The organism is Rhizobium sp. P43 (assembly GCF_056730705.1).
Map to the genome: position 1 here is coordinate 510,919 of NZ_CM161539.1, position 223,413 is coordinate 734,331.

Annotated in this window: 216 protein-coding genes, 2 tRNA genes, 1 other RNA gene and 2 pseudogenes (2 of these 221 cut by a window edge); 104 read left to right on the plus strand and 117 right to left on the minus strand. The window is 61.3% G+C overall.

What is annotated here, in order from left to right:
• Positions 1–1,373: the 5' portion of a M3 family oligoendopeptidase gene (locus AC1PUL_RS02390; protein WP_480466452.1), read on the minus strand. It extends 478 nt beyond the left edge of the window; 1,373 of the gene's 1,851 nt are visible here — the first part of the coding sequence; the start codon lies at positions 1,371–1,373; its stop codon lies off the left edge, out of view.
• Between the two features lie 252 nt (positions 1,374–1,625).
• Here AC1PUL_RS02390 and AC1PUL_RS02395 point away from each other — a divergent pair, with 252 nt between their 5' ends.
• Positions 1,626–3,143, plus strand: coding sequence for a sigma-54-dependent transcriptional regulator (locus AC1PUL_RS02395; protein ID WP_480466453.1), 1,518 nt, complete (start codon positions 1,626–1,628; stop codon positions 3,141–3,143).
• A 278-nt stretch (positions 3,144–3,421) separates the two neighbouring features.
• Positions 3,422–5,176 carry a peptidoglycan L,D-endopeptidase MepK gene (locus tag AC1PUL_RS02400; protein ID WP_480466454.1) on the plus strand — a complete coding sequence of 585 codons (1,755 nt, stop codon included), beginning with the start codon at positions 3,422–3,424 and terminating at the stop codon, positions 5,174–5,176.
• A gap of 87 nt (positions 5,177–5,263) precedes the next feature.
• On the opposite strand, the gene AC1PUL_RS02405 is transcribed toward AC1PUL_RS02400, so the two are convergent.
• The 3 genes from AC1PUL_RS02405 to AC1PUL_RS02415 form a co-directional block, all read right to left on the minus strand.
• The gene (locus AC1PUL_RS02405; RefSeq protein ID WP_480466456.1) at positions 5,264–5,530 is read right to left on the minus strand and encodes a DUF2312 domain-containing protein; all 267 of its coding nucleotides are present in this window, start codon (positions 5,528–5,530) and stop codon (positions 5,264–5,266) included.
• 106 nt (positions 5,531–5,636) lie between these two features.
• Positions 5,637–5,942, minus strand: coding sequence for a DUF1244 domain-containing protein (locus AC1PUL_RS02410; protein WP_480466457.1), 306 nt, complete (start codon positions 5,940–5,942; stop codon positions 5,637–5,639).
• A gap of 11 nt (positions 5,943–5,953) precedes the next feature.
• On the minus strand, positions 5,954–6,763 hold the full coding sequence (locus AC1PUL_RS02415) for an N-formylglutamate amidohydrolase (protein ID WP_480466458.1): 810 nt from the start codon (positions 6,761–6,763) through the stop codon (positions 5,954–5,956).
• A 302-nt stretch (positions 6,764–7,065) separates the two neighbouring features.
• Between AC1PUL_RS02415 and AC1PUL_RS02420 the strand changes: the two genes are divergently transcribed.
• Positions 7,066–7,455: a DUF1036 domain-containing protein gene (locus AC1PUL_RS02420; protein WP_480468462.1), complete on the plus strand. Its 390-nt coding sequence runs from the start codon at positions 7,066–7,068 to the stop codon at positions 7,453–7,455.
• Positions 7,455–8,894 carry a pyruvate kinase gene (gene pyk / locus AC1PUL_RS02425; protein WP_480466459.1) on the plus strand — a complete coding sequence of 480 codons (1,440 nt, stop codon included), beginning with the start codon at positions 7,455–7,457 and terminating at the stop codon, positions 8,892–8,894. Before AC1PUL_RS02420 ends, pyk begins: the two co-directional genes overlap by 1 nt.
• Before the next feature lie 58 nt (positions 8,895–8,952).
• On the opposite strand, the gene AC1PUL_RS02430 is transcribed toward pyk, so the two are convergent.
• The 6 genes from AC1PUL_RS02430 to AC1PUL_RS02455 all read right to left on the minus strand — a co-directional run bounded on the left by AC1PUL_RS02430 (position 8,953) and on the right by AC1PUL_RS02455 (position 12,948).
• On the minus strand, positions 8,953–9,984 hold the full coding sequence (locus AC1PUL_RS02430; RefSeq protein ID WP_480468464.1) for an alpha/beta fold hydrolase: 1,032 nt from the start codon (positions 9,982–9,984) through the stop codon (positions 8,953–8,955).
• Between the two features lie 113 nt (positions 9,985–10,097).
• Positions 10,098–10,733: a tetratricopeptide repeat protein gene (locus AC1PUL_RS02435; RefSeq protein ID WP_480466460.1), complete on the minus strand. Its 636-nt coding sequence runs from the start codon at positions 10,731–10,733 to the stop codon at positions 10,098–10,100.
• A 114-nt stretch (positions 10,734–10,847) separates the two neighbouring features.
• On the minus strand, positions 10,848–10,973 hold the full coding sequence (gene ykgO / locus AC1PUL_RS02440) for a type B 50S ribosomal protein L36 (RefSeq protein ID WP_006726873.1): 126 nt from the start codon (positions 10,971–10,973) through the stop codon (positions 10,848–10,850).
• A 178-nt stretch (positions 10,974–11,151) separates the two neighbouring features.
• On the minus strand, positions 11,152–12,216 hold the full coding sequence (locus AC1PUL_RS02445) for a 5-(carboxyamino)imidazole ribonucleotide synthase (protein ID WP_480466461.1): 1,065 nt from the start codon (positions 12,214–12,216) through the stop codon (positions 11,152–11,154).
• The gene (purE, locus tag AC1PUL_RS02450; protein ID WP_480466462.1) at positions 12,213–12,713 is read right to left on the minus strand and encodes a 5-(carboxyamino)imidazole ribonucleotide mutase; all 501 of its coding nucleotides are present in this window, start codon (positions 12,711–12,713) and stop codon (positions 12,213–12,215) included. Before purE ends, AC1PUL_RS02445 begins: the two co-directional genes overlap by 4 nt.
• A 31-nt stretch (positions 12,714–12,744) precedes the next feature.
• On the minus strand, positions 12,745–12,948 hold the full coding sequence (locus tag AC1PUL_RS02455; RefSeq protein WP_113458565.1) for a YdcH family protein: 204 nt from the start codon (positions 12,946–12,948) through the stop codon (positions 12,745–12,747).
• Between the two features lie 234 nt (positions 12,949–13,182).
• Here AC1PUL_RS02455 and AC1PUL_RS02460 point away from each other — a divergent pair, with 234 nt between their 5' ends.
• A complete protein-coding gene (locus AC1PUL_RS02460) occupies positions 13,183–13,359 on the plus strand; it encodes a YdcH family protein (RefSeq protein WP_185808860.1) in 177 nt (58 codons plus the stop codon).
• 148 nt (positions 13,360–13,507) lie between these two features.
• Here AC1PUL_RS02460 and AC1PUL_RS02465 read toward each other — a convergent pair whose 3' ends face one another.
• Both AC1PUL_RS02465 and AC1PUL_RS02470 read right to left on the minus strand, forming a co-directional pair.
• Positions 13,508–13,768, minus strand: coding sequence for an ArsR/SmtB family transcription factor (locus AC1PUL_RS02465; RefSeq protein WP_298467444.1), 261 nt, complete (start codon positions 13,766–13,768; stop codon positions 13,508–13,510).
• 83 nt (positions 13,769–13,851) lie between these two features.
• A complete protein-coding gene (locus AC1PUL_RS02470; protein WP_480466463.1) occupies positions 13,852–14,628 on the minus strand; it encodes a sulfite exporter TauE/SafE family protein in 777 nt (258 codons plus the stop codon).
• A gap of 104 nt (positions 14,629–14,732) precedes the next feature.
• On the opposite strand from AC1PUL_RS02470, the gene AC1PUL_RS02475 reads away from it, so the two are divergent.
• From AC1PUL_RS02475 to AC1PUL_RS02505, 7 genes are all read left to right on the plus strand, one after another.
• Positions 14,733–15,380, plus strand: coding sequence for a thiamine phosphate synthase (locus AC1PUL_RS02475; RefSeq protein ID WP_298467439.1), 648 nt, complete (start codon positions 14,733–14,735; stop codon positions 15,378–15,380).
• 8 nt (positions 15,381–15,388) lie between these two features.
• Entirely contained in the window at positions 15,389–16,579 is a 1,191-nt protein-coding gene (locus AC1PUL_RS02480) for a tetratricopeptide repeat protein (protein ID WP_480466465.1), read from the plus strand.
• Between the two features lie 28 nt (positions 16,580–16,607).
• On the plus strand, positions 16,608–17,873 hold the full coding sequence (locus tag AC1PUL_RS02485) for an MgtC/SapB family protein (protein ID WP_480466466.1): 1,266 nt from the start codon (positions 16,608–16,610) through the stop codon (positions 17,871–17,873).
• 139 nt (positions 17,874–18,012) lie between these two features.
• A complete protein-coding gene (locus tag AC1PUL_RS02490; RefSeq protein WP_480466467.1) occupies positions 18,013–18,813 on the plus strand; it encodes an inositol monophosphatase family protein in 801 nt (266 codons plus the stop codon).
• Positions 18,814–18,913: 100 nt separating this feature from the next.
• Positions 18,914–19,945, plus strand: a complete 1,032-nt coding sequence (locus AC1PUL_RS02495) for a flagellar motor protein MotA (protein WP_480466468.1) — start codon at positions 18,914–18,916, stop codon at positions 19,943–19,945.
• Positions 19,946–20,977, plus strand: a complete 1,032-nt coding sequence (locus AC1PUL_RS02500; protein ID WP_480466469.1) for a peptidoglycan -binding protein — start codon at positions 19,946–19,948, stop codon at positions 20,975–20,977.
• Positions 20,978–21,065: 88 nt separating this feature from the next.
• A complete protein-coding gene (locus AC1PUL_RS02505) occupies positions 21,066–22,712 on the plus strand; it encodes an FAD-binding dehydrogenase (RefSeq protein ID WP_480466470.1) in 1,647 nt (548 codons plus the stop codon).
• 73 nt (positions 22,713–22,785) lie between these two features.
• Here AC1PUL_RS02505 and AC1PUL_RS02510 read toward each other — a convergent pair whose 3' ends face one another.
• Both AC1PUL_RS02510 and AC1PUL_RS02515 read right to left on the minus strand, forming a co-directional pair.
• A complete protein-coding gene (locus AC1PUL_RS02510; RefSeq protein ID WP_480466471.1) occupies positions 22,786–23,757 on the minus strand; it encodes a Bug family tripartite tricarboxylate transporter substrate binding protein in 972 nt (323 codons plus the stop codon).
• Between the two features lie 203 nt (positions 23,758–23,960).
• Positions 23,961–25,763 carry an ABC transporter transmembrane domain-containing protein gene (locus AC1PUL_RS02515; RefSeq protein ID WP_480466472.1) on the minus strand — a complete coding sequence of 601 codons (1,803 nt, stop codon included), beginning with the start codon at positions 25,761–25,763 and terminating at the stop codon, positions 23,961–23,963.
• Positions 25,764–25,951: 188 nt separating this feature from the next.
• Between AC1PUL_RS02515 and rpmE the strand changes: the two genes are divergently transcribed.
• On the plus strand, positions 25,952–26,173 hold the full coding sequence (gene rpmE, locus AC1PUL_RS02520; RefSeq protein WP_185808871.1) for a 50S ribosomal protein L31: 222 nt from the start codon (positions 25,952–25,954) through the stop codon (positions 26,171–26,173).
• 76 nt (positions 26,174–26,249) lie between these two features.
• Here the strand turns inward: rpmE and AC1PUL_RS02525 are convergent, their stop codons facing one another.
• The 4 genes from AC1PUL_RS02525 to AC1PUL_RS02540 form a co-directional block, all read right to left on the minus strand.
• Positions 26,250–27,317: a patatin-like phospholipase family protein gene (locus AC1PUL_RS02525; protein WP_480466473.1), complete on the minus strand. Its 1,068-nt coding sequence runs from the start codon at positions 27,315–27,317 to the stop codon at positions 26,250–26,252.
• A gap of 147 nt (positions 27,318–27,464) precedes the next feature.
• Positions 27,465–27,980 carry a protease adaptor protein RcdA gene (gene rcdA / locus AC1PUL_RS02530; RefSeq protein ID WP_480466474.1) on the minus strand — a complete coding sequence of 172 codons (516 nt, stop codon included), beginning with the start codon at positions 27,978–27,980 and terminating at the stop codon, positions 27,465–27,467.
• Between the two features lie 351 nt (positions 27,981–28,331).
• Positions 28,332–28,526: a DUF1192 domain-containing protein gene (locus AC1PUL_RS02535; RefSeq protein WP_480466475.1), complete on the minus strand. Its 195-nt coding sequence runs from the start codon at positions 28,524–28,526 to the stop codon at positions 28,332–28,334.
• A complete protein-coding gene (locus tag AC1PUL_RS02540) occupies positions 28,523–29,818 on the minus strand; it encodes an MFS transporter (RefSeq protein ID WP_480466476.1) in 1,296 nt (431 codons plus the stop codon). The genes AC1PUL_RS02535 and AC1PUL_RS02540 overlap by 4 nt, the downstream gene beginning before the upstream one ends.
• A gap of 205 nt (positions 29,819–30,023) precedes the next feature.
• Here AC1PUL_RS02540 and AC1PUL_RS02545 point away from each other — a divergent pair, with 205 nt between their 5' ends.
• The gene (locus AC1PUL_RS02545) at positions 30,024–30,179 is read left to right on the plus strand and encodes a hypothetical protein (RefSeq protein ID WP_298467408.1); all 156 of its coding nucleotides are present in this window, start codon (positions 30,024–30,026) and stop codon (positions 30,177–30,179) included.
• Between the two features lie 9 nt (positions 30,180–30,188).
• On the opposite strand, the gene AC1PUL_RS02550 is transcribed toward AC1PUL_RS02545, so the two are convergent.
• The 8 genes from AC1PUL_RS02550 to tkt form a co-directional block, all read right to left on the minus strand.
• The gene (locus AC1PUL_RS02550; RefSeq protein ID WP_480466477.1) at positions 30,189–30,632 is read right to left on the minus strand and encodes a PACE efflux transporter; all 444 of its coding nucleotides are present in this window, start codon (positions 30,630–30,632) and stop codon (positions 30,189–30,191) included.
• A gap of 176 nt (positions 30,633–30,808) precedes the next feature.
• Positions 30,809–31,732: a PhzF family phenazine biosynthesis protein gene (locus AC1PUL_RS02555; protein ID WP_480466478.1), complete on the minus strand. Its 924-nt coding sequence runs from the start codon at positions 31,730–31,732 to the stop codon at positions 30,809–30,811.
• A 104-nt stretch (positions 31,733–31,836) separates the two neighbouring features.
• On the minus strand, positions 31,837–32,751 hold the full coding sequence (locus tag AC1PUL_RS02560) for a fructose bisphosphate aldolase (RefSeq protein ID WP_480466479.1): 915 nt from the start codon (positions 32,749–32,751) through the stop codon (positions 31,837–31,839).
• A gap of 431 nt (positions 32,752–33,182) precedes the next feature.
• The gene (locus AC1PUL_RS02565; RefSeq protein WP_480466480.1) at positions 33,183–34,382 is read right to left on the minus strand and encodes a phosphoglycerate kinase; all 1,200 of its coding nucleotides are present in this window, start codon (positions 34,380–34,382) and stop codon (positions 33,183–33,185) included.
• 84 nt (positions 34,383–34,466) lie between these two features.
• Complete coding sequence (locus AC1PUL_RS02570) at positions 34,467–36,296, minus strand: potassium/proton antiporter (protein WP_480466481.1); 1,830 nt, start codon at positions 36,294–36,296, stop codon at positions 34,467–34,469.
• 223 nt (positions 36,297–36,519) lie between these two features.
• Entirely contained in the window at positions 36,520–38,178 is a 1,659-nt protein-coding gene (locus tag AC1PUL_RS02575; protein WP_480466482.1) for a BCCT family transporter, read from the minus strand.
• 247 nt (positions 38,179–38,425) lie between these two features.
• A complete protein-coding gene (gap, locus tag AC1PUL_RS02580; protein ID WP_298467390.1) occupies positions 38,426–39,430 on the minus strand; it encodes a type I glyceraldehyde-3-phosphate dehydrogenase in 1,005 nt (334 codons plus the stop codon).
• A 74-nt stretch (positions 39,431–39,504) separates the two neighbouring features.
• Positions 39,505–41,487 carry a transketolase gene (gene tkt / locus AC1PUL_RS02585; RefSeq protein ID WP_480466483.1) on the minus strand — a complete coding sequence of 661 codons (1,983 nt, stop codon included), beginning with the start codon at positions 41,485–41,487 and terminating at the stop codon, positions 39,505–39,507.
• A gap of 342 nt (positions 41,488–41,829) precedes the next feature.
• Between tkt and AC1PUL_RS02590 the strand changes: the two genes are divergently transcribed.
• The 3 genes from AC1PUL_RS02590 (at position 41,830) to ssrS (ending at position 42,744) form a co-directional block, all read left to right on the plus strand.
• Complete coding sequence (locus tag AC1PUL_RS02590) at positions 41,830–42,102, plus strand: DUF4164 domain-containing protein (RefSeq protein WP_480466484.1); 273 nt, start codon at positions 41,830–41,832, stop codon at positions 42,100–42,102.
• A gap of 46 nt (positions 42,103–42,148) precedes the next feature.
• Positions 42,149–42,541: a cell division protein ZapA gene (locus AC1PUL_RS02595; protein ID WP_480466485.1), complete on the plus strand. Its 393-nt coding sequence runs from the start codon at positions 42,149–42,151 to the stop codon at positions 42,539–42,541.
• A gap of 44 nt (positions 42,542–42,585) precedes the next feature.
• Positions 42,586–42,744, plus strand: a non-coding RNA gene (gene ssrS / locus AC1PUL_RS02600) — 6S RNA.
• 88 nt (positions 42,745–42,832) lie between these two features.
• On the opposite strand, the gene AC1PUL_RS02605 is transcribed toward ssrS, so the two are convergent.
• Positions 42,833–44,845 (minus strand): methyl-accepting chemotaxis protein, encoded by a 2,013-nt coding sequence (locus AC1PUL_RS02605; protein ID WP_480466486.1) that lies wholly within the window; start codon positions 44,843–44,845, stop codon positions 42,833–42,835.
• Positions 44,846–45,013: 168 nt separating this feature from the next.
• On the opposite strand from AC1PUL_RS02605, the gene AC1PUL_RS02610 reads away from it, so the two are divergent.
• Both AC1PUL_RS02610 and AC1PUL_RS02615 read left to right on the plus strand, forming a co-directional pair.
• Positions 45,014–45,592: a 5-formyltetrahydrofolate cyclo-ligase gene (locus AC1PUL_RS02610; RefSeq protein WP_480468466.1), complete on the plus strand. Its 579-nt coding sequence runs from the start codon at positions 45,014–45,016 to the stop codon at positions 45,590–45,592.
• A gap of 10 nt (positions 45,593–45,602) precedes the next feature.
• Positions 45,603–46,427 (plus strand): TIGR00282 family metallophosphoesterase, encoded by an 825-nt coding sequence (locus AC1PUL_RS02615; protein ID WP_480466487.1) that lies wholly within the window; start codon positions 45,603–45,605, stop codon positions 46,425–46,427.
• 35 nt (positions 46,428–46,462) lie between these two features.
• Here the strand turns inward: AC1PUL_RS02615 and AC1PUL_RS02620 are convergent, their stop codons facing one another.
• Entirely contained in the window at positions 46,463–47,818 is a 1,356-nt protein-coding gene (locus AC1PUL_RS02620; protein ID WP_480466488.1) for a methyl-accepting chemotaxis protein, read from the minus strand.
• Between the two features lie 221 nt (positions 47,819–48,039).
• Between AC1PUL_RS02620 and AC1PUL_RS02625 the strand changes: the two genes are divergently transcribed.
• Positions 48,040–48,876, plus strand: a complete 837-nt coding sequence (locus AC1PUL_RS02625) for an MBL fold metallo-hydrolase (protein WP_480466489.1) — start codon at positions 48,040–48,042, stop codon at positions 48,874–48,876.
• Positions 48,877–48,893: 17 nt separating this feature from the next.
• On the opposite strand, the gene AC1PUL_RS02630 is transcribed toward AC1PUL_RS02625, so the two are convergent.
• Positions 48,894–49,397 carry a pyridoxamine 5'-phosphate oxidase family protein gene (locus AC1PUL_RS02630; RefSeq protein WP_480466490.1) on the minus strand — a complete coding sequence of 168 codons (504 nt, stop codon included), beginning with the start codon at positions 49,395–49,397 and terminating at the stop codon, positions 48,894–48,896.
• Between the two features lie 162 nt (positions 49,398–49,559).
• Here AC1PUL_RS02630 and AC1PUL_RS02635 point away from each other — a divergent pair, with 162 nt between their 5' ends.
• A complete protein-coding gene (locus tag AC1PUL_RS02635) occupies positions 49,560–50,306 on the plus strand; it encodes a YebC/PmpR family DNA-binding transcriptional regulator (protein WP_298467364.1) in 747 nt (248 codons plus the stop codon).
• 93 nt (positions 50,307–50,399) lie between these two features.
• Here AC1PUL_RS02635 and glmM read toward each other — a convergent pair whose 3' ends face one another.
• The 18 genes from glmM to ruvC all read right to left on the minus strand — a co-directional run bounded on the left by glmM (position 50,400) and on the right by ruvC (position 65,752).
• On the minus strand, positions 50,400–51,755 hold the full coding sequence (glmM, locus tag AC1PUL_RS02640; protein WP_480466491.1) for a phosphoglucosamine mutase: 1,356 nt from the start codon (positions 51,753–51,755) through the stop codon (positions 50,400–50,402).
• 244 nt (positions 51,756–51,999) lie between these two features.
• A complete protein-coding gene (gene ftsH, locus AC1PUL_RS02645; RefSeq protein ID WP_480466492.1) occupies positions 52,000–53,931 on the minus strand; it encodes an ATP-dependent zinc metalloprotease FtsH in 1,932 nt (643 codons plus the stop codon).
• Positions 53,932–54,051: 120 nt separating this feature from the next.
• Entirely contained in the window at positions 54,052–55,377 is a 1,326-nt protein-coding gene (gene tilS, locus AC1PUL_RS02650) for a tRNA lysidine(34) synthetase TilS (protein WP_480466493.1), read from the minus strand.
• Positions 55,377–56,378 carry a tol-pal system protein YbgF gene (gene ybgF / locus AC1PUL_RS02655; protein WP_480466494.1) on the minus strand — a complete coding sequence of 334 codons (1,002 nt, stop codon included), beginning with the start codon at positions 56,376–56,378 and terminating at the stop codon, positions 55,377–55,379. Before ybgF ends, tilS begins: the two co-directional genes overlap by 1 nt.
• Before the next feature lie 162 nt (positions 56,379–56,540).
• Positions 56,541–57,077 (minus strand): peptidoglycan-associated lipoprotein Pal, encoded by a 537-nt coding sequence (pal, locus tag AC1PUL_RS02660; RefSeq protein ID WP_480466495.1) that lies wholly within the window; start codon positions 57,075–57,077, stop codon positions 56,541–56,543.
• A gap of 165 nt (positions 57,078–57,242) precedes the next feature.
• Positions 57,243–58,547, minus strand: a complete 1,305-nt coding sequence (tolB, locus tag AC1PUL_RS02665; protein WP_480466496.1) for a Tol-Pal system beta propeller repeat protein TolB — start codon at positions 58,545–58,547, stop codon at positions 57,243–57,245.
• A gap of 21 nt (positions 58,548–58,568) precedes the next feature.
• Positions 58,569–59,603 (minus strand): cell envelope integrity TolA family protein, encoded by a 1,035-nt coding sequence (locus AC1PUL_RS02670; RefSeq protein WP_480466497.1) that lies wholly within the window; start codon positions 59,601–59,603, stop codon positions 58,569–58,571.
• A 10-nt stretch (positions 59,604–59,613) separates the two neighbouring features.
• Entirely contained in the window at positions 59,614–60,066 is a 453-nt protein-coding gene (tolR, locus tag AC1PUL_RS02675; RefSeq protein ID WP_298467342.1) for a protein TolR, read from the minus strand.
• Positions 60,067–60,090: 24 nt separating this feature from the next.
• Positions 60,091–60,810 (minus strand): protein TolQ, encoded by a 720-nt coding sequence (tolQ, locus tag AC1PUL_RS02680; RefSeq protein WP_298467339.1) that lies wholly within the window; start codon positions 60,808–60,810, stop codon positions 60,091–60,093.
• A gap of 246 nt (positions 60,811–61,056) precedes the next feature.
• Positions 61,057–61,500: a tol-pal system-associated acyl-CoA thioesterase gene (ybgC, locus tag AC1PUL_RS02685; RefSeq protein ID WP_480466498.1), complete on the minus strand. Its 444-nt coding sequence runs from the start codon at positions 61,498–61,500 to the stop codon at positions 61,057–61,059.
• 58 nt (positions 61,501–61,558) lie between these two features.
• Positions 61,559–62,074, minus strand: coding sequence for an NUDIX hydrolase (locus tag AC1PUL_RS02690; RefSeq protein WP_480466499.1), 516 nt, complete (start codon positions 62,072–62,074; stop codon positions 61,559–61,561).
• Between the two features lie 4 nt (positions 62,075–62,078).
• Complete coding sequence (gene ruvB / locus AC1PUL_RS02695) at positions 62,079–63,119, minus strand: Holliday junction branch migration DNA helicase RuvB (RefSeq protein WP_185808904.1); 1,041 nt, start codon at positions 63,117–63,119, stop codon at positions 62,079–62,081.
• The gene (locus tag AC1PUL_RS02700; protein WP_480466500.1) at positions 63,116–63,520 is read right to left on the minus strand and encodes a PIN domain-containing protein; all 405 of its coding nucleotides are present in this window, start codon (positions 63,518–63,520) and stop codon (positions 63,116–63,118) included. Before AC1PUL_RS02700 ends, ruvB begins: the two co-directional genes overlap by 4 nt.
• On the minus strand, positions 63,517–63,804 hold the full coding sequence (locus AC1PUL_RS02705; RefSeq protein ID WP_480466501.1) for an AbrB/MazE/SpoVT family DNA-binding domain-containing protein: 288 nt from the start codon (positions 63,802–63,804) through the stop codon (positions 63,517–63,519). The genes AC1PUL_RS02700 and AC1PUL_RS02705 overlap by 4 nt, the downstream gene beginning before the upstream one ends.
• A gap of 73 nt (positions 63,805–63,877) precedes the next feature.
• On the minus strand, positions 63,878–64,495 hold the full coding sequence (gene ruvA / locus AC1PUL_RS02710) for a Holliday junction branch migration protein RuvA (protein WP_480466502.1): 618 nt from the start codon (positions 64,493–64,495) through the stop codon (positions 63,878–63,880).
• Positions 64,496–64,511: 16 nt separating this feature from the next.
• A complete protein-coding gene (locus AC1PUL_RS02715; protein WP_480466503.1) occupies positions 64,512–64,928 on the minus strand; it encodes a type II toxin-antitoxin system VapC family toxin in 417 nt (138 codons plus the stop codon).
• Between the two features lie 3 nt (positions 64,929–64,931).
• Positions 64,932–65,183 carry an AbrB/MazE/SpoVT family DNA-binding domain-containing protein gene (locus AC1PUL_RS02720; RefSeq protein WP_480466504.1) on the minus strand — a complete coding sequence of 84 codons (252 nt, stop codon included), beginning with the start codon at positions 65,181–65,183 and terminating at the stop codon, positions 64,932–64,934.
• A gap of 56 nt (positions 65,184–65,239) precedes the next feature.
• A complete protein-coding gene (gene ruvC / locus AC1PUL_RS02725; RefSeq protein ID WP_480466505.1) occupies positions 65,240–65,752 on the minus strand; it encodes a crossover junction endodeoxyribonuclease RuvC in 513 nt (170 codons plus the stop codon).
• A gap of 154 nt (positions 65,753–65,906) precedes the next feature.
• Between ruvC and AC1PUL_RS02730 the strand changes: the two genes are divergently transcribed.
• The 4 genes from AC1PUL_RS02730 (at position 65,907) to serA (ending at position 71,073) form a co-directional block, all read left to right on the plus strand.
• Positions 65,907–66,908: an LLM class flavin-dependent oxidoreductase gene (locus AC1PUL_RS02730; protein ID WP_480466506.1), complete on the plus strand. Its 1,002-nt coding sequence runs from the start codon at positions 65,907–65,909 to the stop codon at positions 66,906–66,908.
• A 261-nt stretch (positions 66,909–67,169) separates the two neighbouring features.
• Complete coding sequence (locus AC1PUL_RS02735) at positions 67,170–68,006, plus strand: outer membrane protein (RefSeq protein WP_480466507.1); 837 nt, start codon at positions 67,170–67,172, stop codon at positions 68,004–68,006.
• Between the two features lie 203 nt (positions 68,007–68,209).
• Positions 68,210–69,388: a phosphoserine transaminase gene (locus tag AC1PUL_RS02740; protein ID WP_480466508.1), complete on the plus strand. Its 1,179-nt coding sequence runs from the start codon at positions 68,210–68,212 to the stop codon at positions 69,386–69,388.
• Positions 69,389–69,477: 89 nt separating this feature from the next.
• A complete protein-coding gene (gene serA / locus AC1PUL_RS02745) occupies positions 69,478–71,073 on the plus strand; it encodes a phosphoglycerate dehydrogenase (RefSeq protein ID WP_480466509.1) in 1,596 nt (531 codons plus the stop codon).
• Between the two features lie 72 nt (positions 71,074–71,145).
• On the opposite strand, the gene AC1PUL_RS02750 is transcribed toward serA, so the two are convergent.
• The 3 genes from AC1PUL_RS02750 to AC1PUL_RS02760 form a co-directional block, all read right to left on the minus strand.
• Positions 71,146–71,988 (minus strand): hypothetical protein, encoded by an 843-nt coding sequence (locus AC1PUL_RS02750; protein ID WP_480466510.1) that lies wholly within the window; start codon positions 71,986–71,988, stop codon positions 71,146–71,148.
• Between the two features lie 80 nt (positions 71,989–72,068).
• Entirely contained in the window at positions 72,069–72,731 is a 663-nt protein-coding gene (locus tag AC1PUL_RS02755; RefSeq protein WP_480466511.1) for a hypothetical protein, read from the minus strand.
• 153 nt (positions 72,732–72,884) lie between these two features.
• The gene (locus AC1PUL_RS02760; protein ID WP_480466512.1) at positions 72,885–73,256 is read right to left on the minus strand and encodes a helix-turn-helix domain-containing protein; all 372 of its coding nucleotides are present in this window, start codon (positions 73,254–73,256) and stop codon (positions 72,885–72,887) included.
• Between the two features lie 377 nt (positions 73,257–73,633).
• On the opposite strand from AC1PUL_RS02760, the gene AC1PUL_RS02765 reads away from it, so the two are divergent.
• From AC1PUL_RS02765 to AC1PUL_RS02775, 3 genes are all read left to right on the plus strand, one after another.
• A complete protein-coding gene (locus AC1PUL_RS02765; RefSeq protein WP_480466513.1) occupies positions 73,634–75,046 on the plus strand; it encodes a cytochrome ubiquinol oxidase subunit I in 1,413 nt (470 codons plus the stop codon).
• Positions 75,036–76,040 carry a cytochrome d ubiquinol oxidase subunit II gene (cydB, locus tag AC1PUL_RS02770; protein ID WP_480466514.1) on the plus strand — a complete coding sequence of 335 codons (1,005 nt, stop codon included), beginning with the start codon at positions 75,036–75,038 and terminating at the stop codon, positions 76,038–76,040. Before AC1PUL_RS02765 ends, cydB begins: the two co-directional genes overlap by 11 nt.
• Positions 76,041–76,323: 283 nt before the next feature.
• Positions 76,324–77,325 (plus strand): Tim44 domain-containing protein, encoded by a 1,002-nt coding sequence (locus AC1PUL_RS02775; RefSeq protein ID WP_480466515.1) that lies wholly within the window; start codon positions 76,324–76,326, stop codon positions 77,323–77,325.
• 335 nt (positions 77,326–77,660) lie between these two features.
• Here the strand turns inward: AC1PUL_RS02775 and AC1PUL_RS02780 are convergent, their stop codons facing one another.
• Positions 77,661–78,245, minus strand: a complete 585-nt coding sequence (locus AC1PUL_RS02780; RefSeq protein WP_480466516.1) for a transglycosylase SLT domain-containing protein — start codon at positions 78,243–78,245, stop codon at positions 77,661–77,663.
• Between the two features lie 270 nt (positions 78,246–78,515).
• Between AC1PUL_RS02780 and AC1PUL_RS02785 the strand changes: the two are divergent.
• Positions 78,516–79,617, plus strand: a pseudogene (locus tag AC1PUL_RS02785) (Gfo/Idh/MocA family protein).
• Positions 79,618–79,641: 24 nt separating this feature from the next.
• Positions 79,642–80,283, plus strand: coding sequence for a ThuA domain-containing protein (locus AC1PUL_RS02790; protein ID WP_480466517.1), 642 nt, complete (start codon positions 79,642–79,644; stop codon positions 80,281–80,283).
• A 9-nt stretch (positions 80,284–80,292) separates the two neighbouring features.
• Here AC1PUL_RS02790 and AC1PUL_RS02795 read toward each other — a convergent pair whose 3' ends face one another.
• The 3 genes from AC1PUL_RS02795 to mnmA form a co-directional block, all read right to left on the minus strand.
• Positions 80,293–80,607: a hypothetical protein gene (locus AC1PUL_RS02795; RefSeq protein ID WP_480466518.1), complete on the minus strand. Its 315-nt coding sequence runs from the start codon at positions 80,605–80,607 to the stop codon at positions 80,293–80,295.
• Between the two features lie 148 nt (positions 80,608–80,755).
• Positions 80,756–80,832: transfer RNA gene (locus AC1PUL_RS02800), tRNA-Met, on the minus strand.
• A gap of 158 nt (positions 80,833–80,990) precedes the next feature.
• Entirely contained in the window at positions 80,991–82,187 is a 1,197-nt protein-coding gene (gene mnmA, locus AC1PUL_RS02805) for a tRNA 2-thiouridine(34) synthase MnmA (protein WP_480466519.1), read from the minus strand.
• A gap of 183 nt (positions 82,188–82,370) precedes the next feature.
• Between mnmA and dgcA the strand changes: the two genes are divergently transcribed.
• Positions 82,371–83,354, plus strand: a complete 984-nt coding sequence (dgcA, locus tag AC1PUL_RS02810; protein WP_480466520.1) for an N-acetyl-D-Glu racemase DgcA — start codon at positions 82,371–82,373, stop codon at positions 83,352–83,354.
• Between the two features lie 218 nt (positions 83,355–83,572).
• On the opposite strand, the gene AC1PUL_RS02815 is transcribed toward dgcA, so the two are convergent.
• The gene (locus AC1PUL_RS02815) at positions 83,573–84,241 is read right to left on the minus strand and encodes a spermidine synthase (RefSeq protein WP_480466521.1); all 669 of its coding nucleotides are present in this window, start codon (positions 84,239–84,241) and stop codon (positions 83,573–83,575) included.
• 174 nt (positions 84,242–84,415) lie between these two features.
• On the opposite strand from AC1PUL_RS02815, the gene AC1PUL_RS02820 reads away from it, so the two are divergent.
• The gene (locus tag AC1PUL_RS02820; RefSeq protein ID WP_480466522.1) at positions 84,416–85,225 is read left to right on the plus strand and encodes an HpcH/HpaI aldolase family protein; all 810 of its coding nucleotides are present in this window, start codon (positions 84,416–84,418) and stop codon (positions 85,223–85,225) included.
• A gap of 245 nt (positions 85,226–85,470) precedes the next feature.
• Here AC1PUL_RS02820 and AC1PUL_RS02825 read toward each other — a convergent pair whose 3' ends face one another.
• Genes AC1PUL_RS02825 through AC1PUL_RS02835 form a run of 3 tightly spaced genes read right to left on the minus strand, consistent with a single transcriptional unit; the run spans position 85,471 to position 87,688 of the window.
• The gene (locus tag AC1PUL_RS02825; protein ID WP_480466523.1) at positions 85,471–86,673 is read right to left on the minus strand and encodes a ceramide glucosyltransferase; all 1,203 of its coding nucleotides are present in this window, start codon (positions 86,671–86,673) and stop codon (positions 85,471–85,473) included.
• A 59-nt stretch (positions 86,674–86,732) separates the two neighbouring features.
• The gene (locus AC1PUL_RS02830) at positions 86,733–87,332 is read right to left on the minus strand and encodes a DedA family protein (protein ID WP_480466524.1); all 600 of its coding nucleotides are present in this window, start codon (positions 87,330–87,332) and stop codon (positions 86,733–86,735) included.
• A complete protein-coding gene (locus tag AC1PUL_RS02835) occupies positions 87,329–87,688 on the minus strand; it encodes a hypothetical protein (protein ID WP_480466525.1) in 360 nt (119 codons plus the stop codon). The genes AC1PUL_RS02830 and AC1PUL_RS02835 overlap by 4 nt, the downstream gene beginning before the upstream one ends.
• Before the next feature lie 97 nt (positions 87,689–87,785).
• Between AC1PUL_RS02835 and ung the strand changes: the two genes are divergently transcribed.
• The 5 genes from ung (at position 87,786) to AC1PUL_RS02860 (ending at position 92,005) form a co-directional block, all read left to right on the plus strand.
• Positions 87,786–88,478, plus strand: a complete 693-nt coding sequence (gene ung / locus AC1PUL_RS02840; RefSeq protein WP_480466526.1) for a uracil-DNA glycosylase — start codon at positions 87,786–87,788, stop codon at positions 88,476–88,478.
• A gap of 100 nt (positions 88,479–88,578) precedes the next feature.
• Positions 88,579–90,006, plus strand: a complete 1,428-nt coding sequence (locus tag AC1PUL_RS02845) for an aldehyde dehydrogenase family protein (RefSeq protein WP_480466527.1) — start codon at positions 88,579–88,581, stop codon at positions 90,004–90,006.
• A 261-nt stretch (positions 90,007–90,267) separates the two neighbouring features.
• Complete coding sequence (locus tag AC1PUL_RS02850) at positions 90,268–90,666, plus strand: DUF1236 domain-containing protein (RefSeq protein ID WP_480466528.1); 399 nt, start codon at positions 90,268–90,270, stop codon at positions 90,664–90,666.
• 79 nt (positions 90,667–90,745) lie between these two features.
• Complete coding sequence (locus tag AC1PUL_RS02855; protein WP_480466529.1) at positions 90,746–91,144, plus strand: hypothetical protein; 399 nt, start codon at positions 90,746–90,748, stop codon at positions 91,142–91,144.
• Positions 91,145–91,246: 102 nt separating this feature from the next.
• On the plus strand, positions 91,247–92,005 hold the full coding sequence (locus tag AC1PUL_RS02860) for a metallophosphoesterase family protein (protein ID WP_480466530.1): 759 nt from the start codon (positions 91,247–91,249) through the stop codon (positions 92,003–92,005).
• Between the two features lie 18 nt (positions 92,006–92,023).
• Here AC1PUL_RS02860 and AC1PUL_RS02865 read toward each other — a convergent pair whose 3' ends face one another.
• Positions 92,024–92,920 (minus strand): DMT family transporter, encoded by an 897-nt coding sequence (locus tag AC1PUL_RS02865; protein WP_480466531.1) that lies wholly within the window; start codon positions 92,918–92,920, stop codon positions 92,024–92,026.
• Positions 92,921–93,135: 215 nt separating this feature from the next.
• Here AC1PUL_RS02865 and AC1PUL_RS02870 point away from each other — a divergent pair, with 215 nt between their 5' ends.
• Positions 93,136–94,434 (plus strand): adenylosuccinate synthase, encoded by a 1,299-nt coding sequence (locus tag AC1PUL_RS02870; protein ID WP_480466532.1) that lies wholly within the window; start codon positions 93,136–93,138, stop codon positions 94,432–94,434.
• Between the two features lie 60 nt (positions 94,435–94,494).
• Positions 94,495–96,948, plus strand: coding sequence for a DNA polymerase III subunit gamma/tau domain-containing protein (locus AC1PUL_RS02875; RefSeq protein WP_480466533.1), 2,454 nt, complete (start codon positions 94,495–94,497; stop codon positions 96,946–96,948).
• Positions 96,949–97,026: 78 nt separating this feature from the next.
• On the opposite strand, the gene rpoH is transcribed toward AC1PUL_RS02875, so the two are convergent.
• Complete coding sequence (rpoH, locus tag AC1PUL_RS02880; protein ID WP_480466534.1) at positions 97,027–97,929, minus strand: RNA polymerase sigma factor RpoH; 903 nt, start codon at positions 97,927–97,929, stop codon at positions 97,027–97,029.
• Positions 97,930–98,120: 191 nt separating this feature from the next.
• Complete coding sequence (locus AC1PUL_RS02885; RefSeq protein WP_298462844.1) at positions 98,121–99,149, minus strand: RluA family pseudouridine synthase; 1,029 nt, start codon at positions 99,147–99,149, stop codon at positions 98,121–98,123.
• A gap of 172 nt (positions 99,150–99,321) precedes the next feature.
• On the opposite strand from AC1PUL_RS02885, the gene AC1PUL_RS02890 reads away from it, so the two are divergent.
• Positions 99,322–99,714: a hypothetical protein gene (locus AC1PUL_RS02890; RefSeq protein ID WP_480466535.1), complete on the plus strand. Its 393-nt coding sequence runs from the start codon at positions 99,322–99,324 to the stop codon at positions 99,712–99,714.
• A gap of 8 nt (positions 99,715–99,722) precedes the next feature.
• Complete coding sequence (locus AC1PUL_RS02895; RefSeq protein WP_480466536.1) at positions 99,723–100,556, plus strand: TrmH family RNA methyltransferase; 834 nt, start codon at positions 99,723–99,725, stop codon at positions 100,554–100,556.
• A 36-nt stretch (positions 100,557–100,592) separates the two neighbouring features.
• Here AC1PUL_RS02895 and AC1PUL_RS02900 read toward each other — a convergent pair whose 3' ends face one another.
• Together AC1PUL_RS02900 and AC1PUL_RS02905 are read right to left on the minus strand one after the other, a co-directional pair.
• Positions 100,593–101,765 (minus strand): hypothetical protein, encoded by a 1,173-nt coding sequence (locus AC1PUL_RS02900; RefSeq protein WP_480466537.1) that lies wholly within the window; start codon positions 101,763–101,765, stop codon positions 100,593–100,595.
• Between the two features lie 157 nt (positions 101,766–101,922).
• Positions 101,923–102,510, minus strand: coding sequence for a DUF1134 domain-containing protein (locus tag AC1PUL_RS02905; RefSeq protein WP_480466538.1), 588 nt, complete (start codon positions 102,508–102,510; stop codon positions 101,923–101,925).
• A gap of 191 nt (positions 102,511–102,701) precedes the next feature.
• Between AC1PUL_RS02905 and chpT the strand changes: the two genes are divergently transcribed.
• Positions 102,702–103,346, plus strand: a complete 645-nt coding sequence (gene chpT / locus AC1PUL_RS02910) for a histidine phosphotransferase ChpT (RefSeq protein WP_480466539.1) — start codon at positions 102,702–102,704, stop codon at positions 103,344–103,346.
• A 113-nt stretch (positions 103,347–103,459) separates the two neighbouring features.
• On the plus strand, positions 103,460–103,822 hold the full coding sequence (locus AC1PUL_RS02915) for a response regulator (protein WP_480466540.1): 363 nt from the start codon (positions 103,460–103,462) through the stop codon (positions 103,820–103,822).
• A 170-nt stretch (positions 103,823–103,992) separates the two neighbouring features.
• Here the strand turns inward: AC1PUL_RS02915 and ctrA are convergent, their stop codons facing one another.
• Positions 103,993–104,694 (minus strand): response regulator transcription factor CtrA, encoded by a 702-nt coding sequence (gene ctrA / locus AC1PUL_RS02920; protein ID WP_099058674.1) that lies wholly within the window; start codon positions 104,692–104,694, stop codon positions 103,993–103,995.
• 33 nt (positions 104,695–104,727) lie between these two features.
• Here ctrA and AC1PUL_RS02925 point away from each other — a divergent pair, with 33 nt between their 5' ends.
• Both AC1PUL_RS02925 and AC1PUL_RS02930 read left to right on the plus strand, forming a co-directional pair.
• Complete coding sequence (locus AC1PUL_RS02925; RefSeq protein WP_480466541.1) at positions 104,728–104,982, plus strand: hypothetical protein; 255 nt, start codon at positions 104,728–104,730, stop codon at positions 104,980–104,982.
• A gap of 147 nt (positions 104,983–105,129) precedes the next feature.
• Positions 105,130–105,480 carry a hypothetical protein gene (locus AC1PUL_RS02930; protein ID WP_054148339.1) on the plus strand — a complete coding sequence of 117 codons (351 nt, stop codon included), beginning with the start codon at positions 105,130–105,132 and terminating at the stop codon, positions 105,478–105,480.
• Between the two features lie 98 nt (positions 105,481–105,578).
• On the opposite strand, the gene AC1PUL_RS02935 is transcribed toward AC1PUL_RS02930, so the two are convergent.
• The gene (locus AC1PUL_RS02935; RefSeq protein WP_480466542.1) at positions 105,579–105,863 is read right to left on the minus strand and encodes a GNAT family N-acetyltransferase; all 285 of its coding nucleotides are present in this window, start codon (positions 105,861–105,863) and stop codon (positions 105,579–105,581) included.
• A gap of 89 nt (positions 105,864–105,952) precedes the next feature.
• Between AC1PUL_RS02935 and AC1PUL_RS02940 the strand changes: the two genes are divergently transcribed.
• On the plus strand, positions 105,953–106,438 hold the full coding sequence (locus AC1PUL_RS02940) for a paraquat-inducible protein A (RefSeq protein ID WP_480466543.1): 486 nt from the start codon (positions 105,953–105,955) through the stop codon (positions 106,436–106,438).
• An 82-nt stretch (positions 106,439–106,520) separates the two neighbouring features.
• Here AC1PUL_RS02940 and sciP read toward each other — a convergent pair whose 3' ends face one another.
• A complete protein-coding gene (gene sciP, locus AC1PUL_RS02945) occupies positions 106,521–106,796 on the minus strand; it encodes a CtrA inhibitor SciP (RefSeq protein WP_006725852.1) in 276 nt (91 codons plus the stop codon).
• 96 nt (positions 106,797–106,892) lie between these two features.
• On the minus strand, positions 106,893–107,072 hold the full coding sequence (locus AC1PUL_RS02950; protein WP_480466544.1) for a hypothetical protein: 180 nt from the start codon (positions 107,070–107,072) through the stop codon (positions 106,893–106,895).
• Between the two features lie 127 nt (positions 107,073–107,199).
• Here AC1PUL_RS02950 and AC1PUL_RS02955 point away from each other — a divergent pair, with 127 nt between their 5' ends.
• Complete coding sequence (locus AC1PUL_RS02955) at positions 107,200–107,940, plus strand: LuxR C-terminal-related transcriptional regulator (protein WP_480466545.1); 741 nt, start codon at positions 107,200–107,202, stop codon at positions 107,938–107,940.
• A gap of 68 nt (positions 107,941–108,008) precedes the next feature.
• On the opposite strand, the gene AC1PUL_RS02960 is transcribed toward AC1PUL_RS02955, so the two are convergent.
• Entirely contained in the window at positions 108,009–109,034 is a 1,026-nt protein-coding gene (locus AC1PUL_RS02960) for a DUF2793 domain-containing protein (RefSeq protein WP_480466546.1), read from the minus strand.
• A gap of 132 nt (positions 109,035–109,166) precedes the next feature.
• A complete protein-coding gene (cysQ, locus tag AC1PUL_RS02965) occupies positions 109,167–109,961 on the minus strand; it encodes a 3'(2'),5'-bisphosphate nucleotidase CysQ (protein WP_480466547.1) in 795 nt (264 codons plus the stop codon).
• 219 nt (positions 109,962–110,180) lie between these two features.
• Here cysQ and AC1PUL_RS02970 point away from each other — a divergent pair, with 219 nt between their 5' ends.
• From AC1PUL_RS02970 to AC1PUL_RS02985, 4 genes are read left to right on the plus strand one after another with little or no spacing between them, the layout of a single operon-like run.
• Positions 110,181–111,434 (plus strand): sarcosine oxidase subunit beta family protein, encoded by a 1,254-nt coding sequence (locus AC1PUL_RS02970; protein ID WP_480466548.1) that lies wholly within the window; start codon positions 110,181–110,183, stop codon positions 111,432–111,434.
• A gap of 9 nt (positions 111,435–111,443) precedes the next feature.
• On the plus strand, positions 111,444–111,725 hold the full coding sequence (locus AC1PUL_RS02975; protein WP_480466549.1) for a sarcosine oxidase subunit delta: 282 nt from the start codon (positions 111,444–111,446) through the stop codon (positions 111,723–111,725).
• On the plus strand, positions 111,722–114,679 hold the full coding sequence (locus AC1PUL_RS02980) for a sarcosine oxidase subunit alpha family protein (protein WP_480466550.1): 2,958 nt from the start codon (positions 111,722–111,724) through the stop codon (positions 114,677–114,679). The genes AC1PUL_RS02975 and AC1PUL_RS02980 overlap by 4 nt, the downstream gene beginning before the upstream one ends.
• 10 nt (positions 114,680–114,689) lie before the next feature.
• Positions 114,690–115,244, plus strand: a complete 555-nt coding sequence (locus AC1PUL_RS02985) for a sarcosine oxidase subunit gamma (protein ID WP_480466551.1) — start codon at positions 114,690–114,692, stop codon at positions 115,242–115,244.
• Between the two features lie 177 nt (positions 115,245–115,421).
• Here AC1PUL_RS02985 and AC1PUL_RS02990 read toward each other — a convergent pair whose 3' ends face one another.
• Both AC1PUL_RS02990 and AC1PUL_RS02995 read right to left on the minus strand, forming a co-directional pair.
• Positions 115,422–115,757 (minus strand): hypothetical protein, encoded by a 336-nt coding sequence (locus AC1PUL_RS02990; RefSeq protein WP_480466552.1) that lies wholly within the window; start codon positions 115,755–115,757, stop codon positions 115,422–115,424.
• A gap of 1,743 nt (positions 115,758–117,500) precedes the next feature.
• Positions 117,501–117,713, minus strand: a complete 213-nt coding sequence (locus AC1PUL_RS02995; RefSeq protein WP_480466553.1) for a hypothetical protein — start codon at positions 117,711–117,713, stop codon at positions 117,501–117,503.
• A 104-nt stretch (positions 117,714–117,817) separates the two neighbouring features.
• On the opposite strand from AC1PUL_RS02995, the gene AC1PUL_RS03000 reads away from it, so the two are divergent.
• The 8 genes from AC1PUL_RS03000 to AC1PUL_RS03035 all read left to right on the plus strand — a co-directional run bounded on the left by AC1PUL_RS03000 (position 117,818) and on the right by AC1PUL_RS03035 (position 126,580).
• Positions 117,818–118,099, plus strand: coding sequence for a ribbon-helix-helix domain-containing protein (locus tag AC1PUL_RS03000; protein ID WP_480466554.1), 282 nt, complete (start codon positions 117,818–117,820; stop codon positions 118,097–118,099).
• 228 nt (positions 118,100–118,327) lie between these two features.
• Positions 118,328–120,754, plus strand: coding sequence for a GcvT family protein (locus tag AC1PUL_RS03005; RefSeq protein WP_480466555.1), 2,427 nt, complete (start codon positions 118,328–118,330; stop codon positions 120,752–120,754).
• A 273-nt stretch (positions 120,755–121,027) separates the two neighbouring features.
• Complete coding sequence (locus tag AC1PUL_RS03010; RefSeq protein WP_298462799.1) at positions 121,028–121,930, plus strand: branched-chain amino acid ABC transporter permease; 903 nt, start codon at positions 121,028–121,030, stop codon at positions 121,928–121,930.
• 49 nt (positions 121,931–121,979) lie between these two features.
• A complete protein-coding gene (livM, locus tag AC1PUL_RS03015) occupies positions 121,980–123,329 on the plus strand; it encodes a high-affinity branched-chain amino acid ABC transporter permease LivM (RefSeq protein ID WP_480468468.1) in 1,350 nt (449 codons plus the stop codon).
• Positions 123,329–124,201, plus strand: a complete 873-nt coding sequence (locus tag AC1PUL_RS03020) for an ABC transporter ATP-binding protein (protein WP_480466556.1) — start codon at positions 123,329–123,331, stop codon at positions 124,199–124,201. The genes livM and AC1PUL_RS03020 overlap by 1 nt, the downstream gene beginning before the upstream one ends.
• Complete coding sequence (locus AC1PUL_RS03025; RefSeq protein ID WP_480466557.1) at positions 124,201–124,929, plus strand: ABC transporter ATP-binding protein; 729 nt, start codon at positions 124,201–124,203, stop codon at positions 124,927–124,929. Before AC1PUL_RS03020 ends, AC1PUL_RS03025 begins: the two co-directional genes overlap by 1 nt.
• An 18-nt stretch (positions 124,930–124,947) precedes the next feature.
• A complete protein-coding gene (locus tag AC1PUL_RS03030) occupies positions 124,948–125,301 on the plus strand; it encodes a DUF6867 family protein (protein WP_480466558.1) in 354 nt (117 codons plus the stop codon).
• A gap of 163 nt (positions 125,302–125,464) precedes the next feature.
• Positions 125,465–126,580, plus strand: coding sequence for a branched-chain amino acid ABC transporter substrate-binding protein (locus AC1PUL_RS03035; RefSeq protein WP_480466559.1), 1,116 nt, complete (start codon positions 125,465–125,467; stop codon positions 126,578–126,580).
• A gap of 231 nt (positions 126,581–126,811) precedes the next feature.
• Here the strand turns inward: AC1PUL_RS03035 and AC1PUL_RS03040 are convergent, their stop codons facing one another.
• From AC1PUL_RS03040 to AC1PUL_RS03050, 3 genes are all read right to left on the minus strand, one after another.
• Positions 126,812–127,735 (minus strand): response regulator, encoded by a 924-nt coding sequence (locus AC1PUL_RS03040; protein ID WP_480466560.1) that lies wholly within the window; start codon positions 127,733–127,735, stop codon positions 126,812–126,814.
• Positions 127,728–131,111 (minus strand): hybrid sensor histidine kinase/response regulator, encoded by a 3,384-nt coding sequence (locus AC1PUL_RS03045; protein ID WP_480466561.1) that lies wholly within the window; start codon positions 131,109–131,111, stop codon positions 127,728–127,730. The genes AC1PUL_RS03040 and AC1PUL_RS03045 overlap by 8 nt, the downstream gene beginning before the upstream one ends.
• Before the next feature lie 77 nt (positions 131,112–131,188).
• The gene (locus tag AC1PUL_RS03050) at positions 131,189–131,599 is read right to left on the minus strand and encodes a DUF5680 domain-containing protein (protein ID WP_480468470.1); all 411 of its coding nucleotides are present in this window, start codon (positions 131,597–131,599) and stop codon (positions 131,189–131,191) included.
• Positions 131,600–131,902: 303 nt separating this feature from the next.
• Here AC1PUL_RS03050 and urtA point away from each other — a divergent pair, with 303 nt between their 5' ends.
• From urtA to ureG, 18 genes are all read left to right on the plus strand, one after another.
• Positions 131,903–133,192, plus strand: a complete 1,290-nt coding sequence (gene urtA / locus AC1PUL_RS03055) for an urea ABC transporter substrate-binding protein (RefSeq protein WP_298462785.1) — start codon at positions 131,903–131,905, stop codon at positions 133,190–133,192.
• A gap of 242 nt (positions 133,193–133,434) precedes the next feature.
• A complete protein-coding gene (gene urtB, locus AC1PUL_RS03060; protein ID WP_480466562.1) occupies positions 133,435–135,039 on the plus strand; it encodes an urea ABC transporter permease subunit UrtB in 1,605 nt (534 codons plus the stop codon).
• Positions 135,036–136,205: an urea ABC transporter permease subunit UrtC gene (gene urtC, locus AC1PUL_RS03065; protein WP_480466563.1), complete on the plus strand. Its 1,170-nt coding sequence runs from the start codon at positions 135,036–135,038 to the stop codon at positions 136,203–136,205. Before urtB ends, urtC begins: the two co-directional genes overlap by 4 nt.
• Before the next feature lie 4 nt (positions 136,206–136,209).
• Entirely contained in the window at positions 136,210–136,965 is a 756-nt protein-coding gene (gene urtD / locus AC1PUL_RS03070; RefSeq protein ID WP_480466564.1) for an urea ABC transporter ATP-binding protein UrtD, read from the plus strand.
• A gap of 261 nt (positions 136,966–137,226) precedes the next feature.
• Positions 137,227–137,922, plus strand: coding sequence for an urea ABC transporter ATP-binding subunit UrtE (gene urtE, locus AC1PUL_RS03075; RefSeq protein ID WP_298462777.1), 696 nt, complete (start codon positions 137,227–137,229; stop codon positions 137,920–137,922).
• An 80-nt stretch (positions 137,923–138,002) separates the two neighbouring features.
• A complete protein-coding gene (locus AC1PUL_RS03080) occupies positions 138,003–138,824 on the plus strand; it encodes an urease accessory protein UreD (RefSeq protein ID WP_480466565.1) in 822 nt (273 codons plus the stop codon).
• Positions 138,825–138,845: 21 nt separating this feature from the next.
• The gene (locus tag AC1PUL_RS03085; RefSeq protein WP_006725821.1) at positions 138,846–139,148 is read left to right on the plus strand and encodes an urease subunit gamma; all 303 of its coding nucleotides are present in this window, start codon (positions 138,846–138,848) and stop codon (positions 139,146–139,148) included.
• A gap of 11 nt (positions 139,149–139,159) precedes the next feature.
• Positions 139,160–139,414: a DUF1272 domain-containing protein gene (locus tag AC1PUL_RS03090; protein WP_480466566.1), complete on the plus strand. Its 255-nt coding sequence runs from the start codon at positions 139,160–139,162 to the stop codon at positions 139,412–139,414.
• Between the two features lie 20 nt (positions 139,415–139,434).
• The gene (locus tag AC1PUL_RS03095; protein ID WP_480466567.1) at positions 139,435–139,740 is read left to right on the plus strand and encodes an urease subunit beta; all 306 of its coding nucleotides are present in this window, start codon (positions 139,435–139,437) and stop codon (positions 139,738–139,740) included.
• Between the two features lie 36 nt (positions 139,741–139,776).
• Positions 139,777–140,193 (plus strand): lysozyme inhibitor LprI family protein, encoded by a 417-nt coding sequence (locus tag AC1PUL_RS03100; RefSeq protein WP_480466568.1) that lies wholly within the window; start codon positions 139,777–139,779, stop codon positions 140,191–140,193.
• A gap of 12 nt (positions 140,194–140,205) precedes the next feature.
• Entirely contained in the window at positions 140,206–140,856 is a 651-nt protein-coding gene (locus AC1PUL_RS03105; protein WP_480466569.1) for a Urease operon accessory protein, read from the plus strand.
• A gap of 5 nt (positions 140,857–140,861) precedes the next feature.
• Positions 140,862–142,574, plus strand: coding sequence for an urease subunit alpha (gene ureC / locus AC1PUL_RS03110; protein WP_480466570.1), 1,713 nt, complete (start codon positions 140,862–140,864; stop codon positions 142,572–142,574).
• An 84-nt stretch (positions 142,575–142,658) separates the two neighbouring features.
• Positions 142,659–142,901 carry a hypothetical protein gene (locus tag AC1PUL_RS03115; protein WP_480466571.1) on the plus strand — a complete coding sequence of 81 codons (243 nt, stop codon included), beginning with the start codon at positions 142,659–142,661 and terminating at the stop codon, positions 142,899–142,901.
• 12 nt (positions 142,902–142,913) lie between these two features.
• Positions 142,914–143,588: a TIGR02117 family protein gene (locus tag AC1PUL_RS03120; RefSeq protein WP_480466573.1), complete on the plus strand. Its 675-nt coding sequence runs from the start codon at positions 142,914–142,916 to the stop codon at positions 143,586–143,588.
• 206 nt (positions 143,589–143,794) lie between these two features.
• On the plus strand, positions 143,795–144,649 hold the full coding sequence (locus AC1PUL_RS03125; protein WP_480466574.1) for a GGDEF domain-containing protein: 855 nt from the start codon (positions 143,795–143,797) through the stop codon (positions 144,647–144,649).
• A gap of 65 nt (positions 144,650–144,714) precedes the next feature.
• A complete protein-coding gene (gene ureE / locus AC1PUL_RS03130) occupies positions 144,715–145,200 on the plus strand; it encodes an urease accessory protein UreE (protein WP_480466576.1) in 486 nt (161 codons plus the stop codon).
• Positions 145,187–145,879: an urease accessory protein UreF gene (locus AC1PUL_RS03135; protein WP_480466577.1), complete on the plus strand. Its 693-nt coding sequence runs from the start codon at positions 145,187–145,189 to the stop codon at positions 145,877–145,879. The genes ureE and AC1PUL_RS03135 overlap by 14 nt, the downstream gene beginning before the upstream one ends.
• Before the next feature lie 28 nt (positions 145,880–145,907).
• Positions 145,908–146,519: an urease accessory protein UreG gene (gene ureG, locus AC1PUL_RS03140; protein WP_480466578.1), complete on the plus strand. Its 612-nt coding sequence runs from the start codon at positions 145,908–145,910 to the stop codon at positions 146,517–146,519.
• A gap of 32 nt (positions 146,520–146,551) precedes the next feature.
• Here ureG and AC1PUL_RS03145 read toward each other — a convergent pair whose 3' ends face one another.
• From AC1PUL_RS03145 to AC1PUL_RS03185, 9 genes and pseudogenes are all read right to left on the minus strand, one after another.
• Complete coding sequence (locus AC1PUL_RS03145; protein ID WP_480468472.1) at positions 146,552–147,235, minus strand: Crp/Fnr family transcriptional regulator; 684 nt, start codon at positions 147,233–147,235, stop codon at positions 146,552–146,554.
• A gap of 299 nt (positions 147,236–147,534) precedes the next feature.
• Positions 147,535–148,191 (minus strand): outer membrane protein, encoded by a 657-nt coding sequence (locus AC1PUL_RS03150; protein WP_480466579.1) that lies wholly within the window; start codon positions 148,189–148,191, stop codon positions 147,535–147,537.
• Positions 148,192–148,344: 153 nt separating this feature from the next.
• Positions 148,345–151,669: pseudogene (locus AC1PUL_RS03155) on the minus strand (efflux RND transporter permease subunit).
• 14 nt (positions 151,670–151,683) lie between these two features.
• Complete coding sequence (locus AC1PUL_RS03160; RefSeq protein ID WP_480466581.1) at positions 151,684–152,874, minus strand: efflux RND transporter periplasmic adaptor subunit; 1,191 nt, start codon at positions 152,872–152,874, stop codon at positions 151,684–151,686.
• Between the two features lie 323 nt (positions 152,875–153,197).
• Complete coding sequence (locus AC1PUL_RS03165; RefSeq protein ID WP_480466583.1) at positions 153,198–154,190, minus strand: ABC transporter substrate-binding protein; 993 nt, start codon at positions 154,188–154,190, stop codon at positions 153,198–153,200.
• Positions 154,191–154,220: 30 nt separating this feature from the next.
• On the minus strand, positions 154,221–155,087 hold the full coding sequence (locus tag AC1PUL_RS03170; protein WP_298462736.1) for an ABC transporter permease: 867 nt from the start codon (positions 155,085–155,087) through the stop codon (positions 154,221–154,223).
• On the minus strand, positions 155,084–155,971 hold the full coding sequence (locus AC1PUL_RS03175) for an ABC transporter permease (RefSeq protein WP_480466585.1): 888 nt from the start codon (positions 155,969–155,971) through the stop codon (positions 155,084–155,086). The genes AC1PUL_RS03170 and AC1PUL_RS03175 overlap by 4 nt, the downstream gene beginning before the upstream one ends.
• The gene (locus tag AC1PUL_RS03180) at positions 155,971–156,306 is read right to left on the minus strand and encodes a hypothetical protein (protein WP_480466587.1); all 336 of its coding nucleotides are present in this window, start codon (positions 156,304–156,306) and stop codon (positions 155,971–155,973) included. Before AC1PUL_RS03180 ends, AC1PUL_RS03175 begins: the two co-directional genes overlap by 1 nt.
• Before the next feature lie 270 nt (positions 156,307–156,576).
• Positions 156,577–157,365, minus strand: a complete 789-nt coding sequence (locus tag AC1PUL_RS03185) for an ABC transporter ATP-binding protein (protein WP_480466589.1) — start codon at positions 157,363–157,365, stop codon at positions 156,577–156,579.
• A gap of 124 nt (positions 157,366–157,489) precedes the next feature.
• On the opposite strand from AC1PUL_RS03185, the gene AC1PUL_RS03190 reads away from it, so the two are divergent.
• Positions 157,490–157,903, plus strand: a complete 414-nt coding sequence (locus AC1PUL_RS03190; RefSeq protein WP_480466591.1) for a cupin domain-containing protein — start codon at positions 157,490–157,492, stop codon at positions 157,901–157,903.
• A 343-nt stretch (positions 157,904–158,246) separates the two neighbouring features.
• Here AC1PUL_RS03190 and hydA read toward each other — a convergent pair whose 3' ends face one another.
• Genes hydA through AC1PUL_RS03210 form a run of 4 tightly spaced genes read right to left on the minus strand, consistent with a single transcriptional unit; the run spans position 158,247 to position 161,581 of the window.
• Positions 158,247–159,704 (minus strand): dihydropyrimidinase, encoded by a 1,458-nt coding sequence (gene hydA, locus AC1PUL_RS03195; protein ID WP_480466593.1) that lies wholly within the window; start codon positions 159,702–159,704, stop codon positions 158,247–158,249.
• A gap of 25 nt (positions 159,705–159,729) precedes the next feature.
• Entirely contained in the window at positions 159,730–160,080 is a 351-nt protein-coding gene (locus tag AC1PUL_RS03200; protein WP_480466595.1) for a type II toxin-antitoxin system PemK/MazF family toxin, read from the minus strand.
• Positions 160,077–160,394, minus strand: a complete 318-nt coding sequence (locus AC1PUL_RS03205; RefSeq protein ID WP_480466596.1) for an antitoxin MazE-like protein — start codon at positions 160,392–160,394, stop codon at positions 160,077–160,079. The genes AC1PUL_RS03200 and AC1PUL_RS03205 overlap by 4 nt, the downstream gene beginning before the upstream one ends.
• Positions 160,328–161,581, minus strand: a complete 1,254-nt coding sequence (locus AC1PUL_RS03210) for a Zn-dependent hydrolase (protein ID WP_480466597.1) — start codon at positions 161,579–161,581, stop codon at positions 160,328–160,330. Before AC1PUL_RS03210 ends, AC1PUL_RS03205 begins: the two co-directional genes overlap by 67 nt.
• Before the next feature lie 288 nt (positions 161,582–161,869).
• Between AC1PUL_RS03210 and AC1PUL_RS03215 the strand changes: the two genes are divergently transcribed.
• The gene (locus tag AC1PUL_RS03215; protein ID WP_480466598.1) at positions 161,870–162,526 is read left to right on the plus strand and encodes a TetR family transcriptional regulator C-terminal domain-containing protein; all 657 of its coding nucleotides are present in this window, start codon (positions 161,870–161,872) and stop codon (positions 162,524–162,526) included.
• On the opposite strand, the gene AC1PUL_RS03220 is transcribed toward AC1PUL_RS03215, so the two are convergent.
• On the minus strand, positions 162,516–163,457 hold the full coding sequence (locus AC1PUL_RS03220) for a DMT family transporter (RefSeq protein WP_480466599.1): 942 nt from the start codon (positions 163,455–163,457) through the stop codon (positions 162,516–162,518). The genes AC1PUL_RS03215 and AC1PUL_RS03220 overlap by 11 nt on opposite strands.
• Before the next feature lie 140 nt (positions 163,458–163,597).
• On the opposite strand from AC1PUL_RS03220, the gene AC1PUL_RS03225 reads away from it, so the two are divergent.
• Positions 163,598–164,230, plus strand: a complete 633-nt coding sequence (locus AC1PUL_RS03225; protein WP_480466600.1) for an exopolysaccharide biosynthesis protein — start codon at positions 163,598–163,600, stop codon at positions 164,228–164,230.
• A gap of 30 nt (positions 164,231–164,260) precedes the next feature.
• Here the strand turns inward: AC1PUL_RS03225 and AC1PUL_RS03230 are convergent, their stop codons facing one another.
• The 3 genes from AC1PUL_RS03230 to AC1PUL_RS03240 form a co-directional block, all read right to left on the minus strand.
• Complete coding sequence (locus AC1PUL_RS03230; protein WP_480466601.1) at positions 164,261–166,954, minus strand: bifunctional diguanylate cyclase/phosphodiesterase; 2,694 nt, start codon at positions 166,952–166,954, stop codon at positions 164,261–164,263.
• 172 nt (positions 166,955–167,126) lie between these two features.
• Positions 167,127–168,440 (minus strand): NAD-dependent dihydropyrimidine dehydrogenase subunit PreA, encoded by a 1,314-nt coding sequence (preA, locus tag AC1PUL_RS03235; RefSeq protein WP_185810553.1) that lies wholly within the window; start codon positions 168,438–168,440, stop codon positions 167,127–167,129.
• Between the two features lie 27 nt (positions 168,441–168,467).
• Positions 168,468–169,829, minus strand: a complete 1,362-nt coding sequence (locus tag AC1PUL_RS03240; RefSeq protein WP_480466602.1) for an NAD(P)-dependent oxidoreductase — start codon at positions 169,827–169,829, stop codon at positions 168,468–168,470.
• Positions 169,830–170,116: 287 nt separating this feature from the next.
• On the opposite strand from AC1PUL_RS03240, the gene AC1PUL_RS03245 reads away from it, so the two are divergent.
• The 3 genes from AC1PUL_RS03245 to AC1PUL_RS03255 are packed head-to-tail and all read left to right on the plus strand — an operon-like array spanning position 170,117 to position 171,216.
• Positions 170,117–170,512, plus strand: a complete 396-nt coding sequence (locus tag AC1PUL_RS03245) for a DUF2325 domain-containing protein (protein WP_480466603.1) — start codon at positions 170,117–170,119, stop codon at positions 170,510–170,512.
• Positions 170,509–170,775, plus strand: a complete 267-nt coding sequence (locus tag AC1PUL_RS03250) for a hypothetical protein (protein WP_480466604.1) — start codon at positions 170,509–170,511, stop codon at positions 170,773–170,775. Before AC1PUL_RS03245 ends, AC1PUL_RS03250 begins: the two co-directional genes overlap by 4 nt.
• 45 nt (positions 170,776–170,820) lie before the next feature.
• Positions 170,821–171,216, plus strand: a complete 396-nt coding sequence (locus AC1PUL_RS03255) for a VOC family protein (RefSeq protein ID WP_480466605.1) — start codon at positions 170,821–170,823, stop codon at positions 171,214–171,216.
• 47 nt (positions 171,217–171,263) lie between these two features.
• On the opposite strand, the gene AC1PUL_RS03260 is transcribed toward AC1PUL_RS03255, so the two are convergent.
• Both AC1PUL_RS03260 and AC1PUL_RS03265 read right to left on the minus strand, forming a co-directional pair.
• Positions 171,264–171,629, minus strand: coding sequence for a DUF423 domain-containing protein (locus tag AC1PUL_RS03260; RefSeq protein ID WP_480466606.1), 366 nt, complete (start codon positions 171,627–171,629; stop codon positions 171,264–171,266).
• Between the two features lie 4 nt (positions 171,630–171,633).
• On the minus strand, positions 171,634–172,023 hold the full coding sequence (locus AC1PUL_RS03265) for a globin domain-containing protein (protein ID WP_480466607.1): 390 nt from the start codon (positions 172,021–172,023) through the stop codon (positions 171,634–171,636).
• A 168-nt stretch (positions 172,024–172,191) separates the two neighbouring features.
• On the opposite strand from AC1PUL_RS03265, the gene AC1PUL_RS03270 reads away from it, so the two are divergent.
• Positions 172,192–173,814: an ABC-F family ATP-binding cassette domain-containing protein gene (locus AC1PUL_RS03270; protein WP_298462681.1), complete on the plus strand. Its 1,623-nt coding sequence runs from the start codon at positions 172,192–172,194 to the stop codon at positions 173,812–173,814.
• Positions 173,815–173,838: 24 nt separating this feature from the next.
• On the opposite strand, the gene AC1PUL_RS03275 is transcribed toward AC1PUL_RS03270, so the two are convergent.
• From AC1PUL_RS03275 to AC1PUL_RS03300, 6 genes are all read right to left on the minus strand, one after another.
• On the minus strand, positions 173,839–174,639 hold the full coding sequence (locus AC1PUL_RS03275; RefSeq protein WP_480466608.1) for an ion transporter: 801 nt from the start codon (positions 174,637–174,639) through the stop codon (positions 173,839–173,841).
• Between the two features lie 125 nt (positions 174,640–174,764).
• Entirely contained in the window at positions 174,765–175,754 is a 990-nt protein-coding gene (gene galE / locus AC1PUL_RS03280; RefSeq protein ID WP_480466609.1) for a UDP-glucose 4-epimerase GalE, read from the minus strand.
• 13 nt (positions 175,755–175,767) lie between these two features.
• Positions 175,768–176,925 (minus strand): UDP-galactopyranose mutase, encoded by a 1,158-nt coding sequence (gene glf / locus AC1PUL_RS03285; RefSeq protein ID WP_480466610.1) that lies wholly within the window; start codon positions 176,923–176,925, stop codon positions 175,768–175,770.
• A 110-nt stretch (positions 176,926–177,035) separates the two neighbouring features.
• The gene (locus tag AC1PUL_RS03290) at positions 177,036–178,289 is read right to left on the minus strand and encodes a DUF6250 domain-containing protein (RefSeq protein WP_480466611.1); all 1,254 of its coding nucleotides are present in this window, start codon (positions 178,287–178,289) and stop codon (positions 177,036–177,038) included.
• Positions 178,290–178,335: 46 nt separating this feature from the next.
• The gene (locus AC1PUL_RS03295; protein WP_480466612.1) at positions 178,336–179,070 is read right to left on the minus strand and encodes a hypothetical protein; all 735 of its coding nucleotides are present in this window, start codon (positions 179,068–179,070) and stop codon (positions 178,336–178,338) included.
• A gap of 132 nt (positions 179,071–179,202) precedes the next feature.
• On the minus strand, positions 179,203–181,248 hold the full coding sequence (locus AC1PUL_RS03300; protein ID WP_480466613.1) for an O-linked N-acetylglucosamine transferase, SPINDLY family protein: 2,046 nt from the start codon (positions 181,246–181,248) through the stop codon (positions 179,203–179,205).
• Positions 181,249–181,843: 595 nt separating this feature from the next.
• Here AC1PUL_RS03300 and AC1PUL_RS03305 point away from each other — a divergent pair.
• Positions 181,844–186,979, plus strand: a complete 5,136-nt coding sequence (locus AC1PUL_RS03305; protein ID WP_480466614.1) for a beta strand repeat-containing protein — start codon at positions 181,844–181,846, stop codon at positions 186,977–186,979.
• 339 nt (positions 186,980–187,318) lie between these two features.
• Here the strand turns inward: AC1PUL_RS03305 and AC1PUL_RS03310 are convergent, their stop codons facing one another.
• The 3 genes from AC1PUL_RS03310 to AC1PUL_RS03320 all read right to left on the minus strand — a co-directional run bounded on the left by AC1PUL_RS03310 (position 187,319) and on the right by AC1PUL_RS03320 (position 190,315).
• On the minus strand, positions 187,319–188,218 hold the full coding sequence (locus tag AC1PUL_RS03310; protein ID WP_480466615.1) for a bile acid:sodium symporter family protein: 900 nt from the start codon (positions 188,216–188,218) through the stop codon (positions 187,319–187,321).
• 15 nt (positions 188,219–188,233) lie between these two features.
• Positions 188,234–189,970 (minus strand): AMP-binding protein, encoded by a 1,737-nt coding sequence (locus AC1PUL_RS03315; protein WP_480466616.1) that lies wholly within the window; start codon positions 189,968–189,970, stop codon positions 188,234–188,236.
• 268 nt (positions 189,971–190,238) lie between these two features.
• Positions 190,239–190,315, minus strand: a tRNA-Arg gene (locus AC1PUL_RS03320).
• 335 nt (positions 190,316–190,650) lie between these two features.
• On the opposite strand from AC1PUL_RS03320, the gene AC1PUL_RS03325 reads away from it, so the two are divergent.
• The gene (locus tag AC1PUL_RS03325; RefSeq protein ID WP_480466617.1) at positions 190,651–191,118 is read left to right on the plus strand and encodes a MarR family winged helix-turn-helix transcriptional regulator; all 468 of its coding nucleotides are present in this window, start codon (positions 190,651–190,653) and stop codon (positions 191,116–191,118) included.
• Positions 191,119–191,121: 3 nt separating this feature from the next.
• Here AC1PUL_RS03325 and AC1PUL_RS03330 read toward each other — a convergent pair whose 3' ends face one another.
• The 4 genes from AC1PUL_RS03330 to AC1PUL_RS03345 all read right to left on the minus strand — a co-directional run bounded on the left by AC1PUL_RS03330 (position 191,122) and on the right by AC1PUL_RS03345 (position 195,008).
• Entirely contained in the window at positions 191,122–191,598 is a 477-nt protein-coding gene (locus AC1PUL_RS03330) for a hypothetical protein (protein ID WP_480466618.1), read from the minus strand.
• Between the two features lie 217 nt (positions 191,599–191,815).
• On the minus strand, positions 191,816–192,637 hold the full coding sequence (locus AC1PUL_RS03335) for a transglutaminase family protein (RefSeq protein ID WP_480466619.1): 822 nt from the start codon (positions 192,635–192,637) through the stop codon (positions 191,816–191,818).
• 12 nt (positions 192,638–192,649) lie between these two features.
• Positions 192,650–193,591: an alpha-E domain-containing protein gene (locus AC1PUL_RS03340; RefSeq protein WP_298467228.1), complete on the minus strand. Its 942-nt coding sequence runs from the start codon at positions 193,589–193,591 to the stop codon at positions 192,650–192,652.
• Between the two features lie 7 nt (positions 193,592–193,598).
• Positions 193,599–195,008, minus strand: coding sequence for a circularly permuted type 2 ATP-grasp protein (locus AC1PUL_RS03345; RefSeq protein ID WP_298467225.1), 1,410 nt, complete (start codon positions 195,006–195,008; stop codon positions 193,599–193,601).
• A gap of 386 nt (positions 195,009–195,394) precedes the next feature.
• On the opposite strand from AC1PUL_RS03345, the gene AC1PUL_RS03350 reads away from it, so the two are divergent.
• A complete protein-coding gene (locus tag AC1PUL_RS03350; RefSeq protein WP_480466620.1) occupies positions 195,395–196,285 on the plus strand; it encodes a DMT family transporter in 891 nt (296 codons plus the stop codon).
• A 71-nt stretch (positions 196,286–196,356) separates the two neighbouring features.
• Here the strand turns inward: AC1PUL_RS03350 and AC1PUL_RS03355 are convergent, their stop codons facing one another.
• The 4 genes from AC1PUL_RS03355 to AC1PUL_RS03370 all read right to left on the minus strand — a co-directional run bounded on the left by AC1PUL_RS03355 (position 196,357) and on the right by AC1PUL_RS03370 (position 200,353).
• Entirely contained in the window at positions 196,357–197,784 is a 1,428-nt protein-coding gene (locus AC1PUL_RS03355) for a DEAD/DEAH box helicase (protein WP_480466621.1), read from the minus strand.
• A 279-nt stretch (positions 197,785–198,063) separates the two neighbouring features.
• On the minus strand, positions 198,064–199,407 hold the full coding sequence (locus AC1PUL_RS03360) for a sensor histidine kinase (RefSeq protein ID WP_480466622.1): 1,344 nt from the start codon (positions 199,405–199,407) through the stop codon (positions 198,064–198,066).
• A complete protein-coding gene (locus AC1PUL_RS03365) occupies positions 199,404–200,066 on the minus strand; it encodes a response regulator transcription factor (protein WP_480466623.1) in 663 nt (220 codons plus the stop codon). Before AC1PUL_RS03365 ends, AC1PUL_RS03360 begins: the two co-directional genes overlap by 4 nt.
• On the minus strand, positions 200,066–200,353 hold the full coding sequence (locus tag AC1PUL_RS03370) for a PepSY domain-containing protein (RefSeq protein WP_480466624.1): 288 nt from the start codon (positions 200,351–200,353) through the stop codon (positions 200,066–200,068). Before AC1PUL_RS03370 ends, AC1PUL_RS03365 begins: the two co-directional genes overlap by 1 nt.
• Before the next feature lie 195 nt (positions 200,354–200,548).
• Between AC1PUL_RS03370 and AC1PUL_RS03375 the strand changes: the two genes are divergently transcribed.
• Positions 200,549–200,824: a PepSY domain-containing protein gene (locus AC1PUL_RS03375; RefSeq protein WP_480466625.1), complete on the plus strand. Its 276-nt coding sequence runs from the start codon at positions 200,549–200,551 to the stop codon at positions 200,822–200,824.
• A 71-nt stretch (positions 200,825–200,895) separates the two neighbouring features.
• On the opposite strand, the gene AC1PUL_RS03380 is transcribed toward AC1PUL_RS03375, so the two are convergent.
• Both AC1PUL_RS03380 and AC1PUL_RS03385 read right to left on the minus strand, forming a co-directional pair.
• A complete protein-coding gene (locus tag AC1PUL_RS03380; RefSeq protein ID WP_480466626.1) occupies positions 200,896–201,999 on the minus strand; it encodes a DNA alkylation repair protein in 1,104 nt (367 codons plus the stop codon).
• Between the two features lie 6 nt (positions 202,000–202,005).
• The gene (locus AC1PUL_RS03385; protein WP_480466627.1) at positions 202,006–202,305 is read right to left on the minus strand and encodes a hypothetical protein; all 300 of its coding nucleotides are present in this window, start codon (positions 202,303–202,305) and stop codon (positions 202,006–202,008) included.
• Between the two features lie 84 nt (positions 202,306–202,389).
• On the opposite strand from AC1PUL_RS03385, the gene AC1PUL_RS03390 reads away from it, so the two are divergent.
• Positions 202,390–203,067 (plus strand): helix-turn-helix transcriptional regulator, encoded by a 678-nt coding sequence (locus AC1PUL_RS03390; protein ID WP_480466628.1) that lies wholly within the window; start codon positions 202,390–202,392, stop codon positions 203,065–203,067.
• A gap of 4 nt (positions 203,068–203,071) precedes the next feature.
• Here the strand turns inward: AC1PUL_RS03390 and AC1PUL_RS03395 are convergent, their stop codons facing one another.
• The gene (locus AC1PUL_RS03395) at positions 203,072–204,658 is read right to left on the minus strand and encodes a trimethylamine methyltransferase family protein (protein ID WP_480466629.1); all 1,587 of its coding nucleotides are present in this window, start codon (positions 204,656–204,658) and stop codon (positions 203,072–203,074) included.
• Between the two features lie 239 nt (positions 204,659–204,897).
• Here AC1PUL_RS03395 and AC1PUL_RS03400 point away from each other — a divergent pair, with 239 nt between their 5' ends.
• A complete protein-coding gene (locus AC1PUL_RS03400; protein ID WP_480466630.1) occupies positions 204,898–208,878 on the plus strand; it encodes a response regulator in 3,981 nt (1,326 codons plus the stop codon).
• Here AC1PUL_RS03400 and mnmC2 read toward each other — a convergent pair whose 3' ends face one another.
• Positions 208,879–209,604, minus strand: a complete 726-nt coding sequence (gene mnmC2 / locus AC1PUL_RS03405) for a tRNA (5-methylaminomethyl-2-thiouridine)(34)-methyltransferase MnmC2 (protein WP_480466631.1) — start codon at positions 209,602–209,604, stop codon at positions 208,879–208,881.
• On the opposite strand from mnmC2, the gene AC1PUL_RS03410 reads away from it, so the two are divergent.
• From AC1PUL_RS03410 to puuE, 3 genes are all read left to right on the plus strand, one after another.
• A complete protein-coding gene (locus AC1PUL_RS03410; RefSeq protein WP_480466632.1) occupies positions 209,603–210,811 on the plus strand; it encodes an NAD(P)/FAD-dependent oxidoreductase in 1,209 nt (402 codons plus the stop codon). The genes mnmC2 and AC1PUL_RS03410 overlap by 2 nt on opposite strands.
• 137 nt (positions 210,812–210,948) lie before the next feature.
• Positions 210,949–211,656: a DUF1045 domain-containing protein gene (locus AC1PUL_RS03415; RefSeq protein ID WP_480466633.1), complete on the plus strand. Its 708-nt coding sequence runs from the start codon at positions 210,949–210,951 to the stop codon at positions 211,654–211,656.
• 91 nt (positions 211,657–211,747) lie between these two features.
• On the plus strand, positions 211,748–212,668 hold the full coding sequence (puuE, locus tag AC1PUL_RS03420; RefSeq protein ID WP_480466634.1) for an allantoinase PuuE: 921 nt from the start codon (positions 211,748–211,750) through the stop codon (positions 212,666–212,668).
• 90 nt (positions 212,669–212,758) lie between these two features.
• Here the strand turns inward: puuE and AC1PUL_RS03425 are convergent, their stop codons facing one another.
• Entirely contained in the window at positions 212,759–213,637 is an 879-nt protein-coding gene (locus tag AC1PUL_RS03425; protein WP_480466635.1) for a LysR substrate-binding domain-containing protein, read from the minus strand.
• Between the two features lie 112 nt (positions 213,638–213,749).
• Between AC1PUL_RS03425 and AC1PUL_RS03430 the strand changes: the two genes are divergently transcribed.
• Positions 213,750–214,607 carry an urea carboxylase-associated family protein gene (locus AC1PUL_RS03430; RefSeq protein ID WP_480466636.1) on the plus strand — a complete coding sequence of 286 codons (858 nt, stop codon included), beginning with the start codon at positions 213,750–213,752 and terminating at the stop codon, positions 214,605–214,607.
• A gap of 204 nt (positions 214,608–214,811) precedes the next feature.
• Here the strand turns inward: AC1PUL_RS03430 and AC1PUL_RS03435 are convergent, their stop codons facing one another.
• Positions 214,812–215,861 carry an NAD(P)-dependent alcohol dehydrogenase gene (locus tag AC1PUL_RS03435; protein ID WP_480466637.1) on the minus strand — a complete coding sequence of 350 codons (1,050 nt, stop codon included), beginning with the start codon at positions 215,859–215,861 and terminating at the stop codon, positions 214,812–214,814.
• Positions 215,862–216,097: 236 nt separating this feature from the next.
• Here AC1PUL_RS03435 and uraD point away from each other — a divergent pair, with 236 nt between their 5' ends.
• Both uraD and alc read left to right on the plus strand, forming a co-directional pair.
• Positions 216,098–216,595, plus strand: a complete 498-nt coding sequence (gene uraD, locus AC1PUL_RS03440) for a 2-oxo-4-hydroxy-4-carboxy-5-ureidoimidazoline decarboxylase (RefSeq protein ID WP_480466638.1) — start codon at positions 216,098–216,100, stop codon at positions 216,593–216,595.
• A 1-nt stretch (position 216,596) separates the two neighbouring features.
• A complete protein-coding gene (gene alc / locus AC1PUL_RS03445) occupies positions 216,597–217,619 on the plus strand; it encodes an allantoicase (protein ID WP_480466639.1) in 1,023 nt (340 codons plus the stop codon).
• Positions 217,620–217,770: 151 nt separating this feature from the next.
• On the opposite strand, the gene AC1PUL_RS03450 is transcribed toward alc, so the two are convergent.
• Complete coding sequence (locus tag AC1PUL_RS03450; protein ID WP_054148428.1) at positions 217,771–217,950, minus strand: DUF2735 domain-containing protein; 180 nt, start codon at positions 217,948–217,950, stop codon at positions 217,771–217,773.
• A gap of 395 nt (positions 217,951–218,345) precedes the next feature.
• Here AC1PUL_RS03450 and AC1PUL_RS03455 point away from each other — a divergent pair, with 395 nt between their 5' ends.
• From AC1PUL_RS03455 to AC1PUL_RS03490, 8 genes are all read left to right on the plus strand, one after another.
• Entirely contained in the window at positions 218,346–219,386 is a 1,041-nt protein-coding gene (locus AC1PUL_RS03455) for a glutamine synthetase beta-grasp domain-containing protein (protein WP_298467168.1), read from the plus strand.
• A 250-nt stretch (positions 219,387–219,636) separates the two neighbouring features.
• The gene (locus tag AC1PUL_RS03460; RefSeq protein ID WP_480466640.1) at positions 219,637–219,987 is read left to right on the plus strand and encodes a MarR family winged helix-turn-helix transcriptional regulator; all 351 of its coding nucleotides are present in this window, start codon (positions 219,637–219,639) and stop codon (positions 219,985–219,987) included.
• Between the two features lie 13 nt (positions 219,988–220,000).
• Positions 220,001–221,326, plus strand: coding sequence for an MATE family efflux transporter (locus AC1PUL_RS03465; RefSeq protein WP_480466641.1), 1,326 nt, complete (start codon positions 220,001–220,003; stop codon positions 221,324–221,326).
• Positions 221,327–221,626: 300 nt separating this feature from the next.
• Positions 221,627–221,917: a nucleotidyltransferase family protein gene (locus tag AC1PUL_RS03470; RefSeq protein WP_298467161.1), complete on the plus strand. Its 291-nt coding sequence runs from the start codon at positions 221,627–221,629 to the stop codon at positions 221,915–221,917.
• Positions 221,914–222,279: a HepT-like ribonuclease domain-containing protein gene (locus AC1PUL_RS03475; protein WP_480466642.1), complete on the plus strand. Its 366-nt coding sequence runs from the start codon at positions 221,914–221,916 to the stop codon at positions 222,277–222,279. Before AC1PUL_RS03470 ends, AC1PUL_RS03475 begins: the two co-directional genes overlap by 4 nt.
• A gap of 5 nt (positions 222,280–222,284) precedes the next feature.
• Entirely contained in the window at positions 222,285–222,785 is a 501-nt protein-coding gene (locus AC1PUL_RS03480) for an ureidoglycolate lyase (protein WP_480466643.1), read from the plus strand.
• Positions 222,782–223,138 carry a hydroxyisourate hydrolase gene (gene uraH, locus AC1PUL_RS03485; protein WP_480466644.1) on the plus strand — a complete coding sequence of 119 codons (357 nt, stop codon included), beginning with the start codon at positions 222,782–222,784 and terminating at the stop codon, positions 223,136–223,138. Before AC1PUL_RS03480 ends, uraH begins: the two co-directional genes overlap by 4 nt.
• Positions 223,138–223,413, plus strand: partial view of a metallophosphoesterase family protein gene (locus tag AC1PUL_RS03490; RefSeq protein WP_480466645.1) — the start only. The gene runs 471 nt beyond the window's last position; 276 of the gene's 747 nt are visible here — the first part of the coding sequence; the start codon lies at positions 223,138–223,140; its stop codon lies beyond the right edge, outside the window. The genes uraH and AC1PUL_RS03490 overlap by 1 nt, the downstream gene beginning before the upstream one ends.

Consider the following 223,413-nt stretch of genomic DNA (forward strand, 5'->3'; position numbering starts at 1 on the left):
TTGCGTTCGCGTTTGTCGGTCGTCTTGTCGAGAAGGGCGCGGAAGGTCAGCATTTCGCCGAAGACGGATGCGGTTTCGGCAAGCGTCAGCGGGGTCTGGCACATCAGCGCACCCTGGCCGCCAGCGAGCACCTGGTGCACGCCGTGGCCGAGTTCATGCGCCAGCGTCATCACATCACGCGGCTTGCCGAGATAATTGACCAGAACATAGGGGTGAGCCGAAGGCACCGTCGGATGGGCGAAGGCGCCTAGCGCCTTTCCGGGGCGGGCGGGGGCATCGATCCAGCCGCCGTCGAAGAAGCGGCCGGCGATTTCGGCCATTTCAGGCGCGAAGCCGCCATAGGCTGAGAGCACCATGTCCTTGGCCTCATCCCAGGAAATCAGTCTGTCAGGTGTTTCGGCCAGCGGCGCATTGCGGTCCCAGAAATTCATCTGGTCCATGCCGAGCCACTTCGCCTTCATCTTGTAGTAGCGGTGCGACAGGCGCGGATAGGCCTCCTGCACAGCGGCTGCCAATGCGTCGACGACTTCGCGTTCGACGCGGTTGGCCAGATGGCGGCTGTCGGCGATGTCTTCAAAGCCGCGCCAGCGGTCGGAGATATCCTTGTCCTTGGCGAGCGTGTTGGTCACCAAAGTGAAGATGCGGATATTTTCCTTGAACGTCCTCGACAGGGCTTCGGCGGCCAGCTTGCGCTTTTCCGGATTGGCATCCTGCAACAGCGTGAGCGTCGGCTCGAGAGGCATCTCGTCGTCGCCGACCTTGAAGCGCAGGGCGGCAAGCGTCTCGTCGAACAGGCGGTTGAAGGCGGCGGCACCCGTTTGCGACTTCTCGAGAAAGAGTTGTTCAATCCGGTCGTCGAGCTGGAAGGGCTTGTCCTTGCGCAGATCGACGATCCAGGGGCGGAAGTGGCCAAGGGCCGGATCGCGGTCCATGGCGGCATCGACGGCGTCATCCGACAGGCGGTTCAGTTCCAGCGGGAAGAACAGAAGGCGGGCCGACATGTCCGTCAGCTTGGCCTGGATGTCGCCAAAGAACTTGCCGTTCGCCGGATTGGTCATGTCGGAGTAATAGGTCAGGCCAGCGTAGGAGGCGATGCGGCCAAGCAGGTCTTCGAGCGCGTCCATCTCGCGAAGCGCCTGGGCGAGCGAGTTTTCGCCGACAGTTTCCAGGGCGATCGAGAGCTTGCCCTTCCACTTCGTTTCGAAGGCGAGTGCATCCGAGCCTGCCTTTTCGACAGCCCCGAGGAACTCGGGAGAGGTCTGGCCGGGATAGAGATCCTCAAGCTTCCAGACGGGAAGGTCGCCAAGGTTCTGATTTGCGCTCGCGGAAGCCGGGTTTGCCGGGCTGAAGGCGGGGCGACGGTCGATCATCATGGTGACGTCCTTTCTCTCGTGTGTTGCGGAGATGTAGTCAGTCGTCCGGCGATGGGCAAGCAGGTGGATGTCCCGGTCTGATGCGACCCAACCGCGCCGTTTGCCGCAGCGCCTCTGTGGATTGTGCCATAAACGGTTAAGGACCGTTAAAATGTTAGGCTTTCTTCCAAGAACATGTTCAGGCCTTTCTGCCAGTCTCCCCGCGATAACCCAGGAGCGCAAGGGCGCCGAAACAGCCTCGGGGAGCGTAAGTTGACCGCACAGATTCTACTCATCGATGAAGATGTCGCCGAGCGCCGCAGCATGAAGGCTGCAATTGAGGCGCATGGTCATGCCGTTCATGTTGCCGATACGGCGACAGCGGGAATAGAGCTTTTTCGCCGCCATTGCGATCAAATCAGCGTCGTCGTGCTCGACGCGACCTCGGCCGACGGTCTCAATCCGACCCTCATTCCGATCCTGGGCGAGATCAATCCGGCCGTGCCGGTGATTGTGGGAACCACGGAAGGCGCCACCGAAACCGCTCTTGATGCGGTCCGGGCAGGCGCATTCGACTTTCTGGTCAAGCCGATAGCCCAGGAGCGGTTGATCGGCGCCATCGAGTCTGCCCTCAAGATCCATCGCACCAGTCTGCAGGGACGTGCACCCCGTCGCGCCCGCAGCGGATCTGTCAGCTTTGCGGACGTCGTTGCGGCCAGTGCGGCCATGTCTCGCGTCGTTGAGCTCGGGCGCCGGGCTGCGCAGTCGGTCATCCCCGTTATGCTGGAAGGCGAGGCCGGGGTCGGCAAGGAGCTGATTGCCCGCGCCATTCATGCGGCGGGTGATCGTTCGTCCCGTCCGTTTATCTCCGTCAACTGCAACACGGTCTCGCCCGGTCAGATCGAGGAATTTCTGTTCGGCAGCGAAAACCTTGCGGGCAAGCTTGCAGATGCGGAGGGCGGAACGCTTTTTATTGAGGAAATCAGCGAGTTGCCCCCGGTCGGCCAAATGCGTCTGCTTGAGATCGTGCAGAGCGGCGAAGTTCTCCGGCAAGGCCAGCCGAGGCCAATCAAGGCGAATGTCCGCCTGATCCTTGCCACCAACAAGGATCTGATCGAGGAGGTCAAGGCCGGCCGTTTCCGGGAGGACCTCTATTATCGCGTCAACGTCTTCCCGATCACCATCGCTTCGCTCCGCCGCCGCAAGGAAGACATCCCGCACCTCGTTCGTGCCTTTGTCGAGCGTTTCTCTCTCGAACAGCGCCTGCCTCGGACCTTGCAGATCGACCCGTCGGCACTTGCGCTTCTGACCTCATTCGAATGGCCGGGCAATACGCGTCAGCTGGAGAATGCAATCTTCCGTGCGGTGGTGCTGGCGGAGGGGGCGAGCCTCAGCGAGCGAGACTTTCCGCAGATTTCGGCCCAGGTGCGAGGCCATCGCGGCGGTGGCTCCGGCGCTGAGCCACAGGCCATCCTGAGTGAGCCAAGTCCGATCGCCAAGGTTCAAGCGGCTTTGGCCGAACGTGCGGCCGGTTTTGCAGGCGGCTATTCTGCTCCATCCACAGGTTTCGCAGCAGCCCAATCCGCCAACATCATTGTCAGCACGGATGAGGCTGGCAATGTGCGTAAGCTTGCCGAGATCGAGGAAGAGCTGATCCGCTTTGCGCTGAAGTTCTACCGCGGACAAATGAGCCAGGTGGCCCGGAAACTCGGCATCGGCCGTTCCACCCTCTACCGCAAACTGAAGGATTACGGGATTGATCCTGATGATCCGCAGAAGGATGCGGCTTGATTTGCCTCAATCGTTCGATGTTAACTCTGGGGTAAGCTTAATCGCTTACCACGGGGCTAAGCATTTGTTAGGCAAGCGTTCACTATAAATGTGCAGCTTGTGCGGATGTGGCAAATTTGCCATGGTATGACCGCATTTGACGTTCATTCGAGTTGGCGTGGGACGTAGTCTTTCGGACGGGGATTGCATTGCAGGCATCGCAGGACATCAGCGCGCTCCATATGCAAAGAGAGCGCAACATCCGGCTTGCGTCTGCGTCTTTCGCAGCGAAGATGCTGATGTCGCTCTTTATTTCCGTGCTGGGGTGCCTTGCGGTTCTTCTCCTGGCACCCGGGACCGCGAGAGCTGAAACCCGTACCCTCAACATCGAATTCGTCCATACCGGTGAACGTGCCTCGATCACCTTCAAGCGCAATGGCCGCTACGACCCAAAGGGTCTGAAACAGCTCAATTACATTCTGCGTGACTGGCGTCGCAACGAGCCGACGAAAATGGATCCGCGCCTCTTCGACCTCGTCTGGGAAGTCTACCGGCAGTCGCGTGCGAAGGGTTACATCAAGGTGGTTTCCGCCTATCGCTCTCCCGCGACCAACAACATGTTGCGTTCACGCTCGAAGGGTGTCGCCAAGGAAAGCCAGCATATGCGTGGCACGGCGATGGACTTCTACATTCCGGGCGTGCCTCTGAAGACGCTGCGCGAAATCGGCGTGAAGATGCAGGCTGGCGGCGTGGGCTATTATCCGAATTCCGGCTCACCCTTCGTGCATATGGATGTGGCCGGCGTGCGCGCCTGGCCGCGCATGAGCCGCAAGGATCTCGTGCGTCTCTTCCCGGATGGCAAGACCGTCCACATTCCGGCCGACGGCAAGCCATTGCCGGGCTATCAACAGGCGCTCGCCGAATACAAGCGTCGTGTGGCCTCGGGCAACACGGTGATGATGGCCGAAGAGAGTTCGTCCTCGCGGCCGCGCAACTTCCTTGCCATGCTGTTCGGCGGTGGTGACGAAGACGAAGTTGAGGATATTCCGGAACCCGCAGCACGTCCGGCTGTCGCCCAGCCGCAGCCGGCACCGGCCGCCCCGCGTGAGCAGCCTGCGGTAACGGCGACAGAGCCGGTCATGGTCGCCAATACGCTTCCCGGCGTCGATGCCGCTGCGGCGCCCGTTCCGCAGGCGCGTCCGGCCCTTCGTCCGGCCGACAATAGCCTTGCCGTCGCGCTCTATCAGCCGCCACGCAATGCGGCAGAGGATGCCTTGCGTGAAGTGGCCAGCGGCGTGCCGGTTCCGGCTGCTGCGCCTGCAGACGAATTTGCCGACCTCGCCGCGATGAACGTCCCTGTGCCGACGCTGCTCAGCAGACCTGAGCCGGGTGTGGCCGAGCCGGGCGTGATGACGGCATCGATCGATCCGAATGCCGACTCCATGGTGCTCGCCGACGGGATGACCGTTCCGGTGCCGGCGGCCCGTCCGCAGGTGGCCGAGGCGCTCTTGGCATCTGCCCAGGCGGAAGCCGAGGCGGAGATCGACGAAGTCGAGCAGGCGATCCTGTCGCCAGAGGCCGCTGCCGCGCTTGAAGAAGGCACAATGCCGGAAATGGCGGCGCCGATTCCGGCCAGCGCACCCGCGCAGGCTGAACTCCGTGCTGCTCCGGCGCCGGCTGAGAAGCCTGTCGAAGTTGCCGCAATCCCGCCGCAGCCGGAAACCGTGGTGGAATCGACGACGCAATTCGGCGACATGTTCGACACGCCGTCCGAGCCTGTTGCTGATGTCGATGCGGCGCTTCCCAAGAAAGGTGGTCGTCCGGGTCAGGAGGATGCCGAGCGTGCGCATATGGCCATGTATGGTGGTACCAAGCTGACGAAGAGCATGATTGAGCAGTGGGCGCTCAATCAGGGTCGCTTCGAGTCGGTTGCCAAGCCAGTGAAGGCGCCGCGCGTTGTCTCCCGCTCCCTGATGGCGCCGGCAACAACGGTACCCGATGGCTTCCGCCTCGATGCGACAACGGTCGATCCGAGCCGCTTTGGGGCACCCTGAGAGCCCGTCGGATCCCCAGGCAATTGATTGATAGACAAAAAGAAACCCGCCGGATTGGCGGGTTTTTTGCTGGTTGGGGCGTTTGTCTCAGCCTTCCGGAGGGCCTTCGATCATGCCCAGTGCGGCCAGGTAGGTGTCGAGGATCAGGTCCTCTTCCATGCGCTCCTGGTCGTCCTTCTTGCGCAGCGCGATCACCTTCTTCAGGATCTTGGTGTCGAAGCCCATGGCCTTGGCTTCGCCGTAGACGTCCTTGATGTCGTCGGCGATGGTCTTCTTTTCTTCTTCCAGGCGCTCGATGCGTTCGACAAACGCACGGAGCTGGTCGCGGGCGACGCCGTGGGCGGCATCAGACATGGGCAATCTCCTTCACTGCGGGGATGGCATTTTCGGGATGGGTTATCGTGGCGTTCACGTGCCGCGAAGCGCGGTCCGCGTCAAGCCCCAAAGCTTGGGGCACGCGTCATTCCTTCGGGCGGTTCTGCTCAAAGGCCTGCTGCTGCTCGGTGGTTGCATCGCGCTGGTGAAGCGCTTTCCACTCGTCATAAGGCATGCCGTAGACGACCTCCCGGCTTTCGTCCTTGGTCAGGTCGAGGCCCTTTTCCTTCGCCGCGTCGAGATACCAGTTGGAGAGGCAATTGCGGCAGAAGCCGGCGAGGTTCATCAAGTCGATGTTCTGCACCTCGGGACGATTGCGCAGATGGGAGACGAGCCGGCGGAAGGCGGCGGCTTCGAGTTCGGTTTGCTGGTCCTTGGTCGGGAGCGTCATGCTGTCCTCCTTCAGGGCGCGATGGGTTGGGTGGGGTAGGGGCCGGTGCGCGAGGCATGGATCTCATACTCGTGCAGCTTCGGGTCGGCATTGAGGCGCTCGAAGATCGGCGCCAGACGATCGGCCCAGGCGGTAACGCCGGCCTCGTCGCCGATCAGGTCCTGGCGGACTTCCAGAAGCGCATGCGGGATGCCCGTCATCATGCAATGGCGATACATGGTGTCGCCCTTCAAGGCGCCGTCATAGGGTTCATTGTCGCCGACAAGGATATCGCCTGCGGCTTCCAGCCCCTCGATCAGCGGGCGGACAGCCCGGGCATCGGTATCCCAGAGAACCGCTGCATGCCAGGGGCGGGGCACGCCCTTCCAGGCCGGCGTATAGGAGTGCAGCGACAGCACCAGCGGCGCCTTGCCGGAAGCCGTCGCAACCTTGCCGATCACCTCCGAGACCGCCCGGTGATAGGGGCGGTGATAAGTTTCGATCCGGTTCTGCCACTCCGCCGGTGCGATCGGGTGGTTGCCCGGAATGATCGCGCCATCGGAGATGCGCATGATGATGGTCGGGTCATCTTCGCCGCGATTCGGATCGATCAGCAGGCGGGAAAAGCGCGACATTACGGCAGGTACCCCGAGACGGGCGGCCAGACGACGGGTCAGCGGCTCGATGCCGATGTCATAGGCAATGTGTCGACCAAAGGCGCTGTCGGGCAATCCAAGCTTTCCGTAGGGCTCGGGAACGATGTTCGTGGCGTGGTCGGCGAGGATCACGAGGCCGGCGTCGAAGCGGCCTTCCGAAATCTCGAAAACGGGGGAAACATTCATCAGTTTGAAGCCATCAGCTGCTACAAGCGCTTGATCGCATGGGGAATGGGGGAGCGCAAGCTTTCATGGCTGTCACGTTTGTGCCAAGATCGGACATATAGGTTTTGAGACTGACCAAAGGCAGAAAATATAATCGATTAGAGTTGCGTTGACATTCTCTGGTCAGCATCGCAAGAAGGCATCCCATGCGCATTTTTGGAGTTCCGGCGGCAATCGTGCATCACTCGATCAGACAGACTTTTGACCGTGCCAAGGCACGTTTTCTAAAGCCCCTCCTGATCGCGGGTGCGCTGTTTTCGCCCATGCTGGCAGCCGATGCTGCTCACGCCGAGTTCCGTGTCTGCAATGGCACCCAGAACTTGGTGGGGGTCGCGGTCGGTTACCGGGCGGAAGAGGGCTGGATCACGGAAGGCTGGTGGCAGGTTCCGGCCGGCACCTGTGCCACGCTGATCGAGGGCGAACTCCAATCGCGTTATTACTATCTCTATGCTGAGGATGCCGCTCGCGGTGGTCGCTGGACTGGTGACATCAACATGTGTGTTGCCGAAAACGAGTTCAAGATCGTTGGCGTCAATGACTGCTTCACACGCGGCTATCAGCAGATGGGGTTCAAGGAATACGACACCGGCAGGCAGGGGAGCTGGATGGTCCAGCTGTCCGATTCGTCGGGCACCCAGGAAAGCCAGAACTGATGAAGCGCAACCGCAAAGTAAAGATCCTCGCCACGCTTGGTCCCGCCTCTTCCGATGAGGCGATGATCCGGAAGCTTCATGAAGCCGGGGCCGATCTTTTCCGCATCAACATGAGCCATGCCAGCCATGATCTGATGCGGACGCTGGTTCAGCGGATCCGCAATGTCGAGGCCGCCTGTGGCCGTCCTATCGGCATTCTTGCCGACCTCCAGGGCCCGAAGCTGCGTGTCGGCAAGTTTGCCGAGACAACCGTTGAGCTGAAGGCCGGTCAGACGTTTACGCTCGACAACAAGGATGTGCCAGGCGATGCGACCCGCGTCTATCTCCCGCATCCGGAAATCCTGGAATCGGTGAAGCCCGGCGACCGTCTGCTGATCGATGACGGCAAGCTGCATCTGAAGGCCGAGAAGTGCGACGGCAAGAGCATCGTGACGACCGTTGTGTCGGGCACCAAGATCTCCGACCGCAAGGGCGTCAGCCTGCCCGACACCATTCTCGCGACCGGCGTTTTGACCGACAAGGACCGCGCCGACCTCGATGCGGTTCTGGCCGTCAATGACGTCGACTGGGTGGCTCTCTCCTTCATCCAGCGTCCGGAAGACCTGGCGGAAGTCCGCAAGATCGCCAAGGGCCGCGTCGGCCTGATGTCGAAGATCGAAAAGCCGCAGGCGATCGAGCGCATCGACGAAATCATCGAACTGTCCGACGCCCTTATGGTTGCCCGTGGTGACCTTGGCGTTGAAATGCCGCTCGAGCGCGTGCCCGGCATCCAGAAGCAGCTGATCCGCGCCTGCCGCCGCGAAGGCAAGCCGGTCGTCGTCGCAACCCAGATGCTGGAATCGATGATCACGGCACCGGTCCCGACCCGTGCGGAAGTCTCCGACGTTGCGACCGCCGTCTTTGAAGGCGCCGACGCCATCATGCTCTCGGCTGAATCGGCATCCGGCCAGTATCCGGTCGAAGCGGTGGCAACCATGGCCTCGATCGCCGAGACCGTCGAGCGCGAGCCGCATTATCCCGGCATCATCTACGCCCAGCGCGCCCAGCCGGAAGCCACCGGCGCCGACGCCATCTCGCTAGCTGCCCGCCAGATTGCCGAGACGCTGCGTCTGCAGGCGATCGTCTGTTACACGTCTTCGGGCAATACGGGTCTGCGCGCGTCGCGCGAACGCCCGGAAGTGCCGATCATCGCGCTGTCGCCGGTCATCCAGACCGCACGCCGCCTGTCGGTCGTCTGGGGCCTGCACTGCGTCGTCTCCTCGGAGCCGACCGACCTCGACGACATGGTCAACCGCGCCTGCCGCATCGTCGTCGAAGAAGGTTTCGGCAAGCCGGGCGACCGTATCATCATGTCGGCCGGCGTTCCGCTCGGTACACCCGGCTCGACCAACATGCTGCGCATCGCCTATATCGGCTCGGACGGCCAGACGGGGATCTGAGGATCGCCGATCTCAAGGATCTGGAAAAGCCGCCTTCGTGCGGCTTTTTTCATGGCGGCTATTGGCCCGCCTGAAGGGAAGGGGCGGCACCCGTCGGCTCGACGCGTGTCGCGGCGAGGCGCGGTTCCACGGCTCGCGCCATGGCCTGCAGATCGCGCTGCTCACCGCCGATCTTCTCCAGGGCGGCAATGACGATGTCGGTGACGATATAATCCGGCTTGTGGCCGAGCCCTCTGATCCAGACGAGTTCTGAGCCCTTGATGTCGCGGGCGAGGCCCTTGGAATGGATCTCCTCCAACACGATCTCGTCGCTGTCGCCGGTGATGACAACAGTCGGCTTGTTGATCTCCCTGTAGCGAGGCGCAAAGCCGGTGACATAGGCATGCAGCCCGGCCACATCCCTGGCGTTGGAGCGGAAAGTCGAGGGGCGCAGGACAAGGGTTGGGCCTGTGTCCTCAATGTAGTTCGTTGGGTGCGGATTGGGCGCAAAGACATGGTCGGTCGCTGCTGCGATCCGCATCATGCCGGCATGCAGGGCCAGCGTGTGGCAGAAGATCGGGCCGATCACCGGTTCGGAGGCGAGGTGGTAATACCAGTCAACGCCGCCCGGCCAGGGGTGCGTGGCGGCGGCGAGGAAGGCCAGACCCTCGACCTTATCCGGATGCAGCACGCCAAAGCTTGCGGTGATCGCGCCGCCGAAGGAATGGCCGACAATGATCGCCCGCTCGATCCCCTTCTTCTCCATCAGTTTCGCGATGGCATTGGCCTGCCCGTCGGGCGTGTCATTCTCCGGGCCGCCACGCTCCGAATAGCCGTGTCCCGGTCTGTCGACAAAGAGAAGCTCCGCCCGGCCCCGCAGCCGCTCCAGGAAGGCGCCTGCCTGGTCCCGGAGATTGCCCGAAGCGCCATGGATGAAGACGATCGGTGGAAGGTCTGCCTCGGGTCCAGCGGGAACGTGGAGGGCGTTCAGGCTGTAACCGCCGACATCGGTCAGTTCCCCGATATTCGGTGTCTGAGCCGTAATGGCACGGGCACGGACCTGTGTGGCCATGGCCAGCGCTGCCAGTAGGGCGATAAGGATGAGGAGGATGATGAGCAAGACGAGACCGATACGGGGTAGGAGCAAGAGCAAGGCTTCCGAGCTGGACGATATGGCAACAAGATCGTGCTGCACTGCCGTTCGTCAAGGGAAGTCGGTTTGCCTTACGTCCGCTGGCCAGCCAGTTCTTCCGAGAGCTTGGAGACGATCTCCTGGGCCTCGCGGTCGGCGGGGAAGACGTCGAGATAGCGTTCCCAGGCCTTCAGCGCTGCATCCTTGCTGCCGCGCTCGGTGAGGATGCCTGCAAGGCCGGCGATGGCGCCGAAGTGGCGGGGTTCGAGTTCCAGCACCTTCTCGATATCGGAGACGGATTTCTTGTAGTTGCCCATGCTGAAATGCAGGGTCGCCCGCTGGTTCCAGGCGCCGACAAACTTGGGATCGAGAATGATCGCCCGGTCAATGAAGTCGAGAGCAGCGGCGTTACGCTTCTCAGCAGCGGCCTTGGCAGACCATTGCATCAGCAGGTTGATGGTCGGGCTCGACGACTCGCTCCAGGTCGCCATGGCCGTGTTGGCGATCTGGCGTGCGGCTTGCGGATTGCGCTCGCGTTTCAGCTCCGCCAGCAGGTCATCTACGGTCTTGGGCTTTCCGGGTTCCTTGAGCGGGATCCGTTCCACCGGCGTTTGGGTTGCCCCGGCCCCGTCGAGCTCCTCGGGCGACTGCGCGGCAACGGCTCCGGCGAGGAGCAGGGCTGGCAGCAGCGGAAGGGTGAGGGCGAGTCGCAAAGAAAAACGGCGCATGAAGGGAAGGTAGTCCCTCAGCGCCGTCTTTCAAACTCACATTTCCGATATCAACACGCCGCAGAAGCGGCGGGCAGTCCGTCATGGCTCATGGGCTCCGGAGAGCCCGGGGCATCAGCCCTGGCGAGCCTTGAAGCGCGGGTTCTGCTTGTTGATGATGTAGATACGGCCCTTGCGGCGAACCAGACGGTTGTCGCGATGACGGGCCTTAAGCGCTTTCAGCGAGTTCTTGATCTTCATTTTTCTGGTCCACAACGATTGTCGGGGAATGTGTCATTCACCCACTGTGTTCAAACAATCAAAAGCGCGCCGCTGGGCGCGCCCTTGAAGAGTTGGCGGCAATTAGCCCGAGGGAGGCCTTGCTGTCAACATGCCCGGCGGAAAATGCCGGACACATCAGGCTAAAAAACCGGGAAAATCAGTCGCGAAACGGCAGGATTTCGGTGACGTGACCCATCTTGCGGCCAGGGCGGGCTTCCGTCTTGCCATAGAGATGGACCAGCACATTCGGCTTTGCGAGCCAGGCCGGGACAGAATCGATGTCGTCGCCGATCAGATTCGTCATCACGCAATCGGAGTGGCGCACGGTATCGCCAAGCGGCAGAGAGGCGACCGCGCGGATGTGCTGCTCGAACTGCGAGACGATGCAGGCGGCCTCCGTCCAGTGGCCGGAATTGTGCACGCGCGGGGCGATCTCGTTGGCAATCAGGCTACCGTCTGCCAGCACGAAGAACTCCATGCCGACGACGCCGACGTAAGCGAGGCCTTCGAGAAGCTTGGTCGCGGCCTCGCGGGCTGCGGCTGCCGTCTCCGGCGTGATCGCAGCCGGCTGGGTCGAGGTGTGCAGAATGCCGTTGCGGTGAACGTTTTCCGTCGGATCGTAGCAGCGGATTTCGCCTGCGCTGTTGCGGGCGGCGATGATCGAGACTTCGCGGACAAAGGGCACGAAGCTTTCGAGGATGAGCGGGACGGAGCCAAGGGCTTCGTAGCCACCAGCAGCAGAATCACCCTTGCGATAGACCTGCTGGCCCTTGCCATCGTAACCGAGACGGCGGGTCTTCAACACGCCTTCATCTCCGAAATCGCCAAGCGCGGCTTCCAGGCCAGACTGGCTGTCGACGGCGTGGAAGCGTGCCGTCTCGATGCCGGATGCGTTGAGAAAACGCTTTTCCGTGACGCGGTCCTGGGCGACTTCAAGCGCCTTCGGCGGCGGATAGACCGGCACGCTGGCAGCCAGCGTCTCGGCGGCTGATACGGGCACGTTCTCGAATTCGTAGGTCACGACATCGCAGAGGCGGGCAAGTTCCGCGAGCGCTGCCGGATCGTCATAGGCGGCTGTGATCTGCTGGTTCGCGACCTGAGCGGCTGGGCTGTCGGCCTGGGGCTCGAGGATCACGGTGCGGAAATTCAGCCGGGCTGCGGCCATGGCCAGCATGCGGCCCAGCTGGCCGCCACCGATGATGCCGATCGTGCGGATGGTCATGGGGCCTCGTCTACGGGATATTCGGCGACCGAGGCCGTCTGGCGCTCGACCCATTCGTCGAGTCGCTCTGCCAGTTCGTCGTCGAAGACGGCGAGCACGCGGGCGGCGAGCAGGGCGGCATTGACCGCACCGGCACGGCCGATGGCGAGCGTGCCGACCGGAATGCCGGCCGGCATCTGGACGATGGAGTAGAGGCTGTCGAGGCCGGACATCGTCTTCGACTGCACGGGTACGCCGAAGACGGGAAGCGTGGTGAGCGAGGCGACCATGCCGGGCAGGTGGGCGGCCCCGCCGGCGCCGGCGATCACCACCTTGAAGCCCTCGTCGCGGGCCCCCTTGGCGAAAGCATACATGCGGTCGGGCGTACGGTGTGCCGAAACGATGCGGGCTTCATAGGAGACGCCGAGTGCGTCGAGCGTGTCGGCGGCATTTTTCATGGTTTCCCAGTCGGACTGGCTTCCCATGATGATGGCGACGGGCGGGCACTCAGCTGTCATCAGGCTATCCTTATGCCGTCACGTTGTGCTGTCAGGCGATGATGTCGGGAATGATCTGGTCTTCCAGCGCGGTGATCTTGTCCTTGATCGACAATTTCTTTTTCTTCATGCGCTGAATTCGAAGGGCGTCGCAGCCGACCGTGATCATGGCATTGATCGCCGCATCATAGTCCTCGTGCTCCTGGCGAAGCCGTGCCAAAGAGAGCCTGATGTCGGCCTGTTCCTGATCGGCCATGCTTGTTCCCCATTAACGCCGTGTGGCCCATCCTTTAAGGATGCCCGGAAGATTCGCGCAAGCTCCTATCACCAAATACCGGTAACGGGAAGTTATCCCTGTCTTCGTTTTTGATGGTCGAATGTCACGACTTGGCCTTCGACAAACCGCATTTCTCGTGTCACATTATCTTCGCAAAGCCTGAAACTCCAGCGGATGAGGGCTGGAGGTAGGCGATAAGGAAGGACGCATCAAATGACCATACAGGCTCATCTTGAATCGCTGCAGAAGAAGCATGGAGCGCTCGAGGAACAGCTCCATGACGCGCTTGCATCTCCCTCCGTCGATGATCGGCACATTGCCGAACTGAAGCGCCTGAAACTGCGCCTCAAGGATGAAATGGAACGCCTGAGAGCCTCCACACGCCACTGATACCACCCTTCCGGCTGTGCCGGGATTAGGCGGACCCAAAGACCAATCCCGATGTATTCATGAAGCAGCCAATACAACACCCTCGGCCCCGGAGTTCTGTCGACTTCGGGGCTTTTGTTTTGTCGGTCCTGGAAAAGTCTTGAGAGGGTCAGGACCAGAACTGGTCCAGCCACATGTTCATGCGGTCGAAGCCTGGCCGATGAATGAAGTAGATGCGGCGCGTGCCTTCCGAGCGGACATCGACAAGGCCACTATCCAGAAGCGCCTTCAGATGCTGGGAAACGGCGGGACGGCTGATCGGCAACTGGGCGGCCAGTTCATTGACGGTTTTTTCCCCCCGGCGCAGATCCTCCAGGATGTGTCGCCGGTTCGGGTCTGCGATCGCCATGAACGGGTCTGCGTTCGTCATAAACTGACGGTACGGCAAACCCCGCATGGCGACAAGATCCGATGTGCAGCGCAGCAAGCCTGAGTGGGACACAAATTTCCGTGTCAGAGCCCGAACAGTCCCCGGCTTCCGTCCCAGAGCAGCTTGCTGCCCGCGATCAGCACCATGCCGTACATCAGCGGATAGAAGATGGCCGGTTTCAGGTGGCGGACGAGGCGGGCGCCGGCGAGGGTCGACACCAGGGCCACCGGCAGCAAGGCTGCTGAGAGGCTGAGATTGGTGGCGTCGAGTTCCCCAAGCGCGAAATAGGGGATCACCTTGATCGCGTTCAAGATGGCGAAGAAGCGGGTGGAAGTGCCGGTATAGGTCAGCGGGTCGAGCTTCAACGGCAGGACATAGATCTGAAAGGGCGGGCCGCCGGCATGGGCGACAAAGCTCGCATAGCCCGACAGGGAGCCCCAGAAGCTGCCGGCGATCGGCCGTTGTCCGGCGGGTGCCGTTTCCTGGCCCTTGTAGGCGGCCCAGCTTTCAATGAAGTACTTGAGCGAGAAGACGATCGATATCCCGCCGAGAACGAGACGCATCGCGTCCGCCGAGACATAGGTCGAAGTTGCCCAGCCCAGCCCGATGCCGATCACAGCACCCGGCAGCATGGCAATGAGGGTCGCGCGGTTGTTGTGATGGCGCCATGCCCAGAGTGCCACGGCATCCATGACCAGCAGGATCGGCAGGAAAATCGCCGCAGCCTGCATGGGCGGAACGGCAAAGGCGAGCAGTGGCACGCCGATCAGCGCGAAAGCGCCGCCGAGACCACCTTTCGAGAGACCAACGAGGGCAACGGCGGGAATGGCGACGGCATAGAAGTTCGGGTCTGTCAGCATTGCGCGGTTGATCCTTTTGGAAGAGCGGTCTATCGGATTTGTCCAGAGAAAACGAGGACGAAATCCGTCGAAACGGACCTGTCCCGCACACGGAAACACCGCGCATGACTGAAAATCGCTGCCGCCTCGTCCTCATCGTTCCCGATATCCCCGACACCGCCCGGTGCGCCGAGGTCGTCAAAAACGCATTGCGCGGGGGCGATGTCGCCTCGGTGATCGTGCCGCAATACGGCCTCGACGATACCGTGTTCCAGAAACATGCCGAGGCGATCGTGCCGGAAATCCAGGCGGCGGGCGCTGCGGCTCTTGTCGTCGACAACAGCCGCGTCGCCGGCCGGGTGAAGGCCGACGGGCTGCACATCACCGGGAATGCCGAGATGCTCGCCGAAGCCGTGGAGAAGCACACGCCGAAGCTGATCGTCGGTGGCGGCAATGCCATGGACCGCCACCATGCCCTGGAGATCGGCGAGATCCAGCCAGACTATATCTTCTTCGGGAAGATCGATGGCGACATCAAGCCGGAGGCCCATTCCAAGAATATCGCACTCGGCGAATGGTGGTCGTCGATGATCGAGATCCCGTGCATCGTCATGGGCGGCGCGGACCCGTCATCGGCCGTTGTCGTTGCCGAGAGCGGTGTGGAATTCGTGGCACTCGGCAAGGCTGTTTTCGACGACCCGTCCCAGGCTGCCGCAATCGTGACCCGGGTGAATGCCGAGCTTGACGAAAAAGCGCCACGGTTTGAAGATTGAACCGCCTCATGCGTTCAATCTCGCCCACCCATCGTCTGATTCTTGCCGCGCTTGCCGGGGCATGCCTTTCCCTGGCAAATCCTGCCATCGCGCAAGACAGCGAGGACGGTCTGGAGATCGGTGATGCACCGGCGATCTTGCCTGCCGATCCCTCCGACGCGGGCGCAATCGAGCGCGGCGCACGGCCGAGCAGCAGCACGGGTGACGCAAACAGGCTCGACCGCGGCGATCGGGATGCGACGCCGCCTGTGACGAAAGGCGCAAAGCCGACCAAGGGCGATAAGCCGGACGAGCTGCAGGGCATCAATATCTATCTGCGGATGGGCGCGCCGCTGCCGGACCTGCCACCGGAAAAGCCTTTCGAAGGCAAGCCAGACGAGGCCTATGGCGCGTTTCAGCGCGGTCTCTTCCTCACCGCTGTCGACAAGGCTCTGCCGCGGGCGCAGCTCGGTGATCCTGCCGCACAGACCCTGCTTGCCGAGATCATGTCCCGCGGGCTTGGGGTCAAGCGGGACCTGAAGGGTGCCGCCTTCTGGTATGGCCAGGCCGCCCAGGGCGGAGATCCTGCAGCGATGTTCAAATATGCCCTGCTTCTGATGGAGGGCCGGGAGGTCCCGCGGGACAAGGCGAAGGCTGACGAGTACATGCGGCGTGCCGCCGATGCCGGCAATGGATCGGCCCAGTTCAACTGGGCGCAGATCCTCGTTTCCGACAATCCGGGTGTTCGCGGCCTGACCATGGCCATGCCCTATTACGAGAAGGCGGCCGAGCAGGGTATCGCCGATGCGCAATATGCGCTGGCGCAGGTTTATTCGGCTTTGAAAGATGTGCCGCCTGAGAAAAAAGCGCGGGCGCGCGAATGGATGCTGCGCGCGGCGCGTGCCGGCTTTGATACGGCTCAGCTCGACATGGGTCTATGGCTGGTCAAAGGTTACAACGGTCCGCGCGATTACGAAGCGGGTTACCAATGGCTGAGCATTGCGGCAGCGCGCGGCAATGTCGTAGCGCAGAACCGGATTGCGCATCTCTATATCAACGCGCTGGGCACCGGCCCCAATCCGGTCGAGGCGGCCAAGTGGTATGTCCTTTCGCGGCGTGCCGGTCTCACCGATCCGGCGCTTGAGGATTTCTATCTCGGGCTCAACGAAGAGCAGCAGAAACAGGCGATCGATCTCGCCAATCGCTTCAGGCGGATCTGACGCCGCGTTATCTGCCGGAGGGCGGGCCTTGGACTTGATCGATGTCTTTCAACGTCTTGGCCTTGCGATTGCCATCGGTGCAGCCGTCGGGGTGGAGCGGCATTGGCGGGAGCGTGATGAGCCCGAGGGTGCGCGTATTGCCGGCATCCGCACCTTTACGCTGATTGGCATGACGGGCGGAATTGCGGGGCTGCTGGACGGCTTGTTTTTGACCTCCGGTCTCTCCGGACTGATCATTGCGACTTTCCTCGGTGCAATTGCGGTGGTGTTGCTTCGCTTCGGTCTGATGGAGGCGCGGGCGCAAGGGACGTTCAGCGCAACCACCGTCATCGCCGGAATTACGACCTTCGGGCTCGGCGCGCTTGCGGTTGTGGGGGATATGGCGGTTGCCTCCGCTGCCGGGGCTGCGATGGTTGCCTTGCTTTCCAGCCGCGAATTCCTGCATGGCGCGATCCGGCGCTTGACCTGGGTCGAGCTGCGCTCCGCCGTCGTGCTGCTTGCCATGGGTTTCGTGCTCCTGCCGCTCATTCCCGCCGACCCCTACGGGCCCTTTGGCGGTGTTTCGCCGCGCAACCTGCTGATCCTGGTCATCCTTCTCGCCTCGATTTCCTATGCCGGTTATGTTGCCGTGCGTCTGATCGGTGGTGGACGTGGCGATCTGGTGGCGGGTGCGGTTGGCGGACTTGTCTCATCGACTGCAACAACCCTTGCCATGGCCCGGCAAAGCCGCAGCGTGACGACTGCGGCCGGTCCGGCAGCCGGCGCGATCGCGGCGGGCAGCGTCTCGTTGATCCGCACTGCGCTGCTCCTTCTTGCTTTGTCTCCAACGCTCGGTTGGCAATTGTTGCCGGGGCTCCTCGTGGCAGGTGGCCTGATGCTTGCCGGCGCGGTAGCAATCCTCAGCCGTGCCGACGACCTGTGGGAAGCGGATCTGCCGGGTAATCCCTTTGAATTGTTGCCGGTGATCAAGATGGCCGCGCTGATCACGACGGTTGCCTTTGTTGCGCGTGCGGCAAGCCAGATCTTCGGTGATGGCGGCCTTTACATCGTCTCGGCCATTACCGCATTGGCGGATGTCGATGCAGTCACGGTCACCGTCGCCGGCATGCTTCCGACGCTTCCCATGAATGTGGCACTGATCGCTGTCGGGATCGCGGTGACGGCGAATATGGCTGCAAAGGTGGTTTACGCGGGCATGGCAGGCAGCCCTGGCTTCGCGCTCAGGCTGGCATTTGCCTCCACTGTCGCGGTCGCTGCCGGCCTGCTGGTCACGTTTGCTGCAGGGCACGTCTGACGCGCATGCATGGGCCGAAACGCCCATCCCCCTTGAATTCCGGCGGCATTTGTGGTCTTGAACCCGCCAAACATCGCCGCCGTCGCGTGCTCGTCCGTTGCCGCCTTCCGGCGCCTCCCAGTTTCAAGGAATTCGATACATGGCCCGCTCAGCCCTTCTCAATGTCATGGTTCAGGCCGCACTCAAGGCCGGCAAGTCGCTGTCGCGCGATTTCGGCGAAGTGCAGAACCTGCAAGTCTCGGTGAAAGGCCCCGGCGATTTCGTCTCGCAGGCCGATTTCCGCGCCGAGAAGATCGTTCGTGAAGAACTCTTGAAGGCACGCCCGACCTATGGCTTCCTCGGTGAGGAAGGCGAAGAGATCAAGGGCACCGACGGCGCGCATCGCTGGATCGTCGACCCGCTCGACGGCACGACCAACTTCCTGCACGGCATTCCGCAGTTTGCCGTCTCGATCGCGCTTGAGCGCAATGGCGAAATCGTCGCCGGCGTAATTTTCAACCCGGCGACCGACGAACTCTACACGACGGAAAAGGGCGGCGGCGCCTTCCTCAACGATCGCCGTATCCGCGTCGGCGCCCGCAAGGCGCTTTCCGATTGCGTCATCGGTTGCGGCGTGCCGCATCTCGGTCGCGGTCAGCACGGCAAGTTCCTCGTCGAACTGCGTCACGTGATGGGCGAAGTCTCCGGCGTTCGCCGCATGGGGGCAGCCGCCCTCGACCTCGCTTATGTCGCTGCCGGCCGTCTCGACGGTTTCTGGGAAGCGCAACTCAATGCCTGGGACATCGCAGCCGGTATTCTCCTGATCAAGGAAGCCGGTGGCTTTGTGTCCGACATGAAGGGCGGCCAGGAGATGTTCGAGAACGGCACGGTGCTGGCCGGCAATGAGTATATCCGCAAGGCGCTGGAAGAGGTCGTGAACCGCCCGGTGCCGCAGGCCTGATTTCGACCTGAGGGAAAATTTTCCCAAAGTCGGCGGCTTCAATTCGTCTCATTTTTGCACTAGCCTCCGGGTCCAAGATTCCCCGGAGGTTGAGCGTATCATGGCGAAAGTGAAGTTGGAGGATCTCGAGGTGGGCGAGACCCGCCCGGGCGCATACGGCCAGAAGCTCTCCAGCCCGATGCCCTTCTTCACGACGATGGTGATCTTCCTGATCATCGTGTGTTTTATTGCGGCAATCCTCTACCGCCAGGCGCATGCCGCCTTCATCACCAATCCCGGCCTGAATGGCCTGATCCTCGGCGTTCTCGCCGTCGGCATCATCCTCGTCTTTGCCCAGGTTCTGGCGCTTCGACCGGAAGTGCGGTGGTTCAATTCCTTCCGGGCCGCCGGTGACAATGCGATGCTGGTCGGCCGCGACCCGAAGCTTTTGGCACCGATGCGGGCCCTGATCGGCGGTCGCCGCTCCATGGCGATCTCGACCACGGCTCTCCGGTCCATCCTCGATTCGATCGGCACGCGCCTCGATGAGTCGCGTGATACGAGCCGCTACCTCATCGGCCTCCTCGTCTTTCTCGGCCTGCTTGGAACCTTCTGGGGTCTGATCGGCACCATCGGGTCTATCAATGAGGTCATCCAGTCGCTCGACCCGGCCTCGGGCGACAGCAACGATATTCTGCAGTCGCTGAAGTCTGGCCTCACTGCGCCGCTTGCCGGCATGGGAACGGCGTTTTCGTCGTCACTGCTGGGCCTTTCCGGCTCGCTGATCCTCGGTTTCCTCGACCTGCAGGCCGGCCGCGCACAGAACCGTTTCTACACCGAGCTTGAGAACTGGCTTTCCTCCGTTACCGATCTCGATTCCGAGCGTCCGCAGGTCTCGGATGCGACAGCTGCCGTTGCCAGCGACGATATCCGTCTCCTGGTTGCCGAGATCCAGAAGCTTGCCAATCGCGAAGGCAATGATCGCTCTGTGGCCGCAATAGCCGGGCTTGCAGAGGGCATCCAGGGGCTGGTCAAGAACATGCGCAATGAGCAGCAGATGCTGCGCGACTGGATCGAGGCACAGCAGGAGGATGCCCGGGCCATGCGCAAGACGCTGGAGCGGCTGAACGACAAGATCGGCGGGGCGAAGTAAATGGCGCTGGGGCGCAATCGTCGCCGCGAGCGCGGGATCGACTACTGGCCGGGCTTTGTCGATGCCTTGTCGACGCTCCTGCTTGCCATCATGTTCCTGCTCACCGTCTTCGTTGTTGCCCAGTTCATTCTGGGCCGAGAGATTTCCGGCAAGGACGAAGTGCTCAATCGGTTGAACAGCCAGATTGCCGAACTGACGCAGCTGCTCGCTTTGGAAAAGAGCGGCAAACAGGATCTCGAAGATACGCTTGCGGCGCTGCAGTCCTCGCTTGCGACCTCCGAGACCGAGCGGTCACGGCTGCAGCAATTGCTCGACAGCGGAGCGGGCTCCGCTGAAGCCGCGAACGAGCGGGTCGGGCGCCTGACCGGCGAGCTCGATGCCGAAAGACAGGTGAGCGCCCGGGCGATGAGCCAGATCGAGCTGTTGAACCAGCAGATCGCGGCACTTCGCGCGCAGATCGCTGCGGTCGAAGAGGCGCTCCAGGCGTCCGAGGCGAAAGATCAGTCGTCGCAGGCGCGAATTGCTGATCTTGGTCGCCGTCTGAACGTGGCGCTCGCCCAGCGCGTGCAGGAGCTCAACCGCTACCGGTCCGACTTCTTCGGGCGTCTCAGGGAGATCCTCTCTGACCGCGAGAATATCCGCATCGTCGGCGACCGTTTCGTCTTTCAGTCGGAAGTCCTCTTCCCGGTCGGTGGTGCCGATCTCGATGCTGCCGGACAGGCGGAGATGGACAAGCTTGCCGCTGCCGTACTGGAGCTCGCGCAGGAAATCCCCGCCGAGATCAACTGGGTGCTGCGCGTCGATGGTCATACGGACGCCTCGCCGCTCACGGGAACGGGGCGTTATCGTGACAACTGGGAGCTTTCCTCCGCCCGTGCAACCTCGGTGGTCAAGTATCTGATCTCGCGGGGTGTGCCGGCGAACAGGCTTGTCGCGGCGGGCTTCGGCGAGTTCCAGCCGATCGCCGAGGGCGATACGCCGGAGATCCTGGCCCAGAACCGCCGTATCGAGTTGAAGCTTACCGAACGCTGATATTACCCGTGATTGTTTGTGTGCCAGACAACTTGCACGCCGACTTACGTGCGCGTAAAGGTAAGAAAACGCTCGGTGGGAGGGTGGCATGCAGGAATTCGATGTCGTCGTGATCGGGGGAGGTCTGGCCGGTCTCGTTGCGGCTACGGAGGCGGTCGATCGCGGGCTGAAAGTCGGCGTGATCGACCAGGAAGGTGAGCAAAACCTCGGCGGTCAGGCCTTCTGGTCGCTCGGAGGTCTGTTCTTCGTCGATAGCCCCGAGCAGCGGCGGATGCGTGTTCGCGACAGCTTCGAGCTTGCCCGACAGGACTGGTTTGGCTCGGCCGCCTTTGACCGCCCCGAGGATTTCTGGCCGCGCCAATGGGCTGAGGCCTATCTACAGTTCGCAGCCGGCGAAAAGCGCAGCTGGCTGAAGGCGCAGGGCATGAGCTGGTTTCCCGTCGTCGGCTGGGCGGAGCGGGGCGGGGGTCATGCCGACGGGCACGGCAATTCGGTGCCGCGCTTCCATGTGACCTGGGGAACAGGGCCAGGCGTGCTTGCGCCCTTCGTCCGCCGCGCCAAGGTGGCAGCCGATGCGGGCAAGCTGACCTTTCTTTTCCGTCACCAGGTTGACCGCTTGACCGTCACCAACGGCGTCGTGACGGGCGCAATCGGCGTGCTGCTGGCCGGTGACGCGACCCCGCGCGGTGGCTCCAGTTCCCGCAATGTTGTCGGCGATTTCGAGGTCAAGGCTGGCGCCGTCATCATTGCCTCCGGCGGCATCGGCGGCAATCATGATCTCGTTCGCAAGAGCTGGCCGGTCGATCGTCTTGGTCCAGCACCGAAGCACATGGTCGCGGGTGTGCCCGCTCATGTGGATGGACGCATGTTGTCGATCACCCAGGCGGCCGGTGGCGAGATCATCAATGGCGACCGCATGTGGCACTATACCGAGGGCCTGAAGAACTGGGACCCGATCTGGCCGAACCATGGCATCCGCATCCTGCCGGGACCCTCTTCCTTCTGGTGCGATGCCGACGGCAACCGTTTCCCGGCACCGGCCATGCCGGGCTTCGACACGCTCGGCACGCTGAAGGCCATCCGGGCGCGTGGGCACGAGTATTCGTGGTTCATCCTCAACAAGGCGATCATCAAGAAGGAATTCGCCCTGTCCGGCTCCGAGCAGAACCCGGACCTGACGGGCAAGGATATTCCGCTTTTGTTGAAACGGCTCGGCAAGAACCCGCCAGGGCCGGTGCAGGCCTTTATGGACAAGGGCGAGGATTTCGTCGTCCGCGATAATCTGGAAGATCTCGTCGCCGGTATGAACGAGCTTTGCGGCGAGCACCGGCTCGGTGTGCATCATGTGCGGGCGCAGATCGAGGCGCGCGACCGCGAGATGGAGAATACCTTTTCCAAGGATGCGCAGGTTGTCGCCATCAGGGGTGCTCGCAACTATCTCGGCGACAAGCTGATGCGCACGGCAAAGCCGCACCGGTTGCTTGACCCCGCAGCCGGTCCGCTGATCGGGGTGCGCCTGCATATCCTCACACGCAAGACGTTGGGCGGCTTGCATACGGATCTGGAAGGTCGCGTGCTCAACCGCGAGAACAAGCCGGTGCCGGGGCTTTATGCGGCAGGCGAGGTCTCCGGCTTCGGCGGCGGCGGCATGCATGGCTATAACGCGCTTGAGGGCACCTTCCTCGGCGGCTGCCTGTTTTCCGGTCGTGTGGCGGGGCGCAGCGTCGGGCGCTGATCACTTGAGCCGGATTGAAATGCAAAGGGCGGTGTCTTGTGCGCCGCCCTTCTCGTTTGTCCGGTGACTGTGCTCAATCCATCCGCACGTTGGCGTCCTTGACCACCGGTGTCCACTTGGCGATCTCCGCCTTCACATGCGTTGCCAGTTCCTCCGGCGAGGAGGCAACGATGGTGGCGGAAAACTCCTGCATCCGCTCGGCAACGCCGGGATCGGCCATGGCCTTGACGGCGGCGGCATTCAGCCGGTCGACAACCTCCTTCGGCGTGTCCTTGGGGGCAAAGAGCGCGTTCCAGGTATAGGTCTCATAGCCCGGCAGGCCTGCCTCGGTCATGGTCGGAATGTCGGGGAAGGAGGGTGCCCGTTCGGCCGTGGTCACGGCAAGCGCCCGCAGCGTGCCGGCCTTGATATGGGCAGACGAGGAGGGGAGGTTGTCGAACATGATCGACACCTGGTTGCCGAGCAGATCATTGAGCGCCGGGCCCGATCCCTTGTAGGGGATGTGCTCCATGGTGACGCTGGCCATGGACTTGAACAACTCGCCGGAGAGATGCAGCGGCGTGCCATTGCCCGACGAAGCGTAGCTCCACTTGTCCGGCTCGGCCTTCAAGAGCGCCAGAAGCTCCTCGACCGACTTTGCCGGCAGTTCGGGATTGACCACCAGCACGTTCGGCACCAGCACCAGAAGCGAGACGGGGGTGAAGTCCGCTTCGGCGTCATAGGGCTTGGATGTCAGGATCAGCGGGTTGAGCGCGTGGGTGGCGACCGTGCCCATCAGAATGGTGTAGCCATCCGGTTCGGCCCGGGCGACATTGCCGGCGCCCAGGCTGCCGCCGGCGCCGGCGACATTCTGCACGACGACCTGCTGGCCGAGATCCTCGGACATCTTCTCGGCTATCACGCGGGCGACGACATCGGTCGATCCGCCTGCGGCAAAGGGAACGACGAGCGTCACCGGACGCTCGGGAAAAGCGGCCTGAGCCTGGGCCGCCATCATCAAGCCGGCGATCAGGCTTCCGGCAAAAAGCGATTTACAGAACGACATGAATACTCCTCCATCCAATGTCTGATGTTCCCAGCTGCTCCTCCAGCAACGGGCACGGAGGGGAGTGTGGCAGGCCTCCGGATGCATTCAACTGCAGGTCTCAGACGGTGGATGTCGGGGGACGCCCGCTCGCGTCAAACGGGTGGAAATCCACCCATTTGTGGCAAAAGACTGGGTGGATTTCCACCCGTCGGGTCCGTCGCTTATTGCGCCGCTGCGGTAAAGTCGCGGCCGCCGGTCTCGAATTGCAGGCGCGCGAGCTTTGCGTAGAGGCCTCCCTGCTGGATGAGGCTCTGATGCGTGCCTTCCTCGACGATGCGGCCGTCGTCGAGCACCAGGATGCGATCGGCCTTCAACACCGTCGCGAGGCGATGGGCGATAACGATGGTCGTGCGGTCGCGCATCAGGCCGTCGAGGGCTTTCTGGACCAACGTTTCGCTTTCGGCATCGAGCGCCGACGTTGCTTCGTCGAGGAGAAGCAGCGGGGCATCGCGCAGCAGGGCGCGGGCGATGGCGATGCGCTGGCGCTGGCCGCCGGAGAGGGTCACGCCGCGTTCGCCAACCAGCGTATCAAAGCCGTTTTCGAGCCGTCCGATGAATTCGCTGGCTTGAGCCGCTTCGGCTGCGGCCTCGACCATGGCGCGGGTTGCGTCCGGCGACCCGAACGAAATGTTGTCGTGGATCGACGAGGCAAAGATCGTTGTGTCCTGGGGAACGATCGCGATCCGGGCGCGCACAGCCTGCGGATCGGCCTCGCGGATATCGACGCCGTCGAGGCGGATGGTGCCGGAGGCCGGGTCGTAGAAGCGCAGAATGAGCGAAAAGATGGTGCTCTTGCCCGCGCCCGAGGGGCCGACGATTGCGACCGTCTCGCCGTGTGCGACCGAGAAGGAGAGGCCGTTGAGCGCCGATTTGCTCTTGGTCGAGGGATAGGTGAAGTGGACGCTGTCGAATGTGATGCTGCCCTGGGCCGGTTCGGGAAGGGCCTTCGGCACGGCGGGTGCTGAGATCGCCGGGTGTTCGGCAAGCAGTTCATGCAGGCGCTCGGCTGCCCCTGCGGCCTGGGAGAGTTCGCCCCAGACTTCCGACAGCGTGCCGAGCGAGCCGGCGGCGATCAACGAATAGAGGAGGAACTGGCCGAGCGTGCCGCCGCTCATGGTGCCAGCCAGCACGCTCTGGGCGCCGTACCAAAGAACGCCAACGACGCTGCCAAACACGAGGGCGATGGCAACACCGGTCAGCAGAGCACGAGACTGGATGGCCGAGCGCGCCGCTTCATAGGCGCTTTCAACAGCGCCAGAGTAGCGACTGCGGGCTGCGTCTTCAGCGTTGAAGGCCTGCAGGGTGCGCGCAGCACCGATCACCTCGCCGGCATATGACGAGGCTTCAGCCAGCGTATCCTGGGCGGCGCGGGAGCGTTGGCGGACAGAGCGACCGAAGCCGACCAGCGGGAAGACGATGACGGGGATTGCCGCCAGCACCATGATCGACAGCTTGGGGCTGGTGGCGATCATCATTCCAACGGCGCCGAGACAGAGGATGGTGTTGCGCAGCGCCAGCGATGCGGTGGCGCCGACAGCTGATTTCAGCTGAGTCGTGTCGGCCGTCAGGCGCGAAACGATCTCGCCGGATTGGTTGATGTCGTAGAAGGATGGCGACAGTTTCGTCACATGGGCGAAGACATCGCGGCGCAGATCGGCCACCACGCGCTCACCGATGGTGATGACATAGTAGTAGCGAAGGGCGCTTGCGACCGCGAGCACGAGTGCCATGACGATCATCATGGCGAAGTATTTGTTGATGAATTCGCTATCCGCAGCCTGGAACCCATGGTCCAGCATACGCCGAATGGCGATCGGCAGGGCGAGCGTGGTTGCGGCTGCCAGGCACAGGAAGATCAGTGCCGCAGCAACAAGAGCCCTGTAGCGCTTGAGATAGGGCAGGAGGCTGGTCAGAGGCTTCAGAGAGCGGCGTTTCTTGTCTGTGGTATCGGCTTCCAAGGTCACTCTGTCATGCTCCTTCAGTGCCACCTAGCTTTCGCGCCATGGCACTTGTTATCCCTGCGCCCTTCATGTATAGGCACGGCATCGAATTGGGAAGCCGTAGCCCATAAGGACTGCGGCTTCATCTATTGAATAGGTCTCGCTGACGCAATTGCGGCACATGGACCCCACGGCACAGCAGGAATAGAACCATGAAGGCTGACATCCATCCCGACTACCACGTCATCAAGGTCGTCATGACCGATGGCACCGAATACGAGACTCGTTCGACCTGGGGTTCGGCTGGCGCCGTCATGAACCTCGAAATCGACCCGAAGTCCCATCCGGCCTGGACCGGTGGCAACCAGCAGCTGCTGGACCGCGGTGGTCGCGTTTCCAAGTTCAACAAGCGTTTCGGCGGCCTCGGCCTCTGATCGTTCGAACGATCCGCATACGCAAAAGCCCGGCCATCGTGCCGGGCTTTTCCGTTTCTGGCTGTCCAACACGTGTTCAGATCGCCTTGATGCGATCCGCGATTTCGTCGAGCGCCAGATCGTGTTTCTGGGCGAGCACACGGCCGAATTTTTCGAGATCGGCGATGTTGCCCGGCGTGGCATCGTCCAGTGCATCATTAGGACCGACCAGCGGTGCGTCGAGGCGGAAGTAGTTCAGGCTCGCCTTGTTGTCCAAGGTCACTACCGTTGCCCCCTCGGCGAAGGATGGCGGCTCTCGATTGAGCAGCTTGTTGAGCTGATAGGATGCCGTACTCGACTGGCCTTGCATCAGGACGGAGATCAAGGGCGTGTCGTTGGCCGGATTGATCCAGCCACCGGCGCCCCAGCTCTTCGCTTGCTGATATGGGATCTTGCGATTGGCCGAGCCCGTTCCGAGTGACAGAATCACCATCTCCTCGCCATCGTCGCGCCACCCGAGTTTGGAACCCTCGACATAGGCCGCCATGGCCGGGTCGTTGGCGAAGACCCCGCCATCGATCAGTGGCAGCATGGGCGTCTGGCCGTGGGCGGTCTTCGCCAGGTCCTCCACCAGCGCCGGCTCGAAATAGGTCGGTGCTGCCGAAGAACCGCGTACCGCCTGCCAGAAGTAGAATCGCTCGTGGTCCTTATCGGCATTGGTGATGAAGACTGCACGGCGGGCATGGATGTCATAGGCGGTAATCAGGACCTTGCCGAACGCGTCCTTCACTTCCGTGCGTTGGCCCAGCATGTCGATCAGGATCTTTTCAAGCGCTGCCGCGCTGTAGCGTTCCTCGAAAAGCCCTCCGAAATTGGCCATCTTGCGGAAGAGGCCAATGTCGAAAATGTCCGGTCCCTTCTTCTTGTAGAGATCGAGCAGTGTCTTCGGATCGGCGGCAGGCTCGGCTTTTTTGCCTGGCCGGGGGCAGGTGAGGCCGGCGGCAATGATCGCCCCCGTTGACGTCCCCGCAATCAGGTGGAAGTAGCGATGCAAAGGCAGCGTCTTGCCCTTGGCCGCCAGCTTCTCAACGAGCACGGTTAAAACGACAGCCGGAATAACGCCCCTGATGCCGCCGCCATCAATCGATAAGATGAACTTGGTCATGAACCCCTCCCTTTTGAAGAAGGGAGCAGTGTCGCATATTATTTAAAGTTGTAAATATGAGGTCTATGCAATCTCGCGATCCTGAGGCCGATCAAAAAACCCGGCGCAGCTTTCGCTGGCCAGGTTGAGATTGTGCTGGCGGATGGATCAACCTGCGTTAAAGGCCGTACGCAGAAGGTTGAGCTGGGCCTGGACACTGTTTTCGTTGTCCGGCTGGAAGTCCTCTTCTGCCGGGCGATAGATTTCGCGGTCGAGCAGCGCGATGCGGTTCTGCAAGCGCAGCGAACGCTCGACGAGGTCGCGGAAGGCTTCCGGAAGGTCGTTCCAGCCCGGGGCAGCACGGTCGACGTTGAAGCCGTCGAGGCGCACCTTGCTCTTTTCAGAGATCACCTGGTCGCGGCTCATTTCGCCATTGTTGACGGCGCGCTGCAGCAGCAGCCAAGAGGCCATCTGCATCAGGCGGGTGGTCAGGCGCATCGATTCCGCTGCGTAAAGGACCGAGGCCTGGCGCGGCAGAACCTTGGCGGCTGCGCGGCCCGGGCCGTCGAGGTAAGCTGCGGTTTCTTCGACCAGACCCATGCCCTCGGCATAGGTCGCCTTGAACTGGCTGGATGCCGCAACACGACCGGCGAAGCTAACCGTATTCATACCGAGTTCAGACATGGATGTTTCCCTGTAAACGCATCACTGAGGCATGTAACGACAGCGCTACTAACTTGTTCCTGCCGCATTTCGTGGGGCTACGATGCTACCAATAGCCCAAATCCGCAAGGCGAAACTTAAGGAAGGGTTAATTCCCACAATTTCGTGAAACCTTTGCCGCTTTGGACAAAAAAAGAGCCGCAAATGCGGCTCTCAAGGTAAAACAGGGAGAAAATCAGACCACGCCAAAAAAAGGTTTCGCCTGAATCCAGGAGAACTGGATGTGCCGAGTTTCCCCCAAAAGGCTTAACGCCAAGTAAACGGATAATTGAAATTTGCGTCTTTTGCGGGCGTCCCTGTAGAAGTCGTCCCCTATACTTTGGGCCCAAAGAGACTGTCGGCTGCGCGCCGGCCTGCGTCCTTGCGATCGATTTCGCTCCTGATTCGCGCGATCTCCGCTTCCAGAAGCGCGATTCTGTGGCGCAATTCATCGGCAGAGATGGTCGATAGGTCGCAGCCGATCTCGTGGCCGGTGCTCCGCTTGCGGGGTTCTTCGTCGATGATCATGCGCGTGCCTCCCTGCGGATATCATCGCCGAGATCATCCTGTTCGGGCAAGGGGGCTGCGCGCGGATCGAGGCTCAGGCCTTCCGGCGTGCTGCTCATGGGCGAGGCGGAGATCGGCAGGTTCGGCACGTTCTCGCGGTCTGCGGCCGGGATCGCGGCGCGCGTGCGGCTGCGATAGATGGCGTAGGCTGATATCAGCAGATGCGAAATGGCAGTGACCGCAAACAGGGCGTGAGGCCCTGCCGCCGTCATCACGGGACCACCAATCGTTGGGCCGATGATCGTGCCGATGCCAAAGAGTAGCAGCAGTCCCCCGGAAACCTTGACGAATTCATCCGGCTTGGCGAAGTCATTGGCATGGGCGACGGCGATCGGATAGAGCGCATTGGCTGCTGCGCCATAGATCCCGACGAGCACGAAGATCCAAAGCGGATCCGTCGGTGTCAGGAAGACGAGGGCGACGGCTGCGAAGGCGGCAAGCGCTGACAGAGCCGCCAGCACGTAGCGGCGATCGATGCGGTCCGACAGCTTACCCGCAGGGAACTGCATGACGGCGCCGAGGAAGATGGTCACCGAGAGCAACAGGGCGATGGTCGAGGGATCAAGACCGGTTCGGGAACCGAAGACGGCGCCGAGCGTGCCATAGGCACCGTTGGCGATGCCGATCAAAAGTATACCGACGAAGGAGACAGGTGAGTTGCGGTAAAGCAGCGGCAGGTCGAGCTTGATCGACTTCAAAGGTTGCGGCGTGGCTGCGGTCGACATCAGCGTCGGCAGGACGGCGAAGCCGTAGACGATGCCGCAGATCATGAAGAGGATGGTTGTCTGCGGATCGAGAGGGCCGACCAACATCTGGCCTGCCACGACGCCGATCAGCGTGATCGAAATGTAGAGCGAGAAAATCATCCCGCGGCTCTCGTTGGTGGCACGCTCGTTCAGCCAGCTTTCGATGATCATCGAGGTGCCTGCTGTGCAGAAGCCGGTGATCACGCGCAAAACGACCCACCAGGTCGCATCGACGATGATGCCGGTGAGAAGGGCGTTGACCGAGATCAGCGAGACAAAGGTGGAGAAGGCGCGGACATGGCCAACCCGCATGACCAGCTTCGGCGCGACGAAGCAGCCGAGCACGAAGCCGGCAGCCCAGGTGGTGCCGAGCAGACCGAGCACTTCGTTCGAATAACCCTCGGCCGCGCCGCGCACTGGCAGCAGCAGGCCGTGCAGGCCGTTTCCAAGGAAAAGGAAGAGCGTGCCCAGAAGCAGGGCCATTACCGGCAGAAGATTGCGTCGCATGGTATTCTTGTCGATTGGTGTGGGGCGCCCGGTCCGGGGCAGCACGGCAAGGTTACAGTAGACGGATGTTCCTACCGTTGTCTGAATGTCACCTTGGTGCTTGCAGGAAATCCTTCTGACGGGCAAAAGTGACAGCGGTGTGGCTGCGTCACTGCATCAAGCGCTGCCAGCGCGGTTTCCCGCGCAGGCTCCACAAGGAATTTCGATGACCAAGGCCATTTCCGCCTTCCTGATCCTCGCCATGATCGTTCAGGTGATCAGGCCGCTCGGCCTTCCAGGCTTGCGGCGGCGCAGCGATTTCTGGAAGCTGGCGGTTGTCGCCTTCGTCACCTGGTCGGTGACGCTGTTGATCCGACCATAGGGGAACACGTCAATTGGGCGTGCCGGCCTTCTCCGTCTTCCACTCGGGCAGGGGGAAGAGGCGGTCATAGGCCCAGTTGAACACGAAAGCATAGACCAGGTAGAAGAGCGCGAAGGCAACGTCCATGACGAAGGCCTGCCAGAGGCTGATCCCGAGATACCAGGCGATGAACGGCATCAGGACGATCAGCAGGCCGACTTCAAAGAGAATGGCGTGAATCACGCGCATCGGCAGCGACTTCAGCGTTGTGCCGGTGAAGTGGCGCAGCGTGTGGTCGAAGCCGAGATTGTACAGATAGTTCCAGGCCGTCGCGAGTGTGGCGCTGACCACGCCGACGATACCGATGTCGGTGGCCGGTATGGAAAACGCCCAGCTGCCCAGCGGGATGATGAGCGCAAGTCCGATGACTTCGAAGCTGATGGCGTGGCGAATGCGGTCTGCGACGGTACGCATGTTCCTCTCTCCGGGAAACAGGCGGGTCGTCCCGCATCATCTTCAAGCCCAAGTTGGGGAGGTCGTCCTCGAAGCCCGATATAGGCCCGGAGGCCTGACGCGGCAAGGATCATCTGCTGACAGTTTCAGCAAAAGCACAAGGTTTGAGCGTTATCGGAGGCCTGGTTGCCCTTCTGTCACAGGTGGATTTCGCCACGGGTTACGAGAACCGAGCTGCCGCTGATCTCGACGTAATCAAATAGTCCGTCCCGTGTGGCGATGGCCAGGCGGATGAGGCTACGGCGGCCCATTTCGACACCCTGTTCGACCAGGAGATGGCGCGTTTCGGGTGCCGGCCCAAGCGTGGTCAGGAAGGCACCCAGCGCTGCCGAAGCGCTGCCGGTCGCCGGATCTTCCGCGACGTTGTCGAACGGGGCAAACATGCGCGCACGCAGATGGTCCGCACCGACCCAGGTGTAGAGGAAGGTGGCGCAGTCGCAGTCTTCGTCCGCATGCGCCTGGCGCAGGGCGGTCAAGGGATCCAGGCGAGACGCGGCGCGTGCCAGCGCTTCCAGGTCAGCTACCTCCACGAGGATGAACTTCAGTCCGACCGAGGCGAAGACCGGTTTGTGTCGCCGTGTTTCGATGTCTTTCGTTGCGAGGCCCAGGCAGGGCGCGATGATCTCGGGTGAAAGCGTGGCGCCGATAGTCAGCGGCCCGGGCGCGCGTATCGTCGTTTCCGACACCTTGCCATCGGGGCCGCGCAAGACGGACACCTCGACAAGCCCGGCCTTTTCCTCAAAGCGAATATGGTCTTCCACGGGCTTGCCGAAGAGTTGGCCCTGCGAGGCCAGCACAAAGGCGGTACCGACATTCGGGTGTCCGGCAAACGGCACTTCGGTGACAGGCGTGAAGATGCGGACCTCGGCGGTATTCTCGGGGTTCTGCGGTGGCAGGACAAACGTTGTCTCGGAATAGCCGAATTCGGCGGCGATACGCTGCATGTCCGTTTCGCTCAGATCCCGCGCATCGGTGATGACGGCCAGCGGATTGCCGGCGAAACGGGTATCGGTGAAGACATCGACGGTGACGAAAGGGACGGTGCGAGATGTGCTGGGCATTGCGGCTCCCGAGGGTTGTTCCGCTCCCTGATAACGCAAGAAGCCCGGCGCGTGGCCGGGCTTTCGTGTCTTCATGACAAGTTCGTTTCCGTCGAGGCCAGCCTTTATTCGGCGGCCATGGCGCCGACCTTGATGACGCTGGCGGCATAGATCTGGTCGATCGTCCGGGCGATGCTGGCGTTGAACTCGGCATCGCTCATCGAGACGCGCAGCTGTTCGGCCAGCGCGCGCGAGAAGCTGGCGATCATGCCGTGGTTGCGGCTGAGCTTCTCGCAGGCGTCGATGGTGCTGTATCCGCCGGAGAGGGCGACCACGCGGACCACCGACTTATGGGCGACGAGCGGGGCGTAGAAATCGGCTTCCGTCGGAATGGTCAGCTTGAGCATGACCTTGTCGTCAGCCGGCAGCTTGTCGAGTTCGTTGGCGATTTCGTCGCGCAGGATGGCCTCGGCCTGGACCTTGGTTGGGCTCTTGATCGAGACTTCCGGCTCGACGATCGGAACCAGGCCCTGGCCGATGATCTGGCGGGCGACTTCGAACTGTTGGCGGACCACAGCGGCGATGCCGGCCTTGTCGGCATGGGCGATGACCGAGCGCATCTTGGTGCCGAAGATGCCCTTCTCGCGACCGCGGATCAGCAGCGCATCGAGCTCGGGCATCGGCTTCATCGTCTGAACGCCGTTCTCCTCGTCCAGCAGACCCTTGTCGATCTTGAGGAAGGGCACGACGCCGCGCTTCTGCCAGAGGAAGGACGGAACGGGCTCGCCGTCGACATCGCCATCCATGGTGCGTTCAAAGAGGATCGCGCCGATCACCTTGTCGCCGGTGAAGGCCGGGGCCTTCATGATGCGCACGCGCATGGCATGGATCAGGCGGTACATCTCGTCGTCACCGCTATAGTCGGTTTCCTGCACGCCGTAGAGACGCAGGGCGCCGGGTGTCGAACCGCCACTCTGGTCGAGCGCAGCGATGAAGCCGGGCGCCGAGGTGATCTTGTTCAACATTTTCGCGTCCACCATATCTCACTCCTATCCCTGAACATGGCGCCACCGCGCCGGACAATCTAACAAGTCTGGTGACGACATTTGCAGCCGTCCCGGTCACTCCCTGACCGCTTTCGATCCCCGGGGGATCGTGATGACTTCGGCGATAACAGAACTTTAGTAAGGGGAAAATGGGTGGCTAAGCTATTGAAACGATTGAAATCATTTCAATCGTTTGAAAATTCAAAGATTTTTAAATCCATTTCAAACGGCACGATTTTTGCCGTGCCGACATCGCCTGATCGAGCATGTTTCATTCGCCAGGAGAACCCGCCTGAGGTCTCGGAGTTCCTTTTGGCCGTGATGATAGCATCGAAGGCAATACGGCCCAATGACATCCGACACGAAAAAACCGCGTGCCCTGGGACACGCGGTTCGATGTCGTTTGCGTCGATGACTGACCGGGATCAGCCCTTGGTGAGGACTGCGACGCCCGGCAGTTCCTTGCCTTCCATCCATTCGAGGAAGGCGCCGCCCGCCGTCGAGACATAGGAGAAGTCGTCGGCAACGCCGGCATGGTTGAGTGCAGAGACCGTGTCGCCGCCGCCGGCGACGGAGACGAGCTTGCCGGCCTTGGTCTGTTCGGCTGCATGGAGAGCGGCTGAGACGGTCGCCTTGTCGAAGGGGGCGATTTCGAAGGCGCCGAGCGGACCGTTCCAGACGAGGGTCGCGGCCTTCTCGATCCAGCCATTGATCAGTTCGCCCGACTTCGGGCCGACGTCAAGCATCATGGCATCGGCGGGGATGGCCTTGATATCGACCGTCTCGTTGGCGGCATTGGCCTTGAACTCGCGGGCAACGACGCCGTCGATCGGAAGCACGATCGAGCAGCCGGCGGTCTTCGCCGTTTCCATGATCGAGCGGGCGGTGTCGGCAAGGTCATGCTCGCAGAGCGACTTGCCGACATCGATGCCCTGGGCGGCGATGAAGGTATTGGCCATGCCGCCGCCAATGACCAGCGCGTCGACCTTGGTCACGAGGTTGGAGAGGAGGTCGATCTTGGTCGAGACCTTGGCGCCGCCGACGATGGCGACGACCGGACGGGTCGGCTGGCCCAGACCCTTTTCCAGCGCTTCAAGCTCGGCCTGCATGGTGCGACCGGCATAGGCGGGCAGGTGATGAGCAAGGCCTTCCGTCGAGGCATGGGCGCGGTGCGCGGCCGAGAAAGCGTCGTTGACGTAGATGTCGCCGTTCTTCGCCAGTTCGGCGGTGAACTCGGGCGTGTTCTTCTCTTCGCCCTTGTGGAAGCGGGTGTTTTCGAGAAGCAGGATGTCGCCGTTCTCCATCTTGGCGATGGCGTCAGCGGCGGGTGCGCCGATGCAGTCGGAGGCGAAGGCAACGCGCTGGTCCAGCACTTCCTCGACGGCAGGCGCGATCAGCGACAGCGACTGGTCGGCGACCGGCTCACCCTTCGGGCGGCCGAAATGGGCAAGCAGGATGACCTTGGCGCCCTTCTGCGACAGTTCGAGGATCGTCGGCGCCACGCGCTCAATGCGCGTCGTGTCGGAAACCTTGCCGTCGGTGACGGGAACGTTGAGGTCGACGCGGACAAGCACGCGCTTGCCTGCGATGTCGGTGAGATCGTCGAGTGTCTTGAAAGCCGGCATGGAATTACCCGTCTTGAATGCTGTTGAACTGGGCTGACGGGCCGGACCTTACACCGCTTGTGTGACGGCGCAAGGCAAGCGCCGTCATTTTTCGACCGGTGTCTTGCCGGAGGCTCCTGCCCGCTTGCGACGGAGGTAATCGCGCGCCTCAAGAGCAAGTTCGCGGATGTTGAGGAAGATCGGCCAGGTGGTGGCGGGCTCCACAGGTTCCATCGAAACGCCAACAGAGGCGATATGGCCGTGTTCATCGATGTCGCGGACGATCAGCACGATGGTGCCCAGACGAACCCGGTCTGCATAGTCGGCGCGGCCGCCAACGCGCTGGGTGATCATCTCGGCGACCGTCTTGCCGCGCTCACTGTCGGTGATCGAGAGCGGCCCATAGGCTTCGTCGAGATCGCGGACATGGGTGGCGGGCGAGATGGCGAAGGTGCCGAAGAACTCGCCATCGTCCTCCTCGACCGGCGCCTCGGTCGCAAACAGCCGGTCGAGCAGCTTCGAGTAGCTCGGCGCGATGAACAGATAGACCTGGTCATTCTCGCGCAGGCGCCCGGCATACTGATAGCGCATCGACTTGCCATCACGGATGACGAGAGAGGGCATGGCCCAGCGCGGGATGCGTTCGCCGCGCAGAACCGGGCTGCCGGCCACCACGCGGTAGGCGAGCAGTTCATGATTGGCAGATCCCGGAAGGTCGAGCTCGACCTTGTCGATCGCCCCGATGCGTGGCGGGATGATCAGGCCAAGGCGCTTGGCGAGCGGTTTGATGGTCCAGCCCTGCAGGACGAGCGAGATCATCACCACGATGAAGGCGGTGTTGAAGAAGACCTCGCCGTTTTCCATGTTGCCGACGACCGGGACGATGCCGAGAAGAATGGAGACGGCGCCGCGTAGACCGACCCATGCAATGAAGCCTGTCTCGCGCTGGGTGAAGTCGAAGGGCAGGAGACACAGCCAGACAGCGATCGGGCGCGCGATGAAGACCAGGAAGAGCGCCAGCAGAATTGCCGGCAGCAGGATTTCCGGGAACTGCGACGGGGTCGCCAGCAGGCCCAGCACCAGGAACATGATGATCTGAGCCAGCCAGGTCATGCCGTCCTGGAAGCGCTTGATGGCGACCGTTGCCGGGAGTTTGCGGGAGCCCGCATAGATGCCGGCGACATAAACCGCGAGAAAGCCACTGCCGCCGATCATGCCGGTGAAGGCGAAGATCATCAGGGCCAGCGCCAGCATGAAGATCGGCGCAAGGCCCTGTTCTATGTGTAGTCGGCGAAGAATGAAGACGATGGAGAGACCGCCGAGCAGGCCCAGGATCAGGCCGATGCCCATCTGCTCGATGAACAGCCTGAGCAATTCAAGCGACAGACCTCCGGATCCGCTGCCGTTGGCAATCAATTCGACCAGCGCAATCGTGAGGAAGATCGCCATCGGGTCGTTGGTGCCGGATTCGACTTCCAGAGACGACCGCACTCTATCACGGATGTTGATGCCGCCGATGCGCAGAAGGAAGAAGACGGCTGCGGCATCGGTTGACCCGAGGATCGCTCCGAGCAGCATACCCTCGAGATAGCTGAGGCCGAACAGAAAATGCGCGGCGACACCAACAAGCAGGGTCGTCAGCAGTACGCCCAAAGTTGCAAGGGTCAAAGCCGGGGCGGCAGAGAGGCGAAAGGACTGCAGCGAAGTGCCGAAACCGGAATCGAAGAGCACGACGGCCAGGGCAAGCGAGCCGACCACGTAGGCGAGGGGGAAGTTCGAGAAATCGATCCCCAGACCATCGACGCCGGCCCCGAGACCGATCGTCAGGAAGAGCAGGAGGAGGGGCGCGCCGAAGCGGAAAGCAATCAGGCTCGAAAAAGCGGCCAGGAAGACCAGGGCTGTCGCCACCAGCGTGACGGCATAAAACTCACTCAATCCTCTTCCCCCTTTCCCGATCCCTGCAGCACAGCCACCTCAACCACCACTGTCCGTTGCCGCCTATCGGCTGTCAAACCGAAAGGTGGTCCTCTCCTCGCAGAAGAAAGGTATTTCTATGAGACCGGAAATCGGATGTGTGCCGAATGGCATGGAGAAGATGGAGCGAGATCGTGATGATTATAGGGCGGATTTAAAGATTTTAATCCGCCCTACAATATTTTTATCTCGGTTCGGACAGCAATCCGCGGATCAAGGCATAGCTTGCTCCGAGAAGCACGATCGCAAAGGGCAAGCCGGTTGAAACCGCCATGGCCTGAAGCGCGACGAGACCACCACCGAGCAGCAGGGCCACGGCCACCAGACCTTCGAAACTGGCCCAGAAGACGCGCTGCGGGACCGGCGCGTTGACCTTGCCGCCTGCCGAGATCGTGTCGATGACCAGCGAACCGGAGTCAGATGAGGTGACGAAGAAAACCACCACGAGAACGATGCCGATGAAGGAGCTGACTGCCGTGATCGGCAGATGCGCCAGCATCTCGAAAAGCTGGAGTTCAAGAGCTGCATCCTGAACGCTCGTCAGGCCGTCATTGACGAACTGGCTGATCGCCGTTCCGCCCAGCGCCGTCATCCAAAGAACTGAGACGAGCGATGGAATGAGCAACACGGCTGTCAGCAGTTCGCGCACGCTGCGGCCACGGCTGACGCGGGCGATGAACATGCCGACGAAGGGCGACCAGCTGATCCACCAGGCCCAGTAGAAGGCTGTCCAGCCCTGGGCGAAGTTGCTGTCATCACGGCCGAAAGGGTTTGCCAGCGCCGGCAGATAAGTCGCGTAGGCAGATAGGTTCAGGAAGAAGCCCTGGATGATCTGCATGGTTGGGCCTACGGCGATGACGAAGACGAGCAGCAGCGCCGCAAGGCCGAGATTAACCTCCGACAGAAGCTTGACTCCCTTGTCCATGCCGGCCACCACCGACGCGATGGCGATGCCCGTGATGGCAAGCACCAGCAGGATCATGGTGGTTTCCGTTGCGGGGATGCCGAAAAGGAACTCAAGGCCGGCGCTCGCCTGCTGGGCTCCGATGCCGAGCGAAGTGGAAAGGCCGAAGATGGTGGCGAAGACCGCGAGTATGTCGATGACATGGCCCGGCCAGCCCCAGACACGCTCGCCGAAGATCGGGTAGAAGATCGAGCGCAGGGTCAGCGGCAGCCCCTTGTTGAAGGAGAACAGGGCAAGCGAGAGCGCGACGACGGCATAGATCGCCCAGGGATGCAGGCCCCAGTGGAAGATCGTGGCCGCCATGGCGAGGCGACGCGCAGCCTCCGGATCGCCGGCAGCGCCATTGAGCGGTGCCCAGTCCGTGCGAACGCCGTCTTCGAAGACGGGGCCGCCGAGTGCGGCCGTGAAATGTCCCATGGGCTCGGAAACCCCGTAGAACATCAGGCCAATGCCCATGCCTGCGGCAAACAGCATCGAGAACCAGGCAAGATTGCCGTAGTCCGGGCGTGCCTCAGGTCCGCCCAGCCGGATGCGCCCGAGCGGAGACAGGATAAGGCCAATGCAGACGAGCACGAAGACATTGCCGGTCAGCAGGAAGAACCAGTCGAGATTGCCGGTGAGGAAGTCGCGCAAGCCGGTAAAGGCCGGCTCGAGCGTGGTCTGGAAGGCCAGCGTCAGGAAGGTGAAGAGTACGATTGACAGGGCCGAGACGCTGAAGACGACATTGTGGATGTCGAGTTCGAAGACGAAGCGGCGGCGGAAGCTTATATTGTCCTGACCGATCTCATAGGACGTGTCGATGATCTCCGTCCGCCCCTCGGGCGCCGGGATCGCTTCTTCGGCGACGGCTGCATAAGAATCAGTCGTGGTGAGAGCCAATGGTCCGGTATCCTTTCTATGTAAGCGGGGCATGTCGCACCCGGAACAGGGCGCGGTTCGCGCCCGAAAGTGGCATGGCCTCCGAAGAGGAAGCCGCATTTGCGCCACAATTCGAAAGGGGCAACTGCCCAGTCGGCGGATTGTTCCCCTTGGGAACCATTTTGTGCCTTCCGCAGCCTCCGGGCTCCAGAACGGAAAAAGGCGGACCATTGCTGGCCCGCCTTTGTCTGAGATGATATCTGATAGATCAGATGAGCTTGGCCATGGCCACTGCGGTGTCCGACATGCGGTTGGAGAAGCCCCACTCGTTGTCGTACCAGGTCAGGATGCGCACGAGCGTGCCGTCCATGACCTTGGTCTGGGCAGCTGCGAAGCTCGAGGAATGGCTGTCATGGTTGAAGTCGACCGAGACGAGGGCGTCTTCGGTGTAGGCGAGGATGCCCTTCAGTTCGCCTTCAGCGGCTGCCTTGATGGCGGCATTGACTTCTTCCGCCGTGACGGCGCGCTTGGCGATGAACTTCAGGTCGACGACCGAGACGTTCGGGGTCGGAACGCGGATCGCGGAGCCGTCGAGCTTGCCCTTCAGTTCCGGCAGCACGAGGCCGACGGCCTTGGCTGCACCGGTCGAGGTCGGGATCATCGAGAGAGCGGCTGCACGGGCGCGGTAGAGATCCTTGTGCATGGTGTCCAGCGTCGGCTGGTCGCCAGTGTAGGAGTGGATCGTCGTCATGTAGCCCTTCTCGATGCCGAACTCGCGGTTCAGGACATAGGCGACCGGTGCCAGGCAGTTGGTCGTGCAGGAGGCGTTGGAGACGACGATGTCATCCTTGGTCAGCGCATTGTGGTTGACGCCGAAGACGATGGTCTTGTCGGCGCCGTCAGCCGGGGCCGAGACGAGAACGCGCTTGGAGCCGTTGGCGAGGTGCAGCGAGGCCTTTTCCTTCGAGGTGAAGATGCCGGTGCATTCCATGGCGATGTCGACGTTCGACCAGGGCAGCTCCTTCGGGTCCTTGATCGCGGTCACCTTGATCGGCTTGCCGCCGCCGACGATGATCGAGTCGCCGGACACTTCGACCGAAGCCGGGAACTTGCCGTGTACGCTGTCGTAACGCAGCAGATGCGCGTTGGTCTCGACCGGGCCGAGGTCGTTGATCGCTACGACTTCGATGTCGGTGCGGCCGGATTCGACGATGGCGCGGAGAACGTTACGTCCGATACGGCCAAAGCCGTTGATGGCAACTTTCACAGTCATTGGTGCACTCCCGATTGGATATTGAGCTCTTGGGCAATGTCAGGGCGTGTGGAGCACGCCCTGGCGGGATGGTGTCAGGCAAGCTTGGCTTCGGCGGCGGCGACGACGGCGTCCGCCGTGATGCCGAAGTGCTTGTAGAGTTCCTTGGCAGGCCCGGAGGCGCCGAAGGACGTCATGCCGATGAAGGTGCCGGTGGAACCGATGATCGCGTCCCAGCCCTGGCGGATGCCGGCTTCGACGGCGATCTTGACCGGCGCATCGCCGATGATCGCTTCCTGGTAGTCGGCGTCCTGTTCGAAGAAGAGTTCGAAGCAGGGAACGGAGACGACGCGGGCCGGAATGCCCTTGGCTTCCAGCTGCTGCTGGGCCTTGATCGCGATTTCGACTTCCGAACCGGAGGCGAAGATCGAGACCTTGGCGTCGCTGGCCGAGATCAGCTCGTAAGCACCCTGGGCGCAGAGGTTGCGCTCTTCATATTCGGTACGGGCTGGGATCAGGTTCTGGCGGGTCAGCGCCAGGCCAGACGGACGTTCCTTGTTCTCCAGCGCCACCTGCCAGCATTCGACGGTTTCCGTGGCGTCTGCCGGGCGGAACATCAGCAGGTTCGGGATGGCACGCAGCGCTGCCATGTGCTCGACCGGCTGATGGGTCGGGCCGTCTTCGCCAAGACCGATGGAATCATGGGTCAGGACGTGAATGACGCGGATGCCCATGAGGGCGGCCAGACGGATCGACGGACGGCAGTAGTCCGAGAAGATCAGGAAGCCGCCGGAATAGGGGATCAGGCCGCCATGCAGCGCAATCCCGTTCATGGCAGCGGCCATGCCGTGCTCGCGGATGCCGTAGTGGATGTAACGGCCGGAGAAGTCGGTCGGGGTGATCGACTTGGTCTGGCTGGTCTTGGTGTTGTTCGAACCGGTCAGGTCGGCCGAGCCACCCAGCGTTTCGGTGACGACGCCGTTGATGACTTCAAGCGCATCTTCCGACGCCTTGCGGGTTGCAACCGTCGGCTTGGTTTCAGCGAGCTTCTTCTTGTAGGCGTCGACGGCGCCGGCAAGCGTGCCGGGCAGGTCGCCAGCGAAGCGGCGGTTGAATTCGGCGCGCTTCTCGGCGTCGGCAGCTGCCAGGCGGGCTTCCCAGTCCTTGCGGGTCTTGGTCGAGCGCAGGCCGGCGAGACGCCAGGCGTCGAGCACGTCGGCCGGGATCGAGAAGGCTTCCTCGTTCCAGCCAAGCGCCTTGCGGGTGGCGGCGATTTCGTCGGCGCCGAGCGGCGAGCCATGAACCTTGTGGGTGCCGGCCTTGTTCGGGGCGCCGAAGCCGATGACGGTCTTGGCGGCAATCATGGTCGGCTTGTCGGACTTCTTGGCAGTCTCGATGGCCGCTGCGATCGCTTCCGGGTCGTGACCGTCGATGGCAAGCGTGTTCCAGCCAGCGGAGCGGAAGCGGGCATGCTGGTCGGTCGAGTCGGCCAGCGAGATCGCGCCGTCGATCGAGATGCCGTTGTCGTCCCAGAAGACGATCAGCTTGTTGAGCTTCAGGTGGCCGGCGAGCGTGATCGCTTCCTGGCTGATGCCTTCCATGAGGCAGCCGTCACCGGCAAGCACATAGGTATAGTGGTTCTGCAGGTCCGAACCGAACTCGTCTGCCAGCTTCTTTTCGGCGAGTGCCATGCCGACGGCGGTGGCGATGCCCTGGCCGAGCGGACCGGTGGTCGTCTCGATGCCCGAGGCGTGGCCGTATTCCGGGTGGCCGGCAGTCTTGGCGCCAAGCTGACGGAAGGACTTGATGTCCTCGATGGTCATGTCCTCATAGCCGGTCAAATACAGCAGCGAGTAGATCAGCATCGAGCCATGGCCGGCCGACAGCACGAAGCGGTCGCGGTCAGGCCAGAGCGGGTTCTTCGGGTCGAAGCTCAGATAGCGGGTGAAAAGAACGGTCGCGACATCGGCGCAGCCCATCGGCATGCCGGGATGGCCGGAATTGGCCTTTTCCACTGCATCCATGGCGAGGAAACGGATCGCATTCGCCATCCGCTGATGTTTTTCGGGAGAAATCATGGCTTTTCCGCTTGTTCCGGGGCTTCGAGACACGGCCCGAAGGGACGGGCCGCCTGAACGGGGGTGATCCTTAGCAGGTGCATCACGCAAGTCAACAAAATGGCCGGGTTTGGTGCTTTCCCGGACCAATAAAACATCTCTCTGCCTCTTTCCTGTGCGAAGCGGCGCTATGACTTTGGGATTGGCAAAAATGGAACAATCGTCCACAGAATTGGCTCGTTTCGATAGCTTGCGGTTTATTGACGCGCGCTAAGCGCGAGGCTTACTGTCGCCCGTCAAATCGTTGGGGCGGCCACGACGATTCGTGTAGCAAACAGAGTTCACTGAGGCAGGGGCAAGACGATGCCGGCGGATAATTCGGTGGATGCCGCGCTCGCGGCGTTGCGGCAGGCTGTCGCCGGGCTCGAGAATGCCGTCGATATGCGCTTCGAGGCAGAGCGTGAGAGCACGGAGATCGACGGCGAGGTGCGGCGCGTCCATGCTGATCGCGCCCGTCTTGCCCAGGAATTGGATCAGTCCGAGTTTCGAGCCAACCGGCTTGAAGAGGTCAATCGCGAGGTCTCGCGACGGCTGGTGACCGCGATGGAAACGATCCGGGCGGTGCTCGATCGCTAAGGTTTCGGCGCGCAGGCGCCGCGCGTAGGAAAGAGTTGGAAGGCCGATGGCGCAAGTCACAGTCACGATCGACGGAAAAGCCTATCGCATGGCTTGCGAGGAGGGGCAGGAAGCCCATCTGACCGAACTGGCCGGCCAGTTCGACCGTTATGTCGGTCATCTCAAGGGACAGTTCGGAGAGATCGGCGATCTCAGGATCACCGTGATGGCCGGAATCATGGTCATGGACGAAATGGCTGACCTCAATCGGCGGCTTGCGGCAGCCGAGGCAGAACTGGCCGGGTTCCGTGCAGGGCGCGACACCGTGTTGACGAGCGCAACGCAACGGGAGGAGGCCGTCGCGCATGCGATTGCGGATCTCGCTGAGCGATTGAACGGCATCACGCGCAAGCTGACGCAGCGTCCTGCGCCTCAGACGCAAACACGCCCTGTTTCTTGAAAACGGCCACTGGCGCAGACGTCGTAAAGCGCCTATATCTCTTTTGCGGTCTGCGCCTCACGACAGGAACCACAATCCCTGGGGCCATACTCGATCCTTAGGGAGCTGTCCCTGGCCAGGCCCGTGGGCTTGGACATATGGCGCCCACCTACTTTGTAGGCACCCAGGATCGTAAACTCTCCATCGGTTGCCGTGGATCGCACTTCTCTCTTTGCAGCAAGATCCTATGAAAAAGCCGCCGCGATGTCTCGCGACGGCTTTGTTGCGTTCTGTCTTGATTCGTCGCTGGGATCAGAATTCTTCCCAGTTGTCCTTGGAGGCTGCTGTCGCTGTGTTTCCGCCACCGAAGGCCTTTGCGAGGTTGCCAACCATCTTGCGGGCTGGCGATGCCACGGGGCGGGTGCCCGTCGCGGCCGGAGCCGGGCGCGATACCGGTGCTGCTGGGGCATGACCTGATGGTGCAGCCCGCGTCGCATGGCTGGCTGCGCCTGCGATGTGGAACTGCGACACGAGGCCTGCGAGATTGCGGGCGCTGTCGGCCAGACGATGGGTGACGGCGGTTGCCTCTTCCACCATGGCGGCGTTCTTCTGGGTGAACTGGTCCATATGATTGACGGAGCCATTAATCTCGTTCAGCCCGGTGGACTGCTCGCGGGCTGCAGAGGCGATCGCCGAGATGTGGTCGTTGATCACGGCCACCTGGCTGGAGATTTCGCTGAGCGCGCTGCCCGTCTGCTGGACGAGCGAAACGCCGCCAGCGACGGCTTCGCCCGACTTGTTGATGAGCGCCTTGATGTCCTTGGCGGCATTGGCCGAACGCTGGGCGAGTTCCCGGACCTCCTGGGCGACGACCGCGAAGCCCTTGCCGGCCTCACCGGCGCGGGCTGCCTCGACGCCGGCGTTCAGTGCAAGCAGGTTCGTCTGGAAAGCGATCTCATCGATGACGTTGATGATCTTGGAGATTTCGCTCGATGCCTGCTCAATGCGGCTCATGGCCTCGATCGCGTCAGACACGACCTTGCTGGAGTTCTCCGTGCTCTGACGGGCCTTGGTCGCCATGTCTGCTGCCTGATCTGCCTTCGCCGAAGAACCGCGGACGGTCGAGGTGATTTCTTCGAGCGCAGCAGAGGTTTCCTCCAGCGAAGCGGCTTGCTGTTCTGTGCGCTTGGACAGGTCGTCGGTGGCCGAGCGCATCTCGGCGGAGCTTGCTTCGATGCCGGATGTCTCGTTGCGGATTTCTGTCAAAGTGCTGCTGAGCTTTTCGACGGAGGCGTTGAAATCAATGCGCAGACGGTCGAGGTCTCCCGAGAAGGGGCGCTCGATGCGCACCGTGAGGTCGCCATCGCTGAGACGGTTCAGCGAGTTGGCGAGAATATCGACGGCTTCCTGCACAATGCGGGAGTCTTCCGCCTTGGCACGTTCACGTTCGGCGCGTTCTTCTTCACCCAGGGCTGCGGCATCTGCCGCGCGGCGCTCGATCTCAATCTTCTGGATGGCGCTTTCACGGAAGACGTTGATCGAACGGGCCAAAGCCCCGACCTCATTCTTGAGGTGCTGGTCCGGAACCTCGGTATCCAACTGCCCCGATGCAAGACGATCAGCGACCGCGGTCAGGCGGGGAAGGGAGCCGACAATGCGGCGGACCAAGAGGGCGATCAGGGTTGCAGCGAAAATCAGCACGATCAATGCCGTGGTTCCGATCGCATAGTTCATTTCCGTGGCGATGCTGCTGATTTCCTGCTTGCTCACGCCAGCATAGAGAATACCAATCACGTCTCCACTTGGAGAGAAGATCGGCTGATAGATGGCGTAGAAGGGCTTTTCGAGAATGGTCACTTCGCCGCGATACATTTGGCCCTTGGTGGCGAAGGGGTAGACGGCACCGTTCTGACCGAGCGCCGTACCGACCGCGCGGTTGCCGTCCGGCTTGATGATGTTGGTGGTGCGGCGCCAGAAATCCTTGCTTTCGGCATCCCAGGCGAAGATGGTCGCGGTCTGGCCGGTCATGCGGCCGATCGTGTCGATCATCGTGTGCTCGGTGAATTCCGCCGGGATTGCCTCCGTCACGATCCGCTCGACGTTGCCATTCGACGCCCAGGTGACCTTGGTGCCCGGCAGATCCCGTTCGATGATGGTGGCAGCTGTCCGAAGGCTTGCATCCTGGCTGGCGATCGCCTGTTCCTTGATGCGGGTCTGGATGTTGCCCGAAATGACCCATGCGACAGCTCCGAGAGCCGCAATCAGGATCAACACCGTCGTGGCGGTGATTGTTTTCGTGATGCCGAAGCGCGAGAAGATCTGCATTATGAAATGCCCTTTGGTGATTGGCTTGGACCTTAGTCTAGGCTTCGCAAGTTAATCCTTGGTTTTTTAGGGGTATTTGAAACGCTTTTGATGGACGTCAAAATCGCGTTTTTCTGGTAAATGCCTCCCCCAATTCTGGCGGGTTTGTCGATGAAAGGCGCGGTTATGATCGAAAAGCGAGATCTGAAGGCTCAAATCCGCAAGGAGAGGCTTGCGGCTCGTGACGCATTGCCGGCCGATTTGCGGCTGGAGCATAGTCTCGTGATGGCCGACTGCGCGGGCGACGTCCTGCCGATCGAGTCCGGCATCGTCGTTTCCGGTTTCTTCCCGATCCGGTCCGAGGCCGATGTGCGTCCATTGATGGCACGTCTCAAGGCGCGGGGTGCGCGGCTTTGCCTGCCCATCGTTCAAGACAAGGAAACGATCCTGTTTCGCGAATTGCTGCCGGGCGCGGAATTGATCGATACCGGCTTTGGCACCCGGGGCCCTGGCCCGGATGCTGCTGTGGTTGATCCCGATCTTCTGCTCGTGCCGCTGTCTGCTTTCGATGCACATGGCAATCGGATCGGCTACGGTGCGGGCCATTATGACCGGGCGATTGCGCGGTTGAGGGAAAAAGGCCGGCATCCGCGCCTGATCGGCATTGCTTTCGACTGTCAGGAGGTGGCAGAAGTGCCCTATGAGGCCCATGACGTCCGGCTGGAAGCTGTGCTGACCGAGAGCGGGCTTAGAACATTCACGGAGTGATTGGACGAATATGCGACTTCTGTTCCTCGGAGACATGGTGGGCAAGACCGGACGTACGGCTGTGTGGGAGCTGTTGCCGGGCCTCATCTCCGACCTGAAGCTCGATTTCGTCATCGTCAACGGCGAGAACGCCGCCGGTGGTTTCGGCATCACAGAAGAGATCTATCTCGAGACCATCAATGCCGGTGCCGATGTCGTGACGACCGGCAACCATGTCTGGGATCAGAAGGAGGCGGTCACCTTCTGCACGCGGCACGACCAGTTTCTGCGTCCGGCCAATTATCCGGCCGGCACGCCGGGCAAGGGCTCGGGCCTCTATTATGCCCGCAACGGCGCCCGCGTGCTTGTGGCCAACATCATGGGCCGCGTCTTCATGCATCCGGAACTCGACGATCCCTTCAAGTCGGCCGAGACCATCCTTGCGGCCTGCCCGCTGAAGGAGCAGGCGGACGTGATCGTCTTCGATTTTCATGCGGAGGCGACCAGCGAAAAGCAGTGCTTCGGCCATTTCGTCGATGGCCGCGCAAGCTTCGTCGTCGGCACGCACACGCATGTGCCGACGGCCGATCATCAGATCCTCAATGGCGGAACGGCCTATATGTCGGATGCCGGCATGTGCGGCGACTACGATTCCTCGCTCGGCATGGAAAAGGAAGAGCCGCTCAACCGTTTCATTTCGAAGATGCCGAAGGGGCGTTTCGAGGCGGCCAGCGGCCCGGCGACCATCTGCGGGGTCGGCGTGGAGATATCCGATGCGACGGGGCTTGCTGAAAAGATCGCGCCGCTTCGCCTCGGTCCGCGTCTGGCCGAGACGATCCCGCCCTTCTGGGCCTGAGTGCGGGATCCATTGTCACGAACACAATTGCGCGCTCACTTATGGGAGGTCTTGCGCTCCAGCCGTCCCAGCTTTTGCAAGACCTCGCTTGAGGCGACCTCGACACATTGCAGTTGCTTGAGTGCAGAGCCGATGTCGCCTGAATTGTAGCAACGCACAGCTTCCAATCCGTGCTCGTGCACCCGGCAATGCGGTTCGTCGAGTGCAAGGAAGTCGCTATCCTGACCCATCGGCGTGCTGCGTTCGCTCAGGTACCATTTGCCAAGGCGACAATTCCGGTGGTCAGCGAGTTCCCGAGGATCGAGCCGGTCGCGGCCCACCATCATGTTGGCAAGGCGTCGCTTCCAAATGACGTGATCGGATTGCGCCAGCATGACGACCTTGCCAGGGATATCCTCCTCGGCCAAAACCTTGAGCCTCCGATCGAGGCCGGTTTGCGCGTTTGCGACCGCATCCATGACCCGCCCAAGCTGGCGGGTCGCGTCCCCGGCATTCGTTGCGATATGGGTGATGCCGTTGGCAACGCTTGAGGATGCAGCCTTCTGCTCCACCAGGCCGCTTGCGATCTGGGCAGCGCTGTCGGCGCTTTCATTGACCTGGCGCAGGGCATCGCTCAGCCTCATCGAGAGTGTATCGAGGGCTGCCGTGCCGGCGTTCGCCGAACTGCGGCTGACGGACATGGCCTCATTCATCGAGGTTAATCCCTGCTCGAGATCCATCACGATCTTCGAAATCTCTGTCGTTGCATTGGCGGTGCGGTCCGAAAGCGCCTTTACTTCGGAAGCGACGACTGCAAATCCGCGCCCTGCCTCGCCTGCACGTGCCGCTTCGACGGCAGCATTGATCGCGAGCATGTTTGTCTGAGAAGCAATCTTCTTGATGTTGGCCGCGATTTCGGAAATGCGCGAGCCCAAGGTGTGGATCGATGCAATCCGGTCGGACGCGTCTCCGAGCGCACGGTTGATGCCCTCCATGGTCGTCCGTGTTTCCAAGGCTGACTGTCGAGCTTCGTCACAGGCAGCTCCCGCGCGTCGCGTGCCGCCGGAAATCTCTTCGCCGTGACGGGCAATCTCATCCACGGTCGCTGCCATCTCTTCGGCGGCCGCGGCAATGTCATGCGTCCTGTGATCGACCTGTTTCAGGTCGTAGAGAAGGTTGGCTGACATAGTGGCCGTCTCGTTCACATTGACCGAGATCTCGACAACATCTTTCAATTGAGCTGCCGACCGTTCTTGGGTGCGCGCGATGAGGCGTGCCACTGCGCGATCCAGTGGATCGGAGCCCGAAGGCAGTTTGCTGAAGTCGTCGTTGAGGGCTGCTTCGATACATTCCAGGAGGGCATAGCCGGTGGTCTGGGTGTCGTGGTCAAAGAGGGCTTGCGCCGCCGGCATGGTATGTCCTTCCAGGTGTTCAAAACGGTGTGCGGTAGCTGGTGGTGCGAAGATTGACCAGGAGCGATTAAGGACTGATTAAGGGTGATGAAGCCGGGAGACGTATTTGCCCCGCTGCGATAACGGCAATTTGACAAAGGTCATGCCGCCAGCAGTCTTTACCGCAGGGATGAGCTGCCGCATGCTCCCATCATGGATCTGGATGGAATGCAGGGAGCGGCATGATGCTGAGACTGGTGTTGTCCACGATAATGCTCGCCGCCGCAACGGGTGGCGTTTATGCTCAGGATCGTCCGCAGGTCAGCCAGTGTCAGCTGATCGCCGAGAACCTTCCGAATGTCCAATATGCCAACTTCACGCCTCCGGCCTCGGGCGCTCCCGCGCTGACGCTGGCGCAGGTCCAGGAGGACGTGGTGATCACCTTTGTCGGTCACTCCACCTTCCAGATCGACACGCCCGGCGGAATTTCGATCGCGACCGATTTCAACGGCTGGCTCAGAACGTCCAGGACGCCTGATGTCGTGACCATGAACAAGGCCCATTCCAGCCATTACACGCTCAACCCCGATCCGGCGATCGGTGCCGTGCTGCATGGATGGAATGATGCGCAGCCCGGAGAGGCCATCCAGCATCGGCTGGTGGTGGGCGATGCCTATATCCGCAATATCTCGACCGACATTCGCAGTTGGGGCGGCACCATGGAGCCGAACGGCAACTCGATTTTCGTCTTCGAGGTTGCGGGCCTTTGCATCGGTCATCTGGGACATCTGCATCATGAATTGACCGATACCCATTACGGCGAGATCGGCCGCCTCGATATCGTCATGGTGCCGGTCGATGGCGGTCTGACGCTCGGCGCGGACAGCATGAGCCGGATCGTCAAACGGCTCCGTTCGGCCGTCATTCTGCCCATGCACCGTCGGGGTCCGCCGATCGAAACCTTCCTGTCGATGTTCGACGACAGTTTCGATACGCAGATTTCCGAGAACCGCGGCTTCACCGTATCCATGCGGACCTTGCCGAAGAAGCCGCTGATCCTCGTTCTTCAGGGGGTCTAGTCCCCCCCTCAGTCACTTCAGGCGAAGCGGACCTCGCGGTGCACGCCGACATCCGGCATCTTTTCGTCGCTCATATTGGCCTTGGCGATCTCCCAGCCGAACTTGAGCGAACTGCTGGTCGAGGCCCAGATCTCGCCGTCATCCAGCTTGAGTTCCAGAAGGGTGAGCTTCGGATCGGACTTTCCGCCCTCGTACCAGGCCGCGACGACCGAATTCCAGTATTCATCGATCTTCGCCGGGTCCTTGTTTTCCGTCAGCGTCCCGGCAAGGCAGGCATGATAGTCATGATCCTTGCCGACGACGCAAAAGTGCGCGCGGCTGCCGGGACGCAGGGCCTGCACTAGGTGGCTGTCGGTCTTGGTGAAGAACCAGATGGCGTTGCGCTGGCGATCGGCATTCGGCGCCATGGGCTGCATATGCATGTTGCCACCCATCAGGCCGAGCATGCCGGCATGGATATCATCGATCTCGTCCCAGAGCTGTTGTACGGGATTTTCCTTGGCTTCGGTGAAGCTTGCCATATCGTCTATCTCCCTGACGTTTTTCCATGGCAGCAACGAGTTCAAGGAGGAGTTGTTCCTGAGCGTGTGACCGGCCATGGCAACGGCGGATGGGCTTGAACCGGGCGGGGTTCGCCCGTATAAGGCGGCCATTCCCAACATTTAGACCTGATCAGGGGTGCCATGGCTGGCCATTCACAGTTCAAAAACATCATGCACCGCAAGGGCAAGCAGGACGGTATCCGTTCGAAGATGTTCTCGAAGCTTGCGCGCGAAATCACCGTGGCGGCAAAGACCGGTCTGCCTGACCCGGCCATGAACGCTGCTCTGCGCCTTGCCGTGCAGAACGCCAAGGCGCAGTCGATGCCGAAGGACAACATCGAGCGCGCCATCAAGAAGGCATCCGGTGCCGACGCCGAGAGCTATGACGCGATCCGCTACGAAGGCTACGGCCCGGGCGGCGTTGCCATCATCGTCGAGACGCTGACCGACAACCGCAACCGCACCGCATCCTCCGTGCGCTCGACCTTCTCGAAGGCCGGCGGTGCGCTCGGCGAAACCGGTTCGGTTTCCTTCTCCTTCGACCATGTCGGCGAGATCACCTACAAGGCCTCCGTTGGCGACGCCGACAAGGTCATGGAGGCGGCGATCGAAGCCGGCGCCGAAGACGTCGTTTCCGACGAAGACGGTCACACCATCTACTGCGCGTTTGAAGACATGAACGAGGTGTCGAAGGCGCTTGAAGCAGTTCTCGGCGGCGCAGAATCGGTCAAGGCGATCTGGAAGCCGCAGAACACGATCCCGGTTGACGAGGAGAAGGCGCAGTCGCTGATGAAGCTCATCGACACGCTGGAAGACGACGACGACGTGCAGAACGTCTATTCGAACTTCGAAGTCTCCGACGAAGTCATGGCCAAGCTGTCGGCCTGAGGGTCGCCACATCTTTCCACAAACAGAAAGCCCGGCTGCGATCGCAGCCGGGCTTTTTGCATTCCGTCTTCATTCAGGCGGTGGATATCCCTGTCAGGCTGCCGCGCTGCGGACGCTGGCGATGACGTCAACCAGGCCGTTGACGATGCGCTCGACCTGTTCACGATCGTCGCCCTCGGCCATGACGCGGATCAGCGGCTCGGTGCCGGATGGGCGGATGACGAGGCGGCCGGACTTGGCAAGCTCGGCTTCGGCATCGGCGATCGCCTGCTTGACCATCACATCTTCCAGCGGCTTGCCGCCGGAGAAGCGGACGTTGCGCAGGAGCTGCGGGACCGGTTCGAAGCGATGGCAGATCTCGCTGACCGTCTTGCCGGTGCGCTTCACCGCCGCGAGGATCTGCAGCGCCGCGACAAGGCCGTCGCCGGTGGTGCCGTGATCGGCCAGCACGATATGGCCGGACTGTTCGCCGCCGACGTTGAAGTCGTGGCTGCGCATATGTTCGACGACGTAGCGGTCACCGACCTTGGTGCGCGCGAGCGTCAGTCCCTTGTCGCCCAGGAAGCGTTCGAGGCCGAGGTTCGACATGACGGTCGCGACGATACCGCCGCCGCGCAGCATCTGATCCTGCGCCCAGGTTTCCGCGATGACGGCCATCAGCTGGTCGCCGTCAACGACGGTGCCGTTCTCATCGACGATGATCACGCGGTCGGCGTCGCCATCGAGCGCGATACCGATGTCGGCGCGGGTCTCGTGGACCTTCTTCTGCAGCGTTTCAGGATGGGTCGAGCCGCATTCCAGGTTGATGTTGGTGCCGTTCGGCTCATCGCCGATCGTCACGACTTCGGCGCCGAGTTCCCAGAGCGCCTGTGGTGCGACCTTGTAGGCGGCCCCGTTGGCGCAGTCGATCGCAACACGGAGCCCATGCAGTGTCACGTCGCGGGGGAGGGTGCGCTTGGCGAATTCAACATAGCGATCGTGGACGCCATCGATACGCTTGGCGCGGCCGATGTCGTTCGGGGCTGCGAGCTGGCCGTAAAGGTCCTTTTCCAGCAGTTCCTCGATCTGCTGCTCCAGCTCGTCCGAAAGTTTGTAGCCATCGGGGCCGAAGAGCTTAATGCCATTATCGGCAAAGGGATTGTGCGAGGCCGAGATCATCACGCCGAGGTCGCAGCGCAGCGAGCGCGTCAGCATGGCCACAGCAGGTGTGGGGATCGGGCCGAGAACGAAGGCGTCGAGGCCGGCGGCGGTGAAGCCAGCGACCATGGCGTTTTCCAGCATATAGCCGGAGAGGCGCGTATCCTTGCCGATCACAACGCGATGGCGGTGGCCGCCGCGACGGAAGATCGTGCCGGCGGCAATACCCACACGCATCGCAAGATCCGGGGTCATGGGGAAGCGGTTGGAAAGGCCGCGAATGCCATCCGTGCCGAAGTAACGACGTGTCATCTGTGTTCCTTCAAGTCCATTCCTGTACCGGTCGCTGCGTTTGCTCAGCCATGAGCCATTTCGCAGCGCGCCGCATTCGGCTGCTCATGCCATAGAATGCGGCTCAGAACACGTAAAATAGCGCTAAAATACATTACACGGCGTTACCAGGGATGCAGTCTTCCACGGAATTCTGGGCCGTCGAACTATTGAAACGAAAAAGGCCACCGCGCGGGTGGCCTTTCCGATGTGTCATGGCAGGCGCTTAGTGCGGCTGCGGCTCAAGTCCGCCTTCGGGTTCGCCACCCTTCGGCACGTCCTTGCGGCCGGTCGAGGGGACCGCAGAGCCACGGCTTGGCGTGCTGTCATCGCCGCTGTCGCGGGACGGCTTTTCGCCACGGATCAGGGCCTTGATCTCTTCGCCGGAGAGCGTTTCGTATTCCAGTAGACCTTCGGCGATCGCCACGAATTCATCGTGGTGGTCGGTCAGAATGCGGCGTGCCTCGGTATAGGCTTCGTCGATCAGGCGACGGACTTCTGTGTCGATCTTCTGGGCGGTCGATTCAGAGACGTTGCGCGTCTGCGAAACGGAATGGCCGAGGAAGACTTCCTGCTGGTTCTCGCCATAGGCGACGTGACCGAGGATATCGGAGAAGCCCCACTGGGTGACCATGGCGCGCGCCAGCTTGGTGGCCTGCTCGATGTCGGAGGAGGCGCCCGAGGTGATGTTCTCCTTGCCGAAGGTCAGTTCTTCCGCAACGCGTCCGCCCATCATGATGATGAGGCGCGAGACCATCCACTTGTAGCTCATCGAGTAGCGATCGCCCTCGGGGAGCTGCATGACCATGCCGAGCGCACGGCCGCGCGGAATGATCGTCGCCTTGTGCAGCGGATCGGCTACCGGCACCTTGAGTGCGGTGATCGCATGGCCGGCTTCGTGATAGGCGGTCAGCTTCTTTTCAGCTTCGGTCATGGCCGAGGAGCGGCGTTCCGCGCCCATCATGATCTTGTCCTTGGCGTCTTCGAATTCCTGCATGGTGACCACGCGCTTGTTGCGGCGTGCGGCCATCAGGGCTGCTTCGTTGACGAGGTTCATCAGATCGGCACCGGAGAAGCCGGGCGTACCACGGGCGAGAACCTTGAGATCGACATTCGGCGCCAGCGGCACGTTGCGGGCGTGGACCTTGAGGATACGCTCGCGGCCGATGATGTCGGGGTTGGGAACGACGACCTGACGGTCGAAACGGCCCGGACGCAGAAGAGCAGGATCGAGAACGTCGGGACGGTTGGTCGCGGCGATCAGGATGATGCCTTCATTGGCCTCGAAGCCGTCCATTTCGACGAGCAGCTGGTTGAGGGTCTGTTCGCGTTCGTCGTTACCGCCGCCGAGACCGGCGCCACGATGGCGACCGACGGCGTCGATTTCGTCGATGAAGATGATGCAGGGAGCGTTCTTCTTCGCCTGTTCGAACATGTCGCGGACGCGGCTTGCACCGACACCGACGAACATTTCAACGAAGTCCGAACCGGAGATCGTGAAGAAGGGCACGTTGGCTTCGCCGGCGACCGAGCGGGCGAGCAGGGTCTTACCGGTACCCGGAGGGCCAACGAGCAGTACGCCGCGCGGGATCTTGCCGCCGAGACGCTGGAACTTCTGCGGATCGCGCAGGAATTCGACGATTTCTTCGAGGTCCTGCTTGGCTTCGTCAACGCCTGCAACGTCATCAAAGGTGACGCGGCCGTGCGCTTCGGTGAGCAGCTTCGCCTTGGACTTGCCAAAGCCCATGGCGCCGCGCGAGCCGCCCTGCATCTGGCGCATGAAGAAGAGCCAGACGCCGAGGATCAGCAGCATGGGGAGGAGCGTGCCGATATAGCTCAGGAAGCCCGAGGAGCCATCCGTTTCCGGACGGGCGACGATCATCACGTTCTTGGCTTCCAGCTTGGTCAGCAGGTTGTCGTCGACAACCGGCGCATAGGTCTGGAAGGCGGTGCCTGTCTCGACATATTTGCCGAGGACGCGGTTGCCGGTGACCGTGACCTCACGAACGCGTCCCGCATCCACTTCCCGGAGGAACTGCGAATACGGCACCTCGCTCGAGGCCGTCTGAGACGGTGAGGTCTGGAACATGCTGAAAAGCGCGATCAGCAACAGAGCGATGATCGCCCAGAGCGCGAAATTGCGAAAATTTGGGTTCATTGAACTCCCCGAACCTGTGTTGCGGACCGAAGCCCCGCAGAATTATTCCCTAACATAGGAGCGCACCGCACCCTTGCCAAGGCAAACGCACTGTCGCAGATCGTTTTCCGTCAATAAGTCTTAAATCGCACATTGAGGGGTGGGATCCGCGCCGATCAACCGGGCGATCACATCCGCCAGTGGCTGGTCGAAGCAAGGCATGAATTCGGCATACAGCGAAAGGCGCGGTCTCACGTCGATGCCGTCACCGGAATTGACGGAAACTCCCTGCATACCAAGGAGTTGAGGCTGGTTTCCTGTCTGCGCCGAACGGATTGCGCCCGGGAGTGCGGGTCCGATTTCTGCGGCGGGGCCGGCGGAGATGGTGATCTCGCCGGCACTTTGATTGATGATCGCAAAGCGACCATCCCAATCGCCCTTGCCGCCCGGTGGCAGGTGCAGCGGCAAAAAACCGCGCCTTTCCCGAACCAGAAATAGGTCATGGCGGCGGCGAACGATCAGCGTCCCGGCCAAAGTCAGGCGAAAATCCACGTCGTTGTCGAGCGCGGCGCTCAGGCGCTCAAGGCTTGTAGTGCCGGGGCGGTGCGGTCTGCCACCGAGGACGGCGATCAGCGTTGCCAGCGCATGATTGCGTGGCTCCGGTGCCGGCCTATCTGCGCCGCCGAGCGAGATCGTCACGAGTTGACCTGGACCCTGGCTTGCACTCCGTTCCAGCCAGAATGCCGCTGCGGCTGAGAGGTTGCACCGCTCCCGTGCTGCCTCTGCGATCGTCTCGGAAGCGATCTCTGGCGCCGATTGACGGGTCCTGACGCGCTCATAGCGAGGATCGTCGTTGCTAGGGTCATCGATCCAGGTTTGACCATGCGCCTGGAGGCGGGCGCGAATCGTCGCGCGGCGGCTGCGCAGGAATGGTCTCAGCACCCACAGGCGGGCGTCATACAGGGTTGCCGGTGCCATGCCGGCGAGGCCCAGGGCACCATCAACGGAACGGTCCGCACGCATGGCGACTGTCTCGATCTGATCATCGAGCGTGTGTCCCGTAAGGATGACCTCGGCCTTCAGCAGATCTGCGCTATGCGCCAACAGCCCATATCGCGCTTTGCGTGCGGCGGCCGGAAGGCCGGTTTTCGGTTTGTCGCCGGTCCAGGATGCGATGTGATGCGGGATGCCGAGTTCCTGGCAGATCTGCGCGACATGGCGGGCTTCCAGGGCGGATTCCGGTCTCAGGCCGTGATCGACGGTCGCTGCGCAAAGGGAATGGGGAAGGGCGGTGCCCCGTCTGTCGATCGCCTGTTTCAGGAGCAGGAGAAGTCCGAGCGAATCGCTGCCACCGGAGACGGCGGCCAGAAGGTGCGTGGGTCGGAGAAGGGAATTCAGAAAGTCTTCGATCGCCGCTTCGGGCGAGAGTTCGGGCAGGGACGAGGCTGCCGCGAGCGGGGCGGCCATCAGCAGCTGAGGCGCTTCTGTTCGCTCGCGACCTTGGAGACGACGGCGCGGGAAGCCTTGGGGTAGCGCTTGGAGACTTCGCGCAAGGTGGCGCAGGCGGTCTCGGTATTGTCGAGGGCGGCCAGCGACATGCCGAGCTTCAGCAGCATTTCGGGCGCCTTGGGCGATGTGTTGTAGGTCTGGTGGGCATTGAGGAAGGTCTTGGCCGCCTCGTTGTAATTGCCCTGGGAGTAGAGGGCTTCTCCGAGCCAGAAGTGGGCATCGGCGATGCGCGAGCTGCTCGGATAGGCGGCGATGAAGTCGCGGAATTCGCTTTCGGCCAGCGTGTAGTCGCCGGAGAGAACATGGGCATAGGCGATCTGGTAGACGTCGCTCTCCGAATTGAGCGAAGCCGTCTGCTGGGGCGGGTTCGGTGGGACGGCGACGCCCGTGTCGACGCCTGGCAGGCTGCTGCTCGCGCTGTTGTTCAGGGCGTCCTGGTTCAGCGTGGCCGTCACCGGCATGCCGTTTTCGTCCAGCGCAATGGAGCCGAGCGTCTGCTCGCCGGGCGCCGTGCCCGGGGTCTCGATCGTGCCGGAAGCGTCGGCGGTTACGCCGACGTCCGGAGTTTCGGTGATGATTTCGGCAACCGAATCCTGCTGAGCACCTGCAGTGGCAGGACGGGTCAGGGAACCGCTCTTCTTTTCGAGATCCTGGAAGCGGAACTCGTTGTCTTCCTGTTGCTTGCGCATCTGCTCCTGCATCTGCAGCAGCTGGAAGCTCATCTCTTCGATACGGCCGTTCAGTGCCCGGATTTCTTCCTCCAGCTGCTGAACGCGCAACGAGGGATCCGCGCCCTGTGTCATGTAGACCTGGCCGCGAGGATCCTGGCTCGACGGTTGCTCGGCTGCCTTCTGCTGTCCGAAGATGGGTGGCAGGGTGATCTGGAAGGCGTTTGCCGTTCCATGCAGACCCGTCAGCGAGGCCGTCGCTAGCAGAGCGGCCATCACAAGTTTGTTCATGTTCCTTCTTCCTGTTTTCGCGACGATTTGCGCCGAACCAGCGCCGACAGGAGTTTTCCCAATTGCCTGCAAAAAGCAACCAAGTTCGGCCAAAGTAAGGAGAAAAGTAAAAGGCGACCCGAGGGCCGCCTTCACGTGGTGGTGATCGTCGGGCGGACCCGATTACATGCCTGCGCCACCGAGAACAGTGACGGCGCGACGGTTCTGCGACCAGCAGGAAATGTCGTCGCAAACGGCTACCGGGCGTTCCTTGCCGTAGGAGATCGTCTTCATGCGCTGGGCCGGAACGCCACGCGATGCCAGATAGTCGCGCGTGGCGGCGGCGCGGCGCGCACCGAGTGCCAGGTTGTATTCGCGGGTACCGCGCTCGTCGGCATGGCCCTCGATCGTGATGGCGTAGTTCGGGTACTGCTGCAGCCACTGAGCCTGACGGTCGAGCGTCTGAGCGGCATCGGCGCGGATCGAGGACGAATCGGTGTCGAAGAAGATGCGGTCGCCGACATTGACGGTGAAGTCCTGGGTCGAGCCCGGGGTTGCTGCGCCAGCACCGGCGCCGAGGCCGAGTTCACCGGCGCTGTTCGGCAGGTTCTTCTTGTTGGCGCAGCCTGCCAGCGCAAGTGCTACGGCAAAGGCCACCATGGCCGGATTGGTTGCCATCTTCTGCAGGCGGCTCTTGGCCGGGGAATGAATGCGGCTCATCGCCGGTCTCCTTGAATTCTCTGTTAGGGTTGCCGGACCATAACCAATCGCGGTTAACCGGCTTCGAACAATCATGGTTAAGAAAGGGTCAATTCCTGCTTCCGAAGCCGGAATTGAAGGCCGTTTGCGGCGAGAAAGGGGCACGAATGCGCCCCTTTTCGATCACTATTCCATCAGTGGCGACCAGGCCGGGTCTGACGCGAAGGAAGGTGTCTTCACCTGCTGCTCGTTGTAGCCCGTGAGGTCGATCGAGTAGAGCTGCGGACCGCCGGCACCGGCATTCTGGCGGAAGAACATCAGTACGCGGCCATTCGGTGCCCAGGTCGGACCTTCGTTGTGGAAGCCGGTGGTGAGGATACGCTCGCCCGAACCGTCGGTCTTCATCACGCCAATCGAGAACTTGCCACCCGACTGCTTGGTGAAGGCGATGAGGTCGCCGCGCGGAGACCAGACGGGCGTTGAATAAGAGCCGTCGCCGAAGGAGATGCGGCGCTGACCGGAGCCATCGGCGTTCATCACATAGAGCTGCTGACGCCCGCCACGGTCGCTTTCGAAAACGATCTGGCTGCCATCGGGCGAATAGGAGGGCGAGGTGTCGATCGCCGCCGTCGAGGTCAGGCGGGTCGTGGTGCGCGACCTCAGGTCCATCGTGTAGATGTTGGCATTGCCGTCCTGCTGCAGGCTCATGATCACCCGCTGGCCATCCGGCGAGAAGCGCGGGGCAAAGGTCATGCCGGGGAAATTGCCCACGACCTCACGTGCTCCGGTTTCCAACTGCAGCAGATAGACGCGCGGCTGGTCGCCCTCGAAGGACATGTAGGTGATTTCCTGGCGGCTCGGCGAGAAGCGCGGCGTCAGAACGATGTCGTTGCTGTTGGTCAGCATCCGCAGGTTCTCGCCGTCCTGATCCATGATCGCGAGCTGGCGCTTGCGGTCGGTCTTCGGGCCGCTTTCGGACACGAAGACGATGCGCGTGTCAAAATAGCCCTTTTCGCCGGTGATACGCTCATAAATCGCGTCCGCGATCATATGAGCGACGCGGCGCCAGTTGCGCGGATCGGTGAAGAACTGCTGGCCGGTCATCTGCTGGCCGCCATAGGTATCCCAAAGTCGGAACTCGGCGCGCAAACGACCATCCGGCTCGCGAACAATGCGCCCGACGACAAGGGCTTCGGCCTTCAGGACCGTCCAGTCGGCAAAGCGCGGCGGCTGATCCGGGTTCTGGATGTTTTCGATGAAGGCTGATCGGTTGACCGGTGCAAACAGGCCAGAGCGCCGCAGGTCCGCTTCAACGACAGCCGAAATCTGGGCGCCGATACCATCGGCCGAGATAAAGTCGGTAATGGCGATCGGCAGCGGCTGGACGTTACCTCTATTGATGTTGATCTCGACGGTTGCGTTTGCGGGCGCCACGAAGGCACCTGCCAAGCCGGCACAGACCAGCAGAAGTCGGAGGAGGAGAGTTTTCATGCTTACCAAGCCTTTCAGCTCTTACATCAGTTCGCTGGGGTCGAAGTTGACGACAACTTCGGACCACGCGTCGTATTTGTCCGGGGGAAGATTGGTGAAGGGAGCGGACTTGCGCACGGCGCGCACGGCGCCGCTCATCAGCACCTGTTGTGCCTGTGGAGATCCGCCGGACGCGGTTGCCTCGGGTTCGCCGATCAGCGCCCCGTTCTGATCGAGGCGGAAGGTGACGCGGATACGGACATCTGCCGCATCGGCCATGCCGGGGGTGATCAGCCAGTTTTCCTGGATGATGCCGCGCAGCGCATCGAGTTCACTCTGGCTGAGCGTGGAGCCGCCCGTGTCCGTCTCGCCGCCCAGGGCTTCCTGGTCGGTCGATCGGCGCGCGCCACCGCCGGCCGCATCCGTCTTGTTGAGAAGTGCTGCCACCTCGTCTGCGTTGAAGTCGCTTTCCATCTGCGGCTTGGACTTCGCGGTCTCCTGAGCCTTGGTGTCCGTCTTGGCGTCGGGCTTGGGGGCCGGCTTCTTTTCTGCCGGCTTGGCGAGCTCGGGCTTCGGGCGGGCAGCCGGGATCGGCGCCTGCTCGGGCAGCGGGATTTCTTCTGCGACGGTCTCTTCCGGCGGCGCTTCTTCGGCCGGTGGAGTTTCCGGTTCCGGTGGCGGAGCCGTCTCTTCCTTGACGATCTCCTTCACCTCGTTCGCCTTGGGATCCGGCGTAGGCGCGGGCGTCTCGACTTTCTTGGGTGCGGCCGCCACTTCCTGTTCGACCGGGCGCTGTGACGGGGTCGGCGGCGATTTCAGATCGACTTCGTTGTCGCCGAAGTGCTCGGCCGGTTCGGCGATCGGCGGCTTCTTGGTCGGAACCGGAGCGGATTTCTCCGCCAGCGGCGCGTCCTTCGAGCCCTTCTGGATCTGCGTGAATTCTTCGATCGGCACGATGTCGACAGGCAAGGTTTCCATCGGCGCCATTTCCAGCTTTGCGGGCGAGCCAAGGCTCACCAGCGCTGCGGAGAGCGCCAGTCCGTGCACAAGCGAGGATGCGAAGAGGCTGCCCTTCATGTCCGTCCGATCAGTTCTGCTGTTCCTGCAGGGTCACGAGACCGATATTGGTAAAGCCGGCGGCCGAAATCCGCGCCATGACCTGCATGACGATGCCATAGGTGGCGGCGGTATCGGCGCGCACGAAAATGCGTTCATTGTAGCCGGTGGTGGCGATTGCCTGCAGCTTCGGCACGACTTCCTCGATCGGAATGGCCGTTTCCTGCAGATAGATTTCGCCGGCCGGATTGACCGAGACGGTAATCGGCTGGTTTTCGCTGCTCATCGCCTTGGCCTGGGTCTGCGGCAGGTCGATCGGCACGCCGACCGTCATCATCGGTGCCGCAACCATGAAGATGATCAGGAGCACGAGAACGACGTCGACGAAGGGCGTGACGTTGATTTCGCTGACAAGCGTACGCTTGCCGCCGCGACGTCCGCGACGTCCTCCGCCACCACCACCATTACCGACCGACATACCCATGATGCGTCTCCTGCCTTCCGGGCCTTACTGTGCCGCCTGGCGGGGCTGCAGCTTCTCGTCGATCTGACGGGAAAGAATGGCCGAAAACTCGTCTGCAAAGCCTTCCATGCGCGCCGACAGCTTGCCGGCTTCGCCGGAGAACTTGTTGTAGGCGATAACGGCGGGAATAGCTGCGATCAGGCCAATGGCGGTCGCGAGCAGCGCTTCGGCGATACCAGGCGCAACGACCGCAAGGCTTGCATTGTTGGAGCCGGCGATGGCCTGGAACGAGGTCATGATACCGATGACGGTTCCGAACAGGCCGATGAAGGGACCGGCAGAGCCGATGGTGGCGAGCGACGACAGGCGCGATTCAAGCGCCTCGGACTCACGGGCCATGGTGACGTCCATGGCGCGGTCGATACGCATCTGCAGGCCGATCGGCGAACGGGCACCGCGCTCGAAGCTCTTCTTCCATTCGCGCATGGCGGCGACGAAGATGGCTGCGAGACCGGTGTTGTTGCGCTCGGCGAGCGTGCGGTAGAGCTCTTCCAGGGACTGGCCTGACCAGAAGACCTGTTCGAACTGATCGAACTGGCGGCGGGCGCGGGCAAAGCTCAAATACTTGTCAATGACGATCGCCCAGGTCCAGACGGAGGCGACCAGAAGTCCGATCATGACGAGCTTGACGATCAGGCCTGCCTGCATGAAGAGGCCCCAGAGGCTCACGTCATGCACTGCTGCTGCCATTCCAACTTGTTCCATCGCCTTCAATTCCCCGAAATCCAAACGCCCGGTGGGTTGGACCGGGCGACGACATGAGCTCAACTGGTGGAAAACTTGCGCGGTCGCTGCCGCCGAAACCCTTTTCCCGCCTTAGCTCCCAGACTGCTTCTGGTATGAAAATTTGGTCAAAGGAAGGCGTGCGCTGCACAAACTTCCTAGCTCGGAGTAAGACGCGATTAAGGTTAAAAAGGGGTTACCGGAGGCCTTGATCAGGGCTTTGTGACATCATGCGAGGAACTGGCGGGCGAGGTCTTCCGGAAGACGGCGTGGCCGGCCATTGCGGTTGACGACGGCGATCACGACCTTGGCGGCGATCAGCAGCAGGTCATCGCGACGGATCTCCTGTTGCAGGACCATCTTCGCCCCGCCGGCCTTTTCCGTTCGGGTCACGACGCCGATGACATCGTCCATGCGGGCAGGGGCCTTGAAGTCGATCTCCATGCGGTGAACCATGAAGGCAAGGCCTTCATCGGAGCTGGCAAAAAGATCCGACTGCTCGACGCCGAGGCAGCGCAGATAATCGGTGCGGGCGCGCTCCATGAAATGCAGGTAACGGGCATGATAGACGGCGCCGGAAAAGTCGGTGTCTTCGTAATAGACGCGCTGGGTGAGGTGGTGCACGCCGTCGATGATTTCGCCGGAGAGGGAAATGGATCTTGTCTCGCCCACGCTTTGTCCTCGCTGATATCAGGCGGCACCTAGCAGAAGCCACAGGGCGAAACCAGTCTCAGCTCTGTTTCTCGTCGAGATCGCCGTCATGCCAGACGATATGCTTCGGTGCGGTCGGCAAGGATTCGATCTCGTCCGCAATGAAGTAGGGAGGAATATCCAGGGCGTTCAGGGCTTGCCGTGTCGCCGGCACCCATTTGAATTCGAGGCTGTTCTTGCCGTCCTCGTTGCGGTGGATAATGTCTGCCGGATGGAAGGGGAAGTGGTCCGGGATCTCCATCCGGTAGTAAAGGCCGAGTTCATGCCAGGCCTTGCCCTCGTAATCGAAAAAGTTCTCGACGATCCAGAGCAGCGGGCCGACCACTGCCTCGACGCCCAGTTCCTCCTGCATTTCGCGCACAAGTGTTTCCGTCGAGGTCTCGCCGATCTCGGCCCGGCCGCCGGGAAATGTCCAGAAACTCTCGTGGGTGGCGCGATGGACGAGCACGTGGCCATCGCGGAAGGCGAGGCCAGCAATGCGATGGTTGAAGCGCCGCTTGCCGTCCTTGATGGTGATGAGAGTGCGTCTGGACACTGTCTCAATCATCCTCAAGCGTCAGCCGGAATTGTGCCGCCTCGAGGTCCTTTGGTGGCGTCATGCCGAGGTGCTTCCAGGCGGTCGCCGTCAGCACGCGACCGCGCGGGGTGCGCTGGATGAAACCCTGCTGGATCATGTAAGGCTCGATGATATCCTCGATGGCGTCGCGCGGCTCGGAGAGGCCTGCCGCGATGGTTTCGATGCCGACGGGGCCGCCGCCAAAATTCACCGCGATCATCGAGAGATAGCGCATGTCGAGCTGGTCGAGGCCCATATTGTCGACGTTCAGCCGCGTCAGCGCCGCGTCGGCGATCTCTCGGGTTACCGCTTCGGCACGGGCCACTTCGGCGAAGTCACGCACACGGCGCAACAGGCGGCCAGCGATGCGCGGGGTGCCGCGGGCGCGTCGGGCAACTTCGCGTGCGCCGTCCTCGGTCATCGGCAGGTTCAAGAGGCGGGCGCCACGGCGGACGATCGATTCCAGTTCCTCGACCGTGTAGAAATTCAACCGCACAGGAATGCCGAAGCGGTCGCGCAGCGGGGTGGTCAGAAGGCCGAGACGGGTGGTGGCGGCAACGAGGGTGAATTTCGACAGATCGATCTTCACCGAACGGGCGGCCGGCCCTTCGCCGATGATCAAGTCGAGCTGGAAATCCTCCATGGCCGGATAGAGGATTTCCTCGACGGCGGGGCTCAGGCGATGGATCTCGTCGATGAAGAGAACGTCGCGCTCTTCGAGATTGGTCAGAAGGGCCGCGAGATCGCCAGCCTTGGCGATCACAGGGCCTGATGTCGAACGGAAGTTGACGCCGAGCTCCTTGGCCATGATCTGGGCCAGCGTCGTCTTGCCGAGGCCGGGAGGGCCGACGAAGAGCACGTGATCCAGCGCTTCGCCCCGGTTCTTCGCGGCCTCGATGAAGATCTTGAGATTGGCGCGTGCTTCCGCCTGCCCGGTGAAATCGTCGAGCGACTGCGGGCGGAGTGCCGCATCGAGGTCTTCCCCCTTTTTTTCGGGCGAGAGGATGGGGTTGTTGGTCATCATGCGAGAAGTTCCATGCCGGGCACGCGGGAGGCGGCGCGTTTGTCGAAGGTCTTTATGGAGGCGCAGCCTTCTTGAAGAGATCGGGCCGCAATCAAGGCGTCGGCGAAGTCTGCATTCTTCTGGTCGACCTGCCGCAGCGCCTTTACGACGAGGTCGTGGCTTTCGACGGTCAGGCCCCGGACCTGTAGCAATTTCGCGATCGCCGTCGAGGCTTCGCGTCTGCCGTAGCCAAGTTGCGAGCGTAATGCCCAATCCAGTTCCAATACGCAGATCAGGGGGAGAAAGGCGAGGTAGTCCTTTCCAAGCCCTTCGGCAAAACGCAGAGCCAGACGCCGTTGATCCGGATCGTCATTGGTTAGAAGCCGGATCACGATGTTGGTATCGAGGCCGAGGAGTGTCATGCCGCAAGATCCGAGGGATCGTCACCCCCGGTGGAGAGTGCGTTTGCGCCTGCCGCCCGCACCACCGCTTCGTCGATCTCCTCCACTGTGGCCCGTCCGTTTGGCGGATTGCCGAGAAAACCGGCCAGATCCTTGAGGTCGATGTTCTTGGGAGTGATGACAATTTCGCCGTCGACCACGCTGTAGACCAACTGATCGCCGGGACTGAGATTGAGCAGCTCACGCATTTCTTTGGGAATGGTGATCTGACCTTTGGCAGACATGGTGACTTCCCATACTTTCATCAGAGTCTCCGACGTTTATATGTTTTTCCAACTTTATCAGAAATGTCGGAATGAGACAAATTCGGAGGACAACTCACCGCGACAGCTCCTTCAGCCCCAACCGGATCAGCTTGGCGCTATCAGCACCTTCGCCGCCGTTCTTCAAGGCGGCTGCGATGGCGTTTGCAGCCTGATCACGGGAATAGCCGAGATTGGTGAGCGCTGAGACTGCATCGGCGACGGGCGCGGAGGCCACACCTTCGCCGAGTTCTTGCTTGAGGCCGATATTGGCGGCGGCTTCGCCGGCAAAGGCGGGGGCCTTGTTCTTCAGTTCGGTGACGAGACGCAGCGCAACCTTTGGTCCAACGCCGGGAGCGCGGGAGATCGCAGCCTTGTCCTGCAGCGCGATCGCATTGGCGAGTTCCGACGGGGTGAGGGTGGAAAGCACAGCCAGCGCCACCTTGGCCCCGACGCCCTGGACGCTCTGCAGGATGTTGAACCATTCGCGCTCCAGCGCGCTCAGGAAGCCGAAGAGTTTCAGCTGATCTTCGCGGACATAGGTTTCGATGAAGAGCACGACCGCCTCGCCGGCCGAGCCGATACGCGACAGCGTTCGCGACGAGCAGTGGGCGACGTAGCAGACGCCGTGCACGTCGACGAGAACATAGTCGTCGCCAATCTCGTCAATGGTGCCTTTGAGTTTGCCGATCATGGATGCGTCCGTCGCGTTACAGGGGATGGGTGTCGGGGGAGATGATCTCGAGATCGGGGAAGTAGCTGCGATAGCCTTTTGGATCCCGGGTCAGGATCTTGTGACCCCGAATGGCGGCATGGGCCCCGATCAGGAAATCCGGCAGCACGCGCTCACGTCTCCCGCCTGCGAGACGGTAGATCCTGAATGCCACGCCAGCTGCGAAAGCGGCTGCCCAGGGGAGGCTTTCGCGATGGAAATCCGAAACCGGCAGGAGGGCGTCCACGCTATCGCGATCGGAGTATCGAACTGAAAACTCCGAATAGATGATCGGATTGATTACAAGCGGCTCGTCGCGCGCCAGACGCAAGAGCTGGCCGCGAGACCAGCTAAGCCATTTCGGATCGCGCACGGCCACATCAACGAGCACGTTCGTATCGACGAGTACCGCCATAACCTAGCGGTCCCGTGTGATTTGCATCAGAGCATCTGCGTCAACATCCTGATCGCCTGTGCCTTCCAGCCGCGAGAGCGTCTCCATCAGTCCAGCTAGACGCTGATTTTCCCTGAGAGCCTGCGCCCCGTTCTTGGGCGCAAGCATCAGCCGGCCGTCCTCGACGGTGAATACGACTTCGGAATTTGGCTCTATACCAACCAGTTCGCGCAGATCGCGGGGAATGGTCACCTGGCCCTTGGATGTGACTCGCATGTTTGCCTCCAATGCAGTAAGAATAAATCCTACCATCGGAACAAGTCAAGAACAAATCAGGCGGAGGCGAGGACCTTGCGCATCCTGTCACCGCCGCGATTGTGGGCGTGGCAGATGGCGATGGCGAGTGCGTCGGCGGCGTCATTGCCCTTGAATTCGGCCTTGGGCATCAGGATCTTCAGCATCATGTGGATCTGCTGCTTTTCGCCATGGCCGACGCCGATGACGGACTTCTTCACGGCATTCGGCGCGTATTCGGCAACCGGCAGGCCGGCACGGGCAGGGACCAGCATGGCAATGCCGCGCGCCTGACCGAGCTTCAGCGTTGCCACCGCATCCTTGTTGACGAAGGTCTGCTCGACGGCTGCCTCATCGGGCTTGTAGGTGTGGACGACATCGGCCAGCCCGTCATGCAGCTGGCAGAGGCGGGAGGCCAGATCCATGTCGCCATCGGAGGTCACCGTGCCTGAGGCAACGAAGCGCAGCGAGTTGCCCAGCGTCTCGATGACGCCCCAGCCGCAGCGGCGGAGGCCCGGGTCAATGCCGATGATGCGAATCGTAGAGGTCATGGAGAGATCCTAGTGCAGTTCTCATCCGATGTGCCAGCCAAATGTGAACAAAACAAAAACAAAAGAAGTGATGAAATTTAATGTTCGTCACCTCTTGGGTGCGCGATCCCGCAAGACTACATGAAGGGTTCACCGTCCGAAGGCCTGAAAAAAGATGATACCGTTTTCCATTCTCGACCTCTCTCCCGTTGCCGAAGGCCACACTGTTCGCGAAGCGCTGGATGCCTCGCGAAGGCTGGCACAGGTGGCTGAGAAAAGCGGATATCAGCGTTTCTGGCTCGCCGAGCATCACGGCATGCCCGGCATTGCCAGCGCCGCGACCACGCTTGTGATGTCCCATGTTGCGGCGGGGACCGAGACGATCAAGGTCGGTTCCGGCGGGATTATGCTGCCAAACCACGCGCCGCTCATCATTGCCGAACAGTTTGGAACGCTGGAGGCGCTCTATCCTGGGCGGATCGAACTTGGTCTCGGCCGCGCGCCGGGAACGGATATGCGCACGGCGCGCGCCCTCCGACGCAATATGGAAGCCGGCGCTGAGACTTTCCCGCACGATATTCTTGAGCTGCAACGCCTGCTCGGGGAGCCGGACGATGAGGGCGGACTGATTGCCGTTCCCGGGATCAAGAGCCATATTCCGATCTGGCTCCTGGGGTCCAGCCTCTATAGCGCGCATCTGGCGGCGGCGCTGGGACTGCCTTACGCCTTCGCGTCGCATTTCGCGCCCGATCAGCTTCTCGATGCCGTCGCTATCTATCGCGAACGCTTCCAGCCGTCTGCGGATCTGCAAAAGCCCTATGTTATGGTCGGCGTGATGGCAGCGATGGCCGATACGGACCCTGAGGCCGCGCGTCTCTTCACCTCGGCGCAGCAGCAGTTCGTCAATCTGCGTCGCAATGTCCGACGTCCGTTCCCGCGTCCGGTCGAGACGATGGAGGGGATGTGGACGGAGATCGAGCGCATCGGCGTCGAGCATACGCTGCGCTACGCAATCGTCGGATCGCCCGAAACGGCTGCGGACAAGCTCGAGCGCTTTATCGCTGAGGTTCGTCCCGACGAACTCATTGTTTCGACGCCCTTGCACAATCTCGAAGCCCGTCTGCGGTCCGTCGAGCTGTTCGCGGGGCTGCGTGAGCGTGTTGCTCAGCCGGTGTGAGAATACGTCTCAAGCACGCATCGTTTGAAACGTGATTTACCAATTCTGTTTGTGAGCTGATGCTCCCCCGGGCTTCCATGGGCTTTGTTTTGGGGATTGACGGCACCGTGACAGTATCACGGTAAGCAAATGAATAATGACTAGAGTTAAGATCTGTAGTTAATCCCAACTTAACCTTTGCGCTCCATTATCTGTCCCAATTCAGGATGTCAGGCGTGAGACAGCCTGACGCGACAACGCTGGGACTTGGAGTATCCTGTCATGACGAAAACCATTCTTGCCGCGGCAACGGCTGCCTTGCTCGCCAGCTCGGCTGCCTATGCTGCCGATGTTTATCAGCCTGAGCCGCAGCCCGTTTATGTCGATGCACCGGAAGTTGCCGTGGCCGAAGCCTCTGGCTGGTACCTGCGCGGCGACCTCGGCTACAGCTTCAACAAGCTGCGCGGCGCAAACTATTTCCAGGGCAGCAACGACAACAAAGTTGATTTTGCCACGTCGTCGATCAAGGACAGCTTCTGGCTCGGCGCCGGTGTCGGTTACCAGATCAACAGCTATCTGCGCTCTGACCTGACCTTCGACTACCTCTTCGATTCCGAGTTCGCCGGCTCTACCCGGGGATCTTGTGGTGTTGCGACCGCTTGTACATCGCGCGACATCACCAGCATGCGCGCCTACACGCTGATGGCCAACGCCTATGTCGATCTGGGCACCTATGCCTATTTCACCCCCTATATCGGCGGTGGTATCGGTGGCTCCTATGTGAAGTGGGACAAACTTCGCAATACATCTTGCGCGGACAACAATTCTTCCAACTGCGACGCGACCGTCGAGCATGAAGGCAAGGGCAGCTGGCGCTTCGCCTACCAGCTTATGGCCGGCGCCTCGATCGACGTGACCTGCAACGTCAAGGCTGATGTCGGCTATCGCTTCCGCCACACCGCAGGCGGCGACATGTTCGGCTACGCCCTCAACGGCGGTCCGGGCTATGACAAGGGCTTTACCAGCCACAGCCTGCATGCCGGCGCACGTTACGTGTTCGGCGGCTGCGAAACTCCGGTTGCCTATGAGCCGCCGCCGGAACTGCCGGTCTACAAGTAAGCTCGATTTCAGGATCGATACAAAGGGCTGCCTTCGGGCGGCCCTTTTTCGTTTCAGCAGCCATCAGATGACGCGGCGCGGACGGAACAAAAATTTTGCTCTAAGCGACGCCACCCCGCTTGACTGGATTCGTCGACAAGAGTAATTCCGACGGCGGGACACCTCTCCCCAACGAGAGGCTAATTACCTGGAAGGGTATCTATATGGCTGATGTGATCGCCCCCGCCGCGCGTCCGGCAAACTCTCATTTTTCGTCTGGCCCCTGCTCGAAGCGTCCCGGTTGGTCGCTCGACGCGCTTTCCGATGCCCCGCTCGGTCGTTCGCACCGCGCCAAGGTTGGCAAGGAAAAGCTGAAACTGGCCATCGACCTGACCCGCGAAATTCTCAACGTTCCCGCTGACTACCGCATCGGCATTGTTCCGGCCTCCGATACGGGCGCCGTCGAAATGGCCATGTGGTCGCTGCTCGGCGAGCGCGGCGTTGACATGCTCTCCTGGGAGAGCTTCGGCGCCGGCTGGGTCACCGATGTGGTGAAGCAGCTGAAGCTTGCCGATGTCCGCAAGTTCAATGCCGATTACGGCCTTCTCCCGGACCTGACGCAAGTTGATTTCGACCGTGACGTGGTCTTTACCTGGAACGGTACGACCTCGGGCGTTCGCGTCGCGAATGCCGATTTCATCCCTGCGGATCGCAAGGGCCTCACCATCTGCGACGCAACCTCGGCAGCCTTTGCCCAGGACATGGACTTCTCGAAGCTCGATGTCACCACCTTCTCCTGGCAGAAGGTGCTGGGCGGCGAGGGCGGTCACGGCGTGATCATCCTGTCCCCGCGCGCTGTCGAGCGTCTGACGACCTATGTTCCGGCCTGGCCGCTGCCGAAGATCTTCCGCATGACCTCGGGCGGCAAACTGATCGAAGGGATCTTTGTCGGCGAGACGATCAACACGCCGTCGATGCTGTGCGTCGAAGACTATATCGATGCCTTGAAGTGGGCGAAGTCGATCGGTGGCCTTGAGGCTCTGATCGCGCGGGCCGATGCCAATGCCAAGGTCATCTTCGATTTCATCGAAAAGAACGACTGGATCGCCAATCTCGCCGTTGATCCGGCGACGCGCTCCAACACCTCGGTTTGCGTCAAGATCGTTGACCCTGAGGTCACGGCACTCGATGCCGACGCCCAGGCCGCCTTTGCCAAGGGCATTGCCACCATTCTGGAAAAGCAGGGTGTCGCCTATGACATCGGTGCTTACCGTGATGCGCCGGCCGGTCTGCGCATCTGGGCCGGTGCCACGATCGAGACTGCTGACATGGCTGCTCTGATGCCCTGGCTCTCCTTCGCCTATGAGACGCAGAAGGCGTCTCTGGCCAAGGCTGCTGCCTGATCCTGGATCATAACGGCTCCGCCTGACGGGCGGAGCCCCGCAATTCTTATCATTCCATTCAAACGAACTCTCTCATAGGAGGCCTCGTCATGGCACCTCGCGTTCTCGTCTCCGACGAACTCTCGGAAACCGCCGTCCAGATCTTCCGCGATCGTGGCGTCGAAGTCGATTTCCAGCCGAAGCTCGGCAAGGACAAGGAAAAGCTCGCCGAAATCATCGGCAAATATGATGGTCTGGCCATCCGTTCCGCCACCAAGGCGACGGAAAAGCTGATCGCTGCCGCGACCAACCTCAAGGTCATCGGCCGCGCCGGCATCGGCGTTGACAATGTCGATATCCCGGCGGCCTCCAAGCGCGGCATCATCGTGATGAACACGCCCTTCGGCAATTCGATCACGACGGCGGAACACGCCATCGCCCTGATGTTCGCCGTTGCCCGCCAGCTGCCGCAGGCCGATGCCTCGACCCAGGCCGGCAAGTGGGAAAAGTCGAAGTTCATGGGTGTCGAGATCACCGGCAAGACGCTCGGCGTTATCGGCGCCGGCAATATCGGCGGCATCGTCTGCAAGAAGGCGATCGGCCTTGGCATGTCCGTCATTGCCTATGACCCCTTCCTCTCGGCTGAACGTGCTCAGGAGATGGGTGTCGAGAAGGTCGAGCTCGACGACCTTCTCGCGCGTGCTGACTTCATCACGCTGCACGTGCCCATGACCGACAAGACCCGCGGCATCCTCGGCAAGGAAAACATCGCCAAGACGAAGCCCGGCGTGCGCATCATCAATTGCGCTCGTGGCGGTCTGGTCGATGAGGCAGCTCTGGCTGAAGCCATCAAGTCCGGCCATGTCGCCGGTGCCGGCTTCGATGTTTTCGAGGTCGAGCCCGCGACCGAAAGCCCGCTCTTCGGCCTGCCGAACGTCGTCTGCACCCCGCATCTTGGTGCATCCACCACGGAAGCCCAGGAGAATGTCGCGCTTCAGGTCGCCGAGCAGATGTCGGACTATCTGATGAAGGGTGCCGTCTCGAATGCCATCAACATGCCGTCGATCACGGCTGAGGAAGCGCCGATCCTGAAGCCCTTTATCCGTCTTGCCGACGTGCTCGGCTCGTTTGCCGGCCAGATGACCGAGAACCCGATCAAGGAAATCGAGATCCTCTATGATGGCGTGACCGCCGGCATGAACACCAAGGCGCTCACCTCGGCGTTGCTGGCAGGCCTGATCCGTCCGCTGGTGGCCGACGTCAACATGGTCTCTGCGCCGATCATGGTGAAGGAGAAGGGCATCATCGTCTCCGAGGTGAAGCGCGACAAGACCGGCGTCTACGACGGCTATATCAAGCTGACGATCACGACGGAAAAGCAGACCCGCTCGGTTGCCGGTACCGTCTTCTCGGACGGGAAGCCGCGTTTCATCCAGATCAAGGGCATCAACATGGATGCCGATGTCGGTCAGAACATGATCTACATCTCCAACACCGACGTGCCCGGCATGATCGGCTTCATGGGCACGACGCTCGGCAATGCGAAGGTCAACATCGCGAACTTCCAGCTCGGTCGCGACAAGGAAGGCGGCGATGCGATTGCGCTTCTTTATGTCGACGGTCCCGTCGAGCAGGCAGTTCTCGACCAGCTGACCGCCAATCCGGCGATCAAGCAGGCCAAGCCGCTGGTGTTCAACGTCGACTGATTGATGTCGCTTGCGATGGACCCGCCGCAGCTTACGTTGCGGCGGGCTTTTTTGTGTTGACGTCACCTGGCGTCAGCGCTGGCTGACGGGGATCAGGACGGCGTTGACCTTGCTGGAAACACGCACGCTCTTGGCCACCGCCTCCTTCGGCAGGGCAAGCACGACCGTTGCGGTTGCCGACCGCTGATCACCGACCTCGTGGACCACGGGCTTATCGGCCAAGATCACGCCGTCGTCTTTATCGGTGACCTCCACGAGGATCGAAGTCGGATCCAGCGGGGCAAGGCCCGGCTTTCGCGCGATCACCACATGTATTTCCGGTTGGCATGTATCCTCGTTGACCGTCTGGTACGCAGCGAGGATGTAGTCGTCAGAAGCAATCGGGATGGTCTGGGGGAGTGGCTCTGACATGACAGCCTCGCGCTCCATCGCAATCGTGGTCTCGCCGTTGACAGTCCATTCCTTACTGACAAGAACCTTGTTGCTGTCCGCCGTATCTATCAGTGTACCTTTGAAACTCAAGGCGATCTTGTAGGTCTTGCCTTTCTCGACATTGTTAAAGCCGGGAGCGTCGAACATGAAGTAACTGCAGCCGTCTGCCTGGCTGGGGGTATACTTGTCGTAGCTGTCTCCGACACGGCTGCGATAGCCATAGGCACGGACCCCTGGCGCGCGTCCGGGAGGGCAGCCGTCCTCGAAGAAACTGTCCTTGTCGAGAAACACCTCGCCGCACAGGCGATGGGCGAGCTTGGACCCGTCCACCTTGAATTCGCCTTTGACATATTGTCGGTACTCGCCGTCCGCGCATTTGCCGGTGAACGTCGCGGTGTTGGAGAATTCACCGGCAAAACGCTGTCCGACCACCTGTGGCGCCACATTGCCGGCAGGCGTGGTAAATTGGCTGAAGCCAACCATTTGATCCTCCTGGTCTTGATTGGGGTTGGTGACAAGGAGCGATGACCATCAATGCCATCGCTCCCCCTGAGGTGGCGGCGTCAGTAGTATTCGGCCGAGAAGGAGCCGTTCGCCGCCTGAGTTACGACCACATTCGTCTGCGAACGGCCGGTGAAGTCGATCGTCTGTGCCGTGGTCGATGCCTGGGCATAGTCGATGATCGATCCGGGTGTGTAGAGGCCGTCGGCCACGTAGAACTTGATCACCGGCGTGATGTCGTAAGTCTCGTTGGGTTGCGCGACGAAGGTGGCGACCGGAGAGGGGATGCCGGGGATATTGCCTGGACGCGCCAGACCGAAGAGGTAGCCGTTGGTTGCGTTGAAATCACAATTGCTGACGATCCGGAACGAACCTGTTCGTGCACCCCCAGGGGTGAGTCGACCGAAGCCGACGCCGCCGGTCTCGGCGGCGCCGAGGAACGGGACGGTATCCTGTGTGGCCGTATTGACCGCGATGTCGCCGGCAATGCCCATCGTGGTGCCGGGAGCAACCTGCTCCGGTACCTGCGCCCAGTAGGCCGATGTCTCATCGGTGTAAGTCACGGTGTCGTTGCTGCCGGACGTGATGCCCTCGAACGTCACCCAGGCATTTGTATAGACTTCGGGGGACCCGCCCTTTGATCCGATGATCGGCGGCTCCATGAAGCAAACATAGCTTTTCACGAAGCCAGAAAGGTTGCGGATTCTGATTGTGTAGGTGGCCATTTCTTTCTCCCTTAAGCGGCACGCGGCCGATGGACCGCTGACGATGCCAGGAAGGAAAATGCCACCTGAGATAGTTGTTTTATCGATTAATCAATTTATGCCTGCGCAATTCGCGCCTTCCTTCGTTGCGTCGCGCGCAAGAATTGCTGCCATTCAAGCGTTTAGCGATTGAAGGAACGAATCCAGGAGTTTCCGGGAGGTTGTGGGGAGCCCCTCATATAGACGGAGGATCTTCTCAAGGCCCTCCGAAGCGGCTGTGTCGGAGCGGTGCGCCGTGGGCTCTGACGTCATTTTCCCGCGCCCAAGGACCAGCCAATCCAGCGAGATGTCGAGGAGCGAGCATATGTCCGCCGCGCTCTCGAGCGACATGGGGCCGTTGGCTAGCCATCGCGTGACGGTGCTTTGGCTGACGTTCAGGGCAACGGCGAAGGCGTGTTGTTTGTGATAACCTTTCGCCACCATGGCAGTTCGCAGCCGCATCCCTCGCCGACGAACTTGCTGGAGCTGCCCGGAGTGGTCTGCCATTGTGCTAACCCCTGCCTAAAGGTGGACATTCTTCACGTCTGCAAGAGACCAATTTTGGCCATGAGATCACAGGGATTACCCCGTGTGCATTTCCTATCCACAAAATTGCGCAGACAACAAAAAATCAATTAATAGTTGCGTTATCTCTGGCGGAAGTTGTGGGGAAAGGTTTGGATCCCCGATCGGACATGGAGAAGGAAGGGGCGGGATCAAATTCGCGCCGTTCCCGTTAGTGGCGCATGGGCCAACCGCATCTCACTTGCATATGAAAAATCATATGCGTTGAACTGACGCATGGCGGGTTGTCGCATTGCCTCAGTGGTGCCAGGGTATATCTGACTGGTGACATCTCCGGGAGGAGAGAAGGAAGGACAGCCATGTTCGAACACTTCGACGCCCAGCTCCTGGCACGCATGCAGTTCGCTTTTACCGTATCGTTCCACATCATTTTCCCCGCCTTTTCCATCGGCTTGGCGAGCTACCTCGCCGTGCTCGAAGGCCTCTATCTGTGGAAGAAGGACAGGGTCTATCTGGAGCTTTTCGACTTCTGGAAGACGATCTTCGCGGTCGCCTTCGGTATGGGTGTCGTTTCCGGCATCGTCATGTCCTACCAGTTCGGCACGAACTGGTCGGTGTTCTCGGACAAGGCAGGACCGGTCATCGGCCCCTTGATGGGCTACGAAGTCCTCACCGCCTTCTTCCTCGAAGCTGGCTTTCTCGGCGTCATGCTGTTCGGCCGCAACCGGGTTGGTCCGGGCCTGCATTTCTTCGCCACGCTGATGGTCGCCTTCGGCACGCTGATCTCGGCGACCTGGATCCTGTCAGTCAATTCGTGGATGCAGACGCCCGCTGGTTTTGCGATGAATGCGGAGGGGCAGTTCGTTCCCACCGACTGGTGGGCCATCGTCTTCAATCCGTCCTTCCCCTATCGCCTCGTCCACATGGTGATCGCCGCCTATCTGACGACGGCCTTCGTGGTCGGCGCCGTCGGCGCCTGGCATCTTCTGAAAGGGACTGCCCCACGACGTGCCGGAAAGATGTTCTCGATGGCGATGTGGATGGCCGCGATTGTCGCGCCGATCCAGATCTTCGCTGGAGACATGCATGGCCTGAACACGCTGGAGCATCAGCCGGTCAAGGTCATGGCCATGGAGGGGCATTTCGACAGCCATCCGGACGGCGCGCCACTGATCGTGTTCGGCATCCCGAACGAGGCGGAGAAGCGGGTTGATTATGCCATCGAAATTCCAAAGCTTTCGAGCCTCATCCTCAAGCATGACCTGAACGCTCCGCTCGCCGGTCTCGACACCGTCGCTGACGACAAGGAGCCGCCGGTGGCGATCGTCTTCTGGTCGTTCCGCGTCATGGTCGGCATTGGCTTTGCCATGTTGGGTGTCGGTCTTTTCTCGCTCTGGTGCCGCTGGAAGGGCACGCTTCATACAAATGACTGGCTGCATCGCGCTGCCTTGGTCATGGGGCCCTCCGGCTTCGTCGCGGTGCTTGCCGGCTGGATCACCACCGAAGTCGGCCGTCAGCCCTATACGGTCTATGGCCATCTCTTGACGGCGGATTCGATTTCGCCGGTTGCCGCGCCTGCGGTCGCGGCGTCGCTGATCGCCTTCATCGTGGTCTACTTCATCGTCTTCGGGGCCGGTACCTTCTACATCCTGCGCCTGATGGGCCGCCTGCCGCGTGATCCCATGCCGGATCTCGACGATGGACCGATCCGCGCGTCCGGCATCACGCCGGCCGCCCAGCCCGGACACCATGGAGGCCGTCATGCCCATTGATCTTCCGTTCATCTGGGCCGGCATTATCGCTTTTGCCGTGCTCGCCTATGTCATCCTCGACGGCTTCGATCTCGGCGTCGGCATTCTTTTCCCCTTCTTCCCGGAGAAGCACGAGAAGGACCTGATGATGAACTCGGTGGCGCCTGTCTGGGACGGAAACGAGACCTGGCTGGTGCTGGGCGGTGGCGGTCTGCTCGCTGTCTTTCCGCTTGCCTATGCGACGATCCTGCCTGCCCTTTACGCCCCGCTGATCATCATGCTGCTCGGCCTGATCTTCCGCGGCGTTGCCTTCGAATATCGCTGGCGCACCAAACGCGCCGAATATCTGTGGAACTGGGCCTTTGCCGGTGGATCATTTGTCGCTGCTTTCTTCCAGGGTGTGGCGCTTGGGGCCCTGGTGCAGGGAATACCCGTGACCGATCGTGCCTATTCCGGCGGCTGGTGGGACTGGCTCACGCCCTTTTCGCTGGCGACAGGTGCCGCCCTCGTCATCGGATATGCACTGCTTGGAGCGACCTGGCTGGTGATGAAGACGGAGGGCGAAATCGCGGATCGGGCACGGTCCTTCGCGCTGCCGCTGTCGTTTGCAACCGTCGCGGCGATGGGCGTTTTCAGCCTCTGGACGCCCTGGCTGGAACCCCTCTATTTCGAGCGCTGGTTCAAGTTCCCGACGCTGATCTTCTCGGTCGTCGTGCCGGCTCTGGTGCTCGGTTGCCTTTATGTCATCGTCAATGGACTTAGGAAGGGCCATGATGCGCGGCCGTTCCTGGCTGCCTTGGGTCTCTTCGTGCTCGGCTATGCCGGGATTGGGATCAGTTTCTATCCGTATATTGTGCCGACATCTTTGACCATCTGGGAGGCTGCCGCCCCCGACGAAAGCCTTGCCTTCCTGCTGGTCGGGGCCGTCATCCTCGTGCCGATGATCCTCGGCTACACGGCCTATGCCTATTGGGTCTTCCGTGGAAAGCTCAATCCGGACGAGGGCTATCACTGATGGACAAGCGCCTGATCGCCAGCCGTCTTCTCTGGTTTGTCGGCCTCTGGGCCGGCGGGGTCCTCGCCATCACCATCATCGGCGGCATCATCAAGCTCTGGCTTGGCGCCTGATCCTCAACCCTCCTGATGAAACTGATGTATCGGCTTATCGGACCAGCCTGATCACCTGAAATTCAATGGAAATCGGCGCGCAATCCCTTCAAAAGAGAGCGAGCTCACTCCATATGGGGGACAAGCCCGCAAGGGCATCCAAGACTGTTTCGAGGAGGACAGGAAACAACATGCGGCAATACGCAAAGACATTCGCGACGCTGGCTCTGGGCATGATGGTGACGCTGATCGCCGTCGACTATGCCGAGGCGCGTCGCGCTTCAGGCGGTCTCGGCAGCCGCGGCACGCGCACTTTCGATGCTCCGGCAGCAACCCGGACGGCACCGACGCCGGCCGCGCCGATCGAGCGCACCATGACCCCGCGCACCAACGCAAGCCAGCCTGCAACCAATCCGTCCACGGCCGCCAACCAGGCCACGCGCCCCGGCCTGTTCGGCGGTCTCGCCGGCGGTCTGATGGGCGGCCTGCTGCTCGGCGGTCTGTTCGGCATGATGATGGGCACCGGCTTTGGCGGTGCCATGGGCTTCCTAGGCCTGCTGCTGCAGGGCTTGCTGATCTTCTTCCTGATCCGCTTTGCGATGCGCATGTTCGCCAATCGCCAGGCTGCAACCTCCGGCGCCGGCAATCCTCCGGGCTTCGGCGGCTTTGGCGGCATGGCGCGCGACAACCAGAGCGGTGATCAGGCTCGTCCGAGCTTCCAGATCCCGAAGCTTGGCGGTGGGGTCTCGTCCGTGGCATCGGCCCGTCGTGCCGCCCAGCCGGATGAACTTGGCATCACGCCGAAGGATCTCGAGCGCTTCGAGGAGCTGCTGCAGGAGATGCAGCGCGCGTATGCAGCTGAAGATTACGGCGCGCTGCGTCGGATCACCACGCCGGAAGCCATGTCCTATCTCGCCGAGGAGCTGAGCGAAAACGCAACCAAGGGCGTCAAGAACGAAGTGCGCGACGTGCATCTCGTTCAGGGCGACGTGGCCGAAAGCTGGGCCGAAGACAAGATGGAATACGCCACCGTTGCCATGCGCTACGAGGCGATCGACTATGTCGTCGACCGTCAGAGCGGAGATGTGGTCGAGGGTGATGCGACCACGCCGGTGGAATCGGTCGAGATCTGGACCTTCGCCCGCCGGCCGAACACCCAGTGGCAGATCTCGGCGATCCAGAGCGCAAACTGATCTGGCCATTCGTTGATGATTGAGACCTCCCTGCCGGGTTCGGTGGGGAGGTTTTTGTTTATGGGCGTTCGGGGCTTGATCAGGTTGCTGCTCGCGGTACCCCCCTCTGTCCTGCCGGACATCTCCCCCTCAAGGGGGGAGATTGGATCGGGGATCCCGATCTCGCTGCCATTCATGCCGAGGTCTGGGGTTCTTCTATAGCGGTTGTACTGCGTAAAGATGACACCTGGTCAGGTGGTCTCAACGGCGACCGGCAATCTCCCCCCTTGAGGGGGAGATGTCGGCGTAGCCGACAGAGGGGGGTACACCTTGCTCCGAAACTTAAAGCCTCACCCTCAACCCGGGCACTGCTGCAGCTGGCGGGCGTAGGTGTAGGTGATATCGGTAAATCGCTTCGCACCCCGCAGCGCCTCCGGACGCTTGTTGTAGGCGCCGCGGAGATAGCCGGTATGGCCGGAGTGATAGGCGAGATAGAGCTTGTAGGGGTCGTTCAGCGGGATGTTCAGCTTGTCGGCGGTCTGACGGTGGTACCAGCCGATGAAGCGGATGGCGTCGGAGAAATCCGTGCGGCGGGCGCCCCAGCGGCCTGTTTCGCGCTGGTAGCGTTCCCAGGTGCCGTCAAGCGCCTGGGAATAGCCATAGGCACTCGACTGACGCTTGCCGGGGATGAAGCCGAAGATCATCTTGCGCGGCGGCTTGGCGTTGTGGCGGAAACTGGATTCCGTATAAATCGTCGCCATCAGGATCGGCACCGGCACGCCATATTCGCGTTCGGCAGCGATGGCAGCCCGTCGCCAGTTGTTGAACAGCCCGTCGCGCTGCTCGAAAATCGCGCAGGCATTGCGGGTCTGGGATGGCGGTTTGGCACAGGCCGACAGCATCAGCATGACGCCGAGGGCAGAGTAAAGAGCGGTACGCATGACAAAACCTCGCTACAGGCCTGCCATTCTATTCATTAAAATTTAACGAAAGGTTTTCTTAACCGCCCCCGGATCTCGCATCCCTCTATCGGGGGAGGGGGCGCCGGTCGAGAGCGGCCTCGCATGCTCGCCAGGCGAGAAACAGGCGTTGACGTCAGTCGCATTTGCCACCAGTCTGCCGGGCGATCGTTAGGCAGCGAGGAGGGGCAGTCATGTCCTTGCCCGGCGGTCGCAGGTGGACGTTCGTCCGGGAGCGAGGATATGCAGGGCATGCAGCAGGTCGGCATCGGCATCATCGGATGCGGCAATATTTCAGGCGCTTATCTCAAGGCGCTCCAGCATTTTCCGATCCTGAAGGTTTGCGGCATCGCCGACCTCAACACGGAGCTTCGCCCAGGCGCGGGCCGCTGAATTCGGTGTGCCTGCGCGTTCGATCGAGTCGCTTTATGCCGATCCGGACGTGCAGATCATCGTCAACCTGACGATCCCCAAGGCGCATGTCGAAGTGGGGCTGAAAGCGCTCGCGGCGGGCAAACATGTCTATTCGGAAAAGCCGCTCGGCGTGACCTTTGCCGAAGGCAAGCGGCTCGTCGAAACGGCGAAGTCGCTCAATCTCCGGGTCGGGTCTGCGCCCGACACCTTTCTCGGCGGCGCGCATCAGACAGCGCGCGGGCTGATCGACCAAGGCGTGATCGGCCAGCCGATCGGCGGCACGGCCTACTTCATGTGCCCCGGCCATGAGCGATGGCATCCCAATCCGGACTTCTACTATGAGGCCGGCGGCGGGCCGATGCTCGACATGGGCCCCTACTACATCACCGATCTCGTCAATCTCTTCGGCCCGGTGGAGAAGGTGGCGGGCTTTGCCACCAAGGTGCGCGACACGAGAAAGATCGGCAGCGAGCCACGCCGGGGTGAGACGATCCCCGTGTATGTGCCGACGCATGTCGCGGGGCTCATGTCCTTCGCCAACGGGGCGGTGGTGCAGATCTCCATGAGCTTCGATGTCGCGGCGCACTGGCACAAGCCGCTCGAGGTCTATGGCACCGAGGGCACGCTGATCGTGCCGGATCCCAATCATTTCGGCGGCGACGTCTTCGTCCTGCCGCTGACCGGTGAAGCGCAGGGCAAGCCCGTGACGCTGCCTTACGCCGAAGGCAACTGGCGCTCGCTTGGCGTCGCCGACATGGCACATGCCATTCTGTCTAACCGACCGCATCGGGCAAATGGGGATCTCGCGCTGCATGTGCTCGAAGTCATGGAAGCCTTCCAGACGGCCTCCGACCGGGGCGAGACAGTCAAGATCACCACCAGTGTCGAGCGGCCGGCGCCGCTCGAACAGTCGCTCGTCGACGGCTTGATCGGCCGCTAAGTTCATTTTCAGAAGGAAATTTACATGCGTCAGGTTCTGATTTGCTGGGGCGGCTGGGACGGACACCAGCCCGAACAATGTGCGGCCATCGTCTCCGACATGCTGAAGGCCGAAGGGTTCACCGTCCGCGTCGAAGCGGGCACGGAGGCCTTTGCCGATCCCGCGATCCGCGACTACAGCCTCATCGTGCCGATGCTGACGATGACAAAGATCGAAAAGCCCGAGATCGAGAACCTGGAACTCGCCATTCGCGGCGGCGTCGGCCTCGGCGGTTTCCACGGCCAGGCGGGCGACAGTTTTCGCGACTGCGTGCAGTATCAATATATGATCGGCGGCCAGTGGGTCGCCCATCCCGGCAATATCTATGATTACACGGTCAATATCGTGAAGCCCGAGGACCCGCTGGTCTCCGGCATCGGCGATTTCCCCTATCGCTCCGAGCAGTATTACATGCATGTCGACCCGAACAACGAGGTGCTGGCGACGACGACCTTTACCGGCGAGCATGATGCCTGGATCGATGGGCATGTGATGCCGGTCGTCTGGAAGCGCCGGCACGGGCAGGGCAGGGTGTTCTACTCCTCGCTCGGCCACCAGGCGGCGGAGTTCGAGGTGCCGCAGATGCGGGAGATTGTGCGGAGAGGGTTGGTTTGGGCGGCTCGGTGAGGGGAGCGCCTAGCCGATCAGCCAGCCGCGAATTGCGGCCCAGTTGTTCAGGATGACGATCACGGCAGTCGCAATCGACAGCATTGCGGCGGCCTTTCCCATGGTCGGCAGGCTGTTGACGCGGCCTTTAAGCTCGCCGAACTCAATCGCGGACGGTGCAGCGCGCAGCATGGCCTTGATCTCGGCGGTATCCTGCAGGACCCGTTTCATATCGTCTTCGAGGGCTTTGACGCGCTGTTCCATGGCATCAAATGTGCCACCGTCGTCGCTGTCTTTCAAGGCGGCTGCCGTTGCTATGCGGCGCTTCGGCGTTTCGTTGACCATGGAACATCATCCAATTTCGGTGTCACGATGATTGGTGCAATCTTTGCGAGAAATTGGTTGGGCGTCAAGAATGGCAAATAATCAGCAGCCACAGGCCGAAGCGCTGCGCCACTTAGTCGAACTAACAATCTGCTAAACTGGAGAATCTTGGTAGCGGGGGGCGGACTTGAACCGCCGACCTTGGGGTTATGAATCCCACGCTCTAACCACCTGAGCTACCCCGCCACACATCGGACATCTGGGCTTGAAGCCGTCGCCGTCCGAAGCGATGGGCGGCTTATAAGGCGAGGGTCCGATCAAAGTCAAGCGCGGTTTGGGCAAAAACAGCGTGGCTTTCCACCGGCTTGACTGATGAGCTTGAGAGCGGCCCGAAAGCCGCTGCCTCAGGCCGCCACGGGGCTGGCGAGAAGCGCCTTCAGGGCGCTTTCGGCCGTGCCGGAGCGTTCAGACCGCTCGATGAAGCCGCCGCCATAGACGCGGGCGTCGGCGCCGGTTGCCGAATAGAGCACGCAGGCCTGGCCGGGGGCGACGCCGGCTTCGCCGATTTCGAGATCGACATAGACACCCTTGTCGTCTGCATGCAGGACGGCAGGCGTCGGCGGTCGGGTGGAGCGGACCTTGGCGAAGCAGGGCATGCCGTCACTTGCGTCTTCCGCCAGCGTGCGGTCGCCCAGCCAGTTGATGTCGCGCAGGTAGACGCGGTGGGTTTCCAGCGCTTCCTTCGGCCCGACGATAACGCGGCGCGAGCGGGCGTCGAGATAGATGACGTAGAGCGGCTCGCCGGTGGCGACGCCCAAGCCCTTCCGCTGGCCGATCGTGTAATGCAGGATGCCTTCGTGGCTGCCGAGCACGCGGCCATCGAGATGGACGATCTCGCCGGCAAGTGCTGCATTCGGCTTCAGCTTGTTGATCACGTCGGCATATTTGCCCTGGGGCACGAAACAGATGTCCTGGCTGTCGGCCTTCTGGGCGACGACGAGGCCCATCTCTTCAGCGAGCACGCGGACTTCCGCCTTCGACATCGCGCCGAGCGGGAAGCGCAGATAGTCGATCTGCTCCTGCGTGGTGGCAAAGAGGAAATAGCTCTGGTCGCGCTCGCTATCGATCGGGCGAAAGAGGGCGCGGTGGCCGGGATCGTTTGCCAGCGGCACCGACTTCGAGCGGATGTAATGACCGGTCGCCAGCGCGTCGGCGCCGAGTTCTTTCGCGGTCGCCAGAAGGTCGGCGAACTTGACCGTCTGGTTGCAGGCCACGCAGGGGATCGGCGTTTCGCCGGCGACATAGCTTTCCATGAACGGGTTGATCACGGTGTCGCGGAAACGCTGTTCGTAGTCGAGCACGTAATGGGGAATGCCGAGCGTTTCGCAGACGCGGCGGGCATCGTCGATGTCTTGGCCGGCGCAGCAGGAGCCGGCGCGATGGACGGCAGCGCCATGGTCATACAGCTGCAGCGTGATGCCGAGGACGTCATAACCCTCGCGCTTCAGGATGCCGGCGACGACGGACGAGTCCACGCCGCCCGACATGGCGACGACAACGCGCGTATCTTCCGGTCTCTTGTCAAAATCCAGCGTGTTCACGGGCTTCGTCTCTGTGCTTCATGCGACCGTTCAGCCCGCCGCTTCAGGCGATCTTGGCCAGGCTCTGCCGGGTTTTTCACCTGCTGCCGGTACCGGTCCTTTAGTTGACGGATATAGAAAGGATTGCTTCTTCGTGCAAGAGCAGCGATTCGCGGGAGGTGTCCCGCAGGGAGGTCCGAAGAAATGCCCGTCCATATGACCGTCACGCCGGAGAGCTTTCCGATCGCCGGGAGTTTCACCATCTCGCGCGGGTCGAAGACCGAGGCGAAGGTGGTCACGGTGCGGCTGACGGATGGCGCGCATGTGGGCCAGGGCGAATGCGTGCCCTATGCGCGGTATGGCGAGACGGTGGACAGTGTCGTCGAGATGCTCAAGGCGCTGGTGCCTGAGGTGGCTCAGGGGCTGGACCGGGCAGGGCTGCAGGACCGGCTGAAGCCGGGCGCTGCGCGCAATGCGCTGGACTGCGCCTTCTGGGATCTCGAAGCCAAGCGGGCCGGGCTTCCGGTCTGGCAACTTGCAAAGTTAAAAGAGCCAAAGCCGCTTTCGGTCACCTACACGCTGTCGCTCGGTAGCCCAGAGAGCATGCAGGCTGCGGCGGAGAAGGAGGCGCACCGGCCGCTCTTGAAGGTCAAGCTCGGTGGCGAAGGGGATGTCGAGCGTATCCGGGCAGTCAGGGCTGGCGCGCCGAACGCCGCCATTATTGTCGATGCCAATGAGGGCTGGACCCTGGAGCAGTACAAGGCACTGGCGCCTGTCTTTCTCGATCTCGGGGTAAAGCTGGTTGAGCAGCCGTTTCCGGCTGGTTCTGATGATGCCCTTCTCGGCCTTGATCGGGTCCTGCCGGTCTGTGCCGACGAGAGTTGTCACGACACGGCATCGCTTACTGCCCTCAAGGGCAAGTATGATGCCGTCAACATCAAGCTCGACAAGACGGGCGGGCTGACGGAAGCGCTTGCAATGCGGGATGCGGCCGTTGAAGCCGGTTTCGAGATCATGGTCGGCTGCATGGTCGGCACCTCGCTTGCCATGGCCCCGGCCTTTCTGATCGGCCAGGGCGCGGCCTTTGTCGATCTCGACGGGCCGCTGCTTCTGGCGCGGGATCGGGAGCCGGTGATTTCCTATGACGGTGCCGTGATGCCGCTGCCGCCGCGTGGGTTGTGGGGGTAGTCTTTCCCGTTTTGCCCGACGGCACCCCCCTCTGTCCTGCCGGACATCTCCCCCACAAGGGGGGAGACTGGCTACCCCGCTAGCCTTTCACCCACCTTTGGGGTTGCATTCGGTGCGGCAGACGCGGCGCTCCGCTCTCCCCCCTTGTGGGGGAGATGTCACGTAGTGACAGAGGGGGGTGTCGGCCAGGTCGAAGCGCTACCGCCGGATTAAGCCCCTCATGCCTTCGCCATCCAGATCACATGCTTCTTGCCGCGCCCGGTTCGCCCAGCCCTCACCGGAATCTCTTCCACCCCATAGCCGCAGTCCTTCAAGCGGCGTGTGAACCTGGGGTCCGGGCCCTGCGACCAGACGCCGAGCACGCCGCCGCGGGTTAGGGCGGATTTGGATTTCCTTAACCCGTCATGGGAATAGAGGCCGTCATTCGCTTCGCGTGTGAGGCCGTCAGGGCCGTTGTCGACGTCGAGCAGGATGGCGCCGAACTGTCCCCTGGATTTGGCAATCAGCGCGCCGACATCGCCGACATGCACGGAGACTCGCGGGTCGTCGAGGCTGCCGGCATAGATCTCGGCCATCGGGCCGCGCGCCCAGTCGACGACGGCGGGCACGAGTTCGGCGACGGTCACCTTCGCATCCTGAGGCAGCACGGCAAGGGCGGCGCGAAGCGTAAAGCCCATGCCGAGGCCGCCGATCAGGATATGCGGGCGCTTGTGGTCAGTGATCCGCTCGAAGGCGAGGGTGGCGAGCGCTTCCTCGGAGCCACTGAGGCGGCTGTTCATCAGCTCGTTGGTGCCGAGCATGATGGAGAATTCCGTGCCGCGTTGCTTCAGGCGCAATTCGCCGCCGCCGGGTATCTTGGCCGTGTCGAGCTGGATCCAGGGGAGCATGGGGCAAATCCTGCGCTTGAAGAGTTCGGCAGCCCCTATCACGGCGGAGCCCGGGGGTTCAACGTCGTGTCCGTAAGGTAGATCGAAAACGAGGCTTGCGGTTCATCCCGCTTCCGAGGATAGCTTCAGCTCTCCGGTGAAATTGCCGGATCGTGTATCTCCAGGAGACTGCCCATGCCCGCCCCCGTCAACCTATTCAAGAAAGCGCTGCGTGAAGACCAGGGGCTCCTGACCGGGCTCTGGGTGGCGCTCGCCAATCCGCATTCGGCGGAAATCTGCGCCGGGGCGGGCTTCGACTGGATCCTCATCGATGCCGAACATGGGCCGAACGATATTCCGCTGATCGCAGCCCAGCTTGCGGCGATTACCCGGCATCCCTCGCATCCGGTCGTGCGGCTGCCGGTCGGCGAGCCCTGGCTGATCAAGCAGGCGCTGGATATCGGCGCGCAGACGCTGATGATCCCGATGGTCGAGACGGGCGAGCAGGCGGCCATGCTGGCCAAGGCGCTGCGTTATCCGCCGGATGGTATCAGAGGCATGGGCGCGAGCCTGGGGCGCGCCTCGAATTTTGGGCGCATCGCCGATTATGCGGATACGGCCAATGCGCAAGTCTGCCTGATTGCCCAGATCGAAAGCCGTCTCGGTGTCGAGAATGCCGATGCAATCCTGGCTGTCGAAGGCGTCGATGCCGTGCTGATCGGGCCTGCCGATCTCTCCGCCGACATGGGCTATCGCGGCAAGGCGACGGTGCCGGAGGTGATGGAGAGGGTCGAGGCGCTGATCGGCAAGATCAAGGCGGCCGGCAAGCCGGCAGGCATCATGACCGGCGATCCGGAGATGATCGCGCTCGCGCGGCGCGCCGGCGTGCGCTTCATGGCGACGGGCACCGATACGGGGCTTCTGGCGCGGGCTGCTGCCGCGCTTGCGGCCGAGATGCGGGGTGCAGACCCTTCGGATGCGCCCGCTGCCGGCGGCTATTCGTAATCGGCTTGGTCTCGGTGCCGCGCGGCAGCGGGCCAGTTCTGAGGGCAGCCGTTGTCCATGCCAATTAGGACTGCGACCGGGAGAGCCTGGAAGAACGGATTGTCTGTGTCGCGGCAAGTCGAGAGAAAGCCAGCGCCTCATCGGCGCTCACCTTTCCATCGACGCATCAAACGCATCACTGCTCCAATGAGTGAGATGACGCGGAGTGGCGTTGTCGATCGCTTAGCCCCAGCCACCTCCGGGCATCAGTGGCTGCGGGCCGTGACCAATGCACGAGCCTTTTCGCGAGCCTTGTCGCGGGTGCGTGCAATCGCCTCGCGGATGCGTGCGCTGCGGCTGTTGTCGTTGTCGGCGACCGTCATGGCATTGCCGCGCCATTCGAAGCCGCTGCCGAACCAGGCCGTTACGAAGAGCACCGGCAAGAGTAGGTCGCGGAGCATCATGGCGGGTAAAATGCGCCAACCGGTCGGCCAGCCAAAGGCTCTCGCCAGCACCACCTCTGCGCCATACCAGGCGACGATATAAGCGAATGGTGCGATGGCGGGCAGTGCATCGGTGATTGCCAGTGTGCCCATGGCCGCCAGCGGCAGGGCGATCCCGGTGAAGATTTCCGGCAGGAAATAGAGCGGGAAGGAGGCGCGACGCAGGCGAGCCCAGCGCAGCTGTCGTTTCCAGACGGCCTTGATGTCACGCTCACCCAGGGGCTGCGGGAAGGGCTCGTGCACGAGCCGAACCTTGAGGCCAGCGCTGCGGATCAGGAGCGTCGCGGCGGCGTCCTCGGCCACTTCTTCACCCAGCCGCTCGAAGCCGCCGAGCCTGGCTATCAGTTGCCGGTTGAAGAGCATGGCCTTGCCCTGAGCGAAGCCGAAGCCGCAGGCATCGGCAAAAAGCTGCCAGCGCGCCTGGAAACTGTCCAGCCAGGCGCATTCCAGCAGCGCCCCAGAGTTTTCCGGCTCTGTCCCGGCAGGCGGCGAGCAGACGAGACCGGTCTGGTCGTCCCAGCGGCCGATCATTCGCTCGATCGTGTCTGGCGGCATCAGGACGTTGCTGTCGGTCATGACGATCCAGTCGTGACGGGCGGAACGCCAGCCCTTGATGACATTGTTCATCTTCGGATTGACGCTGAACAGGTCTTCGCCGACCAGCAGCCTGGAAGGAATATGTGGATGCGCCGCCATCAAGCGGCGAGCCACAGACGCTGCCGGATCGTCGGCTTTGGCCACACAGAAGATGATCTCGTAACTCGGCCAGTCCAGCAGGAACGAGGATGCAAGGCAGCGTTCGAGGTTGTTTTCCAGCCCGCAGATTGGTCGGATCAGGGTGACCGGCGGACGGGCCGTCGCCGCCGCCTCGTGATTGCGGTTTCGCAGTCTCGTTGAGAGGACGAAGGCGATGCTTGCAAGTTGGACGAAGAGGGCGATCGCGGCAAACCAGATCAGAGCAGTCATGGCGAGTCTCCGGATTTTCCGTTCCGGATAGCATCGCTGTGTGACAGTTCGGCGAAGCCTCAGTCCTTGTGGCGCAGCGCCTGAAGCAGTTTGAAGCCCAGGAATGCGGCAATGGCAGCGGCTGCCAGGAAACCGCTGACGCTGCCACTGATTTCGGCGATCTCCGTAACGCTCTCGCTGAAGCTCGCGCCCAGTCCGGTGTAGAGAATGACCCAGACGGCCTCGCCGAGAATGCCGGCCAGCGTAAAGCGCATCCAGGAGAAACCGGAAGCGCCGGCCATGAGATTGAGATAGGGGCCAAGCGGCGAGAGTAGCCAGCGGGTCAGGAAAACGGCCATATTGCCACGTGCATCCATCTCTCGCTCGGCCCGTTCAATTGCCCTGCGGCGCTGCGCGTTGCGGCTGACAAGCGGGATCAGCCGCTGTCCGGCGAGGCGGCCCAGAACATAGCCGATCTGGTCGCCGGCGATTGCGGCGGACAGGGCAACCGCAATCACGATCCAGAGGGTGAAGTCACCGGCGGCAGCAAGCGCGCCCATCAGCATCATCACGATCGAGGCTGGCAGGGGCGCGCCGAGGCAGCTGATGCCGACGACAAGCGCGAGCAGTGACAGTCCGTAGGACGGCAGGGACGCGAGCAGCGTTTCCGTGAGGGTCATTTCGGCGGGCCCTGACGCCGAAGTTCGGCAAGGGACGCCTCGATGTCAGCCTTGAAGTCCTCGAAACTCTGGCCACGCTCTTTCGCCAACCGCTCCAGAGAGGGGCGCGGGCCGTCCTTCGGCGGCGGTGGCAGATCGAGGTCGCGGGCCAGCTTCTCGACGGGTACATGCCAGGAATGGGCAACATAACCGATCGTCATCCAGGGCTCGGGCGGCAGGTCCTGTCGTGCCGGGTCGTTCCAGTAGGCGACAAAGAAGATTGTCCGTCCGGCGAAGAAGATCGCAAACGCCATGGCCAGCAGAAAGGCCGAGGTGAGGATGCGGTGGCGTTGCCAGAGTTTCAGGAATGTCTTCACGGTTCTCTTGTGTGCTGGGGCGGCCGCAGGTTGACAGGTCAGGTCGGCGTGCCTCTATCGTCTTGTGGCATGTAAGCGAGAATGAGGAGCGGCGGCAATGGCGGAGGCGGAAGTCAGGCTCGAAGACAGCTGGAAAGCGGTGCTGGGGTCCGAATTCGCGCAGCCCTATATGCGCGACCTCAAAGATTTTCTGCAAAGGGAAAAGGCTGATGGAAAGCAGATCTTTCCAAAAGGTGCCGAGTATTTCCGGGCGCTCGATCTCACCCCGCTGAACCAGGTGCGGGTCGTCATCCTTGGTCAGGATCCCTATCACGGTGCCGGACAGGCGCATGGTCTCTGCTTTAGCGTCAGACCCGGCGTGCGCATCCCGCCTTCGCTCGTCAATATCTACAAGGAACTGCAGAGCGATCTCGGCATTGTGCCTGCGCGTCATGGCTTTCTCGAACACTGGGCCCGGCAGGGTGTGCTTCTGCTCAACAGCGTTCTTACGGTCGAAGAATCGCGGGCGGCTTCCCATCAAGGGCAGGGATGGGAGCGGTTTACCGATGCCGTGATCCGCGCGGTCAATGGGGACTGTGAGCATGTGGTCTTTATGCTCTGGGGCTCCTATGCGCAGAAAAAGGCCGCCTTTGTAGATCGGGCCCGGCATCTGGTTCTGAAGGCGCCGCATCCGTCGCCGCTTTCGGCGCATAACGGCTTCTTCGGCTGCCGGCACTTTTCGCAGGCCAATGAGTTTCTTCTGTCAAAAGGTCGGTCGGTGATTGATTGGCAGCTGCCAAATCAACCATGAGCGCGCAACAAGACGTGTTCATGACCTTTTCAAGTGCTTGCCGCGATCCTGCATGTGACCAATAGTGCCACCATCTTCGTTTCACTCCGTCGGAGTCCGCATGTCCAACCATTTGAAGTTCTTCATAGACGGTGCATGGGTCGATCCGATGGCTCCGGCCCGTCTCGACGTCATCGATCCCTCGACCGAAGAGCCGTTCACGACGATCTCGATCGGTGGCCGTGCTGATGTCGATCGTGCCGTCAAGGCAGCCCGTGACGCCTTCGCGACGTTTTCGCTGACCGATCGCTTTGAGCGGCTGGCGCTGCTGGAGCGAATCCTGGCCATCTACAATGAGCGCTTCGAAGATATCGCCCAGGCGGTTAGCCGGGAGATGGGTGCGCCGCTTGCCTTTGCGCGGGAGGCACAGGCCGCGGCCGGCAGGGCGCATCTGGAGGCGACAATTTCCGCCTTCAGGGCATTCGATTTTGCCGAACAGCGCGGCTCCACCCGGATCGTCAAGGAGCCGATCGGCGTCTGTGCGTTGATCACGCCTTGGAACTGGCCGCTCAACCAGATCGTCTGCAAGGTGGCGCCTGCCATCGCTGCCGGCTGCACGGTGGTTCTGAAGCCCTCGGAGATTGCGCCGATCTCGGGGCTGATCTTCGCCGAAGTGATGGAGGCCGCGGGGACGCCAAAGGGCGTGTTCAACCTTGTCAACGGGCGCGGGCCAGAGGTCGGTCAGGTGATGGCCGGTCATCCCGATGTCGATATGGTGTCCTTTACCGGCTCGACGCGGGCGGGGATCGTGGTTGCCAAGACGGCTGCCGATACGGTCAAGCGTGTGGCCCAGGAATTGGGCGGCAAGTCGGCCAACATCATCCTGCCGGATGCCGACCTTGAGACAGCGGTGGTGAAGGGGGTCGAAGGCTGCTTCGGCAATTCCGGCCAGTCCTGCGATGCACCGACGCGGATGCTGGTGCCGGCGGATCGACATGACGAGGCCTTGCACATCGCGCGAGCGGCCGCAGACGCCCATAAGGTTGGTGATCCACGCGCCGAGGATACCGTTCTCGGTCCGGTGGTCAGCAATATCCAATACAACAAGATCCAGCGGCTGATCGAACTTGGGATCGAAGAGGGAGCCTTGCTGGTCACCGGCGGTCCGGGTCGGCCCGAGGGACTCAACCGGGGTTATTATGTCCGTCCGACGGTATTCGGCCATGTGACGCCAGACATGACGATCGCGCGCGAAGAGATCTTCGGCCCCGTCCTGTCGATCATGCCCTACGAGACGGAAGAGGAGGCGATCGCGATTGCCAACGACACCGTGTATGGCCTGGCGGCCTATGTGCAGTCTGAAGACATCGAGCATGCGCGGCAGGTTGCAGCCCGCATGCGCGCCGGTTCCGTCTATCTCAACTACCCGGAGTGGGATACGTCAGCGCCATTTGGAGGCTACAAACAGTCCGGGAACGGCCGCGAATATGCGGACTGGGGCATCCACGATTTTCTCGAGATCAAGGGCATTGTCGGCTGGGGCGCCTGATTGGTTCTTCAGAAGACGCATTCTGCCATTTCTCCTCTCGCACCCGAGCGTGCGTTTCCCTGATCCGGCTTGGCTGCGCCTTGCCAGCGACGGCCGTTTTGCTGCCACTTGAAGTAAACCTTGCCTCAAATGTCGCGCCTCTGCCTAAATTTTGCCAATTTTTCCAAAGGCTTGCGATAAGGGCTTCAGGGGTGTGTGGGGAACAATTTTCCGTGAAGTCCGTTCTTTCCGTCAATGGCAGTCAACGGAAAGGATCTAGCCATGAATACGAAGATTATCGCTCTCGGAGCTCTTGTACTCGGTGCTGTCACGACGCCCGTTCTGGCACAGGAAGGCACTGTCACGGGTGCGGCCGGTGGTGCCGTGACCGGCGCCATTGTCGGTGGACCGGTCGGTGCTGCCGTGGGTGGCGTGGTGGGTGCCATTGCGGGTACCGCGGTTGCTCCGCCGCCGCCGAAGGTCGTCACCTATGTTCAGCAGCAGCCGCTGCCGACCCAGCCGGTCGTGATCGAAAAGCAGGTGGTCGTCGGTGAGCCCCTGCCGCAGGAAATCGTGCTGACCCCGATCCCGGACGACCCGACGTACGCTTACGCGGTCGTCAACAATCAGCGCGTCATCGTCGATCCGCAGACCTACGTCGTAGTCGGCGTCGTCCAGTAATCGGCTTTCCGACGTTTCAGAGACAGAAAGGCTTGGCCGATCGCTTGGCGGTCGGTCGCCCAATCCAGGAGGAAATACCATGGACCAACGTCCCGATCCTCGCCTCGATCAGCGTCCGCATGTGACCCAGCAGACCTCTGCAGGCGGTGGCGCGACCTGGGGCATCGCCATCCTGCTGATCGTGGTGATCGCAGTTGGCGCGTTCTTCGTCTTCGGCGGCACTGATACCGCCGATAGCCCAGCGACGACGGCAACGGAAAGCACGACGCCGGCGACCCCGCCTGAAGATGCTCCCGCGACTCCGCCGGCCGACACGGCGACTCCGCCAGCCGAGACGGTAACACCGCCGGCCGATATCGCCACGCCGCCTGCGGCCGATCCGGCACCCGCGACGCCGCCGGCTGGCGATGCGGCCCCGGCCCAGCCTGCCGCACCGGCACCCGCTCCGGCGACCCCGCCGGCCAGCAGCACGCCTTGATCCGATCAAGGGCTTTCGACGAGGCCAGCTCCCCCGGGGGCTGGCCTTTTTGCTGCGGCTGCGCTTTCCTTGCCGATGACTGGGTCAATCGGGGATCGATCGATGAGCGATATGATGGCGAGTGAGGGAATGCGGGCACCCCGCCTTGCGATCGATCCTTCGGAACCCGCCGTTGTCTATGCCATCGGCGATGTGCATGGCTGTCTCGACGCGCTGATCGCGCTCGAAGAGCGCATCGTTGCGGATGCCGCCGGGATCGAGCGGCGCAAGCTGATCGTCATGCTCGGCGACTATGTGGATCGCGGACCGAAATCGGCGGCGGTGATCTATCATCTGACCGCCTCGCCGCCCGCCGGCTTCGAGCGTATCTGCCTTCGTGGCAATCACGACGATGCGTTTCTCGCCTTCCTCGATGGCGATCCCGCCGGCGACTGGGTGCTCGATCATGGCGCCGAACAGACCTTCGCCTCTTACGGTCTCGACATGGAAGCGCTTGCCCTCGACGGTGCGCGGCATGTGCTGCGGGAAGCGATCCGCGCGGCAGTCCCTGCGAGCCATGTCGAGTTTCTGCGTCAGCTCCCGGTGCTGTTGACCATCGGCACCGATGTCTTCGTCCATGCGGGCCTGCGTCCGGGCCGGCCTCTCGCAGAGCAGACCGACGACGATCTGATGTGGATACGACGGTCGTTTCTCGACCTCGGTCCGGGTCTCCCGGTCAGGGTCTTCCACGGACACACGCCGATGCGGGAGGCCTATGTGGGGGCCGAGCGCGTCAGTCTCGACACGCATTGTTACCGCACGGGACGTCTGACCGCCGCGCGGCTGCAGGCGGGTGAGGTCACGGTCCTCTCGGTCGGCTGATCCCGATGGGCTGAAGGATCAGGTCCGGGGCTTGTCCGCAGGCTTGCCCCATTCAGCGATTGCGATGCCGCCGAGAACGAGAACCAGCGCCACGATATGGAAGACTTCCAGTTTCTCGCCAAGGATGGTGATCGACAGAAGCGTCCCGAAGACCGGCACGAGGTTGATAAAGAGGCCGGCGCGGTTGGCGCCAATGCCTTCCACGCCCTTGATGTAAAGGATCTGCGAGATCAGCGACGGGAAGAGACCGGCGTAGAGGATGATCAGCCAGCCTTGCGTGTCCGGGAGGATGAGTTCGCCACGACCGGCTTCCCACCACATGAGCGGCAGACAGGTGATTGCGGCGGCGAGTGCCGGGACGGCCATCAGGCTTTTCCAGTGGACGGGCGGCTTCCAGCGCAGTGAGACGGTGTATACCGCGTAGGAAATACCGGCAAACAGCATCAGCAGGTCGCCATAGTTCAGCGTCAGGGTCAGCAGGGTCTGCAGATCGCCATGCGACGCGGTGACCGCCGCGCCGACGAAGCTGATCATAAAGCCCAGGATCTGGATCGCGGAGACGGCAATGCGGAACAGCAGGAAGTTGATGACGAAGATCAGCACCGGGATGGCGCCCTGTTCGATCGCGCCGTTGACTGCGCTCGTGTATTTGAGCGCTGTATAGAGGAAGCCGTTGAAGGCCGCATAGCCAACGGCGCCGTAGAAGACCAGGAGCTTCCAATTGGCTTTCAGCACCGGCCAGTCTTTGCGGATCTGCGGGATCGAGATGGCGGCGATGATCACGGTCGCAAGCGCCCAGCGGCCGAAGCTCAGAACCATCGGGCTGACATGGCCGAGTGCCAGCTTGCCGGCAATCGTGTTGCCGCCCCAGAGCAGGGTGGTGATCACAAGAAAAGTATAGGCGCGGATGGGCAAAGGTGTCTCTTCCCTGCATGCAGGCGCCGTTCGCCGAAACCGTCTCCCCCCGGTTCGTCGCGGCGCGAATTGCCTTGGAAATAGGCGAGGGGTCGGGCTTTGTCACGTAAAAAGCCAAATCGCTCGTCAAGACGGGTCGATTTCCCAAAAACAACACAGTATAGATGCGCGGGTTTGGGTAGGCGCAGGCACTGCGCAATATACAGGATTAGATGATGACGAATGTCGTGGTGATTGGTTCGCAATGGGGTGACGAGGGCAAGGGCAAGATTGTCGACTGGCTCTCCGAACGTGCGGACATCGTGGTCCGCTTCCAGGGCGGACACAATGCCGGCCACACGCTCGTCATCGACGGCGTTTCCTACAAGCTCTCGCTGCTTCCGTCGGGCGTCGTGCGCCCCGGCAAGAAGGCCGTGATCGGCAATGGCGTGGTCGTCGATCCGCATGCGCTGATCGCCGAGATCGGCCGCCTGAAGGACCAGGGCGTGGACGTCACGCCGGACAATCTGCGCATCGCCGAAAACGCGACACTGATTCTCTCGCTGCACCGCGAACTCGACGGAATGCGCGAAGATGCAGCCTCCAACAGCGGTACGAAGATCGGCACGACCCGTCGCGGCATTGGCCCGGCCTATGAAGACAAGGTCGGCCGTCGCGCGATCCGCGTGATGGACCTCGCGGATCTTGACGCACTCGACGGGAAGGTCGAGCGGATCCTCACGCATCACAACGCCCTGCGTCGCGGTTTCGGCGCTCCGGAAGTCGAGCACAAGACGATCATGGAGGAACTGACGTCGATCGCCGATCGCGTGCTGCCCTTCATGGATTCGGTCTGGGTCCTCCTGGACAAGGAGCGCCGCAAGGGCTCGCGCATCCTGTTCGAAGGTGCTCAGGGCTCGCTGCTCGACATCGACCACGGCACATATCCCTTCGTGACCTCGTCCAATACCGTCGCCGGCCAGGCTGCGGCCGGTTCCGGCATGGGCCCGGGCTCGCTCGGCTATATCCTCGGAATCACCAAGGCCTATACGACGCGCGTTGGTGAAGGTCCGTTCCCGACCGAGCTGCATGACGAGATCGGCCAGTTCCTCGGCGAAAAGGGCCATGAGTTCGGCACTGTCACGGGCCGCAAGCGGCGCTGTGGCTGGTTTGATGCGGCACTCGTGCGCCAGTCGGTCGCGACCAATGGAATCACCGGCATCGCGCTCACCAAGCTCGATGTTCTCGATGGTCTGGAAGAGCTGAAGATCTGCGTCGGCTACAAGCTTGATGGGCAGGAGATTGACTATCTGCCGGCAGCGCAGGCCGCCCAGGCACGCGTCGAGCCGATCTACATCACGCTCGAAGGCTGGAAAGAATCCACGGTAGGTGCCCGGAAATGGGCTGATCTTCCGGCTCAGGCGATTAAATATGTCCGTCAGGTGGAAGAACTGATCGGCGCGCCGGTCGCGCTTCTGTCGACAAGTCCCGAGCGCGACGACACCATACTTGTGACGGACCCCTTCGAGGACTAATCTAGGATTTTACTGAAAATTTACCGGCGCGGCGGGGCCGGTTCTCAAGAGAAAGTGCTGATGGCTGACTTTATCGCTGTGATTCGACGGGCCGTGGATGGCTTGTCGAACAATACTCCGGAGATGCGTGCGCGAGTTTATGAAAAGGCTCGCGCCGCTGTCGTTCGGCAGCTCGAGAACATGTCACCGCGCCCGCCCGAGCATATGCTGCAGCGTCAGCTCGACAAGCTCGATCAGGCTATCCGTGAAGTCGAGGCGGAGCATGCGGATGCGCTTCCGCCGCTCGAGCAGGAGCAGCCGGTCTCCGCGATGCCGGCCACTGCCGCCGTGGCGGCAGCGACTGTTGCGGCGTCTGCTCCCGCTTGGGCAGAGCCGGAACCGGAACCCGCAGCTGACGCTCCGCCAGTTCAGAATAACGACACATCTGCGTATCAACCCGCGGCGGACGTGGAAACACTTGCGCCCGAACCTGTTGAACCTGCTCCGGCTGTAACAGGCGATGATTGGGCGGATGCCCATATGGCGGAGCCTGCACCGGTGGTGGCCGATGAGCCGGTTGCCCTGGCCGAGGAACCTGTTGCAGACGTGGTTCAGCCCGTTTCGACCTCATGGAGCACCGAGCCTTCTTTCGGTCGCGACGATCAGGAAGCCGCCTATGCCGGCCTTTATGATCGTACCGTCGAGGAGCCGATTGCGACGGAGCCAGAACCGGTGAGTGCGCCGTTGCCGGAGGCTCCGGTCACAGCGGAGGACGCGACCGAGGTCGCCGCTGCGCCTTATGTCAATGCGCCAACTGCCGAGGAAACCTGGTCCAGAAACGAGGAGCCCGATGCGGGTGCTCCCGCCTGGGATATTGTGGCGGCGCCAGAGATCGTATCCGCCTCTCAGGAACTGCCGATCGCCGAGACGGAGGATGTCGAAGCCCATCGGCCGCCCGAGCCGCCTGAGGCTTCTATCCGTGTCGATTCGGTTGAGGACTGGCTCCAGAGCCGTTCGCTCGATCCGGTCCCGACGATACCGGCTGCCAGCTGGGATCTTCCTGCTGCGACCGAGACGGCGGCCAACCGCGTGCCCGAATTGCCGGAAATCGATACAGGCCCGGCCTCTGCTTCCTACACGCCGACGGACGAATTCCCCGCTTACATCGAACCGGTGCGGGTCGAGGCGAGCCGCGATTATGTGGCGCCGGAAGGCCTGAGCCTGCCGGATGCAGATCCCGCAGTTGTTGGGAAGCTCGCATCCACGCCGGCAACTCCGGCCATCGACGCCGATGACTTCAGTCAGTGGTTCCAGGAACATGTCGAGCAGGGCGGCAAGGACACGCGTGCCGCTGGCTCGACGCCTGCAGCTCCCGCCACCGAGTGGGACGAACATATCGACAGCTTCGCGCCGAGCGCGAAAGGCGCGCAGGTCGATCTCGCCTCTCAGGCCGATGGTATGGAAGCGCTGGTCAGCGGTTATGGCCAGCAACCTGCCTATCGATTGGAGCCGAAGAAGCGCCGCAACCTTGCGCCTGTTATCATCGGCGCGCTGGTGATTGCCGTGCTGGGTGGCGCCGGTTACCTCGCCTGGAGCATGCGCGATCAGATCGGCGGCATGGTCGCTAATCTTACCGGCGAGGTCGCACCAGCCGAGCCGACGGCAGAGGCGCCTGCAACGGCGGCTGCACCGGATGCGGCTCCCGCCGAGACGGCGGCCGCGCCGGAAGCAGTCACACCCCCGGCGGACGGCACGACAGCTCCGCAGAAATTCACGCAGCGTCTTCGCCCCGATGGGACAGAAGTCGATGAGGGTGCGGGCTCCGCACCGATCGACGGCGCGCCGGCGGAAGGTCGTTCCGTTTCCGCGCAGACGGTGGCGTCCACTGTCGAGCCCACCGATCCGCCTGCCGCCGCCAATGGTGCGGCCGCAACTCAGACCCCCGGAACCGCCGCCAATACCGCCGCCGTTGCCGGTGGTGAAAAGCTGTTCCTCTATGAGGAGCGTATCGGCCAGGCGACGCCCGTTGCCGTGCCCGGCTCGATCACCTGGACGGCCGTGCGCGAAAACGGTGCCGACGGGCGGCCCGATCCGCAAATACAGGGCCGGATCAATGTTCCCGAACGCGGCATCTCAGCGCTGCTCACCTTCAAGCGCAACACGGACAATTCGCTGCCGGCGAGCCACATCATCGAGGTTGTCTTCTCCGTGCCGGCGGATTTCGAAGGCGGCGCGATTGAAAACCTGCAGCGGATCGCGATGAAGCGGACCGAACAGGATCGTGGTGATCCGCTTGTCGCCGTCACGGCAAAGGTTACCGATGACACCTATCTCGTCGCACTCAACGACTTCGAGGATGTGGTGCGACGGAACCTTGAGCTTCTCTCGACGCGCGCTTGGATCGATATTCCCGTCACCTATCGCAACGGTCGCCGCGCCCTGATCACGCTCGACAAGGGCACGACGGGCACGAATGTCTTCGACCAGGTGATCCGCGAATGGGCGGCGCTGACTCCGGCAGCACCTGCCAACTGAGGCAGAGCGCAGGACAAAGATAAACCGGGTGTGTCGCCACACCCGGTTTTTTGTTGGCTGCAGATTGGGGTGAGGTTCTTAAGCCTCCACCACCCTCAGCGCCTTGGCGCGTTCCAGCGCGTCCTTCTGGACGGCTTCCTGGACCTTTTCGAAGGCGCGTACCTCGATCTGGCGGACGCGTTCGCGGCTGATGTCGAACTCGGCGGAGAGTTCTTCCAGCGTGACCGGGTCGTCGGCCAGCCTACGGGCTTCGAAGATGCGGCGTTCGCGGTCGTTGAGGACGGCCATCGCCCGCTTCAGCATGCTGCGACGGGTTTCCAGTTCGTCCTGCTCGATCAGCACGTCTTCCTGGCTGTCGTGGTCATCGACGAGCCAATCCTGCCACTGGCCGCTTTCGCCTTCGGAGGCGCGCAGCGGAGCGTTCAGCGAGGCGTCGCCGGAGAGGCGGCGGTTCATCGAGATGACCTCCTCCTCCGAGACGTTCAGCTTGGTGGCGATCTCGGTCACCTGATCGGGCTTCAGGTCGCCTTCCTCGATTGCCTGGATCTTGCCCTTGAGGCGACGCAGGTTGAAGAACAGGCGCTTCTGGTTGGCGGTCGTGCCCATCTTCACCAGCGACCACGAGCGCAGGATATACTCCTGGATCGAGGCCTTGATCCACCACATGGCATAGGTGGCCAGGCGGAAGCCGCGTTCCGGGTCAAATTTCTTCACGGCCTGCATCAGGCCGACATTGCCTTCCGAGACGACTTCGCCGATTGGCAGGCCGTAGCCGCGATAGCCCATGGCGATCTTCGCCACGAGGCGCAGATGGCTTGTCACGAGCCTATGCGCGGCGTCGCGGTCGGCATGCTCGGCGTAACGCTTGGCGAGCATGTATTCTTCCTGCGGTTCCAGCATCGGGAACTTGCGGATTTCATCGAGATAACGATTGAGGCCGGCTTCACCGGCAGTGATGGTCGGCAGCGTATTGCGGGCCATATAGCACCCCTTCTTCCTTCCGGGCTCCCATAGCGACGGCGAGCCCCATCTCCGTGGATCTCATTTCCCCACAGAAATCCAGATAACAAATAAGTATGGCAAAACGGCGATACAAGGGATCGGTTCCCGCGCGCGTGGATTGACGGACTGTCAACCGTTCGCGCAGCGTTTCCGACTGTTCGGCTCGCAGCTCACATGGTCTTCAAGGCGTCGATGACCTTCTGCAGGTCGGCCGGGATCGGGGCTTCGAAGCGCATGGTCTTGCCCGTGGTCGGGTGCTCGAAGGCGAGCAGATAGGCGTGCAGGGCCTGTCGGTGGAACTTGTTCACCGCGCGCTTGGCGTCCTCGGGCAGGAGATTGGCCTTGGTCTTGAAGGCGGCGCCGTATTCCTGGTCGCCGATCAGGGGATTGCCGATATGGGCCATGTGGACGCGGATCTGGTGGGTGCGGCCGGTTTCCAGGCGGCATTCGACCAGCGAGGCGAGGCAGGTGGCATCCGGCTTTTCGCCATAGCGTTCCAGCACGGTGTAATGGGTGATGGCCTCGCGGGCGTCGTCGGTGTCCTCGCGCTTCACCGTGCGCTTGGTGCGGTCAGCGCCAGAACGGCCAAGGGCTGCGTCGATCGTCCCGGCGAGCGTGCGCGGGCGGCCCCAGACGACGGCGCGGTAGGCGCGCTCCAGCGGGCCCGTGCGGCCATGGTCGGCGAACTGGTCGGCGAGGTGGCGATGGGCGATATCGTTCTTGGCGACGACCATGACGCCGGACGTGTCCTTGTCGAGGCGGTGGACGATGCCGGGGCGCTTGACGCCGCCGATGCCCGACAGGCTGTCGCCGCAGTGATAGATCAGCGCATTGACCAGCGTGCCATTCCAATTGCCCGCACCGGGATGGACTACGAGGCCGGGGGGCTTCGCAATCACGATCAGGTCCTTGTCCTCATAGAGAACGTCGAGCGGGATGTTCTCGCCCTTCGGCTGCGGATCCTCGGGTTCCGGCAGATCGATGACCACGGTGTCACCTGGCTTGATCTTGCGGTTCGGGCTGTCGAGCAGATTGCCGTTCAGCTGCACCGCGCCCTGTTCGATCAGCGCCTTGACCCGGTTGCGGGAAAACTCCTGCCCGAGGGCGGCCGTCAGCCAGGCATCGATGCGGCCCTCGGCATCATCCTCTGCAATCAGCTCTTTCCTTGATGCGGCGGCTTCGTTAAAGGGGTCGGTCATCATGTCATCCCGTCATACGGCGGCCGGGGCTTTGGCCTTTGTCGCTGCCATTTGGCACAGACCGGGGTTTTCGACAATCGACTGCCGGTCCGCCCGGCGATTTTCTCCGGTCCGTTCGCCCCGGTGAAAGCGTCGAGAGGAGCGCGAACGCAAGTGGGAAATGACTGCAGCCATGACGCATATCGATGACGAGAACCAGGAAGACAAGCCGCTCGATCCGGTCATGGAAGGTGTGCGCCGCAAGATGGTCAAGCTGCAGCTGATCTCCGGCGGCATCATGGCGACGCTGTTTCTCGCCGTTCTGGTGTCGATCTTCTACAAGCTCACCCAGGACCAGGGCGGCAACGAGCCGGTGGCTGCGACATCGCAGCCCTTCGCCGTGCCCTCCGATCAGCCGCTCAGCGTGACGGCTAACCTGCCGGCCGGCTTCCGTGTGGCCCAGACGTCCCTCTCGGGCAGCCAGATGCTGATCTATGGCGAGACCGCAGCCGGCGAGCGCAAGGCTTTCGTCTTCGACCTCGCGCTCGGCCGCATCATCGCCGACGTCACGCTGGCCGGCGACTGAGGCAGGCCGTGGAGCCCGCCCGTCTCATCGAGATCACCGATCCCGGCGATCCGAGGATTGCCGAATTCAGCTCGATCCGCGAGCGGGACCTGACAGGTCGTCACGGACAGTTCGTCGCCGAGGGCACGGTCGTGCTTTCTATGCTGGCCAAGGCGCATGGCAAGGCCGGAGCTGTCAGGGCGGAAAAGCTTCTCTTGCTAAAAAACCGCGTGGCCGTGCTTTCCGACTTGCTTGCGCAGTTTCCGGTCGAGGTCCCCGTCTATGTCGCCGAGGCTGCTGTGCTCGATGCGATCGCCGGTTTTCATCTGCACCGAGGCGTGCTGGCGCTTGGTCGCCGTGCGGCGCCGCCCGATCTCTACGAACTGATCGCTGATCTGCCTGAGGCCGCGCTTGTGCTGGTCGGCTGCGGCATCTCCAACCACGACAATGTCGGTGCGCTGTTTCGCAACGCTGCCGGGTTTACGGCTGATGCGGTTCTTCTGGACGAAACTTGCTGTGATCCACTCTACCGAAAGGCGCTGCGCGTGTCCGTGGGCTCGGTGCTCACAGTGCCCTATGCCCGGCAGGGGCGTGCTGAAGATGTGCTGGGTACGCTGGCGCAGTCGGGCTTCGAGATCTGGGCGCTTTCGCCGTCCGGAACGGTCGAAATCGGGGCGATTGCACCGGGCCGACGCGTGGCTCTGGTCATGGGGACCGAAGGGGAGGGGCTGCCGGCCGCAATTCTCGCCCGTTTCCGTTCTGCGCGGATCGCCCAGGCTCCCGGTCTCGACAGCCTGAATGTGGGCACCGCGAGCGGTATCGCCCTCTACGCCATCGCCCGCGCCATGGGGCGTCTTGGTTAGAGCCGAGCGTCCGTCGTCCGATCGTGTTGTGGTTTCTTATTCGGCCGGTGTTGCCATGCCGGAGCTGCGACCGATCGATGGGTCCATGGCGAGCACGCGATCAACCAGGCTCTTCGGCTTGTCGGCGCCCTTTGATTGCGGCGAGATGAGATCGCTGATCACAGTCTGCTCACCTTCCCGAGCGGCGGTCAGGATGATCATCTTCGCGGCGATGTCGCCAAGTTCTTCCCGAAGTGCATCGTCTTCCGCCGATGCCTTGGCCTTCAGCAGACGCTCTGTCAGCGCTGTCTGGCTGCGGCGGATGTCGATTTCAAGCGCTGCCGTGTCTGTGGCACGGTTGGAATTGGCAATCTCGTCTTCGGGCATGGTCATGTCTTTCGTCTCGGGCAGGGCGAGGCCGGCTTCCCGCAGCGTGCGCTGGGCTTCCCGGAGCTGGGCATTGGCGCGCTTGAGCTTCGTCCGTGCATCGTTCAGTTCGCGCGTCCGCCGGTCGAGCAGCGATCCGGTGTCGGCGCGCTCCGCCGCGTCGCGGGCGAGCGTGTCTTCGAGCCTGATGACCTTGTGTTCTTCCTGCGCCAGGCGAAGTTCGGCGTCCTTGGCGCGCTTGGCGAGAAGCTTGTTCTCGCGGCGCAGTTCCTCGCGTTCGTCGCGCATTCCGAGGATGCGGGTCTTCAGGTTGTCGATTTCGGTGTCGCGGCTCATTGCCTCGATCCGCATCGTGTCCATGTCCGTCAGGAGGCGCGTCATGCGGGCGGTGCGGTTTTCTAGCTCGACATCCTTGGCCGCTGCTGCGATCTCAACGCGCTTCAGCGTCTCACGCAGTGAGGTGATCTCCACATCGCCGCGACGCAGACGTGAGCGGAGATCTGCGGCTTCCGTGCTCATCTCCTCGATCTGGACCTTCAGATCTTTCGTCTCGGCAACGAGGCGCGCTGCGTCGTTGCTGAGCGTTTCATTCTTGAAGTTAAGTGCGATCGATTTTTCGCGTTCGCGGCTGAGCTCGTGCTGCGTTCTGGCATTTTCCGCAGCGTAGAGCGCCCGGACCATGTCCTTCTGGGCACGGATCTCCTGCGGGCTGAGCGGCATGGTCGCCTTCAGCCGGTTCTCGGTGTAGCGAACGATGCGCTGATGCACCGCCGGCGCAATAAGCATCGCCAGCAGCGCCGCCGCCATAAAACCCATCGCGAAAATCAGGCTGTATTCAATCACGACCGCGCCATAGCACTAAGAGAGCATTAGGATATAGTTAAGCATGCGCATCGGCGCCGGGCAAGCAGAACAGCCCGACGAGCGCCATCCTTCAACCAATATGGCTAACGACAGAGCAGATCGAGCTTGCTTCAGCCTGAACGAGGCTCGCTTTCCCTCAGAAAGGGTTCCAGGTGGGCGTGCGCGTGAGTTTGAGATAGCCCACGTTGACACCGAGGCGGGCGCCAATGCCGGTGCGGATCGGTACCAGGATCACGTCCCGGCTCTTGAGCACCGTCATGCCGACGCCGGCGACGATATAGGCCGAGCCGCTGATGCCGCCGTAGCGGGCATAAAGCGTGTCGACATCCGGCAGATCATACACGAGCATCATCGTCCGGGTGCCGTTGCCGCCGTAGTCGATTCCGAGCGACGGACCCTGCCAAAAGACGTCATGCTGGCCGACATTCTTGGTGTAGAGCGTGCCCTCGCCATAGGTCAGGCCAGCGATCAGGGCGCCGGAGCCTTCCTGGCCAAGGATGTAGCCGTTCGGCAGGCCGTATTGTTCGAAGGCTTGCTCGATGACCTTGGCGAGTGCGCCGCTGGTTTCACCGAAAAAGCCATGGCCCGCATCGACCACTTCCTGGATCGAATATTCGCCAGCCGCCTCGACGGGGCGCTGGACCGCAACAAGGCTGAGCGTTGCGAGAACGGCCACGACGAGTGACCGCAGAAGCGACAGGGAGCGGTGGGGCAGGTGACGCATGGTGCCTCCTAAATGCGAAGCCGATGGATTCGGCATCTTCCTTGGGGGTAAATAAACCTAGCGAGCATCGTCTTAATAATCGGTTTACCAAATATGGTGTCATTATGGCCGAACGGCATCCGACCAAGTCGCGGCCTGCGGACGCATGTCCGCCAGTTGCGCTTAAGCGTCCACATTCTCTGGAGACGACCATGGCGAAGAACCCCAACCTCACGCTTGCAGGTCCCGACCTTGCTGCGCTTCTCTGCAGCCGCGTCTGCCACGACGTCATCTCGCCCGTCGGTGCGATTAACAACGGCCTTGAGCTTCTGGATGAAGGCGGTGCGGACGCGGATGCGATGGACCTCATCCGCACCAGTGCTCTCAATGCCTCGGTCCGATTGAAGTTCGCCCGTCTTGCCTTTGGCGCTTCCGGTTCTGTCGGGGCCTCGATCGATACCGGCGAGGCGGAAAAGGCAGCCAAAGATTTCGCGCTGGCGGAAAAGAAGACGGAAGTCTCGTGGAATGGGCCGCGCGCCATCATCGCCAAGAACCGGGTGAAGCTTCTGTTGAACCTGTTCCTGGTGGCCTATGGCGCCATCCCGCGCGGCGGCTCGCTCGACATTTTCCTGGAAAATCCGGAGACGGATGCAAAATTCAAGATCGTCGCCAAGGGGCGCATGCTGCGCGTGCCGCCGAAATACCAGGAGATCCTGTCCGGTCACCTGGAAGAGGCCGTCGATGCGCATTCGATCCAGCCCTATTATACCGTTTTGCTCGCTGAGGAATGCGGCATGGAACTGAAATGCCTGCCCAGCGAAGGCGAGATCGCGTTTACCGCTGAAGTTGTCTCCTGAGCCGTGTCAAACCGGGACGTGAAAACGACGCTCCCGGTAACCTTTCCTTAGGCGGCGCGCGCTATGGTGGTTTACGAATTTCAGATCCCCGATGGCGGGGAGGGGAGTTGGCCATGAAGCGCTTGATGATCGCAGACGGCTCGGACATCGTTCGCAAGGTCGGCAAAAAAATCCTGTCGGAGTTGGGCTATGAAGTCACGGAGGCCTCTTCCGGACGCGAGGCCCTGTCGCGGTGTGAGCGCGAGCTGCCGGACGTGATGATTGTCGATGCCGGTCTGGATGATGCGCTCAACCTTATCTCCAACGTTCGCGCGCTGCCCGAAGGCAAGGCCGTGAAGATCTATTATTGCGTCGTGGAGGCCGAGCTGAAGGTGATGATGGCCGGTAAGCGTGCTGGCGCGAGCGATTTCCTGCTCAAGCCGTTTGATCGCGCCATCCTGACGAAGACCTTTGGTGGCGACGCCATCGCGGCTTGATTGCATTCCAAAGCTGAACCCAGTTTGACAAGGCGGTGCCCCAGGCGCCGCCTTTTCCGTTTTGCCAAGCGGACGCTGCTCAGTCTGCCTGAATGCGGCCTTTGAGATCCCGAAATGCAAGAGGCCCGCGTCCAGGACGCGGGCCTCTTGGAAGGGGATTGGATCTGGGCTTATGCCGTTTCCATGTATTCCGAGCCATCCGGCTCGCGCAGGACATAGCCGCGACCCCAGACGGTCTCGATATAGTTGGCGCCGCCGGCGGCGTTTGCGAGCTTCTTGCGCAGCTTGCAGATGAAGACGTCGATGATCTTCAGTTCCGGCTCGTCCATGCCACCATAGAGGTGGTTGAGGAACATTTCCTTGGTCAGCGTGGTACCCTTGCGGAGCGAAAGCAGCTCCAGCATCTGGTATTCCTTGCCGGTCAGGTGAACGCGCTGGCCGCCGACTTCGACAGTCTTGGCGTCGAGGTTCACGATCAGCTCGCCGGTGATGATGATCGACTGGGCATGGCCCTTGGAACGACGGACGATCGCATGAATGCGCGCAACCAGCTCGTCCTTGTGGAACGGCTTGGTCATGTAGTCGTCGGCGCCGAAGCCGAGACCGCGGACCTTGTCTTCGATGCCCGCCATGCCGGAAAGGATCAGGATGGGCGTTTTCACCTTGGACAGGCGAAGGGTACGCAGCACCTCGTAACCGGACATATCGGGCAGGTTCAGGTCGAGCAGAATGATGTCGTAGTCGTAGAGCTTACCGAGGTCGACACCTTCTTCGCCGAGATCGGTAGTGTAGACGTTGAAGCTCTCCGACTTGAGCATCAATTCGATGCTCTGCGCCGTCGCGCTATCGTCTTCAATGAGTAGAACCCGCATATTTATCCCCTTTACCGCCGCCGAAAGGTCAAGATGGCCCCCTACGCGATACGGATCCAGTCGTTGCCTGATTTGAAGGCTGCCACCAATTGGTTAACAAATTCTGATTCCCTCTGGCAAGGCGTATCGAATTTATTAAGCAAAGATATCAGCCTCCTGATTCTTCATGTGTTTCCGGTCATCGCCACACCTGAATCAGCGCCTCAGGAAAACCCCGTAACCGATTCATTTGACTCATCATTGTCAGGAGCTCTTTTCGGGCTCTGGCATTTACTGACCCTTAAGTGATCGGCCTTATCATTAACGATGCCCGTAAACGAAAGGTTACCAAAGGTAGGTTTTTGTTAACGCCGCGGACTTTTTTTGGACGAATCGGTGGCGGGCGTGTTGAGTAGCAAGTGTGGCGGGGGGTCTCGCATCACGGGAGTATTGCGTATGAAGTCGCGTGAGAGCCTGGTACGCCTGAAGGGATTTCAGGTTACCGAAAAGCGTCGGCAATTGCAGCAGTTGCAGTCTATGATGTCGGAGTTCGAACGGATGGCGAAGGAGCTTGAGGCTCAGATCGGCATCGAGGAAAAGAAATCGGGCATCACCGATCCCAATCATTTCGCCTATCCCACCTTCGCCAAGGCAGCTCGCCAGCGCGCGGACAATCTCCAGGTCTCTATCCGGGAACTGAAGGTCCAGCAGGAAGCGGCAGAACTGGCGTTGGAAGAGGCTGAAGCGGAATACCAGAAGGCTGCAGCTCTCGAAGAGCGCGATGGCCAGATGCGTGTCCGGGCCTGAGTTTCACGATTCAGTCTGGTTGAGATTTCGAAATGGAAGGCGGGCGAGGGCAATCCTCCGTCCGCCTTCGTTCGTTTTTCGCGCCTTTTTGGCGCTGTTTACTTGCGCACGTCGTTCCAATCGGGGTGTCGGTCCATCTGCGACTTCATGAAGGGGCAGAGGGGGATGATCTTCCAGCCGCCCTTGCGGGCTTCCGCAACGGCGTGTTCGGCGAGTGCCTGGCCCGCACCCTTGCCCCGCATCGCGCCGGGGACTTCCGTATGGTCGACGATGATCAGCGTGGCCGACGCGCGGGAATAGGTCATGACCGCCGGCTCATCGATCCCGTCGATATGAAGCACATAGCGCCCGCCGGATCCTGCCTCTTCGCTTCTGATCTGCATTCTCGCCTCCTGTTGCCGCGTTCTTGTGGTTCTGATTAACATTGGCCTTCCTCAAGGGGCAACGCCGTTGGCCGCATACGGTCTGTTCGATGTGCATGGAAGGAACCATCTTGCTCGTCTGGTTGAAGGCGTTCCTCCTCGTTGCAGCCGCTGCATCTTTCGCGCTTGGCGCAACGCTGCCTTTGATGCGGTTCGAGAGTTTCTACGTCTTTTCCACCGATGCCTCGCTGGTTCAGGTGATCGCATCTCTCTGGGCAGAAGGGGACCGACTGCTGGCGCTCCTCGTCGGCCTTGTCTCGATCGTCTTTCCCCTGGCCAAGCTGCTGCTTGTCACGGCCGAGCTCATGGCGGGTGCGCCGCAGGCGGGGCAGGGCGCGCTTTACCGTCTGGTGCCGGTGCTGTCGAAATGGTCGATGATGGATGTGTTGCTGGTCGCCATCGTGATCTTTGCGACCAAGACCAGCGGTCTTGCTCAGGCTTTCACGCAGCCAGGTCTTTGGTTCTATGCAGGATCGAGCCTTGCTGTTGCTGCGTTAAGCGGTCTGAATTCCCGCGCGCTCGACCGAAAAACATGAAACCGGCAGGCGGGGCCGTGCCGGTTCAGGTATGGGTCTGATGCAATTCAATTCGTGCCGGCGGAACCGGCACCAAAATGGACTAATGGCGATATTGCTGAATACGGGTGGTGCGCAGGCCGGGTAGGCCGTGATCGTTGATGGAGGACTGCCAGGAGAGGAATTCCTCGACCGTCAGAGTGTAGCGTTCACAGGCTTCTTCGAGGCTCAACAGGCCACCACGCACAGCCGCGACAACCTCAGCCTTGCGGCGGATCACCCAGCGGCGCGTATTGGCCGGCGGAAGATCGGCAATCGTTAGGGGGCTGCCATCGGGGCCGATGACATATTTCACTCGTGGGCGGATCATTTCGGTCATTGGACTCTCTATACAAACTCAAGACCACACACCCTCACTCTAGGACCGATGCTTTAAAATTTGCCTAAGCCCATTGTAAGCATTTGATAATAATTTTTACGGATCGCCCGCCTGCGAGATTCGGCGGATTCGATCCAAGTTGATTAAACTTGCAGCATTTGCATAGGTGTTATGCGAGGCACGCGGCTGGTGCGTGCTCTGTACTTGTGGCATACGACCGCCATCAATCGAAATGCCGCGATCAACACGTTGATCGCATAGGCGGCTGTCGATCATCGCGGTTTCCTTCGGTGCCGCAAGACCGGCGACAGGCCCGCCTGATATTCGTTCCAAGATGGAACGTCATAATGTCCATAAACATGCGAAATCCCGATCGGATGAAGATCCGGTCGAAAGGAGTTTTATGTTCAGGCCAACTGATGTGACGCCCAGTCACGATCTTGGTGACCGTGATGCCGTTTTTTGCAGCGAGGCGCTGAATGCGGGCCCGTGGGGTCGCGAGTTCTCGGCGCTTGGCCGTCGCCACGGTTTCCGCCACTGCCTTCTCGCACGCGTTCCCAAGGCTGACAGCCCCGAGTTTTCGGCCAATATGATCCTGTGTACCTGGCCGGACGAGCTGCGGCTCGCCTATGAGGCGGCCGATGTCTATGCTGGAAGCATGCTGGTGAGCCGGGTCAAGCAGTCCATCCTGCCGATGTTCACCCAGGATAATCTCTTTCTTGGCACCACAGGGGCTGAAGCGCGGCAGCCTCTCTCTCCGCTCTTCCAGCAGTTTGAGTTCCGGGCCTCCTTGGTTCTCACTCTGCAGGACCGGAACCAGACGCCTTATATCCTGGTGTTTTCGGGGCGCGACGATGCCCCGGATCGGCAGGAAATTGCAGATCTGCAGCTGAGCGCCATGGAGCTTCTCGACGCGGGTGTCGATGCTTTGGTGCCGCGCTTCGGACCGAAAGAAAAGCTCTCAGCACGCGAAGTCGAATGTCTTCGCTGGTCTGCTGCCGGCAAGAGCAGCGACGAGATTGCCATCATTCTCGATATTTCGAGCCATACCGTCGTCAGTTACCTCAAAAGCGCCATGCGCAAACTCGAGGCGGTTAACCGCATGCAGGCGGTCGCCCGTGCCTGCCGCTACCGGCTGCTTTGACACGCCGCGGCATTCTCTGCTGACGAAGGGCGCCATCTTGAGCATGGCGCCCTTCGTCGTTTCGGCGCTCAGAGAAAGGCGAGGCAAAGTTCGGTCTTGCCGTAGCCGAACTGGTACTGGATGGTGCCTTCATGCCGCAGTGCCAGGGTGTCACCGGCGTCCAGCCACACCAAAGCGACCGTGCTCGCGGTCCCCGCACCCCCGACCTGGCTGATGATATCGGCGGTGCCGTTTCGGCTGACATGGACCGTGTGGGTGCTGGTACTGACGGCGGAGACGTTAAGCGACAGCAGATAGTATCCGGATACCGGCACCACGATTGGCCGACCATGGCCCGAGGCCAGCGGGGTGCCGAGGGTTATGTCGCCACCCGACAGATGCAGATCGTCGAAGCCGGTGAAGCTGTCGGCCGCAGGTGTCAGTGTCGAAGCTGCCAGAGCTGCACGGGCCAGCGGTCGCTGGTCGTGGCGGACATGACCTTCTGGCGTGACGCTCAGGGCCTGGCGCCAGCCTGTGGCATCGCCGTTCACTTTCAACGAAAAACGATCCTCGCCCGCCAGGCCCATTTCGGCGCGGCCCTGCCAGTTCGACTGGAAGATTATGCTGGCAGTTTCTGCCGTGCCCGCCTTGTTGATGGTCAGCCGATGGCTATCGCCGGCGTGGTTCAGCAGGATGGCCGGCGACGAGATCGAAAGACGGTTATAGCTGTCGGCATCCGCGGCGATGCCGAGCCGTTCGAATCGAGCCTCGGCAACAAGTGGCGGAACGATCCAGTCTGTACCGTCGAAAATCTTGAGCCTCTCCTCGTCTGGGAAGACGGCGTGCCAGCCAATCCTGGGTGTTATGAAGACCCAGATACCGTCCTGAAGCAGGGCGAGTTGTCCGGCATGCCCCGTCCAAAGGCCGGTCGCCGGAGTCGTGACCCGATGGATCTCGCCCTCCTGCGGATTTTCAGGCGGGTTTGTCGCGCTGCCGGCGACGACCAGCTGGACCAGCGCATCCAGGCGCTGCAGCGCTTCATTGTGGGTGACGTGTTTCTGCGCCTGTGCCGGGAGGATGAAGGGCAGGGCGAGGTTGGCGGTTGTGTCGGTCATGGTCTCTCCTTCGTGTTCGGCTGCCAGGGCAGCGCGGATTGAAGGAGCCAGTCTCGATCATGCCGGAAGGTGGGGGATGAAAATCCTATGTTCCCTTTGAAATCATGGAGTTTTCTTCGAAAGTCATCCCCCTCAGGCGGGGCGGCCCGTGGCCAGGAAGGCCGGGTTTTCGAAGGCGCGCAGGCCGGGCAGGCGTTTGCCATAGGTGAGCGGTGCGCCGTCTTCGGTCGATACCATGCCGCCGGCGGCTCTCAGGACCGCATCGCCTGCAGCCGTATCCCATTCCATGGTCGGGCTGAAGCGGGGGTAGAGGTCGGCCGCGCCTTCCGCGACCAGACAGAATTTCAGCGAGGAGCCGACGGTCTTGCGCTCCATGATCGCCGCTTTGCGGATATAGGCGTCCGTCGCATCGCAATTGTGCGAGCGGGAGACGAGGGCCGAAGGCGAGGCGCCCTTTGGCCGCGCCGCAATCGGCATGCGCGCGATTTCGGCATCCGCCTCATCGAGCTTCACCTTCTCGGCCCTGCCGGCGCCACCCAGATAAAGCGTGTGGAAGGCCGGCGCATGCACCACGCCGAGGACCGGAACGCCGTTTTCGATCAGCGCGATGTTGACGGTAAAGTCGTCATGGCCGCCGATGAATTCGCGCGTGCCGTCGAGCGGATCGACGAGGATAAAGGGCCTGCCGCTCACGTCTGGAATGCGGCCGGCGGCGACTTCTTCTTCGGCGACCACGGGAATATCGGGCAGGTCACGGGAGAGTGCATCGAGGATCAGCCGTTCGGCGGCTTCGTCTGCCTCCGTGACGGGCGACTTGTCGCCTTTCAGACGCACCTCGGCGCCGGCCTTGTAAATGTCGAGGATCACGCGGCCAGCGGCGATCGCGCTTTCCTCGAAAAGCTTCAGAATGTCCTGCCTGTCACGCACCTGAACCGGGCTCCCGATCACATCCTCTCCGGTTTAGACCTGTCTCCGGCGCTTTGGAAGTGCATGATGTCGCGAGGTCTTGCCAGCGCGTGATGTTTCTGTGCTGCACTGCGATCAAACCTTTGTCGCATGTCTCAAACAGCACACATTTTGTCCTGATCGCGCTTGCTCTTTGTGATGCCTATGCGAATGTGACGCGACATTTGCAGAGGTTGTTCGATGCGTTATTCCGCCCTTTCGATCTTCCGCCAGGCGCTTTCCGGCAACCGGAACTGGGCGCCGATGTGGCGCGAGCCGCAGCCGAAACCGCATTACGATGTGATCATCGTCGGCGGTGGCGGGCACGGCCTTTCCACGGCCTATTATCTGGCCAAGGAATTCGGCATCACCAATGTCGCCGTGATCGAGAAGGGCTATCTCGGCGGTGGCAATGTCGGGCGCAACACGACGATCATCCGCTCCAACTATATGCTCGAAGGCAACGAGCCCTTCTATGAATTCTCCATGAAGCTGTGGGAAGGCCTGGAACAGGACTTCAACTACAATGCCATGGTCTCGCAGCGCGGCATCGTCAATCTCTTCCATACCGACGGCCAGCGCGATGCCTATGCGCGGCGCGGCAATGCGATGATGATGCATGGGGTGAAGGCCGAACTGCTCGACCGCGAGCAGGTACGCTCCATGATGCCCTATCTCAATTTCGACCATGCGCGCTTCCCGATCATGGGCGGTTTGCTGCAGCGACGCGGCGGTACGGCCCGCCATGATGCGGTTGCCTGGGGTTATGGACGCGGTGCGGACGAGCGCGGCGTGGATCTCATCCAGCATTGTGAAGTGACCGGCATCCGCCGCGACGAACTTGGCCAGGTGACGGGCGTCGAGACGACCAAGGGCTTCATCGGCTGCAACAAGCTGGCGCTCGCCACCGCCGGCCATACATCCGTGACCGGCAAGATGGCCGGGCTCGACCTGCCGATCGAGACGCATGTGCTACAGGCCTTCGTCTCGGAAGGCATCAAGCCCGTGATCGACAATGTCATCACCTATGGTGCGGGACATTTCTACATCTCGCAGTCCGACAAGGGCGGTTTGGTCTTCGGGGCCGACATCGACTACTATTCGTCCTATGCCCAGCGCGGTAATCTCGCGACCGTCGAGCATACGATCGAGGAGGGCGTGTCGCTAATCCCCGGCCTGTCCAGGGTTCGCGTACTGCGCGCCTGGGGTGGCGCCATGGACATGTCGATGGACGGCTCGCCGATCATCGACCGCACGCCGATCGACAATCTCTACCTGAATTGCGGCTGGTGTTATGGCGGCTTCAAGGCGACGCCGGCGTCCGGCTTCTGCTTTGCCCATCTGATTGCCAAGAACGAGGCCCATCCCGTGGCCCGCCTCTTGCGCCTTGATCGCTTCGAGCGCGGTTTTGCCGTCGACGAAGGCGGCAAGGGTCCACAACCGAACCTGCATTGAGACATCGCCATGGCAAGCCTGATCACCTGTCCGCATTGCGGCGTTCGTCCCAAGGAAGAGTTCAGCATTCGCGGTGACGCGAGCCCGGTTCGCCCGGCGCCCGGTGCACCCGACGATGCCTGGTATCGTTATGTTTTCATCCGCGACAATCCGAAGGGCCGGATCATCGAGCACTGGCATCACACCGCCGGTTGCCGGCGCTGGCTTGTCGTCGAGCGCGACAATGCGTCGAGCCATGAGGTCTATAGCGTGACCGATGCGAGTGAATACGCCAAGGAGGCCGCACGATGAGTGGTTTCAGGCTTTCCTCCGGCGGGCTCGTCAACCGCGCCCGCACCATCTCCTTCTCGTTCGATGGCGAGACCTATACGGGCTATGAGGGCGACACGCTGGCCTCTGCGCTGATCGCCAATGACCAGCTGCTCGTCGGGCGCTCGTTCAAGTATCACCGTCCGCGCGGCATCGTGACGGCGGGCTCGGCAGAGCCGAATGCACTTGTCACGATCGGCAAGGACGGTCGGACCGAGCCGAACACGCGGGCAACCGTTGCCGAGCTCTATCAGGGGCTCGAAGCCAACAGCCAGAACCGCTGGCCGTCGCTGAAATACGATATCGGCGCGGTCAACAGCCTGTTGTCGCCATTTCTCTCGGCCGGCTTCTACTACAAGACCTTCATGTGGCCGAAGGCCTTCTGGGAAAAGCTCTATGAGCCGATCATCCGGAAAGCCGCCGGCCTCGGCAAGACGCCGTTCATCGCCGATCCCGATCGCTACGAAAAGGCATGGGCGCATTGCGACCTCCTGGTGATCGGCGCCGGCCCGGCCGGGTTGATGGCGGCGCGGGCTGCGGCGCGGGCGGGGCTGCGCGTCATTCTGGCGGACGAAGGGTTCAGGCTGGGTGGTTCGCTGCTTTCCGAGCGCGTCAGCGTCGGTGGCGTGCCGGCGGCCGAGTATGCAGCCTCCGTCGTCGAGGAGCTGAAGAGCCTTTCCAATGTCACGCTGATGCCGCGCACCACCGTGTTCGGCTGGTATGACGACAATGTCTTCGGCGCCGTCGAAAAGGTGCAGAAACATGTCGCCCAACCTTCGGGCGATCTGCCGGTCGAGCGTGTCTGGCGCATCGTCGCCAAGCGGGCGATCCTGGCATCCGGCGCTGAGGAACGACCGCTGGTCTTCGGCGGAAACGACAGGCCCGGTGTGATGACCTCGGGTGCCATCAGGACCTATCTCAATCGCTACGGTGTGGCCGCCGGCCAGAACGTCGCGATCTTCACCAATGGCGGCGCGGGTTATCGCACGGCGGCCGATCTTGTCGCTGCCGGTGTCGGCGTTGCGGCCATCATCGACGGGCGGACACACTCGTCTGATGTTGGGCCCTCCGGCGTGCGGGTGATCAGGGGCGGCTCCGTTGTCGACACCAAGGGGTATTACCGGATCAAGGGGCTGATCGCCGAACGCGTCGGCCATCAGGAAGAGATCGCCTGCGATGCGCTGGCGATGAGCGGCGGCTATAGCCCGATCGTGCATCTCGCCTGCCAGCGCGGCGCCAAGCCAACCTGGTCGGACGAGCATCAGGCCTTCCTGGCGCCCGATGTCGGGCAGGGGCTTCGGATCGCCGGCTCGGCTGCCGGTCATGCCTCGCTTGCTGCCGTTCTGCGCGATGGTGCGGACAAGGCGCATGAGGCGATCGGTGATCTCGGTCGGCTCGTCGGCACGGTCGACGTTCCGCAAGTCGAGGGTGAATTCGACGCCTCCTTCGCGCCGCTCTGGTATGTGCCGGGCGCCAAGTCCAAGGCCTTCGTCGACTTCCAGAACGACGTGCATGTGAAGGACCTGAGCCTTGCCCAGCGCGAGGCCATGGGCCATGTCGAGCACACCAAGCGCTACACCACCGGCGGCATGGCGACCGATCAGGGCAAGCTCGGCAATGTCGCCACCATCGGCATCATGGCCGGCATGCGTGGCGTATCTCCGGCCGAGATTGGGACCACCACCTTCCGGCCCTTCTACACGCCCGTTTCCTTCGGCGCCATGGCGGGCACCTCGCGCGGCGAACACTCGCGGCCCGTGCGCACCTCGCCGCTGCATGGCTGGGCAAAGAAAAACGGCGCCGTCTTCGTCGAATCCGGCCTCTGGTATCGCTCCTCCTGGTTTCCGCGCGATGGCGAGAAGACCTGGCGCGAGGCGGTCGACCGGGAAGTGCTGAATATCAGGGCCAATGCCGGCATCTGCGATGTCTCGACGCTCGGCAAGATCGAGATCTTCGGCAAGGATGCCGCGGAATTCCTGAACCGCGTCTATTCCAATGCCTTCCTGAAGCTGCCGGTCGGCAAGGCGCGCTATGGGCTGATGCTGCGCGAAGACGGGATGATCTACGACGACGGCACGACGAGCCGCTTCTCGGACGAGCATTTCTTCATGACCACGACGACGGCCTATGCCGGCGAGGTGATGACGCATCTGGAATTCTGCTCCCAGGTTCTCTGGCCGGATCTCGACGTCCGCTTCGTCTCCTCCAGCGATCAGTGGGCGCAGATGTCGGTCGCGGGGCCGAAGGCGCGGATCATCCTCGAGCAGATCATTGAGGACGATATCTCCAACGAGGCCTTCCCCTTCCTTTCGGCGCGCGAAGTGCTGCTCAAGGGAGGCTTGAAGGCGCGGCTTTTCCGCATCTCCTTTTCCGGCGAACTCGCCTTTGAAGTGGCAGTGCCCGCCAATTACGGCGAAGCTGTCGCCGATGCGATCATGGCCGCCGGCAAGCCGCATGGCATCTGCCCTTACGGCGTCGAGGCGCTCAACGTGCTGCGCATCGAAAAGGGCTTCATCACCCACAGCGAAATCGACGGGCGCACGACGCCCGACGATGTCGGTCTGGGCAAGATGTTCTCGACGCAGAAGCCTGACTTCATCGGCAAGCGGCTGTCGAGCCGTTTCGGCCTGACCGCCGCCGATCGTCCGCAGCTCGTGGGCCTGAAGCCCGTCGAACGCGACAAGAGCTTCGCCGCCGGTGCGCATTTGCTGAAGGAAAACGTCAAGCCGTCGACGCTGAATGACCAGGGCTGGGTGTCATCCGTCTGCCATTCGCCGACGCTCGGCCACACGATTGGCCTTGCCTTCCTGAAATCCGGCCGCGAGCGGCTGGGCGAGAAGGTGGTCGTCTGGGACGGCCTGCGCGGTTCGGAAGTGCTGGCCGAGGTCGTCAGCCCCGTCTTCTACGACCCCGACAACAAGAAACTGAACCTGTGAGGATCCTGCCATGCCGGTGACCTATGCCGCCCGTCACGTGCTCGAGGACCACATTTCCGGTTTCGAAGCGACGCCGAACCCCCATCATCTCGCCATCCTGCGGGCCGTCTCCGTGTTCTCGGTGCTCGCCCATCCGGGCGACGAGGCCGATATCGACGAAGCACTGACCAATGTCGAAGATGTGCATGTCCGCGTCTGCGGACCGGGCGAATGGCTTGTCGTCAGCGAGGCGGTGGCAGCCGACACCATCGCCCGGCAACTTGCCGAACTCGGGGCGAGCCGCGCCTCGTTCGTCGACCAGAGCGACGGTCGCGTGGTGCTGCGCATTCAGGGGCCGAAGGTCCGGGCGATCCTCGCCAAATGCACGGCGCTCGACCTGCATGCTGACCTGTTCGAGATCGGTCAGTCGAGCAACTGCCAGATCTGCCATGTCGGCGCCAACCTCGCCCGCACGGGGCAGGACGCATTCGAGATCATCGTCATGCGCAGCTTTGCGGGTTTCCTGTTCGACGAGGTTCGGGAGATGGGGCGGGAGTTTGCGCTGACGGCGGGGTTTGCGGGGTAGGGGGGCAGGCACTACCTGAAATTGGAATGGTTCCACGCGCCTTCGAGCGTAGCCATCGGGAACGTAATGCTTGGGCTGTAAGTAATGTCCACCTTTCCGTGACTGTCCTCGTACAGATTGCTGTATCCACCGCTAACTGTACCGCCCATTTCAAACTTACTACCCATTGCCTGCCCCCTATTTTCTCTTGTTTATCCAGCCAATAAGCTTATTTCGAAGAAAGCCATCAGGCATGCCAAATAGCTTTGTAATTTCGAGCAAATTCCACAATATTTCAGTGTGCAAAGCTACTAAGGCCATCATTGGAAATAATAAAAATAGCGACAATACTGCAAATGGTGGATAAATAACATAAAATATATATCCGTAACCGGCAAATAAATACTCAAAATATGCATGGGAAATGGCGAGCAACACGGTTAAAGAAAATCCTACAAAAATATCTACGATATAAAATCTTCTGAAATGCATCTTCAGTACAATTATTGTTGGAAACAGAAGCGCGTTCAGCAAGATCGGATCCTTATTGATAAAAATCAATATTTTTCATCCTTCATGTGCAAATTATTCGATTTGTAGAAAGGCATCAAGATTACGACGTTCGGGGAATTATTTTTTCCACGCACTGGGATTAATTTGTGCAAACCACATAAGATCCACCTACAACCTTCGCGCCTGACGCCTTCGCGAATCTGTCCGTCGGCAATATTCCCGACTCCGGCAAGACAAAGACATCCCTATTATTCCGAATTTGGCCTCCTTATACTTGAAACCGTGTAATGACTGAGGATTTGGCCGAAAAAATCTGAATCCGTGCGTCCATTTTCTTCGGAAGGGATGTTAAAGCCAAGGAATTTCAGAGTAGCTTGGAATATACAATTCTCTAGTTTGTCCTTTTCGACGTCTTTGTCGACATACACTATTTTGTATTGGCCATCAGAATAGCTGCATGAGCTACTTATATCGTGGATGTTCATGCCCCTTCTGGACAGTGGGGTCTTGGTGAAGATCACATTTAAGCCCTGGGGCTGGGGAGGTTTCGCCCCGACAATTCTGAAGACGGAGCTTTGAAGGGAGCCAAAGTCTGCCGCTCGGCAGCGATCTTCAATCTCCTGAGGAGGCTTTTCGTAACAGGTCATGATAATGTTTACGATTGCGCCCCTAAAGCTAGCAAAATCGTTTGGGTCGTTAACTTTTGCAAATCTGAATAGCCTTTCGTCCCCAAGGGCTGGCTGCAAGGAAAGCATGCAAATGGCCAGAGCCAGAGTGATGTTAAGTTTTGTACTCTTGAATGGTTTACACAACATAGCCGTATGGCAGCGCCTGAGGCTAAGCACGCTATCCATGAATCACCTATTTGCGTGGTTTATTATAGGTCTGCGCCTTAGCCATGCCGGTCAAGTGGCCCCCTCCCTGTCCGTTCGATCGTGCTAAACAGAAAAAAGGGCGGCTTAACTCTATAAGCCCCACCAACTAACCTTGCTGCTACCGCCTTCATCAGCCTGTCCGTCGCCTTAATGTTTGAGCCAGTCGTGACATGAGGAACGCGATGGCTCGCATGCAGTGAAGTCGCCTATTGGCAACGGTTTCAAAGCATTGATTGAAGCTGTAGTCGACGTCACTCCCACGCCAAATTTAGCCCCAAAGCGCTTCCCCACTAATGGCTATATCAACTCCGATATTGCGTAGACAGTTAGGCCGATAACTTCCTGAAACCACACAGGAGACTTCTCGGTCCCAAGCTCTTGAGTGATTGACAAAGTTCTGGCCACTACGTTGGCCCCCGCTTTCTAGCATCCAATCCGAAAATAGCTGCTACAAGAAACAAAAAACAAAAACTCAACAAACCAACAACCTGCACGATAAGTGAAGTATTAAAAAGCAATCCGCCTCTTCCGGTGTTCTCGGGATAGGCAGGGAGGATCAAGGTCATTAAAAAAATGAAAACAAATAAAGCGGATAAAATTAGTTTACAACGTTTTTCTTCATTTAATTTTGTAAAACTATTTATTGAATATAATCTATTAATAAATAAAAATATAATAAGGGCAGGATATGCTATATACATAGACATTAATGCATAGTATATTGTCGTGCCAGAGCACGAAGACACGGTTTCAAGCTGATTTATGCGTGGCCAAGCGAGCTTTATATCGTGTTCAATAAATCCAAATTTGCATGAAACAAATAAAATATTGTATAAGATGATCGTTGAAGACAATGCGAAGGTTAGGACATAGTAATGCAGATTTTTGATCATGGGCATTTTCTGTCGTTGAGTTCAAACCACATATGCCCACCTAGCAATTTCGCTCCCGCCGCCTTCATCAGCCTGTCCGTCGCCTCGATGTTCGAGCCCGTCGTGGCATGAATAAAGCTATGGCTCGCAGTCAGCGATGCCGCCCATTGCCGGATCGCGGCAACTAGTGCGAGGAAGGTCGACGCTCCACTTTGTTGTCCTGTTTTCATGGTACAATCTTTGCGATTTATGGAGGTCTTGTAAAGGATCCGTTGCCTGCTGTTTCTCTGGATTTGCCGATGTCATATGGGTGATGGAGGAAAAGTTGTGTCGCATGCCCAAAACCCGTTCGCTGACCATCACATTGCCTGATGACATGGCCGACCTCGTCCGTGCCAAGGTCGCGTCGGGCGAATTTGGCAACGAAGTCGATGTCGTGGCGGAAGGGTTGAGGGCCCTTGTTGAAAAGGACCTTGAGATCGAGCGCTGGCTACGAGACGATGTAGCGCCGGTCTATGATGCCTACAGGGCTGATCCAGCCTTCGCCCGTTCGCTCGACGATGCTTTCGCTGACCTCGACGCGTTTATGGGTAGAACCGAAGGTCAAGTTCGGTGAAGCGCTATGCCGTTCGGCTGATGCCTGCGGCTGAAAACGATCTTCGCGCAATCTATCGCTATATCCTGAAGGCCAGCAGCTTGAACTCTGAGGTGCTTCCCCACGCCGCCCACAGAACACCCGCTGTCATCGATGCGACATCTTTCGTCGCAGCATGGTCTTCTGGCTTTCACGCGCGCAATCTAGCTTTGTTGCATCAATCATTGCCGCCAAGGGGAGCGTTTTTCCATGAAGAGCCATGCGCGTGTCGTCGTCATCGGCGGGGGTGTCGTCGGGTGTTCGGTGCTTTACCACCTGACCAAGTTCGGCTGGACCGATGTCGTGCTGCTCGAGCGCTCGGAGCTGACCTCCGGCTCCACCTGGCATGCGGCGGGCGGCATGCACACGATCAATGGCGATCCGAACGTTGCCAAGCTGCAGAAATACACGGTCGAGCTCTACAAGGAGATCGAGGAGTATTCCGGTCAGGATATCGGCCTGCACATGACCTCCGGCCTGATGCTGGCCGCCACCAAGGAGCGCTTCGACTGGATGAAGTCGCTGCTTGCCAAGGGCAAATATGCCGGCGGCGAGGCGACGCTGATTTCGGCGCAGGAAGCCTATGAGATGATGCCGCTGCTCGATCCCAAGCAGTTCGTTGGCGCCGTCTTCGATCCGCATGAGGGCCATCTCGACCCCTATGGCACGACGCATGCCTATGCGAAGTCGGCGAAGAAGAACGGGGCGGAGATCTATCTGCACACCAAGGTCGAGGATCTGGTGCAGCTGGAAGACGGCACCTGGCGGGTGATCACCAACAAGGGTGAGATCCGCTGCGAACATGTCGTCAATGCCGCCGGTCTGTGGGCGCGCGAAGTCGGGCGCATGGTCGGGCTGGAGCTGCCGGTGCTCGCCATGGAGCACATGTATCTGATTACCGAGGACATGCCCGAGGTCATCGAGTTCAACAAGACGACCGGCAAGGAGCTGATGCACTGCGTCGATTTCGACGGCGAGATCTATATCCGCCAGGAACGCAACGGCATGCTCATGGGCACCTATGAAAAGGATTGCCGTCCGTGGTCGCCGATCGAGACGCCCTGGACCTTCGGCCATGAACTTCTCGCCGAAGACCTGGAGCGCATCACCAATGAGCTGGAAATTGGCTTCCGGCATTTCCCGGCCTTCAACAATGCCGGCATCAAGAAGATCATCAACGGCCCCTTCACCTTCTCGCCGGATGGCAATCCGCTCGTCGGCCCCGTCCGCGGCATGACCAATTTCTGGTCGGCCTGCGCTGTTATGGCGGGCTTCTCCCAGGGTGGCGGCGTGGGACTGGCGCTCGCCAACTGGATCATCGAAGGCGATCCGGGCTTTGATGTCTTCGCCATGGATGTCTGCCGCTACGGCGACTATGCGACGCTTGCCTATACCAATGCCAAGGTGCGCGAAAACTATTCCCGCCGCTTCTCGATCCGCTATCCGAATGAGGAGCTGCCGGGCGCCCGTCCGCTGCTGACGACGCCCATCTATGACAAGCTCAAGGCGGCCGGTGCTGTCTTCGGCGCGTCCTATGGGCTGGAATCGGCGCTCTGGTTTGCGCCCGAAGGTGTCGAGGATGCCTTCTCCTGGCGCCGCTCCACAGACTTCGAGGCGGTTGGGCGCGAAGCCAAGGCCGTGCGCGACAGCGTCGGTCTGATGGAGACCTCGGGCTTTGCCAAATACATGGTGAGCGGGGAGGGATCGCGCGACTGGCTCGACCATATGCTCGCCTGCAAGATCCCCGAAGTCGGTCGCATGGCGCTCGCGCCGATGCTGAACGAGGCGGGCAAGCTGATCGGTGACTTCACCGTCGCCAATCTCGACGACGAAGACTTCCTCGTCATCGGCTCGGGCATTGCCGAGGACTATCACATGCGCTGGTTCGAGAGCCATCTGCCGGAGGATGGTTCCGTTGATGTCGAGGCGCTGAACCTCAGCCTTGTCGGCCTGTCGATCGCCGGACCGAAGTCGCGCGACGTGCTGGCCAAGCTCACCCATCTGGATGTCTCCGATGCAGCGCTGCCCTTCATGGCGATCCGTGAAATGGATCTCGGCATGGCGCCGGTCATTCTGGGCCGTGTCAGCTATACCGGCGACCTCGGCTACGAGATCTGGATGCGGCCGGAATATCAGCGTCACGTCTTTGAGGCGCTGATGGAGGCCGGGGCGGAGTTCAATATCTCGCTCTTCGGGTTGCGCGCACTCAATGCGCTCCGGCTCGAAAAGAGCTTTGGCAGCTGGTCACGTGAATTCCGGCCGCTTTATGGGCCGCTCGAGGCCGGGTTGTCGCGCTTCGTGGCGCTAAAGAAAGAGGCGAGCTTTATCGGCAAGCAGGCGGCGATCGAGGAGAAGCTCTCCGGCGGCAAGCTGAGGCTCCGCACATTCATCGTCGAGGCCAAAGATGCGGATGTCATCGGCGACGAGCCGATCTCCTACAAGGGCGAGGTGTGCGGCTGGGTCACCTCGGGCGGCTTTGCCCATCCGAGCGGCGTTTCTGTCGCCATCGGTTACGTGCCGAAGGAGATTGCCGACGAAATCGACGGCTGGAGTGTGGAAATTCTTGGGGAAATCCTGCCCGCCCGTTTGCAGCCTCAGTCGCTATTTGACGCGAACGGGTCGCGAATGAGAAACTGAACCGTTTTCCACAAATATGGGCTTGCTTTAGTTTTGTCTGATGGACGGCAGGTCGCTCCGGCGACCTGCTGATTTCGTAAGCTTTTTCTGCTGTTTTTTTGTGTGACCTGTCATTTCAAGGGTCAAACTGCCGCTTAACAGTAACATTTTATCCCCTGCCTGCCTTTTAGGCTTCACATTTTCGGACAAAGCGATATGGAATCCTCCGACGCCTATGCCCGCCAGGGACAACAAAATGAGACGCAGTAATCAGGTGCGTCCGGGGGATAATGTATGGACTATTTTATCCAGCAGCTCATCAACGGGCTGACTCTTGGATCCATCTATGGCCTCGTGGCTATCGGCTATACGATGGTTTACGGCATCATCGGCATGATCAACTTTGCCCATGGTGACATCTTCATGCTCGGCGGCTTTGCCGCTCTGATCGTCTTCCTCATTCTCACATCCTTCTTCGCCGGCATTCCGGTGGCGCTTGCGCTGCTGATCATGCTGATCGTTGCAATGTTGATGACCGGTCTGTGGAACTGGACGATCGAGCGGGTCGCCTATCGGCCGCTGCGCGGATCGTTCCGCCTTGCGCCGCTGATCACGGCGATCGGCATGTCGATCGTTCTGTCGAACTTCATCCAGATCTCGCAGGGTCCGCGCAACAAGCCGATCCCGCCGCTGGTCAGCGAAGTGCTGCATTTCGGCAATGTCACCATCGCGGTCAAGCAGGTGATCATCGTCGTCGTCACGGCCGTTCTGCTGGCAGCCTTCTGGTATATCGTCAACAAGACCCCGCTCGGCCGTGCGCAGCGTGCGACCGAACAGGACCGCAAGATGGCGGCTCTTCTGGGCGTCGATGTTGACCGCACGATCTCCATCACCTTCGTCATGGGTGCAGCGCTCGCGGCCGTCGCCGGCACGATGTACCTCATGTATTACGGTGTCGCATCGTTCCATGACGGCTTCATTCCAGGCGTGAAGGCCTTCACGGCAGCCGTTCTCGGCGGTATCGGCTCGCTCCCGGGCGCGGTGCTCGGCGGGTTGCTGATTGGCCTTATCGAGTCGCTCTGGTCGGCCTATTTCAGCATCGCCTATAAGGATGTCGCGACCTTCGCCATCCTGGCCTTCGTGCTGATCTTCAAGCCCACCGGCATCCTCGGACGTCCGGAAGTCGAGAAGGTTTGATCCCATGACTACTCCTGCAAACGTAAACGGTGCCGCTTCGTCCGGCATAATGGCGCGCGCCATCAAGGAAGGCCTGTTCGCCGGCCTTCTCTCTCTCGGCTTGTTCAGCCTCTACATCGGCATCAAGACCGATCAGAACATGGCCAACGAGCTGATCTGGTATCCGCGCTGGGGCCTGCTCGCGATCTTCGTGATCATTGCGGCTGTCGGTCGCTTCGCCATGGTCGCCTTCCTGGCGCCCTGGTTCGCCGCCCGCAAGGAGAAGAAGTCGGCTGCCGTGCCGGTGCACGACATCGACGCCAAGCAGCCGTTCATCAAGACGCATTTCCTGAAGATCGCGCTGATTGCACTGATCCTCTATCCGCCGGTCATCGTGGCGCTCACGGGCGTCCAGGGCTCGCTGAAATATGTCGACAACTTCGGCATCCAGATCCTTATCTACGTGATGCTGGCCTGGGGTCTGAACATCGTCGTCGGTCTCGCCGGCCTGCTAGACCTCGGTTATGTCGCCTTCTACGCGGTCGGTGCCTATTCCTATGCGCTGCTCGCCCAGAACTTCGGCCTGTCCTTCTGGATCCTGCTGCCGCTCGCCGGCATCCTGGCGGCCTTCTGGGGCATCATCCTGGGCTTCCCGGTTCTGCGTCTTAGAGGCGATTATCTTGCCATCGTGACGCTCGCCTTCGGTGAAATCATCCGACTGGTGCTGATCAACTGGCAGGACGTGACCCGTGGTACCTTCGGTATCTCCAGCATTCCGAAGGCGACTTTCTTCGGCATCGAATTCAACGCGTCGCCGGATGGCTTCGCCAAGATGTTCGGCCTGCCGATGTCGTCGGCCTACTACAAGATCTACCTCTTCTACGTGATCCTGGCTCTGTGCTGCCTGACGGCCTATGTCACGATCAAGCTCTGCCGCATGCCGATCGGCCGTGCGTGGGAAGCGCTGCGTGAAGACGAAATCGCCTGCCGCTCACTCGGCATCAACACTGTCACGACCAAGCTCACCGCTTTCGCGATCGGTGCGATGTTCGGCGGCTTTGCCGGCTCCTTCTTCGCTGCCCGCCAGGGCTTCGTTTCGCCGGAAAGCTTCGTCTTCCTCGAGTCTGCCGTCATCCTCGCCATCGTCGTTCTCGGCGGCATGGGATCGCTGACGGGGATCGCGGTTGCGGCCATCGTCATGATCGGCGGCACGGAAGCGCTGCGTGAGATGGAATTCTTGAAGCATATCTTCGGTCCCGACTTCACGCCAGAACTCTACCGCATGATCCTCTTCGGCCTCGCCATGGTCGTGGTCATGCTGTTCAAGCCGCGCGGTTTCGTCGGCAGCAGAGAGCCGACGGCCTTCCTCAGGGAGCGCAAGGCCGTCTCGGGCAGCTTCACCAAGGAAGGTCACGGCTGATGGCTTCCGGGAACACGACAATGAGCAATGACACCATTCTGAAAGTCGAGCATCTGTCGATGCGCTTTGGTGGTCTGATGGCCATCAACGACTTCTCCTTCGAAGCCAAGCGCGGCGAAATCACCGCGCTGATCGGTCCCAACGGTGCGGGCAAGACCACGGTCTTCAACTGCATCACCGGCTTCTACAAGCCGACCATGGGCATGATCACGCTGAACCAGAAGTCCGGGCAGAAGCATCTTCTCGAGCGGTTGCCCGATTTCGAGATCACCAAAAAGGCGAAGGTCGCCCGTACCTTCCAGAACATCCGGCTCTTCTCGGGTCTGACCGTTCTTGAGAACCTTCTGGTGGCGCAGCACAATGCGCTGATGAAGGCATCGGGCTATACCGTGCTCGGTCTGCTCGGCATGCCGGCCTACAAGAAGGCCGAGGCGGAATCGATCGAGAAGGCCCGTTACTGGCTCGAAAAAGCCGATCTGATCGAGCGTGCCGACGATCCGGCAGGTGATCTTCCCTATGGCGCCCAGCGCCGTCTGGAAATCTGCCGCGCCATGTGCACGGGCCCCGAGCTTCTCTGCCTCGATGAGCCGGCCGCGGGTCTCAACCCGAAGGAATCGCTGGCGCTCAACACGCTGCTCAAGAGCATCCGTGACGAAGGCACCTCGCTGCTCCTGATCGAGCACGACATGTCGGTCGTCATGCAGATTTCCGACCACGTCGTGGTGCTGGAATATGGCCAGAAGATCTCGGACGGCACGCCTGATTACGTCAAGAACGACCCGAAGGTCATTGCGGCCTATCTGGGTGTCGAGGATGAAGAGTTGGATGAAGCAATCCATGAAGTCGAAGCCGTTGCCGGAGGGAACAACTGATGTCCTCTGAACCGCTTCTGAAGGTCTCCGCCGTCGAGACCTATTACGGCAATATCCGTGCGCTGGCCGGTGTGGACGTCGAAGTCCACAAGGGCGAGATCGTGTCGCTGATCGGCGCCAACGGTGCCGGCAAGTCGACGTTGATGATGACCATTTGCGGCAGCCCGCAGGCGCGTGCCGGCCAGGTTATGTTCGACGGCGAAGACATCACCAAGCTGCCGACGCATCTGATCGCGCGTCGCCGTATCGCCCAGTCGCCGGAAGGTCGCCGCATCTTCCCGCGCATGACGGTGCTGGAAAACCTGCAGATGGGTGCCGGTCTCGACGATCTGAAATACTTCAAGGAGGACGTGGAGAAGGTCTTCACCATGTTCCCCCGCCTGAAGGAACGTCAGAGCCAGCGCGGTGGCACGCTGTCGGGTGGCGAGCAGCAGATGCTCTCCATCGGTCGCGCGCTGATGTCGCGTCCGAAGCTGCTGCTTCTCGACGAGCCGTCGCTCGGTCTCGCACCGCTGATCGTCAAGGGGATCTTCGAGCAGATCAAGCGGCTGAACCAGGAAGAGGGGCTGACCGTCTTCCTCGTCGAGCAGAACGCTTTCGCCGCACTGAAGCTGTCCGACCGTGCCTATGTCATGGTCAACGGCAAGGTGACAATGAGTGGCACGGGTAAGGAACTGCTGGCCGATCCGTCGGTCCGCGCGGCCTATCTCGAAGGCGGCCATCACTGAGCGCGGGGAGTAATTGACATGCAAGGTTTGTTTTTCGAAAGCGACACGACAGTTCGCTACGTGCTCAGATTTCTCGTGCTGCTCCTCGGTTTGTGGACCGCATGGCGCACGGGCAGGGCGGCGGCCGAGGGTTGGAACGGCTACGGCACCGTGTTCGTCTACATCCTGGGGCTGGGATTTGCGATGCGGTTCCTGCACTTCTCGCTGTTTGGCGGGCCCTTCCTCAGCCCCTTCTTCTACGTGATCGACGTCGTGCTTCTGATGGCGTTTGCAGCGGCTGGTTTCCAGGCGCGCCGGACGTCACAGATGGTCGATAACTATTACTGGCTCTACGAGAGAACTTCGTATTTCTCGTGGAAGAACAAAGATTGACAAGCCGTTGTTTTCTGTCGCAGATTGGCGACAGAAGGCTTCGGTCTGCCAATACATAAGGCCTCGGCCAGATACAAAGAGTGGAACAGTTTTCCGGCGCAGTTACAGCGGGTATTGCGCAGGGTTTTATCCTAACCCGCATAAAAAACTTGGGAGTCAAAATATGAAGAAGTCCCTCCTTTCGGCTGTTGCGCTGTCGGCCATGGTCGCCTTCAGCGGCAACGCCTATGCCGAAATCCTGGTCGGCGTCGCCGGCCCGCTGACCGGCCCGAACGCTGCCTTCGGTGCGCAGCTCCAGAAGGGTGCCGAGCAGGCTGCTGCCGACATCAACGCAGCTGGCGGCATCAACGGCGAGCCGATCAAGATCGTTCTCGGCGATGACGTTTCGGACGCCAAGCAGGGCGTTTCGGTCGCCAACAAGTTCGTTGCTGACGGCGTAAAGTTCGTCGTCGGTCACTTCAACTCCGGCGTTTCGATCCCGGCGTCTGAAGTCTACGCTGAAAACGGCATCCTGCAGATCACGCCTGCTTCCACCAACCCGAACTTCACCGAGCGCGGCCTGTGGAACACCTTCCGTACCTGCGGCCGTGACGACCAGCAGGGCGCAGTTGCCGGCAAGTACATCGCCGACAACTTCAAGGACGCCAAGGTTGCTGTCGTTCACGACAAGACGCCTTACGGCCAGGGTCTCGCTGACGAAACCAAGAAGGCGATGAACGAGCTCGGCGTTACCGAAGTGATCTACGAAGGCATCACCCCCGGTGAAAAGGACTACTCGGCTCTGATCGCCAAGATGAAGGAAGCCGGCGTTTCCGTCGTCTACTTCGGCGGTCTGCACACCGAAGCCGGCCTGATCCTGCGCCAGATGGCAACCCAGGGCCTGACCGCGACGATGATGTCCGGCGACGGCATCACCTCGAACGAACTGGCCTCGATCGCCGGCGACGCCGTCAACGGCACGCTGATGACCTTCCCGCCGGATCCGCGCATGAACCCGAACGCTGCTGACGCTGTGAAGAAGTTCCGCGACGCCGGCTTCGAACCGGAAGCCTACACGCTGTACTCCTACGCTGCCCTGCAGGTCATCGCAGAAGCTGCCAAGGCTGCTGGCTCTTCCGATCCGGAAGCCGTTGCAACGGCTCTGAAGGAAAAGGGTCCCTACACGACCGTTATCGGCGAACTCGGCTTCGACGCGAAGGGCGACATCACCCGTCCGGACTACGTCATGTACACCTGGAAGAAGGGCGAGGACGGCAAGTACTCGTACTTCCAGAACTAATTCGATCCTTCATCGGACCGACGGAAAGCCCGGCCTCGCGCCGGGCTTTTTGCGTTGTGGGGGCTTGGGCTGGCGAATGGCGAATAGCGAGTAGGGAGTAAAGAATAGGGAGTAGTGCGGGGCGAGCAGTCTTGTGCAGGACACTGACAGCCGTTGTCACCTATTGAGGGGCAGGCAAAAGAGCTTGACTGCATGGCGGTGCCGACCGACGACGCTATTCGCTACTGTCGCTCACGTCTCGCGCAGCACGCCTGCCGCCTTGACAGCCGCCGATGCACGGTTCTCCACCCCAAGCTTGGAGTAGATCTGCTCGAGGTGCTTGTTCACCGTGCGCGAGGAGAGGCCGAGGATTTCGCCGATGTCGCGGTTGGCCTTGCCTTTGGCGATCCAGAGGAGAACCTCGCTCTCGCGATGGGTCAGGCCGAAGCGTTCCCTCAACATCTCGTCCTCGCTCTGGCGATTGGCGGAGGTGAGGCGGAAGAGATATTCGTCCGCGCCGATCGTGCCGAGCAGGGACAGCGTCAGCGGCAGGCCCGTTGCGCCGGCATAGGGAAAGGTGGTCTCGGTCTGCGGTGAGGCGCCGGCACGGCGTGCGGTGAGCCAGGCGGCTGCGGCGTTGGCGACATCACCGATCCGGTCCTGGTGGCCGGTCGCCGTCTCGATCAGGCGGTTGGCCTGCGGTGTCGTCCAGTGCACCTGCCCGTCGCCACGGATGGCGAGCAGATGTCGACCGGCCGCATCGAGTGCGACCCTGGCGCTCTGGGCGGAACGGGCATTGGAGAGGTGGACGCGGATCCGGGCGCGCAATTCGTCGATGTTGATCGGCTTTGTGAGATAGTCGACGCCGCCCGATTCGAGTGCCTTCACCACATGCTCGGTTTCGGTGAGGCCGGTCATGAAGATAACGGGCACCTGGGCGACGACCGGGTCGGCCTTCAGCGTCCGGCAGGCCTCGAAGCCGTCCATGCCCGGCATCACAGCGTCCAGCAGGATAAGATCCGGGCTGATGCGGGCGACGATCGACAGCGCGGCATGGCCCGATGTGGCAATCAGCACGGAATAGCCGGAGGCCTCCAAGGCTTCGGTCAGAAAGCCGAGGGCATCCGGACTGTCGTCCACCAGAAGCACGATGTCGCGGCGGTTCGCCTCAGCCATGGATCGGCTCCCCGCCGGTTTGGAAGGAGGCGAGGAAGCTGCGCAGGCCAGCGAGGTCGAAGGCCTGCACGTAAGCGCGGGCGGCATCGACAAAGGCCGTGTTGTTTCCCAGCCCGCCGAGTTCGGCGAGCTTTGCCTCGATCCCGCGCACATAGCCGATATCGCAGAGGCTGATCAACTCCTCCACATGGGTTGCGCCCGGCGATATCGGCCTCTCCGCCGGTGTGGCCGGCTGCAGAAGGCGCGGATCGTCGGCGTAGATCCAGTCGAGGCCGAGGAAGCGGGCCAGCTTGTCGCGCAGGCGCGTGATGTCGACGGGCTTGGCGATCGCGTCGTCATGGCCTTCGCCGCCGGGGGCCGGGGCATCGCCGACATTGGCGGAGAGCATCAGGATCGGCGCCTTCTGGCCGGCATCGCGGAGCTTTTCGACAAGCTGCCAGCCGTTCATGCCGGGCATGGAAATGTCGACGAGGAAAAGATCCGCCTTCACACCCTCGATCAGCGTCAGACATTCGGTGCCGCCGGCTGCCGTCAGGACGACGAAGTCGAGCGGCGCGAGAACTTCGCGCATCAGCTCGCGATGATCTTCGTTGTCGTCGACGACAACGATGGTGCGGCGCGGTCCGGTATAGGAGACGATCTTGCGTTCGGGGGCGGGAGCGGTGTTCGGCCGGTCGATGGCCGACAGCATCAGCCGGACCTTGAAGGTCGAGCCTTTGTCGCGCTCGCTCGTCACCGAGATCTCGCCGCCCAGCGTGTTGGTTAGCAGCTTGGTGATGGTGAGGCCAAGGCCAAGGCCCGGTTGCGGGCGGATATTGTCCGCTTCGCCGCGCTGGAAGGGCTCGTAGATGCGGTTCAGGTCTTTCTCGGAGATGCCACGGCCGGTATCGCTGACGGTGAAGGTCGCGACCTGGCTTCGATAATCGACGGTGAATCGAATGGTCCCCTCATCGGTGAACTTGATCGCATTGGAAAGCAGATTGACGAGGATCTGCCTGATCCGGCGTTCGTCGGTGCGGACGTAGAGTGGCAGGTTTCGCGACCGTTGATGCTCGAAGAGGATGCCCTTGGCCGCGGCCTGAGGGGCGAACATGTCGATGAGCTGGTCGAGGAAGTCCTGGATGTTGACCTCGTTGGAGAAGACCTGCAGGCGACCGGCCTCGATCTTGGAGATGTCGAGCAGCCCGTCGATCAGGCCCGACAGGTGGTCGGCGGAGCGGCGGATGACCTTGATCGCCGATTGGCGCGGCACCGGTATCGTCTCGTCGCGCTCCAGGATCTGGGCATAGCCGAGCACGGCATTCAGCGGCGTGCGCAGTTCGTGGGAGAGGCCCACGACATAGCGGCTCTTGGCGCGGTTTGCCGCTTCCGCCGTCTCCTTGGCATTCTGGAGTGCTGCGTCCGTCTTGCGGTGGGCGGCGATTTCCTTGAGCAACAGCGTATTTTGGCGCGAGGATTCCTCTTCCGCCACCACCCGGCTGTCATGGGCGAGCACATAAAACCAGGAGACGATGCCGGCGATGATCGCAAAGATGAAGAAGACGACCGTCACCGTGCGGTTGACCACGTCTGCCATATCCGGTGTCGCGGCATTCACCTGATGGGCGATGATCGCGAGAATGGCGCCGATCACCGAGATCGACAGCATGGCCGTCAGGGCATAGCGCCCGAGCCGGGTGGAGAAGGTTTCAATCACCGCTTGCGGAAGGAAGGCGCGGGCCACGGTTGCGGCCTGGGCATTGATCTTCGCATGCGGCTTGCACATGTCGTGGCAGCGGCTGTCGAGCGTGCAGCAGAGTGAGCAGATGGGGGCCGCATAGGCGGGGCACCAGGCCATGTCTTCCGGCTCAAAGGGGTGTTCGCAGATCGAGCAGGTGATGCCGGTCTGGTTCTTCCAGCTGTGGCGCGGTTTGCGCGCGAGATAGAACTTGCCGTCCGTCCACCAGGCGAGGAGCGGGGAGATGAGGAAGGCGACCAGCGTCACATAGGTCGAGAGCGAGGCCATGGTCGAGCCGAAGGCGCCGAAATGGGCGGCGAGCGCCAGTCCGGTCGAGAGCGCCATGGTGCCGCAGCCGACCGGGTTGATGTCGTAGAGATGGGCACGCTTGAACTCGATGCCGGGCGGCGAGAGGCCGAGCTTCTTGTTGACGAAGAGGTCGGCCGAGATGGCGCAAAGCCAGCTCATGGCGATGATCGAGAAGATGCCGAGCGTCTCTTCGAGCAGGCCGTAGATGCCGAGTTCCATCAAGAGCAGGGCGATCGCCACATTGAAAACCAGCCAGACGACGCGTCCCGGATGGCTGTGGGTCAGGCGCGAGAAGAAGTTCGACCAGGCAAGCGAGCCGGCATAGGCATTCATGACGTTGATCTTCAGCTGCGAGATCACCACGAAACCCGCCATCAGCAGCATGGCCGCCGTTTCATTGGGGATCATGTAGCCGAAGGCGGCTACATACATATGGGCGGGGTCGGCAGCCTCGCTGATCGGCACGCCGGTCGAGAGCGTCAGGACGGCGAGGAAGGAGCCTGCCAGCAGCTTCGGCACACCGAGCACGACCCAGCCGGAGCCGGCGAGGAAGATGCCGATGCGATGGTGCAGCTTGCGGGCGCCCTCGGGCGGCAGGAAGCGGAGGAAGTCGACCTGTTCGCCGATCTGCGGCATCAGCGCCAGGATGACGGCGGAGGCGGCGCCGAACTCCAGGAGATTGAAGGGGGCTGCCTCACCGAGATGGGCGTTCGAGTGATCGACGCCGGCAAAGGCGATCCAAAGGTCGATCTTCTCCCAGTCGAGAAAGGCAATGAAGACGAAGGGCAGGATGTTGAGCACGATCCAGAAAGGCTGGGTGATCAGCTGGAACTTCGAGATCATCCGGATGCCGTAGGTGACCAGCGGCAGCACGGCGACGGCGGAGATGATGTAGCCGAGCCAGAGCGGAATGCCGAAGGCGAGTTCCAGCGCCTTGGTCATGATCGAGGCTTCGATCGCAAAAAGCATGAAGGTGAAGCCGGCATAGATCAGCGAGGTGATCGTCGAGCCGATATAGCCGAAGCCGGCGCCGCGGGTGAGCAGGTCGATGTCGACGCCATGGCGGATGGCGTAGCGGCTGATCGGAATGCCGACCAACAGCATCAGGACGGCGGCAACAATAATGGCGAAGAAGGCGTTCGTGGTTCCGTAGGCGATCGTGATAGTGCCGCCGATCGCCTCCAGCGCCAGAAAGGAAATGGCGCCGATTGCCGTCTGGGAGATGCGGCTTGACGAAAACTTTCGGGCACCCTTGGCCGTGAAGCGCAAGGCATAATCTTCCAGCGTCTGGTTCGCGACCCAGCGATTGTATTCGCGGCGGACGGGGATGATGCGTTGGCGTGCCGGCATGCCTAAAATCTAGCGCCTTTTGTTAAGTGGCTTTCCTTTAGGCATTTTCACGGGATTGTCCAGAATAGCAAGGCCCGTCAGGGCTTGATCAGACCTCCCTGATAATCGAGCTGATAGACCAGCCTGTCCGCGACGAGGATTCGTTCCACACCGAGGAAACTGCGATAGTCACCCATGGACTGATCGATGTATTCGCCGAGGGCATGCTGATAGGTGAAGTCGCCGAGAAAGCGCTTTTCCTGATAAAGCGCAGTGAGCGCTTGCTTGATCACGATGCCTGCGCGCTCGCCGTCGAAGCGAGCCGGGTCGATGATCCTGCCATAGTAGTTCATCGCCCAGACGGGAACTTCGTCCTGCCAGACGACTTCCTGGCCGAGGAAATCGGTGCCGCCGAAATGGCTGTCGAGATAGCGAAAGCTGCCCTTCTCATGGGTGATATCCTTGGCCCCAGGGCGGGAGGGGACGGGCTGCGGGTGCTTGCCGCTCATATAGGTCAGCGCCTTGGCTTCGATGATGAACTCTGCGAGTTTATCCACGACCCTCTCCATTGGTTTCTCGAACATATGGTGAACATACGGTAGGATCTGGGTGGCGGGAACCCTGCATTTGAAGGGTTTTTCGCCTGGATGTCTGCCCCTGCCGCCTCGGTTCCCCCGCATGGCCCCCTTTTACCCCCTGACCTACGTCAAACGACGTATACGGTTTTGCGACGCAGCATCGGATAGTCCCCTTCAGCAACGGTTAAATTCCATTAACCGACCGGTTGCGGACAAGAAGAGGGGTTCACGACAATGTCCATGAAGATGAAACTGACTGGCGCGCTGCTCGGCGCCATGCTGTCGACGACGGCCTTCCACGGTGCGTTTGCCCAGGAAGACACGATCAAGATCGGCGTTCTGCACTCGCTCTCCGGCACGATGGCGATTTCGGAAACGACGCTGAAGGACGCCATGCTGATGCTCGTCGAAGAGCAGAACAAGAAGGGTGGCGTTCTCGGCAAGAAGCTTGAAGCCGTCGTTGTCGACCCGGCTTCTGACTGGCCGCTGTTTGCCGAAAAGGCCCGGGAGCTGATCGAAAAGGACAAGGTTGCGGCCGTCTTCGGTTGCTGGACCTCGTCTTCGCGCAAGTCCGTTCTGCCGGTCTTTGAAGAGCTGAACTCGATCCTCTTCTACCCGGTCCAGTACGAGGGTGAAGAATCCTCGCGCAACATCTTCTACACGGGTGCCGCTCCGAACCAGCAGGCGATCCCGGCCGTCGACTACCTCGCTGAAAACGAAGGCGTCGAGCGTTGGGTTCTCGCTGGCACCGACTACGTCTATCCGCAGACGACCAACAAGATCCTCAAAGCCTATCTGATGTCGAAGGGCGTTGCCGAAGAAGACATCATGATCAACTACACGCCGTTCGGTCATTCCGACTGGCAGACCATCGTCTCCGACATCAAGAAGTTCGGCTCGGCTGGCAAGAAGACCGCCGTCGTCTCGACCATCAACGGTGACGCCAACGTTCCGTTTTACAAGGAACTCGCCAACCAGGGCATCAAGGCCGAAGACATCCCGGTCGTCGCCTTCTCCGTCGGTGAAGAAGAACTCGCCGGCCTCGACACTGCTCCGCTCGTCGGCCACCTCGCTGCCTGGAACTACTTCCAGTCCGTCGACACCCCGGCCAATGCCGAGTTCATCAAGACCTGGCACGCTTTCACCGGCAACGAGAAGCGCGTGACCAACGACCCGATGGAAGCTGCCTATATCGGCTTCAACGCCTGGGTTAAGGCCGTCGAAGCTGCCGGCACCACCGAGACCGACGAAGTTCTCGATACCATCATCGGCGTGACGGTTCCGAACCTCACTGGCGGCTATGCCACCGTGATGCCGAACCACCACATCACCAAGCCGGTTCTGATCGGTGAAATCCAGGCCGACGGCCAGTTCGAAGTCGTTCAGGAAACGCCTGCCGTCGTCGGTGACGAGTGGTCCGACTATCTGCCCGACTCCAAGGACCTGATCGCTGATTGGCGCAAGCCGATGGAATGCGGCAACTTCAACGTTGCCACCGGCAAGTGCGGCGGCAAGGGCAGCTGATCATCGCCTTCTCCCACCTCCCCCTTGAGGGGGGAGGTCATCGCGCAGCGATGGGTGGGGGTGATGTCTTCAGGGTGTCACCCCACCCCGAACCTTCGGTTCGACCCTCCCCCTCAAGGGGAGGGTGTTTTCGAACCAGCCTTCAGCGGAATTAGCCCGTCTCCCCGGTCATCAGGGAGGCGGTGCCGGCAGGCGGATGAGGGCTTCCTCAAGCTCGCCGCCAGCCATCCGGGGGATACAGAATGCTCATTCGTTTCATCACACTCCTCTTCACCTTCCTCGCACTTGCCGCGCCCTCCTTTGCGCAGAGCGATCCGAAGGATCTCCTCAACGCACTCGGCAAGGCCAATTTCAAGCAGGCCGAAGAGCTGATCGGGCAGATCGCCGCGACCGGGGATCCGCGCATCGTGCCGGCGCTGGAAGCCTTTGCTGAGGGGGAACTCTTCGTCCGCAAGTCGGACGGTGCCGTCTTCATCACCAAGGCTGCGGGCAGCAATCTTGCTGCGATCGATCCACTGACGGGCGAGACTGTCGGCGAGGAGCCGAAAAGCGCCTTTACCAAGATCAAGGTGAACAACAATCTCCGCCGCGCGATCCGTTCTGCGCTTGGCGGTCTGACGCTGCTCAGCCCGGACCGGGATGTGCGTCTGTCCGCTGCCCAGGCGGTGCTGCAGTCTCCGAGTGCCGAAAATCTCGAGCTCGTCGAGGCCGCGCTTGCCAAGGAAACGGATCCGGAGGTCAAGTCACGGATGGAGCAGGCCCGGGCCGTGTCCATCCTGGCCTCGGACCGCTCGATCGAGGAAAAGCGGGGCGCCATCGAGGCCGTCGCTTCGATCGGCGGTCGTCCGGCGAAAAGCATCCTGCTCTCGGTCTCCGGCACGATTGACGAAGCGCTGCGGTCGGATCTCGATGCCGCCGTCTCGAAGATCGAAAGCCAGCTGGTGCTCTGGGATACCGCCGAGAGTGTCTGGTATGGCATTTCGCTCGGCTCCGTGCTGCTGCTCGCGGCCATCGGCCTCGCCATCACCTTCGGCGTCATGGGCATCATCAACATGGCGCATGGCGAGATGGTGATGATCGGCGCCTATTCCACCTTCGTGGTGCAGCAGGTGATCCGCACCAGCTATCCGGAACTTTTTGACTGGTCGCTGGCCATCGCCTTGCCCGTCGCCTTCCTGATGACGGCGCTGATCGGGCTCGTCATCGAGCGAGGCGTCATCCGCTTCCTCTATGGCCGTCCGCTGGAAACGCTGCTGGCCACCTGGGGCATTTCGCTGATCCTGCAGCAGACCGTGCGCACCATCTTCGGCCCGACCAACCAGGAAGTGGGCAACCCCTCCTGGATGTCCGGCTCGTTTGCGCTCGGCGGCATGACGATCACCTGGAACCGCCTCTGGATCGTGCTCTTCTCGCTGACCATCTTCTTTGCGCTGCTCGCGCTGATGAAGAAGTCCGCCTTCGGCCTGCAGATGCGCGCCGTCACCCAGAACCGCCGCATGGCGTCGTCCATGGGCATTCGCACCCCCTGGGTCGATGCCTTCACCTTTGCGCTTGGTTCGGGCATTGCCGGGATCGCCGGTGTGGCGCTTTCCCAGATCGACAACGTCTCTCCGAACCTCGGTCAGGCCTATATCATCGACAGTTTCATGGTCGTGGTCTTTGGCGGGGTCGGCAATCTCTGGGGTACGCTGGTTGGCGCTCTGTCGCTCGGCATTCTCAACAAGTTCCTCGAACCCTCGGTTGGTGCGGTGCTCGGCAAGATCCTCGTGCTCGTGCTGATCATTCTCTTCATTCAGAAACGTCCGCGCGGCCTCTTCGCGCTCAGGGGAAGGGCGGTGGAAGCATGATTACCGGCTTCATCCTGCGTGCACTCGAAGGCAAGATCCTGATTGCTGTCGGCATTCTCCTCGCTTTCGCTCTGCTCGTTCCGGCGCTCAACCTGCTGACACCACCCGACAGCCCGCTGCATGTGCCGACCTATGTCATGTCGCTGATGGGCAAGTATCTCTGCTATGCGCTGCTGGCGCTGGCGCTCGATCTCGTCTGGGGTTACTGCGGCATCCTCTCGCTCGGCCACGGCGCCTTCTTCGCGCTCGGCGGTTATGCGATGGGCATGTATCTGATGCGCCAGATCGGATCGCGTGGCGTTTATGGCGATCCCGTTCTGCCCGACTTCATGGTCTTCCTAAACTGGAAGGAATTGCCGTGGTTCTGGCATGGCATGGACATGTTCCCCGTCGCCATGGCGATGGTGCTGATCGTGCCCGGCCTGCTCGCCTTCTTCTTCGGCTGGTTTGCCTTCCGCTCCCGCGTCAACGGCGTCTATCTCTCGATCATCACCCAGGCGATGACCTATGCGCTGATGCTCGCCTTCTTCCGCAACGACATGGGCTTCGGCGGCAATAACGGCCTTACCGACTACAAGGAAATCCTCGGTTTCTCGGTCCAGGCGGATGGAACGCGCGCGGTGCTGTTTGCGCTCTCGGCGATCTTCCTGGCGCTCTGCCTCGTGATTGCGTCCGGCATCACTCGTTCGAAGTTCGGCAAGGTGCTGGTCGGCGTGCGCGATGCGGAAAGCCGTGTGCGTTTCCTGGGTTACCGGGTCGAGAACATCAAGCTCTTCACCTTCGTCGTTTCGGCGATGATGGCGGGCATTGCCGGTGCGCTCTTCGTGCCGCAGGTCGGCATCATCAACCCCGGCGAATTCGATCCGGCCAACTCGATCGAGGTCGTGGTCTGGGCTGCTGTCGGCGGGCGCGGCACGCTGATCGGGCCGATCATCGGGGCGATCCTCGTCAATGTCGGCAAGAGCTACTTCACCGGCGCCTTCCCCGATCTCTGGCTGTTTGCACTCGGCGCGCTGTTCATTTGCGTCACGCTCTTCCTGCCGAAGGGTATCGTCGGGACGGTCCAGCAGTATCTGGCACGCCGCAAGGAGTTCCGCGATGCCGCCGACAAGGACGCGGCGAACGCTGACGTAAAACCCCAATCGGCCCCCGTGGCTGCGGAGTGATGTGATGAGCGACAAGACCACGTCCAGCCTGCTCTATCTCAACGGTGTCTCCGTCTCCTTCGACGGCTTCAAGGCACTGAATTCGCTCTCCTTCATCGTCGAACCCGGCGAGTTGCGTGCCATCATTGGCCCGAACGGCGCCGGCAAGACGACAATGATGGACATCATCACCGGCAAGACCCGGCCAGACAGCGGCGAGGTCTTCTTCGATGGCGGGAAGATCGACCTTACCAAGAAGGACGAGGCCGAGATCGCCCAGCTCGGGATCGGCCGCAAGTTCCAGAAACCGACGGTGTTCGAAAGCCATACCGTCTGGGACAATCTTGAACTGGCGCTGAACCGCAATCGCGGTGTCTTCGCGACGCTCTTCTATCGGCTGACGGCCGAGGACAAGGCACGCATCGAGGAGATCCTGGAGACGGTGCGGCTCACGCATCGCAAGGATGAGCTCGCTGCCAATCTCTCCCACGGCCAGAAGCAGTGGCTGGAGATCGGCATGCTTTTGGCGCAGGAGCCGAAGCTTTTGCTCGTTGACGAGCCGGTCGCCGGCATGACCGATGCCGAGACGGCGGAGACGGCCATTCTCTTGAAGGAGATCGCCAAGACCCGCTCCGTCGTCGTCGTCGAACACGACATGGGCTTCATCCGCGACCTCGGGGTGAAGGTGACGTGTCTGGCGGAAGGCTCCGTGCTTGCGGAAGGCTCGATCGATTTCGTCTCGAATGACCAGAAGGTCATCGAGAACTATCTGGGGCGGTGATGGGATGATGTCTGACGTTGCCGTTTGGGTACCCCCCTCTGGCCTGCCGGCCATCTCCCCCTCAAGGGGGGAGATCGGTATTCGGCTGATCGCTCATGACCTCATACCGCGCGTCCGGGGCGCACGAAAACTAGAAACATATTCAGCGGTTCGTTCGGTCTGCGGCGTTAGCCGTCTTCCGATCTCCCCCCTTGAGGGGGAGATGCCCGGAAGGGCAGAGGGGGGTGGTGTCAGGACCCTCACCGCTAGCGGAGGTCTGCCATGCTGACAGTCGAAAACGTCAATCTCCACTACGGCGCAGCGCAAGCCCTGCGCGGGGTCTCGATCAATGCCGAAATGGGCAAGATCACCTGTGTGCTCGGGCGAAACGGGGTCGGAAAGTCGTCGCTCTTGCGTGCCATCACCGGCCAGCATGCGGTGTCTGCCGGCACAATCACCTTCAACGGCCAGAAGCTCAACGGCATGGCGCCGTTCAACCGGGCGCGCAATGGGGTGGGTTATGTGCCGCAGGGGCGCGAGATCTTTCCACTGTTGACGGTCAAGGAGAACCTCGAGACCGGCTACGCGCCGCTCGACCGCAAGGATCGTTATATCCCCGACGACATCTTCAGTCTGTTTCCGGTGCTTGATTCGATGCTGTCGCGGCGCGGGGGGGACCTTTCCGGCGGCCAGCAGCAGCAGCTTGCGATCGGGCGGGCCATGGTGACACGGCCGAAGATCCTTGTGCTCGACGAGCCGACCGAGGGCATTCAGCCGTCGATCATCAAGGATATCGGTCGGGCGATCCGTTACCTGCGCGACACGACCGGCATGGCGATCCTGCTCGTCGAGCAGTATCTCGATTTCTGCCGGGAGCTGGCGGACTATGTCTACATCATGGATCGCGGCGAGATCGTCCATCAGGGTGCAGCCGAAACGCTCGATACGCCTGAGGCGCGGCGCCATCTGACCGTATGAGTTCGCCTTGTCTCGATGCGAAAATCATGCGACGCCAGTCGTCTGACGAGTTTCATGGAGGCGGTTGAGCGGTGGATCTGATGACTGTTCCGGTGAAGGCGGGGCGTGCGCAGCGGTCGCGCGGGGTTGCTCGGCTTGTGACCAAATTCCTCGGCGGACGGACACGGATTGCCGAACTCTATCAGGAGGGTGCGGCGAAGATCCGGTTGCCGGAGAGCTTTACCGACGAGCTTGAAGCCGTGACGATCAATACGTCCGGCGGCGTGACGGGCGGTGACCAGTTCGACTGGAGTTTTCGCGCCGGTCCCGGCAGCTTTCTGACCGTCACGACCCAAGCCTGCGAGAAGATCTACAAGGCGTCAGCTGGGACCGGTGCGATCACCACCCGGATCGAGGTGGGCGAGGGCGCCCGGATGCACTGGCTGCCGCAGGAAAGCATTCTCTTCGACAATGCGTCGCTCACCCGGCGGCTGGAGGTCGATCTTGCCGAGGGGGCCGAGTTCCTCGCGGTCGAGGCGATCCTGCTCGGACGGAAAGCCATGGGCGAGGCGATGAATACCGGTCTCGTGCGTGACCGCTGGCGGATCCGGCAGGGCGGAAAACTGCTGCATGCCGAAGAGCTGAAACTCGAGGGAGAGGTGGGCCGTCTTGCAGCCTCGCCGGCGGTGCTGGCCGGGCGCGTGGCCTTCGCCACGCTGATCCTTGTCAGCCCTCGTGCCGAAGCGCTCGTTCGCCCAATTCGTGAGCAGATCGGTGAAGAAATGGGCGGCGTAAGTCATTGGCAAGGCAAGCTTGTTGCCCGTGTTGCTGCGGCTGACGGCTTTGCCCTGAGAAAAATCCTGTTGCCCGTCATTTCGGCCTTGCGCGGGGGCGCGTCTGTGCCAAAAGTCTGGAATCTCTGACGATCACGGATTGGAGCACGCATGAATCTGACGCCGCGGGAAAAGGACAAACTGCTGATCGCGATGGCGGCCATGGTCGCCCGGCGGCGGCTCGAACGGGGCGTGAAGCTCAACTATCCGGAAGCCATTGCGCTGATCACCGATTTCGTCGTCGAAGGTGCGCGCGACGGCCGCGCCGTGGCCGATCTCATGGAGGCCGGTGCGCATGTCATCACCCGCGACCAGGTGATGGAAGGCATTGCCGAGATGATCCATGACGTGCAGATCGAGGCGACGTTTCCCGATGGAACGAAGCTCGTCACCGTGCACGAACCCATTCGCTGAGGACCGAGATCATGGCGCTGGAGCTTCGACCGAACTGCGAGTGCTGCGACAAGGATCTGCCGCCGGAGAGCCTGGCGATGATCTGCAGCTTCGAATGCACCTATTGCGCGGATTGTGCTGAGACCACGCTTTCTGGCATCTGCCCGAATTGCGGTGGAGAACTGGTGCGCCGGCCGGTGCGGCCTGCCGCTAAACTCGCCAACAATCCGGCGTCCACCAAACGCATCCTGAAAGCCGAAGGTTGCCAGCCTTCGCGTGCCGCCTGAATCCGCTGAAGGAGAGAGAGATGATCCCCGGTCAAATCATTGCAGCACCTGGCGAAATCGAACTGAATGCCGGCCATCCGACGGTTACGATCGAGGTGTCGAACAGCGGTGACCGCCCGGTGCAGGTGGGTAGCCACTACCATTTCTTCGAGACCAATGCCGGGCTGATATTCGAGCGTGAAAAGACGCGTGGCATGCGGCTCGACATTCCCGCAGGCACGGCCGTGCGTTTTGAACCCGGCCAGACGCGCCAGGTGACGCTGATCCCGCTGTCGGGCAAGCGGGAGGTCTACGGTTTTCGCCAGCAGATCATGGGAAGCCTCTGAGATGGGCAAGGCGGGGGCACGGGTATGGGGCGAGCGATGAACTGGAGCGTGATCCTGATGGTCTGCGGTTGCGTATTGCTACAAGACGCGCCGGCCTCGGGTGAGGACGTGCGGGACGTCGATTGCAACAATGCCCAGACCCAGGCCGACATGAACCAGTGTGCGGCCGAGGACTATCGAAAAGCCGATGCCGCCATGAACGCCCAATGGGCCGAGACGCGCGCCGCCATGCTTGCATGGGACAAGGCGTCGCCGCCCTCGGACGACAATGGAGCAGCCAAGCGGCTTCTGGCTTCGCAGCGTGCCTGGCTCGCTTATCGCGACGCGGCCTGCGATGTCGAAGGTTACTCGGTCGAAGGTGGTTCCATGCAGCCATTGATGGTTTCATCCTGCCTTGCGGATCTGACGACACGCCGTACGGAAGAATTGAAATCGCTGGTCGGGCTCTATTGAGGATGACACGCGATGGCTCGGGCTAGACAGATCATGATCGTGGGCAATGGCCCGGTGCATGAAGGGGCAGCCCCCCTGATCGATGCGGCGGACCTGGTGATCCGCTTCAACGGCAGCCGCAATTTCGGTTCGGCAGGGCGCAAGACCGATATCATCGCCGTCTGCAACACCGGTCGTCCCGGGGCCGCTATGCTGGCCGATCCGGCCTGGCGTGACAGCGAGGCCGTCAGTCGTACTGCCGAGATCTGGTCGGTGCGCGATCCGGAGAAGTTTGCCGACCTGAAGCCGGATCTGGCCATCAGCCATCCCGAACTCGACGATTTCTGCGACGATTACACCGACGGCTTCGAGGCCTTTGCGACGGCGAAGGGCAAGCAGCACCGGATCATCAGTCGCGCGGTTCATGAGGCGCTGGACAAGACCTTGATGGCGCTTGATGCGGAACCGTATGTCGTGCCGTCCAGCGGCATGGTGGTGATCCAGGCGCTGCTTCTAGACCCCGAGCATGCCAAGGACACCATCCTGCTTGCCGGTTTCGGTCACAGTGGCTGGGATGGCCATCCCTTCGAGGCCGAACGGCGCCTCGTTGACCAGCATATCGCCAGCGGCCGCATCATGCGGCTGCAACCTCTATTTGCTTCCTCCCTCGCCCAAGGAACCTAACGCCCATGTCCTTCAAGATGTCCCGCGCCGCCTATGCTTCGATGTTTGGTCCGACCACGGGCGACAAGGTGCGTCTTGCAGATACGGAATTGTTCATCGAGGTGGAGAAGGATTTCACCACCTATGGCGAAGAGGTGAAGTTTGGCGGCGGCAAGGTCATCCGCGACGGCATGGGCCAGAGCCAGGTGACGCGCGCCAACGGCGCCGTCGACACCGTCATCACCAATGCGCTGATCCTCGACCACTGGGGCATCGTGAAGGCCGATATCGGACTGAAGGACGGCCGTATCGTTGCAATCGGCAAGGCCGGCAATCCGGATACGCAGCCTGATGTCAACATCATTGTCGGTCCGGGGACGGAGGCGATTGCGGGCGAGGGCAAGATCGTCACCGCCGGCGGCATGGATGCGCATATCCATTTCATCTGCCCGCAGCAGATCGAGGAGGCGCTGATGTCCGGCCTCACCTGCATGCTCGGCGGCGGCACGGGACCGGCGCATGGAACGCTTGCCACCACCTGCACGCCCGGTCCGTGGCATATTGCCCGGATGATCGAGGCCGCCGATGCCTTCCCGATGAACCTCGCCTTTGCCGGCAAAGGCAATGCCTCGCTGCCCGGCGCGCTTGAGGAAATGGTTCTGGGCGGTGCTACCTCGCTGAAGTTGCACGAGGACTGGGGCACGACGCCTGCTGCCATCGACTGCTGCCTTTCGGTGGCCGACCAGTTTGATGTGCAGGTGATGATCCACACGGATACGCTCAATGAAAGCGGCTTCGTCGAGGATACCGTCAACGCCATCCGTGGCCGCACGATCCATGCCTTCCATACGGAAGGAGCGGGCGGCGGGCATGCGCCTGATATCATCAAGATCTGCGGTCAGATGAACGTCATCCCGTCGTCGACCAATCCGACGCGGCCCTACACGGTCAACACGGTTGCCGAGCATCTGGACATGCTGATGGTCTGCCATCACCTGTCCTCGTCGATCCCGGAAGACATCGCCTTTGCCGAAAGCCGCATCCGCAAGGAAACCATCGCGGCGGAAGACATCCTGCATGATATCGGTGCCTTCTCGATCATCTCGTCGGACAGCCAGGCCATGGGCCGCGTCGGCGAAGTCATCATCCGCACCTGGCAGACGGCCGACAAGATGAAGCGCCAGCGCGGCGCGCTGCCCTCTGAGACCGGCGACAACGACAATATGCGCGCCAAGCGTTATATCGCGAAATACACGATCAACCCGGCGATCGCCCATGGGGTCTCCCATGAGATCGGATCGGTCGAAGTCGGCAAGCGCGCCGATCTCGTGATCTGGAACCCGGCCTTCTTCGGTGTGAAGCCGGACATGATCCTGATGGGAGGCATGATTGCCGCCGCGCCGATGGGCGATCCGAATGCCTCGATCCCGACGCCGCAGCCGGTGCATTACCGTCCGATGTTCGGCGCCTATGGCAAGGCACGCACGAACTCCTCCGTCACCTTCGTTAGCCAGGCCGCGCTTGACGCGGGGCTTGCCAATCGCCTGGGTACAGCGAAGCAGATGGTGGCGGTCAAGAACACGCGCGGCGGCATCTCGAAAAAGTCAATGATCCACAATGACTTGACGCCGCATGTGGAAGTGGATCCGGAAACCTATGAAGTCCGCGCCGACGGTGAACTCCTCACCTGCGAGCCGGCGACCAAGCTGCCGATGGCACAGCGATATTTCCTGTTCTGATCCAGGTGCTGACGGCGGTTGATCCTGGGTTGCAGCCTGCCCCCTCTGCTGTATCATTCGATTGTCTGTATCTGGAGGTCGGCCGTGACCGGAGATGTGAACAATCTGGTGCTGGAGCATCTGCGCGCCATCCGCAGCGATTTGCGTGAGATGCGCGGTACGATGCAGGAGCAGGGGCAGCGCCTGACCCGGATGGAAATCGGCTTGGCCGGTTTGCGCCGCGACCAAGGCGCTGATGCCGGAGGCGTTGCCGAGATGGGCTTGCGGATCGATCGCCTTGTCGAGCAAGTTCAACGGATCGAAGCCCGACTCGATCTTGCAGACTAGGATCTCATGCGATTGACACGCTTTTTGCGAATGCTGGGCTCCACCCTTGCCCTGCTGTTTTTGCTTGTGGTGCTGGGAACAGTCGTTCCCCGGCCTGTGACCGCGCCGGCAGAAGCTGCCGTCCAGGGCGAAACACAGATCCTGCTGCTTGCCAATCCCATCCACACCGACATCGCTCTGCCTGTTGATGACGAGGTGCGGGCGGCCTTTGCCGATCTCATCCCGGCCGGTCTGCCGGTGGATATGCCCGGCGTCGAATACCTGATCATCGGCTGGGGCGGACGCTCCTTTTATATCGAGACGCCGACCTGGGGCGATATCCGACCGCTGCCGGTGTTGAAGGCGCTGACCGTGGATCGCTCCGTCCTGCATGTCTCGGTCGCAGGTCAGATAGATCAGGACCACCCTTCCGTTCGAGTTCTGACGATCTCCAAGGACGGGCGTAGCCGGATGATCGAGGCCATTCGTGCGAGCTTCGTCCGCGATGCCGGTGTGCCCGTGCCCATCCCCGGCGCAGCCTATGGTCTGGACGACGCCTTCTTCGAGGCGCACGGTGCTTTCAATGCCTTTGTCGGCTGCAATACATGGACGGCAGACATGCTGCGGGTGGCCGGTCTGCGCACCGGATGGTGGACACCGCTGCCGCAATTCCTCGACCTTTCCCTCGACCTCCATAACGGCAGCTGAGGCATCCGTAGCTTCCGACGGATCCCGGCCTTTTCCGGGTTCTGCGCTCAGTCGTCCACACGATTTGCCATCCCTTGATCGCTTCTCGATCCATTTTAGGGAGCGCCTCAATCAATCGGCAGATCGATAACATTTGAAGGGTTGCATTAGGATTTGGCCAACGGGCGAGGCCTAAGCCAGTAGGCCTGATAGTGAAGGAGCGGACGGTGAGTCGCATCGGCAAAGAGCTTTGGCGGCAGATCGAGTTGGGGGATTTCGACACCCCACAGGGTGTCTGGAGCTTTGCTTTTCGCGTCAGCTTTCGCTCCGTGATCGTTACCAGCCTGGCCGGAATCTGTCTGCTGCCGCTCTTCTCGACGGTGGCGTTTGAGGAGATCCCATTTGCAGACCTGGTCAAACTGATGGTCGCCTTTTCCTGGCTGTTTGCCGGTCTGCTCTCGGGCGGGCTTGCCCTGGTTGCTGGCTTCGTCATTCGGGATCTCTTGAGATCACGCAGGGAGTTCGAGCGCCTCAGTCGCACTGACAGCCTGTCGGGACTTGCCAACCGGCGCGGCTTCAATGACGCGGTCGCGAATGTCGAGGAAAATGCCTCGCTGGCGATCATCGACATCGATCGCTTCAAGTCGATCAACGATCGTTTCGGCCATCAGGCCGGCGACCGGGTGATCCAGGCGATTTCTGGCATGCTGAATGAGGTGTTCGGTGAGCCGCATCTGGTGGCCCGGCTTGGTGGTGAGGAATTCGGGGTCATTCTGCGGGGTGGGACGCTGGCAGAGCGGTTGGCGCTGGTCGAAGAGGCACGCTTGCGGATCGGGCAAGAGCGCGGCAGTTTTCACGATATGGGACCGAGCGTCACGATCTCCGCCGGTATAGCGGAATTCCGGCCTGGCCAGCGTCCGGAAGTCACCTATGCTTGGGCCGACAAGGCGCTGTATCTTGCCAAGAAAAGCGGTCGGGACAGGGTCGTGCATGAGAATTCGTTGACGATCATCGATCCGGCTCCGCCTGAACATGTCGCTGATGATGCACGGCTTTTTGCTGCCATCGGACAGCGCGACTGAAGAACGATCTTGCCGTTTGCCCGCTTTCTGTGCATGGTTCAAAGAACAGCCATGTCGGAGATTTCATGCAGCGCGCCACGTCTTTCAAACCTGCCGGGTTCATCAGCGATGCGCCTGATGGGGTGGTGGTCCTTCCGCATGATGGACGACACTTGCGGCGCAAACTCCTGCATCTCGACAATGGCGACATGGTCATGCTCGACCTCAAGGAGCCGGTGCTCTTCCACCATGGAGACCGGCTTTTGCTGGACGATGGCACTACGATCGAGATCCAGGCTGCGGAGGAGCGGCTCTTCGAAATCCGGGCACGCGGTACCCTTCATCTGATCGAACTTGCCTGGCATCTCGGCAACCGGCACCTTTCCGCGCAGGTCGAGACTGACCGTATCCTGATCCAGCGCGACCACGTCATCCGTGACATGCTGGCCGGCCTCGGTGCCGAGGTGAGGGAGGTGGTGGAGCCGTTTCAGCCGGTGCGCGGTGCCTATCACGCCCATGGCGGCCACGGATCCCATGCGGGCCATCATGAGGCCGGACATGGCCATGGCTGAGGCGGCCTATGAGGGACTTGCCGGGCGACAGGCGCTGCTCAGGCTGATGGCCTGGCTGTCGCCGGCCTTCCCAGTCGGCGGCTTCTCCTACTCGGGCGGCTTTGAAAGCGCAATCGTCGAAGGCCATGTCGCGGACGGTGATGCGGTCGAGGCCTGGCTACAGGAGCTGATCAGCGATGGCGGGATGCGCAATGATGCGATCCTGCTCTCCGAGGCGCATCGGTGCCAGAGCGAGGGCCGGTCGCTTGCCGAGCTGGTGGAGCTTGGTGCCGCGCTTGCAGGCTCTGCTGAACGCTATGGCGAAATCATGCGGCTTGGCGAGGCCTTTCTTAAGGCCGCCAGCGCCTGGCCGCATCCTCTCTTCGAGGATCTCTCAGGTTCTGTGCCCTACAGTGTCGCGGTCGGTGCGATGGCCGCCGCGAATGGCGTGAGTGTCGCCGATGCGCTTGCCGCCTTTCTGCATGCCCAGGTATCGCAATATGTTTCGGTCGCGATCCGCCTTGGCGTGATTGGACAGACCCGCGGGGTGGCAATTCTTGCTGCATCGGAGAGCCTGCTTCTGGACGCCGCCTCCCGATATTCCAAGCTTGGCCTCGACGATCTCGGATCGGGAACCATCATCGCTGAGACCCTCAGCATGCGGCATGAAGCCCAGTATTCCCGCCTTTTCCAATCCTAGGCGAAAGCATTTACACAGGACGAAGATGATGAAATCGAAGAATGGCCCCCTTCGCGTCGGTATCGGCGGACCTGTTGGATCCGGCAAGACCGCCCTGACCGAGAAACTCTGCAAGGCCATGCGCGACAACTATTCCGTCGCGGTTGTCACCAATGACATCTATACGCGCGAGGATGCTGATGCGTTGATCCGGATGCAGGCGCTGAGTTCTGATCGGGTTGTCGGGGTTGAGACAGGTGGCTGTCCGCATACGGCGATCCGAGAGGACGCCTCGATCAACCTCAAGGCCATTGCCGATCTCAACGCACGGATCCCGGATCTCGATGTCGTGTTCATTGAATCGGGTGGCGACAATCTCGCAGCGACCTTCTCGCCTGACCTCGCCGATATCACCCTCTATGTGATCTCGGTGTGTCAGGGTGAGGAAATCCCACGCAAAGGCGGGCCGGGGATTACCCGTTCCGACCTCCTGGTCATCAATAAGACCGATCTGGCGCCGCATGTCGGCGTTGATCTGGAGGTGATGGAGCGCGATGCCGGGCGGATGCGCTCCGAACGCCCGTTCGTCTTTACCGATCTGAAGCGCGGAAATGGCGTCGATCGGATCGTCAGCTTCCTGCAGCAGAGTGGGGGGCTCTGAGCGAAGCGGACGGTAGCGTCTATCAAGCCGGGTCAGATCTGCCTGAGCGCGTTGACGTCGCTGATCTGGATGGTGCGTCCACGCACGACGACACCGCACCGCTTGAGGGCTGAGAAGGCACGGGACAGCGCCTCGGGAGCCAGGCCCAGCTTGCCAGCGAGCAGGCTCTTCTGGAACGGCAGGCGGATCGAGGCCGGACCGCCTTCGGTGTTGCAATGGGTGAGGAGATAATGGGCGACCCGCTGCGGGGCTGTCTGCAGCCGGTCATTGGCGATGCAGTCCATGGTCGTGCGCAGATGATCCGACAGGCAGCGAATGATGGCCTTCGCCACATCGCTCTCCCGCTCGGCAAGCGAGCGAACGCGCTGCAGGTCAAAACGTGCAAGCGTCACGTGTTCGGCTGCCTGTGCGTTGTAGAGGTAGCGATCACCGAGCGCCAGCAGGCATTCGGAAAAGGTATCTCCTGGGCCGCAGATGCGAATGTCGGCTTCTCGCCCGTCCTTGTTGAGACGATAGAGGCGTACATAGCCGGTGAGGACGCTGTAGAAACAGTCGGCAGGCTCGCCCTCCCGGAAGAGCACCTCGCGCGCCTCATAGTTGGAGATATTGGCAATCTCCATCATTGAGGCCATCGCGGTCGGGCCCAGTTGGGACAAGAATGAGGTTCGCAAAAGCGTGTTCTTGTCGCGGGCGTTCAGTCTCAGGATCTTGTTCACGGTCTTCACGGCTCCCCATCCACAACTGCATCAGGGCCTCCACCGCTGCGGTCGCCGCTTCACCTCTGCGGTCCCCCTGCCTGAGAGAACTAGATCGCAGATGCGCGTCTTCTGCAGGTCCGGGTGAACGTGCCCTTTCCAGTCCGGGCATATTAGCGCGCCTCGGGGAAGCGTGGATTGATTTCGATCAAATGGCCATCGGTATATGACGATTGATGAAAGCATGCGGGACGTACAACGGGCGCTGCGTTTCCGCAGCGCCCGTCATGGATGTTGCATGGCTACGGGAAGGCCTCAGTCTAAAATTTGATCCCGACGCCGACTTTGACTGTCTGCTGGACCAGATCCGCATTCACGGATGCAGGGCCGAAAATGATGCTGCCTCTGCTGTAGTCAGTGTAGCGATAATCGATCCGGCCAAAGATCGCGTCGGTTACAGCATAGTCGATACCTGCGCCAAGCGTGTAGCCAGTAAAGTTGCCCGAGGCCTCGCCCACACCTGTTAGGGTTGCCTCCAGATGGGCGCCAGACCAGCCGGCACTGCCGTAGAGAAGCAGACGGTCAAGTGCGTAACCGAGACGCACTCGCGCAGAGCCCTGAACATCGACGCCGCCATTGAAGGTTCCAAAGGTCGAACTGACGGTAACGTTTTGAAAATTGTATTCAATATCGCCTTCGAGACCGACGATGACATCCTGGTGCAGGGCGATGTTGAAACCACCGAAGGTGCCGAGGATGGAATCATCCAGTTCGGACTGAGCCGGTGGATAGCCTGCCGTCTCGAAGTGGCCGTCCATCCAGCCGTATCCGGCAGCCATACCGGCATAACCGCCGGACCAGTCGTAGGACCCGTCCCGCAGATCAGAGGGTGGGGCATGTGTACCCGTTAAGGCCGTGTCGAAGGCTGATGCAGAGCCAGCCATGAGGGGGACGGCCATGATGATCAAATATCTCACGGTATTCCTCGTCGTCAAAACAAAGTGAAATGCGCATATAAGTTGCGCCAAATACCTTGTGCGTGACTGAAGGGTGTGGGGTGATCGCAGGCCCAATTGTGCGCAAGCCGGAAACAAATCGGCCGCCCGAAGGCGGCCGATCCAGATTTGGGATTACTCCGCCGCGAGCGGCGGTAGATTGACCACGTTGCCCTTGCCATCGCTCTTGCGGCTGACCGGCTGGCTGCGTTCGACGGCTGCGACGCGCTTTTCCATCGCTTCTAAAGCCTGCACGTTCTTGCGGGCGAGGAAGGACAGGACTTCCGGCGTGAGCGGCTCTTCCTCTTCCTCCTTCTTGCCGACGAAGCGGCTGAAGAGCCAGCCGAGCAGGCGGGAGACGTCATCGAGGATCAGGAAGAAGGCCGGCACGACCACGAGGCTCAGCACTGTCGACACGATGATGCCGCCGATAACCGCGATGGCCATTGGTGCACGGAACGAGCCGCCTTCACCGACGCCCAGCGCCGAGGGCAGCATGCCCGCCGACATGGCGATCGAGGTCATGATGATCGGACGGGCGCGCTTGCGGCCTGCCTCCACCATGGCTTCGAGCCGGTGCATGCCCTGACGGCGCATTTCGATGGCGAAGTCCACGAGCAGGATGGCGTTCTTCGTCACGATGCCCATCAGCATCAGGATGCCGATGAGGACGGGCATGGAGAGCGCATTGTTCGTCAGTATCAGCGCGAGCGCCACGCCGCCGATGGCCAGCGGCAGCGAGAACAGGATGGTGAAGGGCTGGATCACGTCCTTGAAGAGCAGGATCAGCACCGTCAGCACCAGGAGCAGGCCGAGGATCATCGCGTTGACGAAGCTCTGCTGCATCTCGGCCTGGATCTTGGCGTCGCCGCTTTCCGCAAGGCGCACGCTGGCCGGAATGTCGGCATTTTCCACCGTCGTCCGGAAGGCCGCTGTTGCGGTATCGAGAGCGACACCCTGCGGCAGGCCGGCGCCGATCGACACTACACGGTTGCGGTCGTTACGTTTGATCGAAGAGACGCCTTCCGCATAGTCGATGTCGGCGACACTCGACAGCGGTACCGTCGCGCCGCTTGCCGTACGCACCTTCAGTGCGCGGATCGCAGCGAGGTCGGTACGCAGATCGAGCGAGGCCTGGACGCGGATCGGGATCTGGCGGTTGTCGAGCGAGATCTTCGGCAGCGCTGCGTCGACGTCACCAATTGTTGCGACGCGAACCGTCTGGGCGATCTGCTGGGCTGTGATGCCGAGGCGGGCTGCTTCATCGGCGCGCGGGCGGATCTGCAGTTCCGGACGGGGCAGGGCGCCGTCGGCGCTGACATTGGCGAGCTCCGGAACCTGGCGAAGCTTGGCTTCGAGGATGCCGACTGCCTGGTTCAGTTCCGCTTCATTCTTGGAGAGGAAGTTGAACGTGATGTCGCGCTCGCCACGGTCGTTGAGCTTGGTGATCCGGATATCGGGGATACCGGCAAGCTTGGCGAAGACCTCTTCTTCGACGTCCCATTGCGGCCGGATACGGCCATTCTCGGGAAGCTTCGGGAGATATTGGCCGATCAACGGAATGCTGCCGAGGCCCCCGTTGACCAGCGTCTTGGCCAGCGAGTGCTCGATCCTGTCGAGGTTCAGGGTCACGCTGGCCCGGCGCAGTTCCAGATCGCCGCGGGGCGAGGAGCCGCCGAGGATGAACACGCTCGCAACGTCAGGCACGTCCTTGATAGCAGCATATATCTCGTCGGTCTTCCGCTCGGTCTCGTCCAGCGTCGCATTCGGCGGAAGCTCGACGGAGAGCACGATACGGCCCGCGTCTTCCGGCGGGATGAAGCTGCCGGGAACGCCGGCGAGCAGGATGATCGAACCGATCAGGAAAGCGATGGCAGCGGCAAGCGTACCGAGGCGCGAATACCAGCGGCGCGTCGTGAAGCGGACGAGCTTCGTGTACATCTTCAGCGGCAGGCTATCGTTGTCGTGATGGTCGTCCATCGCGTCTTCCGCCCGCATGAGATAGGCGGCCATCATCGGGGTGATGAGGCGCGCCACAAGCAGCGAGAAGAAGACGGAGAAGGCCACCGTCAGGCCGAACTGGATGAAGTACTGGCCTGGGATGCCCGGCATGAACGACACCGGCACGAAGACCGCAATAATCGTGAAGGTCGTCGCGATGACGGCGAGACCGATTTCGTCCGCCGCCTCGATCGCCGCTCGATAGGGCGTCTTGCCCATCTTGATGTGTCGGGCGATGTTTTCCACCTCGACGATCGCGTCGTCGACGAGAATACCGGTCGCCAGCGTCAGCGCCAGGAACGAGACGAGGTTCAGTGAGAAGCCCATCATGTCCATGACCCAGAAGGTCGGGATCGCGGACAGCGGCAAGGCTACGGCTGAAATCAGGGTCGCACGCCAGTTGCGCAGGAAGAGCAGAACCACGATGACGGCCAGGATCGCCCCCTCGATGAGGGTGTGCATGGCGGCTTCGTAGTTGCCGTAGGTGAAGTAGACCGAGTCGTCGATCATCTCGATCTGGACGTTGGGGTTTTCGGCACGAACGGTCGCCAGGCTTTCGGCAACGGTTTCGGCCACGGTCACTTCACTGGCACCCTTGGCGCGGAAGACCGCGAAGGAGACGACCGGATTGCCGTCATGACGGGCAAAGGACTTCTGTTCCTCATAGGTGTCGTAGACACGGCCGAGGTCGGACAGCTTGACGAAGCGGCCGCCGGGCAGGGCGATCGTCGTGTTCGCCAGGCTTTCCACATCGCGGTTATCACCCAGCGTGCGGATCGACTGTTCGGCGCCGGCCACCTGGCCACGGCCCGAGCCGAGGTCGACATTGGTGCCCTTCAACTGGCTTGAGATGTCGGAAGCCGTTACGCCGAGCGCATCGAGGCGGTTCGGGTCGAGTTCAACTCGCACTTCGCGATCGGCACCGCCGTAACGGTCAACGCGACCGATGCCGGGCTGGCCCTGCAGGGCGCGCTTGACCGTGTCATCGACGAACCACGAGAAGCTCGGCAAGGTTCATGTTCGGCGAGGAGACAGCGAAGCTCTGGATCGCCTGGCCTTCGACGTCGATCTTGGTGACAATCGGTTCGTCGACGGAGGCCGGCAGATCGCCGCGGATCTGGTCGATCGCGTCCTTGACGTCCTGCACCGCCTGCTCGGTCGGCACTTCCATGCGGAACATGACGACCGTCTGGGAGTTGCCATCGGTGACGGTCGAGTTGATCTCGTCAACGCCGGTGATCGAGGCGACCGCGTCTTCGATTTCCTTCGTGACCTGGCTTTCCAGTTCAGCCGGGGAGGCGCCACTCTGGCCTACCGTTATCGCAACCAGGGGAACGTCGATGTTCGGGAAGCGGGTGATCGGCAGCGCGAGAAACGACTGGATCCCGACAACCATCAGGAGGAAGAAGGCCAGGATCGGCGCAATCGGATTGCGTATGGACCATGCAGAGAAGTTCATGGCGTCTTCGCCCCTCAGTTGGAAACGCTGCTGGTTTCTTCCACCGGATTGACCCGGTCACCGTCACGGACAAACACGCCCGCCTTGGCGACCACCTTGTCACCTTCGCTCAGGCCTTCGGTGACCTGGATGAAGGCGCCGTCCTGAATGCCGGTCTTGATCTCGACCATCTGGACCGTGCCGTTTTCGACCTTGCGAACCGTTGTCTTGCCGCCTTCCGTGGTAATGGCGGACAGAGGCAGTGCAATGCCATTGGCCTCATCCACGGTAATGGCTGCGCTGCCATACATGCCGGCACGGGCAGCTGCGTCATCGTCCAAAGCGATATGCACCGAACCCAGGCGCGTGACGGAGTCGATGACCGGCGACACAAGGCGGATCGAACCGGTCAGGGGCTCGGCCCGACCGGCAATCGTGACGGTCGCCGTCTGGCCCTGCTTGATGCGCAGGATATCACCTTCCGGGACATCTGCCACCAATTCGATCTGGCCGTCGCGGATCACCGTGAAAAGCGGCTGCCCCGCGCCGGTTGCGATGGCACCGATCTTGGCATTGCGCACGGAGACCGTGCCGGCCACGGGCGACTTGACCTCGGTGCGGGCGAGCCGCAGATCCGTATCTGCGATCTGGCTATCGACCACCTTGATATCCGCCTCTGCCACGGTAATGGCCTGGCGGGCCGTCTCAACGCGGGCCGTTGCACTGGCCAGCGTGGTTTCGGCCTGCTCTTTTTGCGAGGCGGAGACGGAACCGGAAGCGACGAGACGCGTTGCACGATCCAGCTGACGCTGGGCTTCTCGCAGGTTCGCTTCGGCTTCAACGACCTGGGCCTGATACTGCGCCAAAGCGGCCTCTGCCTTGGCCCTGTTGGCCACAAGCTGGCTGCGCTGCAACACGAGGGTGTCCTCGTTCAGCCGGGCAACGACCGTATCAGCCTGGACCGTGTCGCCGACATCCGCCTCCAGCGACTTGATCTGCAGGCCTTCCACCTGTGGCTGAACCTGCACCTCTTCGACGGCGCGGACGGTACCGGTCGCGAGAATGCGATCGACCAGCGCACGGCTTTCGGCCGGGGTGACGATGATTGCCGGAAGATTCTGAGCCGGTACGGGGGCCGCAGCCTGTTCCTGTGCCAAGGCCACGGAGGCCGACAGCGACAAAGTGGCAGCCATCAAGACCGCCCGAGCGCGCGTGTTTCGAAACATGAGTCCCTTCCCAACAACGATTTTCGCAGTTCACGCCTTGATACGTGGCGGAAGACCGTTCGGCTCACAGCCAAGGTGCTTCCAGACAATAACACGCGTCTTCACAATCGCGGCATCTCAACACTGTTTGAAGAGGTGGGGGATGGCGGAAGGGCTTGCAAGAGCCGTGACTGCGGATTCAAGCCGTGCTCCCAAAATTGTTCAAGATAGAACGGTGGTGTTGCGGAATTACCAGCCAAAGCCCTGCAATTGATAGGTAAAGCCTACAAAAAAAGCACGGGGATCGCTCCCCGTGCTTCTATGACTTGGTGGTCCGCCTGGTTCTACTTGAGGGCCGCGTCGGTGATCTCGGTCGTGAAGGCGCCTGTCGGCTCCTTCGTGATGACCGGATCGGAACCGCCGCCCATCAGGGTCTTCACGGTGCGGTCGTAGTCGGCCTTGTCGAGGGCGCCGTTCGAGCCGGCGGTCAACTTGGCGACTTCGCTCATCATGCGCTTCTGGTGGGCTTCGGTCTGGGCGCCGGAGGCGTCGTTCTCGAGCACGATTTCAGCGGCTTCATCCGGATTGGCTTCGGCGTATTTCCAGCCCTTCATCGAAGCGCGGACGAACTTGACCATCTTTTCTTTGAAGGCCGGGTCGGCGAGCTTGTCTTCGAGGACATAGAGACCGTCTTCGAGGGTTGCGACACCTTCGTCTTCATACTTGAAGGTGATCAGCTCTTCCGGCTTGATGCCCGCATCGATGACCTGCCAGTATTCGTTGTAGGTCATCGTCGAAATGCAGGCGGCCTGCTTCTGCAGGAGCGGGTCGACGTTGAAGCCCTGCTTCAGCACGGTCACGCCATCCGGCGAACCATCGGTCTTGATGCCGAGCGTGTTCATCCAGGACAGGAATGGATATTCGTTGCCGAAGAACCAGACGCCGAGCGTCTTGCCCTTGAAATCCTCAGGCTTGGTGATGCCGCTTTCCTTGAGGCAGGTCAGCATCATGCCGGACGACTTGAAGGGCTGGGCGATGTTGACGAGCGGCACGCCCTTTTCGCGGGTCGCGAGGGCGGATGGCATCCAGTCGACGATGACGTCAGCGCCGCCACCGGCCAGAACCTGCGGGGGAGCGATATCCGGGCCGCCCGGCTTGATTTCGACGTCGAGGCCTTCTTCCTCGTAGAAGCCTTTATCCTTGGCGACGTAGTAGCCGGCGAACTGGGCCTGGGTCACCCATTTCAGCTGGAGGGTCACCTTGTCGGCGGCGGCGGCCTGCATCGCGGTCAGCGAGACCGCGGCAGCCATCAGCAGGGATGCGAGTTTGATTTTCATTTCAGTTCCCTCTTTTGTTTTTGGTGCAGTTCACGACCGTCCACCACGGACGGACGGATGCCAGAAGGTGACCCGGCGTTCTGCCAGTGCCACCAATCCGTAGAAGACTGAGCCAGCGAGTGCGGCGACCGCAATCACGGCCCAGACCATGTCGACATTCGAGCGTCCGACCTCTGTCGAGATCCGGAAGCCCATGCCGACAATCGGGGTGCCGAAGAACTCTGCCACGATCGCACCGATCAGCGCGAGGGTGGAGTTGATCTTCAGGGCATTGAAAATGAAGGGCCAGGCGGCAGGGAGCCGCAGGCGCACCAGCGTCTGCCACCAGGAGGCGGCATAGGTGTGCATCAGGTCGCGTTCCATATGGCTGGCCGAGGCCAGTCCCTGGACCGTGTTCACCAGCATCGGGAAGAAGGTCATGATCACGACGACCGCGACCTTCGACTGCCAGTCGAAGCCGAACCACATCACCATGATCGGCGCGATGCCGACGACGGGGAGGGCCGAGACGAAGTTGCCGATCGGCAGCAGGCCCTTTTGCAGGAAGGGCGAGCGGTCGATCAGGATCGCGACGATGAAGCCAAGACCGCAGCCGGCAACGTAACCTGTAATCACCGACTTCAGAAAGGTCTGCTGGAAGTCTGCCCAGAGGATCGGGGTGGAGATCAGGATCCGCGCCCAGATCATCGACGGGGCGGGCAAGAGGATCGAGGGGATCTCGAAACCGCGCACCACACATTCCCAGATGACGAGCAGTGTTACGCCAAAGATCAGCGGCACGGCCAGGCCGATGGCGCGCTTGGTCGTCTGGTCCTTGGGACGCAGGCGGACGAGCCACTCGTTCAGACCCCAGGCGCCGAGCCAGAAGACGAAGGCGAAGACGAGGTAACCGTTCATGGCTTGACCCCCATGCGTGCAAGAACCCGGGTATGGGCCATGCCCACAATCGATACCAGAATGGCGGCGAGCCCTGCCGCCATGAAGAGGGCGGCCCAGATCTGGATGGTCTGGCCATAGTAGGAGCCTGACAGCAGACGGGCGCCCAGACCGGCAACCGCGCCGGTCGGCAGCTCACCGACGATGGCGCCCACCAGCGAGATGGCGATGGCTACCTTCAGCGAGGTGAAGAGGTAAGGCATCGAAGCTGGCCAGCGCAGCTTCCAGAAGGTCTGCGACTGGCTGGCATTGTAGGTACGCATCAGATCGAGCAGCAGCATATCGGGGCTGCGCAGGCCCTTCACCATGCCGACGACGATCGGGAAGAAGGAAAGATATGTCGAAATCAATGCCTTGGGCATCAATCCGGAGATCCCGATCGAATTCAGGACAACGATGATCATCGGCGCAATCGCAAGGATCGGGATCGTTTGCGAGGCGATCACCCAGGGCATCAGCGACTTGTCCATGGCCCGGTTGTGGACGATGGCAATCGCCAGCACGATGCCGAGTAGGGTGCCCATGGCAAAGCCCATGAGCGTCGCCGAAAGCGTGATCCAGGCATGGTAGACGAGGCTGCGCTTGGAGGTGACGGCCTTGTTGATCGTTGTGTCCCAAAGCTCGGCGACGATCTGGTGCGGGGCCGGGAGGACGGGGCGCTCCTGGGCGAAGGTCCGTTCGACGATCTGCGAGAAGGTGATCGTTTCCCCGGCGCGCGCCGCCTGATCGCGGACGAAGGGCGCGTTCAGATAAACGACGAAGACATGCCAGATCACGAGGATCGCCAGGATAACGGTCAGAACCGGCAAAATGCGGTCACGGAAGGCGGAAGGGGCAGCCTTCATCAGGCACCTCCTTTTGCGGGAATGAGCATAAGAGCCATGGAAACGACACCGAGAGCGACACCTGCGGTCTGAACGGCGGTGAGCCGTTCACCGAAGAGGAAGAAGGCGATCACATTGACGAGCAGCAATTGTGCGACCGCCGATACCGAGATGGCCAGCCCCAGCCCGCCTTCGCGCATCAGCTTCACCATCATCAGGTTGCCGACACAGTAGAGCGCGAGCGATGCCAAGAGCACCCAGAGCTTGCCGTTGTCGACATAGGCCCTGCTGACGGTGGCGGCACCCAGGAAGGTCGCCATGGCGGCACCCAGCCAGAGGAGGAAGGTGGGGTTCATGGGGTGGCCTCCACTTTTACGGCGGCCGACACCCTCCCCTTGAGGGGGAGGGTCGGAGCGAAGCTCCGGGGTGGGGCGACGTGCATGACGTCAGGGCCGATTGATGATGTCGAACTCGCTGCCCGGTTCACCCCCACCCGCCGCTTCGCGGCGACCTCCCCCCTCAAGGGGGAGGTGTGGAGCGACAGGCTCGCCCCATCCCGCTCTCCCCCCTTATGGGGGAGATGCCCGGCAGGGCAGAGGGGGGTGACCAGGTTCTCCAAGTAGATGTTATTCCTCATAAGAATGCCCCGCCTTCAGACCCTCGCGCACCCGGTGCGCGATTTCGAGAAACTCCGGCGTCTCGCGGATGTCGAGCGGGCGTTCCTTCGGTAGCGTCGACTCGATGATGTCGGTCACGCGGCCCGGACGCGGGCTCATGACGACGATCTTGGTGGAGAGGTAGACGGCTTCCGGGATCGAATGGGTGACGAAGCAGATCGTCTTGTTGGTGCGGTCCCAGAGTTTTAGCAGTTCCGAATTCAGGTGGTCACGGACGATTTCGTCGAGCGCGCCGAAGGGTTCGTCCATCAGCAGAAGGTCGGCATCGAAGGCGAGCGCGCGGGCGATCGAGGCACGCTGCTGCATGCCACCCGACAGCTGCCAGGGATATTTCTTGCCGAAGCCTGAGAGGTTGACGAGGTCGAGGGTCTGTTCGATGCGCTTCTTCTTCTCATCGGCGCTGTAGCCCATGATTTCCAGGGGCAGCGCGATGTTGTTCTCGATCGTGCGCCAGGGATAGAGGGCAGCCGCTTGGAAGACATAGCCGTAGGAGCGCGCCTTGCGGGCGTTTTCCGGTGTCATGCCGTTGACGGTGATCTCGCCGGCGGTGTGTTTCTCCAGATCGGCGATGACGCGCAGGAAGGTGGTCTTGCCGCAGCCGGAGGGACCGATGAAGGAAACGAAGTCGCCCTTCTTCACCTCCAGATTGACGTTGGACAGGGCGTGGACGGGCCCGTCATTGGTCTCGAAGGTGAGGCTCAGGTTTTTGGCCGAGACGACGGAGTAGGGTGCATTCATGCGCTGGGACCAATCGGGTTTGTTGCAAAGGCCTGTCGCCTCTTGCATTCTTTGGACATGCGGTCGCTCGGGAGCAGCGAACCGGGATTGGCGGGCCTGCCGCCGGGAAAAAGAGGATTGGACCATGGACGCATCATCAAAGCCCACCTGCCGGATCGTGAAGCCCGGCCACACCTATGAGGGCAAGCAGGGCTTGAGTTACTTCGAGGGCATTGCGGCCGAAACGGTCGGGTCGAAGGGCATCTGCATGCATGTGCTGACGATGCCGCCCGGTGCGCGCGCCAAGGCGCATCTGCATGAGAGCCACGAAACGGCGATCTACATGCTCTCCGGTCAGGCGCATACCTGGTATGGCGACCGGCTGGAAAACCATGTGATCGTGCATGCCGGCGAGCTGTTTTACATCCCGGCCGGCGTGCCGCATCTGCCGGCGAACCTGTCGAACGCGCCTTGCACGGCGATCATTGCGCGCACCGACCCGAACGAGCAGGAAAGCGTTGTCCTGCTGCCGGAACTGGATGGGCTGGTTGAAGTTTGATGCCTCGTCACTGACGTCGGAGCGCGTTGTACCCCCCTCTGCCCTGCCGGGCATCTCCCCCACAAGGGGGGAGAGCGGTTGGGGCAGGCGCCGAAGCCTCACCCTCCCCTTGAGGGGGAGGGTCGGAGCGGAGCTCCGGGGTGGGGTGATGTGTAAAGCGTCTGCGTAAACCCTTGAGGTCGAACTCGTCGCCTCGATCACCCCCACCCGCCGCTTTGCGGCGACCTCCCCCCTCAAGGGGGAGGTGTGGCGAGCGGCCAGCCGCCTCTGATCTCCCCCCTTGAGGGGGAGATGCCCGGCAGGGCAGAGGGGGGTAACACCGCGTACCAACATCATAACAGAGTCACACCCCCGTCGCCGGAATGCCGGTGCGTTCCACCTTGCGCGGGGCGACCAGTTCCTTCCAGGTCGAGAGCGCCTTGGAAACGGCGGGGAAGGGCTCGCGCTTGACGAACTTGCCGTGGCCCTCGCGGGTCTTCACGGCACTCTCCTCGATCGCGACGTATCCGCGGGTCAGCGTGTAACGCGGCAGGCCCGTCACTTCCTTGCCCTCGAAGACGTTGTAGTCGATCGAGGACTGCTGGGTCTTGGCGGAGATGGTCTTTGAGCGCTTGGGATCCCAGACCACGAGGTCGGCATCGGCGCCGACCAGGACGGCGCCCTTCTTCGGATAGATGTTGAGGATCTTGGCGACGTTGGTCGAGGTAACGGCGACGAATTCGTTCATCGTCAGGCGGCCGGTCGCGACACCATAGGTCCAGAGCATGGGCATGCGGTCCTCAAGCCCGCCGGTGCCGTTCGGGATCTTGGCGAAGTTGCCGACGCCGAAGCGCTTCTGTTCGCTGGTGAAGGCGCAGTGGTCGGTGGCGACGACCGAGAGCGAGCCCGACTGCAGGCCGGCCCAGAGTGAATCCTGGTGCTGCTTGTTGCGGAAGGGAGGCGACATGACGCGGCGGGCGGCGTGGTCCCAGTCCTTGTTGAAATATTCGCTTTCGTCGAGCGTCAGGTGCTGGATCAGCGGCTCGCCATAGACGCGCATGCCCTTGGCGCGGGCGCGGCGGATGGCTTCATGCGCCTGTTCGCAGGAGGTGTGCACGACATAGAGCGGCACGCCTGCCATGTCGGCCAGCATGATGGCGCGGTTGGTGGCCTCGCCCTCGACTTCCGGGGGTCTGGAATAGGCATGGCCTTCCGGACCATTGTTGCCCTCGGCCAGCAGCTTTGCGGTCATCGAGGCGACGACGTCGCCGTTTTCGGCATGGACCATCGGCAGCGCGCCGAGTTCGGCGCAGCGCTGGAAGGAGGCGAACATCTCGTCGTCGTTCACCATCAGGGCGCCCTTGTAGGCCATGAAGTGCTTGAACGAGTTGATGCCCTTGTCCTGCACGACGGTCTTCATCTCGTCGAAGATGCGTTCGTTCCAGCCGGTGATCGCCATGTGGAAAGAGTAGTCGGCCGTGGCGCGCGAGGTCTTGTTGTCCCACATGGTGAGCGCTTCGAGCAGCGACTGGTCGGGGGCCGGCAGGCAGAAATCGACGACCATGGTCGTGCCGCCGGAGAGGCCGGCGCGCGTGCCGCTTTCGAAATCATCCGCCGAATAGGTGCCCATGAAGGGCATTTCCAGATGCACATGCGGGTCGATGCCGCCGGGCATGACATAACAGCCCGACGCATCCAGCACGGTGTCGCCAGAGAGGTTTGGCCCGATCGCGACGATCACGCCCCCCTCGATCTTGACATCAGCCTTGTAGGTCAGATCGGCGGTGACGATGGTTCCGCCCTTGATGACTGTGGTGGTCATTTGCTCTCTCCCTCGATCCTTTTTCTCACGATTGCGGTCTAAACTGCTGCAATCCGGTGATGTTGATTATTGCCAGTTCGAGCATCGCCATTTCATCCTCGTTGAGATGGCCGATGACTTGTCGTATGGCAGCCTTCTTCAAGTGGGTCATCTTGTCGGCCATGGCTTGCGACCGTTCCTTCAGGCCGTTTGCATCCGATGGCTCAATCGTGGGACGAAAATCCGAGGCGTCAGAAAGAAAGGTCGAAAGAGGGCAAAGAAGCAGGGTGACGTGGTGTTCGATATAATTGTCCGCTTGAATTATGACCGCTGGCCTCGGTTTCCCGAGGTCTCCCTGAAATGCGGCTGTCACCATATCGCCCCGAGCAAACTTCACGGCTTATCCCAGTCATCTGAAAGATCTTCGCCGGTCAGTTCCACAATTCCAGCCTTACGATCCGCCTCCACAGCAGCCTTCGTCTGCCTAGCAGCTTCCTCTTTGTACGCCTCGCTAGACATGTCAGGCACCCAGATTTCCACTGGCCTGTAGCCCCGCCGCAGCAGGTCAGCGCGTTCTTCCGGTGACAATTCCCTCGGTCGTCCCATGGTTCGCTCCCGTTCAGGACTGCTCCTAGATTTCGATCCTACGCCACAATCTCCGCCGTCTCCAGAACCGCCCTCAGCAGCACGTCGCAGCCGGCGCTGGCCCATTCCTTGGAAATTTCCTCAGCCTCGTTATGGCTCAAGCCGCCGACGCAGGGGCACATGATCATGGTCGAGGGCGCCACCTTGGCTGTCCAGCAGGCATCGTGGCCGGCGCCGGAGATGATGTTCATGTGGCTGTAGCCGAGATCTTCCGCCGCCTTGCGGACGGAGGCGACGAGTGTCGGGTCGAAGGTCACCGGATCGAAATGGCCGACGGCCTCGATGGAACAGCCGACACCGAGGGCTGCACAGATTTCGGCGGCTTCCTTTTCGATGCGGGCGCGCATGCCGTCGAGCTTGGCCTGTTCCGGCGAGCGGATGTCGACGGTGAAGATCACCGTGCCGGGCAGGACGTTGCGGGAATTGGGCGAGAACTTCACCTGGCCGACGCCGCCGACGCAGCCCGGCTGGTTGTCCATGGCAACCGTCTGGACCATTTCCATGATCCGGGCCATGGCAAGGCCGGCATTGACGCGGTGGTTCATCGGGGTGGAGCCGGTATGGGCTTCCCTGCCGGTCAGCGTGAATTCCAGCCACCACAGGCCCTGACAGTGGGTGACCACACCGATCTGCTTCTCTTCGGCCTCAAGGATCGGCCCCTGTTCGATGTGATATTCGAAATAGGCGTGCATCTTGCGGGCGCCGACCTTTTCGTCACCCACCCAGCCGATGCGCTTCAGCTCCTCGCCGAAACTCTTGCCCTCCATGTCCTTGCGGGCATAGGCGTAATCCTGGGTCAGCACGCCGGCAAAGACACCGGAGGCCAGCATGGCGGGCGCAAAGCGGGCGCCTTCCTCATTCGTCCAGTTGGTCACGACGATGGGGTGCTTGGTCTTGATGTTGAGGTCGTTCATCGAGCGCACGACTTCCAGACCGGCGAGCACACCGAGCACGCCGTCATATTTGCCGCCGGTGGGCTGGGTGTCGAGGTGGCTGCCGATATAGACGGGCAGGGCATCCGGATCGGTGCCGGGGCGGGTCATGAACATATTGCCCATTGTGTCGACGCCCATGGTCAGCCCCGCATCCTCGCACCAGCGCTGGAAGAGGCGGCGGCCCTCGGCATCTTCATCGGTCAGGGTCTGGCGATTGTTGCCGCCGGAAATACCGGGGCCAATCTTCGCCATGTCCATGAGCATGTCCCACAGCCGATCGCCGTTCACGCGAAGGTTCGTGCCGGGTTGCGCCGTCATTGCAGATCCTCACCTGTTTTATCGGAGCGCGGATCTTCCGCCCGTGCCCCTTGTTCCCTGGGTCAGCAACAACGGCTTGTCTTTGTCTTTTCCGTTGTTGTATCGGCAGTTGCCTTTATTTGACATCTGTCCAATAATTTGACCGACTGGTAAAACATTACAACTTCCATCACGGCACTCAAGACGGAATCAGCAAAAATCTGCGACAAAAAACCGTGCAATTGCACAGAATTTGGGCGCGGATATTCTTGAGTGACTTCAGTGTCTTAGGCAGGGAACAACTCTAAGATGGCGATACCGAGAGCGGCGCAAACCCAGAGGCGGACGCGGATCCAGGAGGAGAAGGAAGAGGTTATCCTCGAGGCGGCGCTGGAAGTCTTCTCTCAGCGCGGCTTCCATGGCTCGACAATCGACCAGATCGCCGAGGTGGCGGGCATGTCGAAGCCCAACCTGCTCTATTATTTCCGCACCAAGGAGGCGATGCATCAGGCGCTGATCGACCGGGTGCTGGAAAACTGGCTGGAGCCGCTTGCCGCCTTCGATGCCGAGGGGGATCCGGAGCAGGAAATTAGGTCCTATATCCGCCGCAAGCTCGAAATGGCGCGCGACTTTCCGCGCGAAAGCCGGCTGTTCGCCAACGAGATCCTGCAGGGCGCGCCGCATATTGCCGGAGTGCTGGAAGGGCCGTTGAAGGAACTGGTCGACGAGAAGGCCGAAGTGATCCGGGCCTGGATCGCGTCCGGCAAGATTCGCGCCTGCGATCCGCATCACATGATCTTCTCGATCTGGTCGACGACCCAGCACTATGCCGATTTCGACGTGCAGGTTCGTTCCGTACTGGGGCCTGGGCGGGAGGAAGAAGATCGCTTCGAGGCGGCGGCCCGCTTTCTTGAGGGTCTTTTCGTCAACGGACTGATTCTGAAGCCCGTGGCCGTCAGTCCCTGAGCAGTCCCATCACCAGAAGCCCTGCCGCCGTGACCAGCGCGCCGACGAAGACGGCGGGGCTTGCCCAGCCATGGCCGAGCAGGCCTTCGAGCAGGATGATGAAGGTCGGCGTGAGATAGCCGTAGCCGAGGACCTTGGGCGCCGGCAGCCGCATCGAGGCATATTGCAGGAGCATGAAGGTCAGCGCCGTGGTGATGACGGAGAGATAGGCGATCGTTGCCCAGACCGTCGGCGGAAGGCTAGCAAAATCGGTGGTCGCGAGCGGCACTGCGCCGGTCGGCAAAAGCCAGGGCACCGTAAAGACGATGACCCAGAAACCGAAGGCCACAGGGTTTTCGCCCTGGTTGAACTTGCGGATCAGCGGCACATAGGCGCCGTGGCAGACGACGCCGACGAAATAGATCAGCTCACCAGTGCCGACATCAAAGGACAGGATCGCGTTGATATCCGCCCGGAAGATGACCCAGATGGCGCCCAGGGCCGCGATCACCAGGGCGATGAAGACATCCGGCCGCGTCTTCTGGCCTATGAAGAGGAGCGCGAAGCCGGCGCTGATCAGCGGCATCAGGGTGAAGACGGCGCCGGTCTGGACGGGATTGGTGAATTCGAGCGCGGCGAACATCGTCAGCATGTAGATGGCGATGAGCCCTCCCAGCAGGGCAAAGCGCCAGATCCGCTGGGGTGGGCGGAAAGGCACGCGCAGGATGCCGAAGGTCAGGACACCCATGACGACCACCGTCATCAGATAGCGCCAGAGTGTCAGCGGGCCTGCATCCATATGCTGCGCCGCCATGCCGCCGAAGGAGAATGAGCCGGCGATCAGGGCGGCGAAAAGCAGCATCGCCGCATGCGCCTTCAGCTTTTCACGACCCTTGGCGTGCACCGTGTGGCGGTTGACGGGGGTCTCTGCTGCTGGCGCTTGCTCTGTCATGGCATGTCTTTCGACCGGAAGTGGTCCAACCGTTCGCGTGACTTGACCCGACCGGCTTTCTCATTCATCTGCGATCCGGGAGACGCGGAATAAGCGTCGTCCAAGGATATCCTTCCGGCAGTTAATCGAAAGCGGACCTGATGACAACGACGATCGGCTTCAGCGATACGGACAAGAGCACCAGCGCGGTGCTGCAGGACGTGATCAACTCGATGCATGACGAGCATGTCACCTTGCGTCAGATCCTCGAAAAGATGGGCGAAAGCGGCTTGCTTCTGCTCTGCGGTCTGCTCTCCCTGCCGTTTCTCGTGCCCGTCTCCATTCCGGGCGTATCGACCGTCTTCGGTGCGGGCATCGTGCTCATCGGCATCGCCGTGACCTTCAACCGTCTGCCGTGGCTGCCGGAGAAAGTGGCGGACCGCAAGCTTGATCGGGCGAAGCTGGTGCCGGTTCTCGAGCGGGGGCTTGCCATTCTGCGCAAGGTCGACCGCTATGTTCGCCCACGCCTGCCGGGACTGACCGTGGGCAGTCTGATCAATCGGGTGAACGGGCTCATCCTGACCGCTGCCGGCGTGCTGCTGATGATGCCGCTCGGCTTCATCCCGTTTTCCAACACGCTGCCGGGCGTCGCCATTCTGTTTCTATCAACGGGGATTTCCCAGCGTGACGGCGTGGTTGTGGCGCTCGGCCATTTCATGGTTGTTCTGACGCTCGTCTACTTTTCGGCACTGGCCTATGCCGGCTTTGCCGCCGGCCAGAGCCTTCTTGGCTAAACTCTAGGCCGAGGGCTGAGGGCCCGATAATCAGGCGCTGCGCTGCCAGCGATCGTCACGCTTCAAGACGTGCGCCCTTGCGAAATCGATGAAGGCGTCGGGGCTCATGGGTCGGGCGAGTGCATAGCCCTGCAGCGTGTTGCAGCCCAGGTCGCGCAGGATTGCCGCATGTTCCATCGTTTCGACTCCCTCGGCGACAATCCCGATCCCGAATGATCGTCCGATGTCGACGATCGAGCTGATCAGTTTGCGCTGGGTCGGGTTGGCCACAATCGGCGCGACGAGCTGTCGGTCGATCTTGAGACGGCTGGGGGAGAGCTTGATCAGAGACAGGATCGACGCGTAGCCTGTCCCGAAGTCATCGATCTCGATGGAAATGCCGCGTTGACGGATGCGATCCAGGCTGGCCGCGACGGCATCGGCCTTGTCATCGAAAGAAATCGACTCCAGCAGTTCGAACGACAGGCTGCCCGGTTTTATCGAGAGCCTGCCGAGATGATCGAGAAGCGCTTCTTCAAACAGGCGTTGTGCCGAGATGTTGACTGAGACATGCTCGATCCCGAGCCCTTCCGCGTGCCAGCGCGCTAATTCCGCGAGTGCCTGATCGAGGATCTTTGCATCGATCTGCGCAACCACGTTCAGGCTGTCTGCAATGTCGAGAAAGGCATTGGGCGCGAGTATGCCCCTGTCCGGATGCCGCCAGCGAGCAAGTGCCTCGACGCCGTTGATCTCCAGAGTGCGCGCGTCGAACTGCGGCTGGAAATACGCGATGAAATCATCGTCGTGCAGCGAACGCAGAATGGCATCAGCCGTCGTCTTTAGATTGATCGTGCGCGCGCGCAGCTGGTCGGAGAAGCGTTCGACCCTGTTGCGACCGCGGCGTTTGGCCTCGTAGAGCGCGATGTCAGCGTTTACAAGCAGTTGTTCGCAGCTCAGGCCCGGCTCGACCTTCTGGGCGATGCCGATCGACGCGCCGACACGGCATTCATGTCCGTTGTAGAGGATGGGCTTGTTGATCGCTGCGATCAACTCGTTGCCCAAGGCTTCGTAGTTCACGTCGGGCGCGCTTCGCGTGCAAACGATCACGAATTCATCGCCGCCGATACGCGCCACGAAATCGCAATTGGCCTTATAGTTTTGCAGTTCGCGCGCCACATTGCGCAGAATGGCGTCTCCTGCGCCATGGCCCAGGGTGTCGTTGATTTCCTTGAAGCGATCAAGATCCATATGCAAGACCGTCAAGGTCTGGCCCGTCGCCTCCTGCCCGTCGACGAACTGTTCCAGCCTCTGGTCCAGGTAGCGGCGGTTCGGCAGCCCCGTCAGCGAATCATGCAGCGCATTGTGTTCCATCCTCTGTCGAGCAGCTTCCAGCTCCTCGTTGCGCAGCGCCGTTTCTCTTTGAGCCCGACGCAGTTCTTCCTGCAGACGCACGTCAGCGCTGACATCCCAGTTGACGCCAAGCACCCGCGTTTCGCCGGTGTGATCGCGATATGCCGTGCCGACGGTGCGGAAATGGATCAGTTCCCCGTCCGGCCGCCGCGCGCGGAATTCACCAGTATAGGACCCTCCGTTTTCTATGGCTTCGTTCATAAGTGTGTTGATGGCAACACAGTCCTCCGGCACTACCAACTCCTCCCAGAGCTGCTGGTGGATCGGGGTGTCCGGTGACAGGCCATAGAGCTGGTAAAGCTGCTCGTCCCAGGTCACCGAGTTCGACTTGATATCGAGCTCCCAGACGCCGATCCTGGATGTTGCCAGCGCCGCGCCGAGGCGATGCGACATGGCGCGGAGTTCCTCCTCGCGTTGGCGCAATGCTGCGTAATTGTGCTGGCGCTCTCTCATCAGCATGGCGACCCAGACGACCGTCCCGGCGATCAGTCCAGCCATGGCGATGATCATGGTCCGTATCAGTGCGTCTGGTTTGCTCGCGCTCGCCCAGCCACCTGCAGGCACGGCGGAGATCGCCCAACGCTTGTTTCCGAGATCCACGGTCATGGTGACTGGATCATCCTTCAAAACGTCACCGTCACCATAGATGATCGTTTTGTCGCCTGTCAGGGAGTTCCGCTCGCTGATGGTCACGGAGAGCGGAAGGTCCGAAGCCTGAAGGCCGATGTCATTGTAGAGCTGGGCCAGATCGACGATACCGGCCAGCGCGCCCCAGAAGGCGTGTTCTCCGCCGTCGTTCTCCATGTGGATCGGTACGGTGACGATCAGTCCCATGCTGCCATTCCTCAGCTGCAGCGGGCCATTTATGATCGTCTTTCCTTGATCGCGCAGCTTGGCGACAGACTCCTCCGCCGCAGGCGGTGGCAAAAGTCGCATACCGATCAACCCCTTATTACGTTCATAGGGGTAAACGAACGTTGTTATCAGGTCTGGAGCCGCGACGATGTTGAGTATCTGTGAGGGGTTCTGGAGCAGGCTCTCCGACAGCGTCGCGAAGCGTTCCTGGGTGACGTAAGGTTCTGTTCCGATGACGGCGACCATGCCCTGGAGGAGCCTGATATTGGCGTTCAGATTGGCTTCGAGCTTGGTCCGCACGAGGCCCAGGCTTTCTTCCACGTCGTTTCTGGCGGCTTCGCGACCGAGACGCTGTTGCTGGAAATCAGCATAGATCGCAGACACGGCGACGCCAATCAGCACGATGACGCTTGGTATCAGGATTTGCAAACGTGATCGGAGGGCGGACTCGCCCACGGCTGTCTTGCTCTTCGTCGCCATGGTCTCCTTGCCAGGGGCTAGGCCGGCTCAACATTCAAGCCGTGAACTGGAATATCCTGATGGTGGAGTATAGCGCTGAAAAAAAACTGAATCGATTGGAAAAAGATTGAGGAATTATAGAAATCGAGACATGTCCGGCCCGTAAAACGGGCCGGAAATTCTTGATGGACGACTATTCCGCCGCCTGAACAGCCATCGGATTGTTCGGATGGGTCGTCCAGTTGGCGTAGTTGGGGTCGACCGGCTTGCCGGTGCGCTGGTCGATCGTGCCGGGTTCAAGGCCGACCATGGTGATGCAGTTCTCGACCGGACAGACGTTGACGCAGAGATTGCAGCCGACGCATTCGTCTTCCATCACCTCGAATTTCCTGACGCCATCGACGATGCTGGTGATCGCTTGGTGCGAGGTGTCCTCGCAGGCGATGTGGCAGCGGCCGCACTTGATGCAGGCGTCCTGATCGATATGGGCCTTGGCCACATAATTCAGGTTCAGGTACTTCCAGTCGGTGACATTCGGGACGGCGCGGCCACAGATGTCGTCGAGGCTCTGATGGCCCTTGGCATCCATCCAGTTGTTGAGGCCGGTGATCATTTCCTGGACGATCTTGAAGCCATAGGTCATGGCCGCCGTGCAGACCTGCACGTTGCCGGCACCAAGCGCCAGGAATTCCGCCGCATCACGCCAGGTCGTCACACCGCCGATGCCGGAGATCGGCAGGCCATAGGTTTCTGGATCGCGGGCGATTTCAGAGACCATGTTCAGCGCGATCGGCTTGACCGCCGGGCCGCAATAGCCGCCATGGCTGCCCTTGCCGCCGATGCTGGGGTTCGGCGAGAAGTTGTCGAGATCGACCGAGACGATCGAGTTGATCGTGTTGATCAGCGACACGGCATCGGTGCCGCCACGCTTGGCGGCGCGGGCCGGGTTGCGGATGTCGGTGATGTTGGGTGTCAGCTTGGTGATGACGGGCATGCGGGTGTATTGCTTGCACCACCGCACGACCATCTCGATGTACTCAGGCACCTGACCGACGGCAGAGCCCATGCCGCGTTCGGACATGCCGTGCGGACAGCCGAAATTGAGTTCGATGCCGTCGGCGCCGGTTTCTTCGACCAGCGGCAGGATCGCCTTCCACTCTTCCTCGACGCAGGGGACCATGATCGAGGCGACAAGTGCGCGATCCGGCCAGTTCTTCTTGACCATCTTCATCTCCTGCAGGTTCACCTGCAGGGGACGGTCGGTGATCAGTTCGATGTTGTTGAGGCCAAGGAGCCTGCGGTCCGCGCCCCAGATTGCGCCATAGCGCGGGCCGTTGACGTTGACGACCGGCGGGCCTTCCGAGCCGAGCGTCTTCCAGACGACGCCGCCCCAGCCCGCCTTGAAGGCGCGTTCGACGTTGTAGGCCTTGTCGGTCGGCGGAGCGGATGCTAGCCAGAAGGGGTTGGGCGACTTGATGCCGACGAAGTTGTTGCGAAGATCAGCCATTGTTCAAATCCTCTCTGAGCGGGTGCGTCATGCGACTGCGGTCACGCCCGCCGTTGAAACGGCGAGAGAGCGGTTGATGCTTTCGGCCGCGTCACGGCCCATGGCGACGGCAGAGACCGTCAGGTCCTGACCTCCGAAGGCGCAGTCGCCGCCGGCCCAGACACCCGGGATCGAGGTGCGGCCTTCGGCGTCGATGGCGATCTTGCCGCCTTCGACGTTGAGGCCGTCCAGACCCTGGCCGTCGAGCTTTTGGCCGATCGCGACCAGAATCTGGTCCGCCTTGATCTCGGTCGTGTGGCCGGTGCCCTTCATCAGGCCGTTTTCGAGGTGGGTGTATTCGAAGGTGATCGCAGAGCAGTGGCCGCCGTGATGGGCGACTTCCTTCGGCTGCAGCCAGTGACGGATGTGAACACCCTTGGAGGTCGCGAGATCCTGCTCGAACTCGGAGGCGTTCATGTGTTCCTTGCCGCGGCGATAGCAGATGGTGACGTTTTCCGCGCCGAGAAGCTTGGCCTGGACGGCGGCATCGATCGCGGTCATGCCGCCGCCGATGACGACGACGTCACGGCCGACGGGAACGTCTGCCTTGTCGTCTGCCTGACGCAGGTTGGCGATGAATTCGACCGCGTCGATCACACCGTTGATCTTGGCGCCGGGGATGTTCAGCCCGTTGACGTTGCCAAGGCCGGCGCCGATGAAGACGGCGTCATGCTTGGCCTGGAGGTCGGCGAGGGTGAAATCGCGACCCATCATCTGGCCGTCGAGCACGTCGATATTGCCGAGCGAGAGGATGTAGTCGACTTCCTTCTGGGCGAAGTCGTTCGGCGTCTTGTAGGCGGCGATACCGTATTCGTTGAGGCCGCCCGCCTTTTCCCGCGCTTCGTAGATGGTGACCTGGTGGCCGTGCATCGCCAGCCGATGGGCGGCGGCAAGGCCAGCGGGGCCTGCGCCGATGATACCCACCGTGCGACCGGTCGAGGCTGCTGGACGGTAGAACTGGCGGCCTTCCTCGATAGCAATGTCGGTGGCGTAACGTTGCAGGCGGCCGATCTCGACAGGGCGCTCTTCCGCCGTGTTGCGCACACAGGCCTCTTCGCAGAGCGTTTCGGTTGGACAGACGCGGGCGCACATGCCGCCGAGAATGTTCTGGTCGAAGATGGTCTTTGCCGCGCCAATCGGATTGCCAGTCGATATCTGCCGGATGAACATCGGGATATCGATGGCGGTGGGACAGGCCGTCATGCAGGGGGCGTCATGACAGAAGTAACATCTGTCGGACGCAACGAGTGCCTCGTGGTCGCCGAGGCGGGGATGCAGGTCTGAGAAATTCTTTGCATAATCGGCAGCATCAAGCCGCCCGGCCTTAAGGCCCGGTTCCAGTCTTCGCATCGCAGTTCCCTCTTTTATATTCGAAGCGATGCGGGGAAGCGTAACTCAGGATCAAACTTTTATCAAACGGTAAAAATTTGGATTTTGTGCCTCAGAGGCCCTGAGAATCCGGGAAAGTTGACCCTTGTCAAACCCAGGATGGCGATCGGTGCGTGGAGGTTTGTGTCACTCAAAAACCTGACTAAAATCTTCAGCTATATACTTTACTCTTTTTGTCATGTTTTGTATGCCTCTCTGGACAGGCGCGCTTGGGCAGCCTTTTTGACGGATTCGGGAGTGACGGCAGCATGGCGAAGAAAAAAAAGCAGGCGTCGAGACAGTTAGCCGGCGAAAGTTCGCAGCGGGATAACGCTCTGAAATCCAACGCAGAAGTCCGCAGTTTTCTGTATGTCGGTGGCCGGGATTGCCAAGTTGCACACCTCAGACAGATCGCCAGCAATTTTGGTGCGGAACTAATTCACCATGATGGGGGTTTACGTGAAGCGGTTTCGCGTATCGACACGGTGCTCCCCTCCGTCGACTGCGTTTTCTGCCCGATCGACTGTATCAGTCACGATGCGTGTCTGCGCGTGAAGAGCGGTTGTAAGAAGTTCGGCAAGACTTTCATTCCGCTGCGAAACGGCTCGAAATCCAGTCTCGAGCGTGCACTGCAGACACTCAATGAAAGGAATACGGACGGATGAGCAGGGACGGTTTCGACAAGGGTGGCATAGGCTCGTTTCATGAGCTTGCACGTCAGCGCGGCGAGGGGCTCCTGCCGGAACTCGCCGAGGCAATGTTGCAACGCTCGCAGGAAATTGAAGTGATGAATTGTGAAATCATCACTTTGCCGGGCTTGCACGAACGTAAATCGGCTACCATGTACCACGCAGTCAACCGGGCTCCGGCCCTTGTCATAGACTTTCCCGCTCCCCGATGGCAGCGGAACGCCAACGCCAGGTCGTAGACGTTTCGTCCGTTGAATCATGCGGGAAAAAGAGGAACTTTCCGCATGAACGCTCAGCAACCTTTTGCGACAACGATCCTCAATGCAGTGCCGATCCTCCCCTCCCTTGATTTCAGTGAAACCCGCAATTTCTACGTCAACGAACTCGGCTTCGAAGATGTCGGTTATGACGGGCTCGACTACCTCGTCGTCCGCCGCGGCGGCATGGAGCTGCATTTCTGGCTCAGCGACGATCCGGTCCAATGCCACAACAGTTCCGTGTTCTTCCGTGCCACGGCTCCGGCGGAAATCTATTTGGACTTCTGCAGCCGGGGCATCGAAGCGATCCGTCCGGCCGATGATGCCGGCGAATGTGGCGGCGGTGTGCGCTTCCATATCCGCGACCCGCACGGAAATCTGCTGATGTTTGGCGGAGCGGGACCGGCAGCCAACAAGCATTAGAGTCTTTTCAAGCGTTTCCCGCGCCGTATTGCCGTTCCTGTGGAGCGTTAATTGCGGCGCGGCAAAGCTGCGGCTGCGGCCAGGATCAGCCAGGAGGCGATCAGCGTCAGGCCGCCCGTCGGAGCTGCCATCGGGAAGAGCCCCGAGCCGAACAAGTGGCGTGCCACGAGATCACCGGCAAACAGGGCCGTTCCGGTCGTCATGCCGAGGGCTGCGAGCGCCGAAAAGCGAAGACGGCCTGCGGCAAGCGACAGGGCGATCAGAGCCGGCGCATGGGCGAGGCAGATCGTCGAGGCCGGACGCAGGAGGGCTTCGCCGCCTGCATGGCTGGCCGCTGCCGCAAGGCCCACGCCAGCTGCGCCAATCAAACCCGCTGCCAGGGCCGCCCAGCGATTGGATGCCATCTCGGCCATCGGCTTACTCCTTGTTCTGCATGTGAAAGGCGAGCTTTTCGATCGGCGGCCAGATGATCTCCCGCAGTTTCGGATGCTCGACCGTCTCGTCAAGGGCGCGACGGAAACACAAAAGCCATTCGTCGCGCTCGATGGGACCGATCTCGGCAACGAAATGGCGGCGCCTCAGCATCGGGTGTCCGCGCTTCTGCATGTAGATCGGCGGTCCGCCGAGATAGCCGGTCAGATACTCGTAGAACTTCTCTTCGCTGCCGGAGAGATCCGGCGGATGCACGGCGCGGCAATGGGCGGCTTCCGGCAGTGTGTCCATCAGTTCGTAGAAGCGTCGCGTCAGCGCCTTGACGGTCGGATCGCCACCGATCGCTTCGTAGAGGGTGATTGTTTCTTCGCTCATGCTGTCGTCCTTGCGTGATGTCTTTTCGCGCTTTCAAAGCCTCAAGGCAACCGGCGGGCCGGCTCCGTGGCAATCGAGCGCAGTTCGGGTCCGCCCTGCAACAAAAGCAGAGGACAGCTGGGTCTCGGCATGCCATAAGGGCGCCGATTTCCAGCAGGCGCCTTGTCCATGATCCGTATCGAAAACATCTCCAAGCAGCTCAGCCACCGCATCCTCTTCATCGAGGCATCGGCCGCCCTCAATCGTGGCGAAAAGATCGGCCTTGTCGGCCCGAACGGTGCAGGCAAGACCTCGCTCTTCCGGATGATCATTGGTCACGAGCAGCCGGACGAGGGGCAGGTCTCTGTCGATAAGGGTGTGACGATCGGCTATTTCAGCCAGGATGTCGGCGAAATGTCCGGCCGCTCGGCCGTGGCCGAGGTGATGGACGGGGCAGGGCCGGTGAGCGAGGTTGCCGCTGAGCTGCGCGAACTCGAAGCCGCCATGGTCGATCCTGACAGAATGGACGAGATGGACGCGATCATCGAGCGCTATGGCGAGGTGCAGGCGCGTTACGAGGAGCTCGACGGCTATGGCCTGGAGGGCCGGGCGCGCGAGGTTCTGGCCGGTCTCTCCTTCTCCGAAAGCATGATGGATGGCGATGTCGGCGCTCTCTCGGGTGGCTGGAAGATGCGCGTGGCGCTCGCCCGCATCCTGCTGATGCGACCCGACGTGATGCTGCTCGACGAACCATCGAACCATCTCGATCTCGAGAGCCTGATCTGGCTCGAGCAGTTCCTGAAAGGTTATGACGGTGCGCTTCTGATGACCTCGCATGACCGCGAGTTCATGAACCGCATCGTCACCAAGATCATCGAGATCGATGCCGGCCAGCTCAACAGCTACACCGGCGACTATGAATTCTACGAGGGCCAGCGAGCGCAGAACGAGAAGCAGCAGCAGGCGCAGTTCGAGCGGCAGCAGGCGATGCTCGCCAAGGAAATCAAGTTCATCGAGCGCTTCAAGGCGCGGGCATCGCACGCGTCCCAGGTGCAGAGCCGGGTGAAGAAGCTGGAAAAGATCGACCGCGTCGAGCCGCCGAAGCGCCGCCAGGTGGTCGCCTTCGAATTCCAGCCGGCGCCGCGTTCCGGCGAAGACGTGGTCAGCGTCAAGGGCGTCTCCAAGCGCTATGGCGACAAGGTCATCTATGACGGTTTCGACTTCATGGTCCGCCGCAAGGAGCGTTGGTGCATCATGGGCATTAACGGCGCCGGCAAGTCGACACTCTTGAAGCTGGTCGCAGGTGATTCGAAGCCGGACGAAGGTACGGTCTCCATCGGCGCCAGCGTCAAGATGGGCTATTTCGCCCAGCATGCGATGGATGTGCTCGATGGCGACATGACGATCTTCGAGATGCTGGAAACGAGCTTCCCGCGTGCTGGGCAGGCACCGCTTCGCGCACTCGCCGGCTGCTTCGGCTTTTCCGGCGATGACATCGACAAGCGGGTGCGGGTCCTCTCGGGCGGTGAGAAGGCGCGTCTTGTCATGGCGATGATGCTGTTCGACCCGCCGAACCTGCTGGTTCTCGACGAGCCGACCAACCACCTCGACCTCGACACCAAGGAAATGCTGATTAAGGCGCTGTCGCAGTTCGAAGGCACCATGCTCTTCGTCAGCCACGACCGCCATTTCCTCGCGGCATTGTCGAACCGCGTGCTCGAACTGACGCCCGAAGGTGTCTTCCAGTATGGCGGCGGCTACACTGAGTATGTCGAGCGCACAGGGCATGAGGCACCGGGCCTCAGAAGCTGAGGCCCGATGTAATGCCTTGGAGAGTTACGCGCTGGTCGTGCTTCTCTCTGCGCGCAAGGCCGCAATTTCGGATCGCAGCGCCTGCATTTCCCGCAACAAGTCAGCATTGTCGACATGGAGCGTCTTCAGTTCGGCATCCGTGTCTGCGGTGCTTTGATCCTGCATGGCCGAGACGATGACACCGATGAAGAGGTTCAGCACGGAATAGGTGCTGAGCAGGATGAAGGGCACGAAGAACATCCAGGCATAGGGATGCACTTCCATTACCGGCCGGACAATGCCCATGGACCAGCTTTCCAGTGTCATGATCTGGAAGAGCGAATAGGTGGACGCGCCGAGGCTGCCGAACCAGTCGGGGAAGCTTGCGCCATAGAGCTTGGTCGCCATGACTGCGGAGACATAGAACAGCATAAACAGCAGCACGATGATCGAGCCCATGCCCGGCAGTGCTGCGATCAGGCCACCGATGACCCGGCGCAGCGACGGCACGACCGAGATCAGGCGCAGAAGACGCAGGATGCGCAGGGCACGCAGCACCTGGAACGGGCCCGTTGCCGGAATGAGCGCAATCGCGACGATCGCGAAATCGAAAATGCTCCAAGGGTCGCGGAAGAAGGAAAGCCGATACGTGTATAGACGCGCAATGATTTCGATGACGAAAATCGAGAGAATGATGCGGTCAATCGCGAGCAGCAGCGGCCCGATGGCCTGCATGACTGTCGGAGAGGTCTCAAGCCCCAGGGTGACCGAGTTGATCAGGATGATGGTAATGATGAACCTCTCCCACTGGCCTGAGGAGAGGATCGTCTTCAGCTTGTCGCGCATGGTCTGGCTCCGGAGAAAAACTGCCAGACGAAAAGACGATGGAACAAGGCGCGTCAAGCGATTCCCCTGTTACGGGAGAACTGCTCACGCGCCTTTTTGGGGAAGACCGATGGCTGGCGTCTTTCTCAGGCCGAATGGCCGTTGAAGCTGGAATGCCACTTCCAGGCCGTGCGGATGATGTCGTCGATGCCCAGCTTCGGATCCCAACCGAGGACTTCGCGGGCAAGCGCATTGCTGGCGACGAGGCCCGGCGGGTCGCCCGGGCGGCGTTCGGTGCGCTTGACCGGCATCGGGCGGCCGGAGACCTTCTCGATAGCCGAAATGAGTTCCTTCACCGTCGTACCGTTGCCGGTGCCGAGGTTGATGGCGATCGTCTCGCCACCGTTCAAGAGATAATCGACGGCACGGACATGGGCGTCGGCGAGATCGTTGACGTGGATGTAGTCGCGGATGCAGGTGCCGTCGCGGGTGTCATAGTCTTCGCCGAAGATCGAGAAGAATTCGCGGCGTCCGAGCGCCGTCTCGATGGCGAGCGGAATGGCATGGGTCTCCGGTGAGTGCCACTCGCCGATGCGGCCTTCGAAGTCAGCGCCGGCGGCGTTGAAATAGCGCAGCATGACGGAGCGCATGCGGCCGCAGAGGTTCAAGTCGCCCAGCGCCTGTTCGACGATGTGCTTGGTGCGGCCGTAAGGGTTGATCGGCTTCTGGCCGTGCTTCTCGTCGAGCGGCAGATATTCCGGCGCCCCATAGGTGGCGCAGGTCGAGGAGAAGACGAAGTTGCGGATATCGGCTTCGCTGAGCGCTTGCAGGAGGCTGAGCGTGCCCGAGACGTTGACGTCGTAGAAGTGCTCCGGCTCCTTGAAGGACTGGCCGACCTCGATCAGACCGGCGAAATGCATGGCGGCCTTCGGCTGGTACTTGGCCAGCACTTCCTTCAGTCGCGCCTTATCCCTGATATCACCCTGTTCGGCCGGACCCCATTTGACGAATTCCGGATGGCCCGAGCTGAAGTTGTCATAGACGACGGGCAGATAGCCGCGCTCGGAGAGGGCGAGGCAGGTGTGCGAGCCGATATAGCCGGCGCCGCCGACGACGAGGATGGGTGTGGCAGTCATGGTCATTCTCTGATCAGAGCGGGGCGTGGACGAAGGCGGGCATCGCTGCCTGTTCCTTCGATTTCGTCAGGAAGAGGCGGGCGGTGTCGAGTGCTTCGCGGATCGTCACGTCCATGTCGAGGTAACGATAGGTCGCCAGGCGTCCGACGAAGGTGACGGACTTTTCCTCGTTGGCACGGGCGACGTAGTCGGCGAGCTGCGCCTTCTCCTCGACCAGGCGGATCGGGTAGTAGGGGATGTCGTTCTCGCCGCAGGCGCGGGAGAATTCTCGGTAGCAGACAGAGCCCTCGTGGCTTTCCCAGGGCGAGAAATGCTTGTGCTCGGTGATGCGGGTATAGGGCACCGACGCATCGCCGTAGTTCATCACCGCGCAGCCCTGATAGTCACCCTGATAGCTGAAGCGCTCGAAATCGAGCGTTCGGTAGCCGAGGCGGCCGAACTCATAGGCGAAATAGCCGTCGAGCGGGCCGGAATAGAAGAGGTGGGCATAGTCATGCGGCGCGCGCGGGTCGAAATGCTGGCCGAGCGTCACCTTGATCTTCGGGTGGTCGAAGATCTTTTCGATCATGTCGGTATAGCCGTTTTCCGGCATGCCCTGGAATTTGTGGAAGAAGTAGTTGTCGTCGTAGTTGAAGCGCACAGGCAGGCGCTTCAGGATCGAGGCCGGCAGGTCGGTCGGCGAGCAGCCCCACTGCTTTTCGGTATAGCCCTTGAAGAAGGCCTCGTAGAGGTCGCGTCCAACGAAGCGCAGCGCCTGTTCCTCGAAAGTCTGCGGATCGGTGATGGTCTTGTCGGCCTGTTCCTCGATGAAGGCACGGGCCTCGTCGGGGCGGAAGGTCTTGCCGAAGAACTGGTTGATCGTGTGCAGGTTGACCGGCAGCGAATAGACCTGGCCCTGGCTCGTGGTCTTCACCCGGTTCTTGTAAGGCAGGAAGGTCTGGTAGCTGTTGACGTAGTCCCAGACCTCAGCGTCATCCGTGTGGAAGATGTGCGGGCCATAGATATGCACCATGACGCCGGTGTCGGCGTCGCGCTCGGTGTGGCAGTTGCCGCCGATATGGGAACGGCTGTCGAAAACCTCGACCTCGAAGCCCGCTTCCGCCAGTTCACGCGCAATAACGGCGCCCGAGAGACCTGCGCCGACGATCCCGATTTTCTGACCCTGTGCCATGTGAGCATGTTCCTCGATTTCAGGGCGGGCGTGGTTCCAGCTAAAGCCTGCCGCGTCTCGCCGAATTGCTGAAAGACCGGCGGTTTTGCCGCCGGTCGATGGGTATGCCGTCAGACGGCGAGTTTTTCGCGCATCAGCGCATCATAGGCCGTGATCAGCCTGTTGACGTCGACGCCTTTTTCCTGCGGGCCGAAGCTCAGATGGCTGACGGTGAAGTCTGAGTAGATAGCCGTCGGGCGCTCCAGAAAGGCGGGGAGATCGACCGTCAGCATCTTCTCGTCGTCGCCTCTGGCGAGCGCCATGTGCTGAAGGTCGCTGCCGAGCCAGGCAATGAAGTTGATCGACTGGCGTTCCTGCCAATCAACGACCTTGGACGGCAGCGGGAATTCCTTCTTCGGCGAGGCCAGGAAGAAGTCGTGCAGGTTGTTCGCCTTGTTCGGATCCGTCCAGAGCGTCCCGCCGAAGCCGCCCGGGGGGCGCTCGAAATGACCAAGCGACTGAGGCAAGGCGCCGGAAACCTGCTGGAAGTAAGCGCAAACGCCATTGTTCACGACATTCGCCGAGGTCACGAAGTAATGCGGGTTCTTGCGGCGATGGTCGATGAAGCCCGAGAGCCCATCGAGATCGACATAGACGATGTCGTCATCACATTTGAGGAACAGAGCGTCTGCGAAGTCCGGCAACCGCTTGGCGTAATACTGGTAGCACTGGAAATACGGCATTTCGTCGCCGGGATTGCCGATGTAGCGCCGCACGGGTGCCACGGCGTCGGTCAATTCCAGACTGCCGCCCCAGCCGCCGCGGACCATGACATCCACGCCGGCGGAGAGGTTGACATCCGGCCACCGTCCGACCGTGATCCCGTTCACCATCAGATCCGGAATGCCGGCGCTGTCGATATTGAGGACCACGTCATTCACGCGACCTGAAGAGAGGACCCCGGGCGTCGAACGCAGCCATGCTGAGGGCACCTGCTTGCGGTCCGGATCGGTGAGCTGGGATCGCGACAGTCTTCGCAGCACCGACTGCTGATTGTTCCACCCACCGACGACGATCTCGATGAAATTGTTCGGATCGTCCTTCGGCAGGAGGGCGATGTGCAGATCATTGGTAATGCGCGCACTCATCCGGTGCGCCGCCGCCTTGTTCAAAGTGCCGCGATGCTGGTAGCCGACATTGTCACCCATATAGCGGACTGGGCCGAACTCGCGGGTGACCCAGGCATGGTCTGCTGCGGAACGGGTGAAATCCCAGATGTGCCATTCATCGATGAGGCCGTCGGCCATGGCCCTGCGGACATAGCTGTTCAGGATCTGCATGCGGGCTTCGCGGCCGGCGAAAGTGACGAGAATAACGGGTGCCATGAGGTCCTCTGGGCGATCGGCGGCGATTGGGAGACTTGTTGCGGGATCAGAGGCGCTTCAGCGCACCGATGCCGAGGAAGTTGCCGGACACGGACGTGTATTGCTGGGTGAACTCCCAGGCAAAGAAGTCCGACTCAGCCTGCTTCACATAGCTCCAGAATACCGACGTGCCGGGGCATGCCTGAGAGGCAACATCATGATGGACGATGATCTTGGCCGTCTTGCGGACAAGAAGGTGGTCAAACATCACGCCCTGCAGAGAATGGTCGCCATCAATGAAGACCATTTCGGGCTTCAGCATCGACATGTAGTCGATCACTTCCTGCGAGGTGGAGAAGTTCTTGATGTAGTGAACGGGCGTCGACGAAACTTCGATGTATTTCCGAACAAACGGTGTCGGCTCGATCGGATCGATGGCGAGAGAGAATTCGAGCGGTGCCCCGATCTTCTTCAGCCATTCATTGACAAGGATAAACGTGCCGCCCCAGCGGCAGCCGATCTCGGAGAAGGTGCGGATTTCGCGGGCATTGTGGGCCAGCCAAACCAGATAGCGGGACAGCTGGGAGGGATACTGCCACAGATGCAGACCCTTGCCGAAATATGGAGACAGTTCCGCCGGCTGCTGCTCCAGGTATTCGTTGTTCAGGCCGAGGCTCGGGATGAATTCCGTTTCGAGGAACTGGGTATCGTAGCACCTCGCGATCGGCAGCGCCTTGATCTTTGCGATCGTGTTCTCGACTTCGCCGACCAGCGTTTCGTAATGCTGATATTTTTCCTGCATATTCCCTGTATCCCCTGAATGTCAGCACTATGCGCTGCGTGAATTGATTTGATCGAAAAGAGTGGCGCCCATGACGTTGGGCGCAACCGGATTGCATAAAAGAAGGCTTTTAATTCGCCGGGCTGCCTGGTCTCAGCTTTTGTTTGCAGACCACAGACGCGTATCCGGCGTTACCGGATGGAACGCATCCCAGGCCGCGATCTTGTCGCTGTAGCGTTTGCGATAGGTGGCCTCGTCCTCGAATTCGACTTCGGCCGTCATCACTTCCGAGCCGATCTCGTAATACATGTCCATGTTGGACAGATCCGGGGTCGGCGTTTCGCCGCGTTCGCGTTCGCCCTGCATCTGCCAATAAAGCTCTTCCAGACGGCGGACGAGGCGCGGGATGTCGCGAAGCGCGCAAGTCTCGCGCTGGGCCTGCAGAGAGGCACGGATACGAGCGAGTTCCGCCTTGTCCTTCGCCAGTGTGACCGCCTTGCGGACATAATCGTCAGGTGTCGCGCAGATGAGCTCGGGAACGCCGGCCGACTTGACGATACTGCTGCAGAAACGAGAGGCGAAGCTTTTGCCGGGAACCGTCAGAACCGGCAGGCCCATGGTGATCGCATCGGATGCCGTCGAGTGAGCACCGTAAGGGAAGGTGTCGAGGAAGAGATCGGCGATGGCGATACGCGCCAGGTGGTTCGGGTTGGGTGCCTTGGGGGCGAAGTAGATGCGGGACGGATCAACACCGGCAGAGGTTGCGAGATCCCGCAGGCGCTGGTTGACGGCATCCGACGCGCCAAGAAGCCAGAGAATGCTGCCCGGGGTCGCGGTGAGGATTGCCATCCAGCGGGCGAAGACCGGAGCGGTGATTTTCTGCATGCCGTTGAAGCAGGCAAAGACAAATGCGTCTTCGGGCAGGCCAGCCTCTGCGCGTGTCGGGCGTGGCCCGATGACCCGCTTGCGGTCGACGGGTTGATTGCAGGGGATGTGGAGGACTTTTTCGGTGTAGTACAGTTCGTTGCCGGGCGGGATGATCTGCTCATCGGCAATAATATACTGGTGAACCGGACTTGCCATGGTCCCGGGGTAACCGCAGAAGTTCACGATGACCGGGGCAGGGCGGTAAGAGAAGATCTTGGTCCGGGCAAGCTTGGTGTAGCCGTTCACGTCGATCAGAACATCGATCTCGTCGGCCATGATCTGTCGGGCAGCATCGAGATCCGACATTGCGGCGATGTCGCGCCAGACATCTATGACGGCCTTCATACGGGTCTGGGTGGCATCATTGGTGCGCGGCTCGCCAATGTAATAGGCATAGACCTCGACGGACGACTTGTCGTGTAGTTCGAGCACCTCGCTCAATGCGAAACCGACGGCGTGGTCGCGCAGGTCGGAAGAGACATAGCCGATTCGCAGACGCTGACCGGTTCCAACCTTCTTGCGCGGAACGGGCTTGTTCAAATGAGCGGGATCCGGGCGTCCGGCGAGCGTCTTGAAGTAGCGATAGGCCTTGGCCATCTGGTAGATCGGATCGTCGGCATAGCAGGCAAGCGGCAGAGGCGAGATCGAATCGAGCATCTGGCGGCGTGTGACATATTCCGATGTCTGAACCACCGGCCACTTGCACTGGTGCTGGCGCACCGAAATCCAATGTTGACCGGCCTCAGGCTTATCAGGCCGCAGTTCAATGGCCTGCCAGAGCGCAGCCTCAGCATCTTCGTAGAGACCGGCGCCTTCCATGACACGGCCAATATGCTGCAGAGCCATCAGGCGATGCACCGACTTGTCGGGCGTGATTTCGGCCGTCGCATCGACGTAGCTGCGCCATTGCTGGATCGCGAGAGCGCCGAGACCGGCGTCCTCATAGTTGCGACCGAGATTGATGTGGGCCTGCCCCATCATCGGCGATGCCCTGAGGGCAGCCTTGAGGGCGTTGATCGCCCCAGCCGTGTCGCCAAGCTGTTTCAAGGTGACGGAGTAGTTGAACAAGGCCAGGTGCAACAACGGGCTCTGCTCGTTGAAGGCCGTCCAGACCTTATAAAGCTCTGCGGAGAACGAGGACTGCCCGGCGGCTCCCCATTGCTCCGCCAGCTTGAGAACATCCAAAAGGGAAAGCTTCTGGCGCCGCGCTTCATCCAGTGCGGTTGCGAGTTGAGCGGTCTGCTCCGGGGCAAATGCTGTATGTATCACCATCGACATCACATCTGTTGCTGACCAAGAGGGCCAAGTTTCGTTCCCGCACAACGGCGTTGGAAATACTCCTATTCGGCCTAGCTTGCTTTGGGCTTGCGTTAGGATGATCGTGAGGAGGTGTCGGTTCGTTGAAACAAGCTTGTTTCAATTGCGATGCCCAAGAACAGTCTCAAACGATACTCAATAATAAAAATGCATCTTCCATTTCCGTTCTTTTCCGTTAATACAAAATTAGAGGATGAGCCCTAATCATCTCTGTGAGAATCGTCCCATCCTGTGCGTGTGCTCATGGTGGATGGGGCTCGGAGTGTATCCGGATCGGGATGCGCTTCTTTGACGGTGTGGGAAGCAGACGTTTGGTCTGCAGCATGATGCCCTCTCCAACGCCAGGCTCGGTCGAGCCATGTTCCAGCCAAAAGATATTCGTCCGCAAGGACAGCGCATAAGGCCGGTATGTCCGGTCCGATTGCGTCAATCGGCCACCTAGGGCGCAGGATGTACCCGGGGTCGTGACGGAGAGGCACAAGGGGTGCCCCTGCGACCGGTGGCAAAAGGAATGTAACGGCCAACCGCAAACGTTAAAGGCGCGCGTCATATGACTTCGATTATCTCTTCTCTGACCACAACCCAGATCCGGTCGTTGTCCACGGCGTTGATCGCCGGCCTCAAGACTGCGGACGTTGCGGCGCTGACCACCACCCAGGTGGCAGCGCTCTCTTCGGTTCAGCTCAGCGCATTCGAGACGGAGGACTTCGATGTTCTCAGCACGGGCCAGCTCGGCGCCCTCTCGACGACGGCGGCCCGCGGACTGACGGTTGACCAGCTCGCTGTCATCGACAGCGCCAAGATGACGGCGCTCAGCAGCCGCTTCCTGAACTCCCTGACATCGACTCAGGTGACCGCATTCACTTCGGAGCAGTTTGATGCTCTGACGACATCTCAGCTGAACTCGCTTGGAAGCGCCGCTCTCGCTGGTCTCGACACCGACGACATGAGCACGCTGACCTCGACCGAGCTTGCCGCGCTCAGCACCCGCGCTCTTGCCGGGATCTCTACTGCCAATTTCGCGGTCTTGAACTCCGATCAGATTTCCGGTCTGACCTCTGGCCAGTTCGCTTCGCTTTCGACCACCGTGATCGCAAACCTGACGACCGATCAGGTCGTGGGTCTCACATCGGCCCAGCTTGGCGCAATGACCTCCAGCCAGGTTCGTGTCCTGACGACGGACGTGATCGCCGCCCTTACCAGCACTCAGGTTCCTGCGCTGACCACCCGATCCGTTGCCCTGCTGACCTCGGCACAGGTTGAAGCACTGACGACGGACCAGGTTAATGTCCTCACGACCGGCCAGATTGCCGCTCTCACCAGCGCTGCGGTTGCGGGTCTGGGCACCGATGATCTCGATGTCCTTGATTCTGCCGACGTGGCAGCCCTGCAGACCCGGACACTTGCTGCACTCTCCACTGCAGCCTTTGCATCGCTCGATTCGGCTCAGCTTGGTGGTCTGACCTCCGCCAAGATCGCTATCCTGACAACCGCACAGATCGCGGCCCTGAACTCTGACCAGGCCGACGGCCTGACGTCTGGCCAGCTCCTCGGCCTTACAACGGCTCAGGCCGCCGCATTGAGCAGCGAAACGCTTGCTTCGCTCTCGACTGATCAGGTCCCTGGCCTTTCGACCCGTGTAATCGCCACCCTGACCTCTGAAAAGGTTGCCGCGCTCTCCAGCGAACTGGTTGCAGCCTTCTCGACTGGCCAGATCAACGCACTTACGTCTGCCGCCGTTCGCGGTCTTGAGACCGAAGATGTCGGAACCTTCTCTTCCACCGAGCTTGCAGCCCTCAATTCCAGTGCTCTCGTAGCACTTTCGACTGCCAACATTGCTGCCCTGCTTTCGGACCAGCTGACAGCCCTCTCGACCGCACAGGTCGCGTCGCTGACGACCGCACAGGTCGCTGCCTTCATCAGTGACCAGCTCCCGGGCCTCAGCACCACGCAGGTCGCTGCCCTGACGTCCAGCCAGGTGGTCGCACTCGGAAATGACAACGTTGCTGCACTCAACACCGGGCAGGTCGCTGCGCTCAGCAGCCGTGCCGTTGGCGCGCTGACGACCGCACAGCTTGCTGCGATGTCCAGCGAGCAGATCGAAGCATTGTCGTCGGCCCAGATTGCTGCACTTTCTTCCAGCGATATCGCAGCCCTTGCGACCGAAGACCTCAATGCATTCTCGACCGATGAAATCGCGACCCTGAGCTCTGCTGCCTTTGCTGGCATCACCTCCGACAAGATCGGATCGCTGACGACCGATCGCGTTGCAGCAATCAGCACTCGTGCCATAGCAGGCCTGACCAGTGACCAGGTCGCTGGCCTGACTTCGGAACAGGTTGGTGCCCTCAGCACGACCCAGTTGAGCGCACTGACCTCGATGGCCGTCAGAACCCTCGCAACTGAGGACCTCACAGCTCTCGACTCGGCTGACATCGCTGCTCTGCAGTCCCGCTCGCTGGCGGCTATCACCACCGGCGCCTTTGCGACCCTGACGTCCGACCAGGTGATCGGTCTGACCACGGCGCAGCTCGCCGCCCTCTCCACCGCTCTGATCGGTTCGCTGACGAGCGATCAGGTTGATGGTCTGAATTCGGCGCAGATCGGCGTACTCTCGTCCGGTCAGGTTGCCGCTCTGACGACCGATGCCTTCGACTCCTTCGACAGCGTGCAGCTCGGCGCGATCAGCACCCGCTCGATCTCCTCTCTGACCTCGGCCCAGCTGAACGTACTCGACTCGGATCAGTTCAGCGGTCTGTCGACGGCTCAGCTTGCGAACCTGACCTCCGCTGCGATCCGCGGTCTGAACACCGACTCACTCGGTACGCTCAATTCCGCAGAGATCGCTGTACTTAGCTCTCGTGCCTTTGCGGCCCTGAGCACCGAGAACGTGGCTGCCCTTACGAGCGACCAGATTACCGGTCTCACGTCCGGCCAGCTTTCTTCTCTGTCCACTGCACAGGTCGCGGTCCTCGACAGTGATCAGCTCGACGGTCTGAGCACCGCATTGACCGCATTGCTCACCAGTGGGCAGGTCAATGCACTGACCACAGAGGCGCTTGCTTCGCTCTCCAGTGATCAGGTGATCGCGCTCAACACCCGCGTCATCGCCGCCCTGAGCTCGGCACAAGTGGCCGCCATGACGTCCGAGCAGATTGGTGCCCTGACCACCGGCCAGCTCGCCGCCCTGACGTCCGCCGCTGTTGCCGGTCTCGAAACCGAAGACGTCGACGCCTTCGCATCCACGGATCTCGCTGCGCTGTCCTCCCGTGCCATTGCCGCTCTGTCCACCGCGAACATCGAGGCCCTCGACAGCCTCCAGCTCAGCGGCTTGACGACGGCTCAGGTGACCGCTCTGACGACCGCACAGGTGGCAACGCTGATCAGCGATCAGTTCGATGGTCTGACTTCCGACCTGGTGGCCATGCTCTCCAGTGCGCAGATCAACGCGCTGACGTCGGATACGCTCTCCTCGATCGCAACTGATCTGGTCACCGCCATCAACACCCGTGCGGTCGCCGCTCTTGGCTCTGCCCAAGTGGCTGCAATGACGTCCGATCAGCTCGGGGCTCTGACGACCGGCCAGCTGGCTGTTCTGACGACCGCAGCGGTAGCGGGTCTGGAAACCGAAGATATCGATATCTTCACAACGTCCGATCTGGCTGCACTCTCCACCCGTGCAGTTGCCGCTCTGTCGACCGCCAATATTGCAGCGCTTGACTCCGATCAGCTTGCTGGTCTGACGACTGCGCAGGTTGCATCTCTGACGACGGCCCAGGTTTCGACCTTGATCAGCGACCAGATCGTCGGTCTGACCACTGTCCAGGCCGGTGTCCTGAGCTCTGCTCAGATCGTGGCTCTGACGACGGCAACCGTCGCAGCACTGACGACCGCGAGCGTCGGTTCGCTTGCAACCCGCGCCGTGTCCGCTCTGACCGCTGATCAGCTGACGGCGATGACGTCCGAGCAGATCGAAGCGCTCACCTCGACCCAGATCGCGACCTTGACATCGACCGATCTGGCCGCCCTGGCTTCGGAAGATATCGCGGCGTTCAGCACGGATGAAATCGCGATCATCGCCCCGGCTGCCATCACCGGCATCACGACCGAGGCCATGGCTGCTCTTGAAACCGGACAGGTGGCGGCAATCTCCACCCGTGCTGTTGCAAGCCTGACTTCGGCTCAGATTGCAGCACTGGAAAGCGATAAGGTCGCAGCCCTGACGACGGAGCAGCTCTCGCAGCTCAGCTCTGCTGCGGTGGCCGGCCTGTCTACAGAGGATGTTGGCACCTTCGACTCGGTTGACATTGCGGCTCTGCAGAGCCGTGTGGTCGCTGCGCTGAGCACTGAAAACATCGCTGCACTGACGTCTGCCCAGACTGTCGGGTTGACGACCGGCCAGCTCGCTGCCTTGTCCACCGCGCAGGTGGCTGCTGTGACCTCTGATGCGATTGTCGGCCTCACCAGCGCCCAGCTCGCTGTCCTTAACTCCGTACAGGTCGCCGCTCTGACGACCGATACGCTGGCAGCGATCACGTCGACACAGCTGCCTGGTTTGGCAACGAGCGGTATTGCCCTGCTGAGCTCCGCCCAGATCGGTGCAATGACGTCGAGCCAGTTCGACTTCCTGACGACGGCTCAGATCGCCGCCATCAGCTCGGCTGGTATCGCTGGTCTGGAAACAGAGGATGTCGCGACCTTCGCTCCGACGGATCTGGCGGCCATCAACACCCGCGCCCTGGCCCAGCTGTCCACCGCCAACTTTGCGGCTCTGGACTCGGTGCAGCTTGCTGGTCTGACGACGGCCCAGGTTGCCGCCATCACCACGGCTCAGATCGGAGTGCTCACCAGCGAAGATATCGATGGCATCACGACCCTCGCTATCAACGCCTTGAGCTCGGCACAGCTCGCAGCCTTCTCGACCGAGAACCTCGCATCGTTCTCGACCGAGCAGATTGCTGCGCTGAAGACCAGCGTGTTCTCGTCGCTGAACTCTGATCAGGTACGAGCACTCACCACCGATCAGATCGATGCCCTGACGAGCGCGCAGTTCGCACTGCTCACCTCTGCAGCCATCGCTGGTCTCGAAACCGAGGACATGGCAACCTTCACCTCGACCGAGCTCGCAACACTGAGCACCCGGACGATTGCAGCCCTGTCGACGGCGAACTTCGCTGAACTGACCTCCACCCAGTTGGTGGGTTTGACGACCGCCCAGGTAGCGGCTCTGACGACGGCTCAGGTCGCTGCGATGGACTCCGAGCAGGTCGGCGGTCTGACGACGGCCCAGGTCGCGGTCCTGACCACGGCACAGGCACAGAACCTGTCGACGGATGGTCTGTCAGGTCTGACGAGCGGTCAGATCACCAACCTGACAACCCGTGTGGTCAGTGCCCTGACGACGGCTCAGCTGGTGGCGTTGACCTCCGACCAGGTTGAAGCCCTGACCTCCACGCAGGTCGGTGCCCTGAACTCGGCAGCAATCGCCGCTCTGGAAGGTGAGGATCTCCTGGCCTTCTCGACGGAAGACATCGCCGCGATCACCACCACTGCCCTGGCTGGCTTGTCCACGGATGACATCAGCAGCCTGGAATCTGATCAAATCTTGGCCTTCACCTCGACTCAGATCCCGGCCTTGAACTCGGAACAGACTAACGCCTGGCTGGCAGCCTACCTGGCGATCTAAGGAGCGAGGCGCGACCAGCGCCTCCTTCCGAAACTTTGGACACGAAGAGCCCTGCCGGCATCCGGCAGGGCTCTTTGCATTGGAAGCAGCCGTGCCGGTGTGCGTAGGTTGGTGCCGGGGCGTTATCCCGGGTTATGGGTCCCCGATAAGGTTTGCCATGAGGCAGATGGATTGCCCGGCGGGGGAGGGGGCATACGAAAGGCCCACAGAATACCGGGGCACTCAGTGCAGCCCTGTCTCGCTTCACTTGCGCGTGCGCCAAAGCAAAACCCCGCCAACGCTTTCGGTTGGCGGGGTCCTTAGATTGGGCCTTGCTAAGCTCTTAAGGCTGGAGCGCTCTCAGGTTCGTACTTTGGCTGCATCACGGGCCAAAGCCTCTGCAGTCGCTGTCCGCCGGTACCATACTGTGATCATCGAAGAGGTAATGACGATGAACAGACTGTAGAGGATCGGGATGAACAGGACCTCCTGCTGCTGCGTGCCTGTGAAGGTCAGTGTCACGATGAGGGCGGCGAGTGGCCCATTCTGGATGCCTGTTTCCAGACTGATCGTGCGTGAGCGATTCGAATCCTGGCGCAAGGCGCGTGCAAGCCAATAGCCGAGCAGCATGCCGAACAGTCCGATGCCGACGGCCGCGATGTAGACGGCGAATGGCGTATCCAGCAGCATCTGATAATTGCGCGGTACCCAGGAGCCGATCAGGAACAGGATGACGAACACGCCGAGCAGTGAGCCCAGCATTTCGATCGAGGCGCCGACATTGGCGTTGAGCTTGCGGATGACCATTCCGAGCGCAGTCGGCACGATCAGGACGACAAGCACCTGGGCAACATTGCTGGCGGGGATGACATAGTCGCCCCGGAGGCCGGCGAGGCCGCTGTAGAAGCTGATCAGCAGGGGCACGGTTACCACGGCCACCAATGTGGAGACTGTGGTCATCATGATCGAAAGCGCCAGAACGCCCTTGGAGAAATAGGTAAAGATATTGCTGGTGGTGCCGCCCGGCATGCAGGCAATCAGAATCAGTCCCGCAGCCATACCAGCGGGCAGGCCGAGAATTACGGCCAGGGCATATCCAAGGAAGGGCATGATCATGTACTGGCTCAAAAGCCCGACCAGGATTCCCTTGGGCTTGCGAAAGGCGATGAAGAAGTCTCGCCATGTCATGGAGGCGCCCATGCCCAGCATGATCACCATCATCATGATGCCGAGGAGTGTGGTTTCAAATTCCGTCAACATTGTCCGTCCCCTCGCTTATCGCTTGAACTCGTTTGCCACTTCGGCCTTCAGGTCCTTGCGCAGGATCTTGCCGATTGGCGTCTTAGGCAGGGCGTCACGGAAAACGACGGATTTCGGTACTTTGTAGTCGCTCAGCAGGGTCTTGCAGTGACTGCGGATATCGTCTTCGGTCAGGTCTCCTTCGAAATCCGGATTCCGGACCACATAGGCCCGCACGGCTTCACCCGTCTTCGCATCGGGGATCGCAACGACGGCCGCTTCCAGGACGGCGTCCATCTTGGCCAGCGCATCCTCCACCTCGTTCGGGTAGACATTGAAGCCCGAGACCAGCACCAGATCCTTCTTGCGATCGACGATCTTCAGATAGCCATCGGCATCCATCACCGCGATGTCGCCAGTCGCGAACCAGCCGTTCTGCAGCGAAGAAGCTGTTTCATCCGGGCGTTGCCAATAACCCTGCATGACCTGTGCGCCGCGCACGGTCAGTTCACCCGGTTCTCCCGTCGGGACCGGTTTGCCGTCGCCGTCGACGAGAATGACGTCGCATCCTGGGACAGGGATGCCGATACTGCCGGGCCGGCCCCGGTCATCGAACGGGTTGAAGCTGACCAGCGGCGAGGTTTCGCTGAGGCCATAGCCTTCACCGATCGGGGTGCCCGTCATGACGCGCCAGCGCGTGGCAACCGCTTCATGCAGGGCGGTGCCGCCCGCGATCGCTGCCTTCAGCTTTTTCGGCGGATAGGCGGTGAACCATTCCTCGTTCATCAACCCATTGAACAGCGTGTTGACGCCCGTGACCCAGGTGATCGGATAGTTTTCGATCGCCCGCTGCAGATTTTGGACCGGCCGCGGCGAGGGGATCAGAATGTTGCGGGCGCCGAGCTCGAAGAAGGTCATCAGGTTCGCTGTGAAGGCGAAGATATGGTAAAGCGGCAATGCGGTGAGCACCATATCTTCCCGCGCCATGACGCTCCCGGCGACAGCGCGGACCTGGTCAAGATTGGTCAGGATATTGCCATGGGTCAGCATGGCCCCCTTGGCAACGCCTGTCGTGCCGCCCGTGTATTGCAGCATGGCGAGGTCGTCGGGACCGGAGGCAGCCCACATGGATTTGACGTCAGCCTTGTGCGCGCGGCCCTTGGCGAGGGCCTCCTTGATCCGGATCACCGGCACGGCGAGGGCAGGGACCGTCGGCAATGTCTTGGCCCAGACCTTCTGAACGCCGCGGATGATGATCTCCGGAATTTTCGGGAAGAATTCGGGAATGCCAGCCAGCACCACGCTCTTGATGCCTGTCTTCGGCACGACTTCGCTCAGCTTGTCGGCGAACATATCGACGATGACGAGCGCCTTGGCACCCGAATCGTTGAACTGATGGATCATCTCGCTCGGCGTGTAGAGCGGGTTGGTGTTGACGAGAACGCAGCCCGCCTTGAAGACGCCGAAGGCGACGACGGGATAAGGCAGACCGTTCGGCAGCTGGACGGCTACCCGGTCACCCGGCCGCAATCCGCATTCGTGATGCAGGAATGCGGCGAAGGCATCCGACATTTCACCGATTTCGGCATAGGTCAAACTGCCATTCATGCCGTTCGGCACGACGCAGGTGAAGGCCTTGCGCGGACCGTTGGCCGCACAGGACTGGTCCACCAGATCGGCGATGCTTCTGTAGCGAAGCGCGCCCAGCTCCTGCGGGATGTTCGTGCCGTAAGACGCCAGCCACGGTCGTGGCGGCGTGAAAATGTGTTCCATATCAACTCCCCCCAGGGCGCTCTTCGGCGCTTCACTGATCTGCGAACCGCATGCCGTCGCGATCCGGTTCCTCCTGAACGTCTGGAAGATGAATTTGTCTTTCGTCAAAGTCCAGCGATTTCGGGGGCTTGGCCGGGTTTCCCAACCATCAAAGCGACCCTGGCCTGCGCAAAGGCCATCACGTCCGCGTTATCAATAACAACGAGAGCAGCGCCGAGCTCATAACGCTCTGGTTGCCTTGCATGAAACCTGAAGCTTATTTGATGGATGGCGCACCCGACAGGATTCGAACCTGTGACCTTTGGAATCGGAATCCAACACTCTATCCAGCTGAGCTACGGGTGCTTCCGGCGACGAGATGACTCGTTGCTTCCAAAGCGGTCATAGCGCAGTCACTGACTGGCTTCAATCCGAAAAAACCTTCCAGACGGCTTCCAACAGTTTCCATGGGGCGAGAGCGAGCGTTTTTGTTGGTCTGTGATCAAATGCCCGGTTCTTTTCGAGCTTGGTCTGGGTTCGTGAGAAAAGGTGATAACATATCGTCCAAATTTGTTGGATCACGCAGAACTGGTCGCTGTTCCTCCCTTGTGGCATCGGTTTAAACCGTTAGTATCGTTGCAGTAGGGTCGCTCGCGCCAGAAGCGGCCCGATTGAGGGGCAATCATGGCAATGGCGGGGACATGCCGGAACTTACTATGGATGAATTGGTGCCCAACCCGTCCAGGCTGGACTTTTCAGTGATGGATGATGCCGTCGGGTATCGGTTGCGGCGGGCGCAGCTTGCCGTTTTTCAACATTTCAATGAAGCATTTTCGTCGAAAGGACTTCGCCCGACAGACTTTGCCGTGCTGCTTCTTCTGACCAACAATCAGGGTTCCAAACAGAGCGAAGTGGCCGAAGCGCTCGGCATTCAGCGGGCGAATTTCGTTGCCATCGTCGATGGTCTTGAAAACAAAGGCTTCATCGAGCGTCGCAAGTCGGAGACAGACCGCCGGGTACAGTCGCTCTACATGACGCCGGCCGGCGAGGCCTATCTCGAAGAGCTGATGCCGATCTGGCTCGACCACGAGCAATGGGTGCTGGATCAGCTCGGCGGTGTTGCCGAACGCGATACGGTCAACAAGCTTCTGAAGCGTCTCTACGACTGAGCTTCATCTCCCGATACCCAGATCGAATCGGTTGATGGCTTCGTCGATCAGCCGGTTTGCGATCTTCATGCGAACAGTCGCGGCCTCGCGGTAGTCTTCCGCGACCCGGTCGGGATGATTGTCGCGGGCGAAGTTGCGGCGACGCTCCTGCAGGCGGTCGCGATCGTCGGTAGGAGCCAGGCCAAGGTCCTCCGCGACCTCTTCCGGCGACAGGCGCTCCAGCCAGATCGGGAGCGGGGGCGGGGCGGGCGGTTCAGGCTCGCTCGGCGCCGTTTCCTCCGGCATCAGGGAGAGATAGGCGTCCAGGCGCGGATCGGCTGCGACGCCGGATGACGGATGAACCGGAGCGGGGGCATCGGGCACGAAGCTCGTCGAAAGCCCGTTGATCCGGAAAGCCGGCTCCTCCGCCGGGGCCTGTTCTTCGGCCTCCGCGTCGAGCCGGTCGACAACGGACTGGAAGAGCGACTTTCCAAACAGCATGCGCGCCAAAACCTCCGCTGCGGCCGGGTCTGGCCGCGCTCTAGAGCATTTCCGGTGAAAACGGGATCGCCTGAAATGCTCTATCTATTTGTTTTTACGCAGTCCGGACGCAAAACCGCTAACGCACTTTTGCTGGACCTGCTCTCACGGCACAAGACCATGCAGACGTGGTGCGGAGCTTGCGGCGCGCTTGCCAGCGTTCTCTCCGAGGGCTGCCTCAGCTTTGCGACTGGCTCTGGCTTTGGGTCTGCTCGACGATGAGCTTCACTGTCAGATCTTCACCGGCGATGCCGATCCGCATGCCGGATACCGGTGCAGCGTCGGGATAGCTGAGGCCGGTCGCGATCCGGACATAGCGGGCATCGGGGCAGTGCTTGTTGGCTGCATCGAAGCCGACCCAGCCGAGGCCTGGCAGATGCACCTCGGCCCAGGCATGCGTCGCGACCTGCTCGACCCGGTCATCCATCAGCAGGTAGCCGGAGACGTAGCGTGCCGGCAGGCTCATGCTGCGTGCGGCGGCGATGAAGGCATGGGCGTGGTCCTGGCAGACGCCGCGGCCGGCTTCCAGCGCCTGCTCGGCGGTGGTTTCCGTGCCTGTTGTTCCCGGCTCGTAGGCGATCTGGGCGTTCAGCTTGCCCATCAGATCGTGCATCTTGGCCAGTTCGTTGTCGCCCGTCAGGCTGCGAACCAGTTCGCGGGTCAACTTGCCCGGCTTGGTGAGCGGCGTTTCGCGCAGGTAGAGCCAGAGCGGCACATAGCCCTGATGCGGACCGAAGACGCCGGCCCGATCCTCGGTCTCGATCTCACCCGAGGCGACGATGTGGACGCTGTGGCTGTTCCCCTCGGTCGACACCAGATGGGTGTGATTGCCGAACTGGTCGTTGAAGCCCGCTTCGACGGTCGCGCCATCAACGGCGATGTTCCAGGAGAGCACCTTCTGGCCCGGGCCGTCCAGAGGGCAGAGCCTGAGCCGCTGCAGGGAATACTGGACGGGATCGTCGTAGCGATATTCGGTGGTGTGGGTGATCTTGAGACGCATGCTCGATCCTGCTCAGCTGTAAAACCGGTAGCCCTCGGTAATCTCACTGCCCAGCTTGTTGTTGTGGGCGATGAAATTGTCGAGGAAGTCGTGCAGGCCCTGATCCATGATCTGGTCGATCGAGGTGGATTTCAGGCTGGCGAGCACGGTATCGGCGGTCTCATGGGCGGCGAGCCGCTGGCCATAGTCCTTGCCGATATAGCCGAGGTTGGAGACGATCTTTTCGTAGCAATAGGCGAGCGAGCGCGGCATCTGACCGTTGAGGATCAGGAAGTCGGCAATGTTTGCGGCCTTGTATTCCCCGTCATAGACCCAGCGGTAGGAGCGGTGGGCGGAGACCGAACGCAGGATCGATTCCCACTGCATGTTGTCGAGCGAGGAGCCGACATGGGTGATCGCCGGCAGCAGCACGTAGTATTTCACATCGAGAATACGGCTTGTATTGTCGGCGCGCTCGATAAAGGTGCCGATGCGGGCGAAGTTGTAGATCTCGTTTCTGAGCATCGAGCCGTGGAAGGCGCCGCGGATCAGGCCGGCGCGGCGCTTCACCGTGTCGATGACTTCGGGGAGGTCGGCCGATTTCAGCTTGCGGGCGAGCATCTGCTTGAGCTCGATCCAGCATTCGTTGGTGGCTTCCCAGGTTTCACGGGTCAGCGCCGTGCGCACCATGCGGGCATTGTTGCGGCCCGCGTCGATGCAGGACATGACGCTGGAGGGATTGGCGGTATCGCGTAGCAGGAAGTCGATCGCGTCTGCGGCGGTCACCTTGTCCTGGCGCTCGGCAAACAGGCTGCGGACATCGGCGCTCTGCAGCACCGCATCCCAGTCGTCATCTGAGGCGCCGGTGCGGGTCAGCGACATCCTGAGGCCTGCATCCACGAGGCGGGCGATGTTTTCGGCTCTCTCGATGTAGCGGAACATCCAGTAGAGGCCGTTGGCAGTTCTTCCGAGCATGACCATGTCAGTCCTCCAGTACCCAGGTATCCTTGGTGCCGCCGCCCTGGCTGGAATTGACCACGAGCGAGCCCTGCTTCAGGGCCACGCGGGTCAAGCCGCCGGGGATGATCTGCACCTTGTCGGAGACGAGGACATAGGGACGAAGGTCGACGTGGCGGGGCGCAATCCCCTTGTTGACGAGGATCGGCACGGTCGAGAGCGACAGCGTCGGCTGGGCGATATAGTTGGAGGGCCGCGCCTTCAGCTTGTCGGCAAAATCGGCGCGCTCCTTCTTCGTGGCCGTCGGTCCGACCAGCATGCCGTAGCCGCCGGAGCCGTGGACTTCCTTGACCACGAGTTCTTCGAGATGCTCCAGCACATATTTCAGGCTGTCGGCTTCCGAACAGCGCCATGTCGGCACGTTCTCGAGGATCGCCTTGCGCCCTGTGTAGAATTCGACGATCTCCGGCATGTAGCTGTAGATCGCCTTGTCGTCGGAAATGCCGGTGCCCGGTGCATTGGCAATCGTGATGTTGCCGGCGCGGTAGACATCCATGATGCCGGGAATGCCGAGCGCCGAATCGGGGCGGAAGGTCAAGGGATCGAGGAAGTCGTCGTCGACACGGCGGTAAAGCACGTCGATCGCCTCGTAGCCGCGCGTGGTGCGCATCTTCACCTTGCCGTCGATGACGCGCAGGTCCGAGCCTTCGACGAGTTCCACGCCCATCATGTCGGCGAGGAAGGAGTGCTCGTAATAGGCCGAGTTATAGATGCCCGGGGTCAAGACCGCGACGCGCGGCTTGCCCTTGCAGCCGGGGGGCGCAAGAGACGCGAGCGACTGGCGGAGCAGATAGGGGTAGTCCTCGACGCGCTGTACCTTGTTGAGCTGGAAGAGCTCCGGGAACATCTGCATCATGGTTTCCCGGTTCTCCAGCATGTAGGAGACGCCGGAGGGCGTGCGGGCATTGTCTTCCAGCACGTAGAACTGATCTTCGCCGGTGCGGACAATGTCGGTGCCGACAATGTGCGTATAGACGCCGCCCGGCGGACGGAAGCCGATCATCTCGGGCAGGAAGGCGACGTTCTTCTCGATCAACTCGCGGGGAATGCGGCCGGCCTTGATGATTTCCTGCTTGTGGTAGATGTCGTCGAGGAAGGCATTGAGGGCGAGCACGCGCTGTTCGATGCCCTGGGCGAGCTTTCGCCATTCACGGCCGGAAATGATGCGCGGGATGATGTCGAAGGGTATGAGCTTTTCGGAGCTGTCGGCATGGCCATAGACGGCGAAGGTAATGCCGGTTTTCCGGAAGATGTTTTCCGCGTCTCGCGACTTGGCCAGAAGCCTTGCCGGATCCTGGCTGGAATACCAATCGAAGTAGTTCTGGTAAGGTCCGCGCGGATCGTTGTCCGCAGTCATCATTTCATCAAATGCCAATGGCGCCATCCCCTTTTTTCGTCATTTGAATACAACCATTTGGCCAATGCAAGGTCGTTCACGGTCTGCGTCCGTATAATTAGACAATTCTGAATGTGCTTGAAATTCCAGCAATGGCGCAAATTCTGGGCAGATATCGAGACGGGCTGGTGCTTCCGGGAGCGCTACTCCCACGTGATTTGCCTTATCGTGAAATTGTCCGAGCCGACTGATGGCTGCTTCGCTTAAAAATTAGGCTTCTTCTGTCGGCAGATTTTTTGTGATCGATACCGTTGAACGGAATTCACGAGGATCTGCAGGAAAACTCTTTTGACCCCCGGGCCATGCCGCAGTATCGAAACGGTGCGCCGGCGGCTTCAACTCCGGTCCCAGAAAGACATCTGTCCATGACCCTTGCCCGGCTTGCGCCCGCCATTTTCGTTCTTCTCTGGTCTACCGGCTGGGTTTCCGCGAAGTATGCGACCTTCTTTGCAGACCCGTTGACTTTCCTCCTGGTGCGCTATGCCACGGCGGTGGCCCTGTTCTACATCGTCTGTCGCATCGGGGGCGTGTCCTTCCCGAAGAATCGCGCTGGATGGCTGCATGCGATCGTCTCCGGCATGTTCCTGCATGGTCTTTATCTCGGCATGGTCTGGTGGGCGATCGGGCAGGGAGTGCCCGCCGCGCTCTCGGGCATTATCGCCGGACTGCAGCCGCTGATGACCGGCATTGCCGCCGCCTATCTGATCGGGGAAAAGCTCAGTTGGAGCCAGAGGGCTGGCCTGATCATCGGCTTTGTCGGTGTGGCGATTGCCGTCCTGCCCAAGGTGGTCATTCTCGATGCTTCAAGCATTCCCGCCTATGCGGTCGCCATCAATGTGCTCGCCATGGCCTGCGTCACCGCCGGCACGCTTTATCAGAAGCGGTTCGTGCGTGAGGGCGATCTGCGTGCGGTCGCGGCGCTGCAATTTGTAGGGGCTCTGATCGTCACGATACCTGCGGCCGTCGCGCTCGAAAATCTGCATGTTGACTGGAGTTTGGGCTTCTTTGCCACGCTCGCCTGGTCGGTGGTCGGGATTTCCATGGGGGCGGTGGCATTGCTGCTCTATCTCATCCGCCGGGGGGACGTATCCAAGGCCGCGTCGCTCATCTATCTCGTGCCGCCACTGGCTGCTCTCGAAGCGGCCATTGCGTTCGGGGAGGAGCTGACGGTTGCGATGATGATCGGCACCTGCGTGGTCATGGTCGGCGTTTATCTCACCAACCGCAAGCCGGTCTCGGCGACACCAGAGGCCTGACCTCCGGCCATGAAAAATGGCGCGGTGGGTGCCGCGCCATTTCATCGTATCAAATCAGCTTGAGCGGTGGCTCATGCCTCGCGGCGACGGCCGCCGGCGGTGCCGGAACGGGCAGGCCGTGCCTGGCCATTGCCGCCACGGTTGCCGCCATTGCCATTGGCCGAGCGATTGCCGCCATTGCCGTTGGCATTGCGGTTCTGACCGCCGCCACTGCCACCCTTGCGGTGACCCGGCTTGCCAGCTGGACGACCGTCCGCCTTGGCGCCGCCTTCCGACTTGCCACGGCCCTGGCCACCCTGATGGTTGCGGTTGTTGCCGCCGCCTGCGCCGCCACGGCGCTGCGGACGGACCGGGCGCTGCAGGCTTGCCGGCGGTTCGCCCGAGGCGACCGGGATGTCGATGCCCATCAGCTTCTCGATGTCGCGCAGCAGACGGCCTTCGTCCGGACCGCAGAAGGCGATCGCGATGCCGTCACGGCCGGCGCGCGCGGTGCGGCCGATGCGGTGAATATAGGCATCCGGCACTTCCGGCAGGTCGTAGTTGAAGACGTGGCTGACGGCCGGGATGTCGATGCCGCGGGCGGCAACGTCGGTGGCGATCAGGGTCTTGATCTGACCGTCACGGAAACCCTTCAAGGCCCGCTCGCGCTGGCCCTGGCTCTTGTTGCCGTGGATCGAGGCGACCGAGTAGCCGGTGATGTCGAGATGCTTCATCAGCTTCTCGGCTCCATGCTTGGTGCGCAGGAAGACGATCGAGCGGCCATCCGGGTTGTCGTTCAAGATCTTCTTGAGCAGTTCCGTCTTGGCATTCTGACCAGCCAGGAAGTGCACGTGCTGTTCGACCTTGTCGGCGGCCTTGCCGGGCGGCGTGACTTCGACCTTGGCCGGGTTGGTCAGGAACTGGGCGGCGAGATCGGCGATCGACGACGGCATGGTGGCCGAGAAAAGCAGGGTCTGGCGCTTCGGCGGCACCATCTTCGAGATCTTGCGCAGGTCGTGGATGAAGCCAAGGTCAAGCATCTGGTCGGCTTCGTCGAGAACGAGATGGCTGACATTGCGCAGCGTCACGGCATTGCGCTCGATCAGATCGAGCAGGCGGCCGGGGGTGGCAACGAGGATGTCAGCGCCGGACAGGAGCTGCATCTGCTGCTTGCCGATCGAGGCGCCGCCGACGACCTGGATGATCTTGAGCGGGAGCTTCTGATTGAAGGCGCGCAGATTGTCGCCGATCTGGTTCACCAGTTCGCGGGTCGGTGCGAGGATCAGAACGCGGGTCGAGCGGGACTGCGGACGGGCTTCGCTCGCCATCAGCGCTTCGATGATCGGCAAGCCGAAGGCAGCCGTCTTGCCGGTGCCGGTCTGGGCGAGACCGATCAGGTCGCGGCCTTCCATGACGATCGGGATCGCCTGGGCCTGGATGGGGGTTGGGGTTTCAAAGCCGAGATGGCCGAGGGTCTTCACGATTTTCTTGGACAGTCCAAGGTCTTCGAACGTGGTCAAAGCATATGCCTTTCGGGGGCGCCAAAAACCATTCGACCGGGTCGCGGATGTGCGAACCGGTTGGCATTGGCGTCAAGAACCCCGCGTGATTTGGGAACTTGTAAGTTGGAAAAACTTTCCAGCGCATCGGCGATGATGATCGCCGCATTCTCTTCGCGCCTTGCCTTCTTCGCGTCTCAGATGTCGCTGGGCTCGCTCACGCGGCGGCCGGAAGGTGAAAGCTGAGTTGCAAATGGGCGCATTTGCTCCGGAAGTCAAGTGCAATGCACAATCTGGGCTCTAAAAGCGGAGCTCAACTTCGAGGCCATGCTCCTTGCGATTGCGGAACGCGATCTGCAAATCGTAGACTTCAACGATTTCCTGGACGATCGACAATCCGAGCCCGTGACCCGGTGTCTGCAAGTCAAGGCGAAGGCCACGCTTGCTCAGTTCATCGAGCATGTCCTCAGCGACCCCCGGACCGTCATCCCTGATCGTAAGGATGGTGCGTGCCCCATCTGCCCGCGCCGCGATTGCAACGGTTGATCTTGCCCATTTTGCGGCGTTTTCCAGAATGTTGCCGAGCAGCTCGGCGAGATCCTGTCGGTCCAACGGGACCTTGAAGTCGTCGCCGATGTCCATGGTCCAATCAAGATTCTCGCCGTTTGGCGTGCGGCGCAATGTGCGCACGATGCTTGCAACGACAGGCGCGATCAAGCTGTCCTCTTGGCGGACGGTGCGGTTCATGGCGATACGACTGAGCGTCAACTCCCGCTGGACATGCGACTGCATAACCTGAGCAATGTGGGACAGCTCTTCGCCGAGCACAGTCTCTCCCCGTTCAATCAGCATTTGCGCGTCGTTCGACAGAATGGTCAGCGGGGTCTTCAGGCCATGGGCGAGATCAGCTGCCCGGGCTCGGGCCTTGTCAATCGCGCTCTGCTGTTCATCCAGCAGGCGGTTTAATGCCTCCACCGTGGCGTTAAGTTCGGTTGGGAATTGTCCCTCAAGTCGCTCCGCCTCACGGCTTCTGATACGGTCGAGGCCCCGATTGAGCCGGGCCAATGGCCTCAGGCCGACATTCAGCTGAACCAGCGACAGACCGACGAGCAAAAGCGCGAGGATGGCGAGATAAGGTATGATATCCGCCGTGAAGGCGCGGCTCGCTGCCACAAGTCCGATCGTATCGATGGCAACGACAGTTCGTACGATCCGGGTCGCGGAGCCCGTGCCGAGGCTGACTGTCCGTTCAAGCGCAAGCAGGATCGCGCCCTCAGGGCCTGGGATGCGATACTGCCTTACAGCGCCTGGATCGGCGACCGGCGGAGGCAGGGAGAGCTCCGTGTCCCAGAGCGAAGGAGAGCGCAGCAGAGTGCCGCGTTCGTCGGCAACCTGCCAGTACAAGCCGCTCAGCGGTTCCTGAAAGCGTGCATCCTGGGCCGTCTCGCTCAGGGTAACCGCACCCTGGGGCGTCAGTCGCAGGTTGCCAATCACTTCTATCGTGTTGCGATCCAGTTCTTCTATGACGCGTCGCTCAAGACTTCGACCGAACAGATCGACGAACACGAAACCGGCGACGACCAGAAGCAGTCCGACACTGACAAGCGACAGAAAGACAAACCGCGCCCGGATCGAGCGCATCATGCCGCGCCACCGATCCGGTACCCGTAGCCGCGTTTGGTGGACACCACATCACGACCGAGCTTCCGCCTTATGCGACCGACAAGAACCTCGATCGAATTGCTCTCCCGCTCGAAATCCTGGGCATAAAGCTGCTCAGTGAGTTCAGCCTGGGATACGTGGCGATCGGCGTTCAGCGCCAGATGGCTCAGAAAGCGATACTCCATCGGCGTCAGGTCTACCGGAAGGCCAGACTGAGTAACGGACTTGGTGCGGATGTCGATCGTGATGTCGCCGAAGTCGAGGACGGCCGAGGCATGCCCTGCGCTGCGTCGGACGATTGCGCGCAGCCTTGCGAGCAATTCCGGGATCTGAAAGGGTTTCGGCAGATAGTCGTCGGCCCCGGCATCGATGCCTTCGACCTTTTCCTGCCAAGTGCCTCGGGCCGTCAGGATGAGGACGGGCATGGTGCGCCCTTCTGCCCGCCAGCGCCGTAGGATCGAAAGCCCGTCCAGTCCTGGAAGGCCGAGATCGAGAATGACGGCGGTAAAATCTTCCTCCAATCCAGAGAACAGACCGGCTTCTCCATCCTTCTCGTGCAAGACCGTGTATCCGGCCCGTTGCAGATGAAGGGAGACATCACGCGCGATCCGCGGATCGTCTTCGACAAGAAGGATGCGCATCAGTCTTCGTCTATCTCCAGGATTTTTCCGTCGGCTGCATCGACCTCCATTTCCACCACAAGGCCTCGCGGTGTCAGCACCCGAAACTCATAGATAAGCCGGTCGTCGTTTTCATCCAGTTCTGTGTCGATGATGCGACCAGGAATCCGTTTTGTCACGATACTGCGCAGCTCCGACAGCGACAGGATCTCGCCGCGCTCGACGGCGTCGCGCAACTTGTCCCGCAACTCCTCGTCCTTGTCGTCGGCAAAGACCTTGATAGGGCCAGACACGACGAAGGCGGACATGAGCGCGGTCAATACAATTACAAGACGGCGGTTGGATGATGGGCGCACGCGTAGGATCATGCAAAGAGTTTAGCTGCGCCAACCTGACGATTGGCTGACATTCAGCGTCAGTTATCGCTCAGGCGACGTCTTCTACGGTGATGACATGGCTCGAGTGACACGCCGAGCCTTTGAGTGAAACCACAGGAGACAACCATGAAAATTCTGATTGCCGCATCCACACTCGCCGTCCTCGCCAGCACAGGTGTCGTTCACGCCTATGACGACGATCGTCGTTGTATCCTTGGCGCCGGCGACGTGCGCCTGTCGCTTGCCGACATCGAGAAGAAGGCTGCAGCCGAAGGGATTGATACGCGCGAAATCGAACTCGATGACGGTTGCTGGGAGGTCAAGGGCGTGCGCGACGGTCTGCGGGTCGAGGCTGTCTATCATCCTGTCACGGGTGAGTTGCTGGCCCATCGCGACGATTGAGCCAGGGTTTCGAAACTCTGACATCGATGAGGGCCGCCCGATGGGTGGCCCTTTCTTGTTCAGGATGGCTTTCAGTCTTTCAACTGGATTTCGAAGACCTGGCGGGCTGCCGAGCGACCGTTGAGAAATATCTCAAGCACATGTGTTCCGGGATAATAGATCCGCGTGGTGATCGGGCGCAGTGCATGGCGCTTGGTGATCGTCACTCGGTCGCCTGCCGCGATCGTCAGGCTCTTGCCCTTGAAGACCTTGGGCGACAAAGACCCATCCTTCTTCTGATGGTGGATGGCATAGTCGACGAGCACCGTGCGCGTTTCCCGGCTCTGGCTGCGCAGATGGACCTGGAACTCGAGTTCACCGGGGAAGACGATGTGGTCTATGTCGAGTTGAAGCGTCGCGGTCACATCCTCAAGCGGCTCGAAACCGAAATTGGCCAGCGCCTTGGCGTGTCCCTTCTTCACCAGCGTGCGCGAGGCGTGTTTCAGGAGCCAGAGCCGTTCCTTCGAGGCTCCGTTTCGGTGCCGCTCGACAAACTCGGCGACCAGATCCGGGTGATCCTTGGCAATGTCGTTCAGGCTGTTGGCGACCGAGCGGCGGACGTAATCCTCGCCGTCGTCGATCAGCGCTTCCAGGATCGGCAGAAGGGGAGCGGGATCCTTGACCAATGCCGGCAGGCGCATGGCCCAGGGCAGGCGGGGGCGGGTGCCTTCGCTGGCGAGGCGGCGGACGTGATGGTTCGGGTCCTCGACCCAGCCGGAGATGATCGCCAGCGCCTTGTCCTGCTCCTGGGCAATGAAGGGGCGGATGCCGAATTCTGCGGTGAAATGCGGCGTGAGAGACTTGAGCAGGCCGAGGGCTGTTTCGAGATGACCCCGGCCATGGGCGGCGACATACTGGTTGAAGGAGAGGAGCGCCCAGCCGCTGAGGCCATCATGGTCCGATCCCGGCAGGCAGGCGTGCAGGATGGATGCCGCTTGCTCGAAACTACCCGGCAAATGGCGGTGCAGCGCATCGGCGATGCATTGGCCACGTTGCATCAGTTCCAACGAGTCGATGACCGGCAGGACATCGGCGAGAAATGCGTCCCGGTCGAACTGCGCCCAGGCCCGCGCCACGGCGTCTGCCGTATCGCGGGCGGTGTGTGGGCCGATCAGGTGTTTCAGGGGCTCGGCCATCGGCGTTCAGTTCGTGTCTTGCGTTTCGAAATGCTGCATCAGGGTTACACCCGTGATCGCGACCATGTAAGGGGCGAAGGCTGGATCGGACTGGACCTTCGCGGCTGCCGCGTCGGCACTTTCTTTGTTGGTCCATTCGACGAGGTCGGCGATCAGGTCGCGCTGGTCCAGGGAGTCGAGCGCTCGCCAGCTGACGAAGCCCGGATAGGTCCTGACCGCCGCCATGGCCGCGCGGCGGGCTTCCTGGGCTGCTGGCTTGTCGGCGACGGTGCAGATGGCGATTTCGAGAACGGTGCTGCTGGTCATGGGTGTCTCCCTCAGATGATGACGGCTTGACCTAGCACGGTCCAACTGACAACCTTCTGGCCATTACTTTCGAAGGAGGCACGCATGCGCCCCGCCGACCGACTGTTCCGGATCATCCAGCTGATGCGCGCGACCGGCCGCGCCATGACGGCGGCGGAAATCGCCGAGAAGATGGAGGTCGCGCCGCGCACCATTTATCGCGACATGGATCATCTGATCGCCTCCGGCGCGCCGATCGAGGGCGAGCGCGGGGTGGGCTATATGCTGCGCGAGGCTTTCGACGCGCCGCCGCTGACCTTCACGTTTGAGCAGCTTGAGGCACTGGCGTTCGGCTTGAGGGCCGTCGAGATGCTCGGCGATCCCCGGCTCGGCCAGGCGGCGCGCGAGGCGAAGGAGAAGATGCTCGGCATGTTGCCGAAGGATCATGCCGAACGGTTGATCTCGGCGCCGATTCATGCGTTTCGCTCGTCAGCACAGCCCGTCGTGCCGGATTGTCTTGGTGATATGCGCTCGGCCCTGTCGGCCAAACGCAAGGTCTGGATCGCCTATCATTCGCTGCCCGGCGAGCGCAGCCAGCGCGTCGTCTGGCCGCTGGGTCTTGCGGCCTTCGGCGCGATCTGGGTAATGACGGCCTGGTGCGAGATGCGCCAGGGATTTCGTGATTTCCGCCTCGACCGGGTCGAGGACTGGAAGGTGATGCAGGATCGGTTCGAGCCTCAGCCGCACCAGACCTATCAGGCCTATCTGAAGCAGCTTGCCTGACGCCTCAGAAATCCGTCGCCACCCCGCCTTCAGCCTTGCGTTTCGCCACGAAAGCATCGAGCTCTTCCTCGACACCAGGATCGATCGGCGGGCGCTCGTAGGTGGCAAGCTTCTCCTTGAAGACGCGGTTTGCGTGGTCGTAGGTGGTTGGGCGTCCGGCTTCTGTCCAGGTCTCGAAATTGCGCCAGTCGGAGAGGATCGGCGAGTAAAACGCCGTCTCGTAACGGGCGAGCGTGTGGGCCGTGCCGAAGAAATGGCCGCCGGGGCCGACTTCGCGGACGGCGTCAAGCGCCAGCGCATCTGGGGTGACGTCGAGAGGGGTGAGGAATTCCGCCACCATTTGTAGCAGATCGACATCAAGGATGAATTTTTCGAAGGAGGCCGTCAGGCCGCCCTCGGTCCAGCCCGCCGAATGCATGATGAAATTGCCGCCGCCTTGCGTCAGCGCCCAGAGCGAGAAGACCGACTCATAAGCCGACTGAGCGTCCAGCGTGTTGGCGGCGTTGGTGTTCGACGTGCGGTAGGGGATACCGTAGCGGCGGGCGAGCTGGCCGCCGACGATGACCGCCTTCATGTATTCCGGCGTGCCGAAGGCGGGTGCGCCTGTCTTCATGTCGACATTGGAGGTGAAACCGCCATAGACGACCGGGGCGCCGCGTTTGACCATCTGGGTGAAGGCGATGCCGCAGAGCGCTTCGGCATTCTGCTGCACGACGGCGCCAGCGATGGTGACGGGCGCCATGGCGCCGGCCAGCGTGAAGGGCGTCATGACGACGACCTGACCGCGCGAGGACATTTCGATGATGCCCTGGAGCATCGGTCCGTCGAGGCGCAGCGGCGAGGAGGAATTGATGATGGTGAAGAGCGAGGGCTCGTTTTCCATCTGCTCCATCGAAATGCCGCGACCGATGCGGGCGATCTCGATGGCGTCGAGATTGCGCTGCTTGCCGAGCGAGTAGCAGTGGAAGACCTTGTCGGTCAGCTTCACCATGTCGGAGAGGCAGTCGAGGTGGCGGACCGAGGCATGGATGTCGATCGGCTCGACCGGATAGCCGCCGGTCGTGTGGATCACGTCATAGCACTGGGCGAGCTTCACGAGCTTGCGGAAGTCTTCCTGGTTGCCGGCGCGGCGGCCCCCTTCGCGGTCTGCCACGAAGGGGGCGGATGCGATCTGGGCGAAGACGAGGTTGTTGCCGCCCATCTTGACGTTACGCTCGGGATTGCGGGCAAACATCTGGAATTCGCGCGGGGCCGACGCGATCATGTCCATGATCAGGTTGCGGTCGAAGCGGACGCGGTCTGAGCCCTCGGTGACCTCTGCACCATGCGCCTTCATGATGGCGCGGGCCTCCGGCAGCATGATGTCCATGCCGATCTCTTCGAGGATCGTCAGCGATGCCTCGTGCATCTCGTCGAGCGCCTGAGGTTCGAGCAGCTCGGTCTTGGCAAGACGGTTGACGAGATTGCGATACTTGCCGGCCACGCCCGTGCGGCTGCGGTCTCCGCCGCGTCCGCCGGTGCGCCTGCGGCGCTCGCCACCGGCAGATGAGGTTTCAGTCTCGGACAAGGCGGAAGTGCTAATGTCGCTCATGGTCGATCCATTGTGTCAATCTCGACATCAAGTCTCGCAGGTTCGCAAGCCAAAAGGCATTGCCGTTTGCGACGAAAAACCGGCTCATCTGGAACAGTGGTCGGCCAGCGCTGTATGTGGCGTGTAATCCTTCTTCTGGAATTGCTTTTAAAGCAGACGGTGATGGTTTGCTTACGCGCTGTTTACCAAAACAAGGCATTGATCAGAGGGTGAACAGAGTTTTGAATCGGGGAAGCGCCTTGCTCGAGCTAGTCCGCGACAAGATTGCCGCGCTCGATCTGCCTTCCTACGTGAAGGACAGCGAGCTGCGCTATGTCACGGTGAATGCTGCCTTCGCGAATCTCCATAACCTCTCCATCGAAAGTTTCCCCGGTCGCCATGATCGCGAGATTTTCGGACCCGACGCCGACGAATTGCGCGATGATCGCGAGCGGCGCGTTCTCGTGTTCGGCGAAGAGGAGGCTCTTTCCGTCAGGCCGGAGCCTTCAGGACCGCTGTGCACCCTTTATATCGAACGCTTCTTCGACGATGACGATCGGATCTATCTCTTTGGTTTCATGGAACCGAGCATGGAGCCGGCCACAAGAAGAGCAGAGACCGCGACGCAACTATCCGTCGCGCTGTTTCAGGCGGTGCTTGAGCAGTATCCGATTGCCACCTATGTGCGCGATGCCCATCACCGGCTGCTGTTTGCCAATCGGGCCTATGCCGACATCGTCGGCAGGCCGATCGTTGATCTCCTGGGGCGAACAGAACAGGAGAATTTCCCGGCGCTGGGCCAGAACTATTTTGAGGATAATCAACGCGTCCTCGAATCCGGCGTTACCAAGGAATTTCAGGATATTTTCCTGAGCGCTGACGGAGCAAGGGTCCCTGTCATCAGCCGAACCGGGGTCGTCACCGGACCCGGTGGCGCGCGCTATATCGTTGGATCGATAACCGATCTGACGCCGCTGCGTCAGGAGCAGAAGAAGCTTGAGGCTGTCCGCCAGGAATCCGAGGCGCTTCAGTCCCAGCTGCAAAGCCTTATGGCATCCCTTCCAGTCGGTATCATCGTGCTGGATCCAGACCTGCGGATTTCCTTCGTCAATCCGGCGGCCCGCGACATGATGGAATTCGGTCCCTCGGTGACGCTGGAGGGCCTGTCCTATCGGGACTTTCTGATGCGTGCCATGGTTCGCACTATGCCAAACCTCACGCCGGACGAACTGGCCGACCGCGTGAACTATCGCATAGAGCAGGTTGTCAGCCTGGTCGAGGGCCCTCTGATCGACGTCAAGACGCCGTCGGGACGTGCGCTTGCCGGTGGCAGTCGCCGGCTCGAGGGCGGGCAGATCCTGCTCACCTATACCGACGTCTCGGACATGTTCCAGCGTGAGGAGGAAACGCTTCTATACCGCGCGGCGCTGGAGCAGATGCCGGTACCGGTCTTCATTCGTAACCTCGATCGCAAAATGATCTATGTGAACAAGGCCTATGAGGAGCTTCACGGTCAGCGGCGAGAAGACATCTATGGCATGACGGAAGAGGAGCTCTGGCCGGAGAACGGCAAGATCATGAAGGAGGAAAATCTCCGGATCTTTGCAACTGGCGAGATGATCGAAAAGAACCGTGACATCGTGGTGCGCGATGGACAGGAAATTTCCGTCATTACACGGCTCAGCCGCATCACCACATCGCAGAACAAGTATTATCTGGTCGGATCGGTCAACGACGTCTCCGAACTGCGCAAAGGACAGCAGGCGCTGGTGCGCGCTCAGGCGAGGGCTGAAGCACTCTATAACGACATGGTCGCGATGCTGCAGGTCATGCCGGTCGGCGTCGTCATTCTCGGGCCAGACTATATGGTCGAGTTCGCGAACGAGAAGTGCCGGGAAATCTGGCAATGGCCCGATGACCTGCCGCTGCAGGGCCTGCCGTTCCGTCGATATTGCGAGCAGAATTCGACCCGTGGCTGGTCGTGGCCCGACATCGAGTTCGAAGAAGGCTATCGCCGTCGCATCGCTCAGTTCGATGTGCTGGAAGGCTCGCATGTAACCGAGATCGCCTATGCCGATGGCAAGTTCATTCTGGCGACCATCACCCGCCTCCAGGATCGCAAGATCCTGCTGACCTATTCCGATCTGACCGAAATGCGGGCCCGCGAGCGCGAAATCGACGAGGCGCAGCAGCAACTCGAACGCCTAGGCGGGTTTGTCCAGGAGTCCATGCGGATGATGACGCAGGGCCTGATGATGATCGAGAAGGGGCGGATTACGGAGGTCAACCCGTCGTTCAGCCGTATTCTCGATCTGCCAGAGACTCTCGTTGCGACGGGTGAAAGCTGGCGTCCGATCTTCGAATACTGTGCGGCGCGTGGCGATTTCGACGTCGAGGCGCAGACAATCCTGCAACAGTGGCAATCGGCATTGCAGAGTGCGAACGGGATCTCGACGAATTTCCTGGTCAACGGCAAAACCTGGGTCAAGCTGGAAGCGACCTTTGGAGGCGACCGCAGCTGCGTTGTTGTTCTGACCGACTTTACGGAACTCAAGGCCCGCGAGGCCGAGCTTGAGGTTCTGCTTGCCCGCGCGGAAGCCGCCGACAAGGCAAAGTCCGACTTCCTGGCCAATATGAGCCACGAGATCCGGACGCCGATGAACGGTGTGCTCGGGATGGCCGAGCTCTTGTCGAAATCGGAACTCGACACGCGCCAGAAGACCTTTGTCGATATCATGGTGAAGTCCGGCAATGCGCTGCTGACGATCATCAACGATATCCTCGATTTCTCGAAGATCGATGCCGGCCAGCTGAAGCTCAGAAAGTCGCCCTTCGATCCGGTCGAGGCAATCGAGGATGTCGCGACACTGATGTCCGCCGCCGCAGCCGAAAAGGATATCGAACTCGTCGTCTCCGGGGACCAGAAGGTGATGCATACCTTCATGGGCGATCCTGGCCGTTTCCGACAGATCGTCACCAATCTGCTCGGCAATGCGATCAAGTTCACCGAGAAGGGTCACGTGCATGTCGAAGTATCGGCCGGGCCCGTCCTCGACGGCCAGTCGGTGCTTAAACTGCGGATCGAAGATACCGGGATCGGTATCCCGGATGAAATGCAGGCGAAGATCTTCGAGAAGTTCTCGCAGGTCGATACGTCTTCGACCCGGCGTCACGAAGGCACGGGTCTTGGACTTGCGATCACGGCTGGCCTCGTCCGTCTGTTCGGCGGCAAGCTCAGCGTCGTATCCTCCGTCGGCTGTGGCTCTGCCTTCACCGTGGAACTGCCGCTTGCCGTGGTCGCCGAGCGTCGGCACCAGAAGGAGTTGCCGGCAACTGTGAGGGATGCGCGCGTCCTCGTCATTGACGACAATGCCGTCAATCGTCGCATCATCAGCGAGCAGCTGAAGATGTGGGGTTTCGACGGACTTGCCGTTTCGGATGGTCTGAGCGGGATCGACATTCTGTCTGCTGCTCATGACGAAGGGTTGCAGATCGACGTCGTGATCATCGATTATCAAATGCCGGATATGAACGGCCTTGATGTCGCCCAGGCCATCCGTGACGATCGGCGCTTTGACGATATCGCGCTCGTTTTCCTCACGTCGATGGATATGGTCGGCGACGATCGCCTGTTCGAGAGCCTGAAGATCCAGGCGCATCTGATGAAACCTGCTCGGGCAAATGTCCTGCGCGGCGCGATCATCGATGTTGTGCGCACCGCCCGCGTCCAGAGGCTCAATTCTGAACGTCTCAAACCCGTGCCGGCTCCCCTACCTGTCCCACATCAGCCGCCGGTGCTGCACACGCCCGTCATGCATTCTGAGGCGTCCGTTGTCGGCGCGCTAAGGGTGCTGATCGCCGAAGACAATCCGGTCAACCAGATTGTCTTCCGCCAGATCCTGACCGGTAGCGCAATAGCCTATCGTATCGTCGGCAACGGCGAAGAAGCGGTGCAGGCCTGGCGCAACGAGCCGCCGGATCTGATCCTGATGGATGTTTCCATGCCGGTGATGAATGGTCACCAGGCGACCGGCCTGATCCGGGCGGAAGAAACTGCGCGCGGCGGCGGAAGGACACCGATTATCGGCGTGACCGCCCATGCGCTCGAGAGCGACCGCGAGGCCTGCCTTGCCGCCGGCATGGACGATTATCTCTCCAAGCCGATCTCGCCGGAACTGTTGATGCGCAAGATCGAGCAATGGAGTGGCAGGGCCGTCATCGGGATCGCAGCGGAAGGCTGATCAGGCCGAGCGTCTGACGCCGCAGAGCATTTCCCGCTTGCCCGCGAAACCAGGGCGCCGCTCGACATCGAAACCCGCTGCGATCAAATTGCGCCGGACGAAGCCGGCCGAAGCATAGGTCGCGAAGCTGCCGTCCTCAGCCGTTGTGGCATGCACCCGCTGCATCAGCTCCGCCGACCACATGGCGCTGTTGCGCGACGGCGCGAAGCCGTCGAGGAACCAGGCGTCGAAAGTGAGCGTGCTTGCGGTGAGGTTCTCAAAGGCGTCGCCGCAGATGACGGAAAGCCGCGTTTGGTCGTCGAGATCGATCGTCACCACACCTGAGGGTTCTGCCGGCCAGCGGGCCACAAGAGCCTTGCGCTCCGCATCGATCTCCGGCCAGCGGGACAAGGCGCGGTCGATTTCCTCTGCCTGCATGGGAAAGAGCTCGAAGGAGACGAAATGCAGGCGGGCGCCGGGACGGCGGTGCGCCTTCCACTGCCGCCAGGTTTCGCAGGCGTTCAAGCCCGTGCCGAAGCCGAGCTCGCCGATGGTGAAGGTCTCTGCCGTCTGCCAGCGTTCCGGCAGGCCGTTGCCGGCGAGAAAGACATGGCCGCATTCCAGCCGGCCATCCGTCTGGCAATAAAAATGATCGCCAAAGGCGGGTGAAAAAGGCATATCGCCGTCATGCCAGGTGAGCGGTGCCTGGGTGTCGCCGGTGCCTGGCGGATAATTCGAATGGGTCATGGTCATGTCCGATAAATCGGTAGCGATGTCAGGTCAATTGCGGGCAGACCTCGTCATTGTCGGGGGCGGCATCATGGGCCTCTGGGCGGCGCTGAAGGCCGAGCGCCGGGGCATCGACACGATCCTCATCGAGGCCGAGCGCACCGGCAGCGGGGCCAGCGGCGGCCTGCTCGGCGCCTTGATGGCGCATATGCCGGATCGCTGGAACGAGAAGAAGCAGCTGCAATTCGATGGGCTCCTGTCGCTGGAAGCGGAGATCGCAGCACTCGAAGCCGAAACCGGCCTGTCTGCCGGTTATCGGCGCTGCGGGCGGCTGATCCCCCTGCCGAAAGCCCATTTGAGGCCCATCGCCGAGCGCCATTCCCTGGAGGCTGAGACGAACTGGTGTCAGCAGGGCAGGGCTTTCGATTGGTCCGTGATCGACGAGAGCCCGTTTGCCGATTGGCCATCGGCCGAGTTCAGCGCGGCCGGGCTGGTCCATGATCGATTTGCGGGACGGGTGTCGCCGCGCGCGCTCACCGCGACGCTCCGGGCACGGCTGGAGCAGGCCGGCCGTGTGCGCCTTGTCGAAGGGGCGGCTGCAAGTCGCATCGATCCGGTGGCAAACCGGCTTGAACTGACGGACGGGACGTCGATCGGCTTTGGCTCGCATCTGGTGGCTGCCGGTGTCGGCTCGTTTGCCTTGCTGGAAACGCTCGGGCCATCCCTGGCAAAGCCGCTGGGGCGGGGCGTCAAAGGGCAGGCGGCCCTGATGAAGGTCGATCTGCCGGATGCGCTGCCGCTTCTTTATCTCGACGGGCTCTATGTGGTGCCGCATGAAGGCGGCCATGTGGCGATCGGCAGCACCAGCGAGAACCGCTACGACGAACCCTTCTCCACCGACGGGCAGCTCGACGCGCTGATTGCCGAGGCGCGGCAGCTCGCGCCGGTTCTGCGTGAAGCGGAGGTCGTTGAACGCTGGGCCGGCTTGCGACCGAAGGCGATCGATCGGGATCCGATGGTCGGGCCCCATCCCGCCTATCCGCAGATCCATGCGCTGACCGGCGGCTTCAAGGTGAGCTTCGGCATCGCCCATCTCATGGCCGATGCCGCGCTCGATCTGATCGTGGGGCAGGGGCTGCGTCTGCCTCACAGCTTTACGCTCACCCATCACATTTCGGTGGCTGCAGATCGGGCAGGTGGTGAGGAATTTACCGAAATACCCTGAAAACAAAGGGATACTCACGATTGTGGGGCGAGAAATAAGAGCGCGCGCTTCGTGATACTGTCATGCAAATCACCTATCCACGGGGTTGTAACGGCAACTGCTAAAGTTCCGTCGCGAGCCAGTGCGAGGTGCTCGACATGCGTTATGCCATCTGCTTTACGCCGCCCGCCCGCGATCCGCTTGGCGATGCCGCGGCGCGTTGGCTTGGCCGCAATGTGTTCTCCGGCGAAGCGGAGGAGTATCCGGGCCTCAAAGGGCTCGGCGTGCATCAGATTGCCTTTCACACGGCGCTTCCCCGTCGCTTCGGCTTTCATGCGACCTTCAAGGCACCCTTCCATTTGAGCGAGGGCTCGAGCGAAGCCGCGTTGCTGCGTGAGCTCATGCATTTCGCCGGTCGCATGGAGCCAGTCGTGTTGCATGGCCTATCGGTCGGCCGGATCGGCGACGTCTTCGGGCTCATCATGCAGCGGCCTTGCCCGGAGGTCGATCATCTCGCCGCCTCGGTCGTGCAGGCATTCGACGGTTTTCGCGCGCCACTCTCGGAAGCGGAGATCGAACGACGCAATCCCGAGCGGCTTTCGGCGCCGCAATTCAGCAATCTCAACCGCTGGGGCCACCCCTATGTCATGGACGAATTTCGTTTCCACATGACCCTGACGGGGCCGCTTCTGGCGCGCGATTTCCCGCGAATCGAAGAGGCGCTGAAGGCGCATTTCGATCCGGTGCTGGCCGAGCCTGTTGTGGTGACCAATCTCGCGCTGTTTGTCGAGCCGGAGCGTGGCGCGCCGTTTACCGTGCATTCGCTGCATCCGCTCGGACAGGTTTCCAGCCGGAAGATTGCCTGATCTGTTTGCGCTGCAGCAAATCGCGCGTTTTCCATCTCGACAGGTGCCGCCCTCGCCAATAGCCTCGCGTCAAAACACGAGAGGTGAACCCATGACGACTGCGCCATATCCCCGCGACCTCATCGGCTATGGCCGTGACATTCCTGATCCGAAGTGGCCAGGCGATGCCCGGATCGCGGTGCAGTTCGTGGTGAATTACGAGGAGGGCGGCGAAAGCTGCATTCTCGACGGCGACCCGGCCTCGGAATGCCTGCTGTCTGAAATCGTCGGCGCCCAGCCTTGGGCCGGGCAGCGCAATCTCAATATGGAATCGATCTACGAATACGGTTCGCGTGCCGGTTTCTGGCGGCTGTGGCGGATGTTCACCGAGCGCAAGGTTCCGGTCACCGTCTATGGCGTGACGCTTGCCATGGCGCGCAACCCGGAAGCCGTAGCCGCGATGAAGGAAGCCGACTGGGAAATCGCCAGCCACGGCTATCGCTGGCTCGAATACAAGGATTTTCCCGAAGAGGTCGAGCGTCAGCACATTCAGGAGGCCGTGCGCCTGCACAAGGAACTCACCGGCTCGCATCCGCTCGGCATGTATCAGGGCAAGCCATCCATGAACACGCTGCGCCTCGTCATGGAGGAGGGCGGTTTCCTGTATTCCTCCGACAATTATTCCGACGACCTGCCGTTCTGGGTGCCGGATCTCGACGGCAAACCCTTCCTGATCATCCCCTATACGCTCGAGACCAATGACATGCGCTTTGCCACACCGCAGGGCTTCAATTCCGGCGATCAGTTTTTCACCTATCTCAAGGATGCCTTCGACGTGCTTTACGAGGAGGGGAAGAACGGCAGCCCGAAGATGATGTCCGTCGGACTGCACTGCCGCCTCGTTGGGCGACCGGGAAGGGCTGCGGCGCTGGCGCGGTTCATCGATTATGTCACCAGCCACGAGAAGGTCTGGGTGCCCAAGCGCATCGAGATCGCCGAGCATTGGCACAAGTATCATAAGCCTAGATGGTGAGGGCCTCATGACGACACTCTGCGACCTCAAGTTCAAGCTCATGAAAAACCCGGCATTCCGCGCCGAGTATGAGAAGGCCTGTGTCGAATATCAGGCGCTGGAGGCCGAGCTTGCGGCCTCCTCCAGCAACCAGTCCCGCAAGAGTGCGGCAGGCTCGGACAGGTTCGTGCCTGACAGCAGCCAATAGGCCTTGTCCTTGTCGGCGGCTTCCTCGAACAGCACGGTCAGCGTGCCCGCTGTCAGATGGTCTGATATCAGGGCTGTCGGGCAGAGGCCGATGCCGAGGCCCGAGAGGACCGAACTGACCAGCAGGTTGAAATCGGCATAGAGCGGTCCTGCCGGAGTCGGGCCCTCGATCCCGCGTGCCGCCAGCCAACTTTGCCAGGCGGCCTCCGTTGCGTCGTGCAGCAGGTCCTGTTTCAGGAGGTCGGCGGGCGTGGTGATCGGCCCGTGCCGCTCCAGATAGGCGGGCGCACAGGTGGGCCGGGTGGCGGCATCCAGGATGCGGTCGGCCCGCCCCGGCGGGCGGGTCCCGTGTCCGATCAGCAGGTCTGCGCCGGCTTCATCCGGGGTCAGTGCGCCGAGCGGATAGACGATCGAGACCTGTATATCGGGATATGCTGCGCGGAAACGGGGCAGGCGGGGGCCGAGCCAGTGGGTGACGACCGAGGGCATGCAGGCAAGGCTCGCACGCACGACAGCCTTTCTCGCAGACAGCCGCTCGACGGCGCGGGCGATATGGCCGAGGCCTTCCGAGCAAGCGGCGCCGAGTTCGCGTCCGTCGGTGGTGAGGCGCACGCCACGCGGCCGGCGTTCGAAGAGGGCAAGGCCCAGCCAGTCTTCCAGTGCCTTCACATGCTGGCTGACGGCCGCTGCCGTCATTCCGAGTTCGGTTGCGGCCTGCAGGAAGCTCTCGCGGCGGGCGGCGGCCTCGAAGGCGCGGAGTGTGGGCAGCGGTGGCAGTTTCATCCCTTCATGACTAAGCCACACTTGCTCATGGGGCAAGAAGAGAGGCTGTTGTCATGAAAGCGGCTGTCGGGCACCTTGTGGCTTCCATCCTGATGCCGTCCCGGAGCCGCCCATGTCCCCCTTCAACGCAAACATCCCCGTTCCCGCCGATGCGGCTGCCCGCCGGGCTGTAAAACCCGTCGTTTGTTATCCGGTCGAGTCGTTGAAGGTGCCCGACATGAGCATCCTGGAGCGGGCGCGGGTGACGATGGAGAAGGTCGGCGAAGTGGTCGTGCCGCCGCGCGAGGGCAACACCTTCGAAGTTCCCAAGGGGCATTTCTTCCGCATCGTCAGCGTGGAGGGGCCGCAGGTCGGCGACCTGAACCTCTGGAACGCCAACGACCTCTCCGAGCGCTTCTTTTCGGGCAAGACGCGGGCGCTGCATGCGACGCATGTCACGACCGGCAACCGTCTCTGGAGCAATCTGCCCTCGCTTCGCCCCATGGCGACGATCAGCCATGATACGCTCGGCTGGTACGGCTTCGACGAATTCGGCGGCGGTGTGCATGACGTGATCGGCACGCGCTGCGATCCCTATACCAACCGGCTGCTCTCCGGCGGCGACTATCATCATTGCTGCCATTCCAACCTCTGCCGTGCGCTGGCGCATCACCGGGGCATGGACATAAAGGCCGCCGAGCCGCATGTGCATGACGTCTTGAATGTCTTCATGTGCACCGGTTTCACCCGCGATACGCAGCAGTATTTCATGAAGGCGAGCCCGGTTCGCCCCGGGGATTTCCTGGAGATGTTCGCGGAGATCGATCTCTTAGGCGCTCTCTCGGCCTGCCCGGGCGGGGATTGCAGCGCCAGCCATTCGAGCGATGTGGCCAAGTGTTACCCGTTGAAGGTGGAAATCTACCGGCCGGATATGGCCTTGCTTGCGGATTGGCCGTTTCCGGAGCGGAATGGGTATCAGCTGCAGGTGTGATACCGTAAAGGGCCTGGCAGGAAGGGCTGATAATGTGAGGCCGTCATGCTCGGGCTTGTCCCGAGCATCTGCGACGTTTCAATTGCAGTCGGCTTCAGTAGATCCTCGGCACAAGGCCGAGGATGACGTTGCGTTTGAGGGTAGGCCTCTCAAAAAAAGGGCCCGACATCGCTGCCGGGCACCTCTCATTTCCGTCTTCTCAGCTCAGGCCTTGTCGAGGCTCGCGATGTCGATGACGAAGCGGTAGCGCACGTCGCTCTTGATGACGCGCTCATAGGCTTCGTTGACTTGGCTGATGTCGATGATCTCGATCTCAGGCGTGATGTTGTGCTTGCCGCAGAAGTCGAGCATCTCCTGCGTTTCCTTGATCGAGCCGATCGAGGAGCCGGCGAGCGAGCGGCGGCCCATGACCAGCGAGAAGGCATGGACCGGAACCGGGTTTTCCGGCAGGCCGACCAGAACCAGCGCGCCGTCGATCTTCAAGAGGTTCAGATAGGCGTTCCAGTCGATCTCGGTGCCGACAGTGCAGATGATCAGGTCGAAGGTGCCGGCGAGCTTCTTGAAGGTCTCCTTGTCGGCGGTGGCGTAGTAATCCTTGGCGCCGAAGGCGATGCCGTCGTCCTTCTTCGACAGGCTCTGGCTGAGAACGGTGATGTCGGCGCCGAGCGCAGCCCCGATCTTCACGCCCATATGGCCAAGCCCGCCCATGCCGACGATGGCCACCTTCTTGCCGGGGCCGGCCTTCCAGTGCACGAGCGGCGAATAGAGCGTGATGCCGGCGCAGAGCAGGGGCGCTGCCTTGTCGAGCGGCAGGTTGTCCGGAATGGAGAGCACATAGCCTTCCTTCACGGTGATGGTGTTCGAATAGCCGCCATAGGTCGGCGTCACGCCATCGGCCTCGAAGCCGTTATAGGTCGGCACGACGCCCGGCATATACTGTTCGAGATCGACATTGCGGCTCTCGCAATGGACGCAGCTGTCGACGAAACAGCCCACGCCGACGCGGTCGCCGACCTTGAACTGCGTGACCTTCGAGCCGACTGCAGTGACCACGCCGGCAATCTCGTGGCCCGGCACCATGGGGTAGGTGGAGTTGCCCCATTCGTTGCGCGCCTGGTGGATGTCGGAGTGGCAGATGCCGGAAAACTTGATGTCGATCACCACGTCGTCGTCATTCGGCTCGCGACGTTCGAAGGTGAAGGGAACCAATGGCTTGGAGGCATCCGTTGCGGCATAGCCCTTGGCAATCGGCATGGGGAATTCCTTTCTGGGAAATCGCGGAAGTGCAGTTCCATAGATAGACCGACCGGCCATGTCCGCAAGGTGGTGTGCCCTCGCGTTTGGGCGAAAATGATTGTCGCTGCCGGAAACTCGACAAGCCTCCGGGCCTCGGCTAATCCTTGATGCAAATCGCTTCGCGGCCCGGCCGCAGGCATCTTCCCCAGTCTCGCTCCCGTCGGACGAGACCTCGCTTCTAAATGGATAAACGAATGGACAGAGCGGACTTCGTTCAGCGTTTCGGCGGCGTGTTCGAGCATTCGCCCTTCATTGCCGAGCGCGCCTTTGATGCCGGCATGATCGAGGAGCCACTCACCGCACGTGACGTGCATGACGGGATGGCGGCGATCTTCCGCACGGCGAGCGCCGAAGAGCGGCTCGGCGTGCTCAGGGCGCATCCGGATCTTGCCGGCAAGCTTGCGATTGCGGGCGAGCTGACCGAAGACAGCAAGCGCGAACAGGCCGGTGCCGGGCTGGACCGGCTCTCGGCTGAGGAGCATGCCCGCTTTACGGCGCTGAACACGGCCTATGTCGAAAAATTCGGCTTTCCCTTCATCATTGCGGTCAAGGGGCTGACCAAGGACGACATTCTCGCAGCCTTCGAAACGCGGATTTCAAACAGCCGCGACCAGGAATTTGACACCGCCTGCCAGCAGGTGGAAAAAATCGCCAGGCTTCGCCTCGAAAGCCTGCTTCCGGAGAGACACTGACATGCTTGAGACTTCGACCGTGGTTCTGCCGGATTTCGCCGCCGGTGCCGTCAATCTTGCCTCCGCGCGCCTCGGGGCGACCGGCATTTTCTCGACCGACGAGTTCTTTGCGCCGCTGTCGCGCATGCTGAACGACGATCCGGCGACATTCGATCCGGATCTCTATGACGACAACGGCAAATACATGGATGGCTGGGAAAGCCGGCGCAAACGCGTGCCGGGGCATGACTATGCGATCATCCGGCTTGCCATGCCGGGCCGCATCTTCGGCTTCGATGTCGATACGCGCTTCTTCACCGGCAATTATCCGCCGCATTGCTCGATCGAGGCGGCCCATGTCGAGAGCGGCGATCCGACGGATGCGACGGTCTGGACGGAGCTCGTGACGAAGTCGCCGTTGGGTGCCTCGGCGCAGCATTTCTTCAAGAATGCCGATACCTCAAAGGTCTGGACGCATCTTCGCCTGCATATCTATCCGGATGGCGGTGTGGCGCGTCTGCGCGTCTATGGCGCGGCGCATTTCGACTGGTCGAAGGTGCGGGCTTCGGAAGAGATCGATCTCGCCTATATCTTCCATGGCGCAAAATCGCTGGCCTGGTCGGATGCCCATTACGGCCATCCCGACAAGATCCTGTCGCCGGGTCGCGGCACGAACATGGGCGATGGCTGGGAAACCAAGCGCCGCCGTGGTCCAGGCCATGACTGGGCGATCATCCGGCTCGGCCATGCCGGCGTCATCAACCGGGTGCTGATCGATACGCATTTCTACAAGGGCAATTACCCCGATACCTGCGAGCTGCTCGGCGCTTACCTGCCTGACGCAGGCGACACCTTCAGCGAAGCAGAGATTTCAGCCTCCGAACAGTGGAAGCCGATCCTGACCCGGCAGAAGATGCAGATGGATGCCGAGCATTTCTATGAAGGGGATCAGGTGCAGAAGATCGGCCCGGTGACGCATGTGCGGATTGCCATGCATCCGGATGGCGGCGTCATGCGCCTGCGCCTCTTCGGGACGAAATCATAAGCTGTTTGTGTTGACGCAATTCCGGACGCAAAGCCGGTTCTGACTTTTGCTGGGATTGCTCTGAAAACGAAAAGAGCGGGCTGTGGCCCGCTCGTCGCATGCTTCAGGCCGTCCGCAAAGCGGGCGGCTTTTTTATATGCCTTTATGGCGTTTACTGCTTTGGCGCCCGTTCGGCTTCGCGGATCGCTTCCTCGTGATACCAGCTTGCCGAACCGCTCTCATAGATCACGGGTTTCGGCGTCTGGCGCTCACGCATGGCATTCAGCCGGGCCAGGTCACGCACCGGGAATTCGTAGATCTTCGCCGATTCCCGAACCATGTTCGTTGTCATGCTACTGCCTCTCGTTTCCACCGAGTGTTGTCTCGATGTTCCATGCTTACCACGTCTGAAACTGAAATGCACATGAAAAGTGCAATTTGCCTATTTTGTAGGCAATATTGATGCAGAAAAAGTGATGAATTTAAAATCATCACAGCGCTTTCGTGATCTTTGGTGTGCAGACAACACCCGACACGCGCCTCTGGTTCCGCAAGTATGAGCTCAATCTGTTAAAGAAAGCCCTTTGATTACCGGGTTTCAGGCTTTCGCCTGCGACAAAATGGTCGCTTTCTCGTGATTGCGGGCAAACTGGCACGGTTCCTGCTTTTTCTTGTCCGACTCCCGGGCGAACCGGAGAATCACCCCTCTGTTGCGCATGAATGGCGCGAGACTGAAGAGAGAGCACCATGACCAAGTTTAAGCTCGAGTATATCTGGCTCGATGGCTACAAGCCGGTAGCAAACCTGCGTGGCAAGACGCAGATCAAGGAATTCGACAGCTTCCCGACCCTGGAACAGCTGCCGCTCTGGGGCTTTGACGGCTCCTCGACGATGCAGGCCGAAGGCCACTCGTCGGACTGCGTGCTGAAGCCTGTCGCCATCTATCCCGACCCGGCCCGCACCAACGGCGCTCTCGTCATGTGCGAAGTCATGATGCCGGATGGCGTCACGCCGCATCCGTCGAACAGCCGTGCGACCATCCTCGACGACGAAGGCGCCTGGTTCGGTTTCGAACAGGAATACTTCTTCTACGAAAACGGCCGTCCGCTCGGCTTCCCGGAGCAGGGCTATCCGGCTCCGCAGGGTCCGTACTACACCGGCGTCGGCTACAAGAATGTCGGCTCCATCGCTCGCGAAATCGTCGAAGAGCATCTCGACCTCTGCCTCGAAGCCGGCATCAACCACGAAGGCATCAATGCCGAAGTGGCCAAGGGCCAGTGGGAATTCCAGGTGTTCGGCAAGGGCTCCAAGAAGGCCGCTGACCAGATCTGGATCGCACGCTACCTGCTGCTGCGTCTCTGCGAAAAGTACGGCATCGACGTCGAATTCCACTGCAAGCCGCTCGGCGACACCGACTGGAACGGCTCGGGCATGCACTGCAACTTCTCCACCACCTTCATGCGTGAAGTTGGCGGCAAGGAGTACTTCGAAGCGCTCATGGCAGCGTTTGCGAAGAACTGGAAGGAGCACATCGACGTCTACGGTCCGGACAACCACCTGCGCCTGACCGGCAAGCACGAGACGGCTCCGTGGAACAAGTTCTCCTACGGCGTTGCCGACCGTGGCGCCTCGATCCGCGTTCCGCACTCCTTCGTCAACAACGGCTACAAGGGCTACCTCGAAGACCGCCGCCCGAACTCCCAGGGCGACCCCTATGCGATCGCTTCGCGCGTCCTGTCGACGATCGCCGAAGTCTCGACTGCCGACTACGCCAAGTCTGCCGCCTGATTTCAGGGCCAGGTCTCATGATTGCAGCGCCGGTGGCAACACCGGCGCTGTTTTCGTTTTGTCTGGTGGTCTGCTCCGGTTTGACGGAGCCTGTGCCGACAACAGAGGGGGCTTGCAAAAATCACCTACGCTATATAGTTAGTTAGTCTAACTACATAGGTTGGTTGTGATGGATCTGGAAGAAAGTCTGCGCTGCCTGCAATGGCATATGTGGTTCCGGTGGAGGGAAGAGTCCCGCAAAAGCGGGTCCATGGACCTGACGGCCACGGAACTCGACTACCTCTATCTGGTGATTGCCGCCGAAAAGCCGCTGCGGCTTGCGGATCTGGCAGAGCAGATGCGTGTCAGTCGTGCTTCCGCATCCGTCATGGTCCGGAAGCTGCATCTTAGCGGATATCTCAACAAGCTTTCCGACAGTGCCGACGGACGATCGGTGCTGTTGACGCCGACGGAAAAATGCAGCGCGCTGGTCGCTGAGGAGAAATCGATCTATGCCGAGACAGCGGAGCGCATTTCTCGTGCACTGGACCCCGACGAACTCAAAGACCTTGAGCGGTTGCTGAAGAAGGCGCGCGGCAGTCTTGAATGTTCCCAGACGTGACGACACATTTCCCATGACCCCCAGCTTTTTGACTGAACTGAAGGATATCGCGCGTCTGGCCGTTCCCATCGTGGTCGGCCTCAGCACTGGAGCCGTGATTACGGTGACGGATTCCCTGATGATCGCGCCGCTTGGTCATGTGCCCCTGGCTGCGGTCGGACTTGCGGGTGCCGTGGCGACCGTGATGCTGGCTGCGGTCTACGGCTTTCTTTCCGTCATCTCCGTTCGCATCGGCAATGCCTTCGGCGCGCGCCAGGGGCGCCGGGTTGCGGCCGTACTGCGGGTCGGTCTGACGCTGGGCGCCGTGGCAGGCGTTGGCGCGGCCCTGATCATGAGTGCCTCGCTGCTTCTCATGCCCTATTTCGGGCAACCGGAAGACGTGCTTTCGGAGGTCACGGCCTATTGGCATCTGATCGCTGCCTTCCTCATTCCCTATTCCATCCTCACCGTTTTCAAATCGGCCTTCGAAGCCATTGATCGTCCCTGGATCGGGGTGAGTTTTGGCGCGCTTGCCTGTATCCTGAACATCCCTCTCAACTACTGCCTGATCTATGGGATCGGACCTTTGCCGGCTCTCGGCCTGGCTGGCGCCGGGATCGCATCGCTGGTTGCCGAGAGCATCGCCTTGTTGGCGGCCTTCGCCTATTGGCGCTGGTCCCTGTCGACCCTGCGGTTGCGGGCGAGAGGCGATCGGTCTGCCGTGCAAGCCGGAAAACTCGTGCGCGAGGGCGCGCCGCTCGGCGTGATGTATGTGGCCGAGACGGCTGCCATGGCGGTGGCGACCATGTTGATCGGTCTGTTCGGATCGATCGCGCTGGCTGCCAATCAGGTGGCGCTGTCGGTCGGAACGCTGCTCTATATGGTGCCGCTCGGGGTCGCTGGAGCCGTGGCAATCCGCGTCGCCCAGGCCGCTGGAGCAAACCGCCTCGATAGGGTGCGCAGGGTGACTTTTGCCGCCCTCGGGATGGCGACGGTCTGGCTAGCGGCCGCGGCGCTGCTGCTTGGCCTCTACGGTGCCGAAATCGCGGCGCTGATTTCGTCTGATCCCGCCGTCATCGACCTGGCTGCGGCGTTGTTCTTCGTCTTCGCGCTCAGCCAGGTCGTGGACGGGCTTCAATCGACCCTTGTGGGGGCCTTGCGTGGCCTGTCCGATACGGCCATTCCCTCGGTGATCTCGATCCTCGCTTATTGGCCGGTCGCCATCCCGCTCGGCTGGGCACTCGCATTCCCGCTGGGTATGGGCCCGCAAGGCGTCTGGCTCGGCTTCGTTTCGGCTCTGGCGCTTGCCGCGCTTGCTCTGATCTGGAGATTCAACAGGCTCACGCGCTTGCCCGGTTGACGCAGAGACGGCAGGCCCCGATCCGGATGCTGGTTAAGGCGGACGCTGATTGTCCCCGAAGCCGTCATGCGGCCGCGTGCTCGTCTCGTACCAAGGCTTATTCCGCTTGCGCATCCGTCTGCTGACGGCCGAAACATTCGCGCCTTTCGGCGAGGTCATCGAGGCCGATCCCTCGATCTGGCGGCTGATCTGTGGCGGACGACGGAACGCATCCAAGCGCCGCTTTCGTATTGGTGGTGTAAGCCTCACTCTTTCTCGCGTTTCGCGTTTGCTCTATCATGTCGGTCAAGGAGATCGGTCATGCGTCCGTCAGAGGTGCTGGAGAAAAACAGGCAGGTGATCCGCGAGGTGACGGCACGTCACAAGGCGACGAACCCGCGTGTCTTCGGGTCGGTGGCGCGAGGCGAGGACGGGCCGGACAGCGACCTCGACATTCTCGTGGACGGCTTGCCGGGAATGACGCTTTTCGATCTGGGTGGACTGCAGGCCGAGATGGAGGATCTGTTGCCGTGCCCGGTCGATGTTGTAACCGCGGATGGTCTCAAGGCGCGTATGCGTGACCGGATCCTTGCTGAGGCGATCGCCATATGACCCCCGAAGAGCGGCTGCTCGACAACCTCATCGATATGGAGGAAGCAGCCACCGAAGCCATCGGGTTCCTCGATGGGGTCAGTTTCGAAGCGTTCGAGAACGATCTCCTTCGCCAACGCGCGGTTGCCATGACCTTCGTCCTGATCGCGGCGGCAGCCGCCCGTATCCAGGCGCGGTTCCCGGATATCGCGTCGGAGCAACCAGAGATCGCCTGGGCCCAAATGCGGGGGCTGCGCAATCTTGTGGTCCACCAATATGACCGGCTGGATTGGCGGCAGGTATGGGATACGGTGCAGCGTGATCTTCCGAAGCTGGTTCGCCAGATCGACCAGCTTCGCCATCCGCATGTCCAGGGAGAATGACCCCTTTGCCCATCGACCTTCCCATCCGTCCGCTGACGGCCGAAACATTTGCGCCCTTTGGCGAGGTGATCGAGGCCGATCCCTCGACCATGCGGCTGATCAATGGCGGCACGACGGAACGCTTTCATGCGCTGTTTTCGCCCGAGGTGACGGGCGAGGGGGCGCGGGTCATCGTCAACATTTTTCGCGGGCAACCGCGCGCCTTCCCTTATGAAATCGGCATGATGGAGCGCCATCCCTTCGGCAGCCAGAGCTTTTCGCCGTTGTCGGGTCGGCCCTTCCTCGTCGCGGTGTCCCACGATGAGGACGGCAGACCAGGGCAGCCGCATGTGTTTCTCGCCCGCCCGCACCAGGGCGTGAACTATCGGCGCAATACCTGGCATCATCCCTTGATGGCGATCGGCGACGTCAGCGATTTCCTGGTTGTCGATCGCGACGGACCCGGCAACAATCTCGAAGAATTCTTCTTCGATACCCCCTTCGTGATTCGGGAGCCCCAGATATGACCGGCCTCACCACCCATGTGCTCGACACGGCACTCGGCAAGCCCGCCCAGGGCCTGCGCATCCAGCTGATGCGGATGAATGGCGAGGAGGCGGAGCTGATCAAGACCGTCTTCACCAATGACGACGGGCGTGTCGATGGCGGGCCGATGCTGATCGGCGACGAATTCCAGGTCGGGCAATACGAGCTGCTTTTCCATGCCGGGGATTATCTGAAGGCCAAGGGTTTTGCGCTCACCGATCCGCCCTTTCTCGATGTGATCCCGATCCGCTTCGGCATTTCCGACACGACGGCGCATTATCACGTACCGCTGCTTCTCTCGCCTTATGGCTATTCGACCTATCGGGGCAGCTGATGCGGTTTGCAGCCATCGCCGATATTCATGGCAATGCCGTAGCCCTTGAGGCGGTGCTTGCCGATATCGCGGCGCAGGGCATTCAAACAGTCGATATCGTCAATCTCGGCGATTGCCTGTCCGGCCCGCTCGAAGCCGGGCGGACGGCGGATATCCTCGTGCTGCTTCAGCTGGTCACAGTGCGCGGCAATCACGACCGCTATCTGATCGAACATGCTAGCGGCGACATGCATGAATGGGAGGCGGATGCCTTCAGCCAGTTGACAGAGCGGCAT

What these genes read in the sequence shown, in the direction of transcription:
- AC1PUL_RS02960 (WP_480466546.1), bottom strand. Translation starts at nt 109,034, where the DNA reads ATGACCGACACAACCGCCAACCTCGCCCTGCCCTTCATCCTCCCGGCA.
- AC1PUL_RS02500 (WP_480466469.1), top strand. Translation starts at nt 19,946, where the DNA reads ATGGCGCTGGGGCGCAATCGTCGCCGCGAGCGCGGGATCGACTACTGG.
- AC1PUL_RS03315 (WP_480466616.1), bottom strand. Translation starts at nt 189,970, where the DNA reads ATGGAACACATTTTCACGCCGCCACGACCGTGGCTGGCGTCTTACGGC.
- AC1PUL_RS03215 (WP_480466598.1), top strand. Translation starts at nt 161,870, where the DNA reads ATGGCGATACCGAGAGCGGCGCAAACCCAGAGGCGGACGCGGATCCAG.
- AC1PUL_RS03270 (WP_298462681.1), top strand. Translation starts at nt 172,192, where the DNA reads ATGATCCGTATCGAAAACATCTCCAAGCAGCTCAGCCACCGCATCCTC.
- AC1PUL_RS02705 (WP_480466501.1), bottom strand. Translation starts at nt 63,804, where the DNA reads ATGAAAGTATGGGAAGTCACCATGTCTGCCAAAGGTCAGATCACCATT.
- ruvB (WP_185808904.1), bottom strand. Translation starts at nt 63,119, where the DNA reads ATGATGACCAACAACCCCATCCTCTCGCCCGAAAAAAAGGGGGAAGAC.
- tilS (WP_480466493.1), bottom strand. Translation starts at nt 55,377, where the DNA reads ATGGCCGCCCCGCTCGCGGCAGCCTCGTCCCTGCCCGAACTCTCGCCC.
- sciP (WP_006725852.1), bottom strand. Translation starts at nt 106,796, where the DNA reads ATGACCGAAATGATCCGCCCACGAGTGAAATATGTCATCGGCCCCGAT.
- AC1PUL_RS03025 (WP_480466557.1), top strand. Translation starts at nt 124,201, where the DNA reads ATGTCCTCTGAACCGCTTCTGAAGGTCTCCGCCGTCGAGACCTATTAC.
- AC1PUL_RS02830 (WP_480466524.1), bottom strand. Translation starts at nt 87,332, where the DNA reads ATGACCCTCACGGAAACGCTGCTCGCGTCCCTGCCGTCCTACGGACTG.
- AC1PUL_RS03175 (WP_480466585.1), bottom strand. Translation starts at nt 155,971, where the DNA reads ATGAAGGCTGCCCCTTCCGCCTTCCGTGACCGCATTTTGCCGGTTCTG.
- urtD (WP_480466564.1), top strand. Translation starts at nt 136,210, where the DNA reads ATGAGCGACAAGACCACGTCCAGCCTGCTCTATCTCAACGGTGTCTCC.
- AC1PUL_RS02730 (WP_480466506.1), top strand. Translation starts at nt 65,907, where the DNA reads ATGATACCGTTTTCCATTCTCGACCTCTCTCCCGTTGCCGAAGGCCAC.
- ybgF (WP_480466494.1), bottom strand. Translation starts at nt 56,378, where the DNA reads ATGAACAAACTTGTGATGGCCGCTCTGCTAGCGACGGCCTCGCTGACG.
- AC1PUL_RS02885 (WP_298462844.1), bottom strand. Translation starts at nt 99,149, where the DNA reads ATGACCGACCCCTTTAACGAAGCCGCCGCATCAAGGAAAGAGCTGATT.
- AC1PUL_RS02670 (WP_480466497.1), bottom strand. Translation starts at nt 59,603, where the DNA reads ATGAAGGGCAGCCTCTTCGCATCCTCGCTTGTGCACGGACTGGCGCTC.
- AC1PUL_RS02755 (WP_480466511.1), bottom strand. Translation starts at nt 72,731, where the DNA reads ATGGCCACCTACACAATCAGAATCCGCAACCTTTCTGGCTTCGTGAAA.
- AC1PUL_RS03185 (WP_480466589.1), bottom strand. Translation starts at nt 157,365, where the DNA reads ATGAATGCACCCTACTCCGTCGTCTCGGCCAAAAACCTGAGCCTCACC.
- AC1PUL_RS03275 (WP_480466608.1), bottom strand. Translation starts at nt 174,639, where the DNA reads ATGCGCGACAAGCTGAAGACGATCCTCTCCTCAGGCCAGTGGGAGAGG.
- pyk (WP_480466459.1), top strand. Translation starts at nt 7,455, where the DNA reads ATGAAGCGCAACCGCAAAGTAAAGATCCTCGCCACGCTTGGTCCCGCC.
- AC1PUL_RS03085 (WP_006725821.1), top strand. Translation starts at nt 138,846, where the DNA reads ATGAATCTGACGCCGCGGGAAAAGGACAAACTGCTGATCGCGATGGCG.
- dgcA (WP_480466520.1), top strand. Translation starts at nt 82,371, where the DNA reads ATGCCCGTCCATATGACCGTCACGCCGGAGAGCTTTCCGATCGCCGGG.
- AC1PUL_RS03255 (WP_480466605.1), top strand. Translation starts at nt 170,821, where the DNA reads ATGAACGCTCAGCAACCTTTTGCGACAACGATCCTCAATGCAGTGCCG.
- AC1PUL_RS03135 (WP_480466577.1), top strand. Translation starts at nt 145,187, where the DNA reads ATGGCCATGGCTGAGGCGGCCTATGAGGGACTTGCCGGGCGACAGGCG.
- ctrA (WP_099058674.1), bottom strand. Translation starts at nt 104,694, where the DNA reads ATGCGGGTTCTACTCATTGAAGACGATAGCGCGACGGCGCAGAGCATC.
- AC1PUL_RS03245 (WP_480466603.1), top strand. Translation starts at nt 170,117, where the DNA reads ATGGCGAAGAAAAAAAAGCAGGCGTCGAGACAGTTAGCCGGCGAAAGT.
- AC1PUL_RS03295 (WP_480466612.1), bottom strand. Translation starts at nt 179,070, where the DNA reads ATGCAGGAAAAATATCAGCATTACGAAACGCTGGTCGGCGAAGTCGAG.
- AC1PUL_RS03000 (WP_480466554.1), top strand. Translation starts at nt 117,818, where the DNA reads ATGCCCAAAACCCGTTCGCTGACCATCACATTGCCTGATGACATGGCC.
- AC1PUL_RS03045 (WP_480466561.1), bottom strand. Translation starts at nt 131,111, where the DNA reads ATGCCGGCACGCCAACGCATCATCCCCGTCCGCCGCGAATACAATCGC.
- AC1PUL_RS02855 (WP_480466529.1), top strand. Translation starts at nt 90,746, where the DNA reads ATGGACCAACGTCCCGATCCTCGCCTCGATCAGCGTCCGCATGTGACC.
- AC1PUL_RS03340 (WP_298467228.1), bottom strand. Translation starts at nt 193,591, where the DNA reads ATGCTCGGAAGAACTGCCAACGGCCTCTACTGGATGTTCCGCTACATC.
- AC1PUL_RS02460 (WP_185808860.1), top strand. Translation starts at nt 13,183, where the DNA reads ATGACCATACAGGCTCATCTTGAATCGCTGCAGAAGAAGCATGGAGCG.
- chpT (WP_480466539.1), top strand. Translation starts at nt 102,702, where the DNA reads ATGGCGAAGAACCCCAACCTCACGCTTGCAGGTCCCGACCTTGCTGCG.
- tolQ (WP_298467339.1), bottom strand. Translation starts at nt 60,810, where the DNA reads ATGGAACAAGTTGGAATGGCAGCAGCAGTGCATGACGTGAGCCTCTGG.
- AC1PUL_RS02400 (WP_480466454.1), top strand. Translation starts at nt 3,422, where the DNA reads ATGTCGCTCTTTATTTCCGTGCTGGGGTGCCTTGCGGTTCTTCTCCTG.
- AC1PUL_RS03450 (WP_054148428.1), bottom strand. Translation starts at nt 217,950, where the DNA reads ATGACAACGAACATGGTTCGGGAATCGGCGAAGATCTACGAATTCCCG.
- AC1PUL_RS02975 (WP_480466549.1), top strand. Translation starts at nt 111,444, where the DNA reads ATGGCAAGCCTGATCACCTGTCCGCATTGCGGCGTTCGTCCCAAGGAA.
- AC1PUL_RS03330 (WP_480466618.1), bottom strand. Translation starts at nt 191,598, where the DNA reads ATGCTGTTTGGAAAGTCGCTCTTCCAGTCCGTTGTCGACCGGCTCGAC.
- puuE (WP_480466634.1), top strand. Translation starts at nt 211,748, where the DNA reads ATGACGACTGCGCCATATCCCCGCGACCTCATCGGCTATGGCCGTGAC.
- AC1PUL_RS03050 (WP_480468470.1), bottom strand. Translation starts at nt 131,599, where the DNA reads ATGAGCGGCAAGCACCCGCAGCCCGTCCCCTCCCGCCCTGGGGCCAAG.
- AC1PUL_RS03250 (WP_480466604.1), top strand. Translation starts at nt 170,509, where the DNA reads ATGAGCAGGGACGGTTTCGACAAGGGTGGCATAGGCTCGTTTCATGAG.
- ruvC (WP_480466505.1), bottom strand. Translation starts at nt 65,752, where the DNA reads ATGACCTCTACGATTCGCATCATCGGCATTGACCCGGGCCTCCGCCGC.
- AC1PUL_RS03290 (WP_480466611.1), bottom strand. Translation starts at nt 178,289, where the DNA reads ATGGCACCCGTTATTCTCGTCACTTTCGCCGGCCGCGAAGCCCGCATG.
- AC1PUL_RS02495 (WP_480466468.1), top strand. Translation starts at nt 18,914, where the DNA reads ATGGCGAAAGTGAAGTTGGAGGATCTCGAGGTGGGCGAGACCCGCCCG.
- gap (WP_298467390.1), bottom strand. Translation starts at nt 39,430, where the DNA reads ATGACTGTGAAAGTTGCCATCAACGGCTTTGGCCGTATCGGACGTAAC.
- AC1PUL_RS03230 (WP_480466601.1), bottom strand. Translation starts at nt 166,954, where the DNA reads ATGGCGACGAAGAGCAAGACAGCCGTGGGCGAGTCCGCCCTCCGATCA.
- AC1PUL_RS03010 (WP_298462799.1), top strand. Translation starts at nt 121,028, where the DNA reads ATGGACTATTTTATCCAGCAGCTCATCAACGGGCTGACTCTTGGATCC.
- AC1PUL_RS03180 (WP_480466587.1), bottom strand. Translation starts at nt 156,306, where the DNA reads ATGAACCCCACCTTCCTCCTCTGGCTGGGTGCCGCCATGGCGACCTTC.
- hydA (WP_480466593.1), bottom strand. Translation starts at nt 159,704, where the DNA reads ATGACCACCACAGTCATCAAGGGCGGAACCATCGTCACCGCCGATCTG.
- mnmC2 (WP_480466631.1), bottom strand. Translation starts at nt 209,604, where the DNA reads ATGACCCATTCGAATTATCCGCCAGGCACCGGCGACACCCAGGCACCG.
- ureC (WP_480466570.1), top strand. Translation starts at nt 140,862, where the DNA reads ATGTCCTTCAAGATGTCCCGCGCCGCCTATGCTTCGATGTTTGGTCCG.
- ykgO (WP_006726873.1), bottom strand. Translation starts at nt 10,973, where the DNA reads ATGAAGATCAAGAACTCGCTGAAAGCGCTTAAGGCCCGTCATCGCGAC.
- AC1PUL_RS02475 (WP_298467439.1), top strand. Translation starts at nt 14,733, where the DNA reads ATGACTGAAAATCGCTGCCGCCTCGTCCTCATCGTTCCCGATATCCCC.
- AC1PUL_RS03240 (WP_480466602.1), bottom strand. Translation starts at nt 169,829, where the DNA reads ATGCGAAGACTGGAACCGGGCCTTAAGGCCGGGCGGCTTGATGCTGCC.
- AC1PUL_RS03385 (WP_480466627.1), bottom strand. Translation starts at nt 202,305, where the DNA reads ATGACCAGCAGCACCGTTCTCGAAATCGCCATCTGCACCGTCGCCGAC.
- AC1PUL_RS02560 (WP_480466479.1), bottom strand. Translation starts at nt 32,751, where the DNA reads ATGGTGGACGCGAAAATGTTGAACAAGATCACCTCGGCGCCCGGCTTC.
- glf (WP_480466610.1), bottom strand. Translation starts at nt 176,925, where the DNA reads ATGGCACAGGGTCAGAAAATCGGGATCGTCGGCGCAGGTCTCTCGGGC.
- AC1PUL_RS03410 (WP_480466632.1), top strand. Translation starts at nt 209,603, where the DNA reads ATGGTCATGTCCGATAAATCGGTAGCGATGTCAGGTCAATTGCGGGCA.
- AC1PUL_RS03390 (WP_480466628.1), top strand. Translation starts at nt 202,390, where the DNA reads ATGCGCCCCGCCGACCGACTGTTCCGGATCATCCAGCTGATGCGCGCG.
- AC1PUL_RS02490 (WP_480466467.1), top strand. Translation starts at nt 18,013, where the DNA reads ATGGCCCGCTCAGCCCTTCTCAATGTCATGGTTCAGGCCGCACTCAAG.
- alc (WP_480466639.1), top strand. Translation starts at nt 216,597, where the DNA reads ATGCTTGAGACTTCGACCGTGGTTCTGCCGGATTTCGCCGCCGGTGCC.
- AC1PUL_RS03350 (WP_480466620.1), top strand. Translation starts at nt 195,395, where the DNA reads ATGACCCTTGCCCGGCTTGCGCCCGCCATTTTCGTTCTTCTCTGGTCT.
- uraD (WP_480466638.1), top strand. Translation starts at nt 216,098, where the DNA reads ATGGACAGAGCGGACTTCGTTCAGCGTTTCGGCGGCGTGTTCGAGCAT.
- AC1PUL_RS03325 (WP_480466617.1), top strand. Translation starts at nt 190,651, where the DNA reads ATGCCGGAACTTACTATGGATGAATTGGTGCCCAACCCGTCCAGGCTG.
- AC1PUL_RS03465 (WP_480466641.1), top strand. Translation starts at nt 220,001, where the DNA reads ATGACCCCCAGCTTTTTGACTGAACTGAAGGATATCGCGCGTCTGGCC.
- AC1PUL_RS02595 (WP_480466485.1), top strand. Translation starts at nt 42,149, where the DNA reads ATGGCGCAAGTCACAGTCACGATCGACGGAAAAGCCTATCGCATGGCT.
- AC1PUL_RS02925 (WP_480466541.1), top strand. Translation starts at nt 104,728, where the DNA reads ATGGCCCCCTACGCGATACGGATCCAGTCGTTGCCTGATTTGAAGGCT.
- AC1PUL_RS03430 (WP_480466636.1), top strand. Translation starts at nt 213,750, where the DNA reads ATGTCCCCCTTCAACGCAAACATCCCCGTTCCCGCCGATGCGGCTGCC.
- AC1PUL_RS03225 (WP_480466600.1), top strand. Translation starts at nt 163,598, where the DNA reads ATGACAACGACGATCGGCTTCAGCGATACGGACAAGAGCACCAGCGCG.
- pal (WP_480466495.1), bottom strand. Translation starts at nt 57,077, where the DNA reads ATGAGCCGCATTCATTCCCCGGCCAAGAGCCGCCTGCAGAAGATGGCA.
- ftsH (WP_480466492.1), bottom strand. Translation starts at nt 53,931, where the DNA reads ATGAACCCAAATTTTCGCAATTTCGCGCTCTGGGCGATCATCGCTCTG.
- AC1PUL_RS02790 (WP_480466517.1), top strand. Translation starts at nt 79,642, where the DNA reads ATGCGTCAGGTTCTGATTTGCTGGGGCGGCTGGGACGGACACCAGCCC.
- AC1PUL_RS02435 (WP_480466460.1), bottom strand. Translation starts at nt 10,733, where the DNA reads ATGCGCCGTTTTTCTTTGCGACTCGCCCTCACCCTTCCGCTGCTGCCA.
- serA (WP_480466509.1), top strand. Translation starts at nt 69,478, where the DNA reads ATGGCACCTCGCGTTCTCGTCTCCGACGAACTCTCGGAAACCGCCGTC.
- AC1PUL_RS02825 (WP_480466523.1), bottom strand. Translation starts at nt 86,673, where the DNA reads ATGACTGCTCTGATCTGGTTTGCCGCGATCGCCCTCTTCGTCCAACTT.
- urtB (WP_480466562.1), top strand. Translation starts at nt 133,435, where the DNA reads ATGCTCATTCGTTTCATCACACTCCTCTTCACCTTCCTCGCACTTGCC.
- AC1PUL_RS03370 (WP_480466624.1), bottom strand. Translation starts at nt 200,353, where the DNA reads ATGTCCGCCTTCGTCGTGTCTGGCCCTATCAAGGTCTTTGCCGACGAC.
- AC1PUL_RS02510 (WP_480466471.1), bottom strand. Translation starts at nt 23,757, where the DNA reads ATGTCGTTCTGTAAATCGCTTTTTGCCGGAAGCCTGATCGCCGGCTTG.
- AC1PUL_RS02955 (WP_480466545.1), top strand. Translation starts at nt 107,200, where the DNA reads ATGTTCAGGCCAACTGATGTGACGCCCAGTCACGATCTTGGTGACCGT.
- galE (WP_480466609.1), bottom strand. Translation starts at nt 175,754, where the DNA reads ATGACTGCCACACCCATCCTCGTCGTCGGCGGCGCCGGCTATATCGGC.
- AC1PUL_RS02850 (WP_480466528.1), top strand. Translation starts at nt 90,268, where the DNA reads ATGAATACGAAGATTATCGCTCTCGGAGCTCTTGTACTCGGTGCTGTC.
- AC1PUL_RS03305 (WP_480466614.1), top strand. Translation starts at nt 181,844, where the DNA reads ATGACTTCGATTATCTCTTCTCTGACCACAACCCAGATCCGGTCGTTG.
- AC1PUL_RS03210 (WP_480466597.1), bottom strand. Translation starts at nt 161,581, where the DNA reads ATGACGGCGCAACCCGGCACGAACCTTCGCGTGAACGGCGATCGGCTG.
- AC1PUL_RS03310 (WP_480466615.1), bottom strand. Translation starts at nt 188,218, where the DNA reads ATGTTGACGGAATTTGAAACCACACTCCTCGGCATCATGATGATGGTG.
- AC1PUL_RS03435 (WP_480466637.1), bottom strand. Translation starts at nt 215,861, where the DNA reads ATGCCGATTGCCAAGGGCTATGCCGCAACGGATGCCTCCAAGCCATTG.
- AC1PUL_RS02420 (WP_480468462.1), top strand. Translation starts at nt 7,066, where the DNA reads ATGCTGGCAGCCGATGCTGCTCACGCCGAGTTCCGTGTCTGCAATGGC.
- AC1PUL_RS02870 (WP_480466532.1), top strand. Translation starts at nt 93,136, where the DNA reads ATGACGAATGTCGTGGTGATTGGTTCGCAATGGGGTGACGAGGGCAAG.
- AC1PUL_RS03460 (WP_480466640.1), top strand. Translation starts at nt 219,637, where the DNA reads ATGGACCTGACGGCCACGGAACTCGACTACCTCTATCTGGTGATTGCC.
- AC1PUL_RS02860 (WP_480466530.1), top strand. Translation starts at nt 91,247, where the DNA reads ATGAGCGATATGATGGCGAGTGAGGGAATGCGGGCACCCCGCCTTGCG.
- purE (WP_480466462.1), bottom strand. Translation starts at nt 12,713, where the DNA reads ATGACAGCTGAGTGCCCGCCCGTCGCCATCATCATGGGAAGCCAGTCC.
- AC1PUL_RS03260 (WP_480466606.1), bottom strand. Translation starts at nt 171,629, where the DNA reads ATGGCCGAGATGGCATCCAATCGCTGGGCGGCCCTGGCAGCGGGTTTG.
- AC1PUL_RS03030 (WP_480466558.1), top strand. Translation starts at nt 124,948, where the DNA reads ATGCAAGGTTTGTTTTTCGAAAGCGACACGACAGTTCGCTACGTGCTC.
- AC1PUL_RS03425 (WP_480466635.1), bottom strand. Translation starts at nt 213,637, where the DNA reads ATGAAACTGCCACCGCTGCCCACACTCCGCGCCTTCGAGGCCGCCGCC.
- uraH (WP_480466644.1), top strand. Translation starts at nt 222,782, where the DNA reads ATGACCGGCCTCACCACCCATGTGCTCGACACGGCACTCGGCAAGCCC.
- AC1PUL_RS02980 (WP_480466550.1), top strand. Translation starts at nt 111,722, where the DNA reads ATGAGTGGTTTCAGGCTTTCCTCCGGCGGGCTCGTCAACCGCGCCCGC.
- AC1PUL_RS03190 (WP_480466591.1), top strand. Translation starts at nt 157,490, where the DNA reads ATGGACGCATCATCAAAGCCCACCTGCCGGATCGTGAAGCCCGGCCAC.
- AC1PUL_RS02875 (WP_480466533.1), top strand. Translation starts at nt 94,495, where the DNA reads ATGGCTGACTTTATCGCTGTGATTCGACGGGCCGTGGATGGCTTGTCG.
- AC1PUL_RS02525 (WP_480466473.1), bottom strand. Translation starts at nt 27,317, where the DNA reads ATGACCAAGTTCATCTTATCGATTGATGGCGGCGGCATCAGGGGCGTT.
- rpmE (WP_185808871.1), top strand. Translation starts at nt 25,952, where the DNA reads ATGAAGGCTGACATCCATCCCGACTACCACGTCATCAAGGTCGTCATG.
- AC1PUL_RS03035 (WP_480466559.1), top strand. Translation starts at nt 125,465, where the DNA reads ATGAAGAAGTCCCTCCTTTCGGCTGTTGCGCTGTCGGCCATGGTCGCC.
- AC1PUL_RS02540 (WP_480466476.1), bottom strand. Translation starts at nt 29,818, where the DNA reads ATGCGACGCAATCTTCTGCCGGTAATGGCCCTGCTTCTGGGCACGCTC.
- AC1PUL_RS02635 (WP_298467364.1), top strand. Translation starts at nt 49,560, where the DNA reads ATGGCTGGCCATTCACAGTTCAAAAACATCATGCACCGCAAGGGCAAG.
- AC1PUL_RS02415 (WP_480466458.1), bottom strand. Translation starts at nt 6,763, where the DNA reads ATGAATGTTTCCCCCGTTTTCGAGATTTCGGAAGGCCGCTTCGACGCC.
- AC1PUL_RS03455 (WP_298467168.1), top strand. Translation starts at nt 218,346, where the DNA reads ATGACCAAGTTTAAGCTCGAGTATATCTGGCTCGATGGCTACAAGCCG.
- AC1PUL_RS02905 (WP_480466538.1), bottom strand. Translation starts at nt 102,510, where the DNA reads ATGCGTCACCTGCCCCACCGCTCCCTGTCGCTTCTGCGGTCACTCGTC.
- AC1PUL_RS03205 (WP_480466596.1), bottom strand. Translation starts at nt 160,394, where the DNA reads ATGGGCCAGCGCCGGCTGCGACGTGCTGCTGAGGGCGGTTCTGGAGAC.
- AC1PUL_RS03470 (WP_298467161.1), top strand. Translation starts at nt 221,627, where the DNA reads ATGCGTCCGTCAGAGGTGCTGGAGAAAAACAGGCAGGTGATCCGCGAG.
- tolB (WP_480466496.1), bottom strand. Translation starts at nt 58,547, where the DNA reads ATGAAAACTCTCCTCCTCCGACTTCTGCTGGTCTGTGCCGGCTTGGCA.
- ung (WP_480466526.1), top strand. Translation starts at nt 87,786, where the DNA reads ATGGCGGAGGCGGAAGTCAGGCTCGAAGACAGCTGGAAAGCGGTGCTG.
- glmM (WP_480466491.1), bottom strand. Translation starts at nt 51,755, where the DNA reads ATGACACGTCGTTACTTCGGCACGGATGGCATTCGCGGCCTTTCCAAC.
- ruvA (WP_480466502.1), bottom strand. Translation starts at nt 64,495, where the DNA reads ATGATCGGCAAACTCAAAGGCACCATTGACGAGATTGGCGACGACTAT.
- AC1PUL_RS02470 (WP_480466463.1), bottom strand. Translation starts at nt 14,628, where the DNA reads ATGCTGACAGACCCGAACTTCTATGCCGTCGCCATTCCCGCCGTTGCC.
- AC1PUL_RS02740 (WP_480466508.1), top strand. Translation starts at nt 68,210, where the DNA reads ATGGCTGATGTGATCGCCCCCGCCGCGCGTCCGGCAAACTCTCATTTT.
- AC1PUL_RS03300 (WP_480466613.1), bottom strand. Translation starts at nt 181,248, where the DNA reads ATGGTGATACATACAGCATTTGCCCCGGAGCAGACCGCTCAACTCGCA.
- AC1PUL_RS02455 (WP_113458565.1), bottom strand. Translation starts at nt 12,948, where the DNA reads ATGGCCGATCAGGAACAGGCCGACATCAGGCTCTCTTTGGCACGGCTT.
- AC1PUL_RS03335 (WP_480466619.1), bottom strand. Translation starts at nt 192,637, where the DNA reads ATGCGTCTCAAGATCACCCACACCACCGAATATCGCTACGACGATCCC.
- AC1PUL_RS03395 (WP_480466629.1), bottom strand. Translation starts at nt 204,658, where the DNA reads ATGAGCGACATTAGCACTTCCGCCTTGTCCGAGACTGAAACCTCATCT.
- AC1PUL_RS02565 (WP_480466480.1), bottom strand. Translation starts at nt 34,382, where the DNA reads ATGCCGGCTTTCAAGACACTCGACGATCTCACCGACATCGCAGGCAAG.
- AC1PUL_RS02765 (WP_480466513.1), top strand. Translation starts at nt 73,634, where the DNA reads ATGTTCGAACACTTCGACGCCCAGCTCCTGGCACGCATGCAGTTCGCT.
- AC1PUL_RS02815 (WP_480466521.1), bottom strand. Translation starts at nt 84,241, where the DNA reads ATGCTCCCCTGGATCCAGCTCGACACGGCCAAGATACCCGGCGGCGGC.
- AC1PUL_RS02715 (WP_480466503.1), bottom strand. Translation starts at nt 64,928, where the DNA reads ATGGCGGTACTCGTCGATACGAACGTGCTCGTTGATGTGGCCGTGCGC.
- AC1PUL_RS02775 (WP_480466515.1), top strand. Translation starts at nt 76,324, where the DNA reads ATGCGGCAATACGCAAAGACATTCGCGACGCTGGCTCTGGGCATGATG.
- AC1PUL_RS03080 (WP_480466565.1), top strand. Translation starts at nt 138,003, where the DNA reads ATGACTGTTCCGGTGAAGGCGGGGCGTGCGCAGCGGTCGCGCGGGGTT.
- AC1PUL_RS03475 (WP_480466642.1), top strand. Translation starts at nt 221,914, where the DNA reads ATGACCCCCGAAGAGCGGCTGCTCGACAACCTCATCGATATGGAGGAA.
- AC1PUL_RS02625 (WP_480466489.1), top strand. Translation starts at nt 48,040, where the DNA reads ATGATGCTGAGACTGGTGTTGTCCACGATAATGCTCGCCGCCGCAACG.
- urtE (WP_298462777.1), top strand. Translation starts at nt 137,227, where the DNA reads ATGCTGACAGTCGAAAACGTCAATCTCCACTACGGCGCAGCGCAAGCC.
- AC1PUL_RS02535 (WP_480466475.1), bottom strand. Translation starts at nt 28,526, where the DNA reads ATGATCATCGACGAAGAACCCCGCAAGCGGAGCACCGGCCACGAGATC.
- AC1PUL_RS03365 (WP_480466623.1), bottom strand. Translation starts at nt 200,066, where the DNA reads ATGCGCATCCTTCTTGTCGAAGACGATCCGCGGATCGCGCGTGATGTC.
- AC1PUL_RS03360 (WP_480466622.1), bottom strand. Translation starts at nt 199,407, where the DNA reads ATGATGCGCTCGATCCGGGCGCGGTTTGTCTTTCTGTCGCTTGTCAGT.
- rpoH (WP_480466534.1), bottom strand. Translation starts at nt 97,929, where the DNA reads ATGGCCCGCAATACGCTGCCGACCATCACTGCCGGTGAAGCCGGCCTC.
- AC1PUL_RS02985 (WP_480466551.1), top strand. Translation starts at nt 114,690, where the DNA reads ATGCCGGTGACCTATGCCGCCCGTCACGTGCTCGAGGACCACATTTCC.
- urtC (WP_480466563.1), top strand. Translation starts at nt 135,036, where the DNA reads ATGATTACCGGCTTCATCCTGCGTGCACTCGAAGGCAAGATCCTGATT.
- ureE (WP_480466576.1), top strand. Translation starts at nt 144,715, where the DNA reads ATGCAGCGCGCCACGTCTTTCAAACCTGCCGGGTTCATCAGCGATGCG.
- AC1PUL_RS02505 (WP_480466470.1), top strand. Translation starts at nt 21,066, where the DNA reads ATGCAGGAATTCGATGTCGTCGTGATCGGGGGAGGTCTGGCCGGTCTC.
- AC1PUL_RS02930 (WP_054148339.1), top strand. Translation starts at nt 105,130, where the DNA reads ATGAAGTCGCGTGAGAGCCTGGTACGCCTGAAGGGATTTCAGGTTACC.
- AC1PUL_RS03095 (WP_480466567.1), top strand. Translation starts at nt 139,435, where the DNA reads ATGATCCCCGGTCAAATCATTGCAGCACCTGGCGAAATCGAACTGAAT.
- AC1PUL_RS02760 (WP_480466512.1), bottom strand. Translation starts at nt 73,256, where the DNA reads ATGGCAGACCACTCCGGGCAGCTCCAGCAAGTTCGTCGGCGAGGGATG.
- AC1PUL_RS02410 (WP_480466457.1), bottom strand. Translation starts at nt 5,942, where the DNA reads ATGACGCTCCCGACCAAGGACCAGCAAACCGAACTCGAAGCCGCCGCC.
- AC1PUL_RS03090 (WP_480466566.1), top strand. Translation starts at nt 139,160, where the DNA reads ATGGCGCTGGAGCTTCGACCGAACTGCGAGTGCTGCGACAAGGATCTG.
- AC1PUL_RS03265 (WP_480466607.1), bottom strand. Translation starts at nt 172,023, where the DNA reads ATGAGCGAAGAAACAATCACCCTCTACGAAGCGATCGGTGGCGATCCG.
- cydB (WP_480466514.1), top strand. Translation starts at nt 75,036, where the DNA reads ATGCCCATTGATCTTCCGTTCATCTGGGCCGGCATTATCGCTTTTGCC.
- AC1PUL_RS02550 (WP_480466477.1), bottom strand. Translation starts at nt 30,632, where the DNA reads ATGCGTACCGTCGCAGACCGCATTCGCCACGCCATCAGCTTCGAAGTC.
- AC1PUL_RS02845 (WP_480466527.1), top strand. Translation starts at nt 88,579, where the DNA reads ATGTCCAACCATTTGAAGTTCTTCATAGACGGTGCATGGGTCGATCCG.
- ureG (WP_480466578.1), top strand. Translation starts at nt 145,908, where the DNA reads ATGAAATCGAAGAATGGCCCCCTTCGCGTCGGTATCGGCGGACCTGTT.
- AC1PUL_RS03375 (WP_480466625.1), top strand. Translation starts at nt 200,549, where the DNA reads ATGAAAATTCTGATTGCCGCATCCACACTCGCCGTCCTCGCCAGCACA.
- AC1PUL_RS02445 (WP_480466461.1), bottom strand. Translation starts at nt 12,216, where the DNA reads ATGACCATCCGCACGATCGGCATCATCGGTGGCGGCCAGCTGGGCCGC.
- AC1PUL_RS03105 (WP_480466569.1), top strand. Translation starts at nt 140,206, where the DNA reads ATGGCTCGGGCTAGACAGATCATGATCGTGGGCAATGGCCCGGTGCAT.
- tkt (WP_480466483.1), bottom strand. Translation starts at nt 41,487, where the DNA reads ATGATTTCTCCCGAAAAACATCAGCGGATGGCGAATGCGATCCGTTTC.
- AC1PUL_RS02545 (WP_298467408.1), top strand. Translation starts at nt 30,024, where the DNA reads ATGACCAAGGCCATTTCCGCCTTCCTGATCCTCGCCATGATCGTTCAG.
- AC1PUL_RS02780 (WP_480466516.1), bottom strand. Translation starts at nt 78,245, where the DNA reads ATGCGTACCGCTCTTTACTCTGCCCTCGGCGTCATGCTGATGCTGTCG.
- AC1PUL_RS02700 (WP_480466500.1), bottom strand. Translation starts at nt 63,520, where the DNA reads ATGACACTCCTCGGCCTCGATACCAACATCGTGATCCGGCTTCTAACC.
- AC1PUL_RS02735 (WP_480466507.1), top strand. Translation starts at nt 67,170, where the DNA reads ATGACGAAAACCATTCTTGCCGCGGCAACGGCTGCCTTGCTCGCCAGC.
- AC1PUL_RS02935 (WP_480466542.1), bottom strand. Translation starts at nt 105,863, where the DNA reads ATGCAGATCAGAAGCGAAGAGGCAGGATCCGGCGGGCGCTATGTGCTT.
- AC1PUL_RS02820 (WP_480466522.1), top strand. Translation starts at nt 84,416, where the DNA reads ATGCCCGCCCCCGTCAACCTATTCAAGAAAGCGCTGCGTGAAGACCAG.
- AC1PUL_RS02795 (WP_480466518.1), bottom strand. Translation starts at nt 80,607, where the DNA reads ATGGTCAACGAAACGCCGAAGCGCCGCATAGCAACGGCAGCCGCCTTG.
- preA (WP_185810553.1), bottom strand. Translation starts at nt 168,440, where the DNA reads ATGGCTGATCTTCGCAACAACTTCGTCGGCATCAAGTCGCCCAACCCC.
- AC1PUL_RS03020 (WP_480466556.1), top strand. Translation starts at nt 123,329, where the DNA reads ATGGCTTCCGGGAACACGACAATGAGCAATGACACCATTCTGAAAGTC.
- AC1PUL_RS03005 (WP_480466555.1), top strand. Translation starts at nt 118,328, where the DNA reads ATGAAGAGCCATGCGCGTGTCGTCGTCATCGGCGGGGGTGTCGTCGGG.
- AC1PUL_RS02465 (WP_298467444.1), bottom strand. Translation starts at nt 13,768, where the DNA reads ATGACGAACGCAGACCCGTTCATGGCGATCGCAGACCCGAACCGGCGA.
- AC1PUL_RS03160 (WP_480466581.1), bottom strand. Translation starts at nt 152,874, where the DNA reads ATGTTTCGAAACACGCGCGCTCGGGCGGTCTTGATGGCTGCCACTTTG.
- AC1PUL_RS02950 (WP_480466544.1), bottom strand. Translation starts at nt 107,072, where the DNA reads ATGATCGACAGCCGCCTATGCGATCAACGTGTTGATCGCGGCATTTCG.
- AC1PUL_RS02555 (WP_480466478.1), bottom strand. Translation starts at nt 31,732, where the DNA reads ATGCCCAGCACATCTCGCACCGTCCCTTTCGTCACCGTCGATGTCTTC.
- AC1PUL_RS02480 (WP_480466465.1), top strand. Translation starts at nt 15,389, where the DNA reads ATGCGTTCAATCTCGCCCACCCATCGTCTGATTCTTGCCGCGCTTGCC.
- AC1PUL_RS02620 (WP_480466488.1), bottom strand. Translation starts at nt 47,818, where the DNA reads ATGCCGGCGGCGCAAGCCCTCTTTGACCACGACACCCAGACCACCGGC.
- AC1PUL_RS03415 (WP_480466633.1), top strand. Translation starts at nt 210,949, where the DNA reads ATGCGTTATGCCATCTGCTTTACGCCGCCCGCCCGCGATCCGCTTGGC.
- AC1PUL_RS03380 (WP_480466626.1), bottom strand. Translation starts at nt 201,999, where the DNA reads ATGGCCGAGCCCCTGAAACACCTGATCGGCCCACACACCGCCCGCGAT.
- AC1PUL_RS02940 (WP_480466543.1), top strand. Translation starts at nt 105,953, where the DNA reads ATGTGCATGGAAGGAACCATCTTGCTCGTCTGGTTGAAGGCGTTCCTC.
- AC1PUL_RS02995 (WP_480466553.1), bottom strand. Translation starts at nt 117,713, where the DNA reads ATGAAAACAGGACAACAAAGTGGAGCGTCGACCTTCCTCGCACTAGTT.
- AC1PUL_RS02590 (WP_480466484.1), top strand. Translation starts at nt 41,830, where the DNA reads ATGCCGGCGGATAATTCGGTGGATGCCGCGCTCGCGGCGTTGCGGCAG.
- AC1PUL_RS03220 (WP_480466599.1), bottom strand. Translation starts at nt 163,457, where the DNA reads ATGACAGAGCAAGCGCCAGCAGCAGAGACCCCCGTCAACCGCCACACG.
- AC1PUL_RS02605 (WP_480466486.1), bottom strand. Translation starts at nt 44,845, where the DNA reads ATGCAGATCTTCTCGCGCTTCGGCATCACGAAAACAATCACCGCCACG.
- AC1PUL_RS03165 (WP_480466583.1), bottom strand. Translation starts at nt 154,190, where the DNA reads ATGAAAATCAAACTCGCATCCCTGCTGATGGCTGCCGCGGTCTCGCTG.
- AC1PUL_RS02405 (WP_480466456.1), bottom strand. Translation starts at nt 5,530, where the DNA reads ATGTCTGATGCCGCCCACGGCGTCGCCCGCGACCAGCTCCGTGCGTTT.
- tolR (WP_298467342.1), bottom strand. Translation starts at nt 60,066, where the DNA reads ATGGGTATGTCGGTCGGTAATGGTGGTGGTGGCGGAGGACGTCGCGGA.
- AC1PUL_RS02750 (WP_480466510.1), bottom strand. Translation starts at nt 71,988, where the DNA reads ATGGTTGGCTTCAGCCAATTTACCACGCCTGCCGGCAATGTGGCGCCA.
- AC1PUL_RS02630 (WP_480466490.1), bottom strand. Translation starts at nt 49,397, where the DNA reads ATGGCAAGCTTCACCGAAGCCAAGGAAAATCCCGTACAACAGCTCTGG.
- AC1PUL_RS03170 (WP_298462736.1), bottom strand. Translation starts at nt 155,087, where the DNA reads ATGAACGGTTACCTCGTCTTCGCCTTCGTCTTCTGGCTCGGCGCCTGG.
- AC1PUL_RS02615 (WP_480466487.1), top strand. Translation starts at nt 45,603, where the DNA reads ATGCGACTTCTGTTCCTCGGAGACATGGTGGGCAAGACCGGACGTACG.
- AC1PUL_RS03040 (WP_480466560.1), bottom strand. Translation starts at nt 127,735, where the DNA reads ATGGCTGAGGCGAACCGCCGCGACATCGTGCTTCTGGTGGACGACAGT.
- AC1PUL_RS02915 (WP_480466540.1), top strand. Translation starts at nt 103,460, where the DNA reads ATGAAGCGCTTGATGATCGCAGACGGCTCGGACATCGTTCGCAAGGTC.
- rcdA (WP_480466474.1), bottom strand. Translation starts at nt 27,980, where the DNA reads ATGTCTGAACTCGGTATGAATACGGTTAGCTTCGCCGGTCGTGTTGCG.
- AC1PUL_RS02970 (WP_480466548.1), top strand. Translation starts at nt 110,181, where the DNA reads ATGCGTTATTCCGCCCTTTCGATCTTCCGCCAGGCGCTTTCCGGCAAC.
- AC1PUL_RS03100 (WP_480466568.1), top strand. Translation starts at nt 139,777, where the DNA reads ATGAACTGGAGCGTGATCCTGATGGTCTGCGGTTGCGTATTGCTACAA.
- AC1PUL_RS02890 (WP_480466535.1), top strand. Translation starts at nt 99,322, where the DNA reads ATGACGCATATCGATGACGAGAACCAGGAAGACAAGCCGCTCGATCCG.
- livM (WP_480468468.1), top strand. Translation starts at nt 121,980, where the DNA reads ATGGCGCGCGCCATCAAGGAAGGCCTGTTCGCCGGCCTTCTCTCTCTC.
- urtA (WP_298462785.1), top strand. Translation starts at nt 131,903, where the DNA reads ATGTCCATGAAGATGAAACTGACTGGCGCGCTGCTCGGCGCCATGCTG.
- AC1PUL_RS02720 (WP_480466504.1), bottom strand. Translation starts at nt 65,183, where the DNA reads ATGCGAGTCACATCCAAGGGCCAGGTGACCATTCCCCGCGATCTGCGC.